Origin of the sequence: Actinomycetospora sp. NBRC 106378 (genome assembly GCF_030269685.1) — a bacterium.
Lineage (GTDB): Bacteria > Actinomycetota > Actinomycetes > Mycobacteriales > Pseudonocardiaceae > Actinomycetospora.
In genome coordinates, this window is record NZ_BSTT01000002.1 from 685,396 (window position 1) to 862,664 (window position 177,269).

The window sequence follows — 177,269 nt, forward strand, 5'->3', positions numbered from 1 at the left end:
CAGGTCGCCCGAGATGTCGGGGACGTGCGCGCAGAACCAGTGCACGGCCTCGTCGGGGACGCCGGAATCACCGGAGATGCTCATCAGGGGGTCACCACGATCTTCCCGACCTGGGCGTTCGACTCCAGGTACTCGTGCGCCTCCACGATCGAGTCCAGACCGGCGAACACCCGGTCGACCTGCGGCGCGAAGTCGCCGGAGCGCAGTCCCGCGCCCACGAACTCGCCCGCGCGGCGCAGTCGCTCCTCGTCGTGCGTCATCGCGAAGAGGGTATAGCTGCGCATCCAGAGATCCGGCAACGTCTCGGCGGGAAAGATCGTCGGCTGCCCGGAGAGCAGGCCGTGGATCGTCACGATGCCCCCGGGCGCCGTCGCGCGGCAGAGGTCGGCGACGCCCGGCCCGGCGACGGCGTCGAAGACGTGCTCGACGCCGTGGCCGCCGGTGATCGCGAGGACCCGCTCGACCAGGTCCTCCTCGCCGGTCGCGACGACGTGCGCGGCACCCGCGTCGAGGAGCTGCGGGGCCTTGGACGACGAGCGCGACGTCGCGATCGGGATCGCCCCGACGCGGCGTGCCACGGCCATCGCCGCGAGCCCCACGCTGGAGGTCGCGGCGGTGATGAGGACGTGGTCCCCGGCCTTCAGCCCGCCGGTCTCGACGAGCCCGCCGTAGCCCACGAGGAACGGCATCCACACCGCGGCGCCGTCGACCCAGGAGGTGCTCTCCGGCAGCGGCACGACGGCCCGCGCCGGCACCAGGGCCCGCTCGGCGTACACCGAGTAGTCGTTCATCGAGAACCCCGGCACGACGCTGACGCGGTCGCCGACGGCGAAGCGCCCGGGGGCGCCCACCGCCGACACCGTCCCGCTGCACTCGTAGCCGAGACCCGCGGGCAACCTCGCCTGCTCGATGTAGGTGCCGCGCCGGAACATCGACTCGGCCCGGTTCAGCCCGATCGCCGCGACGTCGACGACGAGCTCGCCCGGCGCGGGTTCGGGATCGGGCACCTCCTCGAGGCGCAGCACCGACGGATCACCCAGCTCGGAGAACCGCACCGTCCTCGTCATGGGTCGCGATCATGCCGGGGGAACCGGGGGGCCGCACCCTCTTCCCGGGCAGGGCCGGCGGGTCTACGGAGGAACCATGACCACGACCGAGATGGCCCCGGCCGACGCCGTCGCCCCCGACTCCACCGACGAACCCGCCCTGGTGGCCTGGCTCGCGACCATGCGCGCCGAGCACCCCGTCTGGCGCGACCGGTACGGCATGTACCACGTGTTCCGCCGGCAGGACGTCCTCACGGTCCTGCGCGACCCCGCCCGCTTCTCGTCGGACAAGGGCCGGCTCGCTCCGGCGACCGCGTCCGTCTCGCGGGGGATGCTCACCCAGATCGACCCGCCCGAGCACCGTCGGCTGCGCTCCGTCGTCTCGACCGCCTTCACCCCCCGGCGCGTCGCCGACCTCGAGCCGCGGATCCGCGAGATCACCCGCCGGCTGCTCGACGCCCTTCCCGACGACAGGTCGTTCGACCTGGTCGACGCCCTCGCGTTCCCGCTGCCGGTCACCGTGATCGCGGAGATGCTCGGCCTGCCCGAGGCCGACCACCCGCTCTTCCGCGCGTGGGCCGACCGCCTGTTCTCGATGCAGGTCGACGACCCGACCGACCCGGCGCTGGGCGAGCGCGTCGCCGCGGCGATGGCCGACATCGCCGCGTACCTCACCGCCCGCGTGCAGGAGCGGCGGGCGGCGTCGACCGACGACCTGGTCTCCGCGCTGGTCGCGGCGGGGCTCGACGACGAGGAGGCCGCGAACTTCTCGCTGCTGCTCCTGCTGGCCGGGCACATCACGACGACGGTGCTGCTCGGCAACGCCGTCCGGACCTTCGCCGAACACCCGGGCGTGTGGGAGGGGCTGCGAGCGGACCCGACGACGATCCCGGCCGCGGTCGAGGAGGTGCTGCGGCTGCGCAGCCCGTTCACCGCGACGGCGCGCGTGACCACCGAGGCGGTCGGGATCGCGGGCACGACGATTCCCGCCGAGCGCTTCGTCCTCGCCTGGATGCTCTCGGCCAACCACGACGAGAGCGCCTTCGCCGACCCCGAGGCGTTCGTCCCGGACCGGGGGATCGGGGGGCAGCGGCACGGAGCCCGCGGCGCTGACGCCGGAGGAGCAGCGCAGACGGCGTTCGGTCACGGCGTGCACTTCTGCCTCGGGGCGCCGTTGGCCCGGCTGGAGGCCCGCGTCGCCCTGGAGGAGCTGACCACTCGATACGACGCGCTGTCGCCGGCGCGTGACGCGATGGGGGACCTGCAGCCCTACCCCCGGGGGGTGCTCGGGGTGCGACGGCTGCCGGTGAAAGGTGTCCGGAGCTACACAAGGTGACCGGTTGCAGGCGGAATTTCACGGTGCGTCACACTGGCGCGCGTGACGACCGGGACGGCACCGCGCCTGCTCCTCGCGACGGCGTGCTTCGCCGCGCTGCTCGGTGGGGTCGGGGTGGTGTCCGGGGCGGTCCCGGTCACGCCCACCTCGCCCGTCGCGGCGCCCGCGCCGCCGACCGTCTCGCCCGCCGCCGCACCGGAACTGCTCGCCGCCGGTGAACCCGCCACCGTCCTCGCGGTGGCCGACCCGGTGACCATCGACGTCCGGCTCGAGGGCGGCCGGACCCTGCGGGTGCGGGCGCTCGGGGTGCAGCCGCCGGACCGCTGCTACGCGGGGCAGGCCCTGCAGTTCGCCCGCAAGACGCTCGCCGGGAAGGCCGTGACGCTGACCGGCGACGGCCGGTCCGACCGCTTCTCCCGGGCGCTGGCCTGGGTGTCGCTCCCGCAGGACGACTACGCGGTGCTCGCCGCCGAGGCCGGGACCGTCCGCGCCTACGCCGCCGACGCCCCACCGGAGCGGATGCCGGCCGTGCGCGCCGCGGAGGACCGCGCCGAACAGGCCCGGCGGGGTCTGTGGCTCGCGCCCTGTGAGCAGTAGGGGTCGCGACCGCCACCTTTAGGGCGCACCCGCCGTGGGCACATCACCGGAATGCTGCTCGCCGGGGTGCTGGTGGCCGTGGCGGCGGCGGCCTGCAACGCCGCCGGCTCGGTGCTGCAGCGAGCCGCGTCCCGCCGTCACGACCCGACGTCGGGATGGCGGCGGGGACTCCTCGCGCTGCTGCGCCGACCCGCCTGGACCGCGGGCATCGCCGCCCACTTCGTCGGGTTCCTGCTCCAGGCGGTGGCCCTGACCCTGACGCTCATCACGGTCGTGCAGCCGGTCCTCGTCGTCGAGCTCCCGTTCACGCTCCTGCTGGGCGCGCTGCTGCTCGGCGCGCCGCTGGGCCGGCGGGCGTGGCTCGCGGTCGCCGCGATGGCGGGCGGGGTCGTCGTGTTCCTCGCGTGCCTGCGTCCGCAGGGGGGTGGGCCGCAGAGCGCCTCGACGGCGGCCTGGTTGATCGGTACCGCCGTCGTCGTGGTCGTCCTCGTCGTCCTGACGGTGCTGGGGCGGGCCGGACGGGGCCGGGAGCGCGCGCTGTGGTTCGGCACGGCCGCCGGCGTGACCTACGGCTTCAACGCCGCCCTGCTCGCGGGGCTCGCCCCGGCCTACGCCGACGGGCTGTCCGGGGTGCTCTCGGCGTGGCAGACCTACGGGGTGCTCGTCGGCGGGACCGTGTCCTTCCTGTTCCTCCAGCAGGCGCTGCAGGCCCACGACCTGCTCTGGGCCCAGCCGGGCATCACCCTCGCCAACCCCGTCGTCGCCGTGGTCTGGGGGCTGACGGTGTTCGGGGAGCGCCTCGCGGTCGACGTCCGGCTGCTCGGGCTCGCCGTGGGCGTGATCGCGATCGTCGTCGGGACGGTCGTGCTCAGCCGGATCGAGGAGGAGGTCGACGGCGGCTGACGCACAGCCCACGCACAGCCGGCTCTGGACGTGATCACGTGGTCGGGCCGCACGCTGCGGGCGTGGGATACCAGCGTGGCCTGTCCCTGCTCGACGGCTGGCTGCCGTGGACGGTGCAGGCGATCGTGCTCGTCGCGTTGCTCGCCGTCCTCGTGCCCCTGGTGGTGTCCCGGCGACGGGTCCGGTACCGGTGGCTCCGGCTGGCCGCCGTCGTCGTGCTCGGGGTCGCCGGCGCCCTCGCCGCACTGGCCGCGTTCGCCGGGAGCGGCCTCGCCTCGGACCCGGCACCGGCCCTGCTCTGGGTGTGGGTGGGGCTCACGGTCGCGGCGGTGGTGGCCGTCGTCGTCGCCTGGGGCCCGTCGCCGTGGTGGCGCCGCGGGCTGTCGGTGCTGGTGGTGCCGCTGGCGGTGGTGTGCGTGGCCCTGGTCCTCAACCAGTGGGTCGGCTACGTGACGACGGTGCAGGAGGGTTGGTCCGAGCTCGACGCCGGGCCGTTGCCCGACCAGGTGGACGCCTCGGCGCTGCCGGGGATGATCGGGCACGCCCGCGCCACCGGCGCCCTCGTGGAGGTGTCCGTCCCGTCGACGGCGAGCGGGTTCGCCCACCGCGACGAGGACGTCTGGCTCCCGCCCGCCTGGTTCGCGTCCGGACCCCGGCCCGTGCTGCCGGCGATCATGATGATTGGCGGGGAGTTCAACACCCCGGCCGACTGGATCCGGGTCGGGAACGCCGTGCAGACCGCCGACGCGTACGCCGCCGCCCACGGAGGGCTGGCGCCCGTCCTCGTGTTCGCCGACGCCGGCGGGACGTTCAACAACGACACCGAGTGTGTCGACGGGCCGCGCGGCAACGCCGCCACGCACCTGACGAAGGACGTGGTCCCGGACGTCGAGCGCTCCTTCGGCGTCTCGTCCGACCCGCGGGCGTGGGGCGTCGTCGGCTGGTCGATGGGCGGGACGTGCGCGGTCGACCTCGCCGTCATGCACCCGGAGCTGTTCGACTCCTTCGACGACATCGCGGGCGACGCCGGCCCGGAGGTCGGGACGAAGCAGCAGACGATCGACCGGCTCTACGGCGGGAACGCCGCGGCCTGGGCCGCGTTCGACCCGGCGACCGTCCTCGCCGCCCACGCGCCCTACGCGGACACGGCCGGTTGGTTCGACGACTCGTCCGACGGCGGCGGCGGGTTCGGCGGCTACCACGGCGGCGGGCAGCGACCGCCCGGCGCCCGGCCCGGCGGGCGTCCGCCCGGGTCGTTCCACCCGCCGTCGGGAACGTCGGGCATCGGCGGCCGCGGTGGTGGGGGAGCGACCGGCCAGGAGCTCCCGGCCGCCCGGCAGCTCTGTGCCCAGGCGCAGACGCGGGCGATCGCGTGCACCGTGGCGACGCAGCCGGGGCGGCACTCGTGGCAGTTCGCGACGACCGCGTTCCAGCTCGTGCTGCCGTGGATGGCGGACCGGGTCGAGCACCCGGGGGTGCCCGCCTCCGCCGCGACCGCGTGACAGGAGAGCGTCACGGCCGGCACTGGACGCCAGGAACGCCACATCGTCGGGCGGCCCAGCCGGCCGGCTCGGTCGCGAGGGGCACACCATGCAGGTTCGGCGGCACCCGGACATGCCTGGTGTACCTCTCGCGACGGCGGGGCGGGCCCACATGCCCGCAGAGGGCGGACGCCCCCCGGCAACACGGGCCCGTTCCGCGACGTCAACGTCGGTCCGGCGGACGTCAACGCGGCGTCAAGACCGCGGCCCGCGGTCCCGGGTCGCCCCTAGCGTCGACCACGCACGATCACCGACGACCCCGAGGGTGGACGACGTGGACATGGCCTGGCGTTCCAGCAGCTTCGCGACCGGGAACGACCGCGTGGAGTGGCGCATCGAGGCGGGCCGGGTGGAGCTGCGCCACGGCGGCCACGCCGACCAGGGCACGCTCGTGCTGTCCCGCGCGGAGTGGCAGGCGTTCCTGGCCGCCGCGAAGTCGGGCCAGGCCGGCGCGATCGCCTACTGACTCACAGCACCAGCCGGGCCGTCATCTCCCGGCGGCTGGACACGCCGAGCTTGGCGAACACGACCTTGAGGTGGTCCTGCACGGTGTGCGGGGACAGGTGCAGGGTCGCGGCGATCGTCCGGGTGTCGGCACCCTGCAGGACCAGCAGCGCGACCTCCTCCTCCCGCGCGGTCAGGCCGTGCGCGGCGAGGGCGAGCCGGCTCAGCTCGGCGCGGGACGTGGGCTCCACCGTCAGGACGACGTGGCCGGCGCCGCCCGGGCCCGACAGCGGCGCGCTGCGCAGGCTCAGCCACCGCCCGGTGGCGCCCAGCACCCGCGACTGCCCCGGGACCTCCTGCCGTCGGGTGCTCGCGACCACCGCGAGCATGCTCGCCGGGAGCTCGCCGTGATCGCGGCCGCCCAGCTCGGCGATGGTCGCCTCGGCGGCGGGGGTCAGGTGGGTGACCTGGTCGGCGCCGTCGACGACGAGGACGGCGGGCCCCGGGTCGGCGGCGGCGTGCACGACGTCGCGGTCGACCCGGAACAGGCAGCGCTGGATCGCCTCGGCCAGCAGCGCGCTCACCGCGCCGAGCTGGTCGCCCTCGAGGGCGGTGAACGGGGGGTCGCCGGGACCGCGGTAGAGCGCGAGGGCGCCCCAGGTCGCCCCCCGGTCGACGAACGCGACCCGGAGCTCGTCGGTGAAGCCGAAGCGCGGCGCCATGAACTCGCGGTGTCGCCGGCAGAGCTCGGGACGCCCGTCGGTGTCCACGGAGAGCACCCCGACCGGGGGCCGGCGCCGGGCGATCTCGGTGAACCCGTTGACGTCCGGCGGCCCGTACTCGGTGGCGGCGAACTCCTCGTCGCCGATGCCGAGGTCGCGGGTCTTCGACGCCCACGTGATCAACCCGGTCGCCGGGTCGGTGGTGGCGAAGCAGGCGAAGTCGAACGCCACGTGGCGCGCGACGGCGGTGTACACGGTGCGGGCCAGGGCCTCGCGGTCCGCGGCCACGGTCGGCATCCGCCGCAGTCGGTCGAGCAGTGCTCGGGATCCCCCCATGGCCACCATCGTGCGCCGCGGACCGGCGGGGGAGAACCCCAGGTTGTTGGGATGGGACCAGCTCGCCGGCGGCCGCAGGCTCATCGCCATGACCACGACGAACACCCTCGAGCTCCTCCACCGCCACGACTCCCGCTGCTGGTGGGACCACCTCCAGGCCCACTGGGTCTGCCCGCCGGAGTCCCGGACACCGGATCGGCCACCGGTCGACGTCCGGGACATGCTCCTCGTGCACACCGCGCTGCTCCGGGAGTTCCGCCTCGCCCCGGCCGCCGTCGCCCGGGTGCCGCTCGGCGAGCGCCGGCGGGCCCGTGCCGTCGGCCGTCACCTCGACCTGCTCGCCGACCTGCTGCACGGCCACCACGAGGGGGAGGACGACCTCCTCTGGCCGGTCCTGCGCGACCGCGTCCCCGGTGCCGCCCTGCCCCGCCTCGCCGCCGCCGAGGCCCAGCACGAGGGCATCGACGCCGCCCTCGAGCGGGTCCGGACGGCCCGCCGCGCCTGGGGGGAGCAGGTCGACGGGACGACCCGCACCGCCCTCGTCGAGGCCCTCGAGGAGCTGCACGCCCTGCTCGCCGAGCACCTCGACCTCGAGGAGCGCACCCTGCTGCCCCTCGCGGCGGTGCACCTCACGGAGGCCGAGTGGGCCGCCGTCGGGGAGCACGGCGCCGCGTCGGTCCCGAAGCCGGCCCTGCCGCTGGTCATGGGGATGTTCGCCTACGAGGGCGACCCCGAGGTCCTCACGACGATGCTGGCCGCCGCTCCCGCGGTGCCGCGCGTCCTCGTCCCGCTCATCGCCCCGCGGCTCTACGCCCGCCACGCCGCGCGCGTCCACGGCACCGCCCGTCCCTGATCCGCCCGCCCACCGGGAGCCACACCAGGACCACGACCGCCGTCGACGAGCCGACGGGACGCGGCGCTACGCCGTCGACCACCCCGTCGGAGCGGGGGCCCGGGCAGCCGTAGCCCGACGACGGGTCAGCCGACCGCCGTCCGCAGCGCCGTGACCATGAGCCCCCGGAAGGCGCGCATGGCCGGCGCGTGCGGCACGTTCGCGTCGGCCCCGTGGTACATCGCCGGCTCGACGACGAGCTCCACCGGCACGCCCGCCGCCCGCAGGCGACCGGCGTAGGAGACGTCCTCGTCGTGGAAGAGGTCCTGGTCGCCGACCCCGATCCAGGTCGGGGGGAGCCCGGTCAGCTCCGGTCGGCGGGCCGGGGCGGCCCCGGGCGGCACCCCGGGGTCGCCGGCAGGGCGCCCCACGTACGCGGTCCAGGCCCGCCGGTTCATCCGGGCGTTCCAGATGAAGCGGCCGCGGCCACCGGGGACCTTGGCGAGCGCCGTGCGGTCGTCGAGCATCGGGTACTCGAGCAGGGCGAACGCGACCGGCCGACCCTCGTCGTGGGCGCGGTGCACGGTGGCCGCGGCGAGCCCGCCGCCGGCGCTGGCGCCGCCGACCGCGATCCGCGCCGGGTCCACGCCGAGCTCGCCCGCATGGTCCTGCAGCCAGGACAGGGCCGTGGAGCAGTCGTCGAGGTCGGCCGGGAAGGGGTCCTCCGGCGCGAGCCGGTAGTCGACGCTCACGACGAGCACCCCGGCCTCGGCGGCGAACCGGCCCGCGAGGTCGTGGTCCATGCCCGGGTGCCCGACGAGATGCCCGCCGCCGTGGATCCACAACAGCGCGCCGCTCGGCGTGCGGCGGGACCCGTCGTCGTAGACCAGCACCGGCACCCCGTCGGCGCTGCGTCCGGTCACCTCGACCCCGGGCGGGACGTCGGTGTCCTGCCGCATCCGGGCGCGCATCGCGGGCACCACCCCGAGCGGCAGCCAGGCGAAGGAGATCACCAGCCGCGGGGTCCGCAGCTCCGGGGCGACCCGGGCGAGGGCGCGGAGCACGCCGAGGGCCCACGTGCCGAGCAGGACGGCGACGAGCGCGGCCAGGACCCGCTTCACAGGATCTTGCCGGGGTTGAGGATGCCGTGCGGGTCGAGGGCGGCCTTGACCGCGCGTTGCATGGCGAGGTTCTCCGGGGACTGCTCGGCGGCCAGGCCGTCGCGCTTGAGCAGCCCGACGCCGTGTTCGCCGGTGACGGTGCCGCCGAGGTCGATCGCGGCGGCGATGATCTCGTGGAACGCGGCCTGGGCGCGCCGACGGGCGGGTTCGTCGCCGACCGGGGTGACCAGCAGCGGGTGCAGGTTCCCGTCGCCGGCGTGGGCGATGTTGGCGATCGTGGTGCCGTGCCGCTCGCCGATGGCCTGGATGCGGCCGAGCATCTCCGGCACCGCGGCGCGCGGGACGCAGACGTCCTCGGTGAGCACCGGGCCCTGCCGTTCCAGGGCCGGGTAGGCCAGGCGCCGCGCGGCGAACAGGGCGTCGGCCTCCTCGGCGTCGGCGGCGCGGGCGGAGAAGGAGGCCCCCGCGGCGTCGAAGTGCCGGATCATCTCCTCGGCCTCCGCCTCGCCGGCGGCACCAGGGGCGTCGGAGCGCCCGAGCAGCAGCACGTCGGCCTCGGCGGAGATCCCGAGGTTCTTCCAGGCGTCGACCGCCTCGAGGCAGGTCCGGTCGACCAACTCCAGCGCGCTCGGCGTCAGCCCGGCGGCGGTGATCGAGGCGACCGCGCGGCCGGCGTCGACGAGGTTCGCGAAGTAGCCCGCCACCGTCTGCTCCGGCGCCCGGGCAGGCCGCAGCTTCACGGTGATCTCGGTGATCAGCCCGAGGGTGCCCTCGGAGCCGACCATGAGTCCGGCGAGGTCGAGCCCGGCGACGCCCTTCGCGGTGCGCCGCCCGAGCCGGACCAGCTCGCCGAGCCCGTTGACCACCTGCACGCCGAGCACGTAGTCGCGGGTGACGCCGTACTTCACGCAGCACATGCCGCCGGCGTTGGTGGCGACGTTGCCGCCGATCGTCGACCACGGGCTCGACGCCGGGTCCGGCGGGTACCAGAGGCCCTGTGTCGCGCACTGCGCCCGCAGGTCGTCGTTGACGATCCCCGGCTCGACCACGGCGAGGCGCTCGGCCGGGTCGATCTCGTGGATGCGGGTCATCTGCTCGACGCTGACCACGACGCTGCCCGCGGTGGCGTTCGCCCCGCCCGAGAGCCCCGTCCCGGCCCCGCGCGGGACCAGCGGCACCCGGTGCTCCAGGCACGCCCGCACCACGGCCTGGCACTGCGCAGCGTCCAGCGGACGGACCACGGCCGCCGGGAGCTCCCACGGCGCCCACTCCGCATCGTCGTGGGCGTACGACGCGAGGACGTCCGGGTCGTCCACCACCCGGTCCGCGGGCAGCGACGCCCGCAGGGTGGCGACGACGGGGGCCGGGGCGACGGTCGTCATGGGGCTCTCCGCGGTCGGTGGCTGGGCTGACCTCACGGTAACCCGGCCCCCCGACACCCACGCCCGCCCGCGGCCGGGCTCCCGGGCGGTGCCGGGGAACCGGTGCCGTCGGCACCGTTCCTGCGAGGTGCTCCGCGGAGGCGGGCGACGGACGGTGCAGCTCAGGCCCGCGGCCCCGCGGACGGCGCCCGGACGGCTCCGAGCGCCGCGACGGCCCGGGCGAGGGCGGGGGGTGACGCCGGGGCGAGGGGCATCCGGACGTCGGGGGTGGCGATGCGCCCCGCAGCATGCAGCAGGGCCTTCACGACGACGGGGTTGGGCTCGGCGAACAGCGCGCTCACCACCGGCAGGAGGGCCGTGTGGTGCGCCCGCGCCGCCTCCGTGCGGCCCGCGAGCCCGTCGGCGACCAGGGCCGCGAACCGGTCGGTGGCCACGTGCGAGGACGCGGCGATCGCCCCGCGCCCGCCGAGCAGCACGGTCGGGGCGATGAACGGGTCGTCCCCGGCGAGGACCGCCAAGTCCGGGGGAGCGGCGGCGAGCACGGTGGCGGTGTCGAGGTCGAGCGCGCCCACGGCCTGCTTGAGCCCGACGACCTGCGGGTGGCCGGCCAGGTCGAGCAGGGCGGCCGCACCGAGGCCGAGGCCGGTCCGGGCGGGCACGTTGTAGACGACGAGCGGCACCGGCGACCGCTCCGCCACGTGCGTCAGGTGCGCGACGACCGCCGGCTCGCCCGGCCGCACGTAGTACGGCACGACGGTCAGGGCCGCCGTCACGCCGGGGACGTCGGCGAGTGCCGCGTGGCGGGCGAGGGTGCTGCGGGTGTCGTTGGTCCCGGCGGCCACGACCAGCCCGGCGCCGCGGTCGCCCGCCACCTCGGCGCACACGGCGACCACCGCGCGCCGCTCCTCCGGCGTCAGCGACGTGGGCTCCCCGGTGGTGCCGAGGGCGACCAGGCCGCGGGCGCCGTCGTCGAGAACCTCCGTCGCGAGCCGCCGCAGCGCGTCGAGGTCGACCTCGTCGCGCTGCGTGAAGGGGGTGACGAGCGGGACCCAGAGACCGTCGAGATCGACCATGACCGGACCCTGGCCCGCCGTGGGCACCGGGAGAAGCGAGGGTTCGCCGGGGGTGCGTGAAGCCCAGCTGCAGGCTGACTCCGTCCCGGGGAGGGCTCGGCCCGCGTCGGAGAGGTTCCCTGGCCGTAACGGCAGGCAGCGCCCGGCGGAACGGGAGCCACCTAGGGTGGACCACGATGAAGCGCACCCCCACGGGCCCCACCGTCACCCTCTGCCGGGGCTGCTGCTGCGGCACCACCCGCAAGCACCCGGGCGTCGACCACGTCGGCCAGGTGGAGCGGCTCCGGGAGGGCACCGCGGGCGCGGGCCGGGTGAAGCTCAGCGACTGCCTCGACGCGTGCGCCCAGTCCACCGTCGCCGTCGTCTCGCCGTCGCCGGAGGGCCGGCGCGCGGGCGGCAAGCCGGTGTGGCTGCTCGGGGTGCTCGACCAGGACACCGAGGACGAGATCGTCGCGTGGGTGCAGGCCGGCGGACCGGGCGTGGCCGACCCGCCCGGGATGCTCGACCTGCGGGTGTTCACCCCGGCGCGGCGCATCCGCACCCAGGTGCCCTGAGTCGCGCACACTGGGCGGCATGCAGCGCGTCGCCGTCCTGACCGAGCCGGACCACGTCGTCCTGGAGGACCGCGAGGTCCCGGAACCCGGTCCGGGTCAGGTGCAGGTGCACGTCCGTGCGGTCAGCGTCTGCGGCTCCGACGTGCACTACTACGACCACGGCCGCATCGGTGGCTTCGTCATGCACGCCCCGCTGGTGCTGGGGCACGAGACCTCGGGCGTGGTCAGCGCCGTCGGGCCCGGGGTGACCGCACCCGCCGTCGGGACCCGCGTGGCGGTGGAGCCGCAGGCCGAGTGCGGGCGCTGCGCCCAGTGCCGGCAGGGCCGCTACCACCTGTGCCCGGACATCGCGTTCTTCGCGACCCCACCGGTCGACGGCTCCTTCGCCGAGTACGTCGTCGTTCCGGCACACCGGGCGCACCCCGTGCCCGACGCGCTCTCCGACGAGGCGGCCGCGCTGATCGAGCCGCTGTCGGTGGCGCTGCACGCCGCGGCCAAGGCCGACATCGGTCCGGGCTCGCGGGTGCTGGTCAGCGGCGCCGGGCCGGTCGGGCTGCTGTGCCTGCAGGTGGCGCTGGCCCGCGGGGCGTCGGCGGTCGTGGTCACCGACGTGATGGCGCTGCGCCGCGAGGCGGCCGCCGAGTACGGCGCCACGGCGACGGTCGACGCGAACGACCACGAGACCGGGCTCGCCGCGGTCGGCCGGACGCTCGGCCAGGCCGACGTCGTGCTCGAGTGCACCGGCGTGCAGCCCGCGATCGACCTCGCCGTGGCGGCGACCGCGCCCGCCGCGACGGTCGTGCTCGTCGGGACCGGGGCCACGGTGACGCTGCCGCTGGACGTGGTCCAGGCGCGGGAACTCGTGGTCAAGGGGACGTTCCGGTACGCCCACGTCTACCCGGCGGCGATCGACCTCGCGGCCTCCGGGCGCATCCGGCTCGACGACATGGTGACCTCGCACCACCCGCTGGAGGACGCGGTCGGCGCGCTGCTCGCGGCCCGCCGGGACCCGATGGCGCTCAAGGCCGTGGTGCACCCGTCCCGCTCATGACGGGACCGTCGTCGCCGGCACCCGGTGCCGGCCACGACGGTCCTGTCACCGGCGGGCGCGCGCCACGACGGCCAGCGAGACCAGCCCGAGCCCGCCGAGGACCCCGAACAGCACGCTGTAGGACACGGCGAGCGAGGCGACGGCGAGCACCGCGGGGACGATGAACCCGACGTAGGCCAGCGCGTAGAAGACGGCCGTCAGCCCGGCGAGGTGGCGGGGCGCGGCGAGGCGCTGGACCTCGGCGAGGCCGCTGACCAGCGCGAACCCGTACCCGGCGCCGAGCACGAGGGCCGCGACGATCGCGAGCACCACGCCCGGTGCCGCCGCGGTCCACGCCGCCAGCGCCATCCCGGCGACCGCGAAGAGCGCCGCCACCATGCCCCCGCGGGCGTCGTCGAGCCCGAGCCGCTTCGCCACCGACTGGGCGGCGACGCCGGCCACCAGGGTCACGGCGGTCATCAGCGCCGCGAACGCGATGGCGTGCCCGGGCACCGCGTCGGCCACCAGCGAGGGCAGCACGGCGTAGGCCACGCCGGCGCAGGTGAACACCCACGGCGCGACCGGCGCCACGACGGTCCAGAACTCGCGGTGGCCCCGGACCGGGATGCGCAGGTCGTCGCGCAGCCGTCCCGGCGAGGGCTCGGTGAGGGTCTCGGCGGTCCGGGTCGCCAGCAGGCCGAGTGGGATCCCGACGAGCACGTGCACCGCGTAGGAGAGCACCTCCGGGACCGGCGCCCACTGCGCCAGCACCCCCGCGGCGGCCGGCCCGAGCAGGAAGCCCAGCGTCAGCGACATCGCGGCGCGTGAGGAACCGCCCGCCGCGGAGAGCTCCTGGATCCACGTCGAGCCGACGGCCATCGCGACGCCGAGCGCGAGCCCCGCCAGCACCCGGCCGAGGAACAGGAGCGGCACGTCCTCGCCGCCGAGCGCCAGGACGAGGCTGCCCGCGATCGCCAGCGGCGGTGCGGCGAGCATGAGCGGCTTGCGCCCGAGCCGGTCGGACAGCGGACCGCCGACGAGCATGCCCGGCACGATCCCGAGCACGTAGGCGCCGAGCAGCACGTCGACCGTGGCGGTCGAGAACCCGCCGAGCTCGCGGTACATCACCATCAGCGGGGTGAACTGGTTGCCGCCCCAGGCGACGACGAACAGCGCCAGCCCCACCGGGAGCCAGCTCGTCCCCGTGACGTGCCGTCGCGCGTCCCGGGTCCGCAGGGTCGCCGTCATCAGCCGTGTCCTCCTCGATGGGTGTGGTCCAGGTGGGCCACGAGGGCGGTGCGGAAGCCCTCGACGTCGCCGGCGGCGACGAGGTCGCGCAGGATCCGGTGCTCGGCGAGCACCGACTCCGCGGTGGTGCTCCGGCGGCGGACCGACTCCGCGGTCATCCGCTGCTGGCGTTCGCGCAGCCCGCGGTAGAAGCCGGTGAGCAACGAGTTCCGGCCCGCCTCGGCGATGAGCCGGTGGAACTCGGCGTCGGCCACGGCGAAGGCGGCCAGGTCGGCGTCGTCGTGCGTCTTCTGCTGCACCGCGATGGTGTCGTCGAGCTCGCCGACCAGCGCGGCGAGGTCGTGCGGGCGCCGTGCGACGTCGGTGAGGGCGTGCGTCTCGAGCAGGGCCCGGGCGTCGAGCACCTCGTCGATCTCGCGGGGGGCGACGGGCACCACGAGCGCGCCACGCTTCGGGAACAGCCGCAGCCACCCCTCGACCTCGAGGCGCAGGAACGCCTCCCGGACCGGGGTGCGGGACACGGTGAGCGCCGCCGCGATCTCGCCCTCGCTCACCATCCGGCCGCCCTCGAGGTCGCCGGTCAGCACGCGGTCCTTCACGTGCCGGTACACGAGGTCGGCAGCGGAGCACGCAGAGGCACCACTGGTGGACAACATAGATACAAGTTAGCCCGACCGATCGGTGGGCCACAACCGTTCGTGGTCGGCCGCACACGGGCCGACGGCACTCCCGCTCTCAAGTCCGTCAGCGGGAGTGCCGTCCGCCCCGGAGGGCAGAGAGCTCAGGCTCCCGTGCGCGCCGTCAGCCCGGCGGCCTCGATGCCGGCGACGACGGCCTCCTCGTCGGCGGTCGAGGCGTCCCCCGAGGCGCCGGCGGCCCCGATGACCTCGCCGTCCGCGTCGGTGATGAACACCCCGCCCGGCACCGAGAACACCTTCCCGCCCGCGAGCGCGGCGACCGAGGTGAAGAACTCGGGGGAGTCGGACGCGCGCTGGGCGATGGCGCGGCTGTCCATCATGAGGCCGATGACGCCGTGCGCCTTCGCGATCGCGACGTCGGGGCGCAGGAAGCCCGACCCGTCGGCGCGACCGAGCGCGACGAGGTGCCCGCCGGTGTCCAGGACCGCCACGGTCAGAGGCTTGTAGCCCGCCGATTCGCCGTGCTTCAACGCCTCGGCGACGATGGTGCGGGCGTGCTCGTAGGTCAGGGAGCTCATGGCTCTCCCTTTCCCCGTCGGGACGGCCGTCACCCACCGTGCCCGTGAGTCGGGCGGACTCCGGGAGATACCGTGGAGCGCATGGACTCGACGATGCCGGCGGGGGCTCCCTCGCCGACACCGCCGAGGGGGCTGCGGAGCCTGCACGCACGGATGTTGTCCGGGATGTCCGAGGCGGTCGTGGTCACCGGGCCCTCCCACCCGGGTGGCGAGGAGATCGTGCACGCCGCCAACCCGGCGGCCGGGCGGCTGCTCCCGGGCCTCGTCGTCGGGACGCCCGTGGCGGACGCCGGGCACGACGCCTTGACCGACGCGGTCGTCCGGGCCCGGCCGGGTTTCGAGACCGAGGTCGCCGGCCGCGTCCTGGCCGCCCGGGCGGTCCGGCTGGACGACGACGGGGCCGTCGTCGACGCCCTCACCTGCTGGTACCTGCGGGACGTCACCGAGGAACGTCGCGGGTCGGCGTCGCTGGTGCGGGCGCAGGCGCGCGCCCAGTTCCTCGCGGAGGCCGGGCGCGCCCTGCACGGCGTGCTCCACCTCGACCGCACGCTGCGCACCGCGGCGTCGCTGGCCGCGGGCACCCTCGCGCCCACCGTGCTCGTGCTGCTCGCCGACGGCTCGGACGTCGTCCGTTGGGCGCGCGCCGACCGCGACGGGGCGCGCCCGCACACCGGTGAGATGACCCGCGCCGACCTGCGTGCCACCCCGCGCCTGCACGAGGCGCTCACCGGCCGGGCCCCGGTCGACCCGTGGGTCGGCGTCGAGCTCGCCGAGCTGCCGGTGTGGCACGAGCCCCCGACCGACCGGGTCGTGGCCGTCCCGGTGCCCGGCACCGTCGTCGCGGGGGTGCTCGTCCTGGTCGGCCCCGACCTCGACGACGACGTGCTGCCGCTCGGCGAGGAGTACGCGGTCCGCGTCGGCACCGCGCTGTCGGCCGCGGCGCTCTACCGCGAGCAGGCCCACCTCGGCCACGTGCTCCAGGCGAGCCTCGAGCCGCCGCCCCTGCCCGACGAGACCTCCGGCGGCCTGCTCGTGGGCAGCGCCTACCGGCCCGCGCGGGAGAGCCTGCGGGTGGGCGGCGACTTCTATGAGGTCCTGCCGCGCACCGCCGCCGGCCGCACCCCGTTCCTGCTGGGCGACGTCTGCGGCAAGGGCATCGAGGCCGCCGTGCTCTCCGGGCGCGTCCGGCAGTCGCTGCACGCCCTGCGCCTCGTCGAGCAGGACCCGGCGACCCTGCTGCGCCTGCTCAACGTCGCCCTGCTCGACGCCGCCGACCTCGACGCCCCCGGCGCCGCGGTCCCGATGCCGCGCTTCGCCACCATGGTGCTCGGCGACGCGGAGTCCCTTCCCGACGGCGGGTCGCGGCTGCGGCTCGCGACGGGCGGACACCCGCCGCCCTACGTGCTGCACGCCGACGGTCGGGTCGAGGAGGTCGACGTCGCCGGGTCGCTGGTCGGCGCCCTGCGCGACGCCGAGATCGGCCACACCGAGATCGACCTCGCCCCCGGCGAGACCTGCCTGCTCTACAGCGACGGCGTCACCGAGGCGCGCGGCGGTCCGGGCGGCCGCGAGTTCTACGGCGAGGAGCGTCTCGAGGCCGCGCTCGCCGGCTGCGTCGGGGCGCCCCCGCAGGTGGTCTGCGACCGGGTGCTGCAGCTGCTGTCCGACTGGCTGGGCGGTCGCGACCACGACGACGTGGCCCTGCTCGCCCTGCAGGCTCCCCGCGGGAGGCACGTGTGACCGCCCCGACGACGTCGACGACCGGACGGCGCGCGGACTACCTCGACCGGCTGGGCGCCTCCGACGAGGAGGGCGCGATCGCGGTGGCGCTCGCTGCGCTGGACGCCGGCCTCGACGTGGAGACCGTGCTGCTCGACGTCGTCGCCGAGGCCCAGCGCGAGGTGGGGGAGCGGTGGGCGGCCGGTTCCTGGACGGTGGTCCAGGAGCACATCGCCACCCACATCTCCGAGCGGGTCGTCTCCGCCGTCGCCCGCCACCGCCCGGCCGACCCGCCGACCGGGATCGGCCGCATCGCGGTGGCCTGCCTCGACGGCGAGTGGCACGCGCTGCCCGCCCGGCTGCTCGCCGAGGTGCTCGCCCGGCACGGCTGGGAGGTCACGTTCCTCGGCTCCAGCGTCCCCGCCGCCCAGCTCGCGGTGCACCTGCACGAGACCGGGCCCGACGTCGTCGCGGTCTCCAGTTCGCTGCCCTCCCGCCTCCCGGCGGCGCGCCGCATGGTCGAGGCCTGCCGCGCGTCCGGTATCCCGATCCTCGCCGGCGGCCCCGCGTTCGGCCCGCAGGGCGAGTGGGCCGGCGCCGTCGGGGCCGACGGGTGGGCGCCCGACGCCCGGGCCGCGGCGGCCCTGCTCGAGAACACCCTGCCGCGGCGTGACGACGGCCGCGTCGACGACGTCTCCCGCGAGGAGCAGGCACTGCTCCAGACCCGCCGTCCGGAACTGGTCGCCGGACTGGCCGCGCGGGTGCGGGCCGGCCATGGCACCGACCCGCTCGCCGACGACCAGCTGGCCGACGACCTGGGCCACCTCGTCGACTTCCTCGCCGCCGCCGTCTACGTCGACGATCCCGGTCTGCTGGCCCGCTTCCTGCGCTGGGTCGGCACCGTCGCCGTCCCGGGCGGCCTCGCCCGCGAGGAGCTGCGGGCGGTCGTCGAGGACCTCGTCGAGCGTCTGGGCGACTCGCCCCGCACCGTCGCGCTGCTCCGGTCCGAGCCCGTGCAGGAGGCGTGTTCCCCGGCGGCAGCGGCGTGATCGCGCCGGAGCCGGACTTCGCGGTCCGCATCGAGAAGGAGCAGGTCCCCGACGTCGGGCCCCGGGTGCTCGTCGTCGTCACCGGGGACGTCGACTACACGCACTTCGGCGAGCTCGAGACGGCGCTCGAGCACGAGATCGGCCGGTCGACGGGGCCGCTCGACCTCGTTGTCGACCTCACCGCCGTGCCCTACTGCGACTCCTGCGGGATGCGCGTCCTGCTCGGCGCCTCGCAGCAGGTCGCGGCCGGCGGCGGCGTCTTCGGGCTGCGTGGGGTCCACGGCCAGGTCGCCCGTGCCCTGAAGCTCACCGGTCTGGACCGGGTGCTCGGCGCCTGACGGGTCGGGTTGAGCGGTCCCGACGACGGGTGATCTAGTCCGGGGCATGACCTCCCTGCCCGAGTCCCTGGAGACCCTCGCCGTCGACCGGCCCGCCGAGCACGTCGCCCGGGTCTCGCTGGTGGCGCGCGCGATGTCGCCGACGTTCTTCGCCGAGCTGCCGCAGGTCATGGCGGCCCTGGACGCCGACCCCGGGACGCGCGCGATCGTGGTCACCGGGGTGGAGGGACGGTTCTCCTACGGTCTCGACCTGCAGGCCGCCGCCGGGTCGCTCGGCGGGGTGCTGGGCGACCCGAGCGCGAAGAACCGGGAGTGGTTCCTGCGCCACGTCCGGGAGCTGCAGGGGTCGATCACCTCGGTGGCCGACTGCCGGACGCCGACGGTGGCCGCGGTCCAGGGCTGGTGCGTGGGCGGCGGGGTCGACCTCGCCACGGCCTGCGACATCCGCCTGGCCGGGGCCGACGCACTGTTCTCGGTCCGCGAGGTGCGCATGGCGATGGTGGCCGACATCGGGTCGCTGCAGCGCCTCGTCGGCATCGTCGGCGACGGGTTCCTCCGCCAGCTCGCCCTCACCGGCGAGGACGTCCCCGCCGCCGAGGCCGAGCGCATCGGCCTGGTCAACCGCACGTACGCCTCGGAGGACGAGCTGCAGGCCGCGGCCCTCGAGCTCGCCGGGCGCATCGCCGCCAACTCCCCGCTCGTCACCCGCGGCATCAAGGACGTCCTCGACGCCGAGCGCGCCCCCCGGGTCGAGGCCGGCCTGCGCTACGTGGCGGCCTGGAACGCGGCCTTCCTCCCCAGCGCCGACCTGCAGGAGGCGTTCACGGCGTTCGCCGAGAAGCGGGCGCCGCGGTTCGACTGATCGGCCGCACGCCGCCGCGAGCGAGCGGCACTCTCGCAGCATCCATGTGCGCGAAAGTGCCGTTCGTTCAGGACGGGGCGACCCCCGGCACCCGGACGACGGTCCGGGTGCCCGGCGCCGTGGTGTCCAGCGTGAAGGTCCCGCCGACGCCCTCGACGCGGGCCCGCGTCGAGGCCAGCCCGATGTGCCCGTCGGCCAGCCGGGCCGCGAGGACCGACCGGTCGACGCCCACTCCGTCGTCCGACACCTCCAGCGTCCGGCCGCCGCCGTCGTCGTGGACCGCCACCCGCACGTGCCCGGCCCGCGCGTGCTTCGCGACGTTCGTCAGCAGCTCGCGGGCGACGCCGAAGAGCAGTCGGTCGTGCGGGCCGGCGGGGAGCAGCCCGCCGTCGACCGTCACCGCGAACCCGGCCTGGGCGGCCGCCCGCTCCGCGACCCGGCGCACCGCGACCACCAGCCCCGCCTCGTCGAGCACGTAGGGGTGCAGCGCGAACACGACCTCGCGGATCTCGCGGATGCCGGTGCGCAGCGCCTCGTCGGCGGCCTCGGCGCCGTCCAGCTCGTCGAGCTCCTGGCCGGCGACGAGGAGGGTCTGCAGGGCGTGGTCGTGCAGGTCCTCGGCGAGCCGCCGCCGTTCGCGGGCCTCGGCGTCGAGCACCTGGGCGGTGAGCGCGTCGGCGTCGGCGAGCAGCGCGCGGATGCGGGTCGCGCGCCGGGCGAGCACGACCGAGAGCAGGAACGTCGCGACCGCCACGAGCGTGAGCACCGCGGCCTCGGCGGCGAGGGTCGCGACCGTGATGTCGGGCCGCTCGATCGCGGCGGTGAGGACGAACGACGCGAGTGTGGCCACCCCGACCCCGGCCGAGAGCGCCGGCCGGTACCGGAACGCCGCCATCACGGGGATCACGACGTAGGCCAGCGTCGGCAGGGTCCCGCCCCCGCCGGCGAGGAGGGAGAGGACGGTGATGGCGACGAGGTCGGACGTGGTCGCGATGAGCCCGGTCGTCGGCGCGACCGGCCGGCGGGTCACCTTCGCGAACCAGCCGACCGCGAACAGGCCGTAGGCCGCGAGCACCACCCAGAAGCCGACGCCCTCGACCCGGGTCTGGTCGAGCACGCCCGCGAGCGCCAGCAGCGCGACCAGCCCGAAGCGCATCAGGCTCGTCGTCCGGGACGCCTCGGCCTGGAACTGCGCGAGCGCCCGCTCGGCCGGGGTGCTCACTCCCGCCGTCACTCCAGCAGCCCGCGCCGCATCGCCTCGGCCACCGCGGCCGCGCGCTCGGTGACCTCCAGCTTCTCGTACATCCGCTGCACGTGGGTCTTGACGGTGCTCGGCGCGACGTAGAGCTGCTTCGCGATCGCCGGCGTCGTCAGACCCTGCGCCATCAGCCGCAGGATCTCGGTCTCGCGCTCGGACAGGGCGGGTCCGCGGTCGGCCCGCCGGTGCCGGATCTCCCCGGCGAGGCCCGCCGCGAGGTCCGCCGGCAGCACGGTGCCGCCGTCGGCCGCCGTCCGCACCGCCTCCACCAGTTCCCGACGACGGGTCTCCTTCGGCAGGTAGCCCGCCGCGCCCTCCTCGATCGCGCCGTACACGAGCGTCGCGTCGGTGAACGCCGAGAGCACCACGATGCGGGTGGCGAGCCCGTCGCGGGCCGCGCGCCGGACGATCTCGGTGCCGTCGAGCCCGGGCATGCGGTGGTCCACGAGGGCGACGTCGGGGCGGTGCTCGACGATCGCCGCCAGCGCCGCCTCGCCGTCGTCGGCCTCCCCGACGACGTCGATCCAGCCGCTCCCGGTCAGCGCCCGGACGACGCCGTCGCGGTACATCTCGTGGTCGTCGGCGACGACCACGCGGATCCTCTCCCGGGAGTCACGCACTCGCCCAGAACTCCGTCGCGACCTCGAGCCACCGGTCCGCGGCGTCGATGTGCGGGCCGTGCCCGGACTCCGCGAACATCTCCGTCCGCGCCCGGCCGCCCGCCTGCTCGTAGGCCGCCAGCACGTCCCGGATCTGCGTAACCATCGGCTGCGGCGGGAACACGTCGGCGCCCGGCCAGCCCGGCACGATCCCGGCCTGCCCCAACGTGCCGAGCTCGAGCATCGACCCGTCGGCCACGACCACGTCCCGCGTCCCGTGCGTCCACAGCACCGGCGGCAACGGGTCGAGCTCGGGCAGCCACGACCAGTCGCAGTACTTCGGCGAGAGCGCGTTCAGCAGGCCGCGCGTGCCGGGGGCGGCGCCGGGCCAGTTCTCCGAGGTCGTGGCGTCGCCCGGGTAGCCGTCCTCGTCGATCCGCGACAGCAGGATCTCGTCGACCAGCAGGTCCACGCGCTCCGCCGGCAGGGTCACGTCGGGCGACCAGTAGGTGCCGGTCATGACGTTGCGCGGGCTCAGCGGGGAGTCGGCGGACCGGTCGCCCTCGCGCAGCCTCGCGATGAACTGCGGGTTGGCGACGCCCGCGCCCGACCCCGCGAAGTCCTCGAAGCAGGGCCGTCCGTCGGGGTGGGTGCCGCCGTAGCCGTGGGGGCTGACGGGGTCGAGGAAGAGCAGGCTCGCCACCGGTCGCTGCCGGGCGACGAGGGCGATCGCCGCCCCCGCCGTCGACCACCCCACGAGGTGCGGGCGCTCGATCCCGAGGGTGTCGAGGTAGGAGACGAGGTCGTCGGCCCAGTCGCCGAGCCCGCGCGTCGCGTCGATCGGGGCGGCCTCGGTGCGCCCGAAGCCGCGCATGTCGGGGGCGAGGAACCGCCACCGGTCGCTCGCCGGGCTCATCAGGTGCTCGAAGAAGCGGCCGGTCGACAGGTTGCCGTGCACCAGCACGACCGGTTCCCCGTCCGCCGGGCCCGACGTCAGGTGGTGGATGCGGATACGGGCGTCGACGGTCCCGGCCTCGACACCGGGCAGCAGCTCACTCATGGTGCGCGGAACGCTAGTGCCGCTCGGCCGTTCGCGGAACGACCCCGACGACGGCCCGATCCGGTGCTGCTGCGCGTCGCGCACACATTCGGCCGGGGGGCACGGTCGGTGCCGGCGACCCCAGCGCGTCCCGCACCCAGATCGGTGAGCCGCCCGCCCGGGCCTCCATGATCACGTCGAGTGGCCGCCATGGCTGATGTCGATCTTCGATACGGCCATGACGGTCCCATCGACGAGATCATGGAACCTGGTCGCAGCCGCCGTCGCCCCTGCGGCCGAGGAGTGTGTGCGCGACGCGCTGGGGTGTGCAGACCTGTGGCCTCGAGGGAGCGGAGTGTGTGCGCGACGCACACCGAGTCGACCCGACGTCGGGAAGACCTACCCGAGCGGGACCCGGGCGAGGATGCCGTCGACGTCGACGCCCCGGGGGAGCGTGCCGAAGGCGGCACCGTGCTCGCCGGCGACGCGGGAGCCGACGAACGCGTCCGCGACCGCCGTCGGCGCGTGCCGGACCAGCAGCGACCCCTGGAGCACGATCGCGAGGCGCTCGGCGAGCCAGCGGGCGCGGTCCTCGGCGACGTCGCGCAGGTCGTCCTGGACGGCCTTCCACGCCGCGTCGAGCCGGTGGTCGGCGCCCGCGGCGAGCTCGACCTCGGCGCGGTAGGCCTCGAGGGCGGCCGGCTCGCGGGAGAGCACCCGGAGGAGGTCGAGGGCGTTGACGTTGCCCGAGCCCTCCCAGATGGAGTTCAGCGGCGACTCGCGGAACAGGCGCGGCATGCCCGACTCCTCGACGAATCCGTTGCCGCCGAGGCACTCCAGCGCCTCGCCGACGACCGCGGTCTGGCGCTTGCAGATCCAGTACTTGCCCAGGGTCACGCCGATGCGGCGGAAGGCGGCCTCGTGCTCGTCGGTGACGGAACGGTCCTGGGCGCCGGCGAGGCGCATCGCCAGGGCGACCGCCGCCTCCGACTCGACGGTCAGGTCCGCCAGCACCGCGCGCATCAGCGGCTTGTCGATCAGCGCGGACCCGAACGCCGACCGGTGCCGCAAATGCCACGCCGCCCGCCGGACCGCGTCGCGCATCCCGGCCGCCGAGCCCAGGGCGTTGTCCAGCCGGGTGCAGGCGACCATCTCGATGATCGTCCGGACCCCGCGGCCCTCGTCGCCGACCCGGAACCCGATCGTCCCGTCGAACTCCGGCTCGCTGGAGGCGTTCGAGCGGTTGCCGAGCTTGTCCTTGAGCCGCTGGATCGCGAACGCGTTGCGCGACCCGTCGGGGAGAATCCGCGGGACGAGGAAGCAGGTCACCCCCGCGGCGGTCTGCGCGAGCACCAGGAACACGTCGCACATCGGGGCGCTGGTGAACCACTTGTGGCCGGTGAGCGAGTAGGTGCCGTCGGCGTTCGGCGTCGCCGTCGTCGTGTTGGTGCGGACGTCGGAGCCGCCCTGCTTCTCGGTCATCCCCATGCCCGCGAGCAGGCCCGCCTTCGACGTCGGCTCGGCGAGTCCGGGCTGGTAGACCCGCGACATCAGGCCCGGCCCGTACTGCGCGAACAGCTCGGGCGCGACGCGCAGCGCGGGCACGACGGCGTGCGTCATCGACACCGGGCAGCCGTGACCCGCCTCGGCCTGCGACCACACGAGGAACCCCGCCGCACGGGCGACGTGCTGCCCCGGCCGGCCCTCCCACACCGCGCCGGCGAACCCGCGGGACACGGCCTCGCCGAGCAGGGCGTGGTAGCCCGGGTCGTAGTCGACCTCGTCGACCCGGTACCCGAACCGGTCGTGCGTGCGCAGGACCGGCTCGTGGTGGTGCGCGGCGTCGGCCCACGCGCGGACCTCGGCGCTGCCGACGCGCCGCCCCGTCTCGTGCAGCTCGTCGAGCGACCATCCCGCGCCCTCGCGCTCGACCGCCTCGAGCAGGGGCGGGTCGGCGGCCGCGTCGAAGCCGACGAGGTCGGGAGCCTGGTTCGTGACGACGTGGGTGGGCGCCATCCCCTGATCCCACCACGGCCGGCTACCCGTGGGTAGGGCCGTCAGATGAGGAGGGCGAAGACGGCCGCCGCCACGGTCAGCACCCCGAGGGAGACGAGCGTGCCCAGCACGTCGGTCCGCGGCTGCGGCGCGCCGGGGGCCGGTTCGAGCCACCGGCCCAGGGCCCGGGTGACGAGGGGCATGACGATCCACGTCAGCACGCTGACCGACGTCACGTTGCCGACCAGCAGGGCCGCCCACAACGGGGCCGCCGGCCAGAGCGCGGACAGTCCGAGGGTGAGCAGGACGACCGTCGGGTAGAGCCCGACCAGCACCGACAGCGCCGTCTTCCAGGACGGCGTGACCGGGCCGGGCGCACCGGTCGTCGGGAACCAGCTCCCGAAGGAGGCCGGGACCCGCTGGAGCCGGAAGTGGTGGAACCGTTCGCTCTCGCCGATCAGACGGGCGCGTACGGGGGAGTCGAGCCAGGTCTCCAGGTCGTGCTCGGAGGCGAACCGGGTCACCGCGACCCAGTCGTCCTGCACCCCGGCGACCGGCGGGTGCAGCTCGGTACCGCGATGGCCCGGGGACCGGCGTTCGGCGTCGGTCATCCGGTGCTGCCAGGCGAGGAAGGCGGCCTCGTCGTCGTGCGGGACGTGGTGGGCGACGACGACGGTGACGAGGTCGGTCGCCCGGTCGACGCTCATCAGTAGGGGTGCCGGTCGGGGACGGTCAGGTACTCCTCGTACACCGCCGCTCCGAGGTCCGGGCGGAGCTGCTCGATCTTGATGCGGCGCTCGGACAGCGGCCGCTGGAAGTCCTCGTACTGGAACTGGTCGTCGAACCCCGCCCCGCGCGTGGCCTCGAGGTCGTTGGCGAAGTAGACGGCGTCGCAGCGCGCCCAGTAGATCGCGCCCATGCACATGGGGCAGGGGATGCCGCTGGTGTAGACCTCGGTGCCCATGAACATCCGGGCCCGCGCCTCGACGACGTCCGGGGAGCCCTCCGGGCGCGGGACGAGCGCGAGGTGGCCCTCGGCGCGCTGCTCGGGGGCGATCGTCGGCGCGTAGGGGTGCAGCACGGTCGCGGCCTTGCGGAGCATCTCGACCTCGGCGTGGGCGGTGACGTCGCCGGTGAGCAGCACCCGGTTCTGACCGCGCGCGACGATCTCGCCGTCCTTCGCGAGCACCGCGCCGAACGGGCCGCCCCACCCCTTGCGGACCGACTCCGCCGCCAGCCGGCAAGCCTCCGCCATCAACTCGTCGTGGGTCATGCGTGGCCTCTCGCCGGGGTCCGCGGGGTTGCGGACGCGGCGAACGCTAGGCCGTATGGCGAACCTCTGATAGCTCGTTCGGAGTAACGAGTGGTCTCGGATCGGCCACGTGCTCAGAGGATCTCGAGGGCGCGCTTGCGGTCCGGGGGCGGGAAGGCGGCGTCGAGCTCCGAGAGGTCGTCGTCGGTGAGGTGCACGTCGAGGGCCCCGCGGTTCTCCGCGATGCGCTCCGGCGTCGAGGTCTTCGGGATCGCGATCGTGCCGGGGCGGCGGAGCACCCAGGCCAGCGCGACCTGGGCGGGGGTGGCGTCGTGGCGGTCGGCGATCCCGCGCAGCGCGGGCGCGCGGAGGAGCCGGCCCTGCTCGACGGGGGAGTAGGCCATCACCGGGACGCCGTGCCCGGCGCACCACGGCAGCAGGTCGTACTCGGGGCCGCGGCGGGTCAGGTTGTAGAGGATCTGGTCGGTGGCCACGGCCCGGCCCCCGGCGGGCCCGACCAGCTCCTCCATGTCGTCGGTGTCGAGGTTGCTGACGCCCCACGCACCGATCTTTCCGGCGGCCTGCAGCTCCTCGAAGGCGGCGACGGTGTCGGCGAGCGGGTAGCGCCCCCGCCAGTGCAGCAGGTAGAGGTCGATCCGGTCGGTGCGCAGCCGGCGCAGGGCGCGCTCGGCGGCCTCGACCGTGCCCCGACGCGACGCGTGCGAGGGCAGCACCTTGTCGACCAGGAACGCCTCGTCCCGCCGTCCGGCCAGGGCCTCGCCGACCAGCTCCTCCGACCCGCCGTCGGCGTACATCTCCGCGGTGTCGATCAGCGTGATCCCCTGGTCCAGCGCCGCCCGCAGGGAGGCGATCTCGTCCCGACGGCGGGACGGGTCCTCCGCGTAGTGCCAGGTCCCGGCGCCGAGGACCGGGACGGGCGTGCCGTCGGGCAGGGACGTGGTGGGGATGCTCATCAGGGCGGATGCCTCCGGGGGTGAGCACCCAATCCCACGTCCGGTCGTCGGTCGGCGGTCACCGAGCGTCACCCGTGAGTTCGAGACGTGCCGTGGAACCGGGATCGGTCGCACCGGTCCTGCGGAGTGCGCCGCGTGGCCCGCTCGCCGGCACGCGAGGATCCGGGCATGCCGAAGGCCCACGACCACGACGCCGGCGGCGACGCCGACACCCTCGCCGCGAAGCAGGAGCTGCGCGAGCAGGTGTGGGCGCGCCTGTCCGAGGAGAAGCAGGCGCGCTTCCCGGGCGCCCGCAACCGCATCCCGAACTTCGTGGGGGCCGAGAAGGCGGCCGAACGGCTCCGGGAGACCGACGTCTGGCGGAACGCCCGCACGCTCAAGTGCAACCCGGACTCGGCGCAGTGGCCCGTCCGGCAGCGGGCGCTCGAGGACGGCAAGACCGTGTACATGGCCGTCCCGCGCCTCGCCGAGGAGAACCCCCTATCGGCGTGCTCCCCTTGACTCCTGCTCAAGACCCGGACGACCTCGGCGGCCGCACCCCGCGCCAGGCCTCGTCGATCAAGGGTGCGAGCGCGGCCGGACGCACGGTGGCGGTGGAGGACCTGGAACCGGTCGACCTCGTCGTCACCGGCTGCGTGGCGGTCACCGAGGACGGTGCCCGGCTCGGCAAGGGCGGCGGGTTCTCGGACCTGGAGTACGCGATCGCGTTCGCCGCCGGGCTCATCCGGGCCGACACCCCCGTCGTCACGACCGTGCACGAGCTGCAGGTCGTCGACGCGATCCCGACGGTCGGGCACGACGTCACGCTGGACCTGTTCCTCACCGCGGAACGCAGCCACGCCTGCCGTCGGGAGAACCGTCACGAACCCGGCATCGCGTGGGAGGAGCTGACCGAGGAGAAGATCGAATCCATCCCGCTCCTGGCTTCCCGCCGCCACATGCGCATGGCACCGTGAGATCCGGGTCACGCACTCGACGACGAGGAGACAGACGATGGCCGACGCACCCTCGATGGCGGAGCTGCTCGGGGACAACCCCCCGAAGAACTGGGGCAAGTGGGGCGACGACGACGAGGTCGGCTCGCTGAACTACCTCGACGCCGCCCAGGTGCTCCGCGGGGTCGCGAGCGTGAAGAACGGGCAGGTCTTCACGCTGCAGTGCCCGATGGGCCACCCGCACGGCGACCCGGTCTTTCCGGGCCGGGAGGGCATCAAGCGCGAGATGGTGTGGGACCAGGAGCTGTTCGAGTCCGGCCAGGGCCCGTCGTTCCCGGGCGGCCTCCGCGCGACCGACGACAAGGCCGAGATTTTCCTCCAGGGGTCCTCGCAGTACGACGCGCTCGGCCACGCCTGGTACGACGACACGCTGTGGAACGGCCGCTCGGCCGACACCACGAACGGCGGCGGGATGAGCTGGGCCTCGGTCCTGCCCATCGCGGAGCGGGGGATCGCCGGGCGCGGCGTCCTCGTCGACATGGCGCGCCACCGCGGGAAGGAGTGGCTGGACAAGGGCGAGACCTTCACCCACGCCGACCTCGAGGAGGCCGCGGCGAAGCAGGGCACCTCCATCGAGGACCGCGACATCCTGCTCGTGCGCACCGGGTTCCTGAAGTACTTCTACGCGACCCCCGCCGAGGAGTTCTACGAGGACTTCGTGGAGCCGGGCCTGACCTACTCCCGCGAACTCGTCGAGTGGTTCCAGACCAAGGAGATCCCGAACCTCGTCACCGACACGATCGCGAACGAGGTCACGGCGGACCCGGAGACCGGCGTCCTGCTCCCGCTGCACGCGTCGCTGCTGCGCAACCTCGGGATCAGCCTCGCCGAGATCATCTGGCTCGACGACCTCGCCGACGCGTGCGCCGCCGACGGCCGCTGGGACTTTCTCTACACCGCCGCGCCGCTGAAGATCCACGAGGCGACCGGGTCGCCCGTCAACCCGGTGGTGATCCGATGACCTCGGTCTACGAGGAGAAGCCCTGGCTCGCGCGCTACCGGGACGACTACAACCACGGCGCGGTCACGAACGAGTACCCGAGCGCGCTGCACATGGTCCGCGCGGCCGTCGAGCGCGACCCGGACTGCCGGATCGTCCGGTACTTCGACGGCGGCCTGACGCTGCGGGAGCTCGACGAGCTCTCCGACGCCTTCGCCGTGGCCCTGACCGAGCGCGGCTTCGCCAAGGGCGACCGCCTCGCCACGTACCTGCAGAACATCCCGCAGGTGCTGGTGGTCGTCGTCGGGACCTGGAAGGCCGGCGGCATCGTCGTCAGCGTCAACCCGATGTCGCGGCAGCGGGAGCTCACGACGATCCTCACCGACTGCGAGGCGACGGCGATCGTCGCGCAGGAGGACCTGTGGTCGATCGCGAGCGAGGTGCTGCCGAACACGAGCGTCCGGACCGCGTTCACCACGTCGGCGCTGGAGTTCCAGACCCGGCACGACGAGCGCCTCTTCACAGGCATGGAGCGGATCGACTGCGACGGGGCCGAGGACCTGACGACGGTGCTGGAGCAGTTCCGCGGTCGGACGCCGGAGCCGGTGGAGCTGAGCGGGGACGACGTCGCCTTCCTCGGCTACACGAGCGGGACGACGGGTCCGCCCAAGGGTGCGATGAACACGCACGCCAACATCGTGTTCAACGCCCAGACCTACCGGGACTGGATCCAGCTCGGGCGGGACGACTCGGTGTTCGGGGTGGCGCCGCTGTTCCACATCACCGGCGTCGTGGGGCACATGGCGATCGCGCTGCTGCTGCCCTGCCCGCTGGTGCTCGCCTACCGGTTCGAGCCCGGCGTCGTGATCGACGCGATCCGGGAGCACCGGCCGACGTTCTCGATCGGGTCGATCACGGTGTTCATCGCGATGATGAACGCGCCCGGGGTGGACCGGGACGCGCTGTCGTCGATGGTCAAGGTCTACAGCGGCGGCGCGCCGATCCCGCCGTCCACGGTCAAGGCCTTCCAGGACCAGTTCGGCCACTACATCCACAACTTCTACGGGCTCACCGAGACCAACTCGCCGTCGCACGGGGTGCCGCTGGGCGCCACGGCGCCGGTCGACGAGGCCTCGGGCGCGCTGTCGGTGGGGGTGCCGGTGTTCGACACCGTCGTGCGGATCGTGCGCGACGACGGGACGGACGCCGACGTGGGGGAGGTCGGGGAGATCGTCACCCGCGGCCCGCAGGTGGTGCCCGCGTACTGGGGCAAGCCCGAGGAGACCGAGAAGGCCCTGCGCGGGCCGGGCGGCGTCGTCGAGCTCAAGACCGGCGACGTCGGGTACATGGACGCCGAGGGCTGGTTCTACGTCGTCGACCGCAAGAAGGACCAGATCAACGCGGGCGGCTACAAGGTCTGGCCGCGCGAGGTGGAGGACGTCCTCTACGAGCACCCCGCGGTCCGCGAGGCGGCCGTCGTCGGGGTCCCGGACGAGTACCGGGGCGAGACCGTGAAGGCGTTCGTCTCGCTGCGCCCCGGGCAGTCGGCGGAGCCCGACGAGCTCATCGCGTTCTGCAAGGAGCGGATGTCGGCCTACAAGTACCCGCGGCAGGTCGAGCTGCGGGACGAGCTGCCGAAGACGGTGACCGGCAAGCTGCTGCGCCGGGAGCTGCGGGGGACGTAGCTCCGGATCCGAACGAACGGCCCTCTCGCGCGCATCGATGCTGCGAGAGTGCCGTTCGCTCGTTCCGGGGTCAGGCGCCCGCCAGCACCTCGTCGAGCACCCCGGTGCGGACGTCGGCCACGAGGTCGGCGAGCTGGACCAGGCTCATCTGGATGCGCTGGCCGAAGTCGTCGGTGATGACGACGCGGCGGTCGTCGTCCGCGGCCGGGTCGAGGTAGAGCTCGGGGCAGCCGCAGTTGCACTGGCCGCAGAACGTCGCGATGTGGATCATGCCGCTCGACCCTAGGAGCCGGCCCGCCGACGAGGGGTCGTCCGATCGGGTCGGCTTCAGCGCGACGCGCGCCGCAGGCTCAGGGCGAGGCCGATCTCGGAGGCGCCGCGCAGCAGGAACCCGAACCCCGCGAGCAGGGCGATCGTCCCGACCGCGGCGCCCGGCGAGAACAGCAGGATCACGGCCGCGAGCAGGGCGAGCACACCCATGCCGATGTTCCAGCCGCGGTGCTCCTTCGAGCGGGCGGCGACGAAGAGGTCGTTGATCCCGGCGAAGAGGAACCACAGCAGCAGGCCGACGACCATGATCGTCACGCCGGTGCCCGGGAAGAAGATCACCAGGATGCCGGCGAGCGCGGTGATCACTCCGAAGATCACGACCCACCACCGGCCGGGCGCCCCGTGCTGCACGCGCAGCGCCACGGTCGCCTCGATGATCCCGGAGATCAGCAGGCCGATCCCGAGGAACACCGCGAGGACCAGGACGGTGGCGATGGGGAAGACGAGGGCGATCAGGCCGACGATCACCCCGAGGATGCCGTCGGCGAGGATCCAGCCCCAGCGCTTGGACACCTGGCGGAGGTCGATCGAGGAGGTCACGCGTCGTGCCTACTCGTTCCGTGGCGCGCTGACCAGCACCGCCGGGTGTACGGCGCGCCAACAGCCGCTCGGGCAGGGTGGGACCGTGTTCCGCGCCCTCCTGGTCCTCCTGGCCTTCCTGACGGCGGGCTGCGCCGCGACCCCCACCGCGACGCCCGCCCCCGCGGCCGACGACGCCGGGTTCGCCACGATGATGATCCCGCACCACGAGCAGGCCCTCGACCTGTCGGCGTTGGTGGCCGGCCGGACGACCGACCCGACCGTCACCGACCTGGCGTTCCGCATCGACCGGGAGCAGGTCGAGGAGGTCGGGCAGCTGCAGGGATTCCTGAACCTGCGCGGCGCGCCGACCCCGGCGCCGACGGGGGCCATGGCCGGCATGGCGGGCATGGCCGATGCCGCCACGCTCGACCGGCTCCGGGCCGCGTCGGGACCCGCCTTCGACCGCCTGTGGCTGCAGACCATGACCGCCCACCACGAGGGCGCCCTGACCATGGCGCGGGACTACCTCGCGGGGCCACCCGGCGCGCTCTCCGAGTTCGCGCGGACGCTGCTGCGCACCCAGCAGATCGAGATCGACCGGATGCGGGCCGCGCTCGGCCCGGTGTGATCACCTGATCGGCGGCATCATCCATCGAACCGGATCGGTCGTTGGAGCGGAGACGGAGTGATCCGACGTCGCCGTCCGCATCCCCGGGAGCCTCCTCCTGACGACCACCTCGCCCACCGAGCGGATCAGCGCGCCGCTCCTCGAGGAGCCGCCGCCGGAGGGCCCGTCGCCCACCCGCCCCGACCGGGCGCCCCTGCGGCGGGTGCTGCGCCTCGTCGCCGCGCTCGCGGCCCTGGTCGTCGGGATCGCGTCCGTCGTCGTGGCCCTCGCGGTGCCCGGCGCGCCGGTGGAGTCGTCGACGTCGACGGTGAGCTGGCCGCGCGCGGGAGCGGCGCCCGAGCCGACGACGCTGTTCCTCGTCCCGTACCGGCCGGTCTCGCTCGAGGTGACCGTCCCGTGCGGGGCCGTGCAGGCGGCGCGGGCCCGGACCGCGGACACGACGGTGTTCGCGACCACGGTGGGCGCCCCCGCCGACGCCCTCGCCGTGCGGACGCGGGCCGCCACCGACGACGGCTCCGCCGCCCTCCAGGTGATCTCGAGCGGGCGCGTGGTGCCGGTCGAGGTCCCGGCGGACAACTGCGGGCTGCGGCTCGTCGCGGACGCCTCCGGCCTGACCGTGACCGTCGGCGACCGCGTCGCGGCCACCGTCCCCGGGGCCCCCGTCCCGGAGGTCTTCGCCGCCACGACCGACCTCACCGGCCGCGACGCCGACGGGCTCGCCCTCACGGCCCGGACCCCGGCGTGGTTCGACAACGCGCCCGCCCCGGAGAAGTCGGCCCTCCTCACGGCTCAGCCCCAGCTCGCCCTCGTCGGCCTGCTGCTCGTCCTGCTCGCCGGCGTCCTCGCCCCGCCGCGCCGCGGGGACCGGACCCTCCGCGAGTTCGCCTCGGTCCGCGGTCTCGCGATCGCGCGGACCCGCTGGCGCCGGGCCCGACGACGGGTCCGCGCGGCCGTCCTGCGCACGGTCGCGGCTCCGTGGGTGCTCGCCCGGTTCGCGGTGGACGCCGTCGTCGCCGTCGGCCTGGCCTGGTGGTCGATCGTGGGCCCGCTGACCGACGACGACGGCTTCGCCGCGGTGATCGCCCGCGAGATCCGCGACGGCGACGTCGGCAACTACTACCGCTGGTTCAACGCCTCCGAGGTCCCGTTCGCCACCAACCAGCGCCTCCTCGCGGGCTTCCTCGACGACGGGATCGGTCCGCTCGCGCTCCGGACGCCGAGCGTGCTGGCCGGGCTGCTGACCTGGGTGGTGCTGACCCGCGGCGTGCTGCGGCCCGCGCTCGGCCCGGCCGGTCGGAGCGTGGCGGTCCGTGCGCTCGCCGCGGTGGCGTTCGCGGTGTGGTGGCTGCCCTACGACCTCGGGACGCGCCCGGAGCCCGTCGTCGCGCTCGGGACGGTCGTCGTGACCGCCCTGGTGCTCCGCGCGGTCCGCCCGGCCACCGGATACGTCGTCGGGCACCCCGTCGTCCTGCTCGCGGTCGCCGCCCTCGCCGCGGCGCTCACGATCACCGTCGCGCCCTCCGGGGTCATGACGGCGGCGCCCTTCCTGCTCTGCCTGCCCCGGGTGCTGCGGGCCCTGACCGCCGGCGAGCGGGAGGACGGCCGGGTCGCCCGGGTGACGCAGGCGGTCCTGCCGGCGGCGCACGTCGCGGTGGTCGTGGGTCTCGCCGCGGTCGCCCTCGTCGTCGTGTTCACCGACCAGTCGTGGCACGGGTTCGGCGTCGCGACCGAGATCCACCGCCAGATCGGCCCGAACCAGCCCTGGTACGCGGAGTGGCTGCGCTACGGCTACCTCTTCGGGGAGGACTCCTGGGGCGCGGCGGCCAAGCGGGTGCCGGTGGTCGTCGGGCTGGTGCTGGCGGGCACCGGGCTGGTGGTGCTGGCGCGCGGCTCCGGGGCGGAGCGGGGGCGGTCCTGCGACGGCGTGCTCGGCCGCGAGTCCGTCCTGCTCCTCGGTCTGCTGCCGGCGGGGTTCGGCCTGCTCGCGGTGACGCCCTCGAAGTGGTCGCACCACTACGGCGCGCTCGCCGGGTTCGGGGCGATCGGGATCGTGGCCACGGCCGTCGCGCTGTGGCGGGCGAGCCGGCACCGCGACCGGGTCGTCGCGGCGACCGCCGGTGTCGCGGCGCTGCTGCTCGCCCTCGGCGGCGCCTTCGCCTTCGCCGGCCCGAACGCCTGGTGGGCCTACTCCGGGTTCGGCATGCCGGGGTCGACGGGCCCGCAGCACCCGTTCGACGCGGTCGCCCTCTGGTTCCTGGTCGCCGTCGTGGCCGCCGTGGTGGCGGTCGTCGTCGTGGTGCGGTGGCAGCGGGCCCCCGACGACGGGCCGCCGCTGGTCGCCGCCGCGGTGGCCGCGGCCCCGCTGGTCCCCGCCGCGACCGCCGTCGTCGTCGTGGTGGTCTCGGTCCTGCTCCTCGGCTCGTCCTTCGCCACGGCCGCCGACCGCGGGGACCGGTACTCGCTCGCGGCGCAGAACCGGGCCGAGCTCGCCGGGACGCCGGGAGCGTGCGGGCTGCAGGACCGCGTCGAGGTGCTGCAGACCGTTCCTGCCGGGCCGCTCACCCCGGTCCGGGGGTCGACGGCGACGATGTCCGGCTTCGTCGCGGACGGCGGGGCCGTCGACCCGCCCCCGCTGCGACCGGACCAGACGGACGGGACCGACGGCACGCCCGACACCCGCGACGGCCGCTTCACGTGGGGGAGCCGCGCCGACGGGGACGGGTCGGTCGGGGAGATGACCACCGGCTGGTTCGGGCTCACCCGGCCCACCGGGGACGAGGAGCTCGCCGTCGGCGTCGCCGGCCGCACCTCCGACGGCGCCTCGCTGACCTGGGAGTTCGGGCGGGGTGACCGGGTGGTCGGGGAACGGCCCGTCGTCGAGGACCCGGAACCCGACCGCGGGTACCGGGGCTACGCGGGCACCGCCGAGCAGGAGCGGCTCCAGGACGCCGGGGTCCGGCTCGACCGCTGGCGCACCGTCACCGTCCCGGCCGCCGAGGTCCCGGCAGGCGCCGACCGTGTGCGGCTGCGCGCGACCGACGACCGCACCGACACGGGCGGCTGGATCGCCTTCACCGGCCCGCGGGTCGTCGCACCGGAGCCGCTCGACCGCTGGCTCGCCGACCGCGGACCGGTGCTCGTCGACTGGGCGATCGCGTTCGCGTGGCCGTGCGCGGGAGCGCTGCCGCGGGTCGCGGGCGGGGTCGCGCAGACCCCCGGCGCGATCATCACCACGCCGACGGCACCCTTCGACCCGGTGCCCGGCGAGCGCACCACCAACCCCAGCCCGCCGGGCGACATCGTCCCGGAGCGCTGGACGGGCGGCACCGGCGGACTGTTCCTCGGGCAGGACTCGGGCGGCAGCTTCGCCGGGCTGGAGGCCGTCGGATCCCTGCGCGAGCTCGACACCCGCCTGCCCGACGAGCCCGGCCGGCGGTGGGGGCGTGTCCTCGTGCCGGACCTCGACGACCTGGGGACCGACCGGTACGACGTCGCGACGAGCACCCGGACCGTCCCGGGCACCGGGGGCGACCCGGCCCCGACGGTGGACCCGCAGGTGCGCTCACAGGGCGAAGCCACCTACCGGTAGCGCTGCTCCAGCTCCCGCACCTCGGAGATCCCCACGACCTCGGTGAAGGCGTCGAGACCGGGCACGTCGAGCTGCTCCAGGGCGCCGGTGGGGGAGCCGTGCTCGGTCAGGTGCTCCAGCATCTCGCGCACCCCCGAGGCGGCGGCGAGCAGCGTCGACACCGGGTAGAGCACGAGCGCGAACCCGAGCTCGGCGAGCCGGGAGAGCGGCGGCAGCGGGGTGCGCCCGCCCTCGGCGCCGTTGAACACGAGCGGGTGACCGGACAGGGCCGACGCGACCTTCTCCAGGTCGTCGCCGGAGGTGGGGGCCTCGACGAACAGCAGGTCCGCCCCGGCGTCGGCGAACGCCCGGGCCCGCTCGATCGCGGCGTCCACGCCGAACATCTGGGCGGCGTCGGTGCGGGCGATGAGGACCAGGTCGGGGTCGGTCCGCGCGTCCACGGCGGCCCGGATCTTGGCCACCATCTCCTCGAGCGGCACGACCTCCTTGCCGGCCAGGTGCCCGCACTTCTTCGGCATCACCTGGTCCTCGAGGTGCAGCCCCGCCACGCCGGCCTGCTCGTACTCGCGCACGGTGCGGATGACGTTGATCGGGTTGCCGTAGCCGGTGTCGGCGTCGGCGATCAGCGGCACGTCGATCACCGACGCCATCCGCCGCGCGTTGTCGACCATCTCGGCCTGCCCGAGGAGCCCGACGTCGGGACGCCCGAGCAACGAGGCCGTGGTGCCGAAGCCGGTCATGTAGACGACGTCGAACCCGGCCTGCTCCACGAGGCGCGCGGTGAGCGCGTCGTAGGCCCCGGGGGCGACGACGGGGCGTCCCGACCCGAGCAGCGCACGCAACCGCGCCCGACGTCCGCTGGGGTGGCTCAGCAGATCCGCCATGACCCGTCCCTCCTCGTTGTGTACAACCGCGCAAACTTTTCCTGGAACTGTGCCGCCCGACACCCTACGTTGCACACAACGACCGGAGGGAGGATGCAGTGCCGACGACCACGAGCCGCGCCCATGTCGCGCTCCGGGAATCGATCCTGCGCGGCGAGCTCGTCCCCGGTGCGCACCTCGGGGAGGTCGAGATCGCCGACCGGCTCGGTGTCTCACGCACCCCGGTCCGCGAGGCGTTGTCCCGGCTCGCCGCCGAGGGGCTCGTGGAGGTGCTGCCACACCGGGGCGCACGGGTCGTGAGCTTCTCGACGGCCGACCTCGACGGCATCTTCGACGTCCGCCTCGCCCTCGAGCCGCAGGCGACCGGCCGCGCGGCCGCGCGCGTCACCGCGGCCGACCTGGACGCGCTCGACGACCTCGCCCACCGCATGGTCGCCGTCGGCGCCCCCGGTCCGGAGCAGGACCTCGACGCCCTCGTCCCGCTCAACCGTGACTTCCACGCCCGGCTGCTCGACGTGGCCGACGCGCCGGCGCTGTCCACCGCGCTCGCGAACGTGGTGCACACCCCCGTCGTCCTGAGGACCTTCCACGCCTACGACGCGGCCTCGCTGGCCCGCAGCCTCGCCCACCACGTCGAGATGGTCGCCGCGCTGCGCGTGGGCGACGCGGACTGGGCGAGCGCGGTCATGCGCAGCCACATCGGCAACGCCCGAGCGGTGATGGTGACGCGATGAGCAGCAATCCTCGGGGAGATGCAGCGGAGCGGAACTCGACCAGTCCGCACGGCAGCAACTTCGCCGGACGCGTCGGCTGGGGGAGCAGCCCCGCCGTCGTCGTCGTGGACCTGGTGCGCGCCTACACCGAGCCCGGCGGGCCGTTCTTCCTCGACGGGCAGCAGGACGGCGTGCTCGCGGCGACGGTGGAGCTGGTCGCGGCGGCGCGGGCGGCGACGGTGCCCGTCGTCTGGACGGTCGTGCAGTACGCCGCCGACCTGTCCGACGGAGGTTTCTTCGCTGCGAAGGTGCCCGCGCTCGCGTGCTTCGCCGAGGGTGCCGACGGCGGGTGGGGCGAGCTCGCGCTGGCCCCCGCGGCCGACGACGCGCTGCTGGTGAAGCAGCATGCGTCCGCCTTCGCCGGGACCTCGCTCGCGGGGACGTTGCGCGCGCGGGGGATCGACACGGTCGTCGTGGCCGGCGTCTCGACCTCGGGCTGCGTGCGCGCCACGGCGACCGACGCGCTCGCCGCCGGCTTCCGCCCCGTCGTCGTCGCGGAGGCCTGCGGTGACCGGAGCGCGCCGCTGCACGAGAACAACCTGGCCGATCTCGACGCGAAGTACGCCGACGTCGTCGGACTCGCCGAAGCCCTCACCCACCTCGGAGGTAGATAGATGCAGTACGGCGTGTTCATCCCCAACGCCACGAACGGCTACATCATCTCGACGGGCAGCCCGCAGTACCGGCCCAGCTTCGCGCACAACGTCGCGATCACGCAGGAGGCCGAGAAGCAGGGCCTCGACTTCGTGCTGTCGATGATGAAGCACCGCGGGACGGGCGGGCCGAGCGACTTCTGGGGCGAGTGCCTCGAGTCGTTCACACTGTTCGGCGGGCTCGCGGCGGTCACCGACCGGATCGGGCTCTACCCGTCGGTGACGACCCTCGCGACCCACCCGATCATGGCCGCCCGCATGGTCGCGACGCTCGACGAGATCTCCGGCGGGCGCTGCGGGCTCAACATCGTCACCGGCTGGAACAAGCCGGAGTACACGCAGATGGGCCTGTGGCCGGGCGACGACTACTTCAACCGGCGCTACGAGTACGCCGCGGAGTACGTGCAGGTCCTGCGGGCCCTGTGGAGCGAGGGCCCGACGACGTTCCACGGCGAGTTCTTCGACTTCGACGAGGCCGACATGCGGCCCAAGCCGCTGCACACCCCGACCGTCGTGTGCGCGGGGCAGTCGCCCGCCGGGCAGGCGTTCACCGCGAAGTACGGCGACCGGAACTTCATCATGGCCGAGCGCTCGAAGGTCGGGTCGATCGCGGGCGGGGTGCGCGACCTCAGCGCGGGCGAGGGACGCGACGTGGGCACCTTCGCGCTCTACTGCATCATCGCCGAGGAGACCGACGAGGCCGCCGACGCGCTCTGCGACCACATCGTCGCGAACGCCGACCTCGAGGCCATCAGCTACATGACGACGGGGGCCTCGCTGGACACCAACCCCGACGGCACCTCCGCGCAGCTGCTCGCGTCGCTGGAGCGTCCGGCGGCGGAGGGGAACATGGCGTTCCTGTCGCTCCCGGTCATCAAGGGCTCCTACGAGCGGGTCGCCGCGCAGCTCGACGAGATCGCCGTGACCACCGGGATCACCGGCGCCCTGCTCACGTGGCCGGACTTCGTGGACGGCGTCACCAAGTTCGGCGAGCGGGTCAAGCCGCTGCTCAAGGAGGCCGCGCAGCCGGAGGTGGCCGCCACCCGATAATCGGGGGCGTGAGCGTGCTGTCCCCGCCCCAGGTGCCGATGCTCTTCGTCGAACTCGACGCCGTCCGCAAGACCGAGGCCGACCTCGGGCGGCCCCACCGTGGGCCGCTCGACGTCGAGGTCCACCTGGACGCGGTGGAGCGGCTGCGTCTGTGGAAGGCCGGCGGCGGGCGGGCCGTCGGCTTCGCCCACCTGCCGGCCGTGGCCCGGGGGGAGCTCGGCGAGGACATGGCGGTCCGCCTGCTCTGGACGATCCACGAGCGGGCGGGCAACCCCTTTGACACGCTCGTGCACTGCCCGCACGACCCGGACGCCCCCACGCCCGACCTGTCCCGCTGCTGGTGCCGGCCGCCGCTGCCCGGCCTCCTCATCGCGGGGCAGGAGCAGGTGGCGCTGCGCCAGCGGGAGCGCTACCCGGTCTGGATGGCGCTCGTCGTCGCCGCGAGCGACCCGGTGCGAGCCTGCGCCGCGGGCCTCGGGCTCGACGTCGTCGACGCCGCAGCGTGGCGCTGGGGCGCGGCCGGGTGATGTTCCGCGGCTCACCGTCCGGTACGCGCTGACCTGGGCGAATGACGTCGAACGTCCCGTGGCCGGGAGGTGAGCGGCAGGTGTATGCCGGAGGCACACACCGTCGCTCCGGGGAGCGTGTGACATGCCCGACCGCCCGATGTCCGACCGCAAGCACGTGGTGCCCGCGCCCCCGTCGCACTGCTGGGAGGTCCGCGGGTGGCAGCCGCCGCCCCCGCCGTCGGAGGAACGGACCGGCTGGCACACGGTGGCCTTCTGTCCCTCCCACGACGACGCGGTGGTCATCGCCCACGCGCTCGTCGCCGGGAACGGTCCCGACGGCGGGGTCGGGCTCGCGTCGGTGCCCGCCCGGCCGTTCGAGTACGTCGAGGTGTGGGGACCGTCGGAGGAGGAAGGGGGCCGTTCGCACAGCTGCGAGCGCTATCCCGAGCCCGACGTGGACGAGCGGCGCGCGATGTGGCTGCGCGCGGCGTCGTCGTTGTACACCGACGGATTGTCCGTCTGATACCCCTCGACCCGTGCACGGAAGCGCATGCGCCTCCGTGACAGGATAGATGCATGGGGTCGGCCACACGGGATGCGTTCTTCGACGCCGCGCTCGGGCTGCTGGCTCAGGGCCACGACGACGGCACCCACCACGACGGGGTCGTCCGGACCGGGCTGAAGCTCGCGCCCCTGTGCCGCGCCGTGGGCGTGACCACCGGGTCCTTCTACCACCACTTCGACGGGTGGGACGGATTCGTCGTCGCGCTGCTCGAGCACTGGGAGACCACCGAGACCGCCCGTCTGGTGGAGGCCGCCGCGCAGGAGGCCGACGCCTCGGAGCGGCTGGCCCTGCTCACCCATCTCGCGCTGACCTTCCCGCACGAGGCCGAGTCCGCGATCCGGGCGTGGGCCCACCTCGACACGCGGGTCGGGCAGGTCCAGCGCCGGGTGGACGACGCGCGCCGGGAGGCCGTGGCCGCCTGCCTGCGGGAACTGCGCCCGGAGGACGGCGAGGATCTCGCCGCCCTCGCGGTCGACGCCCTGGTCGGCTTCCAGTCGCGGCTGCGTCCCCTGGACACCGACGTGCTGCGGCGGCGGTTCACCCTGATCCTGCGCCTGGCCGGCCTGCCGACCCCCGACGGGCTCCTCCCGCGGACCCCGACCGGGTGCGCCCGCTGAGGCAGCGATCCCGGAGCGCGCGCCGCTAGGGTGATCGTCCATGGCGGCCGTTCGCATCGCTAACTGTGCCGGATGGTTGTGGGACCGGTTCTCGGGGCTGCGCGACGCGCTCGCGGGGCCGGTCGACGTGGTCACCGGCGACTACCTCGCCGAGCCGACGCTGCGCCAGCTGGCGCTCGAGCGCGGCAAGGACCCGTCGCTCGGCTACGCGCGCAGCTTCCTCGCCCAGTTCACCGACGCCGTGGACCTGCTGGTCGAGCGCGGCGCGAAGCTCGTCGTGGACGCCGGTGGGCTGAACCCGGCGGGGCTCGCCGAGCAGTGTCGCCGGGTGCTCGCGGAGCGGGGCCACGGCCTCGTCGTCGCGCACGTGGAGGGCGACGACCTCCTCGACCGGCTCGGGGAGTTCGGGGCCCTGCCCCATCTCGACGACGGACGCGCCCTCGCCGGCTGGGGGCACGACCCCGGCACCGCGAACGCCTACCTCGGCGGCTGGGGGATCACGGCGGCCCTCGCGGCGGGCGCCGACGTCGTGATCACCGGCCGCGTCACCGACGCCTCCCTGACGACGGGGGTCGCCGCCTGGTGGCACGGGTGGGGCCTCGAGGACTGGGAGGCCCTGGCCGGAGCCGTCGCCGCGGCGCACGTCATCGAGTGCGGCCCGCAGGCCACCGGCGGGAACTTCTCGGGCTTCACCGCGGTGCCCCGCGTCGACGACCTCGGCTACCCGATCGCGGAGATCGCCGCCGACGGCACGGCCGTGATCACGAAGCACGACGACGCGGGCGGCACCGTCACCACCGACACCGTGACCGCGCAGCTGCTCTACGAGATCCAGGGGCCGGTCTACCTCAACCCCGACGTGACGGTCGACCTCACCGACGTCACGGTGACGCAGGAGGGCCCGGACCGGGTCGCGCTGACCGGCGTCCGGGGCACCCCGCCGAGCCCGACGACGAAGCTCGCGATCACCGCGCCGGGCGGGTTCGAGTCGAGCGTCTCCTTCTACGCGACCGGCCTCGACCTGGAGGCCAAGGCCGCACTGCTGCGGACCCACGTCGACCGGATCACCGCCGGGCTGGACCTGTCGCTGCTGCGCGTCGACCGGATCGGCACGCCCGTGGAGGACCCGCACGACCAGTGGGAGGCCGCCCAGCAGATCCTCGTGACCGCGCAGTCCCGCGACCGCCGCCAGGTCGGCGCCGAACGCTTCATCGCGCCCCTGACCGGGCTGTTCCTGCCCGGCTACCCGGGGCTCTACGTCAACCCCCTCAAGGTCGCCGCGCCCGTCGTCGAGTACTGGCCGACGCTGGTGCCCACCGAGGCGTTGCACCACGAGGTGGTCCTCGCCGACGGCAGCCGGCTCCCGGTGAAGGACACCCCGGTGCGGGCGGACTTCCGCGGACAGCCGCCGTCGGCCCCACCCGCCGTCGGGAAGGCAGCGGCGACGCGGCGGGCCCCGCTCGGGTACGCCGCGCACGGCCGGTGCGGGGACAAGGGCGGGAACTCGAACGTCGGGTTCTGGCCGCGCGGGGACTCCGACGCGGCGTGGGCGTGGCTGCGGTCGGCGATCACGGTCGACTGGATCGCCGAGGTCTACCCGGGCGCGGAGATCGAGCGCCACGAGTTCCCCGGCCTGCGGGCGGTGCACCTGGTGATCCACGGGATCCTGGGCAAGGGCGCCTCGTCCAACGGACGGCCCGACATCGCGGGCAAGGCCGTCGCGGAGTTCCTCCGTGCCCGGCACGTCGAGATCCCGGAGGAGCTGCTGTCGTGAGGGGACGATTCGAGCGCTCTTGTGGCACGAGAGTTCCCCTCGTGCGGAGGGGGAGGGGAGCGGCATGAGCGGGCTGACCGAGCGGCTGCAGCAGGCGTGGGAGAAGCCGGTCGCGGCGGAGGAACCGTTCGACCTGCTCGGCGAGCTGGAGACGGTGCTCGGCGGGGTCGGGCTCTCGGCCGCCGACGCCGGCGGGACGATCACGACGACGGGGGCCGACCCGGTGGTGCCCTCGCCGATGCGGATCGGGGGCGCGGCGACGCTCGGGCTGCTGACGAAGTCGGTGGCGGCCGCGGCCGTGCACCGGTGGCGCGGCGGGCCCGGGCAGGACGTGCACGTCGACCTGCGTCGCGCGCCGCACCGGCTCTGTCCGTTCTACGACCGGCGCTGGGAGCGGCTGGGCCGGTACCCGGTCGGGTCGTCGCTCGAGCGCGGCAACGCGATGGCGTTCTCGTTCTTCCGATGCGCCGACGACCGGTGGGTGATGCCGCAGAACATGTACCCCGGCCTGCGGGAACGCGCCCAGGAGCTGCTCGGGGTGCCGCTGACCAAGGACCGGGTGCGCGAGGCGATCGCGGCCTGGACCGCCCCCGAGATGGAGGCCGCGGCGGCCGAGGCGGGCGTCGTCATGCCGATGCTGCGCACCGTCCCGGAGTTCCTCGCCTCCGAGCAGTACCCGCACCTCGCCGACCTGCCGCTGATCGAGCTGACGAAGGTGGGCGACGCGGACCCGCAGCCGCTGCCGGCCGTCGGGAAGAACCCGTTCGACGGCCTGCGGGCGCTGGGGATGGGCCACGTGATCGCCGGGGCGGGGTTCGGGCGGTCGTTCGCGCTGCACGGCGCGGACGTGCTGAACCTCTGGCGCCCGGGCGAGGGGGAGCACGAGTCGACGTACGCGTCGGCGAACGTCGGGATGCGGTCGACGTGGCTGGACCCGCGCGCCGACAGACAGGTGCTCCTCGACCTCCTCGACCACGCCGACGTGTTCTTCCACAACCGTCGCCAGCAGTTCCTGGCCGAGATCGGGCTGACGCCCGAGGAGGCGTGCGCGCAGCGGCCGGGCCTGATCTACGTGTCGGTGTCACTGCACGGGCTGACCGGTCCCTGGGCGGGACGGCCCGGGTTCGACCAGTCCGCCGGGTCGGTCACCGGGATGATGCTGCTCGAGGGCTCCACCGACCGACCGCGGCTGCCGCCGATCATGGTGGTCAACGACTACATCGTGCCGTGGCTCGCCCAGGCCGGGGTGGCGGCGGCCCTGCGGCGGCGGGCCGACGAGGGCGGGTCGTGGCACGTGCACGTGTCGCTCACGCGGGTCGCGCTGTGGATCCTCTCGCTGGGGATCTTCGACCGGGAGTGGGCGCACTCCGTCGCGGGCACGGCGGGGGAGCACGAGTACCTCGACCCGGAGACCTTCACCGCGGCGACGCCGATGGGTGCCTACCAGGGCGTCACCGACCAGGTCGCGATGTCGGCGACGCCCGGCGCCTACGACCCCGTGCTCGACGCGCGGGGCTCGGCGCCGGCCGCGTGGCGGCCGGATGCCCAGAGTTCGTAGAGCATGTCCACGAACTCGGGGTTGTTCAGGGCGCCGTGCCGGGCCTCCCGGACCGCGGCGATCGCGTCGTCGGCGGTGTAGCCCTCCCGGATCAACGCCGCGGCCGACAGCAACCCGGAGCGGTTCATCCCGGCCGCGCAGTGGATGAGCACCCGCTTGCCGCTCGCGTGCATCGAACGGACGAGGTCGGCGAGGGAGATCAGCGTGTCGCGGTCGGGCTTCGGCCCGTCCTCGATGAGCCAGTGGACGTAGAACTCGACGTCCTCCAGCGGCTGCTCCTCGCCCGACAGGTCGAACACCGCGTCCCATGCCTCCCCGGGGCTGGGGTGGCCGGACTGCCAGAGCCCCGGGACGACCTCGTCCGCGGGCCAGGGCGGGGCCTCGTCGGCCCGGTCGTCGCGGAGATGGGCGGGGACATAACCCTCGAGTGGATCAGAGCTCACACGGGGGGTGTACCCGGGCGCGGTCAGTACATCATCCGCGGATCGTCGTAGTGCTTGAACTCCAGCAGGTTGTTCGACGGGTCGGCCACCACGAACGTCCGGTGCTCCTCGACGAGGCCCTCGAAGCGGCGGGACGGCTCGGCGAAGAGCGGGAGCTTCCGGGTCTCGACGAGGGCGAGGAGGCGGTCCCAGTCCGCGCCCTCCCGGAAGGTCACGCCGAAGTGGCGGGGGTAGAGCGCGGGATGCCGCTCCCACCCGTCGGAGAGGTGGCACACGACCTGGTCGCCGAAGAAGTCCAGCGTGATGCGGTCGGCGTAGCGGCGGGCGAGCCGGCACCCGAGCCCGGCGAGGTAGAACTCCTGGGCCTCGTCGAGGTCGCGGGCCGGGATCGCGAGGTGGAAGGCGTCGTGGGTCTCGCGCATCAGCGGCGTCCGAATGTGTCGGCGCGCAGCCCGAGGCGCAGCGTCTCCAGCCCGACGACGTCGGCCGTGGCCACGTTGCCGAGGTTGACGTCCGTGCCGAACCGCCCGAGCAGGTCCACCTGCAACGCCCGCGTCGGCGCCTCGAACAGCAGGACGTCGAGCGGGGCACCGCACCCGGCGAGCGCGTCGAGGACGTCCTCGCGGGGCGTCCCGTCGGCGGTGCAGAAGCCGCTGCGGCCGCTCTCCCGCGCCTCCAGCGTCACGGTCGTCGCGCCCGCGGCCAGATCGGAGCACACCGACCAGGCCCAGTCCGCGGGCGTCAGGGTCATCGACCGGCCGCCGTCCTTGAACCCGACCTCGCTGATGACGGTGAACTCCTCGGCCATCCGCCGGATCCAGCCCGACTTCTCGGTCGCGGACATGACCACGGTGCCGTCGGAGATCTCGACCGTGGTGACGCCGGCGGCGCGCTGCAGCGCCACCCAGTCGTCCACGGCGTCGCCCGCGACGTAGCGCTCGAACAGCGTGCCGCCGAAGTAGGCGTCGACCCCCGCCGTCCGGCAGACGTCGATCTTGGTCTTGATGTCCCGGGTGACCAGGCACGTGCCCCAGCCGAACTTCACGGCGTCGATGAGGTCCCCGTGGCTCTCGACGAGGTCCTCGAACGCGCGGGTGGGCGTACCGGTGTCGATCACCATCGTCCGCCCGCGCGGGCGGGGCTTGCCGGCACGGACGGGGACGGCGGGCGGGGCGTACGGCGAGTCGATGAACACGGGTTCCTCCTCGGGGGACGGGACTTGCCGGTCAGGGCGAGGCAGAGCGGGGTGCGGCGGGCGATCGCGACGACGACCAGGGAGCCGACCGCGCCGACGGCGTAGAGCACGACGGCGACGACGGGGCCGGGCAGGTCACGGAGCAGGGCCGCGGACCCGGCGACGGTGGCGAGGTACATCAGCATCGGGTGGGCGAGGAACACGCCGAACGAGCGGTCCGAGCCGTAGCGGACGGCGGCGGCGCCCCGCCCGGTCGGCACGCCGCCCGCGCGCCCCGACCACACCTCGCCGAGGGTCCACATCCCGACGACGGCGGCGGCCGACCAGAGCGCGACGGCGGGGTGGAAGACGTCGGCGGCGGCGGCCGGGGTCGTCCCGTCGTGGACCGCGAGCAGATAGGCGGCCTCGGCCAGCGCACCGGTCGTCAGGACCACGAGGGCGACGAGGGCGCCGCGCCCGGCGAGCGCCCGGCGGACGCGGTCGCGGTGCAGGGCGAGCAGCCCGCCGCCGACGAACCAACCCACGTAGGTCGGGGCGAGCACGCCGGCCCAGGTCTGCGCGCCCGGGTCGGCGTGCAGCAGGGCGTCGACGACGAACTGGAGGGCGGCCGCGCCGGCGAGCAGCAGCCCGTGGTGGCCGCGGGTGCGGGCGAGGAGCCCGCGCAGCAGCGGGAACAGCACCGCGAACTGCAGGGACACCAGCAGGAAGTAGAGGTGGTACTCGGCGGTGCCGGTGAGCACGGCGAGGACGGTCGTGCGCAGGTCGTCGCCGAAGAGCCCGGCGTAGAGCAGGGACCAGACGAGGTAGGGCAGCCCGATGAGCAGGAACCGGCGCCGGACGAACGAGCCGTAGGGCAGGGGCTGCCCGGCCCACCGCAGCACCAGGACGAAGGCCGTGAGCACGAAGAACGCCTCGCGGGTGGCGTGCAGGAGCATCAGCACCGCGCCCGCGCCCACGCTGGAGGCCGCCGTGCCCACCGCGGTGGCGTGCACCGCGATGACCGCGGCGAAGGTCAGGACCCGCATCACCTCCGCCGGCCAGACACGGTCCCGGGGTGTCACGCGCCGGCCGCCACGAGCTCACGCAGGTCGGCGCGGCGGACCTTGCCGGTGGCGCCGCGCGGGAGGTCGGCGAGGACCTGGATGTCGACGGGGCACTTCCAGCGGCTGAGCTCCGCCCGGCAGCGGGCGTGCAGGGCGTCGGCCAGCTCGCCCCCGCCGCCGCTCGCGCGGACGCAGGCCACGGGGACGGCGCCGAGCACGTCGTGGGGCCGACCGACGACGACCGCCTCGGCGACGCGTGGGTCGCCGAGCAGCACCTCCTCGATCTCCCGGGGGTGCAGGAGCTCCCCGCCCCGGTTGATGACGTCGTCGTCGCGACCGGCGAGGAAGAGGAATCCGGCGGCGTCCAGGTGGCCGACGTCGCCGGTGTCGAGCCAGCCGTCCACGAACCGTTCGGCGGCGCGGCCGTCCTCGTAGGCCGTGATCACCCCGGCCCCGCGGATCCACACGCGACCGCGCGCGTCGGGGCCGACGTCGTGGCCGGCCCCGTCGCGGACGGCGACCTCGGCACCCGCGGCACGCCCCGCCGAGCCGGGGGGACGGGGTCCGTGCAGGGGCACCGCCGTGATCTGGCTGGCGGCCTCGGTCATCCCGTAGCTCTCGACGACCGGGACCCCCGTCCGTGCCTCGACCGCGGCGCGGACGGCGGACGGCAACGGGGCCGACGCCGAGCGCAGCAGGCGCAGGCGTGGCGGCAGCACCGGCGCGACCGCGTCGCGGCCGAGCACCGTGAGGATCGCGGGGACCGCGTTCACCCACGTCACGTCGTGGGCCCGGGCGCACGCCCAGAGGTCGGTGCGGTGGAACCGGGCTTCGAGCACGAGGGAGGCGCCGGCGGTGAGGGTGGCGAGCAGGCCGACCACCTGGGCGTTGACGTGGAAGAGCGGCAGCGGGGTCAGGCCGCGGTCGGCGGAGCTGAGCTCGAGGTGGTCCGCGACCGCCCGGGCCACGTGGCGGAGGCGGTCGGCGGTGAGCAGGACGCCCTTCGGCTCCCCGGTCGACCCGGACGTCGCCAGCAGGGTCGCCCCGCCGTCGCCGCTCCCGCGATGCGGGCCGATCGTCGGCAGCGGCCCCGGACGCCCGCTAGGTTCGACGACGACGGAAGGGACGTCCCCGGTGGCGGGGCCGCCGTCGGTCACGAGCAGCACCGGCCGGGTCCGGCCGGTGGCCCGCCGACGCTCCGCGGCGGGAGCGCCGGGGTCGAGCGGCACCGAGATCCGGTCGCAGGCGAGGACCGCGAGGTGGACCGTCGCGAAGGTCAGCGGGTCGGCGACGGCGATCGCGATCCGCGCGCCACGGGCGACCCCGGCCCGGTCGAGCCGGTCCCCCCAGAGCTCCGCGGCGCCGCGCAGGTCACCGTGGGTGATGTGGGCCGTGCCGCGGGCGGCGAGGAACACCGGGCGGTCGTGCACGCCGGGCGAGAGCAGTTCCGCGATTCCGTTCACCGCCCCGACCGTGGACCGGTCGGCTGTGTCCGGGCTGTGCGCGCGCTGGAGGTCCGCTGATTCCGACGATTCACGGAAATACTCCCCGGCCGTTCTAGGCTGGTCGACGATGCGACGTCGTCTGCGGCCGGGATGCGCGGTCACGGCCGTGCTGACCGCTTTTCTGGTGGTGGTCGTCGGATATGTCGTGCTCGCGCCGCTCCCGCCCCCGCCGGTCCTTCCCGTCGTGGCCACCGGACCCGCCGTCGCCGCCGTGACGATGCCGCTCGTGGCGCCGCCGGGCACCGTGCTCAGCACCCGCAGCGTCGTCGTCGGCGGGCTGCGGCGGACCTCGGTGCTCGTCCGGCCGGCCGGTGCGACACCCCGCGCGCTCCCGCTGGTCGTGGTGCTGCACGGGCGCGGCCAGTCGCCCGGCGCCGCGGTGACGGTCAGTGACCTCGGGGCGCTCGCGGCCTCGGGACGAGCTGTCCTGCTCTACCCGGAGGGTCTCGGCGCCTCGTGGAACGCGGGCCACGGGTGCTGCGGACCGGCGGCCGTGCGGCGGCCCGACGACACGGCCTTCGTGCAGGCCGCCGTCGCCGACCTGCGAGAACACGTCGACATCGACGATCGGCGCATCGCGCTGGTCGGCTACTCCAACGGCGGCAAGCTGGCCTACGCGCTCACCTGCGACCCGCACGGCCCGTTCTCCGCGCTCGCGACCTACGGGGCCGTGCCGCTCGGTCGGTGTCCCGGACCGGCCCCGCCCCGCCCGCTGTCCTACCTGCTCGCGGCCGGGACCGCGGACACCGTGATGCCGCTCGGGGGACGCGAGCACGGGGCGACCCCGGAGCCCCCGGTCGCGGTCGGTCTCGCGTGGCTGCGCGCCCGCGACCGCTGCACCGCCCCGCCCGTCGCGGCCGGGACGACCACCACGTGGCACTGCGCGACCGGGACGCGCGTCGTGTTCCGGCTCTATCCCGGTCACGGGCACGCGTGGCCGACAGATGGCGACGGACCGCCCATGTCCGCCGTGATCGGGACGTTCCTGTCCGATCCCGCGATCGGAATCATTCGCGACGACTCGCCCCGCCCGTTCTGACGCAATCGTCCCGAAGAAGATCACGAAAACATCACGAGATCGGCCCGCGGGCTCCTGCCGTTGTTTTCCTGACAACATCTTCACGGCCACCGGTCAGGATTCGCGGACGCATTGTCCGGGCCGCAACTCCCGGGGAGGGAGGAGCGCCCGTGACACCCGGACGGACCACGCGTGCCGCGACCGAGCCGGCCGGGGAGCACGAGAACGGGTCGTCGGCCTGGTCCCGGGCGCTCACGGTGCTGGAGATGCTCGGAGCACCCGAGGGTGCTGAGGGGCTCGGCGTCGTCGAGATCGCGCGGCGGCTCGGGCGCGACAAGTCCTCGGTCTCCCGGATGCTGCGGGGGCTGGCCGAGGAGGGCTACGTCGAGCGGGAGCCGCGCTCGGGGCGCTACCGCCTCGGGGCCCGGCTGTTCGCGCTCGCCGCGCACGCGGTGGACGAACGTCTGCGGGCCGAGGCGGACCTGCTCGTCGAGCGCGAGTCGGTGCGGCTCGGCGAGCGCGTCGAGGTGGGCGTGCGGACCGGCGGGCTGTGCCTGACGCTCGCGACCGCCGCGCCCGGGCTCGAGCTGCGCACCGTCGGCTGGGTGGGCCGGACGGTGCCCCTGGCGGGCTCCGCGCTCGGCCGGGCGCTGCTCGCGGATCTCGCCGACGACGACGTCGCCCGGCTCGTGGTGCTCGGCGGCCTCCCCGGGGCGGTCGCGCCCCGGTCGCTCGACGCGCTGCTGGTGGGGCTCCGGGACGACCGCCGGCGCGGGTGGACCCTCGCCGACGACGACACCGGAGGGCTGGCCGCCCTCGCGGTGCCGGTGCGGGACGCCACGCGGCGGGTGGTCGCCGCGGTCGGGCTGAGCGGGCCCCGGTCCCGGCTGGCATCCGGTCTCGAGGAGGCCGCGGCGGCGCTCGTCGCGGCCGCGGGCGCTCTCTCCGGGGCGCTCGGCGGCCCGCCGTGCGTCCGCCGGTCGGTCCCGACCGGCCGGCCGCGCGGGCCCGCCGCCGCCCCGTTCCCCCCGACCACCGCCATCGCCCCGGACCCCGAGGACGCCGACACATGACCGCCACCCGCGAGCCCCGCACCCCCGACCGGCCGCCGGCCGACATCGTGTTCGACCACGTCGTGAAGCGGTATCCCGGCCAGGAGACCCCGGCCATCGACGACCTGTCGTTCACCGTGCGGGCCGGGGAGACCTGCTGCCTCGTCGGCCCGTCGGGCGGGGGCAAGACGACGGCGATGAAGCTGGTCAACCGGCTGATCGACTTCGACTCCGGCGACATCACCATCGGCGGCCGGAGCATCCGGTCGGTCGACGTCACCGCCCTGCGCCGCGACATCGGCTACGTGATCCAGCAGGTCGGCCTGTTCCCGCACATGACGATCGCGGCGAACATCGCGGTGATCCCGAACCTCCTCGGCTGGTCGGGCGACCGCATCCGGGCGCGCACCGACGAGCTGCTCGACCTGGTGCGCCTCGACCGCGCGTTCGGCAAGCGGTACCCGGCGCAGCTCTCCGGCGGCCAGCAGCAGCGCGTCGGGCTGGCCCGCGCCCTGGCGGTCGACCCGCCGGTGATGCTCATGGACGAGCCCTTCGGGGCGCTCGACCCGATCACGCGGACCGAGATCCAGGACGAGTTCCTCAACCTCGAGAGCGAGATCGACAAGACGGTCATCTTCGTCACCCACGACATCGACGAGGCCATCAAGATGGGGGACCGGATCGCCGTCCTGCGCCAGGGCGGCGTCCTCGCCCAGTACGGCACGGCCGACGAGCTCCTCGCCCACCCCGCCGACGACTACGTCGCCGACTTCGTCGGGGCCGACCGGGGCCTCAAGCGGCTCTCGCTGCGGCGGATGCGCGAGATCGTCGCGCCGGACGGACTTCCCGACGGGGCAACCGAGCACGCCGATGGGGGGGTGGGGCCGAGCGTCGACGCCGACGCCTCGCTGCGCATCGGGCTCTCGACGCTGTTCGCGGCCGGCGCCGACTCGGTGCGGGTCACCGACGGCGACCGGGTCCTCGGGCGGGTGTCGCTCGCGCAGCTGCAGGGCGCGGTGTCGGGGAGCGCGGTGTGAGCGGGCTCCCCGCGCAGGTCATCCCGGTCTTCTCGGGGACCGAGTGCTCCCCGGACGACCCGCTGTGCTGGTCCTGGGTGACCGGCAACTGGGACTCGGTCCTCGCGCCCGCCCTGGTCCAGCACGTCTACATCACGCTCATCGCCGTGGTGGTGGGCCTGGTGATCTCGCTGGCGGCGGCGCTCTACGCGTTCTCCCGCAACTGGTTCGCCGCCGGGTTCTCCGGGCTCTCCACCCTGCTCTACACCTTCCCGTCGCTGGCGTTCTTCATCGCCTTCGTCCCGATCACGGGGATCTCGTTGACCACGATCGAGATCGGGCTGACGAGCTACACGCTGCTGCTGCTGTTCCGCAACGCCCTGACCGGCCTGCGGACCGTGCCGCGCAGTGCGATCGAGGCGGCCGAGGGCATGGGGCTGACGCCCGGGCAGATCCTCTTCCGCATCCGGTTCCCGCTGGCCCTGCCGTCGATCATGGCCGGGGTGCGGGTGGCCACGGTCACCGTCATCTCGTTGGCGACCGTCGCGGCCGCCGTCGCCCCCCTCGGCCTCGGCAAGCCGATCTTCGACGCCATCCACACCCTGTTCGACACCGAGCTGGTGGCGACCGGGGTCCTGACCATCCTGCTCGCCCTCGTCGCGGACGTGGTGGTGCTCGGCATCCGCTGGGCGGTCACGCCGTGGCTGCGGGCCGCGCGGTGAGGAGCACCCGATGACGAGCTACTTCTCCTTCTTCGGCGAGAACGCCGGCCTGCTCCTGCAGATCACGTTGGGGCACATCCTGCTGTCGGTGGTGGCCGTGGTGGTGGCCGTCGTCCTCGCCCTGCCGCTCGGGGCCTGGATCGGGCACCTGCACCGCTTCTCGTTCGCCGTGGTGACGGTGACCAACGTCTTCCGGTCCCTGCCGACCCTCGCGCTCGTGGCGATCGCGATCGCGTTCGTGGGGTTCGGCTTCACCAACATCCTCATCGCCCTGGTGGTCCTGGCGTTCCCGCTGGTCCTCACCAACACCTTCACCGCCGTGGAGGGGGTGGACCGCGGCACCGTGGAGGCCGCACGGGGGATGGGCATGACCGGTCCGCAGATCCTCTTCCGCGTCGAGCTGCCCTCGTCGGTGCCGCTGATCATGACCGGGGTCCGGACGTCGTGGGTCTACGTGGTCGCCACCGCCTACCTCGCCGTCTTCGCGGGCCGGACGGACACGCTCGGCGACGTCATCAACGACCAGGCCGGCTACGGCTACGCCGGGGTGATGGCCGCGGCGACGGTGTCGGTGGTGCTGGCCTTCCTCGGCGACTTCCTGCTCGGGCTCCTCGAACGGGCCGTCACCCCCACCGGGCTGCGCCTGATGGCCGCGCAGGCCCGGGGCGCCGCCGTGCCCGTGCCCGCCTGACCCCCCTGACCCCCCGGACACCGCCGATGACGGCGGGTACTGCAGAAGGAGACACCACCTATGTCCACCACGACCACCGGCGGTCGCCTCGGGCGACTGTCCCTCGTCGGCGTCGCGGCCGCCGGGGCGCTGTTCCTCGCGGCGTGTGGCGGGGGCGGCAGCAGCTCGTCGGCCCCGTCGAGCGCCGCGCCGAGCAGCACGTCCAGCATCCCCGCGGACGCCGCCTCCGTGACCGCGACGCCCGGGTCGATCCAGCTCCCGGCGGGGACGCCGGGGGCGGGCAAGCCCGCCATCGTGATCGGGGACAAGAACTTCCCCGAGGAGTTCGTGCTCGGCGAGCTCTACCGCCAGGCCCTGGCGGCGAAGGGCTACGTGGTGTCGATCAAGTCGAACATCGGCGGGTCCGAGCTCATCGACACGGCCCTGAGCTCCAACCAGATCGAGATGTACCCCGAGTACCTCGGTGAGATCGTCACCAGTGTCGCGAAGGAGAACGCCCCGACCAGCGCCTCCGGCACCTACCAGGCGGCCAAGCAGTTCGAGGAGTCGCAGCGGCAGTCCACCGTGCTGCTGCAGACGCCCTTCCAGGACGTCGACACGGTGATCGTCCCGAACGCCTACGCCCAGCAGCACGGCCTGGTCTCCGTCGGCGACCTGACGAAGGTCGGGCCGGGAGGTGCGGGCGCGACGATCGCCGGGCCCGTCGAGTTCAAGACCCGCCAGACCGGGTTCCTCGGCATGCAGCAGCAGTACGGGCTGACGCAGATGGGCTACCTGCCGGTGCAGGCCGGCGCCCAGTACACGGCCATCGACCAGGGCACCGCCCAGGCCGCGGACGCGTTCAGCACGGACTACCAGCTGCTCTCGAACAAGTACACCGCCCTGTCCGACCCGAAGGGGATCTTCGGGTTCCAGTACGTGGCGCCGGTCGTGAAGCAGTCGGTGGTCCAGGCCGAGGGCCCGGAGTTCACCCAGACCCTGAACTGGGTGAGCTCGCTGCTCTCGACGCAGGCGATCCAGGCCCTGAACTCGGCGGTCCAGGGTCACGGCGCCCAGCCGGCCGACGTCGCCGCCCAGTTCCTGGCGGCGAACGGCCTCAAGTAGGAGCGGGGTCGGGAGCCCGGTGACCCGGGCTCCCGGGCCGTCCCCCGGTGGTCGGTGCCCCGCTCGATCTCGACGTCGTCACGATCGGACCGGCGGGGTGTGAAGCGGCGGCCGCGGCGGCATCCGGTGGCACCGGTCGGATCTCCTGCCGGCTCACCATCGCACCGCGTCGGGGCGGGGCGATCCGGGCGCCGGAAGGCCGTGGCCGTGATGCGTGTGCGCAGAGTCCTCGGGGTCGTGGTGGCACTGGTCGCCGCCGTCGGCGTGCTCGCCGCGTGCGCCACGGCGAGCGCCCCGCCACCGGGCGCGCCGCCGACCGCGGCGGCACTCACCCTGACCCCGGCGGCGGGCGCCACGAACGCCGACCCGGGAGCGCCCGCGACCGCGAGTGCGCCGAACGCCGACCTCACCGGGGTGCAGCTGCTCGGCCCGGACGGCCAGGTCATCCCCGGCGCGCCGTCACCGGACGGGCACCGGTGGAGCACGACGGCCCCGCTCGCCTACGGCGCGACCTACTCCTGGACGGGGACCGCGAAGGCCTCCGCCGGCCCGACGACGCTCTCCGGCTCGTTCACCACCGTCGCGCCCTCCGACACCACGAAGGCGTCCTTCACCGAACCGGACGACAACGCGACGGTCGGGATCGCCGCGCCGATCATCCTGCAGTTCCGGGGGCCGGTGCAGGACAAGGCCGCCGTCGAGCGGGCGATCACGGTGCACACGTCGGTGCCCGTCGTCGGGGCGTGGGCCTGGCTCCCCGACGACAATGGGGGCGCGCGGCTGCACTACCGGCCGCAGAACTACTGGCCGGAGAACACCGTCGTCGACGTGACGGCGAACCTGCTCGGGGTCGACCTCGGCGGCGGCACCTTCGGCGCCGGGGACGTCTCGACCCACTTCACCGTCGGCCGCTCGCTCATCACGAAGGCCGACATCAACAGCCACCACCTCGTCGTCGTCCAGGACGGCCGGACGGTGATGGACGTGCCCGCCAGCTACGGCCTCGGGACCGATCCGAACCGGATCACCCGCAACGGGACGCACGTCGTCATGGACAAGCAGCAGACCGTGCTGATGTCCAACCCCGCCTACGGCTACGTCAACGAGCCCGAGCACTGGGCCGTGCGCATCAGCAACAACGGCGAGTTCATCCACGCCAACCCGGCCTCGTCGAGCGCACAGGGGTCGAGCAACGTCACGCACGGCTGCGCGAACCTGTCCGACGCGGACGCCACGGCCTACTTCAACCTGGTCATCTACGGCGACCCGGTCGAGGTCACCGGCAGCCCGATCCAGCTCTCGGGCGCGGACGGCGACATCTACGACTGGGCCGTGCCCTGGGACCAGTGGCGGGCGATGTCGGCGCTGGCCTGAGCACCGGCGTCGGCCGCCGCGACCCCGGGGGCGTCGACGATCCGGTCGGGCAAGGCGGACCGCTGCTCACGGCGTGGCGTCCGGGCGCCGATGGGCCGAGCGACCCGTCGGGGTCCCGCTCACCAGGTCGGCCACGGTGCGCCGCCGCGGGGAGGTCGTGTCGTGTCGGGAGGGTCCCGACGGCGGGTGCGCCCGGCCCGCGGGGGTCGGCCCCGACGCCGGGTCACGCGGCCCGGGGACGACGGGTCCCGGAGGCGCGGGACGCGGCGTCGGCGTGGGCGGGGAAGCGGGGCGGGTGGCCGGAGCCGGTCGCGGCCGGGGTGGTGTCGGCGGCCCCGACCGTCCCGACCGTCCCGGGGGTACCGGGGTCCCGAGCGCGGGCGGGACCGCCGGGCCGTTCGCGCCGCGGGTCGGTGACGGACGGCCCGGTCGTCCCGTCGAGGGCGGGGGGCCCGCCGGGACCGTGCCGGAGCTCCCGGCGCGCGCGTGCAGGGGCGTCGGGCGGGTGATGGCGGCCTCGGCCGCGGCGGCGGCGTCGGCCGCCGCGAGGGCGAGCAGGCGCAGCGGGTTGGTCACGGGGTCGACGAACGCCGGCAGGGCCGGGCGCCGCCGCGGCGGGACCGGGCGGGCGGCCGGGACCGGCACCGGGTCGGCGGCGGGCCGCTCCGCCTGCTGCGCGGCCCACAGGTCGGCGTAGACCCCGGGGCGGGCGAGGAGGTCGGCGTGGCGGCCCTGCGCCACGATCCGGCCGGCGTCGAGGACGACGACGAGGTCGGCGCCGGGGGCGGGCGTGAGGTCGTGACTGACGACGATCGTGGTCCGCCCCCCGGAGAGCCGGCGCAGCGGGTCGAGCACGGCACGGGCGGTGGGCGCGTCGAGCCCGGTGGTCGGCTCGTCGAGGACCAGTACGGGGGAGGTGCGCAGCAGGGCCCGCGCGATCGCGAGTCGCTGCCGCTGTCCGCCGGAGAGGGAGGCGCCGTCCTCGCCGACCAGGGTGTCGAACCCGTCGGGCAGGTCGCGGACGAACTCCAGCGCCCCCGCTTCCCGGGCGGCCGCCTCGATCTCGGCCCCGGTGGCCTCCGGGCGCGCGTAGGCGATGTTCTCCCGCACGGTGAGGTCGAAGAGCATCGGCTTCTGGGGCAGCAGTGTGACCGCCGCGCGGACCGCGGCGATCGTGCGGTGCCGGACGTCCACGCCGTCGAGCAGGATCGACCCGTCCTGCGCGTCGACGAAGCGCAGCAGCATCCGCGTCAGGGTCGACTTCCCCGCCCCGCTGGGCCCGGTCACGAGGACGAACTGGCCCGGGCGGACCTCGAGCGAGACGTCCTCGATGCCGGCGGCCTCGGTCCCCGGGTAGACGTAGCGGACCCCACGCAGTTCCACGTGGCCGTCGCGGACGGGGGTGGCGTCGGCGTCCGGGGTGTCCTCGACGTCGGGGGAGGCGTCGAGGATCTCGAGGAGCCGCTCGCACGAGGCCGACGCGGCGGTGATGGTGAGGTGCAGTGACCCGAGCTGGGACAGCGGGGGGTACAGGTAGCCGAGGTAGGCCGCGAAGCCGAACAGCCCGCCGACGGTGAGCTCGCCGGTGGCGATGAACGCGGCTCCGGCGATGAGGACCGCGAGCAGGGCGCCGCTCTGGATGATCGTGCTGATCGGGGCGTAGATCATCTGCAGTCGGCTCTCGCGGGCGCGGGCGCGCCACCAGACCTCGGCGTGGTGGTCGAGGCGGGCGCTCTCGACGTGCTCGGTGCCGTAGGACTGCACGATCGGCAGGTTCTGCAGGGACTGCTGGATCGACGTCCCGACCTCGCCGGCGGCCGCCCGTTCCACGCGCGCCGCGGAGCGGGTGAAGCGCCCGGTGATCCGGCTCGTCAGCCACATGAGCGGAGCGAGGGCGACCACGATGAGCGCGAGCTGCCACTGCACGAGCACCGCCGCCGCCGCGTAGGCGATCGCGGTGCCGACCGCGATGACCGTCGTGACGATCCCGGAGGAGGCCAGGGCCTCGACCCCGTCGATGTCGGTGGACAGCCGCGAGATCAGGTCGCCGGTGGCGTGCCGGGAGAAGAAGGAGGGCCCGAGCCGCTGGAGGTGGTCGAACACGTCGTGCCGGAGCCGGAACACGAAGCGTTCCGCGGCGCCGACCATGAGCCAGCCACCGATGACCGACAGCAGGCCACCCAGGGCGGTCAGCACCATCCACTCGATCGCGGACGGCCAGACGGCGGACATCGACCGGGCCACGGTGGCGCCGTCGACGATGCGGGCGAACATCGTCACGACGTAGGTGTCGCAGGCCGTCGAGGCGGCCATGAACAGGAAGGCGAGGACGAGCTTCCCGCGGTCGCCCTGGGTGTGACGTCCGAACCGCCGGATGATCGCGCGCAGGGTCAGGGGAGGGGCGGTGAGGTCCGGCCCGCCGTCGCCACCACCGTCGCCGGCGACGACGACGTCGCCGCGGACGTCGGGGTCCGCCGTCGTCGAGTGCGCGCCCACGGTCTCCTCCCGTCCGCCCTCCGCAGAACGGCCGGGGACCTCCCCCAGGAGGTCACCGGCCGGACCGTCATTCCACGGGCCCGTGCCCCGGGCCCGCGCCTCTCACACGGACTGCGTCAGTCGTCGCAGCAGTGCTTCGGCTTGCACTCACGCTTCTGCTCACACGGCTGCGGCTTGCACTCGTGGCAGTGGCAGCTCTTGTGGTGGTGGTGCTTGTGCTTCGGGGGAGCGCAGCCGTCGAGCAGGAAGAAACCCATGATCGATCCTCTCGGGGGAAGGAACCATCGCCTCGCCGGTCGGCGAGGCCTGGTCACGATCGGGTCACGACATAAGAATGAGCTGTGAATCGGCTGTCACCCGATCGAGTGATGCGCACATGTCTGTGAATGCATCAAAGAAATGGTCAAGAACGGGGTGTCGAGACCAAAGAGACGTCAAGGGCGGACCTTCTCAGAATCTACTCAGGCCGCGGTTGTCAAGGCGGGCCGACGACGCCGGGCGTGCACCAGATTGATCGCCACGGCCGCGGCGCCGAGGACGACGACCACGCCGCCGTAGACCTCCGCGGCGGTCGCCAGACCGACGATGCCGCTGCCGATTCCCGCGACCACGGCGGGCACCGAGAACGCGGTGTAGGAGATGACGTAGGCGACGGCGAACAGTTCGCCCCGTTCGCCCGGTTCCGCGATCTCGGCGAACACCCCGAAACAGGCCAGGGCGGCCGCCCCGAATCCGATCCCCGCGACCACGGTGCCGAGTCCGGCGACGAGCACGGACGTCAGGGCCATCCCGGCCAGGGTCACCGTCGTGCCGACCGCGAGCAGTCCGGCCGCGGGCGCCACCAGGCCGCGCACCGGGCGGTCGCGCAACAGGTAGGACGCCAGGGCGCCGGTGCCACAGAGCAGGGTCACGACCAGCCCGCCGACGAGCCGCGACCCCACCCCGAGCAGCGTCGCCGCGATGGACGGCCCGAGGGACATGTAGAGCCCGCCGAGGGCCCAGCTCGTGACGAGCACCGGGGTCACGGCGAGCACCTCGCCGCGCAGGCGGGGGGCGACGCCGACCCGCGGGACCAACGACGCCCACACGCCGGTCCGCCGCGTCGCGGTCTCCGGCAGTACGGCCACGATCACCGCCGAGAGCACGAGGAGCGCGAGCAGCACGATCCACACCAGGCGCGTGGGCGCCGGGGCGAGCTGGATGAGCGCGCCGGCACCGACCGCGCCGGCGGCCAGGCCGGCGAGGGTGCCCACACCCGTGACCATCCCGGCGCGGTGCGGGGCCTCGCGGGGCGCGAGGTCGACCATCGTCGCGCCCAGGGTCGTGATCGCGGCGCCGGTCGCGATGCCCTGCAGCACCCGGGCGACGAGCAGCGCCGGGACCCCACCCGCCGTCAGGAAGACGACGAAGGAGATCGCCTCGAGGGCGATCGCCCCGGCCAGCACGGGGCGGCGCCCGACGTGGTCGGAGAGGGCGCCGACGACGAGGAGTGCGCCGAGCAGTCCGAGCACGTAGACGGCGAAGACGATGGTCAGCGTCGCGGCCGAGAACCCGAAGAGCTGCTGGTAGAGCGGGTACAGCGGGCTCGGCACGCTGGAGGCGGCGGGGAAGAGCACGACGATGCCGCCGACGGCCGCGAACAGCCGGGCACGGGTCCGATCCTCAGAGCGCACAGATCGCTGCGTTTGCACGACGGCGACGCTAGCACGCCTGCGGCAAAGATCGCTGCGTTAGTATTGCCGTATGAACGAGGCGAGCGGGTCGCGGCCCGGAGGACGGTCCGCGCGGGTGCGTGCGTCGGTGCACCGGGCGGTCGAGGACCTGGTCGCCGAGGGCGTGCGGATCGAGGACCTCACCATCCCGGTCATCGCGGCCCGGGCCGGGGTCCACGCGACGACGGTCTACCGGCGCTGGGGATCGGTGGCGGAGCTGCTGGCCTCGGTCGCGGAGCACCGCTTCACCGGCGACGTGGTGGTGCCCGACACGGGCTCCCTCGGCGCCGACCTCGAGCGGTGGGCCACCGACGTGGCGCGCGACCTCGCCGACCCGGACACCCTCGCGCTGATGCGCGCCTCCATCGGGGCGGGGGAGACCGCCTCGTGCGCCTGCACCGCCGACCGCCGCACCCAGATCGCCGCGGTCCTGGAGCGGGAGACCGCACGCGGGGGAGACGTGCCCGCGGTCGACGCCGTGGTCGACGGCCTCCTCGCGCCGCTGTACTACTCCGCGCTGTTCGTGCCCGCGCACGACGACGGGCCCGCACCCGGGGATCGGGTACGGGCCCTCGTCGGGAAGCTGCTGGGCGGCGACGTGCTCTCCGCTCAGGCGCTGACGCCGTAGCGCCGGCGCTTGCGGGGCAGCACGTTGGCGAGCTCGAGGTCGCCGTCGTAGTGCGCCCGGACCTTCGGGTCCATGACGGCCCGCCACAGCGGCGGGATCACCGCGACGACGATCATCGTGCCGTAGCCGCTGGGCAGCTGCGGCGACTCCTCGAAGTGGCGCAGCGTCTGGTAGCGGCGCACCGGGTTCGCGTGGTGGTCGGAGTGGCGCTGCAGCTGGTAGAGCAGCAGGTTCGAGACCGTGTGGTCGGCGTTCCAGGAATGGCGCGGGTCGACCCGCTCGTACCGGCCGTCGGCCCGCTTCTGGCGCTTGAGCCCGTAGTGCTCGAGGTAGTTCACGACCTCGAGCAGGCTGAATCCGACGAACGCCTGGACCAGCAGCCACCCGAGCACGGTCCAGCCGAAGACCGCGGTGAGGGCGCCGAACAGGACGACGGTCATCGCCCACGCGATCAGGATGTCGTTGCGCCAGGTCCAGTAGCTCTTGTCGTGGCGCGCGAACCGCTTCTTCTCCAGGTGCCAGGAACTGGTCAGCGAACCCCAGACGCTGCGCGGCAGGAAGCTCAGCCAGAAGTTCTCACCGAGGCGTGAGCTCGCCGGGTCCTCCGGGGTCGCGACCCGCACGTGGTGACCGCGGTTGTGCTCGACGTAGAAGTGGCCGTACGCGGACGTGGCGAGCGCGATCTTCGAGAGCCAGCGCTCGTTCTCCTCGCGCTTGTGCCCGAGCTCGTGCGCGGTGTTGATCGCGACCCCGGAGACGACGCCCATCGTCAGGGCGAGCCCGAGGTCGCTGTACCAGGGCAGGTCCTGCGTGGCCCAGACCCAGCACGTGAAGACGAGGCTCACGTACTGCACCGGGAGGAACAGGAAGGTGATCCACCGGTAGTACCGGTCCGCCTCGAGGCGGGCCCGCTCGGACTCCGGCGGGTTGTCGTCGGTGGTGCCGACGAGCAGGTCGAGGGCCGGCAGCGCTACGAACAGGATGATCGGGCCGAGCCACCAGAACAGACCCAGGCCGGTCGCGTGCACCAGCCCGTATGCGGCGATCGGCAGGGCCGGCATCACCACGCCCAGTGGCCACAGGTACCGGCGCCGGTCGCGCCACGGCTCCTGCTGCTCGATCGGTTCCCGTGCCTGTTCGATGGTCATCGTCGGCCTCCTCACGCTCCCCGTACTCGAATAACTGTGACAGCGCGTCGCCGTAGAAACAAGACCGAGTTTTTGTCTCAGAACGGGCAGTGGCTCCGGGACGGCGGGTTCCGGGGTGGCGGGCTCCGGGGTGGCAGGAAAGCGTCGTTGCTGTCATCGGGCGGCAGGGACGCCGCATCCTCGATCTCTTCCCGACGACGGGTCGGCCCGGCGGGGCCTGGGCGGGGCGCCCTCCTGGCGTCCTGTCGCGGTCTGCCGTCCGGCCGGGCTGGCCTTGTCGTTCTGGTTCACAACGACAAGGTCCGGGGGCGGCTGCGGCTCGCCACGACAGGGCGTACGCACGGTCGGGAAAGCACATGATCACGTCGGTGGGACGCAGGTAGGTGATGTCGATCTTCGAAACAGCCACCACCGTCCCCTCGACGTGATCATGTGCCGGAGGGGAAGCGGCGGGCGCACGACGGTGCGCTCGTGGCGCAGCACGCGGCCCGACTCGTCGCGGATGCGGTCGGCCGGAAGGAACTCACGGGCCGCCGTCGACGTGCTGTCGACAGAGCTCGTCGTCCGCGAGGCTCGGGAAGCCGACCAGGGCCAGCGCCTCGTCGCTCGCGCCCTCGCCGGGCAGGTAGTAGCCGTGGTGGGTGCCTCCGTGGCGGTCGACGAGGTCCATCCAGGTGGCCGCGAACCGTTCGAGGACGTCGATCTCCGGCGGACCGATCGTGCAGCGGACGACGCAGGTGGTCACGCCACGCGGACGACCCGGGCGGACATGATCACGAGAGGCAGAGCAGGCAGGCGGCGATCCGGGCGAGGCGGTCCGCGGCGTCGGCATGGCTGAGGCCGGGGGAGACCAGGTGGCTGATGGTCAGGCGGACGACCGCGTCCACGGCGTCGTCGACGACGCGGCCCTCCACCTCGGGCGCTCGGCGACGCACCCAGGCGCCGACCAGCCCGGTGCCGCCGGAGATGATCGCGTCGCCGCGGGTGGTGAGGAAGGGCAGGAGACCGGTGTCGCCACTGCGGCTGCCGGTGAGGATGGCCCGCAGGAGCGGGTTGTCGGCGGCCTCGTCGAGGGTGAAGCGGACCGATGCCCCGACGCCGTCGGGAACGCTCGCCGAGTCCTCGAGGACCGACGCGATCCCGGTGAAGAAGCGCTCCGCCTCGCGCGCGACCAGGGCCTCGCCGACGCCGTCCTTGGTGCCGAACTCCCGGTAGAGCGTGGGTCGGGACACCCCCGACGTCGTCGCGACCTCCCCGATCCGGACGCGGTCCCACCCGTGCTCGACGGCGAGCGAGGCGGCGGTGTCGAGCACGCGCTCGCGCACCTGGCGTCGGAACTCGACGCGGAGAGATTCGCCGGTCATGCGTCGAGTCTCACTCATAGCGACCGGTCGTGACCCGGGAGGACACACATAGCCGCCGGACGGGTGTCGACACTCCGCCCGTTATCGCATCGTGACCCGACTATTTGGTGGTGGGCGAACGGCCTGACCTGCAGGTCTGGGCGGAGCAAACACAGGGGGTGTCCGCTAGGCCGACCGAGTGAAGCGATCACACACGGCCAGACGGGTGTAACGCGTTCGTGTGCCTACCGATGAGTCGGCCAGATCAGGTGCTGGACAGGTCGTCGGGGCCAACGAACGAGGAGTCGCAAGGATGCGAGCACGTCCCGGGCGGTTGCTGCCGAGTGTCATGGTCGGCGGACTTCTGATCTCCGGATTGGCCCTGGGGGCCGGTGTCGCGGGCGCCGCGACGGTCGGTACCGATCAGTGCCTCGTCGGGTCGGACCTCTACAACATCAAGAACTCGACGCTCATCACCAAGGACGGGGACAAGTGCTCGTTCGGCGGCGCTGTCGTCACCTCCGTCGCAGATCTCGCGGCCGGGCTTATCGAGAAGGTCCAGACCGCGGCGGAGAACCCTGCCACGAAGACCGACCCCGCGACGAAGACCGACCCTGTTCCGAAAACTGACCCGGCTACCGGCTCGGGGACGGGTACTGGGACGACGAGCAGCACGGGTACTGGCACGGGCACCGCATCGAAGACTGAAGGCACGTCAACCACCCCTCCGGCGCCCGCTCCGGCTCCCCTCGTCGCGGCCCCGCCACCGGCCGCCCTGCCCGTCGCGGCGCCGGCTGCGCTCGGTGCCGCCGGTCCGGTCGGAGCGCTGCCGCCGCTGGCCGGGATCGCGCCGGCGGGGCTGGCGTCGAACCTGTTCAGCGCGAACAGCTACGACCCGGGCCTGCTGTTCGGCTCCCCGCTGGGCAACGCGGCGTCGGCGCTGTTCTCCCCGAAGGCCGACTCCGCCGTCACGACCGTCAGTCAGGCGCAGGCGCTCGCCGCTCCGACCGGAGGCGGTTACGGCACGCCCGCGACGATCGGCGTGGTCATCCTGGCCTGCCTCGTCGGGATCGCCGTGCGGCACCGGGTGATCAGCCGGATGAAGAGCCGGGAACTGCCCGCCGCCGAGTACCAGCCCCGGCACGCGGCCCCGGAGCCGGAGGACACCGAGCAGGTCACCGGACCGGACGCCGAGCCGGAGACGGAGCTGCACGACGCGTCGGAGGCGAGGACGCTCGTCGTGCTCTCCCGTCGCTGACCCTCGTGCGGCACGGGGAGACGCGCGATACTCCCCGTGCCACACCGCGAAGCCACCCCGGTCGGTCCGCGCCGACCGACCGGCCTCCGACGGCCGGCCTGCCCCCGGCCGCCACCGAGGGTCCGGCGGCGCACCCTGGGTGCCGCCGGATCCTCGGACCTCCCCGGGTCCACCCGACGATCCCGACGACCTCCGCGGCGACCCACGACACCCGGCTAGCGTGACCGCCCATGACCGACACGCCGTGGGAGCCGCCGCTCGCCGGCACGGAGACCCAGCAGCTCGTCGGCGCGCTCGAGCGGCTCCGGGCCACGTTCCGGTGGAAGGCCGACGGGCTCGACGAGGACGGCCTCGCCGCCACGGTCGGCGTCTCCTCCCTGACCCTCGGCGGGCTCCTCAAGCACCTCGCGTGGGTCGAGGCCCTGACGTTCCGGGCCAAGCTCCACGGTGATCCGCTCGGCCCGGAGTGGGACGACGCCCCCTGGGACGACGACCCCGACTGGGAGTTCTCCTCGGCCGCCGCCGACACCCCGGCCACGCTCTACGCGCGCTATGACGCCGCGGTCACCGACGCCCGGGACGCGCTGCAGAAGGCGCTCGACCACGGAGGCCTCGACCGCGCCGTCCACCTCACCGGTCCCGACGACGAGCCGGTGAGCCTCCGCCGCCTCGTCTGCGACCTCGTCGAGGAGTACGGCCGCCACACCGGCCATGCCGACCTGATCCGCGAGTACGTCGACGGCCGGACCGGAGAGGATCCCCCGGCAGGGTGGAGTCCCACGTGAGCAGGCTCGTCCTCGGCTGCATGCGCATCGAGGGTCTCGACGACGGGTCGATCCGGTCGCTGGTCGACACCGCGCTCGACGTCGGGATCACGGAGTTCGACCACGCCGACATCTACGGCTCCACCCGCCACGCGTGCGAGCGCCGGTTCGGCGAGGCGGCCGGGCTGACCGGCAGCCGCCGGGAGCAGGTGACGATCCAGACCAAGGTCGGCATCCGCGAGGGCTACTACGACTTCTCCCGCGAGCACGTCCGCCACTCGGTCGACGAGTCCCTCGACGCCCTGCGCACCGACCACGTCGACGTCCTGCTCCTGCACCGGCCGGACGCGCTCGCGGACCCCGACGACGTCGCCGAGACCCTCGACGGGCTCGTCACCGCGGGCAAGGTCCGGGCGATCGGGGTCTCCAACCACACCTCGGGGCAGATCGAGCTGCTCGCCCGCTCGCTGCCGCACCCGATCGTCGCGAACCAGATGCAGCTCGGGCTCGGCCACGCCCCGATGATTACGGCCGGGCTCGCGGCCAACGTGGCGGGCCTCGACCAGTCGGTCGACCGCGACGGCGGGGTGCTCGACGCGTGCCGGCTGCGCGACATCACCGTGCAGGCCTGGTCCCCGTTCGCGGACACGCACGGCCGGATCGTGCTCGGCGACCGCGAGCACCACCCGGAGCTGAACGACGCGCTCGAGGAGATCGCCGACGCGCACGGCGTCACCCCGACCGCCGTCGCCACCGCGTGGATCACCACCCACCCGGCGCGGATGCAGGTGGTCCTCGGCTCCACGCGGCCCGAGCGCATCCGCGAGGCCGCCGCGGGCGCGGACCTGCGGCTGACGCGGCCCGAGTGGTATCGCCTGGTCGCCGCCGCCGGCTACGCCATTCCCTGACGTAACGCGCTGGTCCGAATGGCCGAACATTCCGACATGGATTCCGTCGCGAGCTGGGTGGTCCTCGGCCTCGGGCTGCTCGTGATCCCGCTGGTGTCCGCCGTGCTGACCTACCGGCTGCTGCGTGCCCCGGCCCGCCTCTGGCAACTGACGCTGGCCCGGACGCTCTCGGGCCTGCCGGCCTTCCTCGGCATCGGCGCCGTCACGACGATCGCCCTGTCGTTCGCGGGTGGCCTGCCCGACGACGTGGGCGCGGTCGCCGCCGTGGTGACCGGCGTGCTCGTCGCGGGCAGCGTCTGCTTCACCGCCCGCGGGCTCCGGGTGCCGGTCGGCCCCGTGGAGCCGGTCAGCCCGCCAGACGCACCGGCAGGTGCTTGATCCCGTTCACGAAGATCGACTGCAGTCGGTCGGGCTCGCCGACGACCTCGAGGGTCGGCATCTCGGTCAGCAGCCGCCGGAACATCACGCCCGCCTCGCGCCGTGCCAGGTGCGCGCCGAGGCAGAAGTGCGGACCGTGCGCCCCGAACCCCTGGTGCGGGTTGGGGGAGCGGTGCAGGTCGAGCCGGTCGGGCTCGGTGAACACCGACTCGTCGCGGTTGGCCGACCCGTAGAGCAGCAGCAGCTTCTCCCCGGCCGCCACGGGCACCCCGCCGACCGTCGTGTCCGCGACGACGGTGCGCCGCATCCAGTTGATCGGCGACGCCCAGCGCACCACCTCGTCGACCGCGGTCGGCAGCTCCGGTTCGGCGGCCCACTGCTTCCGCACGGAGGGGTCGAGGTGCATCCCCCAGACTCCGTGCGTGACGGCGTTGCGGGTCGTCTCGTTCCCGGCGACACACAGCAGGATGAAGAACGACGCGATCTCCTGGGGGGAGAGCCGCTCGCCGTCGACCTCGCCGTGCACGAGCGCCGAGAGCACGTCGTCGCGCGGGGTCGCCTCGACGTCCGCCGCGAGCTCGGTCATCAGGCCCGCGAGGCCCGCGCCCGCCGTGAGGTAGTCCTGCAGCGGGTTCTCCGAGGTGACGTACTCCGGGTCGTCCCCGGCCAGGATCATGTTCGACCAGGTGAAGACGTCCGCTCGGCGCGACTCCGGGATCCCCATCATGTCGCAGATCAGCAGCAGCGGGAGCGGCGCGGAGATCTCGCTGACCAGGTCGAACTCGCCGCCCTGCTCGGCCGCCTTCGCCCGCGCCCGCGCGAGGACCTCGTCGGCGATCCGCTCGACGTCGTCGATCAGCCCGGAGACCCGCTTCGGGGTGAACGCGGCCGCCGCGATCCGGCGGATCTTGGTGTGGCGCGGGGCGTCCATGCTGATCAGCGAGCCGAAGAACTCGTGGGCCTCGGCGGGCAGGTCCAGGATCGACACCGCACCCTGCCCGGAGCAGAAGCGCTGCGGGTCGCGGCTCACCTCGTCGACGTCGGCGTGCCGGGCGACCACGCGGAACCCGGGGCCCTTCTCGAAGCCCGGGAACTCCGGCTCCTCGAACCACGGCAGCCCGTCGGTCGCCCGCAACTCCGCGAAGGCGGCGTAGCGGTCCTTCCAGGGCAGCATCCAGAACTCGCGGTTACCGAGATCCATCAGTCCTCCAGAACGGTCACGAACGCGGTGGTCAGGAGCTTCCGGACGGCGGGTCGGTCGAGCGAGCCACGCACGAGCCACTCGCGCGAGGCGGCCCGGACCATGCCGAAGAAGGCGCGCACGCGGGCGCGCAGCGGTTCGTCGCAGGCGTCGCGGCCGAGCGCGGTGAGCACCCGGTCGACGGCGGTCTCGTCGGCGTCCTCGACCACGGCGTCGACCTCGGGGTCCCCGGAGAGCCCGATCCCGACCGACAGCCACAGCGAGCGGCGGTCCTCCACCGTGTCGAGGAACCAGTCGACGGCCGCGCCGGCGCGGTCGTCGGGACGCTGCCCGGCGAGGTCGGTCGCGGCCTGCTCCGGGATCGTCAGCAGCTCGCGCAGCGCCTCGAGGTAGAGCGCGCGCTTCGTGCCGAAGTAGTGGTTGAGCAGGGCGCGGGCGACGCCCGCCTCCCGGGCGAGCTCCGTCGTCGACACCTCGCCGTACGGGCGCTCCGCGTAGAGACGCAGCGCGGCGTCGAGGATCTCCGTGCGGCGCGCGTCGGGGTCGAGCCGGCGGCGCGCCGCGAGCTCGGTCACCGCAGCACCGTGAGCGGGAGCCGGAGCGCCGCGGGTGCCTCCTCCGGGACGACGGGTCGGACCGGCGCGACCGGCTCCACCCGGCGGTACGCCGTGCCCGGCGCGGGCCGTGCGTCGGGCTCGCCCGCGTTCGGCCACAGCGACAGCGCCCGCTCGGCCAGCGCGGTGATCGTCAACGACGGGTTCACCCCGAGGTTCGACGGGATCGTCGACCCGTCGATCACGTGCACGCCGGGGTGACCGTGCAGGCGGTGGTAGGCGTCGACCACCCCGTCGTCGGGAGTCGACCCGAGTACCGCGCCGCCCAGGAAGTGCCCGGTCACCGGGATGTTCGCGAGGCTCGACGCCGCGCCCACGGGCACGCCGCGGATGCGCCGCGCGACCCGGCGGGCGACCTCGTGCCCGGCCGGGATCCACGGCGGGTTCGACTCGCCGTCGGGCTTGGCGCTCGTGAGGCCGGGCAGGAAGCGGCGCCGGCGGACCGTGAGCGAGTTGTTCAGCGTCTGCATCACCAGCAGGACGATCGACTCCTCCGACCAGCGCTTCGGCCGGTGGAGCAGGGGGAGTTCCCGACGACGGGTCACGACCTCGCGCAGGATGCGGCGCCAGCCCGGGCCCTGGCGACCGATCGTCGGGTCGGACGGATCGGCGGAGCCGTCGATGAGCATCGCCGACATCAGGGCGAGCAGGTTCGACCCGTGCCCGTAGCGCACCGGTTCGACGTGGGTGTTCTCGTCGACGTGGATCGACGACGTGATCGCGACGCCGTCGGTGAAGTCGGCCGCCGGGTCGGGCGTGCGGGCCGCCAGGATCGCCTCGGAGTTGGTGCGCACGCCGTGGCCGAGCCGGGCCGAGATGCGGGGGAGCAGGCCCTTGTCCCGCTGCCGGTGCAGGAGCCGCTGCGTGCCCAGGGCGGAGGCGGAGACGACCACCTGACCCGCCGTCAGCACCCGTCGTCGGGAACGGTGGCCGGGACGCGGGGTCTCGCGGACCTCGACCTCGTAGCCGGAGGCGCCCGAGAGGTCGCCGTGGCGGGGGCGGATCAGGGTCGCGGTGGTCATCGGGTGGACCGTGGCGCCCGCGGCCTCCGCGAGGTGCAGGTAGTTCTTCGCGACCGTGTTCTTCGCGTTGTGCCGGCACCCGGTCATGCACTCGCCGCAGTCGATGCAGGTGCGCCGGGCGGGTCCGGCGCCGCCGAAGTAGGGGTCGGGCACCTCGACGCCGGGCTCGTCACCGAAGAGCACCCCGACGTCGGCGTTGCGGTAGGTGTCGCCGACGCCCAGCTCCTCGGCCACGTCGCGCATCACGGCGTCCGCCGCGGAGGTGCGCGGGTAGGTCTGCACGCCGAGCATGCGCGAGGCCTGGTCGTAGTGGCGGTCGAGCTCGTCGTCCCAGTCGACGCCGGCGGGCCAGGTGCCGTCGGCGAACACCCGGGCCGGGGGCCGGTAGAGCGTGTTGGCGTACACCAGCGACCCGCCGCCCACGCCCGCGCCGGAGAGCACGAGCACGTGGCGCAGCGGGTCGACGCGGAAGATCCCGTGGAAGCCCAGGCGCGGGGCCCACAGGAAGTCGCGCAGGTGCCAGGAGGTGCGGGCGAAGTCCTGGTCGGCGAATCGGCGGCCCGCTTCGAGCACGCCGACCCGGTAACCCTTCTCGGTGGCTCGCAGCGCGGCGACACCGCCGCCGAATCCCGAGCCGATCACGAGGACGTCGTAGTCCATGTCGAGAACTCTGCGCCGCTTGTTGGCAGCTTGTCAACAGTGGGTCGCCGTTCTGCTCCTGGCGGATCCGGGGGACGGTGGGCGGCCCGGTCTGCGACCGTGCTCGCATGGGTGAGCTGATTCGGCTGGACGCGCACCGGACGGACCGAGCGACCGGCACTCTCGCGCACGGAGATGCTGCGAAGGTGCCGCTCGCTCGGGACGCAGCCCCGGAACCCCTGTGGCGCGAGGTGGTCGGCCGCCGGATCCGGGCCGTGCGTCGGGAGCGGGGCGAGCGCCTGGCCGACACCGCCGAGCGCGCCGGCATGTCGCCGCAGTACCTGTCGGAGGTCGAGCGCGGCCGCAAGGACCCGTCCAGCGAGATCCTCGCGGCCGTCGCCGGGGCGCTCGGCGTCCCGCTGCGCGACCTGATCGGGCTCGTTCACGCCGACCTCGCCCGCGGTGCCGGGTCCCGGGGGCCGGTGCTGCTCGCCGCCTGAGCGCCGGCGCTCCGGGGGCCCGACCTGCGCGTCGCGCACACCGTTCGAGGACCGGACGCCCCGGCGGCGGCGACCCCTGCGCGTCGCGCACACACGGCCGTCGGATGTGTGCGTCACGCGCAGGGATCGCGCGGGTCGACCGCCGGACCGGCCGGAGTGTGTGCGTCACGCGCGGGTCTCGCCGCGTCATCAGTGCCGGTCGATCACCTGGTCGACGATCCCGTAGTCGCGGGCCGCGGCGGCGGTGAGGACGAGGTCGCGGTCGGTGTCGCGGCGCAGCACCGCCTCGTCCTGCCCCGTGTGTCTCGCCAGGATCGCCTCCATCTCCGCGCGGACCCGGACCACCTCGTCCGCGGCCAGGATGAGGTCGGGGATCGCGCCGCGGCCCTGGGCGGCGGGCTGGTGGAGCACCACCCGGGCGTGGGGGAGCGCCGACCGCCGCCCCGGTGCGCCCGCCGCGAGGAGCACCGCCCCCGCCGCGACCGCCTGGCCGACGCACGTCGTCGCCACCGGCGCGCGGACGTACTGGAGGGTGTCGTAGACCGCGAGCATCGCCGCCGTGTCCCCGCCCTCGCAGTTCACGTAGAGCCCGATCTCCTGCTCCGGGGCCTCCGCCTCGAGGTGCAGCAGCTGGGCGATCAGCGCGTTCGCGACCCCGGCGTCGATCGCCGTCCCCAGGTACACGATCCGTTGGCTCAGCAGGTGCGAGTAGACGTCGGTGATCCGCTCGCCCCGGGAGTCCCGGGTCAGGACGTTGGGGATGGTGTAGCTGCTCACGCCGCCACCCCCATCCCGACGCGCAGCCGCCGCACCGGCATGACCTGGTCGAAGCTCGACACGATCCCGTCGACGAACCCGTAGTCCCGAGCCTCGTCGGCGGTGAACCACCGGTCGTGCAGCGAGTCCTCGAAGACCCGCTCCGGCGGCTGTCCGGTGTCCTCGGCGATGAGGCCGAGGACGGTGTCGCGGGTGTGCCGCAGGTCGTTGGCCTGCACCTCGACCTCGACCGCGGATCCTCCGATCCCCGACGAGCCCTGGTGCATCAGGATCTTCGCGTGCGGCAGCGCGAAGCGCTTGCCCGGCGTGCCGGCCGAGAGCAGGAACTGGCCGGCGCTGCACGCGAGGCCCAGCGCGAGGGTCGAGACGTCGACTGGCACGAGGCGCATCACGTCCCGGATCGCGAGCATCGCCGGGACCGACCCGCCGGGGGAGTGGATCCACAGCGCGATGTCCGCCGAGTCGTTCTCCGCGGCGAGGGTGAGCAGGTGGGTGGCGAGGGCGGTGCCGTTGTCGTCGTCGAGCGCGCCGTCGAGCACGAGCACGCGGTGGCGCAGCAGCTGCGCCCGCAGGTCGGGGGAGAAGGACGTCGGGTCGGTCATGGCCCCGACCCTGACTTCCCGACGCCGGGTCCGGCCGCGGCTTCCGCCGTCGGCAGCGTCGCGCTGCTGTGAGCGGCGGGGCTCCGACTCCCTACCCTGGACGCCGTGATCGTCGCCGCCCTCCACGTCGCGCCGGAGCGGAAGGCGCCGATGCAGGCGGTCGAGCGGATCGAACTCGAGGCCGGGAAGGGCGTCGTCGGGGACCGCTACTTCGGCACCCGACACCGCCACGTGTCCCTGCAGTCGCTCGAGGAGCTCGCCGAGGCGGCCGACGCCCGCGGCGCCCCGGTCCCCGCCGGCGCCACCCGCCGCACCGTCACCGTCGACTCCGGCCGCGTCCCCACGACGCCGGGCGCCCGCATCCACCTCGGGGACGTCGAGCTCGAGGTCGTCCGCAAGGCCGCCCCGTGCCGCGTCATGGAGACCTCCGTCGGTCCCGGCGCCGCCCGCGCGATGCACGAGCGCGGCGGGGCGATCTGCCGGGTCCTGACGTCGGGTGTGGTCGCGCTGGGCACGTCCGTGACCCTCGCGTGACCGCGGGCGGGGCGCACTCGCCGGATGGGCCTGCGCATCGACCTGCGCGTGGGTTCCGGACGCCGGCCGCCCTGGCCGACCCCGCGCCCGTCTACGCGAGACTCCGTCGCCTGGGCCCGGTGCTGCGTGCGCGGGACCTCCTCGGCAGCGGCTACGTGCTCACCCGGCACGAGGACGTCGCCCGGGTCCTGCGCGATCCGCGCTTCGCCAACGACCGTGGCTCCGTCCCCGGCGTCCGGTCGCTGGACCGGTGGTGGACGCCGTCGATGGCGCGGCTGCTCGTCTCCAGCATGGTGTTCAAGGACCCGCCGGATCACCGTCGCCTGCGCGGTCTGGTCCAGCAGGCGTTCACCCCCGCCCGCGTCGCCCGCCTCGGCGAACGGGTGGCCGAGATCGCCGACGACCTGCTCGACGCCGCGGCCCGGAAGCCGGTCGTCGACCTCATGGCGGACTTCGCGCTCCCCGCTGGTCGACTCCGCCATCGAGGAGATCCTGCGGTTCACCAACCCGGTCGGCTTCGTCGCACCCCGCTTCGCCATCGAGGACATGGAGATCGCCGGGGTCCCCCTCCCGCGCGGGAGCATGGTGACGCCGCTGATCGCGTCGGCGAACCTCGACGAGTCGGCCTTCCCGCGCGCGGACACCCTCGACATCACCCGCAGCCCGAACCGACACCTGTCCTTCGGGCTCGGGAGCCACTTCTGTCTCGGCGCCCCGCTCGCCCGCCTCGAGGCCCGGATCGCCCTCCCCGCGCTGCTCCGCCGCTTCGAGCGCCTCGAACTCGCGGTACCCGTGGAGCAGTTGTCCTGGCGCCCGCACGTCGCGCTGCGCGGGGTCCGGGCGCTGCCCCTCACGGTCACCCCGACGACGGACGCCGCGCTGCGCTCCGCCGGGACCTGACGTTCACGCCGGTGATGGCGAGGCCCGTTCCACGGTGACCTCGTGGGCGAGCATCACGGCCTGACCGCTGACCGGGTCGAGGTGCGCGGGCCCGCCCGGGATCACGTCGTTGACGTTGACGCCCGGCAGGGCCCGGGCCCGCCGCGGACCCGTGGCGGCGTGGCCCCAGCCGTGCGGCACGACGACCACGCCGGGCGCGACGTCGGTGGTGAGCGAGACCGGGAGGGTGATCCGTCCGGTCGGGCTCGACACCTCGACGAGGTCGCCGTCGTCGAGGCCCCGCGCCGCCCCGTCGTCGGGATGGAGCAGCGCGCTGTTGCCGTCGGGCTGACGGATGTGGCTGTTGTTGTGCATCCACGAGTTGTGCGAGCGGCGGTCGCGGCGCCCGACGAGCCGCAGCACGCCGGGGCGGGCGAGGTCGGCCTCCGCGGCCTCCAGGCGGGCGAGGTCGGCGAGCAGGTCGGCAGGCGCGAGGTCGACCAGGCCGTCGGGGGTGGCCACCCGTCGTCCGAGGAAGGAGCCCGGCTCGGTCGCCGGGAGCAGCACGCCCTCGGGGTGCCGCCGGAGCTCAGCGAGCGTCGTCCGGCGACCCCAGCGCAGGAGCAGTGCGACGACCTGGTCCGGGCCGACACGCAGCCGACCGCGCAGCCGACCGGGGAGGCGGGCGAGGAGGCGGTCCAGCCAGGGCAGGACGTGCGCCGCCGTCGTGCCCCAGGGCCGGACCCCGGCCGCGAGGGCGAGGTCGGAGAAGATCCGCCACTCGGTGCGGCGCTCGCCGAGCGGCGCGACGACGGGCGGGGTCCACTGCGCGTGCGGCACGACCTGCAGCGACTGGTGCGAGGCGGGGAAGTCGCTGCGTTCGAGCATGTCGGTGGCCGGGAGCACGTAGTCGGCGTGGGCGGCCGTCTCGTTGCGGTAGAGGTCGACGCTGACGAGCAGGTCGAGCTGCGGCAGCGCGTCGCGCAGCTCGCCGCCCGGCACCGAGTGCACGGGGTTGCCCGCCGTCACGAACAGCGCCCGCACCCGGTCCGGGTGGTCGGTGGTGATCTCCCCGGCGAGGGCGCCGACCGGGAAGGCGCCGGCGACCCGGTGCCAGCGGCCGTCGGTGGTGCGGTGCTCGTCGAACCGGCCGAGTCCGATCAGGCCGGCGAGCCGCACGGTGTCGACGGCGCCGCGGGGGACCAGCAGCCCGCCGCGCCGATCGAGGTTGCCGGTGAGCAGGTTCAGGCCCTGGATCAGCCAGTAGGCGATCGAGCCGAAGGGCCCCATGTTGACCCCGGTCGAGCAGTACAGGGCCGCACCGTCGGCGGCCGCGTAGGCCCGGGCCAGCTCCCGGATCGTCGCGGCGGGGATCCCGGTGACGGCTGCGGCGCGCTCGGGCGTCCACGGCGCGGCGGCCGCGACGAACTCGTCGACCCCACGGGCGACCCGACGGGCGCGCGCGAGGTCGAGGTCGTCCTCGTGGGCCAGGACGTGCAGCATCGCGGCGAGCAGGTAGGCGTCGGTGCCCGGACGGATCGGCAGGTGCTCGCCGACGCGTCGGGCGGTCTCCGTGCGGCGCGGGTCGACGATCACCACGCGGCCGCCGCGCTCGGAGATGCGCTGCAGCACGCCCGCGGCGTCGGCGACGGTGATGACCGACATCTGGCTGACCAGCGGATTGGTCCCGAGACAGACGAACATCTCGACGTGGGAGAGGTCGGGCACCGGGTGGACCAGGGAGAGCCCGTACATCTCGGTCGAGACGTGGAACTTGGTGTTGACGTCCACCGAGTGCGAGGCGAACACGTTGGGGGAACCGAGCGCCTCGACGAACGCCGCCGACATGGTGGTGTGCGCGAAGGAGAAGAAGGTCGGGTTGCCCTGGTAGAGCGCGACCGACCGCGCTCCGTGGTGGTCGACCAGCCCCCGCACGCGCGCGCCGATCTCGGCCAGCGCCTGGTCCCAGCCGATCGGCACCAGCTCGCCGTCCACGCGCTTGAGCGGGGTGTCGACCCGGTCCTCGTCGTGGTGCAGGGCGCCGAGCCCGAGGCCCTTGACGCAGCAGTAGCCCTGCGACACCGGGTGCTCGCGGTCGGGGCGCACCTTGACCACCTGCTCGTCGACCACGTCCACGACCAGGCCGCAGTGCACCTCGCAGATGCGGCAGAAGGTGCGGACGCTGCGGGGCGGGGCGCTCACCCGGCCGACCCTAGGTCGTCGGACGCGCCGCGAGGACCTGCTCGCGCAGGATGTCCGCGTGCCCCTGGTGCTGGGCGAGCTCGCGCAGCACCTGCAGATGGATGCCCCGGACGGTCCGGCCGCGGTCGAGCCCGTCGTCGGGACCCTCCTCCTCGGTCAGCCCGTCGAGCGTGGCGACGAGGCGCTCGCGGTGGTCGTCGAGCAGGGCGGTGATCGTCCCGAGCTCGGATCCGGTGGTGGTCATCGGGGCGACGGTGCGGCCGGAGGCGCGTGAACGGCAAGCGACCTTGCCGGATCGGCAAGCCCCTGGTGTGAGTCGACCGCACGCTCGAGGCGGCGGCCCACCCCGTCGCAGTGCTCGGCGGTCGTGGCGAGGAAGGCGGCGAGCGGCGGCGAGGCGTCGTCGGTGCGGAACACGAGGCACAGATCCGGGAGCGGAACCGGCGGGCGGACCTCCACCGTGGTCGTCTCGGGACGCACCGCCGCGCGCGCCCCGGACGGCAGCAGGCCCACGCCCAGCCCGCACGCCGCGAGACCGACGATCGTGTGGACGTCGCGGGCGCGGGTCACCGGTGCGGTCGGATCGCGGTCGTGCAGCAGGTCCGCCAACGCTGCGGTGGTGGCGGGCTCGTCGTCGTCCGAGGTGGCGATGAGCGGGGCGCGGCGCAGCTGGCCGTGGTCGACCGCGCCCGTCGTGGCGAAGGGGTGGGCGCGGTGGACCACGGCGACGAGCTGGTCGCTCTTCACCGCGACCGAGGTCAGACGCTCGGCGCCGGGGCCGCGCGGCGAGCCGCGGGTGATGGCCACGTCCGCCGCGCCGGAGAGCAGGGCGGCTGCCCCCTGGGTGCTGGAGAGCTCCGTGCACTCCAGCGACACCCCGGGGTGGGTCGCCCGGAACCGCGCGAGCAGCGAGGGCAGCAGCGCGACGAGCGCCGACCCGATGAAGGCCAGCCGCAGCGTCCCCGACTCGCCGCGGGCCGCCCGACGGACGTCGTCCGTGCCCCGGTCGACCTGACCCAGGACCTGCCGGGCGTGGGAGACGAGCACGGTGCCCGCCGCGGTCGGGACGGCGCCGTGCGCGGTCCGGTCGAACAGCCGGACCCCGAGCTGGTCCTCCAGCGCCGCGATCTGGCGCGAGAGCGGGGGTTGGGCGATGCCGAGCGCGCGGGCGGCCCGCCCGAAGTGCCGGTGCTCCTCGAGTGCCAGCGCATACCTCAGGTGTCGCAGCTCCACGTCCCCGTCATACCCGAGAGGTATCGGGCGGCGACGGCGCAGGCATCGGGTCGACCCGGGCCCGACCCCGTCGTCAGGGTCGGGGCATGCGGATCGGAGTGACCCTCGGGGCGGACCGGGGACGGGTGGACGTGGTCGACGAGGCCGTGGCCGAGGCCCGGGAGGCGGCCGGGGTGGGCATCGGCTCGGTGTGGTTCGGCCAGCGCTTCGGCACGGACGCGATCGCCCTGGCGGGGCTGGTCGGGCGGGAGGTCCCGGAGATCGAGGTCGGGGTGAGCGCGGTGCCGGTGTTCGGTCGCCACCCGGTGCTCGTCGGCTCCCAGGCGTTGACCGCGGCGGCGGCCACCGGCAACCGGTTCCGGCTGGGCCTGGCGATGGGCACGGCCGCCTGGACGGAGCGGGCCTTCGGTGTCCCGCACGAGCGTCCGGCCGCGCGCCTGGCGGAGTTCCTCACGGCGCTCGGGCCGCTCCTGGCCACCGGCACCACCGACCACCGCGGTGATCTCATCACCGCCGCGACCCCGACCCCCGCCCTGGTGGCCGGCGCGAAGGCCCCGCCCGTCCTCGTCGCCGCGATGGGCCCGCGGGCGCTGCGGGTCAGCGGGGCGCTGGCGGACGGCATCCTGCCGCGGCTGGCCGGCCCGCGGGTGCTCACCGACCGCATCGTCCCGACCGTCACCGACGCCGCCCGGACGGCGGGGCGGGGTGACCCGGCCGTGCTCGCGATCGTGCCCGTGACCGTCACCGACCGGCCCGACGAGGCCCGCGCCGCGGCCCGCGAACGCCTCGCCTTCTACGAGACCGTCCCGGCGTACCGCCGCATCCTCGACGAGGAGGGCGTCGAGCGGGCCGGCGACCTCGCGCTCGTGGGCGACGAGCGCACCGTGCTCGCGGGGCTGCGCCGGTACGTCGACGCCGGGGCGACGGAGCTGCTCATCGAGACCGACCTCGACGACCCGGACGCCCGCCGTCGCACCTGGGAGGCCGTGGGCGGGTGGTGATCAGGTGATCACTGAACGGTGGGGCGCAGCGCGACGACCACCGCGGACGCCACCACCGCGTGCATCGCCATCAGGCCGACCACGTTGGCGACGGTCGCGCCCTGGCCGAACAGCAGGAGGTCCGGGATCCAGGTCAGGGCCACGACGACCGGGATGACGACCGGCAGCGCCCGCGGGGCGACCCGGCGTACGGCGAACCATCCCGCGGTGCCGAGCAGCACGCCGACGACGGTTGCCGGCAGGAACACCGCGGGCTGCAGCCCCATCCCGATCCCGCCGTCGTCGAGCGCACCCGCGACGGTGGCGAGCAGCAGGTTGACCAGCGCCGCGACGACGACGGCGACGCCGAGCCGGGCGGGGATGGAGGTGGTGCGGACGGCGGTCGTCATGACGGGCGCTCCTCGGGTTGCGTGTGCAACTCAGAGCATGAGCCGGGTTGCCTGTTAAAGTCAACGCTCGTGGAGGACGAACCGCGCTGGCTCACCGACGAGGAGCGCCCGGCCTGGATCGCGCTGTGCAAGACGCTCATGACGCTGCCGGGCGCGCTGGAGAGCCAGCTGCTGCGCGACGCGGACCTGACGCTGTTCGGCTACATGATCCTGGCCCGGCTCTCGCTCTCCGAGGGCGGCACGAAGCAGATGAGCGACATCGCCGAGATGGCCAACGGGTCGCTCCCACGCACGTCGCACGCGGTGGCCCGACTCGAGGCGCGGGGTTGGGTGACGCGGACGGTGTGCACGGGGCAGGGCCGCCGGTTCACCGTCGCCACCCTCACCGACGCGGGCCGCGCGCACCTGGAGGCGGCCGCCCCGGCGCACGTGGCCGAGGTGCGGCGCCTCGTCGTCGATCCGCTCGGCGGGGACCTGCTCGCCGTCGGCGGCGCCATGGAGCGTGTCGTCGCCGCCCTCGGCCTGCCGGCGGGCTCCCTCGCGCCCGGCGACTGACCGCAGCCCCGATCAGCGCCGCACGAGCAGCGGCACCGCCACGTCCCGCAGCGGGCCCGGCTGCACGAGCCGGTCGCAGGCGTCGAAGTGGGTGCCGCCCTCCTGCGCCAGCACGTCGGTGGGCACCCCCGGCCACGCGTCGACGAGCAGCCGCTGCTGGCGGTCGAACTCGCCGGGCTCGTCGCCGCCGCAGGTCAGGAGCAGCGGCCCCGGCCCGGTCGGGGTCATGTGCACGGGGCTCGCGCCGTGCGCGGTCGACTCGCTCATCGCCAGCACGTCGTTGAGGTAGGAGCGCCGGATCGGGTCGAGGTCGTAGAGCCCGCTGATCCCGACGACGGGTCCGACGGTGTCGGCCGGGAGGTCGTGCGCCGCCCAGTCGGTCGCCATCGCCGTCGTCACGAGGTGCCCGCCCGCGGAGTGCCCGACGAGACCGATCGCGGTGCCGGACGCGCCGAGATCGGGAGCTCGCCGGGCGAGCTCGGCGATCCCGGCGCGCACGTCGGCGACCACGTCGTCGATCGCCACGTCCGGCACCAGCCGGTAGTCGAGCGAGGCGAAGACGGCACCAGCCGTCAGGAAGGGCTCGGCGAGGAACCCGAAGGTCTCCTTGTCGAGCGCCTGCCAGTAGCCGCCGTGGACGAACACGACGAGCGGCGAGGTGCCGCCGCCCGGGGCGGGGGAGTAGACGTCGGCGGCCTGCCGCGGGTCGTCGCCGTAGCGGATCGTCAGCGGCGGGTGCTCCCGCCGCAGCGCGTCGCTACGGGCCGCCCAGTCCGCGATGATCGCGTCCGCGTCGTCCACCAGCGCCCGCGCGTCGTACTGCGCATCGAGCCATTCCCTCGTCGCCGCCATGGGCCCGGTCTACCCGGCCGGCGGCCACCTCAGCGCGTGAACTCGTCGACGCCGAGGGCGAAGTCCCAGTGGGTCATCCCGTGGTTGGCGAGCGCCACGGTCACCAGGCCCATCCCCTCCAGCCAGTGCGCCATCGCGAGGCCGCCGACGTCGAGCGGTCGCAACCCGAGGCTCTCGACGAAGGCCGCGACCCGTGCCTTGGCCTCCGCGTCGTCCCCGGCGAGGAAGACCGCCGGCCGACCCTTCTCCAGCACCCCCGCGAAGATCGTGTTGAACGCCTTGACCACGGCCGTGTCCGCCGGGGCCACGGCGGCGGCCTCCCGTGCGACGGAGGTCTCGGTGTCGTGGGCGAGCCCGTCGAAGGTGGCGTTGAAGGGGTTGCTGATGTCGACGACGACCTTGCCCGCGAGGGCGTCGCCGTACTCGGCGACGACCGGGACGACGCTGTCGGCCAGCAGGGCGGTGACGACGATGTCACCGGCGGGGACCGCTCCCCACGTGCCGGTCGTCGCGCCGTCGCCCAGCGTGTTCGCCAGGGCGTCCGCCTTGCCCTGGTCGCGCCCCATGACCTCCACGGCGTTGCCGCCGGTGAGGGCCAGGGCGCCGAGGGTGCGGGCCATGTTCCCGGTGCCGATGATCGTGATGGTGGCCATGAGAGGTGCCTGTTCTCGAGTGCCGGACGGTGTCGCTGACGTCCTCGACCCTCCGCCCGCCCCGCCGCCGACGTCCAAGACCGTTTCCGGCCGCGGTGATAGCGTCGAGGTATCACCGCCCCGGGAGGCGCCGTGGACCTCGACCTGCGGAAACTGCGCTACTTCGTCGCGGTCGCCGACCGGCTGCACTTCGGCCGGGCCGCGGACGACCTGCACATCGCACAGCCCGCGCTCAGCCGCCAGATCAGCGCCCTGGAGCACGACCTCGGCGCCCCGCTGTTCGTCCGCGACCGGCACGGGGTGGCGCTGACCGACGCCGGCCGCCGGCTGCACACCGACGCCGGTCCGCTGCTCGCCTCGGCGGCCGCGGTCCGGCGGCACGTCCAGGCGGCCGCGCGCGGCGGGAGGCGGCTCGTCGTCGGCTTCCGGACCGGCATCCCGGTCATCCCCGCGGAACGGGCGTTCGCGGCCCGCCACCCCGACGCCGTGGTGGAGGTGCAGCGGACCGAGGCCGACGACCAGGCCGCGATGCTGCTCGACGGCCGGGTCGACGTCGGCTACGTGCGCCTCCCGGTCGACGAGACCGGCCTGCGGGTCGTCCCGCTCTACACCGACCCGTGGATGGTGGCGCTGCCGGCGGCGCACCGCCTGGCCGGCAAGGAGGAGGTCGCCGAGGCCGACCTCGCCGGGGAGACGCTGGTCTGGCACGACGGTGCCCCGCCGACCCGGCGCTCCCTCCCGGACGCGGGGTTCCGGGCGCGCGGGGTGGAGGAGAAGCTCGAGCACGTCGCCGCCGGTCGGGGCATCTCGTTCGTGGCCCGCTCGGAGACGACCTTCCACTCCCGCCCGGACATCGGCTACGTGGCCATCCCGGAGCTCCCGCCCAGCCAGGTCGCCCTCGCGATCGCCGCGGCCCGGCACTCGTCCCTCGCCGAGGACTTCGTCACCGCGGCCCGGGCGAGCGCCCAGATCACGGCGGAGTGCGGCGCCGTCCCGAGTACCGCCGGAGGCTGAGCACCCGCGCGCGCCCGGGCCGGGCGCGGCAGGGGTGCTGCTGCGCGCCGCGCCGCCGTACGGTCGGCGCATGGCGGACGGCGGGGCGCTCGACGTGACCGGGGCCGGGTCGTGAGCGCGCACCCGGGCGCCGCGGTCACGGCGCCGTCGGACGCGCGACGGGAGGTCCTGACGCGCCGGGTCCGGGTGCTGGTCGCCGTGACCATCACCTACAACGTGATCGAGGCCGCGATCGCGTTGGCCGCGGGGACGGTGTCGTCGTCGACCGCCCTGGTCGGCTTCGGGCTGGACTCGGTGATCGAGGTGTCCTCGGCCGCCGTGGTGGCCTGGCAGTTCGCCGGCCGGGATCCCGCGGCACGGGAGAGGGTGGCGCTCCGGCTGATCACGGGCTCCTTCGTGGCGCTGGCGATCTACGTGTCGGTGGAGTCGGTGCGGGCCCTGGTCGGCCTCGCCGAGCCCGCACACTCGCCGGTGGGGATCGGGCTGGCGGCGGCGTCGCTCGTGGTGATGCCGTGGTTGTCGTGGGCGCAGCGCCGCGTGGGTCGCGAGCTCGGGTCGGCCTCGGCCGTGGCGGACTCCCGGCAGACGCTGCTGTGCACCTATCTCTCGGCGGTGGTGCTGGTCGGGTTGGTGCTGAACAGCACGCTCGGCTGGTGGTGGGCCGACCCGGTGGCGGGGCTGGTCATCGCGGTGATCGCGCTCAAGGAGGCCCGGAGCGCCTGGCGCGGTGAGGGGTGCTGCGCCCCGACGTCGCCGCCCGTCGCCGCCGGGGCGTGCTCCTGCTGCGAGATCGGCTCCGGCGATCGGTGCTGTTCCTGACGCCGTCCGGATGACGCGGTTCGGGCGCGGCGGTGGCGGGGTCGGCCGTAGAATCCGTGGGTCGACCGGGACCTCGATGCGGTGCCGAGGTGAGGACCGCGGAGGTGGAGACGTGGCGGAGGAGACGGCAGCGGCCGCCGTCGCGTGCGGTGGTGTCACCGACCCCGAGCGGTTGACCGCCCTGCAGCGGTCGGGCCTGGGCCCCCGCGCCGACGCGACCATGCAGTGGTTCGCCGAGCGGGTGCAGCGCTGGGTGGGGGTCCCGGTGGCGTTGGTGTCCCTGATCCGCGCCGACGAGCAGGTCTTCCCCGGTGCGGTCGGACTCGAGGGGCCGTTCGGCGAGGCGCGTCGGACCGGGTTGTCGCACTCGTTCTGCCAGCACGTGGTGGCGAACGGCGGACCGTTGATCGTCGGCGACGCCCGCACGGACCCGGTCCTGGCGACGAACCTGGCGGTCCCGGAGCTCGGGGTGGTGGCGTACGCGGGGATGCCGTTGACCGACGGGTCCGGGCACGTGCTCGGGGCGTTGGCGGCGATCGACCACGAGCCGCGCGCGTGGGCGCCGGCGGAGATCGAGCTGCTGCGCGACCTCGCGACGGCGTGTTCGACCGAGCTGCGGCTCCGCCTGGCGCGCGTCGACGCCGAGACCGACCGGGCCCGCCGGGACCGGCTGGAGCTCTCGTTGCGGGAGTCGTTCGAGCGGTCCCAGCTGCTGCTCGAGGTGTCCCGGTCGGTGGGCGACAGCACGTCGACCGAGCAGGTCCGCGCCGGGCTGGCGGACGTGGCCGGCGGTGTCCTCGGCGCCGACCACGTGGCCCTGTTCGCCGTCGACGGCGACGACCTGCGTCTGCTCGTGGCGCCCGGCACCGAGGGGACCGACACGAACCGGGCCTGGTCGGCGCTCGAGGTCGACGAGCAGGCTCCTCCGTGGCGGGCGGTGCGCGAGCAGCGGATCGTGTTCTGCGCGACCCGCGACGAGTGCGACGAGCAGTTCTCGGCCGCGGCGCGCGCGTTCGACCTGCAGGCGGTGGTGGCGGCGCCGGTGCCCGACCCACGCGGCGTCCTGGGCGCCCTGATGCTCGGGTGGAGCGGGCCCCGCGAGTTCTCCCCGGCGGACCTGCTGCTGGTGAACACCGTCGCGGCCTACACGGCCCGGGCGTTCGACCACGTCGACTGGGTGCAGCACCGGGTGACGGTGGCCCGGGAGATGCAGCAGGCGATGCTGACCACGCTGCCCGAGGTGCCGGGACTGGAGCTGGCGGCGCGCTACCAACCGGCGGACGGTCGGGAGTACGTGGGCGGGGACTGGTACGACGCGTTCCCCCTCCCCGACGGCGGCCACCCCGGGGACGCGGTGGTGACGGTGTCGGTCGGCGACATCATCGGGCACGAGCTGGGCGCGGCGATCGACATGGGGAAGGTGCGCTCGATGCTGCGCCAGACCGCCTGGGACCGCGCCGGCGAGCCGCCGTCCGCCGTCGTGCACGCCTTCGAGACCGCGAACACCGGCCTCGGTCTCGACGCGGCCGGCACCGCCGTGCTGGCCCGCCTGGAGCGCCGCGGCGAGCGCGGACCGTGGTCGATGACGTGGGTGAACGCCGGGCACCCGCCCCCGGTGCTGGTCGACGCGGACGGGAGAACCGCGCTGCTCGAGGGCCACGGACGCCTGTTCGGGCTGCCGCGCGGGGTCCTCGAGCCACGCGAGGACCTCGAGGTCGCGCTGCCCGCCGGGAGCACGGTGGTCCTCTACACCGACGGCCTGGTGGAGCGCCGCGGTGTCGATCTCGACGAGCGCACCGGGGAGCTGTGCCGGTTCCTGTCCGGCCACGCCGCGTCGGACCCGGACGCCCTCGTGGACGCGGTCCTGGCCGAGTTCGGCCGGGGGGCCGGCGACGACGTCGTCGTCCTCGCGGTCCGGGTCACCGGAGCGGGCGACGCCGACCCGGAGGCCGGACGCGGGCCGGGCGTGACGGGTCGCGTCACACCGGTGATCGGTGGCAGGCCCGCGTACGACCTCTAAGGTGTCGGACGTGCTCCACACCGCCGTGCTCGAGCAAGTGCGTGACGAGTTCTGGCCGAGTCGCCGCCTCGACGCGTTCGACGAGTTCTGTCGACGCTGAGACGCTGTCCGATTCCACCGGCCCGAGCCACGCACTCCAGGAGACCTCCAGCATGAGCACGCCCGACGCCCCCGGGGCGAACTGGTCCTTCGAGACCAAGCAGATCCACTCCGGCGCCGCGCCCGACACCGCCACGGGTGCCCGCGCCACGCCGATCTACCAGACGACGTCCTACGTCTTCCGCGACACCCAGCACGGCGCCGACCTGTTCTCGCTGGCCGAGCCGGGCAACATCTACACGCGGATCATGAACCCGACGCAGGACGTGTTCGAGCAGCGCGTCGCCGCGCTCGAGGGCGGCGTGGCCGCGCTGGCGTTCGCCTCCGGGTCGGCCGCCACCACCGCCGCGATCCTCAACATCGCGAACTCGGGCGACCACTTCGTGTCGAGCCCGAGCCTCTACGGCGGCACGTACAACCTGTTCCACTACACGCTGCCCAAGCTGGGCATCGAGGTCACGTTCGTCGAGGACCAGGACGACCTCGAGCAGTGGCGCAACGCCGTGCGGCCGAACACCAAGCTGTTCTTCGCCGAGACGATCGCCAACCCGGGCTCGAACGTCCTCGACATCGCCGGCGTCTCCGGTGTCGCCCACGAGATCGGCGTGCCGCTGCTCGTGGACAACACGGTGCCCACGCCCTACCTGCTCCGCCCGATCGAGCACGGCGCCGACGTCGTCATCCACTCCGCCACCAAGTACCTCGGCGGTCACGGCACCACGGTCGCGGGCATCGTCGTCGATGGCGGCACCTTCGACTTCGGCGCCCACGGCGACCGCTTCCCGGGCTTCACCGAGCCCGACCCGAGCTACCACGGCCTGAAGTTCTGGGAGGCCCTCGGCCCGGGCGCCTACGCCGCCAAGCTGCGCGTGCAGCTGCTGCGCGACACCGGCGCGGCGATCGCCCCGTTCAACTCCTTCCTCATCATCCAGGGGATCGAGACGCTCTCGCTGCGCCTGGAGCGCCACGTCCAGAACGCCCAGGCGCTCGCGGAGTGGCTCGAGGCGCGCGACGAGGTGGAGAAGGTCTACTACGCGGGCCTGCCGTCGAGCCCCTGGTACGAGGCAGGGAGGAAGTACCTGCCCAAGGGCGTCGGTGCGATCGTCTCCTTCGAGCTGCGCGGCGGCGTCGAGGCCGGCCGCGCGTTCGTCGACGGGACCAGTCTGCACTCGCAGCTGGTCAACATCGGCGACGTGCGCTCGCTCATCGCCCACCCGGCGTCGACCACGCACAGCCAGCTCTCGGAGAACGAGCAGGAGGCCAGCGGCGTGACCCCCGGCCTGGTGCGCCTCGCCGTCGGGATCGAGAACGTCGAGGACCTCAAGGCCGACCTCGAGGCAGGCTTCACCGCGGCGAAGTCGAAGACTGCGTGACGGACTCCCAGGTCGAGCTCCGCCCCGCTGCGTCTCCGGTGCTCCTCCCCGGCGGTGTCCCGGCCGGCTCGCCGGGGCCGCTTCCCGACGACGGCTCGGTGCCGGTCCTCCCTCCCGCCACGGGTGCGTGGCGGGAGGGGGACCCGGTCGGCGGGCGCCGGTTCGTGACGCTGCCCGACCCGCTCCCGCTCGAGAGCGGGTCGGCCCTGCCCGACGCCACCGTCGCCTACGAGTCGTGGGGCCGCTTCGACGGCTCGAACGCGATCCTCGTGCTGCACGCGCTGACCGGCGACTCCCACGTCGTCGGGCCGGCGGGGCTCGGGCACCCGACGCCGGGCTGGTGGGCCGGGATCATCGGCCCGGGCCTGCCGATCGACACCGACCGCTGGTACGTCGTCGCGCCCAACGTCCTCGGCGGGTGCCAGGGCACCACCGGGCCGGCGTCGGCGGCACCGGACGGCCGGGCCTGGGGCTCACGGTTCCCGCGCACCACCGTGCGCGACCAGGTCGCCCTCGAGGTCCGGCTCGCCGACCAGCTCGGGATCGGCTCGTGGGCGGCCGTCCTCGGCGGCTCCATGGGCGGGATGCGGGCGGTCGAGTGGGCGGTGACCCACCCCGACCGCGTGGAGCGGCTGCTGCTGCTCGCGACGTGCGCCGCCGCGTCGGCGGACCAGATCGCGTGGGCCGCACCGCAGCTCGCGGCCATCCGCGAGGACCCGAACTGGTGCGGCGGGGACTACCACGACCGCGGCCGGGGTCTCGGGCCGCACATCGGCCTCGGGGTCGCCCGGCGCATCGCGCACGCGACGTACCGGACCGCCGAGGAGCTCGACACCCGCTTCGGGCGGCGGCCGCAGCCGGGGGAGGACCCCTACGACGCCGCGTCACCGGGACGGTTCGCGGTCGAGTCCTACCTCGACCACCACGCCGAGAAGCTCGTGCACCGGTTCGACGCCGGGTCCTACGTGACCCTGACGGCGGCCATGAACGCCCACGACGTCTCCCGCGGTCGCGGCACGATGGCGCAGGCCCTCGCGCGCGTCACCGCGCGCACCGTCGTGGCCGGTTCGACCACCGACCGGCTCTACCCGCTCTCGCAGCAGGAGGAGCTGGCCGAGCTGATCCCGGGCGCGGGCCCGGTGGAGCGCATCGAGTCGCCCTACGGGCACGACGCGTTCCTCATCGAGACGCGGCGCCTCGCGGAGATCCTGTCGACCCTGATGGGGTGAGCGGGGCGAACGGCTCGACCGACCCGGCGTCGTGGATGCGGTCCAGCAGGTCCTTCACGACGGCGTCGGCGAGGCGGTAGCGCACCACGCGGCCGTCGCGGTGCGCGCTGACCAGGTTCTGCGCGCGCAGCAGCCGCAGGGCCTGGCTGGTGGTGGAGTCCTTCAGCCCGGCGGCGAGCGCGAGGTCGGACACGCAGATCTCGCCGACCTCGTGGATGCAGAGCAGCAGCGTCAGCCGTGTCGGGTCGGCCAGCAGTGCGAAGCGGGACACCCAGCCGTGCATCGTGGCCGCGTCCGGCAGCGCCTCCACGGCGGCACAGACACGGTGGTCGCCGTCGACGCCGATCGCGTCCGGATCCCCGGTGAGATGCACGGTCGGAGTATCCCACGGGGAGCGGGGGCGCCGGGTAGCGTGCCGGGACGTGGCGACGGACGTGGCGACGGACGTGGTGAGCCCGGACCCGACGGTCGCGGTCCGCTCCGCTCCGACTCCGCTCGTCCCGCCCTTCCGCGGGAACCTCCTCGGGGAGTCCCGGTTCCAGCTCGAGCTCCTGGCGCTCCTGGCGTCGGGGGTGCACCGGGGGAAGGACGTCCGACCGGGCGACGGCGACCCGGTGCTCACCGTCCCCGGGTTCCTCGCCGGGGACGCGTCCCTGGCGGTGCTGCGGGCGTGGCTGCGGCGCTGCGGCTACCGCGCCTACCGGTCGGGGATCGCCTGGAACGTGGACTGCTCCGAGGCCGCCGTGCGCCGCCTGGACCGTCGTCTCGCCGACGTGGCGGAGCGCGCGGGCCGGCCGGTCACGGTCATCGGGCACAGCCGCGGCGGGCTGCTGGCCCACGCCGTCGCCGTCCGCCGGCCGGGCCGGGTGCGGCGGGTGATCACGCTGGGCAGCCCGTTGTCCTCGCCGTTCGACGCCTCGGTGCTCACCCTCGCGGCCGTCGGCGGGGCCCGGCTCGGCCAGAACCTGCTGCGGCCCGCCCGACCGCAGTGCCTCACCGTCGACTGCCCCTGCGCCTTCGGCCGCGACCTGCGCGCGCCGCTGCCGGTGCCGCTGACCAGCATCCGCACCGTCGAGGACGGCATCGTGCGCCCAGAGTCGTGCGTGGTCGACGGCGCCGACAACGTGGCGGTGCGGGGCAGCCACATCGGGTTGTGCGTGAACGCGGAGGTGTACTCCCGGATCGCGCGTCTGCTCTGAGCCGGGCGGGTAGTAGGAGGCCATGGCCCCGTGGACCTCCGCCGACATCCCCGACCAGACCGGCCGCACCTTCGTGGTGACCGGGGCGAACTCCGGCCTCGGCCTCGTCGCCGCCACCGAGCTGGTGGCGCACGGCGCCCACGTGGTGCTGGCCTGCCGCAACACCGACAAGGGCGAGCAGGCCGCCGCCCGCATCGCCGCCGACGGCGGGCCGGGCACCACCGCCGTCGAGGAGCTCGACCTCGCCGACCTCGCATCGGTGCGCAAGTTCGCCGCGCGGCTCGACGGGCCGGTCGACGTGCTCGTCAACAACGCCGGGCTGATGGCGGTCCCGTTCCGCCGCACGGTCGACGGTTTCGAGATGCAGTTCGGGACGAACGTCCTCGGCCACGTCGCGCTGACCGGCCTGCTGCTCGACCGGCTCACCGACCGCGTCGTCACGATGTCGAGCCTGGCCCACCGCATGGGCTCGATCCGCCTGGACGATCTCAACTGGGAGCGTCGCCGCTACCAGCGCTGGCTGGCGTACGGCCAGTCGAAGCTCGCCGACCTGATGTTCGCCTACGAGCTCGAGCGCCGCTTCGTCGCCGCCGGGTCGCCGCTGCGGTCGATGGCCGCGCACCCCGGTTACAGCGCGACCAACCTGCAGTCGCGGACCGAGTCGGTCCAGGACGCGATCATGGGGCTCGGCAACCGGGTGATCGCGCAGGGTCCGGAGATGGGCGCCCTGCCGGAGCTGTACGCGGCGACGGACCCCGACCTGCCCGGCGGGGTGTACATCGGCCCCGACGGCCCGGTCGAGGCGTGGGGGCACCCCATCCCGGTCGGCTCCACGGCCGCCTCGCACGACCGCGAGGTCCAGAAGGCCCTCGTTCGGGCGTGCGAGGAGCTGACCGGTGTAACGGTCGCCGTGTCCTGAGGCGGCCGTTCGGGGGACACACGTCGCATATCCCCGCCCGACCGTCGCCCCGTCGGATCGATTGGGCATGATCGGCGCGTGAGCGACCGAGTGGAGACCGGCGGTGAGGCGACGGACGACCCGGCGCCGCTGGCCGTCCTGCGCCGGTTGGTCGCGGAGGAGGCCCCGCTCGCGCCGATCCACGCCGCGACCCACGCGCGGCTGACCCGCGTCGAGCGGGGATGCTGCGAGGCGCGGATGCCGACGACGATCGGCGACGGGCTGCTCGAGTCGCTCCTCGTCCTCGCCGACTTCGTGCTCGGGGTGTCCTACTCGAGCTCCCTGCGCGCCGGCGACCGGATCGTCACCGTGCGACTGGCCGTGCAACTGCTCGGGCGGCCGCTCGCGGGGGAGGACCTCTACGCGACCGGCGCCCTCGACGACGCCCGCCGCGGGGTCGGTCTGAGCTCGGCGACCATCACCGACCGCGAGGGCCGCACGGTCGCCCGCTGCGTGGGCCGCAACGCCGTCCTCACCGACGGGCTGGCCGACCAGTACGGCCGGACCGCACCGACGTGGGCCAAGCGCCCGTCGGGCTGGCGGCTGCTGATGCCGCACCGCGGGGAGGACCCCACCCGCGACGGCACCACCCTGGTGGCCCATCCCGACCCGTCCACGCGGAACTCCGCCGGCGTGGTCCAGGGCGGCGCGCTCGCCGGGCTCGCCGCCCGCGGCCTCTCGCACGCGCTCGACGTCATGCCCGACGACTTCGCGGTCAGCTTCGTGCGCCCGGTCCGCCCCGGCGACCACCCGGTGATGTGCCGCGTGGTGGTCGAGCACGGTGGCCGCCGCATGCGCGTCGGGCGGGCCGAGCTCGTCGACGACCGCGGGCGCCTCCTCGCGACGGCGTCGGGGACGTCGTTCAGGCACTGACCGCCGCGGCCGCCCGGGCCCGGCCGGCCCGCGCCGACGCAGCGCCCCAGACGGTGGTCGCGACGACGAGCAGCCCGATCACGACGGCGGGGACCACGGCGTTGACCACGACCATCGTCGGGACCGGCAGGCGGTAGGTCAGGACGATCCGCACGACGGCCTCGCCGAGCAGCCCGAGGCCCCACATCACGGTCAGCCCGCGCTGGGTGCGGCGGAAGCCCGGGTACTGCCACAGCCCGTTCCACCACGCGATCCGGGCCGGGTCGCCGTTCGTCGCGAACCGGCGCCCGAACAGGAACATCACCGGCCGCGGCGCCAGGAGGCTGCCGAGGAACACGAGGCCGACCAGCCCGGTCACGGCCGACTCCTTGAGCAGCAGCAGCCGCGGGTCGTCGAAGAACAGCGACGTGATCACCCCGACGGCGAGCAGCGTCAGGATGAACAGGCTGAACTCGTCGACCCGGCGTCGGACGGCGACCGAGAGCAGGGTGCTGAGCGCCGGCCCGATCGCCGAGAGCAGCAGCGCGGGCACGTCGGCGAGCCCGGCGTCGGTGGCGACGTCGTAGATCACGATCGGGGCGGCGATGTCGAGCACCGCCATCGACACCCAGGGAAGGATCTTGGCCAGCATCGCGTCGCCCCCGTCATGTGACATCATCGCTCCCGACCGTGAACGAGAACGTACACCGAGATCGCCGCCAGGGAACCCCCGCCGCCCTGGTCGCCGGCCTGTTCGGCACGGCGGGGCGCTCCGTCCTGCCCGGCCCCGCGCTCGTCGCCCTGCTCGGTGACCTCGGCCTCCGTCCCGACGCGGCCCGCCGCGCCCTCGCCCGCATGCGCGAGGCCGGCCAGCTGACCACCACGCGACGCGGACGCCGGGTCGACCACCACCTCGCGGGCGCCTTCGGGGCCTCCGTGCTGCGGCTGCGCGACGACCGCGGGACCCCGCCGCGCTGGGACGGCGCGTTCCACACGCTGCTGCACCACGTCCCGGAGTCCGCCCGCCCCTACCGCGACCGGTTCCGCCGGGCTGCCGTCCTCGTCGGCTACGGCCCGTGGCAGCCCGGCGTGCTCATCAGCCCGGTCGACCGCTCCGCCGGGCTCCGCGACGTCCTGGCCGACGTCCCACCGGAGGCGTCGGTGGTGCTGGGGCGTCTCGTTCCCGACGACGGGTGGGGCGGCTCGGTCGGCTCGGTCGGCTCGGTCGGCGATGGCGCTCTGCTCGCGCCGGGTGGGAGCGGCGGGACATCGTCGACCACCGTGGCCGCCGCGATGGCCCGCCGGGCGTGGGCGCTCGACGACGTGGCGGCGGACCTGCGCGCCCACCACGCGCGGTTGCTGGACGTGCTGGACCGTCCGGTGCCGGACGACGGGGCGGCGGCGTTGAAGCGCCTGTCCGACGCCACGGGGCCGGTGTACGTCGACCTGCTGCGCGACCCGGGCCTGCCGGTCGAACTGCTGCCCGCCGACTGGCCCGGCGCCGACCTGCGCGCCGCGCTGGGCCGGGTCGCGGTGGCCTACCTGCCGACCGTGGTCGCGCACGTCCACGCCCGGATCGCCGACGTGGGCTGAATCCGCCCCCACCCCCGGTGGCAGGAAAGCGTCGTTGCTGTCATCCAGCGGGAGGAACGCCGCATCGTCGACCCGGCCCGGCCCGGCCCGCTCCGGGCTCGGCGCGCGACCGCGAGATGCACGGAGGGCAGGTTCCGGGCGGCCCGCGCATGCCTGGTGTGCACCTCGGCGGCAGAACCGGCCCGACCGGCACCGTCCCGGCGTCGGGAAAACCCCCATGGACATCGGCGCTCGGACCGACCTAGCGTGACGTGGCTGACACTCATCGTGGAGGAGAGCTCGTGAGCAGGCTGCGTTTCGGCACGTTCCTCGCCCCGTTCCACCGCGCCGGGGAGAACCCGACGCTCGCGCTGCAGCGCGATCTGGAGCTCATCGAGCACCTGGACCGCCTCGGCGTCGACGAGGCCTGGATCGGCGAGCACCACTCCGCGGGCAGCGAGATCATCGCCTCGCCGGAGATCTTCATCGCGGCCGCGGCGGAGCGGACGAAGCGCATCAAGCTGGGTACGGGTGTGACCTCGGCGGCGTACCACAACCCGCTCTGGGTGGCCGACCGGATGGTCCTGCTCGACCACCTCACGCGCGGTCGGACGATGCTCGGCGTCGGGCCGGGTTCGCTCCCGAGCGACTCCGCGATGATCGGGCTGAACCCGACCGACACGCGGGAGCTGCTCGACGTCAACCTCGACATCATCATGCGGCTGCTCGCGGGGGAGACCGTCACCGCGCAGACGAAGACCCACAACCTCGTGGAGGCCAGGCTCCAGCTCCGGCCCTACACGGAGCCGTGCTTCGACATCGTCGTCGCCGCGGTGGCATCGCCGACCGGACCGCGCATGGCGGGCCGCCACGGGGTGGGCCTGCTCAACATCGGCGCGACGATGACCCAGGACGGGTTCGACGCCCTGGCCCACCACTGGAACGTCGTGAAGGAGCGGGCGGAGCACTACGGGCAGCCCGAGCCCGACCGCGACTCCTGGCGTCTCGTCGGCCTCATGCACATCGCGGAGACCAAGGAGCAGGCCTACCGCGACGTGGAGTACGGCATCGAGTCGTGGTTCCGGTACTTCCAGAAGACGGCGGCCTTCCCGCAGATGGCGGTCGAGGGCGGCGACGTCAAGGAGATGATCGACTTCATCAACGAGGCCGGCATCGGGGCGATCGGCACCGCGGAGGACGCCCGCGCCCAGGTGCAGCGCCTCGCCGACCAGTCCGGCGGCTTCGGCGCGATGCTGCTGCTCGGGCACGAGTGGGCCAACCCGGAGGCGACGAAGCGTTCCTGGGAGCTCCTCGCCCAGCACGTCATGCCGCACTTCCAGGGCCGGACCAGGGGCGGGGTGTCGCACGCCGAGTCCACCCAGCAGGCCAAGGAGCGGGCCGGCCTCAAGCGCGACGAGTACGCGGCGACCCAGCTGACCGCCGTCGAGCACATGACCCAGAAGTACGCCGACGAGGTGGCGGCGAAGGGCTGAGCCACCCTCGTGGCAGGAACGCGTCGTTGCTGTCGCCGGGCGGGAGGAACGCCACTCCCTCGACCGGGTCGCCGCGGGCGGCCCGGCCGTTAGGGTGGCGCCCGTGCTGGACCGAGACCCCGCTGCCGACCGGTGACCGTCACCGTCGTCGGCATCGGCGCCGACGGGTGGCCCGGACTCGCCCCGCCCGCACGCACGGCCTGTGAGAAGGCGGCCGTCGTCCTCGGGGCGCCGCGCCAGCTCGACCTGCTGCCCGCGGCCGTGACCGCCCGCCGCGAGGAGTGGCCGGCCCCGATGATGCCGTCGCTGCCGAGCCTGCTCGACCGGCTGGGCGGCGAGGAGCTCGTCGTCCTGGCCAGCGGCGACCCGATGTTCTTCGGGATCGGCACCAGCGTGCTGCGGCTGCGCCCGGACGCCACGGTGGTGCCGCACCCGTCGTCGGTCGCGCTCGCCTGCGCGCGCCTGGGGTGGGCCGAGCAGGACGCGGTGGTGGTCTCCGCGGTCGGGCGACCGCTCGAGGCGGTCCGGGCGGCGCTCGCGCCGCGTCGCCGGCTGCTCGTGCTCGCGGACTCCGGCGCCCTGCCGGGCCGCCTCGCCGCGCTGCTCGTCGGCGCCGGTTACGGAGAGGCACGGCTCTGCGTGCTCGGTTCCCTCGGGGCCGAGCACGAGTCGCGGGTCGACGGTGTCGCCGCGAGCTGGAGCGCCCCCGACGGCGACCCGCTCGCCGTCGTCGCCGTCGACTGCCCCGCCCTTCCCGACGACGGGTGGCTCGGTCGGGCCCCCGGCCTCCCCGACGACGCGTACACCCACGACGGCCAGCTCACCAAGACCGAGATGCGGGCGCTCTCGGTGGCCGCCCTGCGCCCGCTGCCCGGTCAGCTGCTCTGGGACGTCGGCGGCGGGGCGGGCTCGATCGGCATCGAGTGGTGCCGGGCCGAGCCGACGGCGCGGGCGATCGCGGTCGAGTCCCGCGAGGACCGTGCCGCACGCATCGTCGAGAACGCGGCGGCCCTGGGCGCGCCCGCGGTGCGGGTCGTGCCGGGCCACGCGCCCGAGGTGCTGTCCGGGCTGGAGACGCCGGACGCCGTCTTCGTCGGGGGCGGCGTGTCCGTGCCCGGCATGCTCGAGGCCTGCCGCCGGGCACTGCGCCCCGGCGGACGGCTCGTGGCGAACGCGGTGACGCTGGAGGGCGAGGTGGCCCTCGCGGCGGCGCGGGCCGAGTACGGCGGCGAGGTGCGGCGGATCGCGGTGTCCCGGGGCCGCCCGGTCGGCCGCTACCTGGGTTGGAAGGCCCTCGCGCCCGTGACGCAGTGGGTGCTGCACGTCGGGACCACCGACGCCGGTCCGGCCACGGCCGGCGACGTCCCACCGCCGACCCCGCCTCCCTGGAGACTCTCGTGACCGTCCGCTTCGTCGGCGCGGGCCCCGGTGCCGCCGACCTCATCACCATCCGCGGCCTGCGCGCGATCGCGACCAGCCCGGTGTGCCTCTACGCCGGTTCGCTCGTGCCGGAGGACCTGCTCGCGCAGTGCCCGCCGCACGCCCACAAGGTCGACACGGCGCGCCTCACCCTCGACGAGATCGTCGCCGAGCTGGTCGCCGCGGACGCGGCGGGCCACGATGTCGCGCGCCTGTGCTCGGGTGATCCCGCCGTGTTCTCCGCGGTCGCCGAGCAGACCCGCCGGCTCGACGAGGCCGGGATCGCCTGGGAGATCGTGCCCGGCGTCCCGGCCTTCGCCGCGGCGGCCGCGGCGCTGCGCACGGAGCTCACCGTGCCCGGCGTCGGGCAGTCCGTCGTGCTCACCCGCGACGCGGCGAACGCGACCCCGATGCCCGAGGGCGAGTCGCTCGACGTCTGGGCCGCCACCGGCGGGACGCTCGTGCTGCACCTCGCCGTGCAGCGGTGCGCGGAGGTCGTCGGGACCCTGCTGCGGCACCGCCCGCCCCACGAGCCGGTGGCCGTCGTCGCCCGGGCCTCCCGCGACGACGAGCTGGTGCTGCGCGGCACGCTCGCCGACATCGCCGAGAAGGTCGAGGCCGCCGGGGTGAAGCGGACCGCGGTGATCGTGGTCGGACCCGTCGTCGGGACCCGGGACGGCTGCGAGTCGCACCTCTACTCGGCGCAGCGCGTTCGTCCGTGAGCGAGCCCGTCCTTCCGAGCGAACGGCACTCTCGCAGCATCTATGTGCGCGAAAGTGCCGCTCGTTCAGGACGGCGGGTCCTCGTCCTCGGCGGCACCGCCGAGGCCCGGGCACTGGCCGACACCCTGACCGCCCGGGGACACCACGTCACCACCTCCCTGGCCGGACGCACCCGCGACCCGCGCCTGCCGGCCGGGGAGATCCGAACCGGCGGGTTCGGCGGCGCCGAGGGTCTCGCGGCCGCCCTGCACCACGTCGAGCTGCTCGTCGACGCGACCCACCCCTTCGCCGCGCGCATGACCGACCACGCCGCGCAGGCCGCCGCGGCCACCGGCACGCCGTGGGTGGTGCTGCGCCGGCCCGGCTGGGTCGAGCAGCCCGGCGACCGCTGGGTCCGCGTCCCGACGACGGGTGCGGCGGCCTCGGCGCTCGGGGACGCGGCCCGCGTGTTCCTCGCGATCGGGCGCCAGGGCGTGCACCACTTCGGGCACCTCGACACCGTCCGCCTCGTCCGCGCGATCGAACCGCCCGAGGTGCTCCCGCCGCACGCACACCTGATCCTGGCGCGCGGCCCGTTCGACCCGGACGACGAGCGCGCGCTGCTCGCGGCGCACCGGATCGACGCGATCGTCGCGAAGGACTCCGGCGGCGCCACCGAGGCGAAGCTGGTCGCGGCACGGGAGGCGGGCGTCCTCGTCGTGCTGGTGGACCGACCCGCGCTGCCTGCGGGAGCGACCGTCGTCGCCGATGCCGATCGCGCGGCCGAGTGGGTGGAGCGATGACGGGACGGGATCCGGTGCGCCGGGCGTCCGGAGTGCTCCCATGCACCGTGCTCGTGGACGCCCTGCGGCTGCTCGCCGACGACGGCCCCGCCGCGGACCTCGAGCGGGCCGCGGCGGAGCTCGCCGCCACCGACCCGGCAGCGGCCGCCCTCGTGCTGCGGGTGCGCTCGACGATCGAGGCGGGCCGGCGGCGGGAGGCCGAGCTCGCGGCGCTCGTCGACACCGCGCGGGACCTCGCCGGGGAGTCCGACCCGGGCCTCGTCCTCGATGCCATCGTGCGCCGGGCCCGGGCCCTGCTCGGCACCGACGTCGCCTACCTGACCCTGTACGACGCCGAGCGCGGCGACACCTTCATGCGCGCGACGGCGGGGTCGGTGTCGGCGGCGTTCCAGGCGCTGCGCCTGCCCGTCGGGGCCGGCCTGGGCGGGCTCGTGGCGCAGTCGCGGCACGCGCACTGGACCACCCGCTACCCGGCCGACCCCCGGTACCGCCACACCGACGAGATCGACGCGGCGGTGGGGGAGGAGGGCATCGTCGCGATCTGCGGGACCCCGCTGCTGGTCGGGGAGGAGTTCGTCGGCGTGCTCTTCGCGGCCAACCGCTCCGCCCGGCCGTTCACCCCCGACGACGTCGCCCTGCTCGGGTCGCTCGCCGCCCTCGCGGCCGTGTCGCTCACCCAGACCCGGGCCGCCGCGGAGACGGCGACGGCCCTGGCCGGGCTCCGCGCGGCGCACGCCGACCTGGCGCGGGCCGCGGACGCCCACGACCGGTTCGCCGCCCTGGTCCTCGGCGGCGGCGACGTCACCGATCTCGCGGCCGCCCTCGCGGACCTGCTGCACGGCTGGGTCCGGGTCGTCGACGACGCCGCCGCCCCGATCGCCGCCGCCGGTCCGGTGCCGGACGATCTCGACGCCGCCGCCTGTGTCCGGGCCGCCGCGGCCGACCCGGGTCGGCTCGTCGCCGCCGAGGGGGCGGAGGCCGTGACCGTCGTGGCCGACCACCAGCAGCTCGCCACCCTGATCGTCGCGCCGCCCGCGCCGGGCGGGACCTCGCGGGGGCCCCGGTCGCGGATCGTCGAGCGCGCGGCCACGGTGAGCGCACTGGTCCTGCTCTTCCGCGCGCAGGCGTCGGAGTCGGAGCAGCGCCATCGAGGGGAGGCGCTGCTCGAGCTGCTGGACGGGGAGACGCCCAGCGCGGCGCTGCGTGACCGGGTCCGCGCGCTCGGCGTCGAGATCCGCCGCCCGCACCGGGTGCTCGTCGCCCGCTGCGCCGAGCACCAACGGGCGCGGCTCGCCGTCGACGCCGCCCACGCGGCGGGACGGACCGGGCTCGTCGCCGAACGACCCGACGCCGTCGTCGTGCTCCTTCCCGACGACGGGAGTGCTCGGCTGGCCGAGGACCTCGCCCGTCCGGCGTCGGACGAGTCGACCGCGGTGACGGTCGGGGTGTCGGAGCCGGTGCTGCCCGCGGACGGCCTGGCCGGGGCGGCGGCGGACGCGCGGCGGGCCGCCGAGGCCCTCGTGGCGCTCGGGCGGGAGGGGCGCGCCGGGTCGGTGGCCGAGCTGGGCTTCGCGGCCCTCCTGCTCTCGCGCAGCCCGGACGTCGGCGGGTACGTGGAGAGCGTCCTCGGCCCGCTCCTGGAACACGACCGTCGGCGGGGCACCGACCTCGTCGGCACCCTCGCGGCCTGGTTCGCCGCCGGGCGCTCGCCGACCCGCGCCGCGAGCGCCCTGCACGTGCACGTCAACACGGTCACGCAGCGCCTGGAGCGGGTGCGCGCCGTGCTGGGCGAGGACTGGCAGGAGCCCGAGCGCACCCTCGAGCTGCACCTCGCCCTGCGGCTGCGGGGCCTGGCGCGCTAGGGGAACAACGCTGGACCCGTCGGGGTTGGGGCGGCTACAGTAGTTGACAGTTCAACTTCAGGAGGTCGTCATGCAGTTCGGGGTCTTCACCGTCGGCGACGTGACGCCCGACCCGACCACGGGCCGCGAGCCGACCGAGGCCGAGCGCATCCGCGCGATGGTGACGATCGCGCGGAAGGCCGAGGAGGTCGGGCTCGACGTCTTCGCCACCGGCGAGCACCACAACCCGCCGTTCGTGCCCTCCTCGCCCACCACGCTGCTGGGTTACGTCGCCGCGCAGACCGAGCGGCTGGTGCTCTCCACGTCCACGACGCTGATCACGACCAACGACCCGGTCAAGATCGCCGAGGACTACGCGATGCTGCAGCACCTCGCCGAGGGGCGCGTCGACCTCATGATGGGACGCGGCAACACCGGACCGGTCTACCCCTGGTTCGGCCAGGACATCCGCCAGGGCATCCCGCTCGCGCTGGAGAACTACGCCCTGCTGCGCCGGCTCTGGACCGAGGACGTCGTGGACTGGGAGGGCCGCTTCCGCACGCCGCTGCACGGGTTCACCTCGACCCCGCGCCCGCTCGACGGCGTCGCCCCGTTCGTCTGGCACGGCTCGATCCGCTCGCCCGAGATCGCCGAGCAGGCCGCCTTCTACGGCGACGGCTTCTTCCACAACCACATCTTCTGGCCCGCGTCGCACACGAAGCAGATGGTGGAGTTCTACCGCCGCCGCTTCGAGTTCCACGGCCACGGCTCGGCCGACCAGGCGATCGTCGGGCTCGGCGGGCAGGTGTTCATGCGGAAGAACTCGCAGGACGCGGTCGACGAGTTCCGCCCGTACTTCGACCGGGCCCCGGTCTACGGCGGCGGACCCTCGCTCGAGGACTTCTCGTCGCAGACCCCGCTGACCGTGGGCTCGCCGCAGGAGGTCATCGACCGCACCCTGGGCTTCCGCGACTACGTCGGTGACTACCAGCGCCAGCTGTTCCTCATCGATCACGCGGGCCTGCCGCTGAAGACGGTCCTGGAGCAGATGGACCTGCTCGGTGAGGAGGTCGTGCCGGTGCTGCGCCGCGAGTTCGCCGCCCTGAAGCCGGCCCACGTCCCGGACGCGCCGACGCACGCCTCCCTCCTCGCGGCCCGCGACGCGCAGGAGCTGGCCGCGGTCTGACCATGGTTTCCGAACGAGCGGCACGTTCGCGCATACAGATGCTGCGACCGTGCCGCTCGCTCGTTCCGGGATGGCCCGACGACGGGTCGGTCGATTTCAGTGGCATCGGGTGCACCGGACGCGCCGTGGTGCCACTGACGTCCGCCGGACCCTCACGGGGCCGTGGCCGGCTCCAGGTCGCGCAGCGCACCGGACAGGCCGACCACGAGGACGACGACCACCCACACCGCCACCACCGAGAGCCCGGCCGCCACGGGGGACCCGACCTCCGCCACGACACCCGCCAGACCGATGCCCGCCGGTGCCGCGACCTGCAGCGACGCGTTCTGCAGCGAGAGCACCCGGCCGTGGGTGGCATCGGGGATCCGCTCCGCCTGCAGCACCCCGAGGATCGCGCTGAGCGTGGCGTTCGACAGCCCGAGCACCACGGCCCCGGCGAGCACGACGACCGGCGACGCGAGGCTCGCGATGGCGACGAACCCGCCCGTGGTCCCGACGAGCGCCCCGACGGTCCACCAGCCGCGGGAGCCGCGCACCCCCGCCGTCGCGAAGGCGGTGGTCCCGACGAGCATGCCCAGGGCGAGCGCCGTGAGGACGAGCCCGAGCAGGTCGGGGCGGCCGAGGGCACTGAACCAGACCGGCAGCACCAGCCCCTGCAGGCCGCCGAGGACGACGGCGAGCCCGAGCGTGAGCGCGACGGTCCCGCCGAGGAACCGGCTGCGCCGCAGGACGCGCGCGCCCGCGAGGAGTTCGGCGAGGACCGAGGTGCGGGCCGGGGCGGCCTCGACCCGTCCCAGCCGGTGGGGGAGCGCGAGCGTGAGCAGCGCGGCCGCGGCCGAGGTGGCGGCGGTGACGAACAGGACGGTGCTGCCGTCGAACAGCGTGAGCAGCGTGCCCGCGGCGGCCGGCCCGACGACGAGGGCGATCGAGGTCGTCGCCTGACGCAGCCCGACGAGCCGCTCCACCGACATCCCCGTGTGCCGGGCGACCGCCGGGACCAGCACCTGACGGGCGGTGAGCCCGGGGACGTCGCCGAACGACCCGACGACCGCCAGCACGATCAGCCAGCCCAGCGTCAGGCCCGAGACCAGGTCGACCACCGGGATCGCGGCGACGGCGAGCGCGGAGACGACGTCGGCGAGGATCGAGCTCGTCCGGCGGTGGACCCGGTCGATGACCAGCCCTGCCGCGAGGCCGACGACGAGGGCCGGTCCGGCCGTCGCCACCGAGACGGCCCCGACGCTCGCGGGACTGCCCGTGGCCTGCAGGACGATCAGGGGCAGCGCGACGGCGGCGAGCCCGTTGCCGAGCAGGCTGAACAGGTGGGCGCCGAGGTAGGCGAGGGCGACCGGCCGCACCGTCACGGTCTCCGGTCGACGAGCCGGCCCCGCAGGGTGAGGGCGCGTTCCGTGGCGGCGACCGCGCCCGCGATCCCGATGGCCGTCAACCACCCCGCGGACAGGGTCCAGGGCAGCGTGATCGTGCCGATCCGCGCGGCGACCTCGGGGTGGCGGGTCACCGACTGTGCGGCGTGGGCCAGCTCGACCGCACCGGCCACGAGGACGAGGAAGGTCGCGAGCGTGCCGAGCACGCGGCTCGCGGTCGGGAAGCGTCGGCCGAGGTTCGTCCGCCGGCCCTCGAGCGTGCGCGGGTGCGGATCCAGGGTCCGGTCCGTGCCGTCGTGCGCCACGTACGCGACCCGTTTCAGGCCGTGCTCGTTCTCGGCGATCTCGATGACCCCGGGCACCACGAAGGTGGCGGGCAGGCGGGACCGGGCGACCTGGACACGGTCGCGGTACAGCGTGGCGACGCTGTGCCCGCTGTTCGGGTCGGCGCCGTAGCGGACGTCGACGTCGAAGCGGTGGACCTCGACGTCGAGCCCGAAGCGGGTCCGGGTGAACAGGTGCCGGACGCGGAGCTCGGGGAGGGCGCTCCCGTCGCCGGGTCGGACACGGGCGAGCTGTCGCTGTCGGCGGTAGGTCGTGAGCATGCCGACGACGCTCACCCGTGCCGTCGCGGCACGCTCCAGTGCGAGTGGTCCACGCCACAGGCCCCTCGCGTCGCGACTTGAGGATGCCGCGACGGCATCGTTTCTCCTGCGCGCATGACCCGTTCCGACGTCCGAACCCGCCCGGTGTCCGTGGAGGACCTGTTCGCCCCTCCCGAGCGTGGCCGCCCCTCGATCTCGCCGGACGGCCGCCGGCTCGCGTTCCTCGCGCCCTGGCGCTCCCGCCTGAACGTCTGGGTGGTCGACCTGGGCGCCCAGGGGCAGGTCGATCTCGACCGCGCCCGCCGCGTCACCGCCGACGACCACCGCCCCGTGATCGACCACCGCTGGACCGACGACCCGCGCTTCCTGCTCTACCTGCAGGACGACGACGGCGACGAGAACCACCACGTGTTCCGGGTGGACCTCGACGACCCGGAGGCCGTGGCCGTGGACCTCACCCCCTACCCGGGGGCCCGCGTGTGGGAGATGGTCGAGGTGCCCGGACTGCCCGGCTCCGTCGTCGTGAGCCTCAACCACGTCGACCCCGCCCGGATCGACCTGTGCGAGCTCGACGTCGCGACCGGGGGGCTCACCGTCCTCGCCGAGGGTGGCGACGGGGCGTCCTGGTTCGTGACGAGCCGTCGCGAGCTCTACGAGGTGGCCGTCACCGAGGACGGATGGGAGCTGCGGCAGGGCCTCGACGACGGCGGGCGGCGCGTGGTCGCCACGTTCGCGGGGGACGACTTCCCCTACGGCCCGATGACCCACCCCGCTCCCGACGGCGCGGGCCTGTGGTTCGGTGCCTACGGCGACCACGACCAGCTCGCGCCCGCCCGGCTCGACCTCGCGACCGGCGAGGTCACCGAGATCGACCGGCACCCGACCCACGACCTCGACACGATCTCCGTGGTCGCCCCGCTGCTGCCGTCGCCCTGGATCACCGACCGCGCGAGCGGTGAGCTGGTCGGGGTGCGCTACTCCCGGGAGCGCCAGGTGATCCACCCGCTGACCCCGGGTTTCGCGGAGGTCCTGGCCGCGCTCGAACCCCTGTCCGACGGCGACCTCGGCCCGGTGACCTCGGACCGGTCCGGCCGGTTCTGGGTGGCGTCGTTCCTGCACGACCGGAACCCGTCGTCGTGGCTCTACGACCACACCACCGGCGAGGCGCGACCGCTGTTCCGTCCGCTGGGACGGATCGACCCCGAGGCGCTGGCCCCGACCCGTCCGGTGTCGGTCACGGCGCGGGACGGCCTCGAGCTGCCCTCGTACCTGACGCTCCCCGTGGGGTGGGACCGCGAGGAGCACACGCCGCCGCCGCTGGTGCTCATGCCGCACGGCGGGCCGTGGTTCCGGGACGTCTGGAGCCTGGACCTGCAGGTCCAGTACTTCGCCACCCGGGGCTACGCCGTGCTGCGACCCCAGTTCCGGGGGTCCACCGGCTTCGGCCGGCGCCATCTGCAGGCCGCCGTCGGCGAGTTCGGGGGCGCCATGCACGACGACCTGGTCGACGCCGTCGAGTGGACCGTGACCCACGGGTACGCCGACCCGGCCCGCGTCGCGATCTTCGGTGGGTCCTACGGCGGCTACGCGGCGCTGGTCGGGGTGACGTCCACGCCGCACCTCTTCGCCGCCGCCGTGGACTACGTCGGGGTCTCCGACCTCGCGGCCACCCTGCGCAGCTTCCCCGAGGCCGTGCGGCCGGGCCTGCGGCACAACTTCCACCGCTACGTCGGCGACCCGGACGTTCCGGAGCAGGAGGCCGACATGCTCGCCCGGTCGCCGATCAGGCACCTGGACCGCGTCGAGACGCCCCTCATGATCTTCCAGGGGGCGAACGACGTCCGGGTCCGGCAGTCGGAGTCCGACAACGTCGTCGAGCGGCTCCGGGGCCGCGGCGTCGAGGTGGCCTACCGCGTCTTCGCCGACGAGGGCCACGCCTTCGTCAACCCGGAGAACCTCATGACGATGTTCCGGGAGGCGGGGGAGTTCCTGGCGCGGCATCTGGGCGGGCGGCCGTAGCCCGCTCGGCCCGACCGAGCGTCCGGAGCCGCCGGAGGACGTCGAGCTGGGCGGGGTGGAACACCTCCGCCGACACCTGCTCGACCGTCCTCCGGTACCGGTGCGGGTTCTGCGACCCGAGCGTGTCGAGGCCGGGGAACCGGGCCCGGAGCAGCTGGAGGTCGGCCAGCATCCGCCGGGCGAGGTCGTCGCGCGCGGCCTCGTCCGCGTCGGGTGGGAGGGCGTCGAAGTCGTCGTCACTGGCCGAGCGGACGTCGTCGCTCAGCAGCTCGGCGTAGAGGCTGCGCTGCTCCGCAGGCAGCAGCCGCCCCATCACGGCCGCGAACCGCCGGTCCGGCTCGGAGAGCGCGGCGGCCTTCCCGACGACGGCGAACTCGGCCGGCAGGTCGGTCGGCAGCCGCTGTTCGAGCATCGCCGCCACCTCCTCCCGGACCTGCTGCAGGCGCTCGATCTGCGCGACGAGGTCGGCGTCGAGCGCCCGCAGGGCCTCCTCCGGGTGCTCGTCGCGGTCGCCGAGCTCGGCGATCTGCGCCAGGCCGAAGCCGAGTTCGACGAGCCGCGTGATGCGCAGCAGCCGGATCAGGTGGGTGACGCCGTACTGCTTGTAGCCGTTCGACCGCCGTTCGGGCTCGGGGAGGAGCCCGACGTCGTGGTAGTGCCGCACGCTGCGCAGACTCGTCCCGGCGAGGTCGGCGATCTCCCGGGTGCTCCAGGTCATCGGCTGCTCCTCGTCCCCCGAGCGGCCACCCGGACCGGGGTGACGAGGCGGTGGGTCGTCCGGCGGAACGCCCAGAAGACCACGAGGGTGACCAGTGCCGTCAAGGGGACACCGAGGGCGATCCGGGCGGTGGCGAGCCCCGCGACCGACCCGGTCCACCAGAGCATGCCGCTGACCAGCGCCCGGGCCCCGAGCATGGCCGCGACGGCGAGTGTGGCGAGATCGTGCGCCTGACGCGAGGGCCGGTCGGAGCGCCACGGGTGGCCACCGCCGTGCAGCACGTTCCAGAGCAGCCCGGTCACGGGCCGACCGACGACGAACGACGCCGCGACGGGTCCGAAGAGGGCGGCGGACGTCACGATGCCGACGAGGAAGAAGTCGCTCGCCGACCCGGTCCACAGCGCGATCCCGGCCGCCACCGCGACACCCAGCACGCCCCCGAGCGCGGCGGCGGTCTCCTCGCCGCGGAGCCTGCGCACGACCCCGAACGCGGCCGCGACGGCGAACGCGACCCCCGCGGTCACCGGCAGCGTGGTCAGGTTCGTGAGCACGACGAACATGACCTGCGGGAGCCCGGTGCCGACGATGCCCCACCAGCCGCCGAGGCGGTCGAGGAGGGTCAGGTGTGGGGTCTCGGTGAGCATGCCCGGCAGGACACGCCATGCCGTCGCGGCACACTCAAGCTCGGGCGGTCGACCGGCGCGCCGTCAGGCCCGGAGGCCGGCCAGCGCCACGTACGCCGCCACCGCCGCGTCGACCAGGTCACCGCGGACGTCCGGGTCCTCGTCGATCCGCTCGGCGAAGCGCCGGACGATCCCGGTGATCGCCTCGGACACGAGGAGCGGTGCCATGACCGGCGCCGCCCGGCCCTCGTCCGCCAGGCGGGCCAGGAACCGGGCGTTGCGCCGGTGCACGCGGTCGAGCAGCTCGGTCTGCACCGAGGAGTACGCCGGGTCGGTGCGGGCGAGCTGGGCGAGGACCTCGAGGACCCGGCGGTGGCGCACCGTGAGGTCGAGGTAGTCGGTGATCGCGCGGCGGGCGATGGTCGTCGGGTCGGAGGTGTCGCGGACCTCCTGGGCGGCGAGCACGTCGTCGCGGACCCGGGCGACCAGCGCGGCCACCACGTCGGCCTTGCCGGCCGGGAAGTGCGCGTAGACCGTCGGGCGGGTGACCCCGGCGGCCTCGGCCAGCTCGCCGACCGACGCCGCGTCCACGCCCCGACGCACGAGCACGCCCTCGGCGCCCGCGAGGATCGCCTCCCGGGTGCTCACCGGGTGTCCACGATCGCCCGCCGGGGCGGCAGGGGCCCGTCGGCCGCGGCCAGGGCGGCGAGGACGACCGCGGCCGTGTCGGCCGGGTCGATCACGTCGTCGATCTCGACCACCTCGGCCGCCGAGAGGGCCTTGCCCTGCTCGTAGAGCGCGGCGACCAGCTCGTCGTAGCGGGCCTGGCGTTCGGCGGGCCCGAGCGCCGCCAGCTCCTTCGCGTAGCCGAGCCGGACCGCGCCCTCCAGGCCCATCCCGCCGAACTCGCCGCTCGGCCACGCGACGGTCGCGACCGGCACCCGCATCGATCCGCCCGCCATGGCCATCGCGCCCAGCCCGTAGGCCTTGCGGAGCACCACGCACACCACCGGCACCCGCAGGTTCGCCCCGGCCACGAACATCCGGGAGAAGCGGCGCACCGTCGCGGTGGCCTCGGCGTCGGGACCGACCATGAAGCCCGGGGTGTCGCACAGCGAGACCACCGGCAGCCCACGGGCGTCGCAGAGCTGCAGGAACCGTGCCGCCTTCTCCGCGGCCTCGGCGTCGATCGCGCCGCCGAGCCGCCGGGGGTCGTTGGCCATCAGCCCGACGGGCCGGCCGTCGAGCCGGGCGAACGCGGTCACGATCCCGACCCCGTACTCCGGCCGCAGCTCCAGGACCGACCCCTCGTCGGCCAGCCCCTGCACGGCCGCGCGGACGTCGTAGACCCGGAGCCGGTTCTCGGGGACGACGTGGCGCAGGAGCCGGGCGTCGGGCCGCGCACCGGGCACGACGCGGTCGAGGGCGAGGTAGCGCCGGGCCACCGCGATCGCTGCCGCCTCGTCCGGGACCAGCACGTCCACGACCCCGTTCGGCACCTGGACCGAGGTCGGCCCGACGTCGTGGGGGTCGACCTCGCCGAGCCCGCCGCCGGCGATCATCGCCGGGCCGCCCATCCCGAGGTTCGCGCCCTCGACGGCGACGAGCAGGTCGGCGCACCCGGCGAGCGCGGCGTTGCCGGCGAAGCAGTAGCCGGCGACCACGGCCACCGTCGGGACCCGCCCGGAGAGGCGCGCGAACAGGGCGAACGTCGGCACGTCGAGCTGGGCGACCGCGATCGTGTCGGTCTCGCCGGGGCGTCCGCCGCCGCCCTCGGCGAAGAGCACGACGGGCAGGTCGTGGTCGAGCGCGAGGTTCAGGGCGCGGTCGGTCTTCGCGTGCGAGAGGACGCCCTGGGTGCCCGCGAGCACCGTGTAGTCGTAGGCGAGCACCACGACGCGGCGCCCGTCGACCGCGCCGATCCCGGTGACGATGCCGTCGGCCGGGGTGCGTTCGCGCAGGTCCGCCAGGGTGCGCCGCGCCCGCTGCGCGGCGACGGCGAACGCGCCGTACTCGACGAACGTGCCCTCGTCGCACAGGTCGGCCACGTTCTCCCGCGCGGTGCGCCGGCCCGCGTCCCGACGGCGGGTCACGGCGGCCGGGCGGGCCTCGTCGCGGGTGAGGTGTCGCCGGTCGAGGACCTCGGCGAGGTCGGGACGGACGTGGTCGGGGTCGATCTCGCGGTCGGCCTGCTCGGCCGTGTCGTGGGCGCCGGGCGCGAGGACCGCCAGCACGTCGCCCTCGGAGACGACCTCCCCGACGGCGACGACGACCTCGACGACCGTCCCGGCGCCCGGGACCCCGACGACGTGCTCCATCTTCATCGCCTCGAGCACGACGACGGCGGCACCCGCGGCGACGGTGTCCCCGGGACCCGCCTCGACGGCGACGACCGTGCCGGCGGTCGTCGCCCGGAGCTCCGTCCCGTCCTCCTCTCCTTCCTGTGTGAGGGGAACCCTCGTGCCATCAGAGCGCTCGGATCCTCCCCTCACGATCTCGGGGAGCAGCCGCTCGACGAGGCCGGTGTCGGGGGTGGGCACCTCCGGGCGGGCCAGCAGCGCCCGCAGCACCGGGACCGTCGTCGGGACCCCGTCGACGTCGAACGCGGCGAGGGCGCGGTCGAGGTGGCCGAGGGCGCGGCCGAGGTCGGTGTCGTGCACGACGACCTTCGCGAGCAGCGAGTCGTACCGCGGGTCGACGGTCAGGCCGACCCGTCCGTGCGTGTCGACCCGAACCCCCCGGCCCGACGGCGGGGTGAAGCGGGTGAGCGTGCCCGCGGCGGCCCGGACCGACCCGTCCGCGTCGATCGTCTCCGCGCACACCCGGGCCTGCACGGCCACGCCGCGCGGAACCGTCGGCAGGGTGAGGTCGGCGAGGCCGGCCCCGGCGGCGATCCGGAGCCCGGCGCCGACCAGGTCGATCCCGAGGACCTCCTCGGTGACCGTGTGCTCGACCTGCAGGCGCGGGTTGACCTCGAGGAACGCGATCTCGGCGCCGGCGACGAGGAACTCCACGGTCGCGAGTCCCCGGAGCGCGGTGGAGGCGCCGAGGGCGTGCGCGTGCTCGTGGAGCCGGGCCCGGACGTCGTCGGGGAGGTCCGGGGCCGGGGCGATCTCGACCATCTTCTGGTGCCGTCGCTGCAGGCTGCAGTCGCGGTCGGCGAGCACGGCCACGTCGTGCCCGTCGCCGAGCAGCTGCACCTCGACGTGGCGCGCGCCCTCGAGGTAGCGCTCGACGAACACGCGGTCGTCGCCGAACGCGGCCCGCGCCTCGGCCGCGGCGGCCCGGCGCGCCTCGTCGAGTTCCGTCCGGTCCCGGACCACCCGCATCCCGCGACCCCCGCCGCCCGCGACGGCCTTCACGACGACCGGCGTAATGGTGCCGTCGTCGTCGAGCACCGGCACCCCGAGCTCGACGGCACGGTCCCGGGCCCGGACCTTGTCGCCGAACAGCTCCAGCGTGGCGGGGGAGGGGCCGACGGTCGTGATGCCGGCGTCCTCGCACGCCCGCGCCAGCGCCGGGTTCTCGGACAGGAACCCGTACCCGGGGTGCACGGCGTCGGCCCCGGACTCCTTCGCCGCGGCGACGACGGCGTCGACGTCGAGGTAGGCGCCGGGTCCGGTGCCGGGGAGCGCCACCTCCCGTGGCAGGAAAGCGTCGTTGCTGTCACCGGACGCCAGGGAATCCGCGTCGTCGGCGGCCCGCACGAGCACCGCCTCCAGCCCGAGGGCCGCGACCGCATCGGCGATCCGGACGGCGATCTCGCCGCGGTTGGCGATCAGGACACGGTGCACGTCAGCTGTTCCTCGTCACGCGGATGCCGGCGGCCTCGCGGTCCCAGGTGGCCGGGCCGACCCCGGCGTCGCGCAGGAGGTTCTTCTGGACCTTGTGGGTCGGGGTCTTCGGCAGCGCGTCCGCCGTCTCCACGTAGCGCGGCACCATGAAGTAGGGCAGCCGGTCGACCAGGAAGGTCGTCAGCTCGGCCGGGTCGAGCTCGGCGTCGGGCTGGAGCACGACGACGACCTTGATCTCGTCCTCGGTGAGCGCCGACGGGACGGCGACCACCGCGCTCTCGTACACCGCCGGGTGCTCGTTGACCGTGCGCTCGACCTCGAAGCTGGAGATGTTCTCCCCGCGGCGGCGCAGCGCGTCCTTCATGCGGTCGCAGAAGAAGAAGCGGCCGGCGTCGTCGGTGCGGAAGGCGTCGCCGGTGTGCAGCCAGCCGTCGCGCACGACGCGGGCGGTCTCCTCGGGCCGGCCGTGGTAGCCGGCCATCACGGTGTGCGGCACCTGCGGACGCACGAGCAGCTCGCCGATCTCGCCGGGCCCGACGTCGCGGCCGTCGACGTCGACCAGCCGCAGGTCGTAGCCCTCGCGCGGGAAGCCGGCCTCGCCGCCGACCACCGTCTCCGGTGGCCCGTCGAGCACCGCGCCGATCTCGCTCATCCCATAGACGGCGGCGAGGTCGACGCCGAAGCGCCGCCGGAAGGACGCGACGTCGCTCGCGAGGGGAGCCATGATCGCGAGCTCGAGCGGGTTGTCGGCGTCGTCGGGAGCGGGCGCGCGCTGGGCGAGCAGCTCGGCCATCGCACCCAGCAGCACCGTGATGGTGATGCCGTGCTCGCGCACCGTCGGCCAGAACCCGCCGACCGAGAACCCCGGCTCGAGCACGCACGGGATGGCGTGGATCAGGGCCTGGTAGACGCCGTACCACTGGCCCGCGAGGTGAAACACCGGCAACGTGACCAGCGCCCGGTCGCCCGCGCGCGGTCGTTCCTGGTGCTCGCGGCTGGCGTAGGTGTAGGCGTGCGCGTGGGGGACCAGGACGCCCTTGGAGAGTCCGGTCGTCCCCGACGTGTACATGATGGCGTGCAGGTCCTCGGGGCGGCGACGGACCGGGTTCGCCGGGGCGTCCACCTCGTCCAGCCCGATCACGCGGAACCGCCCCGGCGGCAGGACGTGCCCGTCGACCGGGCCGCGGACCACGACCGTCCGCAGCGCCGGGACCTCGTCCGCGATCCGCGCGAGCCGGTCGAGGTAGTGGGCCTCGACGACGAGGGTCACGGCGCCGCAGTCGCGGAGCACGTGGGCGAGGAAGGCGCCCTTGTAGGCGGTGTTGACCGGTACCTCGACCCCGCCGGTCAGCACCACGCCGAGCCAGACGTGCACCGCGTCGAGGGAGTTGTCCAGCAGCAGCGCGACGGGCCGGTCGACTCCTGCCCCGAGGCCGCCGCCGACGCGCAGGGACCGCTCGAACGCCTGCTCCAGCGTCCACGTCCCGGTCCGGTCGGTCTGCGTGACGGCGTCCCCGACGGCGAGGGCGCGTTCCACCGCGGCCAGCAGGGTCCGGTCCTCGAGTGCGGGCAGGCCCACGGTTCGTCCCCTCTCGCAGCGTCGCTCCGAGGACTTTACAGAGCTGCCAAGCCTCGAGAGGCACGACGACGCGCCCTGCCCGGGGAGCCGCGCCCGTCGGAGGTCATGCCGGGCCGGAGGTCCACCGCCGGGGACTGAAGACGCGGTCGGCCACCCAGCGCGTCTGCGACGACCCGATGATCAGCAGGGTCCGCATGTCGATCTCGGACGGCTCCAGCGCACCGAGCTCGACGACGCGCACCGACTCCTCGGGCCCGTCGACGTCGCGCCCGACGATCACCGGGGTCGCGTCGTCGCGGTACTTGAGCAGCAGCTCCTTGGCCGCCTCGACCTGCCACGTCCGGGAGCGGGACGCCGGGTTGTAGAGGGCGATCACCATGTCGGCGTCGGCCACCGCGGCGAGCCGGCGCTCGACGACCTCCCACGACTTCAGGCGGTCCGACAGCGAGATCGTCGCGTAGTCGTGGCCCAACGGCGCCCCGATGCGGGCGGCCACGGCATGGGCGGCGGTCACGCCGGGGAGCACCCGCACCTCGACGTCGGGGTAGTCCTCCGCCGCGACCTCGACGACCGCCGAGGCCATCGCGAAGACCCCGGGGTCGCCCGAGGAGACCACCGCGACCCGTCGTCCGGAACGGGCCAGATCCAGGGCGAAGGCGGCGCGCTCGGACTCGACCTTGTTGTCCGACCCGTGGACGCGCTGACGCGGGTTCACCGGCACCCGGGCCACGTAGGTGGTGTAGCCGACGACGTCGTCCGCGGCCGTGAGCGCGCTGAACGCCTCCGGGGTGAGCCGGTCGCGGCTGCCCGGGCCGAGTCCGACGACGGTGACGAGGCCGGTCGACGATGTGGCGTCACTGTCACTGGATGCCAGCAACGACGCTTTTCTGTCACGCGGGGCGCCGTCCGCCCGCGCCTGCTCCGTCGTCGCCACGTGCACCCGCGAGGGCACGATCCCGACGCTGAAGTACGGCACCGACGCCGGGTCGACGTCCTCGAGCCGGCCCTGGCGCTCCTCGGGCTGGCTGGCGCGCTCGACGTACCGGGCCTCGTCGGCACGGCCCGCGACGCGCAGCGCCGTCCGGACCCCCGTGAAGGTGCGGCCCAGCTTCATCACGGCGGCGGCATCGGTGTCGGCCAGGCGCCGGGCGAGCTCGTCGGGCGGGAGCGTGCCGGGCAGCACGGTGAGGACCTCGTCGCGCTCCACCAGCGGCGTCCCGAGCGTCGCGGCCGCGGCGGACACGCTGGTCACCCCGGGCACCACCTCCGCGGCGTACCGGTGCGCCAGCCGCTTGTGCAGGTGCATGTAGGAGCCGTAGAAGAACGGGTCGCCCTCGGAGAGCACCACCACGTCGCGGCCGGCGTCGAGGTGGGCGGCCAGCCGGGCGGCCGCCTCGGTGTAGAAGGCGTCGATGCGGCCCTGGTAGTCGTCGGTGTCCTCGGTCGTGACCGGGTAGGTCAGCGCCTCCTCGATCTGCGTGCCGAGGTATCCCGCCGCGATCCGCCGGGCGTTGGAGCGCCCGTGCCGTGCGCAGTGGTAGGCGACGACGTCGGCGGCGCGGATCAGGTCGACGGCCTTCACCGTCATCAGCCCGGGGTCGCCCGGACCGACGCCCACGCCGTAGAGCCGGCCCGTCGTCATGCCTTCGCCCCGAGAGCCAGTGCGTTCACGGCCCCGACCGTCATCGCCGATCCACCCCGGCGGCCGTGCACCACGACGTGCTCGAGCTCCGAGGGATGTCCGGCCAGCGCCGCCTTCGACTCCATCGCGCCCACGAAGCCGACGGGCAGGCCCAGGACGACGGCGGGTCTCGGTGCGCCGGCCTCGATCAGCTCCAGCAGGCGGAACAGTGCCGTCGGGGCGTTGCCGATGGCGACGACGGCGCCCTCCAGCAGCGGCATCCACAGGTCCAGCGCGGCGGCGGACCGGGTCGTCCCGAGCGCCGCGGCCTTCGCCGGGACGTCCGGGTCGTTCAGGGTGCACACCACGTCGTTGCCCGCCGGCAGGAACCGCCGCGTGATCCCGGAGGCGACCATCATCGCGTCGCACAGCACCGGCGCCCCCGCCCGCAGCGCCTCGTGGGCGGCGGCGACGGCACCGGGCGTGATCGCGGTGTCGGCCCCGAGGTCGGTCATCCCGCAGGAGTGGATCATCCGTACGACCAGATCGTGGGCGTCCGCCGGCAGGTGCTCCAGCGACGCCTCGGACCGGATGATCGCGAAGGAGCGCCGGTAGATCTCGTCGCCGTCGACCACGTGGGCAGGGATCGCCCGCGAGTCCGGCTCATGAATGACGCCCGCCGTCGGAGCCACGTCGCCCGAGATCATCCGTTCACCTTCCCCGAGCGCACGATCGTCCGGTACGTGCCGCTCGTCTCCGCTTCCACCACGGCGACCCTGCCACCCGGGGTCCCGCACGCCCGCGAGCAGCCCACCCAGTGCTGCCGCACCTGCCCGCCGACGTGCCCGGACGCCACGGCGGCCGCCAGGTCACCCCGTACGTCGGTCAGCGACTTCCGGCACCGCGGCGCCCCCACGCACGCCGAGATCCCACGCCAGCGCGACGACGGATCGGTCTCCACCAGCCCACGGAGCCGCTGCGCGGCGTCCGCCGGTGCGTCGCGCAGCACGAGCGTGCGCCAGGGTGTCGCGCGCAGCGTCGCGCCCCGGTCCAGCAGCTCCAGCAGTGCCATGACCGTCGGCAGGTCGACCTCCCCGAGCCGGGGGAGCACCTCCAGCGCGGTGCCGTCCGTGCCCAGGCTCGTGGGGTCCGCCGGTCCGGGCTCCAGGGTCCCGACGCCGGGTGTGGTCACCTCGGCGAGCTCGGCCCCGACCGCGGCCCGGGCCGCGTCGTCGAGCTCGCGCACCCGCCAGGCGGACCCGCGGTGCGTCGTGAACGCGTCGACGGCGGCGAGGGCGAGGACGGCCGGGTCGTCGTGCCGCAGTCCGGTGTCGACGCCGTCGAGCAGCAGGGCAGCCCCGTCGTCGTCGGGAAGGACGACCGTGATGTCGCCGCCCTGCCCGCTGACGTCCCCCTCGGTGGCAGGAAAGCGTCGTTGCCGGCGTCCAGTGGCAGGAGAGCCACTCCGTCGGTCCTCGATGGCCACCAGCAGCCGCCCGGGCACGTCCACCCGGCCCCGCAGCCCCGTCGCCACCGCCCCGGCCACCGGGTCGACGGCCGTCGACCGGGGGGAGGCGATGATGCTGCAGGGCACGTCGCGGCCGCGGGCGTCGACGAGGGCGTCGGGGCGGTCGTCACGGAGCGCATCGGCGAGGTCGTCGGCGGTGGTACCGGCGAGCCCGCGCACCTGCCACGATCCCCGGGAGGTCAGTTCGATCGGCGACCCGCCGGCCGCGGCCGCGCCCGCCAGCAGGCGGAGCTCGGTGGCGGTGGTGGCCCCGCCGACCGGGCGGAACCGGGCCAGTGCGCCGTCGGCGGCGTCGTGCCGGCGCCAGGCGCCGGGGCAGGCGTCGGGCCGGGATCGGGTGCGGGGCATCCGCCACACAGTACGGCCGATGACACACGGTGTGCGCAGATGATGAGATGTTGCGCGTGCTCCTCCTCCTCTCGACGTCCGACACCGACCTCCGCTCGGCCCGGGCCGGCAGCGAGGGAGCGGCCGACCAGGCCCTGACGTGGCGCTGGGCCAACCCGTCCCGGCTCGACCCGGAGAGCGACCTGCCCGCCCTGCTCGACGGCGTCGACCTCGTCGTCGTGCGCCTGCTCGGGTCGCGGCAGTCGTGGGAGACCGGGCTCGACCTGCTGGCCGCCGGCCCGCGACCCGTCGTCGTGCTCGGCGGGGAGCAGGCGCCGGACGCGCAGCTGATGGAGTCGTCGACGGTCCCCATCGGGGTCGCGACCCAGGCGCACCTCTACCTCGCCCAGGGCGGCCCGGACAACCTGCGCGAGCTCGCCGCGTTCCTCTCCGACACCGTGCTGCTCACCGGACACGGGTTCGCGCCGCCGGCGGAGCTGCCGACGTGGGGTCGTCTGCCGGGCTGGTCGGCCGACGATGTGGCGGAACTGCCACTGGACGCCAGCAACGACGCTTTCCTGCCACAAGAGCCGAGGGTCGCCGTCGTCTACTACCGCGCGCACCACATGGCCGGGAACACCGCGTTCGTCGACGCCCTGTGCCACGCCGTGGTCGAGGCCGGGGGAGTCCCCGAGCCGGTGTTCTGCTCCAGCCTCCGCAGCCCCGACGCCGAGCTGCTCGACGTGCTGAAGACCGCGGACGTGCTGGTCACGACGGTGCTCGCCGCCGGCGGCTCGAAGCCCGCGGCCGCGAGCGCGGGGGAGGACGACGAGTCGTGGGACACCGGCGCGCTCGCCGCCCTCGACGTCCCGATCCTGCAGGCGCTCTGCCTCACCCGCAGCCGCGACGAGTGGCTCTCCGACGACGACGGCGTGAGCCCGCTGGACGCCGCGAACCAGGTCGCGGTCCCGGAGTTCGACGGCCGGATCATCACCGTGCCGTTCTCGTTCAAGGAGACCGACGCCGACGGCCTGCCGGTCTACGTCGCCGACCCCGAGCGCGTCGCCCGCGTCGCCGGGCTCGCCGTGTCCCACGGCCGGCTGCGCCACCTCACGAACGCCGACAAGAAGGTCGCGCTCGTGCTGAGTGCCTACCCGACGAAGCACGCCCGGATCGGCAACGCGGTCGGCCTCGACACCCCGGCCTCGGTCGTCGCCCTGCTCCACGCCATGCGCGACGCCGGCTACCGGATCGGCGACGTGCCCGGGCTGGAGGAGCACGACGGCGACCTGCTCATCCGTGCCCTCATCGACGCCGGCGGCTACGACCAGGACTGGCTCACCGAGGAGCAGATGGCGGCCAACCCGGTCCGCATCGACGCCGACGAGTACACGGCCTGGTTCGAGACCCTGCCGCAGGACTTCCGCGACGGCGTCACCGAGCACTGGGGCGCCGCGCCGGGCTCGATGTTCCTCGACCAGGGGGCCATCGTGCTGGCGGCGATCGAGCGCGAGCACGTCGTCGTCATGATGCAGCCGCCGCGCGGGTTCGGGGAGAACCCGATCGCGATCTACCACGACCCCGACCTGCCGCCCTCGCACCACTACCTCGCCGCCTACCGCTGGCTGCAGACCGGCTTCGGGGCGGACGCGCTGATCCACGTCGGCAAGCACGGGAACCTGGAGTGGCTGCCGGGCAAGACGGCGGCGCTGTCGGCGTCCTGCGCGCCCGACCCGATCCTCGGGAACCTGCCGCTGGTCTACCCGTTCCTGGTCAACGACCCGGGCGAGGGCACGCAGGCCAAGCGCCGCGCCCACGCCACGCTGGTCGACCACCTCGTGCCGCCGATGGCGCGCGCCGAGTCCTACGGCGACCTCGCACGGCTGGAGCAGCTGCTCGACGAGTACGCGTCGATCCAGGCGATGGACCCCGGCAAGATCGAGGCGATCCGCGGGCAGATCTGGCAGCTCATCCAGGCCGCGAAGCTGGACAGCGACCTGGGCGTGTCCGAGGCGCCGGACGGGGAGCGCTTCGACGACTTCATCATGCATCTCGACGGCTGGCTCTGTGAGATCAAGGACGCGCAGATCCGCGACGGCCTCCACGTCCTCGGCAAGGCCCCGGCCGGTCAGGAGCGGGTCGACATGGTGCTCGCGGTGCTCCGGGCGCGGCAGATGTGGTCGGGCACGCAGGCGCTGCCGGGGCTGCGCGAGGCACTGGGTCTCGACGAGGCGGCCGGTGCGGCCTCCCGGATCGACGTCGACCGCGCGGAGGAACTCGCGCACTCGCTCGTCGTCGGGATGGAGAAGCGCGACTGGAACCCGGCCGACGCCGCCGACGTGGCCACGGAGATCCTCGGGCGAGGACCCGACGAGGACGTGGTCAGGATCCTGCGCTTCGCGGCGACCGAGGTCGTCCCGCGCCTCGACCGCACCACCGAGGAGATCGACGGCGTGCTGCACGCCCTGGCCGGCGGACACGTGAAGGCCGGGCCGTCGGGGTCGCCGCTGCGCGGGCTGGTCAACGTGCTGCCGACCGGACGGAACTTCTACTCGATCGACCCGCGCGCGGTCCCGTCGCGCCTGGCGTGGGAGACCGGCCAGATGCTGGCCGACTCGCTGCTCGAGCGCTACCGCGCCGACCACGACGGCGAGTGGCCCACCAGCGTGGGCCTGTCGCTGTGGGGCACGGCCGCGATGCGGACCAGCGGGGACGACGTCGCCGAGGCACTCGCGCTCATGGGCGTCCGGCCCGTGTGGGACGAGGCGTCGCGCCGCGTCACGGGGCTGGAGGTGGTCGACGCCGACGAGCTCGGCCGGCCCCGCGTCGACGTCGTCCTGCGGATCTCGGGCTTCTTCCGGGACGCGTTCCCGCACGTGGTGGCGACGATGGACGACGCCGTGCAGCTCGTGGCGAACCTCGACGAGCCCGACGAGGACAACTTCGTGGCCGCCCACGCGCGGGCGGACCTGTCGTCGGGAAGCACCTGGCAGGCCGCGACGACGCGCATCTTCGGCTCGCCGCCCGGGGCCTACGGTGCCGGTCTGCTGCAGGCGATGGACTCGCGGGACTGGCGCGGGGACGCCGACCTCGCCGCGATCTACACGACGTGGGGCGGGCACGCCTACGGCCGCGACCGGCACGGCGAGTCCGCCGTCGAGGAGATGAACGCGGCCTACCGGCGGATCGCGGTCGCGGCGAAGAACATCGACACCCGCGAGCACGACATCGCCGACTCCGACGACTACTACCAGTACCACGGCGGCATGATCGCGACGGTCCGCGCGCTGACCGGGGTCGCGCCGGCCGCCTACGTCGGGGACTCGACGCGGCCCGAGGCGGTGCGCACCCGGTCCCTGGTGGAGGAGACCGCCCGGGTGTTCCGGTCCCGCGTGGTGAACCCGCGCTGGATGGCCGCGATGCGCCGGCACGGCTACAAGGGCGCCTTCGAGATGGCGGCGACCGTGGACTACCTGTTCGGCTGGGACGCGACGGCGGGCACCGTGAGCGACTGGATGTACGGCTCGCTGACCGAGAACTACGTCCTCGACCCGGAGAACCGGGAGTTCCTCCGCGAGGCGAACCCGTGGGCGCTGCACGGCATGGCCGAGCGGCTCCTCGAGGCCGTGGACCGGGGTCTCTGGGAGAACCCGGACCCGGCCATGGTCGAGTCGCTGCGCGAGGCGTTCCTCGAGGCGGAGGGGGATGCCGAGGGAGGTGCCTAGCGGCTCGTGAGCACGACGTGGGCCGATCGCCCCAACGTGGTGCTCACCTGCCCGGAAGGCACAACCCGGGCGGCGTCGCCGTCCGTCCGACGTTCCGGCTCCACGTGTTCGCGGTGCCCAGCGTCCCGGTGCCCGTCGAGGCGTCGGCGCAGTCCGTCCCGACGCTGCCCGTCGCCACGTTGCGGGTGAAGGTCACCCCGGTCGCCGTGGCCGCGGCGGCGATGCCGTTCGTGCCGGAGGCGGTGACGACGTTGCCGGTCACGACGCCGCTGCCCTCGTTGACGACGATGCCGGTGCCCGTGCGGCCGCGGATCGTGTTGGTGTCGATCACCAGGTTCGTGCTCGGGGCCGCGCCGAACGGGACGGCGCCGTTGGTCGAGAGCCCGTTGCCGGTCCCGCCGGTGAGGACGTTCCGGCTGACCGTGAGCCGGTCGGTGTTGCCCACGACGAAGATGCCCGTACCGGCGACGGCGGACGGCGCCTTCGTGGCGATGTTCCGGGTGACCAGCGCACCGTCGGCGTTGTTGATCACGGCCAGGTTGCCGTCGTCGACGCTGCGGTTGTCCCGGACGACGAGACCCCGCGACCGGGACGTCGGGTCCCCGATCGAGTTCACGGCGGCGCTCCGGTGCCCGCTGAACAGGTTGTCGCCGATCGTCAGGGCGTTGCCGGGCCCGGAGGTGATGAGCACCCCCGCGCCACCCTGCGGGTCGGGCACCGCGTCGTTCGCCACGAACCGGTTCCGGGCGATCGTCGAGGGCGCCGGGCCGGCGGCGTCGACGTTCATCCCGTTGGCGTTGCCGGTGATCACGTTGTCGACGAAGGAGAAGCCGGAGCCCCGCGCGAACGCGTCGATGCCGTCGCCCGCGTTGGAGGCGATCGTGAACCCGTCGATCACCACGCCGTCGACCGCGCCCACCGTGAAGCCCGCGCCCGCGGACCCGGTGACCACGGACTCGTCCGCCACGGTCGTCCGGCCCGTCCGCGCGTCCCGTCCGTACTGCGCCCCGAGCAGGCGCACGGGCCGGTCGATCGTGACGCGCTCGCGGTAGGTCCCGGCGCAGACGAAGATCGTCGACCGCGGCGCCGCGGCCGCGACGGCCGCCTGGATCGTCGGGAAGGTCGCCGGGCAGCGGGCGGACCGCGTGCCCACCACCGCTGCGCCCGACGGCGCCGGGGCCGGTGCGGCCGCGGCGGCCACCCCCGCCGTCGTGACCGCGCAGACGAGCACCGTCGCCCCCGCCAGCACCGTCCTCGAGAACCGCTCAGCCCGCATCCCCATCGCCCCCCGGCGTCCCCCCGTGCGACCCGTCCGGGGCGCGGCGGAAGTCTGCTCGTGACGGCCCGCGTACCGCGCCTACACGATGGGGTGACGTCCGGTCGCCGACGTCCGGGCGGGACGACGGCGGGTGATCACCGGTGGGTCGCCGCGAGCGCCGCGTAGATCCCCGCCGGCTCGGTCCCGGAGGCCAGCGGCCAGTCGACGACGTCGACGACGCCGGGCGGGAGGACGTCCCACCGCCCGAGGATGCGGGTGAGCTCGGCCCGGCTCCGCAGTCGGAGCGGAGCCATGGTCGACTCGATGACCGGAGGGACCTCGACGATCTCGGTGCCGTCGAGCAGGTCGGGGTGCGGGACGCTCAGCACCAGCAGGCTGCCGGGCGGCAGGGCCGCGCGGTAGCGCTCGAGGGAGGCGGCGAGGTCGTCGGCGTCGCTGTCCGCGACCCACTGCAGGACGGCGTTGCAGACGATCGCCACGGGCCGGTCGAGGTCGAGCAGTCCGGTCTCACGCGCCTCGTCGAGCACGCGGTCGGCCTCGCGGAGATCGGCGCGCACCGCCGCGGTCCGGCTGACCTCCTTCTGGTCGGCCAGGAGCTCGCAGGTGTGCGCCACCGCGACGGGGTCGACGTCGACGTAGACCACCCGGGCGCCGGCCGGGCCGACCAGCCTGTGCAGGCCACCGGGGGACGGGATGCCGGAGCCGAGTTCGAGGAACTGGTCGACGCCGCGGTCGAGCGCCGTCCGGACCGCCCGTCCGACGAAGGCACGCGACGCGCGGAACCGGGTGCCGACCGCGGGGTCCATCGCGAGCAGCGCGTTGATCGCGGCGCGGTCGGCCGCGAAGTTGGCGCCCCCGCCGACGAGGTAGTTCGTCGCCCGGGCGAGGTTCGGCCGCTCCATGGCGTCGAGGTCGGTCGAGGCGACGTCCGCCAGGATCCGTTCCATCCCACCCCCTGTGTCCGCCGTCATGCCTCGGTCATCGTTCTAGGCCGTTCAGGTGTAACAGGTGCGCTGTAAGGACCATCGCGGAACGCGAGGCTCAGGAGCCGCAGGTACCCCCGTAGGTGGTGATCTTGTAGTCGACGACGGCGAGCGCGGTCTGGAGGTCGCGCAGGTGCGAGACGACGGCGGCGCGGTGCTCGAGGAGCAGGGCGAGCCGTTCGTCGGCGGTGTGGGTCCCGGCCTGGGCCAGCTCCACGTACCGCGTCACCGAGGCGATCGGCATGCCCGAGAGTCGCAGCCACGTGACGAACATGATGCGTCCGAGCGCCGCGCGGTCGTAGGCGCGGCGACCGGCCGCGTCCCGGGCCACGACGACGAGTCCGATCCGCTCGTAGTAACGCAGGGTGTGCGCCGTGATACCGGTCAGGTCGGCGACCTCCGCGATGCCCAGCGTCTCGGGCAGGTCCTCGGGCAGGGCCATCGCGCGCACCAGCTCCTGGTCGAGCGGCGGCAGCGTGCCGTCGTCGGCCGCGGCCGACTCGAGGACGGTCCGGAGGCGGGTGGCCGGGTGGTGGTGCTCCAGCGTGCTCGTCACGGTCACCGAACCTAGGACTTCGAGTGCACTCGAAGCCAGTCCGCGACGCGGTACTGCTCACGTTGACGAGTACCTGTTACCGCCGGTATCGGTGGAGGATGTGAAGGCCTCCGCGTTCGCCGACCTCCTGCAGGACGTCGCGTTCCCGGTCCGCCGCCCGCAGATCGCGGCGGCCGTCGAGGGCCGCGGGGTCGACCCGCTGGTGCGCCGCAAGATCGAGCAGATCCCGGACCGGGAGTACACCGACGTCTTCGACATCGTGGTCGCCCTCTCGCTCACACCGGCGCACCTGAAGGGGCGCCGACCCCTGTAGACGTACCGCCCGAACCGCACGCACCGGCCCTACCGAGGCACGAATCAGGCGTTCCACCTGCGAAAACGGTGTGGGGTGATCACGGACCCGCTCCGGGGGATGTGCCACTGTGGTGCCCGGCGTGTGCGGCGCCGGGGAGCGAGGCATGGTCGTGCTGGGGTCCACACCGACGGGTGCGCGAACGGGCGTCCCGCTGCTGCTGGCGGTCCTCGCCGCCGTCGTGGCGGTGCTCACCGCCTGCTCGTCCGGAGGCACGGGCGGTGTCGGCGACGCCTCGCCCGCCGCCTCCGCCTCGCCCACGGTGCCGCCGCCGGGTCCGCGGGTGACCGTCGACCCCGCCGTCGCCGTGAACCCGACCACGCCGGTCCACGTGCACGCCGACGGAGGCCGGCTGACCTCGGTGCGGATGACCAATCCCGCAGGGGACCAGGTCACCGGGACGACCGCCGCGGACGGCGCCACCTGGACCACCGATGAGCCGCTCGCCTACGGCCGCACGTACACCGTGGTCACCGACGCGGTCTCCCCGCAGGGCGCCCCCACCCACCTGCAGTCGACCGTCACGACCCTCGACCCGAAGCAGACCGACACCGCCGCGGTCGATCCGGGCACGACCGACGTCGGCGTCGGGCAGCCGATCGCGGTCACGTTCAGTCACGCCGTGAACGACAAGGACGCCGCGGTGAAGGCCCTGACCGTGACCTCCACGCCGCCCCAGACCGGTGCCTGGCACTGGATCTCCTCGACACAGGTCGACTACCGCCCGGCGGAGTACTGGAAGCCCGGCACCGCCGTCACGCTGGACGGCAAGCTCTACGGCGCCGACCTCGGGGGTGGCGCGTTCGGCGCGAAGGACATCCACGAGACCTTCCACGTCCACGACGCCTGGATCGCGAAGGCCGACGGTGCCAGCGAGCAGATGCAGATCTTCGACAACGGTGCCCTGGTGAAGACGATGAAGATCAGCCTGGGTGGGCCGAAGTTCCCGACCCACCTCGGGCCGCACGTCATCTCCGACAAGCAGCCGAGCGTCGTCATGGACTCCGCCACCTTCGGCGTCATGCCCGGTCAGCCCGGCTACTACAAGGAGACCGTCCAGCTCGACGAACGGATCTCGAACGACGGCGAGTTCGTGCACTCGGCGCCGTGGTCGGTGGGCCAGCAGGGCAACGCCAACGTCTCCAACGGCTGTGTGAACCTCAGCCCGGCCGACGCCCAGTGGTTCTACGACCACTTCGGCATCGGCGACGTCGTCGAGGTCACGAACTCGGGTGGTCAGACGCTCCCGATCTGGGACCGCTGGGGCGACTGGGAGCTGCCGTTCAGCCAGTGGCAGGCCGGGACCGGCTGACCCGGCCCTGTCAGCCGCGTGGTGATCAGCCCCGTGTAATCAGCAGCGTGGTGAAGGCGCCCACGTGCACCCGGTCGCCCTCGTGCAGCGGGACCACGGTGTCGAGGGCGATCGGGTCGTCGCCGTAGTTGATCGTGGTGCCGTTCGTCGAACCGGGGTCGAGCACCGACCAGCCGCCGTCATCGGGTCGCGGCAGCAGCACGGCGTGCAGGTGCGACACCCCCGGGTCCAGGGGCGGCCCGGCCAGGTCGATCTGGGGCGGCGGAGCCGAACCGTTGACCCGGCGCCGCCCGATCCGCACCTCCGCGCCGGCGAGCGCGAGCTCGGTGCGCGGGTAGTAGTGCGGGAAGGTCACCGCGGCGATGTCCGGGCCCTCCCGGGCCAGGACGGTCTCGTAGTAGCGACGGTCCGCGTCGACGGTCACGGTCCAGGGCCCCGTTCCCGACGTCGGCCCGGGCCCGGTCCCGACGGCGGGTGCGGCCGGCGGGGAGGCGACGCCGCCCTGCACCACGAAGTCGTGCCCGTCCTCCTCGCAGAACCGACCGGCGCGGGGCGTGCCGCACACCGGGCACACCTGCGTCGGGCCCTCCACGACCTCGTCGGGCTCCGCACCGGAGAGCGCACCGGGGACGGGATCGCCGCCGATCGGCACCCCGCACTCGTCGCAGAAGTCCGTGGTCTCCGAGACGTGGCCCTGGCGGCAGGTCACGCTCATCCGCTCTCCCGCACCCGCGCGGTCCGCGTGGACCGGACGTCGAGGGTCATCTCGTCGGCCGCCGTGACCTCCCGGCGCAGCCGCACCCGACCGGTGGCCGGGTCGTCGACCTCCACGACCTTCTCGAGCAGCGCCGAGGTCTCGGCGTTGCCGGAGGCGGTCGCGAGCGCGACCGCCCGTCCGAGCCGGGCGGTCGCGGTGGGCACGTCGCCGGCCCGGCGGGCGTCGAGTCCCTCCTGGATGGCCTCGGCGAGCTCGGCCTGGCCCGTGTAGTGGGCGACCCGCGGGTTCAGCCTTGTCGACAGCGCCGGGTCGCCGGTCCACGTCACCGGCACCCGGGTCTCGGCGAGGACCTCCACCGCCGACCCGGTCCCGGCCCCGGGGGCGGCGACACCCACCCGCGCGGCCAGGATCTCCTCCCCGACGGCGAGCGGCTCCAGCGCGATCCGGACGTGGTACTCGCGGGTCTCGTCGCCCCACGAGCCGAGCGGGTAGAGCCCGACGAGGGGCTTGGCCGGGTCCGGGGTGCGGCGGTCGGTGAGATCCTCGACGGCGGGGGAGACCTGCTTCACCGAGCGCACCGTGGCGCCCCGGGGCGCCCACACCCGCAGGGCGACGTCGCCGACACCCTTGCCCATCGCGCGCTCGACGATGCCCTCGAAGTCGGCCGCGAGGCCCTCGGGCTCGGCGACGATGTCGGCGGTGCCGAGCAGCCGGCCCGCGATGCCCCGCACCTCCTCCACCACCCAGTCGGTGCCGATCCCGCGCGCGTCGCAGGTGAAGACGCCCTCGCACGTCGACAGCGCCGCGGCGAGGTCCTCCGGTGTCTCGTGCTCGTCGCGGCCGTCGGTCAGCATGATCGCGTGCCGCAGCCGCCGGGGGTGGGGCGTCAGCAGCCGCTGCGCGAGGGTGAGCCACGTGCCGATCGCGGTGCCGCCAGACGGTGCGAGCGTCTCGACCGCCGCGTGGGCCTGCCGCCGCGTGGTCCGGTCGAGGACCACCAGGCGTTCCGCCGTCGGGAACACCATCCGGGCGTCGTGCCGCCCGGCGACCACGGCGACGAGCACCCCGTCCGGCAGGGCGTCCAGTGCGGCGCGGGTGGCGCGCCGCGCGGCCGCGATCTTGGTCGACGGGTCGCCCATCGAGCCCGAGCAGTCGATCATGACCACGACGGCCGACTCGGTGGTGGCACCCGCCGCCGCCGTGTCGTCGGCCGTGACCGCCACGATGGCGTCGACCTCCCGCCCGCCCTCGGGCAGGTGCGCCTCGTGAAACGCCTCGAGGGTGAACCGGGGACCGCTCACGACGACCCGCCGACGGGAGCCACGACGTCGACGACCACGAGCGTCGTGTTGTCCGTACCCCCGTCGTCGAGCGCGGCGTCCAGCATCGCGGTCGCCGTGTCGGCCGGGGCGTCGGCGACGAGCCGGGCGAGGTCGGCGGGGGAGGGGACGTGGTTCCACAGCCCGTCGCTGCAGATCAGGACGATCCCCGAGCGGTCGGCCGCGTGGGCGATCACGTGCGCGGGCCCGGGCGGCGCGTCGGCCGCGACCCAGCGGGTGATCGCGTGGGCGCGCGGGTCGGCGTACGCGGCGGCGGCGTCGAGCAGGCCGATCGCGACCGCCTCGGCCGCCCACGAGTCGTCCGTGGTGAGCACGACCGACTCCTCCGGGGCGTCGGGCACCAGCCAGTACGCCCGGCTGTCGCCGATCCAGCTGATCACGAGGATCTCGTCGACCACGAGCGCGGAGACATAGGTGCACGCGGGCGCGTCCCGTCCCGCGGCCAGGGCGGTGACGGCGTCCATGGCGGCGTCCGCGCACACGTGGGCGAGCTCGGTGAGGTCGACCCCGCCGGTGGCCGCGAGGTCCGGATCATCGACGTCGGGATGCGCGAGCGCGTCGCGGGCGGCCTCGAGGACGGCATCGCACGCGGCCAGCGACGCCCGCTCGCTGCCCGGGACCGACGCGACGCCGTCGCACACCACCCCGACCACGAGCTCCCCGGCCTCGTGCGCCAGGGGGAGCCGGGCCAGACCGTAGGCGTCCTCGTTGGCCGCGCGGACGCGACCGAGGTCGGTGACGGCGGCCGCGCCCGGCACCGCGTGCTCGGCGTGGTCCCGCGCCTCGGGCGGGACCGTGCCGTCGCCCGCGTCCGGGGCATCGGCCGGGCGGCCGCACTCGTCGCAGAAACGGTCGTCGGCGATGGTGCCCTCCCCGCACGCCGCGCAGGGCGTCTCGCTGTGGTCCGTCGTGGGTGGTGGCCCCGCCGGCTCGGGCTGTGCGGCCGCCCCGACCGACACCCGCGCCGTGACCGGACGGGCGCGCGTCCCGGGCCGCAGGCCGGCCGGCGGCCCGACCGTCTCCGGGAGTGGCGCCCCGCACCCCTCGCAGAAGCGGTCCCCGGGGTCCCCGACCTCCCCGCACGTCGCGCACACCGCACCGACCTCGCCGACCTCGCCGACCTCGCCGACCTGCGCGTCCGGCGTCGACGGGCCGGCTCCGCTGCGCTGCGCGTCCGGCGTCGACGGGCCGGCTCCGCTGCGCTGCGCGTCCGGCGCGCTCACCGCGCGGTCCACGGCCGGGCGTCGTTCGCGGCGTCGACCAGGGCGAACCGCTCCGTCGTCGTGCGGGCGAAGCGGGCCCGGAGCCGGTATCGCTCCTCGAGGGCGAACCCGAGCGCGTCGTCGTCGAGTGCGCAGCCGAAGAGGGTGCCGCCCGGGCGGCCGTCGTCCAGGCGCCGGGCGGCCTCCAGGACCTCGGTCTGCAGCGTCGCCGCACGCAGCGCATCCAGCTCGACCGCCTCGGTCCGCGCACCCGCCTCCATGACCGCCGAGCGTGTCAGATGCGACGCGCCGAGGAGCACCCGGACGGCCGCCACGCGCGCGTCGGCGGCGTGCACCGACGTCGGCGGCACCTCGTCGAGCACCGCGACGGCCCCCGCACGGTCGCCGCCGTCCGCCCGGAGCCGGGCCAGCGCGAAGGCCGCCCCCGTCCAGGTGGGGTCGGTGCGCCAGATCCGCTCGAACCGCTCCGCGGTGATCTCGTCGACGACCTCCCCCGAGACCGAGGCCCGGTGTTCGCCCAGCACGGCGAGTGCGAACACCGGCGCGAGTTCGCCGGGCAGCGCGTCGGCCACGGCGTCGGCGAGCTGGGCGGCGAGCCCGGTCTCGCCGGTCGCGGCGGCGTGCCGGGCACGCAGCCACGTCCACGTCCACTCGCCGGGCACGGCGTGCTGGTCGAGCGCGTGGCCGGCCGCGTCGACCTCGCCGGCGTCGAGGTGGGCCGCCACCGCGGACAGGCGCGCCTGATCGGTGTCGAGGGCGCCGTCGGCGGACACCGCGGCGAGGACCGCCCGCGGACCCTGGGCGGCCGCGGCGACGAGCTCGGGGGTCGAGGGGTCGTCGGGATCGGGTAGCGGCGGCGGGAGCGCGGCGGCCAGCTCGGACGGTGCGGCCGGCCCGTCGATCCCGACCGCGGCGGGCGGCGCGGCCAGCATCGTCGAGAGCCGCGGGGGCGGGGTGGTGTGGGCGGAGGTGAGCTGGCGGAGCACCCCGACGGTCTGGTCGGCCAGCTCGTCGACGCTCGCGAAGCGCTCCGCCGGGTCGAGGGCGGTCGCCCGCTCCAGCAGCCGCCGCAGCGGTTCGTGCTCGAGGGCCGGGGCGTCCTCGGGCAGGGGCAGCACGTCGCGCATTGCGCCGTGGAAGTCGAAGGTCGCCACCAGCACCGCGATCGTGCGGCCCACCGTGTAGACGTCGGAGGCGACCGAGGGGCCCACCCCGTCCGGGGCGATCTCCGGGGCCTGGTAGCCGACGGTGCCCCACACGTCCCCGCCCGGGTCGTCGATCCGACGCACGGCGCCGAGGTCGATCAGCGTCACCTCGGTGCCGGTCTGCACCACGTTGTCGGGCTTGAAGTCGCAGTAGAGCAGGCCGCGCTCGTGCATGTGGGAGAGCGCCGGCAGCACCTCGAGCACGTAGGCCAGGGCGTGCTCGGGGTCCATCGGCTCGCGCGGGTCGCGCATCGCCCGCAGCGACCGCCCGCCGATGTACTCCATGACGATGTAGGTCGCGTCCCCGTCGGCCCGGCTGTCGGACACGACGTTGTAGATGCGGACGATGCGCGGGTGCACGAGCTGCGCGAGGAAGCCCTGCTCGGCGTCGGCGGCCGCGAGCGCCGCCGCGTCGCCCGTGTTGAGCAGGCCCTTGAGCACCACCCAGCGGTCGCGGACCCGCCGGTCGCGGGCCAGGTAGATCCACCCGAGCCCGCCGTGCGCGAGGCAGCCGAGCACCTCGTACTGGCCGGCGACCAGGTCGCCCGCGGCGAGACCGGGGGTGAACGAGAAGCGGGTGCCGCACTGCGGGCAGAACCCCTCGGTGCGCCCGGGGCGGTCCTCGCGCCCCCGTCCGACCGGCGCGTCGCACGCCCCGCAGTACCGGCTCCGCTCGGGCACCACGGGGTCGGCCAGCACGGCGTCGGCGGGGTCGGCCGCGGGCTCCGGGTCGATGGCGACCAGGCCCGCCCCGATCCGGCGTCGGCTCGAGCCCGACCGGGTACGCCCGGAACCCCCGCCCGACACGGTCGGCCCGGAGCCGGTGCGCCTCGAGGACCCCGAGCCCGGAGCGGTCGCCCCCGAGCCCCCGGACGCCGCCGTGGCGGGGCCGGAGTCGGGCGCCGGGCCGCCGCCCGGCGTCGCACCGCCCGGCGTCGCACCGCCCGCCGTCGCACCGCCCGCCCTGGCACCGGCCGACGTCGGGACCGGCACCGCCGCCCGGCCGCAGGTGTCGCAGAACCCGTCGTCCTCGAGGGTGCCGTCGCACCCCGGGCGGGCGCAGGGGGTCGGGGGAGCGGTGGTCACGACGCCGCCCCGTCCTCGAGGGCCCGCTGGTAGGCGCGGACCGCGACCGTCGACGCGGCGAGGTCGCACGGCGCGGTCCACAGCAGGTCGCGGGCCCTGGTGTGCAGCGCGTCGAGGGCGAGGTCCTCGCTGCGACCACGCGCCGCCGCCTTCGCGCGCAGGGCCCCGAGGCGCCCCCGCAGCTCGGCGCGCCGGTCGAGCAGCCCGGCGAGCACGGCGTGGTCGGACGTCGCGGCCGCCCGCGCCGCGCGAACACCCGCGGACACGGCGGTGAACCCGGTCGACGCGGCTGCCCACGCGCCCCGCCGGGCGTCGTCGTGCGCCTCCCGCAGCGCCGTGCGCAGGGCGGGCGCGCGCCGGTCGGGCACGGGGAGACCGGGCGGCCCGACGACGAGCCGGGCCGTCTCGGCGGCCACCGCCGCGGCGGCCGCCTCCGCGCCCGCCAGCTCGTCGACCGCCGCGGTGAGAGCGGCGACCCGGTCGTCGAGCCCAGCCCGCAGGGCCCGCGCCTCGGCGAGCGCGTCCCCGACGGCGGCCACCCCCGCCTCGATCTCCGCGACCGCCGCGGGATCGACCGCGGACGTGTCCCCCGACCGCGCCAGCGGGTCGGTGAGGGCCGCCGTGCGCAGCGCTGCCAGCCGGTCGGCCCAGCGGCGGAGGTCGGCCGCGACCCCGTCCATGGCGGGCTCGGCCCACAGGTCCTCGAGCGCGCGCTCGACCGGCCCGAGCGCGGCGGCCACGTCGTCCCACACGGCGGCGACCGCCGCGACCACCTCCGTCGCGGCGTCGAACCCCGCCGTCATCCGGGCGAGCAGGGCGTCGGCGCTGGTCCGGGTGACCCGGGACGTCGGCCCCAGCAGGCCGCGGCGCTGCAGCGGCACCGCCTCCTCGGCCACGACCACCGTCTCGCCGTGCAGCGCTGCGTCGGCGGCCGTCAGCTCCTCGGTCGAGGGCCGGGAGCGGGTGCCCCGGGCCTCGCGGGCGGTGGCCACGGCGCGCCGGTAGAGCGCGAGGTCCCGGTGCAGCTCGGCGACGGTCGCGAGCGTCTCCTCCCGACGGCGGGCCGAGATCCCGGTGAACCCGCCCGGGGCGAGCAGGCCGTGCCCGGGGTGTGCCTCCAGTTCGACCAGCGAGGCGGACGCCCGCACCACGGCGTCCTCGGCGGCGGCGAGGTCGGCGTCCAGCCGGTCGCGATCCGGCGCGCTGGTCCCGGGGCTCACGGCGGTCATCCGGCGTACGCGGCGACGGCGGGGACGGCGGCGGGGCTCCCGACGGTGGACGTGGCGATCCGGGCGAGCGTGCCGTCGGCGCGCAGCCGGTCGAGGGAGCCGTTCACGAAGCGGAGCAGGTCGGTGGCCCCGGGGGCGACCGCGATGCCGTAGGGCTCGGCGTCGAGCGCGGCGCCGCGCACCTCGAGTCGGGGGTCCTCCAGGGCAAACCCGGTCAGGATCGCGTCGTCGGTGGTCGCGGCGTCGACCTGGCCCTGCTGGAGCAGGACGAGGCAGTCGCTGTTCTCCGGCACCCCGACGACCACCGGCGGGCGGCCGTCCGCCCCGCGGCTGTTCTGCAGGGTGGCGATCGAGGTGGTGCCCAGCGGCGCGCACACCGGGCGGCCCCCGAGGTCGGCGATGCCGGTCACCGGCGAGGTGCGGGGGACGACGAGGCGCTGGGCCGCCTCGTAGTAGGGCGCGGACAGGCCGACCTGGCGCTTGCGGTCGCACGTGATGGTCATGGCCTGGACGACGAGGTCGACCGAGCCGTCCAGGAGGTTCGGGATGCGCTGGGCGGAGCTCTCGATGCGGAACCGCACCCGCTGCGGGTCGCCGAGGATCGCGCGCGCCATCTCGCGGGCGACGTCGACGTCGAGCCCGGTCAGCTCCCCGGTGCGCGGGTCGCGGTAGCTCAGCGGCACGGTCGACTGGTCCACGCCGACGATGAGCGCGCCCCGCGCCACGATCGCCGCCATCGTCGATCCCGGCGGCATCGCCCCGGGCGCGGGCGGCGGGGTGGGCGTGAGGCTGACCCGGGGGTCGCCGCAGCTCGTGTCGCGCCCCGCGGCGGGGGGACCGGTGACCACCGTGGTGCCGGCGGGCACCGGGCGCACCGGTTCGACCGGCGCCGGTGCCGCGGCCGAGGAGCACCCGGCGAGCAGGGCGAGGAGCACCACGAGCAGGGTCGCCCGCCGTCCCGCGCGGCTCACCGGTACTCCTGCAGCCGAGGCCAGACGCCCGCCACGAGCCCGCCGGCCGCGACGAGGGTCAGCACGACCACCCCGAGCGGGAGCAGCACGGTCGCGGCCCGCGCGGTCGACGCGGACCGGGCGGTCGTGTCCGCCGTGCCCGCCACCCCGCGGTCGAGGGCGTCCAGGACCTCGGTGACCGCGCCCTGCCCGCCGTCGGCTCCGGCCGAGAGGGCGAGGGCGACGGCCTGGTCGTACTGCCCCGACACGTCGAGGGTGCGGACCAGCTCGTGCACGACGATGCCCCGGCGCCCCGCGTCCTGCGCGGTCGTGGCGTCGTCGGCCACCGCGCCGTCGCCCGCGGCGGTCCGGGCGCGGTCGAGCAGGCCCTGCCAGCCGTAGAGGACGATGCTGCGGCGCACGTAGTCCTGCTCGTAGGAGCCGCCGGTGGAGCGCGCGACGAGGGTGAGGATCTCGTCGCTGCGCGACTGCAGCACCGCGAACCGGGCGGCGACGAGCTCCCGGTTCGGCGCGGTCCCGTCGTCGCGGGCGGTGGCGGTGGAGAGGGCCGAGAGGCCGAGCGCGAGCACGCCCCAGACGACCAGCAGGGCCAGCGCGCCGCCCGCCAGGACCACGCCGGGGGTGCGCCGCCGGCGGGTGGTGTGCGCGATCCGCCGGTGCAGGCGGCGGAGCGCGACGAGGGCGGCGATCCCGGCGACGAGCGCGAGGACCGCCCACACCCCGCCCTCGACGCCGTCCTGGGCGTCAGCGAGGGCGGCACTCTGGAGGTCGTAGATCTGCTGGGCGGCGGGCAGCAGGTCGGTCCGCAGGAACGACGAGGCCTCCCGCAGGTACGCCGAGCCGTACGTGAGGCCCTGCCGGTCGACGGCCCGCGCGGTCTCGACCAGCCCGGTGTAGGCGGGGATGCCCTGGGCCAGGGTGGTCACCGCCGTCGCGTCGGCCCCCGTGCCGGTCGACGCCGAGCCGAGGACGGCGAGCGCACGCCCCGCCGCGGCCAGGTCGGTCTGGTAGCGCAGCCGCAGCGCCGCCGGCTCGTCCGCGCCCAGCAGGAAGCCCTGCCCGGCGCTGGTGTCGGCGTCGGACAGCGCGCGGTAGAGCTCCTGCGCCGAGGCGGTCAGCGGGCCGCTGCGGGTGACGACGTCGTCGGCCGCGGCCCCGGTGCGCAGTGCGGCGACGAGCGCCAGCACCCCGGTGAGGACCACCAGCAGCAGGGCGACCAGGGTGGCCCGCGCCAGCTGGCCCACCCGTGTGGTGCGGCCGAGTTCCGCGAGGTCCGCCGCCCGCGCCCGCCAGGAGGGGGACGACCCGGCGTCGGGAACGGGCCTCTCCGCCGTCACGCTCACCGGTGTCCACCCCCTCCCGTCGTGGTGTCGATCACCCTAACCGAGGGGACCGACGACGTGGCCGACGAGACGGGGCACCGGGAGTCGGCTCAGTACGGCGCGTACGCCCAGCCCAGCGGCCGCTGGAAGTAGTCCACCGGCACGATCCCGACCTGGTGGTGGGCGCTGGAGGACACCACGCGGCCGTCGCCGAGGGAGAGCGCGACGTGGCCGTCGGAGGAGGTGTCGTAGAAGACCATCGCGCCCCGCGGGGCGTGCCGCCAGTCGCTGTGCTGGTCCTGGGACTCCCAGTCCTGGATCGCGCTGGCGTAGTGCCCCTGGGTGCCGAACGCGTTCTCCACGGCGCGCTCGCACCAGTTCTCGTAGTTCGTCGACCCGATCTTCGACTCGAACCGCGCGATCGCGGCGTCCACCTTGCGCGCCTGCTGCTGCAGGCCCGCCGCCTTGGTCAGCTCGGGAACGGTCGCCGCCAGGGAGGTCGGGTCCGCCTGGACCGGCACCACCGAGGCGTTCCCGACGGCGGGCGTGCTCCCGGCGGTCAGGTGCAGGTCGGCGGCGACGGTGGCGACCGAGTGGTCGGCCCGGGACGGCGCGTGCGTCCCGACGGCCCCGAGGGCCGCGGCCCCGACGGCTCCGGCGGCGATACCGAGGACGGCGGTCAGCGGATGGACGCCGACGGGAGCGGCGCCGAGGGCAGCGGTCATGGTGCGGGGTCACCTCATCTCCGGCGGTCCGGTCGTGGGAGCGGGGGGAGCGTGACCGGGCCGTGATCCGACCGGGGCACATTAGCAACCGATTCGTGATCCGCACGTCGGGCGTGACGACTTTCCGTGCCACCGGCCGGGATTTTGCCGATTCTTGGTCGATACGCTTTCGGAGGACGACGTCGACCGAGAGGACCGTCATTCGTGTCGGCACATCTGAGCTGGCTGGAAGCCGCCGTGATCGGGGCGCTGCAGGGCGTCGCCGAATTGTTCCCGGTGTCCAGTCTGGGGCATTCGATCCTGCTCCCCGCGGTCATCGGCGGTTCGTGGGCGCGCGATCTGGACGTGACCGCGAAGGATTCGCCCTATCTCGCCTTCGTGGTCGGACTCCACGTCGCCACCGCGCTCGCGATGATCGTCTACTTCTGGCGCGACTGGGTCCGGATCCTCACCGGGCTGGTGACGAGCGTGCGCGACCGCCGGGTGGTCACCGACGACCAGCGCCTCGCCTGGATGCTCGTCCTCGCGACCATCCCGGTCGGGCTGGCGGGCCTCGTGCTCGACCAGCTCTTCCGCACCCTGCTCGCGAAGCCGGTGCCCACCGCCGCGTTCCTCGTGGCCAACGGGGTGCTCCTCATCGCCGTCGAGCACCTGGCCCGACGGCGGGTCGCACCGGTGGCCGCGGTCGACGCACCCCTCGACGCACCCCTCGACGCGCCGACGGTGCGGCTCGACGCGCCCACGCAGGTGCTGCGCGGCGGCTCCGTCGGGGTCGCGGCGCCGGCCACCGCCGAGGAGGAGGCGGACGCCCGGCTGGCGCGGTTGCCGCTGCTCACCGCCGTGCTGATCGGTGCGGCCCAGATCCTCGCACTGCTCCCGGGGATCAGCCGCTCCGGGGCAACGATCGGGTCCGGCCTGCTCGCGAAGCTGTCCCACGAGGACGCGGCGCGGTTCGCCTTCCTGCTCGCCACGCCGGTCATCCTCGCGGCCGGGGTGCTCAAGCTCCCCGAGCTGTTCGGGCCGGAGGGCGACGGCATCCGCGGGCAGGTCCTCCTGGGCTCGGTGCTCTCCGGGGTCGGGGCGTACCTCTCGGTGCGGTTCCTGACCCGGTACTTCGAGCACCGGTCGATGCGCCCGTTCGGGGTGTACTGCATCGTCGCCGGCGCCGCCTGCCTGGCGTGGTTCAGCCTGTCCTGAGCGCCGTTCCGACGGTCCGGCTCAGTGCCAGCCGTAGGCCGAGCGCAGCTCGTCGGCCACCCGGTCGAAGCGGTCCTGCGGCATGACGGCGCCCTCCCGCCGGATGCCGTGCTCGGGCACCTCGAGGACGCGGTCGAGCCGCACGTAGGAGTCCCGGCCCTCGCGGTCCCAGGGGCCCGACCCGATCGACAGCCAGTTCGTGTCGTCGGCCCGGTGGCCCTGGGAGGACAGCATCAGGCCGAGGAGCTCGCCCGCCTCGGAGGCGCGGGCGACGACGAGGACGGGGCGGTCCTTGCCCTGCGAGGCGTCCTCCTCGAACGGCACCCAGGTCCACACGATCTCGCCGGGGTCGGCGGCGCCGTCGAGGTCCGGCGCGTAGCTGATCTGGCGGGCGCGCTCCGTGGAGGGCACCGACCGCACGCCGCCGGGGGCGGGTGGCGGCGGGCCGGCCGGGGCGCGGCGCCCGGAGTCGTTGTCGTCGGTGGAGGTCAGGATGTCCAGCCCGACCTGCAGCGCCTTGCCCACGAAGTCCCCGAATCCGGCCACGGCCGCACAGCATGCCGCACCCGACGTCGGGAACACTCCCGCAGGTGACCGTGCTCCTCGTGGTCGTCGGCGCGATGCTCGCCGCCGTGCTCCTCGCGGGGGCGGGTGACCGCCTGCGCCTGCCCTGGCCGGTCCTGCTCCTGCTGCTCGGCGCCGCCGCGGCGTTCGTCCCGGGGATCGAGGCGCCCGACATCGACCCCGAGCTGATCCTGCCGCTGTTCCTGCCGCCCCTGCTCTACGCCACGGCCCAGCGCACCTCGTGGGCGCTGTTCCGGTCGCGGTGGCGGGCGATCGCCTTCCTCGCGGTCGGCCTCGTGGTGGCCACGGTGGCGGCCGTGGCCGGGACGCTGGTGGCCCTCACCGCGGTCCCGGTCGCCGCCGCGCTGGCCCTCGGGGCGGCGGTCGCCCCGCCGGACCCGGTGGCGGTGGAGGCGGTCGCGGGACCGCTGCGGGTGCCCCGCCGGTTGGTCGCGACGCTGCAGAGCGAGGGGCTGTTCAACGACGCCACCTCGCTCGTGGTGTTCACGACGGCGATCACGGCCGCCTCGGCCGGCGGCGGGCTCGGCGGCGTGTCGATCTTCCTGGAGTTCGTCTACGGCGCCGCCGGGGCCGTGGTGCTCGGTGTCGTCGCGGCCTGGCTCGTGCGCCGGCTGCTCGACCGGCTCACCGACCTCGTGGCGGGCAACGGGCTGACCCTGGTCCTGCCGTTCGCGGTCTACCTCGCGGCCGACGCGCTCGGGGCGTCCGGGGTGATCGCGGTGGTGGTGACCGCGCTGCAGATGCGCCAGCACTCCGACGCGGACGCCTCGGCGGCGCGCCTCGCGGCGGCGTCGTTCTGGAACGTCGTCGAGCTCCTGGTGACCGGGGTCGCCTTCGCGCTGATCGGGCTGGAGCTGCGCACCGTCGTCGAGCAGGCCGACCGCTCGTTGGGCGGGATCCTCGCGCACGCCGGGGTGGTCTGCGTGGTGGTCATCGGGGTCCGGGGGGTGTGGATGACGGCCGCGTGGCTGACCTACGGGGGGCGGCGCGCGGCCCGCAGCGAGGAGCGGGCGCCCGTGACCGCGGCGGAGACCGTGGTGCTCACGTGGGCCGGGATGCGGGGCCTCGCCACGCTGGCGCTGGCCCTGGCGATCCCGCTCACGCTCGACGACGGGTCCGCGTTCCCCGACCGCGCGGAACTGGTCATCATCGCCTGCTCGGTGCTCGTGGTGACCCTCGTCGGGCCCGGCCTCACCCTGCCCTGGCTGGTGCGCCGGCTCGGGCTCCGCGAGGAGGACGGCGTGGCGGAGGAGGCCGAGCGCCGGCTCGCGGACCGCGCCCGCCGCGCGGCGCTCGACGAGCTGACCGCCGTCGACCGCGAGGCCCTCGGGATCGACGACGAGCAGGGCGAGCAGGTCCTCGACGCCCTCCGCGGCCGGTTCGCCCGCATCGGCCGGTCCCTCGCCGGGGACGACGTGCCCCGTCCGGGGGAGGAGGACGACGACGTCGACCGGGACTACACCGAGCGCCTCGCCCGCATGCAGCGCCGCCGCGAGCAGTGGAACCGCCTGCAGTCCGTGGCGCTCGCCGCCGCCCGGCGCGAGGTCGTCGCGGCCCGCGCCGAGCCCGGCGTCGACCCGGAGGTCGCCGACCGGGTGCTGCGCCGGCTGGACGTGCGGACGCTCGGGGGTGGCTTCGCCTCGTGAGCGGTCGAGGTCGCCACGGCGACCTCGACCGCTCACCCGGCGAGCGCCGCGAGCCACACCGTGACCGCCTCCGCCCCCGCGTCCCGGTGCCCCTGCACCCGGTCGCCCAGGTAGGACGAGCGGCCGCGCCGCGGGGCCATCGTCTCGGTGGCCTCCGCGCCCTCGCGGGCCGCGTCGAGGGCGTCGGACACCGACCCGGACGAGGCGAGCGCCGACGCCGCGGGGAGCAGGGCGTCGAGCATCGTGCGGTCCCCGGCCCTCGCCCCGCCGAGGTCGGACACGCCCTCGGCGCCCGCCTGCAGCGTCGTGGCCCACGGCCCGCCGTCGGCGAGGTGCTCGGCGGCGTGCAGCAGACCCGTCGCGTAGAGCGGGCCCGAGGTGCCGCCGATCGCCCGCCGCAGCGTCGCCGCGAGACCCTGCAGCACGGCCACCGGGTCGTCCCAGCGGTAGGAGTCCAGCTCGTCGGTGATCGCGGCGGCCCCGCGCGAGAGCGACGTGCCGAGATCGCCGTCGCCCGTCGCGGTGTCGAGCTCGGTCAGGTGCGGCTCGGCCTCGCGGACGGCCGCGCACACGGCCTCGACGGCCTCGCGCAGTCCCTCCGGGGCCGCGACCCCGGACGACGTCGACGCGGCCGCCTCGCCGGGCGCGTCCGGCACCGTTGGCACCTCGCCCGACACCGCACCCGACCCCGAGGGCCAGGCGGCGGACCGTGCGGGGGCGTCGAGCCGGTCCAGGCGCTCGTCGTCGAGCCCGAGCACCGCGACGGAGAAGCCCGCCATGTCGATGGAGGACAGGAAGGTGCCGGCCCACGCCCGTTCGACGGTGATCCCGCTCGACGCCAGCCGCTCCAGGGCCCGGCGCAGCAGGATCGACAGCTCCATCGGCGGGGTGGCCCCCGTGCCGTTCACGAGGACCGCGACCCGGTCGCCGTCGGAGAACCCGCGGTCGGCGCAGACGGTGTCGACCACCTCGTCGACGAGGTCGTCGGCCGGTCGCAGCGACTCCCGGCGCACGCCCTGCTCGCCGTGGATGCCCAACCCGATCTCGATCTCGTCGGTGTCGAGCACGAAGCCGGGCTCACCGGCCGTCGGGACGGTGGCGGCGGAGAGCGCCACGCCCATCGTGCCCACCGCGGCGGCGGCCTCGCGCGCGGTGCGGGCGACCTCGTCGAGGGACGCCCCGGCGTCGGCCGCCGCGCCCGCCACCTTCGTCACCAGCACCGTGCCGGCGAGCCCGCGGCGCCCGGCGGTGACGTCGTCGTCGGCGTCGAGCGCGACGTCGTCGGCCACCGTGACCATCTCGCAGGCGATGCCCTCCGCGCGCGCGAGCTGGGCGGCGAGCCCGAAGTTCAGCCGGTCCCCGGTGTAGTTCATGACGACGAGCAGCACGCCCGGGTGGTCGCGGAAGGCCCGGATGCCGGACAGGACCGCGTCGGCGGAGGGTGAGGCGAACACCTCGCCGCACACCGCGCCCGCGAGGTGCCCCGGCCCGACGTACCCCGCGTGGGCGGGTTCGTGCCCGGAGCCGCCGCCGCTGAGCACCGCCACCCGGTCGGTCGGCAGGTCCGTCCGGACGAGCACACTGGTGCCCTCGACGAGTGCGGCGCCCGGCGTGGAGCGCACCACACCCTCGAGCGCCTGGCCCACCACGTTCCCGGCGTCGTTGATCAGCTTCTTCACGGGCGTGGAGTACCCGGGGAGATCACCCGTTCAGCCCGCGACCTCACCCCGATGCCGTCGAACCTCCGGGTGTAGCCGGTGCGGACAGCGGCTATGAGTACGTCCGCCGAACGACAGGAGGCCGATGGGGATCCAGCACGGGCCCGCCACGGGGGCCCACCGCGCGGTGCGGCCCGGCCCTCCGCGCTGGGCGGTCGCGCTCGCGGCGGTCGCCCTGGTCGCCCTGGGGGTCGTCGTCGGGCTGCTCGTGGCGCCCCGCTCGGGGGGGACGCCCGCGGTCGCGGCCCCCACGGTCGTGACCTCCCCGGTGTCCGCCGCCCCGGCCACCTCCCACCCGACGATGCTCGGCGAGGTGGTGCGCGTCGACTCCGGTGACGAGGTGGTGGTGCGCGTGGGCGGGACCGAGACCGTCGTCGCCGTCCTCGGCATCGCCGCGCCCCGGTCGGCCGGTCCGCAGCGGGCCACGGGGGAGTGCGGGGCCGCGGAGGCGCTGCGCTTCGCCGACCGGACGTTGTCCGGCCAGACCGTCACCCTCGTGCCCGATCCGACGATCCCCGAGGTCGACGACGCCGGACGGCGCCTCGCCTACGTCGTGCTCCCCTCACAGCTCAGCTACACCGACGCCGCGCTGCTCGCGGGCGTCGTCGCCGCCGACACCTCGCGACCGCTCTGGTACGCCCCCGTGTTCGCGCGGGAGCAGAGCGAGGCGGTCGCGGACGACCGCGGGCTGTGGGGCGCGCCGTGCCGCGCCACGCCGGGGGAGCCGTTCCCGCCGGAGCGCTGAGACGCCCCGCGGTGTGGCAGGAAAGCGTCGTTGCCGTCGTCCGGTGACAGCAACGACGCTTTCCTGCCACCGGGGAGAGCGGTCGGAGACGGCGGGTCGCGCGAGTTCGGGGAGGATGGTCGTCATGCCCGAGATGCACGTCCGGCTCCGGTGGCCCGACGGGTCCACCGACCGCGTCTACTCGCCCTCGCTCGTCCTCGCCGAACACCTCGAGGAGGGTGCCTCGTACCCGCTCGAGGACTTCGGCCGCCGGAGCCGCGAGGCGCTGACCGAGGCGAGCGAGCGGGTCCGCGCCAAGTACGGGTTCCCCTGCAGCCGGGCTGCCGCGTCCCTGGCCGGGATCGAGGACCGGCTGGCCCGGCAGACCGGCGGCGAGGTCGTAGTGGAGGCGATCGAGCGCTAGTCGCCCGCCGAGCTAGCGGCCGCCGCCGAGCGCGCCGCCGAGCAGCCCACCGACGCCCTGCAGGACCTCTCCGACCGCGCCGGGACGGCGGGTCGGCGTGGCGGCGGATCCGTCGGAGCCCCCGGCTCCGCCGGTCGCGTCCGCCGTGTCGTCGTCCGGCCCGGGTGACGTCGGCTCGGGCGCGGTCGGCTCCGCCGTGGTCCCGTGGGTCGGCGCGGTCCGCGTGGGCTGCGTGGGCTGCGGCGAGCGGGACGGTTCGGGGGAGGGGCTCGCCGCCCGCCGCACGGGCTCCGACGCCGGGGCCTCGGTGGTGGCGGTCGCCGGGGCCTCGTCGGTCTCCTGCCCCGCGGGCGACGAGGACGGGGCCGGGGCGGGCAGGACGAAGGCGGGCGCACCGGTGTCGGGCGCCCCGACGGTGGCGCCACCCGCGACGACCGACGGGCGGTCGTCGGCGGAGACCTCCGCGACCGGTCCCGACGAGGCGATGGCGACGGTGCCCGCGAGGACCGCGCTGGCGGCGAGGCCGGCGAGCACCAGCACCCCGCGGGTCCCCGTCGCCCGGGGCGTGCCGCGCCGCGCGTCGGGTGATCGCCGTGCGGCCGCGCCGCCGACCCCGGTGAGGACGCCGAGGCCGGTCGTGGCCGCGGGCCCGACGGCGTGGACGGTGCGCGCGTGGGAGGTCGTGAGCAGGGCCGCGGTCGGCGGCTCGGCCTCGACCAGCGCGCGCCGGAGCGTGCCCGAGGCCGTGGCGGCGTCGGGGCGCTCGGCGGGATCCGTGGCGGTCATGCCGGTGAGCAGGTCCGCGAGGTCCGGGGAGAGCCCGTCGGGGAGGACCGGCCCGCGGTCGAGCCGGGCCTGGGCGGCGGAGAGCGGGTCGCCCGGGAAGGCACGGCGCCCGGTCAACGCCTCGATCAGCACCAGGCCGAGGGCGTAGACGTCGGCGCCCGCGCCCGCCGGCTCACCCCGGACCTGCTCGGGGGCGAGGTAGGGCGCGGCCCCGACGGTGAGGCCCGTGTCGGTGATGCGGGGCGCGTCGGCGACGAGCGCGACCCCGAAGTCGGCGAGATGGGCGCGCCCGTCGCCGTCGTAGAGGACGTTGGCCGGGGTGACCCCGCGGTGGGTGACGCCCGCGCGGTGCAGGTGGTCGAGGGCTCCGCCGACGGTCGCGGCGGTACGCAGCGCGTCGGCCAGGCCCAGGCCCTCGTCGCCGGCGGCGAGCCGGGAGACGAGCGACCCGCCGTCGAGCAGCGCCATGACGACGAAGGCGCGGCCGTCGTGTTCCTCGACGTCGTAGACCGGGACGAGGCCCGGGTGGTCGAAGCGGGCGAGCAGGCTCAGCTCGCGCCCGGCCCGCGGGTCGGACTCGACCCGGAAGATCTTGACGGCCGCATCGCGGCCGAGCAGCGTGTCGTGTGCCCTGATCACCACCGAGCCGACGCCACGGCCGAGGACCGGACCGGCCTCGTAGCGTGCGGACAGGCGTGTCGGCAACGTCGGAACGCCCACCGTCGTCATGCCGGGTCAACCTCCACCGCTCGCGGGCCACGGCATCGTCCCGTGCGGTTACCCCACTCGGCCCATCCACACCCGGGATTCCCCCGAAGATGTGAGCCCCTCGATCGTGGGTGACCGGGCCGTCTGAATCGTTGACAGAAGTTGCAGTCCCGAGTAGAACTTTGCCACGGGTCGCCCGGCGTCGAGCCGCGCGCGGCCTGGAACCACCAGCAGTCCCGGACCATCCGGGGAACGACCGCAAGGACGCGACGAGCAGTGGGCGCCGAAGGCCTCGAGGACGAGGACGTACCGGCCCTGACCACCGGTCAGGCGGCGGACGTGCTCGGGGTGCAGCCGGCGTTCCTGCGCAGTCTGGACGCGGGTCGGATGTTGCGCCCGCAGCGATCGGCGGGCGGGCACCGGCGTTGGACACGCCGGCAACTGACCCTCGCCGCCAGAGTGCGCTCGCTCTTCGACGAGGGCCTGACCCTCACCGCGGCCTGGAAGGTCGTCACCCTGGAGGACCGGGTGGGCGAGGTCGAGCGCGAGCGCGACGTCGCCCTGGCCGAGCTCGACCGCACACGCCGGGAACTGGCCCGTGTGCGCCGGGGATCGGCCGAGGCAGTGAAGGCCCGCACCGAGAGCACCACTCGGTCCGGGTCGTCCGTGCACGTCAACCGCGTGCCCGGACTCCCGCGCGTCACGGGGACCTCCCCCGGTGCCGCGTGCACGTCGACCACCCCTGCGACCACGACGGATCTCACCTCGCCATGAAGCTCATCGACCCCCTCCGCACCCACCGCCCGGTCGAACTCCGCCGCCCGATGCCGCCGTCGCTGGCCCGCATCCCGCTGGTGGATCTCTGCACCTGCAAGCACCCCCGCGAGTCCCACGAGCACTACCACGCCTCCCAGGACTGCGCGCAGTGCGACTGCCGCTCCTTCGACCGCTGGGAGCCCGCGGGCATCTGAGTCCGCGTCCGAGGAGGGCCCTCGTCCCGCCGTCACCGACGGCGGGCCGGGGGCCTTCCGCGTTCCCAGGAAGGTCCCCGGGTCCGCGGGGCCCGAGACCCGTGTCGCTTCCGGAGGGCGTCCCCCGACCCGCCCGCCTACTCTCGGTGGCGTGACCACCGTCGACGAACCGGCGCCCACCGGCCCGGCGCCGCTCCCGGTGGCCACCACCTCACCGCACGCGCTCGTCGTCGGGGCGGGCATCGCGGGGCTGGCGGCGGCCAGGTCGCTGCACCGGGCGGGCTGGCAGGTCACGGTGTGCGAGCGCGCCCCTGCGCGGAGGACCGGCGGCTACTTCGTGCGGCTCGCCCCGGAGGGCGTGGAGGCCGCCGAGCGCCTCGGGGTCGACGAGAGCCTGCGCAGCCGGCTGCCCGCCGACGGGATCATCACCGGCGTCGACGGACGCGGTCGCACCATCTCCCGGGTCGACGCCGCGATCGTCGAGGACGGGGTGAGCCTCGCGCTGGTCCGCGGCGACCTCGAGGCCGCGCTGTGGGCCGGGTTGCCCGACGAGGTCGAGGTCCGGTTCTCATCGGCCCCGAGCGCGGTCGCCGACGACGGCACCGTGACCCTCGACGGGAACACCCGCCGCTGGGACCTCGTGGTCGCCGCGGACGGGGTCCGCTCCACGGTGCGCGAGATGGTCTTCGGACCCGAGGCCGCGTTCCGGCACGACTTCGACCACGTCGTCGTCTCCGCCGTACTCCCGCGACTGCCGGGCACCCTCGTCGAGGGCGACTACGTCGTGCTCGTGGAACCGGGCCGCACCGCGCACCTCATGGCGATGGCCGGACACGATCCGGTGGTCTTCTTCACCTACCGCGCCGACCTGCCCCAGGCGGTCGGCACCGAGCCGGCCGCGCACCCCACGGAGGCGCTGCGGGCGGTCTACGGGGACTTCGACGGCCTGATGCCCGAGATCCTCGATCTCGTCGTCGAGGCCGGCACCACCCACGCCGACACGGTCGGCCAGATCCACCTCCGCCGATGGAGCAGCGGCCGCGTGGTGCTGCTCGGCGACTCGGCCTGGTGCCCGACGCTGTACTCCGGTCACGGCTCCGCGCTCGCCCTCGCCGGCGGCGAGGCCCTGGGCCGCCACCTGCGGGTTCCCGACGACGGGGCGGCGCCGGACGTGCCCGCCGCCCTGGCGGCGTGGGAGGCCGAGCGCCGACCCGGCACCCGCTCCGCGCGCACCGCGGCCCGTCGGGCGCGGCACTTCTTCCTGCCCGGGAACCGCCTGATCACCGCCCTGCGGGGGCTGGCGATGAGGGTCGCGTCGTGGCCGGTCGTGTCGCGGGTGTTCGGCAGTGGCGCCCGTGCGCGCGGGACGGACGTTCACCGGACGGCCACCGCGTCGTCGGGACCGGTCCCTCGACGGCGTCCGTAGACTGTCGCTCGATCGGTGCTCCAGGGTCCGCTCTAGGATCGGATCTCCGATCGCTGCAGGGCACAGGCGTTTTCACCGCCGACGAGGCCGGGAAGAAGCCGTCCGGGTCGCTCCACCGCCGTGGCGCCCGCCTGCTCCGCGCGACGTGTGTCGAAAGGACGAGTCCCACCCCCCATGCACCCTGATCCCGCGATCGACCTCCCCCGACGCTCCCGGTCCCTGCTGGCGCGTCTGGCCGACCCGCTGGGCGTCGCCCGGGCCGCGGTCGACGCCCTGGACCCCTCGCGGTACCGGGGTCGGAGGGTGTGGCGTGGGGACGGACGCATCCACATCGGGGTTCCCGCGACCTCGCGGGAGGCGGGCTCGGAGCTGCTGCGCTCGGTCGAGAAGGCGCTGGCCGCCCACCCGGCGGTCGACTGGGCGAGCGTGAACGCCGCGCTCGGCGTGGTCGTGGTGGCGCTCGCCGAGGACGCCGGTGTTCCGGACGACCTCGACGACACCGTCGACGACCTCGTCGACCTGGTCGAGGTGCTGGAGGAGCAGGAGGCCACGACCGACGGGGCCGCGCACCCCGCGGGTGGCCACTCGCCGACCGCGGTCTCCCGGGCGCTCACGACCTTCGCGGCGGACCTCGCCGGGCTCGGTGCGGCCGGGATCGGCTCGATCCTGCGTCGGACCCCGCTCCCGGTGGAGCTCGCGTCCGCCGCCTCCTTCGTCGACCACCAGCCCCGGCTGCGGGCCGCCGTCGAGCGGGCGCTGGGCCGTCAGCGGGCCGACATCCTGCTCGCGCTCACGAACGCCGCCGGGCAGGGGCTGGGGCAGGGTTCCACCGGGCTGCTCGTCGACGCCGCCTACCGTGCCCTGCAGATCGCGGAGGCGCGCGCCGCCGACGAGGCCTTCACGCGGGCCGAACCGCGCCTCATGGCCGACCCCGAGCAGGTCAGCGCCGCCGCCGAGGACGCCCTGTCCCTCGACGCCCGCCCCGTGCCCTTCCCGCTCGGCCCGGTCGAGCGCCATGGTGACCACGTCGGCCTCGCCGCCCTCGGCGGGTTCGGCGCCACCGTCGCGCTCGCGGGCCCCCGGCGCGCCGTCGGCGTCGCCCTGTCGACGCTGCCGAAGGCCGGGCGCATGGGCCGTGAGGGCTTCGCGACGACGTTCGGGCGCGTCCTCTCGCGCCGCGGTGCGGTCATCGTCGAGCCCACCGTGCTGCGTCGCATGGACCGCATCGACACGGTCGTGCTCGACGCGGCCGCGCTCACGACGGGCGCGCTGATGCTCGGTGACCTGGCCCTCGTCGACGGGGAGGGCCTCACCGCCCCGGACGGCACCGGGGTGTCGGTCGAGTCGCTGACGCCGCTCGTGCACGAGCTCTTCGACCCCGCGGACGCCACGCGCACCGTCGAGCACCACGCCGGCTGGTCGCTCGCCCCGCTCGAGCCGGGCCGTGAGGACGACCCGGTGGTGGCCGACGCGGTCGACACGCTGCGCACCGACGGTGCGACCGTCGTGCTCGGCCTGTCCCACGACGGGGCCCTCGTGGCCGTCGTGGGTGCGCTGCCCGAGCCCGCCGCCGCGGCCGAGGCGCTCGGGGCCGCGGCCCGCCGGGCCGGCCTGACGCTCGTCGTCGGGTCGGACGAGGCCCTGGCCCGCTCTGCCGGGAACGACACGAACGACACGGACGACACGAACGACGACGACGCGGGCGCCGCCGTCGCACTCCCGGGCGCCGACGGCGCCGTCCCCGCCACCCGCCGCACCGTCGACCGCCAGGTCGCCGGGGGAGAGGGCCTGGCCACGGCGGTGCGCCTGCTGCAGCTCGAGGGCGCCGGGGTGCTCGTGGTCTCCCGGGACCGCCGGGCGCTCGCCGCCGCCGACCTGGGCATCGGCGTCACCCGCGCCGACGGCATCCCCGCCTGGGGCGCGCACGTGCTGGTCGGCGACGACCTCACCACCGCGGCGCTGCTCATCGAGGGCGTGAAGGTCGCGAAGGCGACCTCCGGACGCTCCGTGGCGCTCGCCCGGGCGGGCACCGTGCTCGGTGCCGCGATGGCCACCGCCGGCACCGCCCCGCGCGGGGCCTCGCTCGCCGGTCTCGCGGTGAACGGCGCGGCCGGCGTCGCGCTCGGCGCGGGTGCCTGGTCGGCGTCCGAGCTCGGCCGCAAGACCCTGGTGCCCGGCGTCTCGCGCACGCCGTGGCACGTCATGCCCGCCGAGACGGTGCTGACCCGCCTGGACGCCACCGAGCGGGGACTCTCCGCCGCGGAGGCGGCACGGCGCATCCGGGAGGACCCGGCGGCCGCGGAGGAGACCACGTCCCTCGGCCGCGCCTTCATCGACGAGCTGAACAACCCGCTGACGCCGGTGCTCGCGGGCGGCGCGGTGCTCTCCGCCGCCATCGGGGCGATCGCCGACGCGGCCATCGTCGTCGGCGTCACCGCCGCGTCCGCGCTCATCGGCGGGGTGCAGCGGGTGGTCACCGACCGCGCCGTCGCGGGCCTGCTGGAGCGTTCGTCCACGCGGGCACGGGTCCTGCGCGACGGCGTGCCCACCACGGTGACCGCCGAGGACGTCGTCGTCGGCGACGTCGTGGAGCTGGGCCCCGACGACGTGGTGCCCGCGGACTGCCGCGTGCTGCGCGCCGACGCCCTCGAGCTCGACGAGTCGTCGCTGACCGGCGAGTCGCTGCCGGTGCCGAAGACCGCCGCACCCGTCATCGCCCGCTCGGTCGCCGACCGCCGCTCGATGCTCTACGAGGGCACCACGGTCGCCACCGGCCGGGGCCGTGCGGTGGTCGTGGCCACCGGGTCGTCGACCGAGGTCGGCCGCTCCACCGCGGCCGCCCGGGCGAACGCCCCGGTCGCCGGCGTCGACCAGCGCCTCTCCGGCATCACCAAGATCACCACACCCCTCGCGCTGGCCTCCGCGGCCGCGGTCGTCGGGGCGGGCGCGGTGCGCGGCCTGCCGATGAACCAGAACCTGCACTCGGGCGTCGGCCTCGCGGTCGCCTCCGTGCCGGAGGGCCTGCCCTTCATCGTCTCCGCGGCCCAGCTCGCCTCCGCCCGCCGCCTGAGCGCGGAAGGGGCCCTCGTCCGGAACCCGAAGACCATCGAGGCCGTCGGCCGCGTCGACGTCCTGTGCTTCGACAAGACCGGCACCCTCACCGAGGGCAAGCTCGCTCTCTCGGCGATCTCCGACGGCGTGAAGCTGCGGCCCACCGACCGGCTGCGCAAGCGCCAGCGGCGGGTCCTCGCCGCCGCGCTGCGGGCCACGCCGCGCCCGAAGGCGGGCGAGCGCCTCGCCCACCTCACCGACCGCGCCGTCGTGTTCGGCGCGCAGTCCTTCGACGTCGACCCGGAGCACAAGCGCACGGCGTGGTGGCCGGTCGCCTCGCTCGACTTCGACCCCAGCCGCGGCTACCACGCCACGCTGGGCGAGGCGCGCGACCAGGAGGGCGTCAAGGAGCAGGTGCTCTCGGTCAAGGGCGCGCCCGAGGTGGTCATCGCCCGCTGCGTCGACTGGGCCGGCGCCGAGCTCGACGACGAGGCGCGCCAGCGGCTGGTCGAGCACACCGATCTGCTGGCCGGGCAGGGCATGCGCGTGCTCGCGGTCGCGGAGCGCTCGGAGCCCTGGGGGGACCGTCCGGTGGACGGGCTCGAGGTCACCGACGACGACGTCGCCGAACTCAGCTTCGTCGGCTTCGTCGGCTTCACCGACCCGGTGCGGGCCGGTTCGCAGGCCACCGTCCGCGACCTCCGGGAGGCCGGGGTCCAGGTCGTCATGATCACCGGGGACCACCCGAGCACCGCCGAGGCCGTGGCGGAGGAGCTCGACGTCCTCAACGGCGGCATCGTCATCACCGGCCAGGAGATGGACGAGCTCGACGACGACGCCCTCGACGCGGTGCTGCCGACGGTGCGGGTCGTCGCCCGCGGGACGCCCGCGCACAAGGTGCGGGCCGTGCAGGCGTTCCAGCGGCTCGGGCGCACGGTCGCCATGACCGGCGACGGGGCGAACGACGCCCCCGCCATCCGGCTGGCCGACGTGGGCATCGCCCTCGGCCGCCGCGGGACCCCCGCGGCCCGCGCGGCCGCGGACCTCGTCGTCACCGACGACCGCCTGGAGACGATCCTCGCGGCGCTGGTCGAGGGGCGGGCCATGTGGGCGTCGGTCCGCGAGGCGCTCGGCGTGCTCGTGGGCGGCAACATCGGCGAGATCGCGTTCACCGTGCTCGGCGCGTCGACGACGGGCACCTCACCGTTGACCGCCCGCCAGCTGCTGCTGGTCAACCTGCTCACCGACCTCGCGCCGTCGCTGGCGCTCGCCGTCCGCGCCCCGGCGCCCGGAGACGCCCGGTCGCTGCTCGCGGAGGGACCGGAGGCCTCGCTGGGCGACGCCCTGAACCGGGAGATCGGGTTGCGGGCCGCGGCCACCGCCGGTGGTGCCACGCTCGCGTGGATCCAGGCGCAGGCCACCCCCTACGGCAGCCCGGCCCGGGCCCGCACGGTCGCGCTCGCGGCCCTCGTCGGGACCCAGCTCGGACAGACCGTGGCCGCCGGCGGGCACCGCAGCCCGCTCGTGGTGGGCGCCTCCGTCGTCTCGGCGGGAGCGCTCTTCGCCGTGGTCCAGACGCCGGGTGTCAGCCAGTTCTTCGGCTGCACCCCGCTCGGCCCGATCGCCTGGGGACAGGCGGCCGGGTCGGCCGCGCTCGCCACCGCCGCCTCGATGGTCGGGCCGGGCCTCGTGCGCCGCTACGGCGACGTCGTCGCCCCCGAGGGGTCGGCGCTCGCGGCCCTGCTGGACCGTCTGGCGGAGGTCCGCGACGAGGCCGGCGCGCGCTACCTCGAGCTGCAGGAGAAGGCGACCGCTGCACTGACCGGGTGAGTGGTGCTGGTCACTGCCTGGTGTTTGTGCAGGTCGCAGGCGGGGAACACTGTGCGTGACAACGAACCCGGACCAGGGGAGTAGTGGGAACCGCCATGGCCGACCGCGACGTGAAGCCGACCGACGACGGCTGGCAGGTGCTGAAGAAGGGCGCCCAGCGCGCGAGCGCGAAGGCGCCGACGCAGGTCGAGGCCGTCGCCCGGGCGACCGAGATCGTGTCGAAGGACGGCGGCGGCAAGGTCGTCGTCTACGGCACCGACGGCAAGGTCCGCGAGAGCCAGACCGTGAAGGCCGGTGCGGACACCGCCACCGAGGCACCGAAGAACGCCGCCAAGGCCACTGCGGCGGGCGCCCGGGCCACCGGCAAGGCCGCCGCCGACAAGGCCGGCAAGACCGCGGAGGCGGTCGCGTCCGACGCGAAGGCGACCGGCGAGAAGGTGGCGGACCGCGCCGAGACCTCCGCCAAGAAGGCCTCCGCCCAGGCACAGGCCGGCGCCGAGGGCATCGCCGACGAGGCGAAGGCCGCCACCAACGGCAAGGCCCCGAAGGCCGCGGCGCAGGACGCCGCGACCATCGCGAAGACCAGCGGTGAGCAGGTCGCCGAGACCACGAGCCGCGCCGGCGAGCGCATCGCGAAGGACACCGCCCGCGCCGGCAAGCGCGCGGGGCAGACCGTCGGTGCGGCCGCCGAGGAGGCGGGCGAGAAGGCCGTCGAGGGCGGCGACCGCGCGGCGCGGGTCAGCAAGGGCGTCGACCAGGAGCTGAACACCGTCGGCGACGACCTCGCCGGCACCATCACGAGCGTCACCGAGGCCCAGGCCCGCAAGGTCGACGAGGCCGTGGAGGAGGCGACGAAGCAGGCGAACGCGGCCGCCCCGTCGTACAACCCGGTGCGGATCGCCGGCCAGGTGGCGGGCTTCGCGGTGCGGACCGCGTTCAGCGTCACCGGCGCCGTCGTGTCGGCCGGTGGCTCGCTGCTCTCCGGGGCAGCCCGCAAGGTCACCGGGCGTCGGTAGGCGCCCTGTTCTGGGCGAAGGGCCCCCTCGGTCGATCTCCTCGACCGGCGGGGCCCTTCGCTCGTTCCGGGCGCCCCAGCTCGTCCGCGAGAGTCACACCAGGCAGGCTGCGCGGCCCCGGAACATGTCTGACGTGACTCTCTCGCGAAGGGGTGGCCCCTGCACGACGAAGGGCCCGCCCCCGGTGTCCCGGGAGCGGGCCCTGCGTGCGAGTCGATCCGTCAGGCGGAGACGCCCAGCGAGCGGCCGGAGAGGCGCGCGCGGCGCATGTCGCGGCGATCCTCCTCGGAGGTGCCGCCCCACACGCCGGCCTCCTGGCCGGTGTCGAGCGCCCAGCGCAGGCACGCGGCCTGGAGCGGGCAGGTGCCGCAGATGAACTTCGCGGCGGTCAGCTGCTCCGCCCCGGGGCCCTCGGTGCCGACGGGGAAGAAGAGTTCGGGGTCGTGGTCGCGGCAGGCCGCGAGCTCCCAGTCCATGGGTCCTGCTGTCCTTTCCGGTGTCGCCTTCGGTGTTGTCGCCTGCGCGCGGTGGTGCTCCCGTCGTGGCGCGTGCGCACGCTCGCGCGCCCGACGTCCGGTGTGGACGCCGTGACGGGTTCAGTCGTCGATGGGTGCTGCCAGCCGGGGCACGCCGATGCCGGCGACACGATCCCTGGGTGGGACCACGGCCGCCTGTGACATCAAGCCGCCCGATCCGCCTGTGCGTCCAGCGGTTTCCCGCCGACGTGGAGCGATCTCGGACCGACAGCGCTCGCGGCACCGTCCGGCTTTCATAAATATCCGGACGACATCGCGAACAAACGAGTCTCGTCCCGATCCGCGTCCGAGTGAACTGTGATTCGCACCACAGATCAGTGTCGCGGACGGTGACGATCTCGCCTGGACCACGGTACGTGCATCGGGCTCTCGCGGGGGGCACACTGGCCGGTGATACCGATGACACCGGGAGGGTGACGTGCGGGCGATCGTCCTGGCGCTGCGCGACATCGTGGTCGGGGCGATCTGCGCGGGTGCCCTGGTCGCGTTCGTCCTGCACTACCCGATCATCGGCGCGATCCTGGGTGTCATCGGCCTCTGGCAGGTCGTCCGGATCTTCAACGGGCGGCCGAGCATCATCGGCATCGACCAGCGCTGGGCCGACCGGGAGGGCAAGCCGAACGTCCGCGGATGACGTGATCGCGGGCACGCGCCAGGATGATCGGATGCGCTGCGCCGTCATCGGCTCGACCGGCTACCTCGGGACCCGGCTCGTCCCCCGTCTGCTGGCCCGGGGCGACGAGGTCGCGGTCCTGGTGCGCTCGCCGCGCAAGCTCGCCCTGACGACGTGGGCCGACGCCGTCGACGTCGTGCCTGGCTCGCTCGAGGAGCCGGACGCCGTCGCGCACCTGGTCGCGGGCGCGGACGTCGTCGTGCACCTCGCCCACGCCCTCGAGCAGTCCGACTTCCCCGAGCGCGACCGGGCCGCGGCCCGCACCGTCGTCGGGGCCGCGACCGCCGCGGGCGTCGGACGCCTGGTCTACCTGGGCGGACTCCGCCCGCCCTCGGGCACCGCGGCCTCCCGGCACCTCGCCTCCCGCGCCGAGGTCGCGGACGTCTTCCTCGCCTCGCCGATCCCGACGGCGGCCCTCGAGGCCAGCATCGTCGTCGGGTCCGGTTCCGCGAGCTTCGAGATGATCCGCTACCTCGCCGAGCGGGTGCCCGTGCTGCCGGCGATCCCGTGGCTCGCCCACCGCACGCAACCGATCGCCGTCGACGACGTCCTGCACGCCCTCGTCGCCGCCACCGTCCTGCCGCCCGAGGTGGACCGCCGTCTCGACGTCGGCGGCCCGGACGTCCTGACCTACCTCGACCTGATCCAGCGCTACGCCCGCCTCGCGGGGCTGCCGCAGCGGGTCGCCGTGCCGGTCCCGCTGCCCGTGCCGCCGGGCGGCCCCGTCGTCGCGGCCATGGCGATGGAACTGCTCTCGCCCCTGCCCCGCAGCCTCGTGACGCCCCTCATCGAGTCGCTGCGCCACGAGCTGGTGTGCGACCCCGACTCCCTCGCCGACGCCCGACGGTTGCTGGGGGACCCTCCGGGCGGCCCGACGACCTACGGCGCCGCGGTCCGGGCCGCCCTCGGACGGCGCCGTGACGGGGTCGACCCCGCCGACCGGGACCCGACCCCGGTCCTCGGCCAGGCCGGGCGCCCCGCCGCACTGGCCCTGCCCTCCGACCCGATCGGCTCGGGCGGGGCCACCTGGCGGTGGTCGACCACCGTGCAGGGTCCGGCCGCGCCCGACCGCGTGTGGGCCGCGGTGCAGCGGATCGGCGGCGACACCGGCTGGTACGCCCCGCCCGGCGTGTTCGGGGCGCTCGGCTGGGCCGACCAGCTGCTCGGCGGTGTCGGCGGCTACCGGGGCCGCCCGTACGGACGCGATCTCGTCGTCGGGGACGTCATCGACGGCTGGCGGGTCGAGGGGCTCGTGCACGACGACGGGCTCCGGTCGCTGCGGCTGCGCGCCGACCTCAAGGTGCCCGGACGGCTGTGGCTCACGTTCACGGTGCGTCCCGACGACGGGGGAGGGGCCGCCGTGACGCTCGAGGTCGCCTTCGCGCCCTCGGGCCTCGCCGGGGTGGCGTACGGCGCCGGGCTGCGGATCGGGGCGCCGCTCGTGTTCGGACCGATGGCGCGGGGTGCGCTGCGCGCCGGCGAGCGGGAGCCGTAGGGCCCGCTCAGGTGCCCACGAGCGCGGAGCGCACCACCTCGCGCACGCCCCCGCGGGCGAAGGCGGCCCGCTGCACCGCGGACCCCGTCGCGCCGTCCAGCACCCGCCGCACACCCGCGTGGACGGTCTGCCGGTCGGCCCCGAGGGCGTCGTCGACGTGCTCCAGCAGGGCCGACACCGCCTCGTGCGCCGGGACCGGGCGCCCGCCCGTGGGGTGCACGAGCACACCGGTCTCGCCGTCGACACCCACGCAACCCGACCGCGCCGCCCGCCAGTGCGCGAGCCGCAGCATCTCGATCGACCAGGGGGTCGGCGGCTCCCCGGCCTCCCAGCGGGCCGCGGCCGTCGCGACCAGGGCGCGGGAGAGCAGGGCGATCGTCACCGCGTCGTCGACGGTGAGGGACACGTCGGCGACGCGGACCTCGACGGTCGGGAACCGGGCGGCCAGGCGGGCGTCGAAGTAGACCATCCCGTCGTCGACGATCGTGTCGGTCGCCACCATGGCGTCCACGGCGGCGTCGTAGGCCGCGACCGAGCCGAACACGCGCGACGGCCCGGCCGAGGGCATCCGCGCCCAGACCAGCGACCGGTAGCTCGCGTACCCCGTGTCCTCGCCCCGCCAGAACGGCGAGTTCGCGGAGAGCGCCCGCAGGACCGGGAGCCACTCACCGATGCGGTCGAGGACGCCGACGCCCTCCTCGCGGGAGCCGATCTCCACGTGGACGTGCTGGCCGTTGGTCAGCTGGGCGGTGGCGATCGCCCCGAAACGGTCCTGGATGAGCCCGTAGCGGCCCTCCACCGACGTCGCGGGTCCCGGCGTCACGGGGGAGGTGGCCAGGGCGGCCACGGCCGCGCCCGACGTCCGCGCGGCCCGTGCGGCGTCGACCCGACGGCGACGGAGGTCGGCGTCGAGCGCGTCGGCGTCGGTGTGCGGCACCGAGCCGGTCTCCACCTGCTCCGGCCGCATCTCGCCGTCGAGGTCGTCCGCGGCGGGCAGCACCGCCGGCGCCAGACCGAGCGGGCTCCCGTCGTCGGGGTCGACGAGCAGCAGCTCCTCCTCGACGCCCATGCGCCGTGTCGATGCGTCCACGACGGGGGATGTTCCCAGGAGGGACCGGCGGACGAACGGGAGACTCGGGTGGCGCGCGGCGCGAACGGTGACGGGTGGGTGTCCTGCGGGCAGGGGCACCGGCACTGGGGGCGCTACGGGGCGGCCGGGCTGCTGCTCGTCGCGGAGGACCGGCTGCTGCTCGCCCATCGCATCTTCTGGAGCCACCACGGCAACACCTGGGGCATCCCCGGCGGGGCCCGTGACGAGCTGGAGACCGCCGTCGAGGCGGCGCTGCGGGAGGCGGTCGAGGAGACCGGGCTCGACCCGGCGGCACCCGTCGTCGGGAACGTCTCGACCGACGACCACGGGGGGTGGAGCTACGCGACCGTGCACGCCACGCTCGACGAGCCCGTCCCGCTCACGCCGCAGGACGGGGAGGCCTCGGAACTGCGCTGGGTCCCGCTGGCCCAGGTGGGTGACCTGGACCTCCACCCGGGATTCGCGACGTTCTGGGCGGAGCGCCTAACGTGGCCGGGTGGCTCCCGACCCCAGTGACTTCCTCGCCGTCGACGCCGAGCTGACCGCGGAGGAACGCGACATCCGCGACGCGGTGCGCGACTACGCGTCCGCGGAGCTCGCTCCCCGCATCAGCGAGTGGTACGAGTCGAACACCCTCCCGCGCGACATCGCCAAGGGACTGGGCTCGCTCGGTCTGCTCGGCATGCACCTCGAGGGCTACGGCTGCGCCGGCACCAACGCCACGAGCTACGGCCTCGCCTGCCGCGAGCTGGAGGCGGTCGACTCGGGTCTGCGGTCGTTCGTGTCGGTGCAGGGCTCGCTCGCGATGTTCGCGATCCACCGCTGGGGCTCCGAGGCGCACAAGCAGGAGTGGCTGCCGCGGATGGCGACCGGTGAGGCCCTCGGCTGCTTCGGGCTCACCGAGGCCGACGCCGGGTCCGACCCCGGCTCGATGCGCACCCGCGCGCGGCACGACGGGGACGACTGGGTACTCGACGGCGCCAAGATGTGGATCACCAACGGCACCCTCGCCGAGGTGGCCGTGGTGTGGGCGCAGACCGACCCCGACCAGGGGAGCAAGGGCATCCGCGGCTTCGTCGTGCCGACCGACACCCCCGGGTTCACCGCGAACGAGGTGAAGCACAAGCTCTCCCTGCGCGCGTCGCTCACCGCCGAGCTCGTGCTCGAGGGCGTGCGGCTGCCGGCCGACGCGGTGTTCCCCGAGGTCACCGGGCTCAAGGGCCCGCTGTCGTGCCTCAACGAGGCCCGCTACGGCATCCTCTGGGGTGCGGTCGGCGCGGCGCGGGCCTGCTACGAGGCGGCGCTGGCGTACGCGATGAGCCGCGAGCAGTTCGGCCGCCCCATCGCGGGCTTCCAGCTCACCCAGCGCAAGCTCGCCGAGATGGTCGTCGCCGTGAACCAGGCGTCGCTCACCGCGGCGCGCATCGGTCGGCTCAAGGACGCCCACGAGCTGCACCCGGCGCAGGTCAGCTTCGGCAAGATGGCCAACGTGCACGCCGCGCTCGACGTCGCCCGCACCGCCCGCACCGTGCTCGGCGGCAACGGGATCACCCTCGAGTACCCGGTGTTCCGGCACATGACGAACCTCGAGACGGTGCTGACCTACGAGGGCACCGAGGAGATGCACACCCTGTCGATCGGTCAGGCGCTCACCGGGCTGCCCGCGTTCCGCTAGGAGCGCCTCAGGCCGGGTCCGCCGCCACGGTGCGGTTCCGGCCCGCACGCTTCGCGCGGTACAGGGCCGCGTCGGCGGCGGCGAGCAGTTCGTCGACCGACCGGCTCCCCGCCGAGCACGTCGCGCAGCCGATCGACGCGGTGAGGCCCTGCACCCGGGCCAGGGTGCCGATCGGGGTCGGCACCTGGACGTCGATGTCCCCGATCCGGCTCCGCAGCCGCTCCGCGGTCACGGTGGCGGCGGCGGGGTCGACGCCGGAGAGGAGCACCACGAACTCCTCGCCGCCGAACCGGCCCACGGCGTCGTAGGCCCGGACCTCCGCGGACAGCGACGCGGCCACCGCCCGGAGCACCTCGTCCCCGACGAGGTGCCCGTGGCGGTCGTTGACGGCCTTGAACTCGTCCAGGTCGACCATGAGGACCGCGAGCCCGACATCCTGCCGGGCGGCACGCGCGATCTCCTTGGCGGCGACCTCGCTCCACGCGGCGCCGTTGGCGAGGCCGGTCTTCGAGTCGGTCCGGGCGGCGTGCCGGAACTGGTCCACCAGCACCCCGCGGTGGAGCATGATCACCGGGACCAGCAGGATCGGGACCAGCCACGGCGACGCGGCCGCCAGGACGGCCAGGGCCGCCCCGAGGGCGAGGGCGCCGAGACCGAGCAGGGTGTCCGCCGGGCTGGAGAGGTGCCGGCGCAGCGACCGCTCCTTCGACGTCAGCAACAGGATGCCGACGACGAGGCCGTGGTTCACGGTCCACCGGACGATCGCGGCCGCAGCGATGAGCACGAGGCCGAGGGGACCGGCGGCGGTCGGCAGCAGGGTGCCGATCTCCACGCCGGGCAGGAGCAGCCCGGCCGCGGCCGTGCCGAGCACGACCGTCGCCCAGGAGAAGATCCACTTGTGCGGCGCCGAGTGGTGGCGGCCGTTGCGCACCCACCAGTACGCGAAGGTGCCGCAGACCAGCACGAGGGTCGGCCCGGTCGGGGTGAGCAGCAGCGCGGCGAACGTCCACATCGACTTGAGGTCGATGAAGGGCCGGTCGACCTTCGAGATCCGGATCCGCTCGATGTGCCGGGCGGCCTCCGCGTGGGTCACCGCGCCGAGGAACAGGAGCCCGGCCACCGTCCACCCGTGGTCGGCGGTCCCCAGGGTCAGCGCCGAGACGATGACGGCGACCGCCGCCAGCTCGATGACGAGGATGTACGCCAGTGGGCCGCGGGGCAGGGACCAGAGGGCCCATCCCCGGGGACCCAGCCGCCTGCTCCGGTCACGCACGGTGGCCAACGCGCCGTCCCGGCTCGATGGCCTGGCGCGCGAGTCGGTCACGTTCTGTCGCCTCCGGGGGCCGGCATCGGTCGCTCCGCGCCGTCTCCGTCGGGGCGCGGGAGTCGACTGAACGCTACCTGGTCGGCCTGTTGAGCTGCGGAAGGGATCACCCTTTCGTGGCATCTCACCTGGATGGTTGACGCCTGGTCGTCGTCTGGTCACCGACGGCTACGGTAGTCACGATAGATCTCGTCCGTCGTCGCGCTCGGTGGCCCCCCTGCGGATCGCCGTGCCGAAGGCGAACACGTTGAGTGACTGACGTCGTCCTCGGACGTGGCACGACCACGGCACGAGCGACGGCGACGGACACGGCAAGCGACCGAGCACACGTCCCGGAGGAGAACTCATGCGTCCCGACTCGCACTGGAACCGCGACTCGCACTGGAACCGCGACTCGCACTGGAACCGGGACTCGCACTGGAACGTCGTCGACTCGAACTGGGTCCGCGACTGCCACTGGCGCTGAACGAGAACGCATCCGAGCCGCCGGCCGGGGCCTCCGGGCTCCTGGCCGGCTCTCGTGCGTCCGGTCACGCCGCCTCCTCGGCGGTGTCCTCCCCGGCGTCCTCGCGGCGGCCGCTCGAGCGCCGTGGCGGGTGCGCCGACGCCCGGGACCAGGCCCGGGCCGCGAGGCCGGCCACCACGACGCCCACGGCCCCGCCGACCGCCACCGCGACCGACGGCGTCGTCCGCTGGGCCAGGACGCCCGCGAGCAGCACGCCGACCCCCTGGGTCACCCGCAGCGCCGTCACCGCGAGGCCGAACGCCTGGCCGCGGCGCGCGTCGTCGACGCTCACGACGAACGTCGCGTTCGCCGGCACCTGGTAGGCGCACGCCATGCCCGAGACCACCCAGGCGACGATCAGCACCCACAACGGCGGTCCGAACGCCGACACGACGAGCGGGACGCAGGACGCCACCGCGAGCGGGCCGATCAGCCGCGGCCGCCGGGCCGGCGCCACGAGTCGCGTGAGCAGGAGGATGCCGACCACCTGCCCCAGCGGATTCGCCGCGAGGAGGAGTCCGACGGCGGCCGTCCCCACCCCCAGCTCGGCCGCGTACGGCGCCGCGAGGCCTTCGACGGTGACGACGAACGCCGAGATGCACGCCAGCCCGATCAGCGCGCGCAGCCGCGGGTCGGCGCCCACCACGCGCGCCCCGGCGACCACCCGCGCGGCCTCGCCGCGCAGCCCCGGCCGCACCGACCCGGCGTCGGGAACCGCCTGTTCGGGGACGCCGAGCCGGAGGACGACCGCGGAGACGAGGAACGTCGCGGCGTTCGCCGCCAGGGCGGGGGAGACCCCGAGGAGGGCGACCAGCGGGCCGCCGAGGGCGAAGCCGAGGACCTGCGCGACCTGGTAGGTCGTGCTGATGACGGCGTTGCCCGCGACGTAGCGGTCGCCGGTGAGCAGGTGGGGGAGGATCGCCGAGCGTGCGGCGAGGAACGGGGCCGCCAGCAGCTGACCCGCCACCAGGAGGGTCGCCAGCGCGGGCAGCGGCATCCCGGGCACGGCCATGGCGGCCACCAGGAGGGCCCGCACGACGTCGGTGACGACCATGACTCGTCGTCGGGGGAACCGGTCGGCGAGCCCGGAGAGCAGCGGGCCGGCGACGAGGTCGGGCAGGAACGTCAGCGCGTAGGTCAGCGCGGTGAGGGCGGCCGAGGCGGTGCGGTCGAACACCAGGACCGAGAGCGCGACCCGGGCGACCTGGTCGCCCAGGATCGAGAGCAGCTGGCCGAGCCAGAGCCACCGGAAGGCGGGGACGGCGAGGGCGTCCCGGAACGTCGCCGGCCGCTCGTCGCCCCGCTGGTCGCCCCCCGTCATCGGTCGCTCACGCTAGGCGATGGACGGGGTCGGGATCCACGGTCGACCGGGTCGCGACACGCCGAGGTGCGCCGATCACTGGCGCATCAGGGGTCTCAGCGGGCACACTGCTGCACCGGTTGGTCATCGCGAGCCCGAGGACCGAGTTCGAGGACGTTGGGGAAGACGCTTCTCGTCTCGACCGGAGGTCAGCAGTGAGCACCCGTGGCGTGATCTACGTCCACTCGTCGCCGCCTGCGGTCAATCCGCACGTCGAGTGGGCCATCTCGGGCGTCCTGGACGCCCGTGTTCAGCTGGACTGGACCGCACAGGACGCGGCTCCGGGCCAGATGCGGGCCGAGTGCTCCTGGACGGGGCAGGTCGGGACCGCCGCGCGGCTGGCGAGCGCGCTGCGGGCCTGGGGCATGCTCCGGTTCGAGGTGACCGAGGACCCGAGCCCCGGCACGGACGGCGAACGCTTCTCGCACGTCCCCGGACTGGGCCTGTGGCACGGCCGCACGAGCGCCAACGGCGACGTCGTGATCGGCGAGGACCAGCTGCGCTCGGCGATGGCCGCGGCCCGCCGGTCCGGGCCCGACGCGCTCCACCACCGGCTCGACGAGCTGCTCGGCCGGCGTTGGGACGACGCCCTCGAGCCCTACCGCTTCGCCGGCGACGGCTCCGCCGTGGGGTGGCTGCACCAGGTGGGCTGACCCGGGCTGGTTCGATGTCGCCATGCGACTCTGGCGGCCCGCGGTGACCGTGCCGATCGCCCTGGTGCTGGTGCTCGCAGCCCTGGGGACGGTCGCGGCGCTGCTCGCCGGCCGCGCCGCCGGGACCGCCCGTGACGCCCTCGGCGACACCGGACCCGCGCTCGCCGGCGTCGCCCTTCCCGACGACGGGTCGGCCGGCCCCCCCACCGTCGCGCTCTCGCCCGCGGCCGCCGCGTTCCCCCGCGCGGCCGAGATCCGCGACCTCGTCCAGCGCCAGGTCGACGCCCGCAACGCCGGCGACTACGTGGGCTGGGTGTCCACCTCGTCGGCCACCTCGGTCGCGTCGGTCTCCCAGGCCCAGTTCGCCGACCGGAACCGGACCGTGAAGGTGGGCTCCGCGATCCTGCGCCGCATCGATCCCGTGGGCGGCGGCGAGTACGTGGTGCCCACCGGCTGGATCACCACCCAGGACCCCTCCGCCGCGCCCCCGGACGTCCCGTCCGCCCGCCTGTGCTGGCAGGTGTCGTTGACGATCGTGACCGAACGGGGCCAGCTCCGGATCGTGGACCCGTTGGCGGGGAGTTCGCTGCGGACTCCGTGTGGCTGACGCCAGGTGAGCACTAATCCGTGTCCAGGCACGGATTAGTGCTCACCTGGCGAAGCCACCTGGAACCGATTGGCCTCGGCGCCGGTCCAAGCCGGTGTGAGGGACTCCCAGGAGTGGCAGCTGATCCTGCACCGGCAACACCTCGTCTTCGCCCGGTCCCAGGCCCTCGGTGCGGGCTCCACCGACGAGCAGATCGAGGCTGACGTCGCCGCCCGTCGGACGAGACCGCTCTTCCACGGGGTCTACGCGGCCGCCACGGGCGAGCCGACGGCCGAGATGTGGCGGCAGGGGGCCCTCCTCTTCGTCCGTGGCCCGGCGATGCTCAGCCACGAGTCGGCCCGCCGCGGTCCTCGGGCTGCGTGGAGGCAGGGACGGCAGGCCCGTCCACGTCACGGTGCCGTACGGGTCGTCGGCCCGCGGGTGCGACGGCGTCGTCGTCCATCGGAGCAAGGCCTTCGCGCACATCGGGCTGACCGATTCCGACCCGCCGGTGACGACGAAGGTGGTCACGTTGATCGATCTCGCGGTCGAGGCGCCGACGGCTCGCGACGGGATGCGCTTCCTGACAGCGGGTGCCGCAGCAGCGCGACTGCCGGGATCGACGATCCTCGAGAACCTGGACCTCCGCCGCCCCCGTCGGTACGGCAAGGCGCTCCGCGCCGCCGCGGAACTCCTGGTGGAGGGGGTCGGCTCGGTCCTCGAACTCGGGTACGTGACCGACGTCGAGCTGGCCCACGGGTTGCCTGCCGGGACCCGTCAGGTGCTCCACCGCGTCGGCGACACCAACCGGTACGAGGACGTCGAGTACCGGATGCCGTTCGGTGTTCTCATCGTCAGGCTCGACGGCTGGATCTATCACGCGAACCGTCGCACGGCCCGGAGCGACCGCGCCCGCGACAACGCGGCCGAACTCGAGGGCAGGGCCCGACTGACGTTCGGCTACGAGGAGATCCACGGCGACGCCTGCGCTACGGCCCGCACGGTGTGGAGGCGGCTTCGTCAGCTCGGGTGGCCGGGGGAGTTCGTGCCGTGTGCCCGCTGCGCGAGCAGGTGAGCACTAATCCGTGCCTGGACACGGATTAGTGCTCACCTGAGCGAAGCTCACCTACAAAAGCACAAGCTCACGTTGTGCCCGCCGAACCCGAACGAGTCGTTCACGGCCGCGTCGAGGGACACCTTGCGCGCCTCGCCGGAGACCACGTCGAGCTCGACGTCGCCGTCGAGGTCGGTCAGGTTCGCGGTCGGCGGGATCTGGCCCTCCTTGACCGCGAGGATCGTGGCGATCGCCTCCACGGCCCCGGCGGCACCGAGCAGGTGGCCGAGCGAGCCCTTGGGTGCGGTCAGCACCGGGTGGTCGCCGATCGCCTTGCGGACCGCGACCGTCTCGGCCACGTCGCCGACCGGGGTCGACGTCGCGTGGCAGTTCACGTGCCCGACGTCGGCCGGGTCGACGCCCGCCGTCCGGAGGGCCGCCGCGATGGCCCGGGACTGACCCGTGCCCTCGGGATCCGGCGCCGTGATGTGGTAGGCGTCGGCGGTGGTACCGATCCCGGCGAGCCGACCGTGGACCGTCGCGCCACGGGCCTCCGCGAACTCGGCCCGCTCCAGCACGACCATGCCGGCGCCCTCGCCGAGCACGAAGCCGTTGCGCTTCGCGTCGAAGGGGCGGGAGGCCTGGGTCGGGTCGTCCCAGTCGTGGGCCATGGTGCGGGCCTGGCAGAACCCGGCGAGCGTGATCGGCGCGATGCACGCCTCGGCGCCACCGGCGACGACGACGTCGACCTCGTCGGCCTGCAGCATCCGCCACGCCCAGGCGATCGCCTCGGCGCCGGAGGCGCAGGCCGAAACCGGGGCGTGGATGCCGGCCGCCGCACCGAACTCGAGCCCCACGTGGGCCGCGGGCCCGTTGGGCATGAGCATGGGGATGGTCAGGACGGCGACCTTGCGCAGGCCCTGCTGCTCGAGCAGGTCGTCCTGGTTGAGCAGGGTGGTGGCCCCGCCGATGCCGGTGCCGATGATGACGGCGAGGCGCAGCCCGTCGACCTTGGGCGACCCGCCGTCGGTCGAGGGGTAGTCCCCGAGGTCCGCGTGCTCCCAGGCCTGGCGGGCCGCGATGATCGCGACCTGCTCGGACCGGTCGAGGCGGCGCAGTTCGACCCGCTTGAGGACCTCGGACGGCTCGACCGCGAGCTGCGAGGCGAAGTCGACCGGCAGCTCGAAGCGGGCGTAGTCCTCCGACAGCGGGCGCGTCCCGCTGGCACCGGCCAGGAGACCGTCCCAGGTGGACTGCACGTCTCCGCCGAGCGGGGTCGTCGCTCCCATCCCGGTGACGACGACCCCCTGGCCGGCGGCGCTCACGAGTGGGAGGAGATGTAGTCGACGGCGTCGGACACGGTGGTGAGCTTCGCGAGTTCGTCGTCGGGGATCTTGACCCCGAACTTGTCCTCCGCCTGGACGGCGATCTCGACCATGGAGAGCGAGTCGATGTCGAGGTCGTCGACGAACGACTTCTCCGGGGTCACCTCGGAGGCGTCGACGCCGGCCACCTCCTCGACGATGCTCGCGAGGTCGGGGAGGATCTCTTCCTTGGAGGCCACTCGGGTTCCTTTCGTTGATTGCCGACGGTGGTGCCGGCGAGGAGGTTAGGGGAGGACGACGACCTGGCCGCCGTACGACAGGCCGGCTCCGAACCCGACCAGCAGGGCGACGTCCCCGGACCGCACGCGCCCCGCGGCGCGCATGTGGTCGATCGCCATCGGGATCGACGCCGAGCTGGTGTTGCCGGAGTACACGATGTCGTCGGCGACCACGAGGTCGTCGCGCGCCCCCTCGGACCGCAGCTTCTTCGCGATCGCCTCGACGATCCGCAGGTTCGCCTGGTGGGGGACGAGCACGTCGATGTCGGCCGGGGTGAGACCCGCCCGCTCGATCGCCTGCAGCGCGACCGGCGCGATCTTCGTGGTGGCCCAGCGGAACACCGCCTGGCCCTCCTGGCGGAGGTAGTTCTGCTCGTCGATGCCGATGGTCTTGACGAGGTCGCCGGCCGCTCCCAGCACGACGGGGCCGACCCCGACCTCCTCGGGGGTCTCGGCCGCGGTCAGCACGGCCGCCCCGGCGGCGTCGGCGAAGATGATGCAGACGCTGCGGTCGTCCATGTCGAGCCAGTCGCTCAGCTTCTCCGACCCGACGACGAGGACGTTGCGGGCGCTCCCGGCGCGGATCATGTCCGAGCCGACGCCCACGCCGTAGCAGAAGCCGGCGCACGCGGCGTTGAGGTCGAACGCGGCGATCCCGTTCACCCCGACGCGGTCGGAGAGCTGCGCCGCCGCGTTCGGGATGGGGTTGGGCATGGTGCAGGTGGCCACGATGACGGCGTCGAGGTCGGTGGGGGCGATCCCGGCGTCGGCGAGGGCCTTCGACCCGGCGTCGGCGCCCATGGAGACGACGGAGTCGGTGTCCGCGGCGAAGCGGCGCTCGACGATGCCGACGCGGCTGCGGATCCACGCGTCGTCGGTCTCGACGCGCTGCGCGAGCTCGTGGTTGGTGACGACGCGGTCGGGCTGGGAGCTGCCCAGCCCGATGATGCGGGCCCCGGCGACCGGCGCAGCGGTGCGCAGCGACGTCACGACGTGCCCCGCAGGGTCTCGACGGCGGACGAGAGGTGGTCGGGGGTGGAGACGTTCACGGTGGCGGTGCCCTTGATCTGGCGCTTGACCATCCCGGTCAGCGTCCCGGCGGGGGTGAGCTCGATCGCGGCGGTGATGCCGCGCTCGCGCAGGGTGTCCATGCAGGCGTCCCACCGCACCGAGAGCGTCACCTGCGCGACGAGGCGGTCGAGCATGTCGTCCCCGGAGGTGACGACGGCGCCGTCGGCGTCGGAGAGCAGGGGGGTGCTCGGGTCGGCCGGGGCCAGCTCGGAGCGGTGCTCGGCGACCCACGCGCCCAGCGCCTTCTCGGCCGGCTCCATGAAGCGGGTGTGGAAGGCGCCGGCGACGGCGAGCGGGCGGACCCGGGCCCCCTCCGGCGGCTCGGCGGCCAGCGCCTCGATGTCGCTCGTGCGCCCGGCCGCGACCACCTGACCGGCCCCGTTGCGGTTGGCCGGCTCGAGGTCGTGTGACGACAGCACCGCGAGCACGTCGTCGGAGTCCCCACCGAGGACCGCCGCCATGCTCGTCGGTTCCACCGCGCAGGCCGCGGCCATCTCCTTCCCGCGGACGGCGGCGAGCGCGACGGCCCGGTCGGGCGCGAGCACACCGGCGATGGCCGCGGCGGCGATCTCCCCGACGGAGTGGCCCGCGACGACGGTGCCCTCGGGGAGCTCGCCGCCCAGCTCCTCCCGGAGCGCCTCCCACGACAGCAGGGCGCTCGCGACGAGCAGCGGCTGCGTGACGGCGGTGTCCGCGATCGCGTCCGCGTCGGCCTCGGTGCCCAGGTGCTCGAGGTCCAGCCCGGCGGCGGTGGAGAACTCGGCCAGCCGCTCCCGGGCGCCGGGCCGCTCCAGCCACGGCGCCAGCATCCCCGGCTTCTGGGCGCCCTGACCGGGCGCGAGGATCGCGATCACGACACGTACTCCATCACGGGCGGGAGGTCATCAGCAGCTCGTGCGGTGACGAATCCTCGGCGGGGTTCGTTGTGGGGTCCCGACAACAACCCTTCCCGACGGCGGGCCGCCCGGCATCGGCCGACCCGGCCGGATCCGCGTCGGGACCACGTTGACGACGTCATCGGTGCAGGTCAGATGGTCGGGTCCGGCTCCGGTGCGGCGCCGCTCGTGCGGAGCCGGTCGAGCGCGATGGCCATTCGCAACAACGTCGCGCCGCGCGCGTCACCCGGGTGGGAGCCGGTGAGGTCGGCCACTCGACGCAGGCGGTAGCGGACGGTGTTGGGGTGCACGTAGAGGGTCCGCGCGCACGCCTCGAGCACGCCGGCGTGGTCGAGGTAGGACTCGACGGTCTCGGTGAGCGACCCGCCCGCCTCCCGCAGCGGCCGGGCGACCTCCTCGACGAGCGTGGTGGCCGCCGAGCGGTCCCCGGCCAGGACGCGTTCGGGCAGGAGGTCGTCCGCGGCGACGGGGCGCGGCGCTCCGGGCCGGGCCGCGACGGCGCGGTGGCCGGCGAGGGCGCGGGCCGCCGACTCGTGGGCCTCCAGCAGTCCGGCGACCACCGGCCCGGCGACGACCGGACCCGGCCCGAACGCGTCGGTGAGCGTGAGGACGGCCTTGGACTCCCCGCGCAACCCCGACCCGTCGTCGGGAACCTCGTCCGCGGACATGATCATCAGCAGGTGGCGGCCGTGCGCACCGAGCAGTACCGCCGCCCCCGCGCGGTAGGCGGCGCGGCGGACGCCGTGCAGGGGGTCGGGCCCGGAGGGCCGCCGGGGGTCGGGGTCGGCGGCGGGCGGGTTGCCGACCAGCACCCGGGCCCGCGCGGCCGGGTCCCAGCCGAGGGCCGCGGCGCGGGAGAGGACCGCCCCCGCCGAATCGTGGTCCCCGCGGACCACGGCGTCGACCACGAGGGCCTCCAGCCGCGCGTCCCAGGCGCCGCGCGCCTCGGCGGCGGACGCGTAGACGGTGGCCGCGGCGAACGCGACCTCCCGGCCGAAGCGCAGCACGGCGGCGACCAGGGTGGCCCGCTCGGTGCGGCTGCCGCCGAGGGCGGGGATGCGCTCCTCGAAGACCTCGGTGGCGATCCGGACGAGCTCGACGGTCTGGCGCAGCGTCATCTGGCGTGCGAGGTCGGGCGGGGCGCTGCGGAAGGCCTCGGCGGTCAGGCGGGGCGTCGCGTCGGGGTCGCGCAGCCAGGCGACGAAGTTGGCGGCGCCGAGCTGGGTGACCATGAGGACCCCGGCCCGCTGGTCGGCGGTGAGGCGGTCGAACCACGGCAGCCGGGCGGACATCTCGGCGACGCCGGCGCCGGCGACCCCGCCGGTGGCCAGCTCGAGGCGGCGGAAGGTGTCCGCGGAGACCGGGGTCACGGCGACACCCCCTCGTCGGAGCCGGAACGACGAACGGGGCCCCGCCCGGCATCGGGTGCCGGCCGGAGCCCCGCTCGTGGTGAACGCGTTGTGCGCGCTACTTACAGCGGCGTGACCTGAACGGCCTGCAGGCCCTTCTGGCCCTGCTCGACGTCGAACGAGACGCGCTGCCCCTCGTCCAGGGTCCGGAACCCACGAGACTGGATCGCCGAGTAGTGGACGAAGACGTCAGCGCCACCACCGTCGGGAGCGAGGAAGCCGAAGCCCTTCTCGCTGTTGAACCACTTGACGGTGCCTTCTGCCATTCCTGCTCCTCATACCGATGTCCCGGGGGCTTCTTCCTGCCCCCAGCCTTCGAGCCGCCGCCGGAGCGATGTACTCCAACCGCCGGACCCGCCGGTGGCCCCGTTGGCTACGAGGTGGACCGTGCGGTCGGCGACAGCCTAGCGGGATCCCCCGGGGAGGAAACCAGCCCCGAGCCCGGAAAAGTCACCGCCCGGTCACGGGACGGCCCCCGTCCCCGGCGATCAGGCCACCCCGCTGTCCGACTCCTGCGGTCCGGCCGCCTGGGGGTCGTGGATCTGGTAGCGGGCCGCGGCGTCGCGGACCGTCGACTGGTCGACCTCGCCGCGTCGGGCGAGGGCCGCCAGGACGGCCACGACGACGTTCTCGGCGTCCACCCCGAAGTGCCTCCGGGTGGCGGGCCGGGTGTCGGACAGACCGAAGCCGTCGGTGCCGAGCGTGGTGTAGTCGCCGGGCACCCAGGGCCGGATGAGGTCGGGCACGGCGCGCATCCAGTCCGAGACCGCGACGACGGGACCGGCCGCCTCGGCGAGCGCGGTGGTCACGTACGGCGTGCGGGCCTCGAGCTCGGGGTGGGCCTGGTTGTGCTGCTCGCACTCCACGCCGTCGCGGCGCAGCTCGCCGTAGGAGGTGGCCGACCACAGGTCGGCCTGCACGCCCCACTCGCCCGCCAGCATCTCCTGGGCCCGCTGCGCCCAGGTCATCGCGACGCCGGAGGCGAGGATCTGAGCCCGCGGCCCCGGCCCGCCGGGGGCCTGGGCGTAGCGGTAGAGGCCGCGCAGCAGCCCGTCGACGTCGACCCCGTCCGGCTCGGCCGGCTGCCGGTAGGGCTCGTTGTAGACGGTCAGGTAGTACAGGACGTTCGGGTCCCGGCGGGTCGACGCCGAGGCCTCGTGGTCGGGCTCCGCGGGCGGGTGCTCCTGCTCGTCCTGGCCGTACATCCGCTGCAGGCCCTCGCGCACGATGTGCCCGATCTCGAAGGCGAAGGCGGGGTCGTAGGCGACGACGGCGGGGTTGGTCGCGGCGAGCAGGTGCGAGTGCCCGTCGTTGTGCTGGAGGCCCTCGCCGACCAGCGTGGTCCGACCCGCCGTCGCGCCGAGCAGGAAGCCGCGGGCCATCTGGTCCGCGGCGGCCCAGATGCCGTCACCGGTGCGCTGGAAGCCGAACATCGAGTAGAAGATGTAGATCGGGATCATCGGCTCGCCGTGCGTCGAGTACGACGTCCCGACGGCGGTGAACGAGGCGACCGACCCGGCCTCGTTGATGCCCTCGTGCAGCAGCTGCCCGGTCTCCGACTCGCGGTAGGCGAGCAGCTGGTCGGCGTCGACCGAGGTGTAGAGCTGGCCGAGCGGGTTGTAGATCTTCAGGTTGGAGAAGAACGAGTCCATCCCGAAGGTGCGGGCCTCGTCGGGGATGATCGGGACGACCCGCTTGCCGATGTTCGCGTCGCGGGTGAGCTCCTTGACCAGCCGGACGAACGCCATCGTCGTGGCGATCTCCTGCTTGCCCGAGCCGCGCTTGACGACCTCGTAGACCTTGTCGCCCGGCAGCACGAGCGGCTGGTGGCGCAGGCGGCGCTCCGGCGAGGGGCCGCCGAGCTGGCGGCGGCGCTCGAGCATGTACTGGATCTCGGGCGCCTCCTTGCCGGGGTGGTAGTACGGCGGCAGGTACGGGTCGCGCTCGAGCTCGGCGTCGCTGATGGGGACGCGGACCTCGTCGCGGAAGGTCTTGAGGTCCTGCAGCGTCAGCTTCTTCATCTGGTGGGTCGCGTTGCGGCCCTCGAACGTCGGGCCGAGCGTGTAGCCCTTGATCGACTTGGCCAGGATGACCGTCGGGCGACCCTCGTGCTCCATCGCGGCCTGGTAGGCGGCGTAGACCTTGCGGTAGTCGTGGGCGCCGCGCTTGAGGTTCCACACGTCGTCGTCGGAGAGGTCCTTGACGAGGTCCTTCGTCCGCGGGTCGCGGCCGAAGAAGTGCTCGCGGACGTAGGCGCCGTCGTTGGCCTTGTAGGTCTGGAAGTCGCCGTCCGGCGTGGTGTTCATGAGGTTGATCAGCGCGCCGTCCCGATCGGCGTGCAGCAGCCGGTCCCACTCCCGGCCCCAGATGACCTTGACGACGTTCCAACCGGCGCCGCGGAAGAACGACTCCAGCTCCTGGATGACCTTGCCGTTGCCGTGCACCGGCCCGTCGAGGCGCTGCAGGTTGCAGTTGACGACGAAGGTCAGGTTGTCCAGGCCCTCGGCCCCGGCGACGTGGATCGCGCCGCGCGACTCCGGCTCGTCCATCTCGCCGTCGCCGAGGAACGCCCAGGTGTGCTGCTGGGCGGTGTCCTTCAGGCCGCGGTTGTGCAGGTACTTGTCGAAGCGGGCCTGGAAGATCGCGTTGATCGGGCCGAGGCCCATCGACACCGTCGGGTGCTCCCAGAACCACGGCATGAGCCGCGGGTGCGGGTAGGACGGCAGGCCGCCGCCCGGCCCGGCGTGCGAGAGCTCCTGGCGGAACCCGTCGAGGTGTTCGGCGCCCAGGCGGCCCTCGAGGAAGGCGCGGGCGTAGATGCCGGGGGAGGCGTGGCCCTGGATGTAGACGTGGTCGCCGCCGCCCGGGTGGTCCTTGCCGCGGAAGAACCAGTTGAAGCCGACCTCGTAGAGCGAGGCGGCCGACGCGTACGTCGAGATGTGCCCGCCGACCCCGACGCCGGGGCGCTGCGCCCGGTGCACCATCGCCGCCGCGTTCCAGCGGATCCAGGCGCGGTACCGACGCTCGGTCTCCTCGTCGCCCGGGAACCACGGCTCCTGGTCGGTGGGGATGGTGTTGACGTAGTCGGTGGAGAACAGGGACGGCACCGCCACGCGGCGCTCCCGGGCGCGCTGGAGCAGCTGCAGGATGAGGAACCGCGCCCGCTGCTGCCCCGCCGAGTCGAGCACGCCGTCGAAGGACTCGATCCACTCGGCGGTCTCGTCCGGATCGATGTCCGGCAGGTGCGTGGACAGCCCGTCCCGGATGACGTGCACGCGGTTGTCGTTACGGGAGTCGTTCTGCGCTGACAACTGCTGCCACTCCTCGTGCTCTGGTCCTGTTCCTGGCCCGCCGGTCGGGTGTGACGCGGACGATCGGAACCGATTCTGCCCGCGAGTTCTCCGTCGGGCCCCTCCATGGTCACCCCGTGTCGCCGGAACGTCATCTCTACCGGCCGGTAGGCACGGCCGGTCGTGTCGTCCGGCGCCGGGCCGTCGGGAGGGGTACCGGCCGCGTGGCTGGTTGCATCCGGCACCCCGGCCGTGTTCGCTGTCCGTCACGAGGCCCCGGCGGGGCGTCGGGGTGGCGGACCCATCGGGGTGCGCCCGGACACGGAGGAGGGACGGGAGACGTGGTCGCGGCCGCGGGGGACTCCGACGGCAGCCGGAGTGATCTGGCCAGCAAGCTCGGGGTCGAGCCGGGGATGATCGTCCAGGAAGTGGGCTGGGGCTCCGACGTCGACGGCGACGTCCGGTCCGCGATCGAGGAACGCTCCGGCGAAGATCTCCTCGACGAGGACGCGCAGGAGGTCGTCGACGTGGTCCTCATGTGGTGGCGGGACGACGACGGTGACCTCGTCGACGCCCTCATGGACGCCCGTGGACCCCTCGACGACAACGGCGTGGTCTGGGTGCTGACGCCCAAGACCGGTCACGAGGGCCACGTGGAGCCCTCCGAGATCGCCGAGGCGGCCCCGACGGCGGGGCTCTCCCAGACCTCGAACGTCAACATCTCCGAGGGCTGGGTCGGGACGCGGCTGGTCGCGCCGAAGTCGGGAGGCAACCGACGGCGCTGAGGTCGATAGGGTGGCGCCGGCACCAGCCGGAACACCCTCACGAGGAGACGCACGCGCCATGACGGTCGAGGTCGGATCCCAGGCCCCCGAGTTCACGCTCCCCAACCAGGACCGTGAGGAGGTCTCGCTCGCGGACTTCCGTGGCAAGAAGGCCGTGCTCCTGGTCTTCTACCCGTTCGCGTTCTCCGGGATCTGCACCGGGGAGTTCTGCGAGGCGCGCGACGACCTGTCGGCCTACGTCAACGACGACGTCCAGCTCATCGGCGTCTCCTGCGACCCGGTGCCGACGCTGAAGGCGTGGGCCGACCAGGAGCGCTACAGCTTCCCGCTGCTCTCGGACTTCTGGCCGCACGGCGCGACCGGCGCGAGCTACGGCGTGTTCTCCGCCGACCTCGGCTTCTCCTTCCGCGGCACGTTCCTCATCGACCGTGACGGTGTCGTCCGCTTCGCCGAGCAGAACGGGCCCGGCGAGGCCCGCGACCAGCAGGGCTGGAAGGACGCGATCGAGCAGCTCAAGGCCTCCGCCTGAGACGGTGTCCGTTCCCGACGGCGGGCCCCGGGTACCGTTCCCGGGGCCCGTCGAGGGGCGCATAGCTCAGCGGTAGAGCGCCGGCCTTACAAGCCGTCGGTCGCAGGTTCGAATCCTGCTGCGCCCACCCCTGCCCGCGCACCCGGTCGTCCGCGAGGGTGACGCCAGGCAGGTCCGGCGGTTCGTGAGGATGCCTGAGGTCCACCTCGCTGCGGGTCCGGACCCGCCGGGTCGGCGCGAGGGTGACGCCAGGCAGGTCCGAGGCTGCCCGGGCATGCCTGGCGTGCCCGTCGCGGCCGTGTTCGCCGGACCGCAACCGACGGGTGGAACTCCGCCGGGCCGGTCCGGCACGGTGGGGCGATGTACCGCGTCGTCCTCCTGCGCCACGGCGAGACCCACGGCTACCTCGGCGATCTCGGGCTGACCGAGCTGGGGGAGTCCCAGGCCCGCGACCGGGGGCGGCAGCTCGCGAAGGAACTCGCCGCCACCGCTCCGCCGGGGACCCGGGTCCGGTTCCCGCACGCCCCGACCGCCCGCGGCACGGCGACGGCGGTGACCCTGCGTGCGACCGTGGTCGAGGCGCTCGGCGACGACCACGGCCTGGTGCTCGGCGGGCTCGAGCCGGACACGCACTTCGACAGCCTGCAGTTCTTCCACGACGGGGCGGCGCGGGAGTCCTCCGGGGTCGCGAAGGACCGCCGCGCCCTCGACCCGGGCAGCGGCGCCGACCCGGACTGGGCGCTCGAGTTCGACCGCTTCGACACGAACTACGGCGAGCTGTCGAAGGCCGGCGGGCCGATCGATCGTTGGTTGACCTCCACCACGCTGCGCTTCGAGCCGCCCCAGATCGCGGTCTACCGGCTCTGGGCCGGGATCATCGCGCTCGCGGCCCGGAACGAGATCGCGCTGGTCAGCACCCACTCCGGACCGATGCGGGCGTTCGTCGCCGCGGCGATCGGTGGAGACCCGGGTGAGCCGGAGAACCTCGAGCCGGTCGAGATCACGCTCGACGGCCGGCTCGCCGAGGTCGTGTTCCGCGATCACCGGGTGGTGGTCGAGATCCCCGACCGCCTCCCACCGTGGATCGCCCCCGGCTACGTCGCGGGCGACCGCACGTAGTCGGCCAGGTGCTCGCCGGTCAGCGTCGACCGGCTCGCGACGAGCTCGGCGGGCGTTCCGGTGAACACGACCTGCCCGCCGTCGTGGCCGGCCCCCGGGCCGAGGTCGATGATCCAGTCGGCGTGGGCCATCACGGCCTGGTGGTGCTCGATGACGATCACCGACGTGCCGGCGTCGACGAGCCGGTCGAGCAACCCGAGGAGGGCCTCGACGTCGGCGAGGTGCAGGCCGGTGGTCGGCTCGTCGAGGACGAAGATCCCGCCCTTCGACCCGAGGTGGTCGGCGAGCTTGAGACGCTGCCGCTCCCCGCCGGAGAGCGTGTTCAGGGGCTGGCCGAGCCGCAGGTAGCCGAGCCCGACGTCGACCAGGCGCGCCAGCACCCGGTGGGCCGCCGGGAGCTTGGCCTCCCCGTCGGCGAAGAAGGCCTCGGCCTCCGCCACCGACATGCCCAGCACCTCGCTGATGTCCTGTCCGCCGAAGCGGTACTCCAGGACGTCCGCGGAGAACCGCTTCCCCTCGCACACCTCGCAGGGCACCGACACCGACGCCACGACCCCGAGGTCGGTGTCGATCACCCCGGCGCCGTTGCAGTTCGGGCAGGCGCCCTCGGAGTTCGCGCTGAACAGGGCGGGCTTGACGCCGTTGGCCTTGGCGAACGCCTTGCGGATCGGCTCCAGCAGCCCCGTGTAGGTGGCCGGATTGCTGCGCCGCGACCCGCGGATGGGGGTCTGGTCGACCACCTCCACGCCGTCCAGCCCGGCGACCGACCCGGTGATCAGCGAGCTCTTGCCCGACCCCGCGACGCCGGTGAGCGCCACCAGCACCCCGAGCGGGACGTCGACGTCGACGTCGCGCAGGTTGTGCGTGCTCGCGCCCCGGATCCCGAGCTGCCCCGTCGGCGTCCGCACCGCGTCCTTGAGCGCGGCGCGGTCGTCGAGGTGGCGGCCGGTGACGGTGCCGCTCGCGCGGAGCTCGTCGACGGTGCCCTCGAACCGGATGGTGCCGCCCTCGGTGCCCGCGCCCGGCCCGAGGTCGACGACGTGGTCGGCGATCGCGATCGTCTCGGGCTTGTGCTCGACGACGAGCACGGTGTTGCCCTTGTCGCGCAGCGCGAGCAGCAGCTCGTTCATCCGGGCGATGTCGTGCGGGTGCAGCCCGATCGTCGGCTCGTCGAAGACGTAGGTCACGTCGGTGAGCGCCGACCCGAGGTGGCGGATCATCTTCGTCCGCTGCGCCTCGCCGCCGGACAGCGTGCCCGACGGGCGCTCGAGGCTCAGGTAGCCCAGCCCGATGCGGACGAACGAGTCGAGGGTGTGCGACAGCGACTCCACCAGCGGCTTCACCGACGGCACGTCGATCGTGCGGACCCACGCGGCCAGGTCGCTGATCTGCATCGCACTCGCCTCGGCGATGTTCACCCCGCGGATGCGGGCCGACCGGGCCGCCGCGGTGAGCCGGGTGCCGTCGCAGTCGGGGCAGGTGGTGAACACGACGGCCCGGTCGACGAAGGCGCGGATGTGCGGCTGCATCGCCTCCCGGTCCTTGGACAGCATCGAGCGCTGGATCTTCGGGATGAGCCCCTCGTAGGTGAGATTGATGCCGTCGACCTGGATCCTCGTGGCCTCCTTGTGGAGCAGGTCGTCCAGCTCGCGCTTCGTGTACCGCGCGATCGGCTTCGCCGGGTCGAGGAAGCCGCTGCCCTTGAAGATGCGCCCGAACCACCCGTCCATCGACCAGCCCGGGATGGTGATCGCCCCCTCGTCGAGCGACTTCGAGGCGTCGTAGAGCGCGGTGAGGTCGAAGTCGGACACCGCTCCCCGGCCCTCGCACCGCGGGCACATGCCGCCGGTGATCGAGAACTCGCGGCGCTCCCGGACCTCCCGGCCGTTCTTCGTGGTGCTCACCGCGCCGGCGCCGCTGACCGACGCCACGTTGAACGAGAACGCCTGCGCGGACCCGACGTAGGGCTCGCCGAGGCGGCTGAACAGGATGCGCAGCATCGCCCCGGCGTCGGTCGCGGTGCCGACGGTGGAGCGCGGGTCGGCGCCGAGGCGCTGCTGGTCGACGATGATCGCGGTGGTCAGCCCGTCGAGGACGTCCACGTCCGGCCGCGCGAGCGTCGGCATGAAGCCCTGCACGAACGACGGGTACGTCTCGTTGATCAGCCGCTGGGACTCCGCCGCGATCGTGGCGAACACCAGGGAGCTCTTGCCCGAGCCCGACACGCCCGTGAACACGGTCAGCCGGCGCTTCGGCAGGTCGACGTCGACGTCGCGCAGGTTGTTCTCCCGCGCCCCGAGGACACGGATCCGCTCGTGCGTGTCCGCCGCGTGCGTGCCGATGCTCATCCGCTTCTCCCTCGCTCTGCCCGGTCCACCCGCTCGACCCGACCGGCCCCCGGAACGTGACGCGACACTAGCGAGACCCCCCGACATCCAGGGTCGAGCTCCGCTGCGCTCCGTCTCCCGCCGACAGCCACGCCTACGATGGGACGGATGCGGCGATCCGGGACGGCGGCCTTCGTCGCGGCGTCGGTCTCGCTGGTCGCCGTCTGTGCCGCCGCCGGGGTGCCGGCCCCGCTGTACGTCGTCTACGCGCGGACCTACGACATCCCGACCGTCGCGCTCACCGGCGCCTTCGCCGTCTACATCCTGCCGCTGCTGGTCGCGCTGCTCTGCTGCGGCAGCCTCTCCGACCACCTAGGACGACGACGGGTCGCGCTGCCCGCGGTGCTCGCCGGCGTCGCCGCCTGCCTCGTCCTCGCGACGGTCGACTCGGCCGCGCCCCTGATCCTCGGGCGCGCGCTCCAGGGCCTCTCGATCGGCCTCACGCTGAGCTCCCTCGGCGCGTTCGTGGTCGACCTCGCGCCCGCCTCCCGCCCGGGGGCGGCCGGGGCGGTCACCAGCGGCGCCCCACCCGGCGGCATCGCGATCGGCTCCCTCACCTCCGGCGCGGCGGTCCAGCTCTGGCCCCACACGGCGCCCGTCGCGTCGTTCCTGGTCATGGCCGGGGTCCTGACGGCGGCGGGCGTCACCGTCGCGCTCCTCCCCGAGACGTCAGGTGGCCGGCCCGGCGCCCTCGCCTCGCTGCGCCCCGTCGTGCAGATCCCGCCGGGCGCGCGTCCGGTGTTCCCCGCGGTCTGCGTGCTCGTCGCCGCGACCTACGTCCTCGGCGGCTTCACCCAGGCCCTGGCGCCGTCGTTGGCGGTGTCGGTGCTCGGCCGCCAGGACCTCTTCAGTGGGGCCCTCGCCGTCGGGGTCTTCCACCTCGTCGGCCCCGCCGCCGGCCTCGCGTCGAGCCGCCTGCGCGCGGCCCACGCCCTCACCGGCGGCGCGGCGGTGCTGGCGCTCGGCGTCGGGGGCTACGTCGTCGGCATCCTCGTCGCGAGCTTCGCGGTCTACCTCGCCGCGGCCGTCGTCGCCGGGATCGGGTTCGGCACCGCCTTCGCGGGCGCCATGCGGGTGCTGCTCGACCGGAGCCCGGCCGGGTCCCACGCGGGCACCCTCTCGGCGGTCTACCTGTACTGCTACCTCGCGGCCGCCGCGTCGAGCCTGCTCGCCGGGCTGGCGGTCGACGTCTGGGGGCTGGCCACGGTCGCGCTGGTGCTCTGCGGCGTGGTCGTGCTCATGGTCGCCCTGGGGGCCGCCGGCTCGGCGCGGCGGATGCGCTCCGCGAGCTGACCCGATCGAGGGCCGCCCGCGGGCGCCCCCGACCTGTCACCCTGGGCCGGATGACCGGACAGCTCGCCGACCACTACCGCCGGCTCGCCGCGACCTACGACGAGCACTGGACCTACGACCCGGAGTACGTCCGGGGATTCGCCCGGGCGATGGCCGGGGCCCTGCGGCTGCACCCGGGCGACGGAGTCGTCGACGTCGGCTGCGGCACCGGCCTGTACACCCGCCAGCTCGCCGACGATCTCCAGCCCCTGCGCCCGATCGCGGCCGTCGACCCGACGGCCGCCATGCTCGACCGCGTCCCGGTGTCACGGCTGCTGCGACCGGTCCTCGCGAGCGCCGAGGACCTCGCGTCGGGGCGGGTGTCCCTGCCGGTCCCCGGGTCGGTCGACGCGGTGCTGGTCAAGGAGGCGATCCACCACGTGCCCGACCGCGCCGGCACCCTGCGCGGCCTCGCCGGACTGCTCTCCGACCACGGCCGGATGCTGGTGGTGATGCTGCCCCGCACCATCGCCCACCCGCTGTTCGCCGCCGCGCACGACCGCTTCGAGGCCCTCCAGCCCGATCCGACGGAGATCGCCGACGCCCTCACGACGGCGGGCCTGCGCGCCTCGGTCAGCCGGCGCACGTTCCACGTCGCGATCGACCGCGAGCGCTACGTGCGCATGCTGGAGTCGCGGTACATGTCGGTGCTCGGCGAGTTCTCCGAGGCGGAACTGGCCGAGGGCATCGCCCAGTTCCGCCACGCCTACCGCGAGGAGCCGGTCCTGCGCTTCGAGGACCACTTCGCCTTCGTGACGGGGTGGGTCAGGCCGGCCTGACCCGTCGTCAGGAACCCAGCACCGCGAGGTCCCCGGTGCGGGCCACCTCCCCGAAGAGCTCCGCGCTGCGCCGCGGCACCCGGCGGAGCCCGTCGACGCGGTCGATCCCGACGAGCCCGAACGTCGGCCGGTAGCCCACGGCCCACTCGAAGTTGTCGAACGACGACCAGTACAGGTAGCCGCGCACGTCCACCCCGTCGGCGAGCGCGGACGCGACCTCCGCGAGGTGGGAGGCGAGGTAGCGGACCCGCTGGTCGTCGTCCGCCGTCGCGATCCCGTTCTCGGTCACGACGACGGGCAGCCCGGCCTCCGCGATCCGGCGCAGCACCGCACCGAAGCCGGCCGGGTACACCTCCCAGCCCATCAGCGTCGTCTCCGCGCCCTCCGGCGGGGGAGCGGTGAGGTCGGCGGCGGTCGCGTCGATCAGGGCCCGCGAGTAGTACTGCAGCCCGACGAAGTCGCCGACGTCGCCGCCCGCCCGCAGGTCGTCGAGGTGGGTGTCGACCATGACCAGCCGCGCCGCTGCGGCGGCCCCCTCGTCCGCCTCGTCGCCCGGGCGCAGCGGTTCGAGGTGCGGCAGGTGCAGGCACGTCCCGAGCTGCGCCGACCCCGGCCCGGCCCGCAGCACCTCGACGGCCGTGCGGTGCGCCTGCGCGAGGACGCCGTTCACCGTGACGGCCTCGGTGAGATCGTGGTGCCCGGGCGGGAACTGGCCGGACAGGTAGCACTCGCGGGCGACGATCTGCGGCTCGTTGATCGTGCAGACCCAGGGCATCCGGTCGCCGAGGGCGGCGGACACGACCCCGACGTAGCGGCCGAACACGTCGAGCGCGTCGGGCGCGAGCCAGCCGCCGCGGGCGGCGAACCAGCGCGGCAGCGTGAAGTGGTGCAGCGTCACGAACGCCGTCAGGCCGTGTCGCGCGAGCGAGTCGAGCACGCGCGCGTAGTGGTCCAGGGCCGCCGTCGAGAACTCGCCCTCGGCCGGCTCGATGCGCGACCACTCGAGGGAGAAGCGGTGCGCGTTCTGGCCGAGCGAGGCCAGCAGCGCGAAGTCGTCGTCGTAGCGGTGGTAGTGGTCGATCGCGTCTCCGGAGGGCTCGACGCAGGGTGAGGCCGGATCGTGCTCCCAGTCCCACCAGTCGTTGTTGACGTTGTTGCCCTCGACCTGGTGGCTGGCGGTGGCGCTGCCCCAGTGGAACCCCGGCGGGAAGATCGGCACGGTCGCCCACCCTGGCATGGTCGGTGTCGGCGCGGGGCATCCGAGGTCCATGGCCGACTACCGGCACTCCTACGTCGACGTGGGCGAGGTGGTCCTGCACGTCGCCTCGACCGGACCCGACACCGGCCCGCCGGTCCTGCTGGTCCACGGGTTCCCGCAGACCTGGTACTCGTGGACGCAGGTCGCGCCGCTGCTCGTCGAGGCGGGGTACCGGTGCGTGATCCCGGACCTGCGCGGCCTCGGCGACTCCACCCGCCCGCTGCACGGCTACGACAAGCAGACCCTCGGCGAGGACCTGGTCCGGCTCCTCGACGCCCTCGGGATCGACCGGTGCGCCGTCGTCGGACACGACTGGGGCGGGGTCGTGGCGTTCTCGATCGCGGCGCGGCACCCGGAGCGGGTGAGCAGGCTCGGCGTCGTCGACGTCGCGATCCCCGGCGACGGGCAGCCGAACATCTCCCAGGGCGGGCGTCGCTGGCACCACGCCTTCCTGGGCACGCTCGACCTCCCCGAGGCCCTCATCAGCGGGCGCGAGGAGGTGTTCCTGCGGTGGTTCTACGAGCACTACGGGCACCACCAGAAGGTCCTTCCCGACGATGCCGTGGCCGAGTACCTGCGCTGCTACACCGCCGCGGGCGCGCTGCGCGCGGGCTTCGAGCTGTACCGGACCGTCCCGGCCGACATCGCGGCGAACGAGACGCTGGAGAAGATCGACGTCCCCGTGCTCGCCGTCGGGGGCGCGACCTCCTTCGGACGTGGGGCCGAGGTCGAGGAGTCGCTGCGCCGCATGGCACACGACGTCACCGGCCACGTCCTCGCCGACTGCGGGCACTGGGTGCCGGAGGAGAAGCCGCGTGAGCTCGCGGAGCTGATCGTCCGACACCTCTCGTGACGCAGCCGGCGACGGCCGTGGCTCGCCGACCCACCGGGAGCGGGCTAACGTCGTCGCCGTGACGACAGTCCCTGACATGCAGCTGGGCCCGATCGGGGCGCTCCTCCCCGTGTCGTTCACCGACACCCCGCCGGTGGCGGCGCAGCGGGCCGCGGCGCGCCGCCTCGAGGCGGCCGGGTACGGGGCGCTGTGGGCGAACGAGATCCCCGGCAAGGACGCACTGGTGCAGGCCGCGCTGCTCCTCGACGCCACCGAGCACGTCGTGCTCGGCACCTGCGTGGCCAACGTCTGGGTGCGCGCGGCACCGACGGCGCACGCCGCCGCGGCGTTGCTCGCGCAGACGTTCCCCGGCCGGTTCGTCCTCGGCCTCGGAGCAGGTCACCCGGAGCAGGCCGCCGCCCTCGGACGGGACTACGGCTCGCCGGTCCGCACGGTGCGGGAGTACCGGACGGCGATGACCGCGACGCTCGCTCCCGACGCCGCCTACCCGTGCCTGCTGGCAGCCAACGGGCCCCGGATGCTGGCGCTGGCCGCCGAGATCGCCGACGGTGCCCTGCCCGCCATGGTGGAGCCGGCGTTCACCCGTGAGGCCCGCCGGGTGCTCGGCCCCGACCGGCTACTGGTGGTGCTGACCCGCACCGACCCGGACGAGGTGCGTGCCCATCACGCGGCGGGCGCGGACCACGTCATCGTGTCGGTCCCGCCGGGCGGTGATCTCGAGGCCGGCGTCGAGGCGTTGTGCGCGGTGCGTCCCTGACGACGGTCAGCGCTCCCGGGGCGGCCCCACGTCCAGGTAGCCGCGGATCGCGTCGCGGAGCAGGTCGACCACGGGCCGGCCCTCCTCGATCGCCCGGATGTGCAGCTCGTCGCGCAGTGCCCGGGGGACGCGTCCGGAGAGGTACACGAGCTCCTGACGGGTGGGCCGGCGCCCCCGGGCGGCCCCGTCCACGGGCATGAGCGGCCCGGGCGCGGGGGAGAGCATCGAGGTCGGCTCCGGTCGGCGGCGTTCCCCCGGCGGCGGCCCGGCACGACGACGGGGCGTCCCCGGCTCGGGCGCGGGACGTCCGGGCTGCGTCCCGCGGGGCTCAGACGGCGGCATCGAGCCGGACCTCCAGCTGGTCGGCGAGGGTGGAGAAGATCTCGACCAGGGGCCGAGCCGGGGCGCCCCGGGCCCGCAGCGGCTGCGCGGCGTCGATGGCCTCGGCGAGCACGGCCCGTGACGGCACGGGGGGCGACCAGACCAGCCCGCCGAAGGTCTCGGCCACCGAGTCGGTGTGCCAGGCGTGCAGGCCGCGTCGCCGGTCGTGCTCGTTGACGATCACCCCGGACACCGCGAGCTCCGGCCGGCCGAGGTGGCGGCGGTAGGCGGCGACGAAGTCGCGGACCCGGATGGCGCCCTGCAGGTGGTCGTACTCCGGGCGCAGCACCAGCACGACCGTGTCGGCGGCCGCCAGCCCGAGCTGCGTGAGGTGCCCGAGCGAGGGCGGGCAGTCCAGCAGCGTCACGTCGTAGTCCTCGGCGACGCCGGTGAGGGCGACGTCGAGCCGTTCGTGCGAGCCGAGCTGGCCCGCCTCCGCGACCCGGGCCTCGAGGTCGTAGCGGGCCGGCACGAGGTCGATGCGGGCGGCGAGGTCGGGGTCGGCGGGCAGGGTCCAGCGACAGCCGACGACGGCGTCCGCGGCGCAGCCCTTCTGGTTGGCCGCCACCACCTCGGCGGCGGTCACCATCTCGGTCAGGTCGGCCTCGCCGTAGCCCAGGCGCCGGGAGAGGTTGGCCTGCGGGTCGAGGTCGACCGCCAGGACCCGGCGTCCGCGCGCGGCGAGGGCCTCGGCGAGGTGGGCGATGGCGGTCGTCTTGCCGGCCCCGCCCTTGTTGTTGGCCACCGCGATGCGCATCGATCGTGCACCCCCGCCCCGACGTTCCCCGACCGGCGAGCCTGCTGGGTGCAGCGGCGCCGGACGAGCACAGTGACACCCGCGCACCGGTGCTCACAAGCACTCCTGCACACGTGCACGTGTGCACACCCGTTCCCTGCTCCGGGTGGGTCAACCGAGCACGTCGAGCGGCGTGCACCACACCCGGTCGGCGCAGCGCAGACGGGTGAACGGCCTGCGATGTTTCGTTTCCGGAGTGTTCCGGCCGCCCCCCGTCCCCTTCCGGACGCACGCGGCGCCGCCTATGGTCCAGCGACACCGATCGCGGCCCGGCGCCGCCGGGGCCGGGCCCCGCCGCCGCGTGATCACGGCGTCCGCACCACGTCACCACGGCGTGGCGACGCCGCCTGCGCGCGGTGACGACGAGGGGGAGCTGTGATGGTGATGAAGCCGGCCGCGCCACCGCCGGGGAGCCGCGCGCGGTCCGGGGGAGCGGCCGGGCTGACCACGGCACGGGAGGCACGCCCCGACGGCGTCGTCGTCCGGCTCCGCGGCGGCCTCCACGCCGCCACCGCCTGCGTGCTCCGCGAGGCGGTCGAGGGCGCGCTCGAGGGCGGGCCCTCGACGGTCGTGCTCGACCTCACCGACGTCGTCGCCGACGACGACCTCGGGCTCTGGGTGATCCCCGCCGTCGCGGGGGACGCCCACGCCCGCGGGGTCGCCTTCACCGTGGTCGCCCCGAAGCGGGCCCTGCGGAGCCGGCTGCGACGCCTTGGCGGGCGGCCGTTCGACATCACCGACGTCCGCCCGGCGGGGTGCTGAGCCGAACCGGGAAGACCCGGCCCGAGATCGAGCCGACCTGGCGTCGACCCCGCCCAAGATCTCGTTCCGCGGAGCGAAGTGTTCGCTGAGCGAGCACTTCGCTCCGCACGTGAGGATCTTGCGGTCGGGGCGGTCGGGGCGGTCGGGGCGGTCGGGGCGGTCGGGGCGGTCGGGGCGGTCGGGGCGGTCGGGGCGGTCGGGGCGGTCGGGGCGGTCGGGGTGGTCGGCCGCGTGCCGCGAGGTGCACGTCAGGCAGGAGCCGACGTCCTCGGGCCTGCCCCATGTGACCCTCAGTGTCAGGGTCGGTGGTGCCGCTGTTGCGGTGGTCGGGATCCTGGTCGTCGGTGCTCTGGCTCTCCATGTGACTGCCCCTGATGGGCCAGCGCGAGCTGTGCCGGGCACCGGCGGCCAGGCCGGCCGGCGTGACTTGATAGGAG

General features: G+C 74.6%; 168 protein-coding genes and 1 tRNA gene (1 of these 169 running past the window's edge). 87 read left to right on the forward strand and 82 right to left on the reverse strand.

The genetic code is table 11. The annotated features are described in order from the left end of the window. Nucleotides 1-84: the 5' end (the start) of a phosphotransferase family protein gene (locus QSK00_RS07585; protein WP_285589170.1), read on the reverse strand. 948 nt of this gene lie to the left of the window's left edge; the window shows 84 of its 1,032 coding nt (coding positions 1-84); the start codon lies at nucleotides 82-84; the stop codon falls past the left edge of the window. Then, a complete protein-coding gene (locus QSK00_RS07590) occupies nucleotides 84-1,067 on the reverse strand; it encodes a zinc-dependent alcohol dehydrogenase family protein (protein ID WP_285589173.1) in 984 nt (327 codons plus the stop codon). The genes QSK00_RS07585 and QSK00_RS07590 overlap by 1 nt, the downstream gene beginning before the upstream one ends. A gap of 76 nt (nucleotides 1,068-1,143) precedes the next feature. On the opposite strand from QSK00_RS07590, the gene QSK00_RS07595 reads away from it, so the two are divergent. The 5 genes from QSK00_RS07595 to QSK00_RS07615 all read left to right on the forward strand — a co-directional run bounded on the left by QSK00_RS07595 (nucleotide 1,144) and on the right by QSK00_RS07615 (nucleotide 5,889). Next, complete coding sequence (locus tag QSK00_RS07595; protein ID WP_285589175.1) at nucleotides 1,144-2,382, forward strand: cytochrome P450; 1,239 nt, start codon at nucleotides 1,144-1,146, stop codon at nucleotides 2,380-2,382. Nucleotides 2,383-2,424: 42 nt separating this feature from the next. After that, nucleotides 2,425-2,979, forward strand: a complete 555-nt coding sequence (locus QSK00_RS07600) for a thermonuclease family protein (protein ID WP_285589176.1) — start codon at nucleotides 2,425-2,427, stop codon at nucleotides 2,977-2,979. Between the two features lie 51 nt (nucleotides 2,980-3,030). Further along, the gene (locus tag QSK00_RS07605; RefSeq protein WP_285589178.1) at nucleotides 3,031-3,882 is read left to right on the forward strand and encodes a DMT family transporter; all 852 of its coding nucleotides are present in this window, start codon (nucleotides 3,031-3,033) and stop codon (nucleotides 3,880-3,882) included. Nucleotides 3,883-3,944: 62 nt separating this feature from the next. Further along, the gene (locus QSK00_RS07610; RefSeq protein ID WP_285589179.1) at nucleotides 3,945-5,384 is read left to right on the forward strand and encodes an alpha/beta hydrolase; all 1,440 of its coding nucleotides are present in this window, start codon (nucleotides 3,945-3,947) and stop codon (nucleotides 5,382-5,384) included. Between the two features lie 304 nt (nucleotides 5,385-5,688). Then, complete coding sequence (locus QSK00_RS07615; protein ID WP_285589181.1) at nucleotides 5,689-5,889, forward strand: DUF397 domain-containing protein; 201 nt, start codon at nucleotides 5,689-5,691, stop codon at nucleotides 5,887-5,889. A 1-nt stretch (nucleotide 5,890) separates the two neighbouring features. Here QSK00_RS07615 and QSK00_RS07620 read toward each other — a convergent pair whose 3' ends face one another. Then, on the reverse strand, nucleotides 5,891-7,030 hold the full coding sequence (locus QSK00_RS07620) for a helix-turn-helix transcriptional regulator (protein ID WP_285589184.1): 1,140 nt from the start codon (nucleotides 7,028-7,030) through the stop codon (nucleotides 5,891-5,893). Between QSK00_RS07620 and QSK00_RS07625 the strand changes: the two genes are divergently transcribed. Next, nucleotides 7,014-7,778, forward strand: a complete 765-nt coding sequence (locus QSK00_RS07625; RefSeq protein WP_285589187.1) for a hemerythrin domain-containing protein — start codon at nucleotides 7,014-7,016, stop codon at nucleotides 7,776-7,778. The genes QSK00_RS07620 and QSK00_RS07625 overlap by 17 nt on opposite strands. 125 nt (nucleotides 7,779-7,903) lie before the next feature. On the opposite strand, the gene QSK00_RS07630 is transcribed toward QSK00_RS07625, so the two are convergent. From QSK00_RS07630 to dapA, 3 genes are all read right to left on the reverse strand, one after another. Further along, nucleotides 7,904-8,878 (reverse strand): alpha/beta hydrolase, encoded by a 975-nt coding sequence (locus tag QSK00_RS07630; protein WP_285589188.1) that lies wholly within the window; start codon nucleotides 8,876-8,878, stop codon nucleotides 7,904-7,906. Further along, nucleotides 8,875-10,260 carry an FAD-binding oxidoreductase gene (locus tag QSK00_RS07635; RefSeq protein WP_285589189.1) on the reverse strand — a complete coding sequence of 462 codons (1,386 nt, stop codon included), beginning with the start codon at nucleotides 10,258-10,260 and terminating at the stop codon, nucleotides 8,875-8,877. The genes QSK00_RS07630 and QSK00_RS07635 overlap by 4 nt, the downstream gene beginning before the upstream one ends. 161 nt (nucleotides 10,261-10,421) lie before the next feature. Continuing rightward, nucleotides 10,422-11,333 carry a 4-hydroxy-tetrahydrodipicolinate synthase gene (gene dapA, locus QSK00_RS07640; protein WP_285589190.1) on the reverse strand — a complete coding sequence of 304 codons (912 nt, stop codon included), beginning with the start codon at nucleotides 11,331-11,333 and terminating at the stop codon, nucleotides 10,422-10,424. Nucleotides 11,334-11,509: 176 nt separating this feature from the next. On the opposite strand from dapA, the gene QSK00_RS07645 reads away from it, so the two are divergent. Further along, nucleotides 11,510-11,887 carry a hypothetical protein gene (locus QSK00_RS07645; RefSeq protein ID WP_285589191.1) on the forward strand — a complete coding sequence of 126 codons (378 nt, stop codon included), beginning with the start codon at nucleotides 11,510-11,512 and terminating at the stop codon, nucleotides 11,885-11,887. A 19-nt stretch (nucleotides 11,888-11,906) separates the two neighbouring features. Continuing rightward, a complete protein-coding gene (locus QSK00_RS07650; protein ID WP_285589192.1) occupies nucleotides 11,907-12,938 on the forward strand; it encodes an NAD(P)-dependent alcohol dehydrogenase in 1,032 nt (343 codons plus the stop codon). Between the two features lie 45 nt (nucleotides 12,939-12,983). Here the strand turns inward: QSK00_RS07650 and QSK00_RS07655 are convergent, their stop codons facing one another. The 3 genes from QSK00_RS07655 to QSK00_RS07665 all read right to left on the reverse strand — a co-directional run bounded on the left by QSK00_RS07655 (nucleotide 12,984) and on the right by QSK00_RS07665 (nucleotide 15,381). After that, nucleotides 12,984-14,165 carry an MFS transporter gene (locus QSK00_RS07655; RefSeq protein WP_285589194.1) on the reverse strand — a complete coding sequence of 394 codons (1,182 nt, stop codon included), beginning with the start codon at nucleotides 14,163-14,165 and terminating at the stop codon, nucleotides 12,984-12,986. After that, on the reverse strand, nucleotides 14,165-14,821 hold the full coding sequence (locus QSK00_RS07660) for a GntR family transcriptional regulator (protein WP_285589196.1): 657 nt from the start codon (nucleotides 14,819-14,821) through the stop codon (nucleotides 14,165-14,167). The genes QSK00_RS07655 and QSK00_RS07660 overlap by 1 nt, the downstream gene beginning before the upstream one ends. Before the next feature lie 125 nt (nucleotides 14,822-14,946). Further along, nucleotides 14,947-15,381 (reverse strand): GlcG/HbpS family heme-binding protein, encoded by a 435-nt coding sequence (locus QSK00_RS07665; RefSeq protein ID WP_285589197.1) that lies wholly within the window; start codon nucleotides 15,379-15,381, stop codon nucleotides 14,947-14,949. An 81-nt stretch (nucleotides 15,382-15,462) separates the two neighbouring features. On the opposite strand from QSK00_RS07665, the gene QSK00_RS07670 reads away from it, so the two are divergent. From QSK00_RS07670 to QSK00_RS07685, 4 genes are read left to right on the forward strand one after another with little or no spacing between them, the layout of a single operon-like run. Continuing rightward, a complete protein-coding gene (locus QSK00_RS07670) occupies nucleotides 15,463-17,121 on the forward strand; it encodes a SpoIIE family protein phosphatase (RefSeq protein ID WP_285589199.1) in 1,659 nt (552 codons plus the stop codon). Next, a complete protein-coding gene (locus QSK00_RS07675; RefSeq protein WP_285589201.1) occupies nucleotides 17,118-18,149 on the forward strand; it encodes a cobalamin B12-binding domain-containing protein in 1,032 nt (343 codons plus the stop codon). The genes QSK00_RS07670 and QSK00_RS07675 overlap by 4 nt, the downstream gene beginning before the upstream one ends. Further along, nucleotides 18,125-18,487, forward strand: a complete 363-nt coding sequence (locus QSK00_RS07680) for an STAS domain-containing protein (RefSeq protein WP_285589204.1) — start codon at nucleotides 18,125-18,127, stop codon at nucleotides 18,485-18,487. Before QSK00_RS07675 ends, QSK00_RS07680 begins: the two co-directional genes overlap by 25 nt. A 46-nt stretch (nucleotides 18,488-18,533) precedes the next feature. Continuing rightward, nucleotides 18,534-19,349, forward strand: coding sequence for a crotonase/enoyl-CoA hydratase family protein (locus QSK00_RS07685; protein WP_285589205.1), 816 nt, complete (start codon nucleotides 18,534-18,536; stop codon nucleotides 19,347-19,349). A gap of 67 nt (nucleotides 19,350-19,416) precedes the next feature. On the opposite strand, the gene QSK00_RS07690 is transcribed toward QSK00_RS07685, so the two are convergent. From QSK00_RS07690 to QSK00_RS07720, 7 genes are all read right to left on the reverse strand, one after another. Continuing rightward, entirely contained in the window at nucleotides 19,417-20,571 is a 1,155-nt protein-coding gene (locus QSK00_RS07690) for a sensor histidine kinase (RefSeq protein WP_285589206.1), read from the reverse strand. 8 nt (nucleotides 20,572-20,579) lie between these two features. Continuing rightward, the gene (locus tag QSK00_RS07695) at nucleotides 20,580-21,200 is read right to left on the reverse strand and encodes a response regulator (protein WP_285589208.1); all 621 of its coding nucleotides are present in this window, start codon (nucleotides 21,198-21,200) and stop codon (nucleotides 20,580-20,582) included. A 19-nt stretch (nucleotides 21,201-21,219) separates the two neighbouring features. Then, nucleotides 21,220-22,266, reverse strand: coding sequence for an alpha/beta fold hydrolase (locus tag QSK00_RS07700; protein ID WP_285589210.1), 1,047 nt, complete (start codon nucleotides 22,264-22,266; stop codon nucleotides 21,220-21,222). 378 nt (nucleotides 22,267-22,644) lie between these two features. Further along, nucleotides 22,645-24,261 carry an acyl-CoA dehydrogenase family protein gene (locus QSK00_RS07705; protein WP_285589212.1) on the reverse strand — a complete coding sequence of 539 codons (1,617 nt, stop codon included), beginning with the start codon at nucleotides 24,259-24,261 and terminating at the stop codon, nucleotides 22,645-22,647. A gap of 41 nt (nucleotides 24,262-24,302) precedes the next feature. Beyond that, complete coding sequence (locus QSK00_RS07710; RefSeq protein WP_285589214.1) at nucleotides 24,303-24,947, reverse strand: antibiotic biosynthesis monooxygenase; 645 nt, start codon at nucleotides 24,945-24,947, stop codon at nucleotides 24,303-24,305. Beyond that, nucleotides 24,947-25,513 carry a nucleoside deaminase gene (locus QSK00_RS07715; protein ID WP_352231099.1) on the reverse strand — a complete coding sequence of 189 codons (567 nt, stop codon included), beginning with the start codon at nucleotides 25,511-25,513 and terminating at the stop codon, nucleotides 24,947-24,949. Before QSK00_RS07715 ends, QSK00_RS07710 begins: the two co-directional genes overlap by 1 nt. 113 nt (nucleotides 25,514-25,626) lie before the next feature. Then, nucleotides 25,627-26,466 (reverse strand): aldo/keto reductase, encoded by an 840-nt coding sequence (locus QSK00_RS07720; RefSeq protein ID WP_285589218.1) that lies wholly within the window; start codon nucleotides 26,464-26,466, stop codon nucleotides 25,627-25,629. A 168-nt stretch (nucleotides 26,467-26,634) separates the two neighbouring features. On the opposite strand from QSK00_RS07720, the gene QSK00_RS07725 reads away from it, so the two are divergent. The 4 genes from QSK00_RS07725 to QSK00_RS07740 are packed head-to-tail and all read left to right on the forward strand — an operon-like array spanning nucleotide 26,635 to nucleotide 30,086. Continuing rightward, complete coding sequence (locus QSK00_RS07725) at nucleotides 26,635-26,967, forward strand: 5-formyltetrahydrofolate cyclo-ligase (protein ID WP_285589221.1); 333 nt, start codon at nucleotides 26,635-26,637, stop codon at nucleotides 26,965-26,967. Next, a complete protein-coding gene (locus QSK00_RS07730; RefSeq protein ID WP_285589223.1) occupies nucleotides 26,955-27,422 on the forward strand; it encodes a 5-formyltetrahydrofolate cyclo-ligase in 468 nt (155 codons plus the stop codon). The genes QSK00_RS07725 and QSK00_RS07730 overlap by 13 nt, the downstream gene beginning before the upstream one ends. 37 nt (nucleotides 27,423-27,459) lie before the next feature. Then, on the forward strand, nucleotides 27,460-28,422 hold the full coding sequence (locus tag QSK00_RS07735; RefSeq protein WP_285589224.1) for a cyclase family protein: 963 nt from the start codon (nucleotides 27,460-27,462) through the stop codon (nucleotides 28,420-28,422). Beyond that, nucleotides 28,419-30,086: an AMP-binding protein gene (locus QSK00_RS07740; protein ID WP_285589227.1), complete on the forward strand. Its 1,668-nt coding sequence runs from the start codon at nucleotides 28,419-28,421 to the stop codon at nucleotides 30,084-30,086. Before QSK00_RS07735 ends, QSK00_RS07740 begins: the two co-directional genes overlap by 4 nt. A 70-nt stretch (nucleotides 30,087-30,156) precedes the next feature. Here the strand turns inward: QSK00_RS07740 and QSK00_RS07745 are convergent, their stop codons facing one another. Beyond that, on the reverse strand, nucleotides 30,157-30,357 hold the full coding sequence (locus tag QSK00_RS07745) for a hypothetical protein (RefSeq protein WP_285589229.1): 201 nt from the start codon (nucleotides 30,355-30,357) through the stop codon (nucleotides 30,157-30,159). Nucleotides 30,358-30,413: 56 nt separating this feature from the next. Continuing rightward, a complete protein-coding gene (locus QSK00_RS07750; protein ID WP_285589231.1) occupies nucleotides 30,414-30,956 on the reverse strand; it encodes an HdeD family acid-resistance protein in 543 nt (180 codons plus the stop codon). Nucleotides 30,957-31,041: 85 nt separating this feature from the next. On the opposite strand from QSK00_RS07750, the gene QSK00_RS07755 reads away from it, so the two are divergent. Together QSK00_RS07755 and QSK00_RS07760 are read left to right on the forward strand one after the other, a co-directional pair. Continuing rightward, nucleotides 31,042-31,566 carry a DUF305 domain-containing protein gene (locus QSK00_RS07755; RefSeq protein ID WP_285589233.1) on the forward strand — a complete coding sequence of 175 codons (525 nt, stop codon included), beginning with the start codon at nucleotides 31,042-31,044 and terminating at the stop codon, nucleotides 31,564-31,566. A gap of 202 nt (nucleotides 31,567-31,768) precedes the next feature. After that, nucleotides 31,769-35,155: an arabinosyltransferase domain-containing protein gene (locus tag QSK00_RS07760; RefSeq protein WP_285589237.1), complete on the forward strand. Its 3,387-nt coding sequence runs from the start codon at nucleotides 31,769-31,771 to the stop codon at nucleotides 35,153-35,155. Here the strand turns inward: QSK00_RS07760 and QSK00_RS07765 are convergent. Next, nucleotides 35,146-36,039: an isocitrate lyase/PEP mutase family protein gene (locus QSK00_RS07765; RefSeq protein ID WP_285589240.1), complete on the reverse strand. Its 894-nt coding sequence runs from the start codon at nucleotides 36,037-36,039 to the stop codon at nucleotides 35,146-35,148. The two genes, QSK00_RS07760 and QSK00_RS07765, sit on opposite strands and share 10 nt — an antisense overlap. 98 nt (nucleotides 36,040-36,137) lie before the next feature. Here QSK00_RS07765 and QSK00_RS07770 point away from each other — a divergent pair, with 98 nt between their 5' ends. The 8 genes from QSK00_RS07770 (at nucleotide 36,138) to QSK00_RS07805 (ending at nucleotide 43,538) form a co-directional block, all read left to right on the forward strand. Next, nucleotides 36,138-36,773 (forward strand): GntR family transcriptional regulator, encoded by a 636-nt coding sequence (locus QSK00_RS07770; RefSeq protein WP_285589241.1) that lies wholly within the window; start codon nucleotides 36,138-36,140, stop codon nucleotides 36,771-36,773. Then, nucleotides 36,770-37,426: an isochorismatase family protein gene (locus tag QSK00_RS07775; RefSeq protein WP_285589242.1), complete on the forward strand. Its 657-nt coding sequence runs from the start codon at nucleotides 36,770-36,772 to the stop codon at nucleotides 37,424-37,426. Before QSK00_RS07770 ends, QSK00_RS07775 begins: the two co-directional genes overlap by 4 nt. After that, nucleotides 37,427-38,515, forward strand: a complete 1,089-nt coding sequence (locus tag QSK00_RS07780) for an LLM class flavin-dependent oxidoreductase (RefSeq protein WP_285589243.1) — start codon at nucleotides 37,427-37,429, stop codon at nucleotides 38,513-38,515. An 8-nt stretch (nucleotides 38,516-38,523) separates the two neighbouring features. Next, nucleotides 38,524-39,042: an HAD family hydrolase gene (locus tag QSK00_RS07785; RefSeq protein ID WP_285589244.1), complete on the forward strand. Its 519-nt coding sequence runs from the start codon at nucleotides 38,524-38,526 to the stop codon at nucleotides 39,040-39,042. Nucleotides 39,043-39,166: 124 nt separating this feature from the next. Then, the gene (locus tag QSK00_RS07790) at nucleotides 39,167-39,547 is read left to right on the forward strand and encodes a hypothetical protein (protein ID WP_285589245.1); all 381 of its coding nucleotides are present in this window, start codon (nucleotides 39,167-39,169) and stop codon (nucleotides 39,545-39,547) included. 53 nt (nucleotides 39,548-39,600) lie between these two features. Next, nucleotides 39,601-40,206, forward strand: a complete 606-nt coding sequence (locus QSK00_RS07795; protein WP_285589246.1) for a TetR/AcrR family transcriptional regulator — start codon at nucleotides 39,601-39,603, stop codon at nucleotides 40,204-40,206. Between the two features lie 40 nt (nucleotides 40,207-40,246). Then, entirely contained in the window at nucleotides 40,247-41,980 is a 1,734-nt protein-coding gene (locus tag QSK00_RS07800; protein ID WP_285589247.1) for an acyclic terpene utilization AtuA family protein, read from the forward strand. 64 nt (nucleotides 41,981-42,044) lie between these two features. After that, nucleotides 42,045-43,538, forward strand: a complete 1,494-nt coding sequence (locus tag QSK00_RS07805) for a CoA transferase (RefSeq protein WP_285589249.1) — start codon at nucleotides 42,045-42,047, stop codon at nucleotides 43,536-43,538. On the opposite strand, the gene QSK00_RS07810 is transcribed toward QSK00_RS07805, so the two are convergent. Genes QSK00_RS07810 through QSK00_RS07830 form a run of 5 tightly spaced genes read right to left on the reverse strand, consistent with a single transcriptional unit; the run spans nucleotide 43,469 to nucleotide 47,682 of the window. Next, on the reverse strand, nucleotides 43,469-43,981 hold the full coding sequence (locus QSK00_RS07810; RefSeq protein WP_285589251.1) for a protein-tyrosine phosphatase family protein: 513 nt from the start codon (nucleotides 43,979-43,981) through the stop codon (nucleotides 43,469-43,471). The two genes, QSK00_RS07805 and QSK00_RS07810, sit on opposite strands and share 70 nt — an antisense overlap. A 23-nt stretch (nucleotides 43,982-44,004) precedes the next feature. Continuing rightward, the gene (locus QSK00_RS07815; protein ID WP_285589253.1) at nucleotides 44,005-44,403 is read right to left on the reverse strand and encodes a VOC family protein; all 399 of its coding nucleotides are present in this window, start codon (nucleotides 44,401-44,403) and stop codon (nucleotides 44,005-44,007) included. Further along, nucleotides 44,403-45,176 (reverse strand): phosphosulfolactate synthase, encoded by a 774-nt coding sequence (locus QSK00_RS07820; protein WP_285589255.1) that lies wholly within the window; start codon nucleotides 45,174-45,176, stop codon nucleotides 44,403-44,405. The genes QSK00_RS07815 and QSK00_RS07820 overlap by 1 nt, the downstream gene beginning before the upstream one ends. Further along, entirely contained in the window at nucleotides 45,095-46,201 is a 1,107-nt protein-coding gene (locus QSK00_RS07825) for an acyltransferase (RefSeq protein ID WP_285589257.1), read from the reverse strand. The genes QSK00_RS07820 and QSK00_RS07825 overlap by 82 nt, the downstream gene beginning before the upstream one ends. 32 nt (nucleotides 46,202-46,233) lie before the next feature. Continuing rightward, nucleotides 46,234-47,682 (reverse strand): AMP-binding protein, encoded by a 1,449-nt coding sequence (locus QSK00_RS07830; RefSeq protein ID WP_285589259.1) that lies wholly within the window; start codon nucleotides 47,680-47,682, stop codon nucleotides 46,234-46,236. A gap of 109 nt (nucleotides 47,683-47,791) precedes the next feature. Here QSK00_RS07830 and QSK00_RS07835 point away from each other — a divergent pair, with 109 nt between their 5' ends. The 7 genes from QSK00_RS07835 (at nucleotide 47,792) to QSK00_RS07865 (ending at nucleotide 54,701) form a co-directional block, all read left to right on the forward strand. Further along, complete coding sequence (locus QSK00_RS07835; RefSeq protein ID WP_285589261.1) at nucleotides 47,792-48,763, forward strand: CE1 family esterase; 972 nt, start codon at nucleotides 47,792-47,794, stop codon at nucleotides 48,761-48,763. A gap of 149 nt (nucleotides 48,764-48,912) precedes the next feature. After that, nucleotides 48,913-49,815 carry an IclR family transcriptional regulator gene (locus QSK00_RS07840; RefSeq protein WP_285589263.1) on the forward strand — a complete coding sequence of 301 codons (903 nt, stop codon included), beginning with the start codon at nucleotides 48,913-48,915 and terminating at the stop codon, nucleotides 49,813-49,815. Further along, a complete protein-coding gene (locus QSK00_RS07845) occupies nucleotides 49,812-50,831 on the forward strand; it encodes an ABC transporter ATP-binding protein (RefSeq protein WP_285589265.1) in 1,020 nt (339 codons plus the stop codon). The genes QSK00_RS07840 and QSK00_RS07845 overlap by 4 nt, the downstream gene beginning before the upstream one ends. Further along, complete coding sequence (locus QSK00_RS07850) at nucleotides 50,828-51,532, forward strand: ABC transporter permease (protein WP_285589267.1); 705 nt, start codon at nucleotides 50,828-50,830, stop codon at nucleotides 51,530-51,532. The genes QSK00_RS07845 and QSK00_RS07850 overlap by 4 nt, the downstream gene beginning before the upstream one ends. Before the next feature lie 10 nt (nucleotides 51,533-51,542). Beyond that, nucleotides 51,543-52,223 carry an ABC transporter permease gene (locus QSK00_RS07855; RefSeq protein WP_285589269.1) on the forward strand — a complete coding sequence of 227 codons (681 nt, stop codon included), beginning with the start codon at nucleotides 51,543-51,545 and terminating at the stop codon, nucleotides 52,221-52,223. A gap of 60 nt (nucleotides 52,224-52,283) precedes the next feature. Further along, nucleotides 52,284-53,327 carry an ABC transporter substrate-binding protein gene (locus QSK00_RS07860; protein WP_285589271.1) on the forward strand — a complete coding sequence of 348 codons (1,044 nt, stop codon included), beginning with the start codon at nucleotides 52,284-52,286 and terminating at the stop codon, nucleotides 53,325-53,327. Between the two features lie 210 nt (nucleotides 53,328-53,537). Continuing rightward, a complete protein-coding gene (locus QSK00_RS07865; protein WP_285589273.1) occupies nucleotides 53,538-54,701 on the forward strand; it encodes a L,D-transpeptidase in 1,164 nt (387 codons plus the stop codon). A gap of 66 nt (nucleotides 54,702-54,767) precedes the next feature. On the opposite strand, the gene QSK00_RS07870 is transcribed toward QSK00_RS07865, so the two are convergent. The 3 genes from QSK00_RS07870 to QSK00_RS07880 form a co-directional block, all read right to left on the reverse strand. Continuing rightward, nucleotides 54,768-57,197, reverse strand: a complete 2,430-nt coding sequence (locus QSK00_RS07870; protein WP_285589275.1) for an ABC transporter ATP-binding protein — start codon at nucleotides 57,195-57,197, stop codon at nucleotides 54,768-54,770. A 116-nt stretch (nucleotides 57,198-57,313) separates the two neighbouring features. Next, nucleotides 57,314-57,454 (reverse strand): hypothetical protein, encoded by a 141-nt coding sequence (locus QSK00_RS07875; protein WP_285589277.1) that lies wholly within the window; start codon nucleotides 57,452-57,454, stop codon nucleotides 57,314-57,316. Between the two features lie 204 nt (nucleotides 57,455-57,658). After that, nucleotides 57,659-58,870: an MFS transporter gene (locus QSK00_RS07880; RefSeq protein WP_285589279.1), complete on the reverse strand. Its 1,212-nt coding sequence runs from the start codon at nucleotides 58,868-58,870 to the stop codon at nucleotides 57,659-57,661. Nucleotides 58,871-58,940: 70 nt separating this feature from the next. On the opposite strand from QSK00_RS07880, the gene QSK00_RS07885 reads away from it, so the two are divergent. Next, nucleotides 58,941-59,537: a TetR-like C-terminal domain-containing protein gene (locus QSK00_RS07885; protein WP_285589280.1), complete on the forward strand. Its 597-nt coding sequence runs from the start codon at nucleotides 58,941-58,943 to the stop codon at nucleotides 59,535-59,537. Here QSK00_RS07885 and QSK00_RS07890 read toward each other — a convergent pair. The 3 genes from QSK00_RS07890 to QSK00_RS07900 form a co-directional block, all read right to left on the reverse strand. After that, nucleotides 59,519-60,685, reverse strand: coding sequence for an alkane 1-monooxygenase (locus tag QSK00_RS07890; RefSeq protein ID WP_285589282.1), 1,167 nt, complete (start codon nucleotides 60,683-60,685; stop codon nucleotides 59,519-59,521). The two genes, QSK00_RS07885 and QSK00_RS07890, sit on opposite strands and share 19 nt — an antisense overlap. A 523-nt stretch (nucleotides 60,686-61,208) precedes the next feature. Beyond that, nucleotides 61,209-61,430 carry an NIPSNAP family protein gene (locus QSK00_RS30405; protein ID WP_352231101.1) on the reverse strand — a complete coding sequence of 74 codons (222 nt, stop codon included), beginning with the start codon at nucleotides 61,428-61,430 and terminating at the stop codon, nucleotides 61,209-61,211. A 28-nt stretch (nucleotides 61,431-61,458) separates the two neighbouring features. Further along, nucleotides 61,459-62,049: a TetR/AcrR family transcriptional regulator gene (locus QSK00_RS07900; protein WP_285589283.1), complete on the reverse strand. Its 591-nt coding sequence runs from the start codon at nucleotides 62,047-62,049 to the stop codon at nucleotides 61,459-61,461. Between the two features lie 292 nt (nucleotides 62,050-62,341). Here QSK00_RS07900 and QSK00_RS07905 point away from each other — a divergent pair, with 292 nt between their 5' ends. The 4 genes from QSK00_RS07905 to QSK00_RS07920 all read left to right on the forward strand — a co-directional run bounded on the left by QSK00_RS07905 (nucleotide 62,342) and on the right by QSK00_RS07920 (nucleotide 65,336). Beyond that, nucleotides 62,342-63,286 carry a hypothetical protein gene (locus QSK00_RS07905; protein ID WP_285589284.1) on the forward strand — a complete coding sequence of 315 codons (945 nt, stop codon included), beginning with the start codon at nucleotides 62,342-62,344 and terminating at the stop codon, nucleotides 63,284-63,286. Between the two features lie 230 nt (nucleotides 63,287-63,516). Beyond that, entirely contained in the window at nucleotides 63,517-64,071 is a 555-nt protein-coding gene (locus QSK00_RS07910; protein ID WP_285589286.1) for a mycothiol transferase, read from the forward strand. Beyond that, nucleotides 64,068-64,958: an aldo/keto reductase gene (locus QSK00_RS07915; RefSeq protein WP_285589288.1), complete on the forward strand. Its 891-nt coding sequence runs from the start codon at nucleotides 64,068-64,070 to the stop codon at nucleotides 64,956-64,958. The genes QSK00_RS07910 and QSK00_RS07915 overlap by 4 nt, the downstream gene beginning before the upstream one ends. A 36-nt stretch (nucleotides 64,959-64,994) precedes the next feature. Further along, a complete protein-coding gene (locus tag QSK00_RS07920) occupies nucleotides 64,995-65,336 on the forward strand; it encodes a hypothetical protein (protein ID WP_285589291.1) in 342 nt (113 codons plus the stop codon). On the opposite strand, the gene QSK00_RS07925 is transcribed toward QSK00_RS07920, so the two are convergent. Genes QSK00_RS07925 through QSK00_RS07935 form a run of 3 tightly spaced genes read right to left on the reverse strand, consistent with a single transcriptional unit; the run spans nucleotide 65,305 to nucleotide 68,833 of the window. Further along, nucleotides 65,305-66,537, reverse strand: coding sequence for a cytochrome P450 (locus QSK00_RS07925; protein ID WP_285589293.1), 1,233 nt, complete (start codon nucleotides 66,535-66,537; stop codon nucleotides 65,305-65,307). The two genes, QSK00_RS07920 and QSK00_RS07925, sit on opposite strands and share 32 nt — an antisense overlap. After that, a complete protein-coding gene (locus tag QSK00_RS07930; protein ID WP_285589295.1) occupies nucleotides 66,537-67,112 on the reverse strand; it encodes a TetR/AcrR family transcriptional regulator in 576 nt (191 codons plus the stop codon). Before QSK00_RS07930 ends, QSK00_RS07925 begins: the two co-directional genes overlap by 1 nt. After that, nucleotides 67,109-68,833 (reverse strand): GMC family oxidoreductase N-terminal domain-containing protein, encoded by a 1,725-nt coding sequence (locus tag QSK00_RS07935; RefSeq protein ID WP_285589297.1) that lies wholly within the window; start codon nucleotides 68,831-68,833, stop codon nucleotides 67,109-67,111. Before QSK00_RS07935 ends, QSK00_RS07930 begins: the two co-directional genes overlap by 4 nt. A gap of 185 nt (nucleotides 68,834-69,018) precedes the next feature. On the opposite strand from QSK00_RS07935, the gene QSK00_RS07940 reads away from it, so the two are divergent. Next, complete coding sequence (locus tag QSK00_RS07940; protein WP_285589299.1) at nucleotides 69,019-69,312, forward strand: helix-turn-helix domain-containing protein; 294 nt, start codon at nucleotides 69,019-69,021, stop codon at nucleotides 69,310-69,312. Between the two features lie 189 nt (nucleotides 69,313-69,501). Here the strand turns inward: QSK00_RS07940 and QSK00_RS07945 are convergent, their stop codons facing one another. Continuing rightward, nucleotides 69,502-70,089, reverse strand: coding sequence for a ClpP family protease (locus QSK00_RS07945; protein WP_285589301.1), 588 nt, complete (start codon nucleotides 70,087-70,089; stop codon nucleotides 69,502-69,504). Then, the gene (locus QSK00_RS07950) at nucleotides 70,086-70,691 is read right to left on the reverse strand and encodes a ClpP family protease (RefSeq protein ID WP_285589304.1); all 606 of its coding nucleotides are present in this window, start codon (nucleotides 70,689-70,691) and stop codon (nucleotides 70,086-70,088) included. The genes QSK00_RS07945 and QSK00_RS07950 overlap by 4 nt, the downstream gene beginning before the upstream one ends. A gap of 105 nt (nucleotides 70,692-70,796) precedes the next feature. Here QSK00_RS07950 and QSK00_RS07955 point away from each other — a divergent pair, with 105 nt between their 5' ends. Further along, nucleotides 70,797-71,225, forward strand: coding sequence for an MOSC domain-containing protein (locus QSK00_RS07955; RefSeq protein ID WP_285589306.1), 429 nt, complete (start codon nucleotides 70,797-70,799; stop codon nucleotides 71,223-71,225). Nucleotides 71,226-71,249: 24 nt separating this feature from the next. Continuing rightward, a complete protein-coding gene (locus QSK00_RS07960; RefSeq protein ID WP_285589308.1) occupies nucleotides 71,250-72,125 on the forward strand; it encodes a cytochrome P450 in 876 nt (291 codons plus the stop codon). A 3-nt stretch (nucleotides 72,126-72,128) separates the two neighbouring features. Here QSK00_RS07960 and QSK00_RS07965 read toward each other — a convergent pair whose 3' ends face one another. From QSK00_RS07965 to QSK00_RS07975, 3 genes are read right to left on the reverse strand one after another with little or no spacing between them, the layout of a single operon-like run. After that, the gene (locus QSK00_RS07965) at nucleotides 72,129-74,306 is read right to left on the reverse strand and encodes a molybdopterin-containing oxidoreductase family protein (protein ID WP_285589310.1); all 2,178 of its coding nucleotides are present in this window, start codon (nucleotides 74,304-74,306) and stop codon (nucleotides 72,129-72,131) included. Nucleotides 74,307-74,316: 10 nt separating this feature from the next. Continuing rightward, the gene (locus QSK00_RS07970) at nucleotides 74,317-74,550 is read right to left on the reverse strand and encodes a mycothiol transferase (RefSeq protein ID WP_285589312.1); all 234 of its coding nucleotides are present in this window, start codon (nucleotides 74,548-74,550) and stop codon (nucleotides 74,317-74,319) included. Continuing rightward, nucleotides 74,547-75,539, reverse strand: coding sequence for a LysR family transcriptional regulator (locus tag QSK00_RS07975; RefSeq protein WP_285589315.1), 993 nt, complete (start codon nucleotides 75,537-75,539; stop codon nucleotides 74,547-74,549). The genes QSK00_RS07970 and QSK00_RS07975 overlap by 4 nt, the downstream gene beginning before the upstream one ends. Before the next feature lie 86 nt (nucleotides 75,540-75,625). On the opposite strand from QSK00_RS07975, the gene QSK00_RS07980 reads away from it, so the two are divergent. After that, nucleotides 75,626-76,540 carry a TIGR03564 family F420-dependent LLM class oxidoreductase gene (locus QSK00_RS07980; RefSeq protein ID WP_285589319.1) on the forward strand — a complete coding sequence of 305 codons (915 nt, stop codon included), beginning with the start codon at nucleotides 75,626-75,628 and terminating at the stop codon, nucleotides 76,538-76,540. 8 nt (nucleotides 76,541-76,548) lie between these two features. Here the strand turns inward: QSK00_RS07980 and QSK00_RS07985 are convergent, their stop codons facing one another. Continuing rightward, a complete protein-coding gene (locus QSK00_RS07985) occupies nucleotides 76,549-76,929 on the reverse strand; it encodes a DUF6069 family protein (protein WP_285589322.1) in 381 nt (126 codons plus the stop codon). 69 nt (nucleotides 76,930-76,998) lie between these two features. Here QSK00_RS07985 and QSK00_RS07990 point away from each other — a divergent pair, with 69 nt between their 5' ends. Then, the gene (locus QSK00_RS07990; RefSeq protein ID WP_285589328.1) at nucleotides 76,999-77,484 is read left to right on the forward strand and encodes a MarR family winged helix-turn-helix transcriptional regulator; all 486 of its coding nucleotides are present in this window, start codon (nucleotides 76,999-77,001) and stop codon (nucleotides 77,482-77,484) included. Between the two features lie 12 nt (nucleotides 77,485-77,496). Here QSK00_RS07990 and QSK00_RS07995 read toward each other — a convergent pair whose 3' ends face one another. Continuing rightward, nucleotides 77,497-78,336, reverse strand: a complete 840-nt coding sequence (locus QSK00_RS07995) for an alpha/beta hydrolase (protein WP_285589330.1) — start codon at nucleotides 78,334-78,336, stop codon at nucleotides 77,497-77,499. A gap of 29 nt (nucleotides 78,337-78,365) precedes the next feature. After that, complete coding sequence (locus QSK00_RS08000; RefSeq protein WP_285589332.1) at nucleotides 78,366-78,989, reverse strand: NADPH-dependent F420 reductase; 624 nt, start codon at nucleotides 78,987-78,989, stop codon at nucleotides 78,366-78,368. A gap of 132 nt (nucleotides 78,990-79,121) precedes the next feature. Between QSK00_RS08000 and QSK00_RS08005 the strand changes: the two genes are divergently transcribed. The 5 genes from QSK00_RS08005 (at nucleotide 79,122) to metX (ending at nucleotide 85,543) form a co-directional block, all read left to right on the forward strand. After that, on the forward strand, nucleotides 79,122-80,003 hold the full coding sequence (locus QSK00_RS08005; protein WP_285589334.1) for a LysR family transcriptional regulator: 882 nt from the start codon (nucleotides 79,122-79,124) through the stop codon (nucleotides 80,001-80,003). Between the two features lie 111 nt (nucleotides 80,004-80,114). After that, nucleotides 80,115-80,822 (forward strand): cation diffusion facilitator family transporter, encoded by a 708-nt coding sequence (locus tag QSK00_RS08010; protein ID WP_285589336.1) that lies wholly within the window; start codon nucleotides 80,115-80,117, stop codon nucleotides 80,820-80,822. A gap of 112 nt (nucleotides 80,823-80,934) precedes the next feature. Continuing rightward, a complete protein-coding gene (locus tag QSK00_RS08015) occupies nucleotides 80,935-82,842 on the forward strand; it encodes a GAF domain-containing SpoIIE family protein phosphatase (RefSeq protein ID WP_285589339.1) in 1,908 nt (635 codons plus the stop codon). A gap of 152 nt (nucleotides 82,843-82,994) precedes the next feature. Continuing rightward, the gene (locus tag QSK00_RS08020; RefSeq protein WP_285589341.1) at nucleotides 82,995-84,314 is read left to right on the forward strand and encodes a bifunctional o-acetylhomoserine/o-acetylserine sulfhydrylase; all 1,320 of its coding nucleotides are present in this window, start codon (nucleotides 82,995-82,997) and stop codon (nucleotides 84,312-84,314) included. Nucleotides 84,315-84,412: 98 nt separating this feature from the next. Next, on the forward strand, nucleotides 84,413-85,543 hold the full coding sequence (gene metX, locus QSK00_RS08025) for a homoserine O-acetyltransferase MetX (RefSeq protein ID WP_285589524.1): 1,131 nt from the start codon (nucleotides 84,413-84,415) through the stop codon (nucleotides 85,541-85,543). On the opposite strand, the gene QSK00_RS08030 is transcribed toward metX, so the two are convergent. Next, complete coding sequence (locus QSK00_RS08030) at nucleotides 85,494-85,916, reverse strand: ArsR/SmtB family transcription factor (RefSeq protein WP_352231102.1); 423 nt, start codon at nucleotides 85,914-85,916, stop codon at nucleotides 85,494-85,496. The genes metX and QSK00_RS08030 overlap by 50 nt on opposite strands. Nucleotides 85,917-85,965: 49 nt before the next feature. On the opposite strand from QSK00_RS08030, the gene QSK00_RS08035 reads away from it, so the two are divergent. The 3 genes from QSK00_RS08035 (at nucleotide 85,966) to QSK00_RS08045 (ending at nucleotide 88,573) form a co-directional block, all read left to right on the forward strand. Further along, nucleotides 85,966-86,742, forward strand: coding sequence for an esterase/lipase family protein (locus QSK00_RS08035; RefSeq protein WP_285589343.1), 777 nt, complete (start codon nucleotides 85,966-85,968; stop codon nucleotides 86,740-86,742). A gap of 22 nt (nucleotides 86,743-86,764) precedes the next feature. Beyond that, complete coding sequence (locus QSK00_RS08040; protein WP_285589344.1) at nucleotides 86,765-87,661, forward strand: oxidoreductase; 897 nt, start codon at nucleotides 86,765-86,767, stop codon at nucleotides 87,659-87,661. Between the two features lie 78 nt (nucleotides 87,662-87,739). After that, nucleotides 87,740-88,573 (forward strand): PaaI family thioesterase, encoded by an 834-nt coding sequence (locus QSK00_RS08045; RefSeq protein WP_285589346.1) that lies wholly within the window; start codon nucleotides 87,740-87,742, stop codon nucleotides 88,571-88,573. Here the strand turns inward: QSK00_RS08045 and QSK00_RS08050 are convergent. Then, nucleotides 88,563-89,231, reverse strand: a complete 669-nt coding sequence (locus QSK00_RS08050) for a VC0807 family protein (protein WP_285589348.1) — start codon at nucleotides 89,229-89,231, stop codon at nucleotides 88,563-88,565. The two genes, QSK00_RS08045 and QSK00_RS08050, sit on opposite strands and share 11 nt — an antisense overlap. Nucleotides 89,232-89,242: 11 nt before the next feature. Here QSK00_RS08050 and QSK00_RS08055 point away from each other — a divergent pair, with 11 nt between their 5' ends. From QSK00_RS08055 to QSK00_RS08085, 7 genes are all read left to right on the forward strand, one after another. Then, complete coding sequence (locus tag QSK00_RS08055) at nucleotides 89,243-90,145, forward strand: PaaX family transcriptional regulator C-terminal domain-containing protein (protein WP_285589349.1); 903 nt, start codon at nucleotides 89,243-89,245, stop codon at nucleotides 90,143-90,145. 281 nt (nucleotides 90,146-90,426) lie between these two features. Continuing rightward, nucleotides 90,427-91,617, forward strand: coding sequence for an LLM class flavin-dependent oxidoreductase (locus tag QSK00_RS08060; protein ID WP_285589351.1), 1,191 nt, complete (start codon nucleotides 90,427-90,429; stop codon nucleotides 91,615-91,617). A 132-nt stretch (nucleotides 91,618-91,749) separates the two neighbouring features. After that, complete coding sequence (gene cbiE, locus QSK00_RS08065) at nucleotides 91,750-93,018, forward strand: precorrin-6y C5,15-methyltransferase (decarboxylating) subunit CbiE (protein ID WP_285589353.1); 1,269 nt, start codon at nucleotides 91,750-91,752, stop codon at nucleotides 93,016-93,018. Beyond that, the gene (cobM, locus tag QSK00_RS08070) at nucleotides 93,015-93,758 is read left to right on the forward strand and encodes a precorrin-4 C(11)-methyltransferase (protein ID WP_285589355.1); all 744 of its coding nucleotides are present in this window, start codon (nucleotides 93,015-93,017) and stop codon (nucleotides 93,756-93,758) included. Before cbiE ends, cobM begins: the two co-directional genes overlap by 4 nt. A gap of 44 nt (nucleotides 93,759-93,802) precedes the next feature. Next, a complete protein-coding gene (locus QSK00_RS08075; protein WP_285589357.1) occupies nucleotides 93,803-94,540 on the forward strand; it encodes a cobalt-precorrin-6A reductase in 738 nt (245 codons plus the stop codon). Nucleotides 94,541-94,593: 53 nt separating this feature from the next. Further along, nucleotides 94,594-96,402: a helix-turn-helix domain-containing protein gene (locus QSK00_RS08080; protein ID WP_285589358.1), complete on the forward strand. Its 1,809-nt coding sequence runs from the start codon at nucleotides 94,594-94,596 to the stop codon at nucleotides 96,400-96,402. A 70-nt stretch (nucleotides 96,403-96,472) separates the two neighbouring features. Next, the gene (locus QSK00_RS08085) at nucleotides 96,473-97,567 is read left to right on the forward strand and encodes an LLM class flavin-dependent oxidoreductase (protein WP_285589360.1); all 1,095 of its coding nucleotides are present in this window, start codon (nucleotides 96,473-96,475) and stop codon (nucleotides 97,565-97,567) included. A 152-nt stretch (nucleotides 97,568-97,719) separates the two neighbouring features. Here QSK00_RS08085 and QSK00_RS08090 read toward each other — a convergent pair whose 3' ends face one another. Both QSK00_RS08090 and QSK00_RS08095 read right to left on the reverse strand, forming a co-directional pair. Continuing rightward, nucleotides 97,720-98,931 (reverse strand): MFS transporter, encoded by a 1,212-nt coding sequence (locus QSK00_RS08090; protein WP_285589363.1) that lies wholly within the window; start codon nucleotides 98,929-98,931, stop codon nucleotides 97,720-97,722. Next, complete coding sequence (locus QSK00_RS08095) at nucleotides 98,928-99,557, reverse strand: hypothetical protein (protein WP_285589365.1); 630 nt, start codon at nucleotides 99,555-99,557, stop codon at nucleotides 98,928-98,930. Before QSK00_RS08095 ends, QSK00_RS08090 begins: the two co-directional genes overlap by 4 nt. Before the next feature lie 114 nt (nucleotides 99,558-99,671). On the opposite strand from QSK00_RS08095, the gene QSK00_RS08100 reads away from it, so the two are divergent. After that, nucleotides 99,672-101,576 carry an alpha/beta hydrolase family protein gene (locus QSK00_RS08100; RefSeq protein WP_285589366.1) on the forward strand — a complete coding sequence of 635 codons (1,905 nt, stop codon included), beginning with the start codon at nucleotides 99,672-99,674 and terminating at the stop codon, nucleotides 101,574-101,576. On the opposite strand, the gene QSK00_RS08105 is transcribed toward QSK00_RS08100, so the two are convergent. From QSK00_RS08105 to QSK00_RS08140, 8 genes are all read right to left on the reverse strand, one after another. After that, complete coding sequence (locus QSK00_RS08105; RefSeq protein WP_285589368.1) at nucleotides 101,515-102,294, reverse strand: MerR family transcriptional regulator; 780 nt, start codon at nucleotides 102,292-102,294, stop codon at nucleotides 101,515-101,517. The two genes, QSK00_RS08100 and QSK00_RS08105, sit on opposite strands and share 62 nt — an antisense overlap. After that, nucleotides 102,291-102,938, reverse strand: a complete 648-nt coding sequence (locus tag QSK00_RS08110; RefSeq protein ID WP_285589371.1) for a DUF3159 domain-containing protein — start codon at nucleotides 102,936-102,938, stop codon at nucleotides 102,291-102,293. The genes QSK00_RS08105 and QSK00_RS08110 overlap by 4 nt, the downstream gene beginning before the upstream one ends. Before the next feature lie 63 nt (nucleotides 102,939-103,001). After that, on the reverse strand, nucleotides 103,002-103,565 hold the full coding sequence (locus QSK00_RS08115) for a TetR/AcrR family transcriptional regulator (protein ID WP_285589373.1): 564 nt from the start codon (nucleotides 103,563-103,565) through the stop codon (nucleotides 103,002-103,004). Beyond that, on the reverse strand, nucleotides 103,562-106,711 hold the full coding sequence (locus QSK00_RS08120; RefSeq protein WP_285589376.1) for a carboxyl transferase domain-containing protein: 3,150 nt from the start codon (nucleotides 106,709-106,711) through the stop codon (nucleotides 103,562-103,564). The genes QSK00_RS08115 and QSK00_RS08120 overlap by 4 nt, the downstream gene beginning before the upstream one ends. Before the next feature lies 1 nt (nucleotide 106,712). Next, nucleotides 106,713-108,290, reverse strand: coding sequence for an AMP-binding protein (locus QSK00_RS08125; RefSeq protein ID WP_285589377.1), 1,578 nt, complete (start codon nucleotides 108,288-108,290; stop codon nucleotides 106,713-106,715). 103 nt (nucleotides 108,291-108,393) lie between these two features. Continuing rightward, nucleotides 108,394-109,932 (reverse strand): precorrin-2 C(20)-methyltransferase, encoded by a 1,539-nt coding sequence (locus QSK00_RS08130; protein ID WP_285589378.1) that lies wholly within the window; start codon nucleotides 109,930-109,932, stop codon nucleotides 108,394-108,396. Next, nucleotides 109,929-110,618: a precorrin-8X methylmutase gene (locus QSK00_RS08135; RefSeq protein WP_285589380.1), complete on the reverse strand. Its 690-nt coding sequence runs from the start codon at nucleotides 110,616-110,618 to the stop codon at nucleotides 109,929-109,931. The genes QSK00_RS08130 and QSK00_RS08135 overlap by 4 nt, the downstream gene beginning before the upstream one ends. Then, a complete protein-coding gene (locus QSK00_RS08140) occupies nucleotides 110,615-111,787 on the reverse strand; it encodes a ferredoxin-like domain-containing protein (RefSeq protein ID WP_285589381.1) in 1,173 nt (390 codons plus the stop codon). Before QSK00_RS08140 ends, QSK00_RS08135 begins: the two co-directional genes overlap by 4 nt. A gap of 56 nt (nucleotides 111,788-111,843) precedes the next feature. Here QSK00_RS08140 and cobN point away from each other — a divergent pair, with 56 nt between their 5' ends. Then, nucleotides 111,844-115,491 (forward strand): cobaltochelatase subunit CobN, encoded by a 3,648-nt coding sequence (cobN, locus tag QSK00_RS08145; RefSeq protein WP_285589383.1) that lies wholly within the window; start codon nucleotides 111,844-111,846, stop codon nucleotides 115,489-115,491. Nucleotides 115,492-115,534: 43 nt separating this feature from the next. On the opposite strand, the gene QSK00_RS08150 is transcribed toward cobN, so the two are convergent. From QSK00_RS08150 to QSK00_RS08160, 3 genes are all read right to left on the reverse strand, one after another. Continuing rightward, nucleotides 115,535-116,773 (reverse strand): right-handed parallel beta-helix repeat-containing protein, encoded by a 1,239-nt coding sequence (locus tag QSK00_RS08150; protein ID WP_285589385.1) that lies wholly within the window; start codon nucleotides 116,771-116,773, stop codon nucleotides 115,535-115,537. Between the two features lie 131 nt (nucleotides 116,774-116,904). Continuing rightward, on the reverse strand, nucleotides 116,905-117,717 hold the full coding sequence (locus tag QSK00_RS08155; RefSeq protein ID WP_285589387.1) for an SAM-dependent methyltransferase: 813 nt from the start codon (nucleotides 117,715-117,717) through the stop codon (nucleotides 116,905-116,907). A gap of 94 nt (nucleotides 117,718-117,811) precedes the next feature. Further along, nucleotides 117,812-118,309, reverse strand: coding sequence for a MerR family transcriptional regulator (locus QSK00_RS08160; protein ID WP_285589390.1), 498 nt, complete (start codon nucleotides 118,307-118,309; stop codon nucleotides 117,812-117,814). Nucleotides 118,310-118,400: 91 nt separating this feature from the next. On the opposite strand from QSK00_RS08160, the gene QSK00_RS08165 reads away from it, so the two are divergent. Next, the gene (locus tag QSK00_RS08165) at nucleotides 118,401-118,622 is read left to right on the forward strand and encodes a DUF2795 domain-containing protein (RefSeq protein ID WP_285589392.1); all 222 of its coding nucleotides are present in this window, start codon (nucleotides 118,401-118,403) and stop codon (nucleotides 118,620-118,622) included. Between the two features lie 145 nt (nucleotides 118,623-118,767). Next, nucleotides 118,768-119,973: a L,D-transpeptidase gene (locus QSK00_RS08170; RefSeq protein WP_285589394.1), complete on the forward strand. Its 1,206-nt coding sequence runs from the start codon at nucleotides 118,768-118,770 to the stop codon at nucleotides 119,971-119,973. Between the two features lie 25 nt (nucleotides 119,974-119,998). On the opposite strand, the gene QSK00_RS08175 is transcribed toward QSK00_RS08170, so the two are convergent. The 8 genes from QSK00_RS08175 to QSK00_RS08210 all read right to left on the reverse strand — a co-directional run bounded on the left by QSK00_RS08175 (nucleotide 119,999) and on the right by QSK00_RS08210 (nucleotide 129,792). After that, nucleotides 119,999-120,688: an FHA domain-containing protein gene (locus QSK00_RS08175; RefSeq protein WP_285589397.1), complete on the reverse strand. Its 690-nt coding sequence runs from the start codon at nucleotides 120,686-120,688 to the stop codon at nucleotides 119,999-120,001. After that, a complete protein-coding gene (locus QSK00_RS08180) occupies nucleotides 120,685-121,992 on the reverse strand; it encodes a vWA domain-containing protein (RefSeq protein ID WP_285589399.1) in 1,308 nt (435 codons plus the stop codon). The genes QSK00_RS08175 and QSK00_RS08180 overlap by 4 nt, the downstream gene beginning before the upstream one ends. Then, the gene (locus tag QSK00_RS08185) at nucleotides 121,989-123,254 is read right to left on the reverse strand and encodes a PP2C family protein-serine/threonine phosphatase (RefSeq protein ID WP_285589401.1); all 1,266 of its coding nucleotides are present in this window, start codon (nucleotides 123,252-123,254) and stop codon (nucleotides 121,989-121,991) included. The genes QSK00_RS08180 and QSK00_RS08185 overlap by 4 nt, the downstream gene beginning before the upstream one ends. Then, on the reverse strand, nucleotides 123,251-125,545 hold the full coding sequence (locus QSK00_RS08190) for a serine/threonine-protein kinase (protein ID WP_285589403.1): 2,295 nt from the start codon (nucleotides 125,543-125,545) through the stop codon (nucleotides 123,251-123,253). Before QSK00_RS08190 ends, QSK00_RS08185 begins: the two co-directional genes overlap by 4 nt. Then, entirely contained in the window at nucleotides 125,542-126,774 is a 1,233-nt protein-coding gene (locus tag QSK00_RS08195; RefSeq protein WP_285589405.1) for a hypothetical protein, read from the reverse strand. The genes QSK00_RS08190 and QSK00_RS08195 overlap by 4 nt, the downstream gene beginning before the upstream one ends. Beyond that, entirely contained in the window at nucleotides 126,771-127,745 is a 975-nt protein-coding gene (locus QSK00_RS08200) for a glutamate ABC transporter substrate-binding protein (protein ID WP_285589407.1), read from the reverse strand. Before QSK00_RS08200 ends, QSK00_RS08195 begins: the two co-directional genes overlap by 4 nt. Continuing rightward, the gene (locus QSK00_RS08205; protein ID WP_285589409.1) at nucleotides 127,742-129,088 is read right to left on the reverse strand and encodes a GlnX family signal transduction membrane protein; all 1,347 of its coding nucleotides are present in this window, start codon (nucleotides 129,086-129,088) and stop codon (nucleotides 127,742-127,744) included. The genes QSK00_RS08200 and QSK00_RS08205 overlap by 4 nt, the downstream gene beginning before the upstream one ends. Nucleotides 129,089-129,177: 89 nt before the next feature. Continuing rightward, the gene (locus tag QSK00_RS08210) at nucleotides 129,178-129,792 is read right to left on the reverse strand and encodes a C40 family peptidase (RefSeq protein WP_285589411.1); all 615 of its coding nucleotides are present in this window, start codon (nucleotides 129,790-129,792) and stop codon (nucleotides 129,178-129,180) included. Nucleotides 129,793-129,996: 204 nt separating this feature from the next. Between QSK00_RS08210 and QSK00_RS08215 the strand changes: the two genes are divergently transcribed. Further along, complete coding sequence (locus QSK00_RS08215; RefSeq protein ID WP_285589414.1) at nucleotides 129,997-130,989, forward strand: undecaprenyl-diphosphate phosphatase; 993 nt, start codon at nucleotides 129,997-129,999, stop codon at nucleotides 130,987-130,989. Between the two features lie 21 nt (nucleotides 130,990-131,010). On the opposite strand, the gene QSK00_RS08220 is transcribed toward QSK00_RS08215, so the two are convergent. Further along, nucleotides 131,011-131,535 (reverse strand): type II toxin-antitoxin system PemK/MazF family toxin, encoded by a 525-nt coding sequence (locus QSK00_RS08220; RefSeq protein WP_285589416.1) that lies wholly within the window; start codon nucleotides 131,533-131,535, stop codon nucleotides 131,011-131,013. A gap of 44 nt (nucleotides 131,536-131,579) precedes the next feature. Here QSK00_RS08220 and QSK00_RS08225 point away from each other — a divergent pair, with 44 nt between their 5' ends. Continuing rightward, nucleotides 131,580-133,220 (forward strand): Na+/H+ antiporter, encoded by a 1,641-nt coding sequence (locus tag QSK00_RS08225; protein ID WP_285589418.1) that lies wholly within the window; start codon nucleotides 131,580-131,582, stop codon nucleotides 133,218-133,220. 32 nt (nucleotides 133,221-133,252) lie between these two features. Here QSK00_RS08225 and dhaL read toward each other — a convergent pair whose 3' ends face one another. Beyond that, nucleotides 133,253-134,899 carry a dihydroxyacetone kinase subunit DhaL gene (gene dhaL / locus QSK00_RS08230; RefSeq protein ID WP_285589419.1) on the reverse strand — a complete coding sequence of 549 codons (1,647 nt, stop codon included), beginning with the start codon at nucleotides 134,897-134,899 and terminating at the stop codon, nucleotides 133,253-133,255. Nucleotides 134,900-135,023: 124 nt separating this feature from the next. Between dhaL and QSK00_RS08235 the strand changes: the two genes are divergently transcribed. Together QSK00_RS08235 and QSK00_RS08240 are read left to right on the forward strand one after the other, a co-directional pair. Continuing rightward, nucleotides 135,024-135,683, forward strand: coding sequence for a thermonuclease family protein (locus QSK00_RS08235; protein WP_285589422.1), 660 nt, complete (start codon nucleotides 135,024-135,026; stop codon nucleotides 135,681-135,683). A 124-nt stretch (nucleotides 135,684-135,807) separates the two neighbouring features. After that, nucleotides 135,808-136,086, forward strand: a complete 279-nt coding sequence (locus QSK00_RS08240; protein WP_285589424.1) for an MSMEG_0570 family nitrogen starvation response protein — start codon at nucleotides 135,808-135,810, stop codon at nucleotides 136,084-136,086. A gap of 12 nt (nucleotides 136,087-136,098) precedes the next feature. On the opposite strand, the gene QSK00_RS08245 is transcribed toward QSK00_RS08240, so the two are convergent. Continuing rightward, nucleotides 136,099-137,601, reverse strand: coding sequence for a serine/threonine-protein kinase (locus tag QSK00_RS08245; protein ID WP_285589426.1), 1,503 nt, complete (start codon nucleotides 137,599-137,601; stop codon nucleotides 136,099-136,101). 255 nt (nucleotides 137,602-137,856) lie between these two features. Between QSK00_RS08245 and QSK00_RS08250 the strand changes: the two genes are divergently transcribed. From QSK00_RS08250 to QSK00_RS08270, 5 genes are all read left to right on the forward strand, one after another. Further along, complete coding sequence (locus tag QSK00_RS08250) at nucleotides 137,857-138,354, forward strand: MerR family transcriptional regulator (RefSeq protein ID WP_285589428.1); 498 nt, start codon at nucleotides 137,857-137,859, stop codon at nucleotides 138,352-138,354. Further along, complete coding sequence (locus QSK00_RS08255) at nucleotides 138,351-138,551, forward strand: hypothetical protein (RefSeq protein ID WP_285589430.1); 201 nt, start codon at nucleotides 138,351-138,353, stop codon at nucleotides 138,549-138,551. Before QSK00_RS08250 ends, QSK00_RS08255 begins: the two co-directional genes overlap by 4 nt. A 151-nt stretch (nucleotides 138,552-138,702) precedes the next feature. Continuing rightward, nucleotides 138,703-139,977 carry an FAD-dependent oxidoreductase gene (locus QSK00_RS08260; RefSeq protein ID WP_285589431.1) on the forward strand — a complete coding sequence of 425 codons (1,275 nt, stop codon included), beginning with the start codon at nucleotides 138,703-138,705 and terminating at the stop codon, nucleotides 139,975-139,977. Nucleotides 139,978-140,151: 174 nt separating this feature from the next. Continuing rightward, nucleotides 140,152-144,858 carry a cation-translocating P-type ATPase gene (locus QSK00_RS08265; RefSeq protein WP_285589433.1) on the forward strand — a complete coding sequence of 1,569 codons (4,707 nt, stop codon included), beginning with the start codon at nucleotides 140,152-140,154 and terminating at the stop codon, nucleotides 144,856-144,858. A gap of 95 nt (nucleotides 144,859-144,953) precedes the next feature. Beyond that, nucleotides 144,954-145,874: a DUF2188 domain-containing protein gene (locus QSK00_RS08270; RefSeq protein WP_285589435.1), complete on the forward strand. Its 921-nt coding sequence runs from the start codon at nucleotides 144,954-144,956 to the stop codon at nucleotides 145,872-145,874. Between the two features lie 221 nt (nucleotides 145,875-146,095). On the opposite strand, the gene QSK00_RS08275 is transcribed toward QSK00_RS08270, so the two are convergent. Further along, nucleotides 146,096-146,350, reverse strand: a complete 255-nt coding sequence (locus tag QSK00_RS08275) for a WhiB family transcriptional regulator (RefSeq protein WP_285589437.1) — start codon at nucleotides 146,348-146,350, stop codon at nucleotides 146,096-146,098. Between the two features lie 478 nt (nucleotides 146,351-146,828). Here QSK00_RS08275 and QSK00_RS08280 point away from each other — a divergent pair, with 478 nt between their 5' ends. Beyond that, on the forward strand, nucleotides 146,829-147,044 hold the full coding sequence (locus QSK00_RS08280; protein ID WP_285589439.1) for a hypothetical protein: 216 nt from the start codon (nucleotides 146,829-146,831) through the stop codon (nucleotides 147,042-147,044). Between the two features lie 31 nt (nucleotides 147,045-147,075). Next, nucleotides 147,076-148,578, forward strand: a complete 1,503-nt coding sequence (locus QSK00_RS08285) for a DUF2867 domain-containing protein (protein ID WP_285589442.1) — start codon at nucleotides 147,076-147,078, stop codon at nucleotides 148,576-148,578. Nucleotides 148,579-148,585: 7 nt separating this feature from the next. Here the strand turns inward: QSK00_RS08285 and QSK00_RS08290 are convergent, their stop codons facing one another. Beyond that, a complete protein-coding gene (locus QSK00_RS08290; protein ID WP_285589444.1) occupies nucleotides 148,586-149,668 on the reverse strand; it encodes a carboxylate-amine ligase in 1,083 nt (360 codons plus the stop codon). A gap of 48 nt (nucleotides 149,669-149,716) precedes the next feature. On the opposite strand from QSK00_RS08290, the gene QSK00_RS08295 reads away from it, so the two are divergent. Beyond that, nucleotides 149,717-150,184, forward strand: a complete 468-nt coding sequence (locus tag QSK00_RS08295; protein ID WP_285589447.1) for an NUDIX hydrolase — start codon at nucleotides 149,717-149,719, stop codon at nucleotides 150,182-150,184. Next, nucleotides 150,165-151,343, forward strand: coding sequence for an acyl-CoA dehydrogenase family protein (locus tag QSK00_RS08300; RefSeq protein WP_285589449.1), 1,179 nt, complete (start codon nucleotides 150,165-150,167; stop codon nucleotides 151,341-151,343). Before QSK00_RS08295 ends, QSK00_RS08300 begins: the two co-directional genes overlap by 20 nt. A gap of 7 nt (nucleotides 151,344-151,350) precedes the next feature. Here the strand turns inward: QSK00_RS08300 and QSK00_RS08305 are convergent, their stop codons facing one another. Then, nucleotides 151,351-152,616, reverse strand: a complete 1,266-nt coding sequence (locus QSK00_RS08305) for a GGDEF domain-containing protein (protein ID WP_285589528.1) — start codon at nucleotides 152,614-152,616, stop codon at nucleotides 151,351-151,353. Nucleotides 152,617-153,197: 581 nt separating this feature from the next. Beyond that, nucleotides 153,198-154,493 (reverse strand): MFS transporter, encoded by a 1,296-nt coding sequence (locus QSK00_RS08310; RefSeq protein WP_285589451.1) that lies wholly within the window; start codon nucleotides 154,491-154,493, stop codon nucleotides 153,198-153,200. Between the two features lie 194 nt (nucleotides 154,494-154,687). On the opposite strand from QSK00_RS08310, the gene QSK00_RS08315 reads away from it, so the two are divergent. The 3 genes from QSK00_RS08315 to QSK00_RS08325 all read left to right on the forward strand — a co-directional run bounded on the left by QSK00_RS08315 (nucleotide 154,688) and on the right by QSK00_RS08325 (nucleotide 156,846). Further along, a complete protein-coding gene (locus tag QSK00_RS08315) occupies nucleotides 154,688-155,185 on the forward strand; it encodes a DUF3145 domain-containing protein (protein WP_285589453.1) in 498 nt (165 codons plus the stop codon). 22 nt (nucleotides 155,186-155,207) lie between these two features. Next, a complete protein-coding gene (locus QSK00_RS08320) occupies nucleotides 155,208-155,792 on the forward strand; it encodes a hypothetical protein (protein ID WP_285589457.1) in 585 nt (194 codons plus the stop codon). A gap of 511 nt (nucleotides 155,793-156,303) precedes the next feature. Beyond that, on the forward strand, nucleotides 156,304-156,846 hold the full coding sequence (locus QSK00_RS08325) for a hypothetical protein (RefSeq protein WP_285589460.1): 543 nt from the start codon (nucleotides 156,304-156,306) through the stop codon (nucleotides 156,844-156,846). A gap of 47 nt (nucleotides 156,847-156,893) precedes the next feature. On the opposite strand, the gene QSK00_RS08330 is transcribed toward QSK00_RS08325, so the two are convergent. The 7 genes from QSK00_RS08330 to aceE all read right to left on the reverse strand — a co-directional run bounded on the left by QSK00_RS08330 (nucleotide 156,894) and on the right by aceE (nucleotide 165,079). Further along, entirely contained in the window at nucleotides 156,894-158,150 is a 1,257-nt protein-coding gene (locus tag QSK00_RS08330) for a beta-ketoacyl-[acyl-carrier-protein] synthase family protein (RefSeq protein ID WP_285589462.1), read from the reverse strand. Continuing rightward, nucleotides 158,147-158,389, reverse strand: a complete 243-nt coding sequence (locus QSK00_RS08335) for an acyl carrier protein (protein ID WP_018331414.1) — start codon at nucleotides 158,387-158,389, stop codon at nucleotides 158,147-158,149. Before QSK00_RS08335 ends, QSK00_RS08330 begins: the two co-directional genes overlap by 4 nt. A 45-nt stretch (nucleotides 158,390-158,434) precedes the next feature. Next, nucleotides 158,435-159,418 (reverse strand): beta-ketoacyl-ACP synthase III, encoded by a 984-nt coding sequence (locus QSK00_RS08340; protein ID WP_285589465.1) that lies wholly within the window; start codon nucleotides 159,416-159,418, stop codon nucleotides 158,435-158,437. After that, nucleotides 159,415-160,353: an ACP S-malonyltransferase gene (locus tag QSK00_RS08345; protein WP_285589467.1), complete on the reverse strand. Its 939-nt coding sequence runs from the start codon at nucleotides 160,351-160,353 to the stop codon at nucleotides 159,415-159,417. The genes QSK00_RS08340 and QSK00_RS08345 overlap by 4 nt, the downstream gene beginning before the upstream one ends. Before the next feature lie 173 nt (nucleotides 160,354-160,526). Further along, nucleotides 160,527-161,765 carry a PucR family transcriptional regulator gene (locus tag QSK00_RS08350; RefSeq protein WP_285589468.1) on the reverse strand — a complete coding sequence of 413 codons (1,239 nt, stop codon included), beginning with the start codon at nucleotides 161,763-161,765 and terminating at the stop codon, nucleotides 160,527-160,529. Between the two features lie 101 nt (nucleotides 161,766-161,866). Beyond that, the gene (locus QSK00_RS08355) at nucleotides 161,867-162,070 is read right to left on the reverse strand and encodes a cold-shock protein (protein WP_018331418.1); all 204 of its coding nucleotides are present in this window, start codon (nucleotides 162,068-162,070) and stop codon (nucleotides 161,867-161,869) included. 222 nt (nucleotides 162,071-162,292) lie between these two features. Further along, entirely contained in the window at nucleotides 162,293-165,079 is a 2,787-nt protein-coding gene (gene aceE, locus QSK00_RS08360) for a pyruvate dehydrogenase (acetyl-transferring), homodimeric type (protein ID WP_285589469.1), read from the reverse strand. A 356-nt stretch (nucleotides 165,080-165,435) separates the two neighbouring features. On the opposite strand from aceE, the gene QSK00_RS08365 reads away from it, so the two are divergent. The 4 genes from QSK00_RS08365 (at nucleotide 165,436) to QSK00_RS08380 (ending at nucleotide 167,527) form a co-directional block, all read left to right on the forward strand. Continuing rightward, complete coding sequence (locus QSK00_RS08365) at nucleotides 165,436-165,879, forward strand: DUF3052 domain-containing protein (protein ID WP_285589471.1); 444 nt, start codon at nucleotides 165,436-165,438, stop codon at nucleotides 165,877-165,879. 58 nt (nucleotides 165,880-165,937) lie between these two features. After that, complete coding sequence (locus QSK00_RS08370; protein WP_285589472.1) at nucleotides 165,938-166,408, forward strand: peroxiredoxin; 471 nt, start codon at nucleotides 165,938-165,940, stop codon at nucleotides 166,406-166,408. A gap of 55 nt (nucleotides 166,409-166,463) precedes the next feature. After that, a tRNA-Val gene (locus tag QSK00_RS08375) sits at nucleotides 166,464-166,535 on the forward strand. 233 nt (nucleotides 166,536-166,768) lie between these two features. Continuing rightward, the gene (locus QSK00_RS08380; protein ID WP_285589474.1) at nucleotides 166,769-167,527 is read left to right on the forward strand and encodes a histidine phosphatase family protein; all 759 of its coding nucleotides are present in this window, start codon (nucleotides 166,769-166,771) and stop codon (nucleotides 167,525-167,527) included. Here the strand turns inward: QSK00_RS08380 and QSK00_RS08385 are convergent. Continuing rightward, nucleotides 167,503-169,875 (reverse strand): ATP-binding cassette domain-containing protein, encoded by a 2,373-nt coding sequence (locus QSK00_RS08385; protein WP_285589476.1) that lies wholly within the window; start codon nucleotides 169,873-169,875, stop codon nucleotides 167,503-167,505. The two genes, QSK00_RS08380 and QSK00_RS08385, sit on opposite strands and share 25 nt — an antisense overlap. Before the next feature lie 147 nt (nucleotides 169,876-170,022). On the opposite strand from QSK00_RS08385, the gene QSK00_RS08390 reads away from it, so the two are divergent. After that, a complete protein-coding gene (locus QSK00_RS08390) occupies nucleotides 170,023-171,207 on the forward strand; it encodes an MFS transporter (RefSeq protein WP_285589477.1) in 1,185 nt (394 codons plus the stop codon). 50 nt (nucleotides 171,208-171,257) lie between these two features. Next, nucleotides 171,258-172,025 (forward strand): class I SAM-dependent methyltransferase, encoded by a 768-nt coding sequence (locus QSK00_RS08395; RefSeq protein WP_285589478.1) that lies wholly within the window; start codon nucleotides 171,258-171,260, stop codon nucleotides 172,023-172,025. Nucleotides 172,026-172,032: 7 nt separating this feature from the next. Here QSK00_RS08395 and QSK00_RS08400 read toward each other — a convergent pair whose 3' ends face one another. Continuing rightward, nucleotides 172,033-173,244 (reverse strand): glycoside hydrolase family 1 protein, encoded by a 1,212-nt coding sequence (locus tag QSK00_RS08400; protein WP_285589480.1) that lies wholly within the window; start codon nucleotides 173,242-173,244, stop codon nucleotides 172,033-172,035. 49 nt (nucleotides 173,245-173,293) lie between these two features. Between QSK00_RS08400 and QSK00_RS08405 the strand changes: the two genes are divergently transcribed. After that, nucleotides 173,294-174,136: an alpha/beta fold hydrolase gene (locus QSK00_RS08405; protein ID WP_285589482.1), complete on the forward strand. Its 843-nt coding sequence runs from the start codon at nucleotides 173,294-173,296 to the stop codon at nucleotides 174,134-174,136. 58 nt (nucleotides 174,137-174,194) lie between these two features. After that, nucleotides 174,195-174,893, forward strand: coding sequence for an LLM class flavin-dependent oxidoreductase (locus QSK00_RS08410; RefSeq protein ID WP_285589484.1), 699 nt, complete (start codon nucleotides 174,195-174,197; stop codon nucleotides 174,891-174,893). Nucleotides 174,894-174,899: 6 nt separating this feature from the next. Here the strand turns inward: QSK00_RS08410 and QSK00_RS08415 are convergent, their stop codons facing one another. Both QSK00_RS08415 and QSK00_RS08420 read right to left on the reverse strand, forming a co-directional pair. After that, nucleotides 174,900-175,235 carry a hypothetical protein gene (locus QSK00_RS08415; RefSeq protein WP_285589486.1) on the reverse strand — a complete coding sequence of 112 codons (336 nt, stop codon included), beginning with the start codon at nucleotides 175,233-175,235 and terminating at the stop codon, nucleotides 174,900-174,902. Beyond that, nucleotides 175,222-176,031, reverse strand: coding sequence for a ParA family protein (locus tag QSK00_RS08420; protein ID WP_285589489.1), 810 nt, complete (start codon nucleotides 176,029-176,031; stop codon nucleotides 175,222-175,224). The genes QSK00_RS08415 and QSK00_RS08420 overlap by 14 nt, the downstream gene beginning before the upstream one ends. Before the next feature lie 417 nt (nucleotides 176,032-176,448). Between QSK00_RS08420 and QSK00_RS08425 the strand changes: the two genes are divergently transcribed. Next, on the forward strand, nucleotides 176,449-176,832 hold the full coding sequence (locus QSK00_RS08425; RefSeq protein WP_285589491.1) for an STAS domain-containing protein: 384 nt from the start codon (nucleotides 176,449-176,451) through the stop codon (nucleotides 176,830-176,832). The last annotated feature ends 437 nt before the right edge of the window (nucleotides 176,833-177,269 follow it).

Coding starts and splice junctions, on each gene's coding strand:
- QSK00_RS07590 (WP_285589173.1), bottom strand. CDS start 1,067: ATGACGAGGACGGTGCGGTTCTCCGAGCTGGGTGATCCGTCGGTGCTG.
- QSK00_RS07595 (WP_285589175.1), top strand. CDS start 1,144: ATGACCACGACCGAGATGGCCCCGGCCGACGCCGTCGCCCCCGACTCC.
- QSK00_RS07605 (WP_285589178.1), top strand. CDS start 3,031: ATGCTGCTCGCCGGGGTGCTGGTGGCCGTGGCGGCGGCGGCCTGCAAC.
- QSK00_RS07625 (WP_285589187.1), top strand. CDS start 7,014: ATGACCACGACGAACACCCTCGAGCTCCTCCACCGCCACGACTCCCGC.
- QSK00_RS07635 (WP_285589189.1), bottom strand. CDS start 10,260: ATGACGACCGTCGCCCCGGCCCCCGTCGTCGCCACCCTGCGGGCGTCG.
- dapA (WP_285589190.1), bottom strand. CDS start 11,333: ATGGTCGATCTCGACGGTCTCTGGGTCCCGCTCGTCACCCCCTTCACG.
- QSK00_RS07645 (WP_285589191.1), top strand. CDS start 11,510: ATGAAGCGCACCCCCACGGGCCCCACCGTCACCCTCTGCCGGGGCTGC.
- QSK00_RS07650 (WP_285589192.1), top strand. CDS start 11,907: ATGCAGCGCGTCGCCGTCCTGACCGAGCCGGACCACGTCGTCCTGGAG.
- QSK00_RS07655 (WP_285589194.1), bottom strand. CDS start 14,165: ATGACGGCGACCCTGCGGACCCGGGACGCGCGACGGCACGTCACGGGG.
- QSK00_RS07660 (WP_285589196.1), bottom strand. CDS start 14,821: ATGTTGTCCACCAGTGGTGCCTCTGCGTGCTCCGCTGCCGACCTCGTG.
- QSK00_RS07665 (WP_285589197.1), bottom strand. CDS start 15,381: ATGAGCTCCCTGACCTACGAGCACGCCCGCACCATCGTCGCCGAGGCG.
- QSK00_RS07670 (WP_285589199.1), top strand. CDS start 15,463: ATGGACTCGACGATGCCGGCGGGGGCTCCCTCGCCGACACCGCCGAGG.
- QSK00_RS07685 (WP_285589205.1), top strand. CDS start 18,534: ATGACCTCCCTGCCCGAGTCCCTGGAGACCCTCGCCGTCGACCGGCCC.
- QSK00_RS07700 (WP_285589210.1), bottom strand. CDS start 22,266: ATGAGTGAGCTGCTGCCCGGTGTCGAGGCCGGGACCGTCGACGCCCGT.
- QSK00_RS07705 (WP_285589212.1), bottom strand. CDS start 24,261: ATGGCGCCCACCCACGTCGTCACGAACCAGGCTCCCGACCTCGTCGGC.
- QSK00_RS07710 (WP_285589214.1), bottom strand. CDS start 24,947: ATGAGCGTCGACCGGGCGACCGACCTCGTCACCGTCGTCGTCGCCCAC.
- QSK00_RS07715 (WP_352231099.1), bottom strand. CDS start 25,513: ATGACCCACGACGAGTTGATGGCGGAGGCTTGCCGGCTGGCGGCGGAG.
- QSK00_RS07720 (WP_285589218.1), bottom strand. CDS start 26,466: ATGAGCATCCCCACCACGTCCCTGCCCGACGGCACGCCCGTCCCGGTC.
- QSK00_RS07725 (WP_285589221.1), top strand. CDS start 26,635: ATGCCGAAGGCCCACGACCACGACGCCGGCGGCGACGCCGACACCCTC.
- QSK00_RS07735 (WP_285589224.1), top strand. CDS start 27,460: ATGGCCGACGCACCCTCGATGGCGGAGCTGCTCGGGGACAACCCCCCG.
- QSK00_RS07740 (WP_285589227.1), top strand. CDS start 28,419: ATGACCTCGGTCTACGAGGAGAAGCCCTGGCTCGCGCGCTACCGGGAC.
- QSK00_RS07745 (WP_285589229.1), bottom strand. CDS start 30,357: ATGATCCACATCGCGACGTTCTGCGGCCAGTGCAACTGCGGCTGCCCC.
- QSK00_RS07765 (WP_285589240.1), bottom strand. CDS start 36,039: ATGGCGGATCTGCTGAGCCACCCCAGCGGACGTCGGGCGCGGTTGCGT.
- QSK00_RS07775 (WP_285589242.1), top strand. CDS start 36,770: ATGAGCAGCAATCCTCGGGGAGATGCAGCGGAGCGGAACTCGACCAGT.
- QSK00_RS07780 (WP_285589243.1), top strand. CDS start 37,427: ATGCAGTACGGCGTGTTCATCCCCAACGCCACGAACGGCTACATCATC.
- QSK00_RS07790 (WP_285589245.1), top strand. CDS start 39,167: ATGCCCGACCGCCCGATGTCCGACCGCAAGCACGTGGTGCCCGCGCCC.
- QSK00_RS07795 (WP_285589246.1), top strand. CDS start 39,601: ATGGGGTCGGCCACACGGGATGCGTTCTTCGACGCCGCGCTCGGGCTG.
- QSK00_RS07800 (WP_285589247.1), top strand. CDS start 40,247: ATGGCGGCCGTTCGCATCGCTAACTGTGCCGGATGGTTGTGGGACCGG.
- QSK00_RS07805 (WP_285589249.1), top strand. CDS start 42,045: ATGAGCGGGCTGACCGAGCGGCTGCAGCAGGCGTGGGAGAAGCCGGTC.
- QSK00_RS07815 (WP_285589253.1), bottom strand. CDS start 44,403: ATGCGCGAGACCCACGACGCCTTCCACCTCGCGATCCCGGCCCGCGAC.
- QSK00_RS07825 (WP_285589257.1), bottom strand. CDS start 46,201: ATGCGGGTCCTGACCTTCGCCGCGGTCATCGCGGTGCACGCCACCGCG.
- QSK00_RS07835 (WP_285589261.1), top strand. CDS start 47,792: ATGCGACGTCGTCTGCGGCCGGGATGCGCGGTCACGGCCGTGCTGACC.
- QSK00_RS07845 (WP_285589265.1), top strand. CDS start 49,812: ATGACCGCCACCCGCGAGCCCCGCACCCCCGACCGGCCGCCGGCCGAC.
- QSK00_RS07855 (WP_285589269.1), top strand. CDS start 51,543: ATGACGAGCTACTTCTCCTTCTTCGGCGAGAACGCCGGCCTGCTCCTG.
- QSK00_RS07860 (WP_285589271.1), top strand. CDS start 52,284: ATGTCCACCACGACCACCGGCGGTCGCCTCGGGCGACTGTCCCTCGTC.
- QSK00_RS07865 (WP_285589273.1), top strand. CDS start 53,538: ATGCGTGTGCGCAGAGTCCTCGGGGTCGTGGTGGCACTGGTCGCCGCC.
- QSK00_RS07875 (WP_285589277.1), bottom strand. CDS start 57,454: ATGGGTTTCTTCCTGCTCGACGGCTGCGCTCCCCCGAAGCACAAGCAC.
- QSK00_RS07885 (WP_285589280.1), top strand. CDS start 58,941: ATGAACGAGGCGAGCGGGTCGCGGCCCGGAGGACGGTCCGCGCGGGTG.
- QSK00_RS07890 (WP_285589282.1), bottom strand. CDS start 60,685: ATGACCATCGAACAGGCACGGGAACCGATCGAGCAGCAGGAGCCGTGG.
- QSK00_RS07900 (WP_285589283.1), bottom strand. CDS start 62,049: ATGACCGGCGAATCTCTCCGCGTCGAGTTCCGACGCCAGGTGCGCGAG.
- QSK00_RS07905 (WP_285589284.1), top strand. CDS start 62,342: ATGCGAGCACGTCCCGGGCGGTTGCTGCCGAGTGTCATGGTCGGCGGA.
- QSK00_RS07910 (WP_285589286.1), top strand. CDS start 63,517: ATGACCGACACGCCGTGGGAGCCGCCGCTCGCCGGCACGGAGACCCAG.
- QSK00_RS07920 (WP_285589291.1), top strand. CDS start 64,995: ATGGATTCCGTCGCGAGCTGGGTGGTCCTCGGCCTCGGGCTGCTCGTG.
- QSK00_RS07925 (WP_285589293.1), bottom strand. CDS start 66,537: ATGGATCTCGGTAACCGCGAGTTCTGGATGCTGCCCTGGAAGGACCGC.
- QSK00_RS07935 (WP_285589297.1), bottom strand. CDS start 68,833: ATGGACTACGACGTCCTCGTGATCGGCTCGGGATTCGGCGGCGGTGTC.
- QSK00_RS07950 (WP_285589304.1), bottom strand. CDS start 70,691: ATGACCGACCCGACGTCCTTCTCCCCCGACCTGCGGGCGCAGCTGCTG.
- QSK00_RS07960 (WP_285589308.1), top strand. CDS start 71,250: ATGGGCCTGCGCATCGACCTGCGCGTGGGTTCCGGACGCCGGCCGCCC.
- QSK00_RS07970 (WP_285589312.1), bottom strand. CDS start 74,550: ATGACCACCACCGGATCCGAGCTCGGGACGATCACCGCCCTGCTCGAC.
- QSK00_RS07980 (WP_285589319.1), top strand. CDS start 75,626: ATGCGGATCGGAGTGACCCTCGGGGCGGACCGGGGACGGGTGGACGTG.
- QSK00_RS07985 (WP_285589322.1), bottom strand. CDS start 76,929: ATGACGACCGCCGTCCGCACCACCTCCATCCCCGCCCGGCTCGGCGTC.
- QSK00_RS07995 (WP_285589330.1), bottom strand. CDS start 78,336: ATGGCGGCGACGAGGGAATGGCTCGATGCGCAGTACGACGCGCGGGCG.
- QSK00_RS08000 (WP_285589332.1), bottom strand. CDS start 78,989: ATGGCCACCATCACGATCATCGGCACCGGGAACATGGCCCGCACCCTC.
- QSK00_RS08020 (WP_285589341.1), top strand. CDS start 82,995: ATGAGCACGCCCGACGCCCCCGGGGCGAACTGGTCCTTCGAGACCAAG.
- QSK00_RS08040 (WP_285589344.1), top strand. CDS start 86,765: ATGGCCCCGTGGACCTCCGCCGACATCCCCGACCAGACCGGCCGCACC.
- QSK00_RS08050 (WP_285589348.1), bottom strand. CDS start 89,231: ATGATGTCACATGACGGGGGCGACGCGATGCTGGCCAAGATCCTTCCC.
- QSK00_RS08085 (WP_285589360.1), top strand. CDS start 96,473: ATGCAGTTCGGGGTCTTCACCGTCGGCGACGTGACGCCCGACCCGACC.
- QSK00_RS08095 (WP_285589365.1), bottom strand. CDS start 99,557: ATGCTCACGACCTACCGCCGACAGCGACAGCTCGCCCGTGTCCGACCC.
- QSK00_RS08100 (WP_285589366.1), top strand. CDS start 99,672: ATGACCCGTTCCGACGTCCGAACCCGCCCGGTGTCCGTGGAGGACCTG.
- QSK00_RS08105 (WP_285589368.1), bottom strand. CDS start 102,294: ATGACCTGGAGCACCCGGGAGATCGCCGACCTCGCCGGGACGAGTCTG.
- QSK00_RS08110 (WP_285589371.1), bottom strand. CDS start 102,938: ATGCTCACCGAGACCCCACACCTGACCCTCCTCGACCGCCTCGGCGGC.
- QSK00_RS08130 (WP_285589378.1), bottom strand. CDS start 109,932: ATGACGACGGGCCGGCTCTACGGCGTGGGCGTCGGTCCGGGCGACCCC.
- QSK00_RS08135 (WP_285589380.1), bottom strand. CDS start 110,618: ATGATCTCGGGCGACGTGGCTCCGACGGCGGGCGTCATTCATGAGCCG.
- QSK00_RS08140 (WP_285589381.1), bottom strand. CDS start 111,787: ATGCCCCGCACCCGATCCCGGCCCGACGCCTGCCCCGGCGCCTGGCGC.
- QSK00_RS08150 (WP_285589385.1), bottom strand. CDS start 116,773: ATGGGGATGCGGGCTGAGCGGTTCTCGAGGACGGTGCTGGCGGGGGCG.
- QSK00_RS08155 (WP_285589387.1), bottom strand. CDS start 117,717: ATGGAACGGATCCTGGCGGACGTCGCCTCGACCGACCTCGACGCCATG.
- QSK00_RS08170 (WP_285589394.1), top strand. CDS start 118,768: ATGGTCGTGCTGGGGTCCACACCGACGGGTGCGCGAACGGGCGTCCCG.
- QSK00_RS08175 (WP_285589397.1), bottom strand. CDS start 120,688: ATGAGCGTGACCTGCCGCCAGGGCCACGTCTCGGAGACCACGGACTTC.
- QSK00_RS08195 (WP_285589405.1), bottom strand. CDS start 126,774: ATGACCGCCGTGAGCCCCGGGACCAGCGCGCCGGATCGCGACCGGCTG.
- QSK00_RS08210 (WP_285589411.1), bottom strand. CDS start 129,792: ATGACCGCTGCCCTCGGCGCCGCTCCCGTCGGCGTCCATCCGCTGACC.
- QSK00_RS08235 (WP_285589422.1), top strand. CDS start 135,024: ATGGGGATCCAGCACGGGCCCGCCACGGGGGCCCACCGCGCGGTGCGG.
- QSK00_RS08240 (WP_285589424.1), top strand. CDS start 135,808: ATGCCCGAGATGCACGTCCGGCTCCGGTGGCCCGACGGGTCCACCGAC.
- QSK00_RS08245 (WP_285589426.1), bottom strand. CDS start 137,601: ATGACGACGGTGGGCGTTCCGACGTTGCCGACACGCCTGTCCGCACGC.
- QSK00_RS08255 (WP_285589430.1), top strand. CDS start 138,351: ATGAAGCTCATCGACCCCCTCCGCACCCACCGCCCGGTCGAACTCCGC.
- QSK00_RS08265 (WP_285589433.1), top strand. CDS start 140,152: ATGCACCCTGATCCCGCGATCGACCTCCCCCGACGCTCCCGGTCCCTG.
- QSK00_RS08270 (WP_285589435.1), top strand. CDS start 144,954: ATGGCCGACCGCGACGTGAAGCCGACCGACGACGGCTGGCAGGTGCTG.
- QSK00_RS08275 (WP_285589437.1), bottom strand. CDS start 146,350: ATGGACTGGGAGCTCGCGGCCTGCCGCGACCACGACCCCGAACTCTTC.
- QSK00_RS08285 (WP_285589442.1), top strand. CDS start 147,076: ATGCGCTGCGCCGTCATCGGCTCGACCGGCTACCTCGGGACCCGGCTC.
- QSK00_RS08310 (WP_285589451.1), bottom strand. CDS start 154,493: ATGACGGGGGGCGACCAGCGGGGCGACGAGCGGCCGGCGACGTTCCGG.
- QSK00_RS08320 (WP_285589457.1), top strand. CDS start 155,208: ATGCGACTCTGGCGGCCCGCGGTGACCGTGCCGATCGCCCTGGTGCTG.
- QSK00_RS08355 (WP_018331418.1), bottom strand. CDS start 162,070: ATGGCAGAAGGCACCGTCAAGTGGTTCAACAGCGAGAAGGGCTTCGGC.
- QSK00_RS08370 (WP_285589472.1), top strand. CDS start 165,938: ATGACGGTCGAGGTCGGATCCCAGGCCCCCGAGTTCACGCTCCCCAAC.
- QSK00_RS08380 (WP_285589474.1), top strand. CDS start 166,769: ATGTACCGCGTCGTCCTCCTGCGCCACGGCGAGACCCACGGCTACCTC.
- QSK00_RS08385 (WP_285589476.1), bottom strand. CDS start 169,875: ATGAGCATCGGCACGCACGCGGCGGACACGCACGAGCGGATCCGTGTC.
- QSK00_RS08390 (WP_285589477.1), top strand. CDS start 170,023: ATGCGGCGATCCGGGACGGCGGCCTTCGTCGCGGCGTCGGTCTCGCTG.
- QSK00_RS08395 (WP_285589478.1), top strand. CDS start 171,258: ATGACCGGACAGCTCGCCGACCACTACCGCCGGCTCGCCGCGACCTAC.
- QSK00_RS08405 (WP_285589482.1), top strand. CDS start 173,294: ATGGCCGACTACCGGCACTCCTACGTCGACGTGGGCGAGGTGGTCCTG.
- QSK00_RS08415 (WP_285589486.1), bottom strand. CDS start 175,235: ATGCCGCCGTCTGAGCCCCGCGGGACGCAGCCCGGACGTCCCGCGCCC.
- QSK00_RS08420 (WP_285589489.1), bottom strand. CDS start 176,031: ATGCGCATCGCGGTGGCCAACAACAAGGGCGGGGCCGGCAAGACGACC.
- QSK00_RS08425 (WP_285589491.1), top strand. CDS start 176,449: ATGGTGATGAAGCCGGCCGCGCCACCGCCGGGGAGCCGCGCGCGGTCC.